The following is a 182,763-nucleotide window of genomic DNA, read 5'->3' as shown; positions in this document are numbered from 1 at the left end:
CGAGGAGCGGTCAACAGCGTGCCGTTGAGCTCCCCGAAAGTTACCACTGTTTCCTGACCGGGAACTGCGAGCGCGGCAGCGCAAACGAACTTTGCGCCGCGGTGTTGTTCGTCGATATCGGCGAGCTGATTCAGCAAGAGGTTGAGGTTGGCGGTGTCATCGCCGTGAGCGCCACTCCACCGTGCACTGAAGATTCCTGGGGCGCCATTGAGGACGTCGACGGCAAGTCCGGAATCATCAGAAACCGACGGAAGACCCGTGGCTTTGGCTACCGCTTCTGCCTTGAGGATGGCGTTCTGCGCGAAGGTTACACCGGTTTCTTTCACGTCCGGCGCTCCCACTGAGGCGGCGTCAAAGACGTGCGCGGTTGCGTCAAAGTCCGGCATCGCAGCAGTGAGGAGCTGACGGAATTCGCGCAGCTTGCCTTGATTGTGGGTAGCCAGGACGACGCCGAAGCTCGGCTTCTGCGGGCTGGTTTCAGTCATCGTTGCCAAGGGTTTCGCGCTGGATCTGGGCCAGTTCTGCGGTTCCCGAGACGGCTAGATCCAACAAGCGGTTGAGCTCGTCACGGTCAAAAGGGGCGCCCTCGGCGGTGCCCTGAACTTCTACGAAAGTGCCAGAGCCGGTGACGACGACGTTCATGTCCGTTTCGGCACGGACGTCCTCGATGTAGGGAAGATCCAGCATGGGGATACCGTCGATGATGCCAACGCTCACCGCTGCAACAGAGTCCGTAAGAACCTTGGCGCGGTGGTCGATGATCTTGTTGGCCTTGGCCCAGCGAATCGAATCAACGAGCGCTACGTAGGCACCGGTGATAGCGGCGGTGCGGGTTCCACCGTCTGCTTGGAGGACGTCGCAGTCCAAGACGATGGTGTTTTCACCGAGCGCCTTGGTGTCAATGATGGAGCGCAACGAGCGGCCGATCAGTCGGGAGATCTCGTGGGTGCGTCCGCCGATCTTTCCCTTGACGGATTCGCGGTCGCTTCGCGTATTCGTGGCCCGTGGGAGCATCGCGTATTCGGCGGTGACCCAGCCGCGGCCTTCGCCCTTGAGCCAACGGGGTACGCCAGCGGTAAAGGAAGCGGTGCAGAGAACTCGGGTGTTTCCGAATTCGATCAGCGCGCTACCTTCAGCTTGGCTGGACCAGCCACGGGTGATGCTGATGGGTCGAAGCTGTTGTGGGGTGCGGCCATCGGCACGCACGACGGCAGGGGCCGGTGAGGAAGTCTCTGGGGGCATGATGTCCAGTCTACTGGCGTGGAAGCGCGCGGGTGTTGCTTTTCGGTGCGGGGATTCGTGACATGGCACTAGTCTTTGGCGGTTCCAGTCGGTCACCGGAGAGCACACCGTAGGTCACGCCGGAGACGGCTGCGGCCAGTCCGCCCTCATAGACTTCAGCCGCCTCGTTGATAACGGTATTGGTATCTGTCCACACGGGGATGTGCGTCAACAAGAGGCGGCGCACTCCCGCTTCCGTGGCGGCTTCGCCAGCACGCTTGCCGGTCAAGTGAATGCCCTGAATGGCGTCGTCACGGCCTTCTTCATAGGCAGCTTCGCACAAGAACAGGTCTGCGTCCTCGGCGGCCTCGATGAGTCCTTCGCACGAGTCAGTGTCCCCCGAATACGTCAGTACCGAGGTACGAACATCGCCAAAGAGATCCTCGGTGGCTTCTACGCGGATGGCGTACGCCTCCGGGGTGGGGTGACGTACCGGGTAAGCAGTAATCCGGAAAGGTCCTAGCTCAACGACTTGGCGCGGAACCCAGTTAATGAAGTCAAATTCTTCGGTCATGCCAGGTTCGGGATCCATCCCGTACGCGGTGGCCATGCGTTCTGCGGTGTCCGCTGGACCCCACACCTTGATGCGATCGCGACCCCAGCCCATGGGGTCCCAACGTACTGCGACGTGCAACCCGCACAGATCCATGCAGTGGTCCGGGTGCAAGTGGGACAAGAACACGCCGTCGATGTCCTTGAGGTCCATGTAGCGCTGCAACACGCCAAGCGAACCGCTACCCAGATCTAGGAGGATTCGCCAGGGCCGTTGTCCGTCATGGGCGCTGACGAGATAACACGACGCTGGAGAGCTGGGACCGGGAAACGAACCCGTGCTGCCGATAATGGTCAGTTTCACTGTGATCCCTTCGCAAGGCTCTTAATGCGAGCTTCTTCGAGCATTTCGGGGGTAATTCTTGCCATGACGCCGGTGGGAAAATGAGCCGCAACGTGGTCGGCGTGCTGAACGCCAAGCACCTCTGGGCCAAGGAAGCGTCGGGCCAAGACTTCAAAACTTTGAGCGTCGCCGGTGGCCAAGAAGTCGTGCGTTGGCGGCAACGACTCTTGCCGCATGAGCCCGTGTCGAGTGAGCTCGCGAAAGACGTCTTTCGCGGTTTCCTCGGCACTGGACACCAGCGTCACTGAATCCCCCACCACGTAGGAGATCACGCCGGTCAACAGCGGGTAGTGAGTGCAACCCAAAACTAGAGTGTCGACGCCGGCATCCATGATGGGCGCCAGGTACTCGGTGGCCGTCTGAATCAGTTCGTCACCCGAGGTGATGCCGCGCTCGACGAACTCGACGAATCGCGGTGCGGCGGCGGAGACAATCTCCAAGTGGGGAGCGGCCGCGAATGCGTCCTCGTAGGCTCTTGAGCCAACAGTCGCCTCGGTGCCGATAACACCGATTTTTCCGTTGCGTGTTGCCATGACAGCGCGGCGCACTGCTGGCTGAATCACTTCGACCACAGGTATCCCGTACCCACCGGTGTACCGCTCGCGCGCATCGCGCAGCACGGCCGCGGACGCTGAGTTGCAGGCAATGACCAGAATCTTGACGCCTGCAGCCACGAGCTCATCCATGACGCCGAGCGCGTTCGCGCGAACCTGGGCGATCGGCAAAGGTCCGTAGGGACTGTTCTTGGTATCCCCCACATATACGGTGGACTCTGCTGGCAGCTGATCGAGGACTGCGCGCGCTACGGTGAGACCGCCGACTCCGGAATCGAAAATGCCGATAGGCGCGTCCGGATGCGGCGCGAAAGGTTCCCCCAGAGAACCCTCCGTGAGCTGGGTAAAGCGATCGTTGTGTCGAGGCATGATGTGTCGAGAATACTCGCCCGCCGTGAGAAAAGCCGGAATCTGGCGCGGCGGTGGTGAGTATTACATACGTTTTAGCAAGGCATTCATGAGCGATTCTTGGACCCAAGAAACGAAATTGTAGACAAGAGCCATCTGGTCTCGATCAGTACTGGCATCCGAGTGATCCACCATCATGTAGATGCTTTCGGCGTCTTTCTCATCCTTGATATCCAGCCGCTCCGCCAGAGCGAGTCGCGCGGAATTCAACGACTTCGAGAGCACCACCGCTTCATCCGTTGAAATCACCAAAGGGGTGCGCTCGAGAATCTCAATCGAGGACTTCAAATGCCCCAGTTTGGCGCTGACAAGGCTCTGCTCCGTCAGACGACGATACTCCGCAGACTCTTCAGCATCCGAAGAAGCAACTGTGGGAATCAACCGCTGAACGACGGCGTCTTCAGATTCATGCAAACCCACGGATTCTGGAACCATGCCCGTCAGTGCCCACAGCGGGTCGCTAGTGGTGGCACTTTCCGGTGCTGCGACGTCGTTCTCTAAAAGCTCCGCAACATCCGCAAGTAACTCGCGAAGCAAGCCAATCTCGCCCGCATCAAAACCCGCCACAATTCCTGCGGCCGTTGACTTGAATCCTCGCGCCATTACGATTCATCTGCTTTCTGGAACGTAGCCCACAGACCAAATTCGTGCATAGCGAACGTGTCTGCCTCAATTTTCTCTTTAGAACCCGTGGCAACCACGGACTTCCCATCGCGGTGCACTTCCAGCATGAGCCTTTTAGCCTTCGACTTGCTGTAGCCGAAGTAGCTCTGGAAAACATAACTGACGTAGGTCATCAGGTTGACCGGGTCATTCCAGACAATGAGGACGTAGGGCGTCGCTTCTTGAACCCGCTCATCGACGCGGGTATCCGTGTCTTCTCTTACGATCGTGTCCGGTAAAGCCATACGGGTATTCTACGCGCGCTATGCGTCACCGAGCCCGCAGTTGTGGCTAAAGTGTGAGGAGATACGTACGTCGCCGCGCGCGATTGTGCTCCTGACTTTGCGAACGAGGAAAGCATGAATCTTCCATCAACAGCCCTACTCACGGACCACTACGAGCTCACGATGCTTCAAGCATCGCTGAAATCCGGAACCGCACACCGCAAGAGCGTCTTTGAAGCATTTGCTCGCCGCTTGCCAGATGGTCGCCGCTACGGCGTAGTTGCCGGCACCGGACGTGTCCTCGAGGGCTTGCAGAACTTCCGATTCCTTCCGGAGCAGATTGAATTTCTGCGGGAAAAGAAGGTCGTTAACGAAGAGACGCTCGAGTACCTCGCGAACTTCAAGTTCTCCGGAAATGTGTACGGTTACGCCGAAGGTGACATCTACTTCCCAGGTTCACCCATCCTGATTGTGGAATCAACGTTCGCCGAAGCGTGCATCTTGGAAACGTTCATCCTTTCAGTCCTCAACTATGACTCCGCCGTGGCCTCAGCCGCGTCCCGCATGACGGCTGCAGCGAACGGTCGCCCCTGCGTAGAAATGGGTTCGCGACGCACTCAGGAAGAGTCTGCTGTGGCCGCCGCACGCGCGGCCGTCATCGCTGGTTTCGCATCCACTTCCAATTTGGAAGCCGGCATTCGCTACGACGTCCTGACTGTGGGCACTGCCGCACACTCCTTCACATTGTTGCATGACTCCGAGCGCGAAGCGTTCGAAGCTCAAGTGGCTTCGATGGGCAAGAACACCACACTCTTGGTTGATACTTACGACGTCGAACAAGGCGTCCGCACTGCCGTTGAAGTGGCTGGTCCTGAATTGGGTGCTGTGCGTTTGGACTCCGGCGACCTGGTGGATCAGGCCCAGTGGGTGCGCCGCCTCCTCGATGATTTGGGCAATAAGGACACCCGCATCATGGTCACCTCTGACCTCGATGAATATGCCATTGCAGCACTGCAGTCCGCTCCTGTGGACGCTTACGGCGTGGGTACTCGCGTGGTTACTGGATCCGGGGCGCCGACCGCGTCGATGGTCTACAAGCTCGTGTCTCGCCAAGGAAATGACGGCGAATGGGTCAACGTGGCCAAGGCGGCTGCAAACAAAGCGAGCGTCGGCGGACGCAAGTTCGCACTTCGCCGTCTCAATGATCGCGGCCGTGCGGTCGCCGAGGTCATCGGTATCGGTGAAGTTCCCGAGAACGACGGCAACGACCGCGAGTTGTTGGTGCAGTTCATCAAGGACGGCGTCCTCACCGACGGCTGGACGGGCGCTGAAGGCGTTCGCCGGGCCGCTCAGCGTCACCACGATTCCGTTTCGGAGCTGCCCGGAGCTGCTAAGCGACTCACTGCTGGCGAGCCAGTCATCCCCACCACATACCTTCACGAGGACGCAGCGAACTAACCACGCTCACTAGCGCGCGCTACTTCTGAAAACACGGAACGAGCCGGTAGGTCACCTGAAAAGGTTCCTACCGGCTCGTTTTGCTTTGCTTACTTACGTCCCACAAACCAGTTCTGTAGCTTGCTAATGCGGTGCTCTAACTGCTCTACACTCGCTTGAGCGACGGCCGGGCCGCCGCACTCAGAGCGAAGCTGCGAGTGAATGACGCCATGTGGAGTGCCGGTTCGGGCTGACCATGCAGACACGTTCTTCTGCAGCTGGGAACGTAGCTCCCGCAACTTGCGGTGATCCACCACATCTGCAAACTGCTCATCGTGATGCGTAGGCGCCTCGGTTCCGTCCGCTACGTTCTTACGACGACGCGAGACCTGTTCCGCTTGGCGCTGGCGCAAAAGCATCGACACTTGTTCAGGTTCAAGCAGGCCGGGGATGCCCAAGAAGTCCAGCTCTTCTTCGGAACCAACTTCAGCGCCAGTTCCGAATTCGCCGCCATCAAAGAGCACTCGGTCGAAAGAGGCTTGGGAGTGGACGGCTTCAAACTTTCCGCCGCTGAGCTCCGAGCTTGCTTTCTCTTCCCGATTGGCCTCGGCCATGAGATCTTCTTCGGGAATGTGCGCGAGGTCATCGACCCCGGAGCCCTCCCGATCCAACGCGTGGTCGCGCTCGACTTCCATCTCATTTGCAAGAGCCAGCAACACGGGGACGGACGGCAAGAACACGGACGCCACTTCGCCGCGCTTACGTGCACGCACGAATCGACCCACAGCCTGCGCAAAGAACAACGGCGTCGAAGTGGAGGTGGCATAGACACCGACGGCGAGACGCGGAACGTCGACGCCTTCGGACACCATGCGCACAGCAACCATCCAACGGCTGTTTCCAGCCGAGAATTCCTCGATGTTATTGGAGGCCTTGGCGTCATCGGAGAGGATCACATAGACCTTCTCCCCCGTGATGGCCTTGAGCTGCTTGGCATACTCTTTGGCGTCCGCGTGGTCTGTTGCAATGACCAAGCCGCCAGCGTCCGGAACCGTGCGGCGCACCTCGGTGAGTCGCTGATCTGCAGCTCGAAGAACGGACGGGATCCATTCGCCGGACGGATCAAGGGCGGTACGCCACGCGTGCTGCGTGATGTCCTTGGTGGCCCCAGCGCCCAAGATGGCTTCCATCTCTTCGCCAGCGGACGTGCGGAACCGCATCCGACCCGAATACGCCATGAACAGCACTGGGCGGACCACGTGGTCTTTGAGCGCGTTCGCGTAACCGTACGTGTAGTCAGCTTTGGAGCGGCGAATGCCGTCCGCATCCTCTTCATAGACCACAAAAGGAATGGGAGCGGTATCAGAACGGAACGGGGTACCCGTGAGGGCGAGTCGACGCTTCGCAGGCTCGAAAGCCTCTCGAATACCATCGCCCCAGCTAAGGGCATCGCCGCCGTGGTGGATTTCGTCCAGGATCACGAGGCTTGGAACAGATTCCACCTTGGCGCGGTGCAGCATGGGCTTGGACGCCACCTGAGCATAGGTGACCGCCATGCCAATGAAGCCGGAACCAATGGAGATGTCCGCGTTCTTGAAGTTCGGGTCAATCGACAGGCCAACGCGCGCAGCGGCATCCGCCCACTGACGTTTCAAGTGATCAGTGGGGGCTACCACCACAATGCGGCGCACGGTTCCTTGCTCTACAAGCATCTTGGCGACGCGTAGTGCGAAGGTGGTTTTACCAGCACCTGGGGTTGCCACGGCCATGAAATCTTGGGGCGCCATCTGGAAATACTTCTCCAGGGCTTCCGCCTGCCACTGACGCAGCTTAGGCGCGGTGCCCCACGCAGCCCGGTCAGGGTATGCCGGTGGCATGTCCTCGCCCAACGTGAAAAGGGCATCAGACATGAACAGTTCTCCTTAAAGCAGTGTGTGAATGGGTCAGCGAAGCGGCACTATTTTTCGCCGTCGCCGCCACCACCGTTCAAGGATTCGAAGATGCTCTTGCACTCAGGGCATACGGGGAACTTGTTGGGATCGCGGCCGGGAACCCACACTTTGCCGCACAGAGCGATGACAGGATCACCGGTCAGAGCGGATTCCATAATCTTTTCTTTGCGCACGTAATGCGCGAAGCGTTCACGATCACCGGGTTCCAGCTCTTGAGCGAGTTCCTCGCGCTCAAGGGTTGCCGTTCCCCCACCCACGCCGGGGTTTTGCGGATCATCTACAAAGGGATCTGGAGGAAGACTCATGGGATCAATCCTAGCAATTCGAAGACAAGGAAACGCCGAGCACCCTCAGCGCTAACGGTTCCGTACCGTCGCCTGCATGAGCTCTGGCCAGCCCTTATCCAGCCATCTTCCGCCGATCTTCACGCCCAACCACACGTACAACACGCCCAAACCGACGCCCAGAGGCAACAACAGCCAGGCCCACAACGAGTTGTTTGTCACGAGGTATGAAATCAACAGCGCAACCGCGGGAGCTGTCAGAATCGCCATGGACACCATGATCACCAATTGGGTCACCATCATGCGCACGCCGGAACCGGGATGTGATTTGAACGGGCTCTCTCCTGGGAGGGGAACGGCGTAGGTATAGCGTGCCGATGCAATGGAGGAAACACCAAGACCGGCCATGAGTGCACAGGCATTGATGCCCAAGAGAGCTGGAATGAGTGCGAGGTCCCCCAGAATGAAAGGAACGCCTAGCGACAGAATCAGATACAAGGGCGCGCTCACTGCGGCGCAGGCCACGACGCGTCCCCAGCGGTCGTCACGTCCGGTGATTCCGGAAAGGACATGCAGTGAGAATGCGGTGGAGTCGTAACTGACATCGGCGGAGATTGAGAAGCCCATGAGTGCCATCACCACAGGGGCCACCCAGAGGACCACATGCAGGTTCTCGGTCTGGTTATACATGATCCAGGCGAGCACCAGCATCAGCGGAACGACCACCAAGCTGCCGGCATAGCGCGGATCCTTGAGCCAATAGATCAAGGCTCGTGCAGACACGGCACCCCACGGAGTAGCCGGAACCTTGCCAAAAATTCCCAGCCCCTCAATGCTTCCGCTGGCTTTGGATTCAGAGGGATTCTCGAGCGAGCGCATCAATAGTCGAGACCACACCGCGTAGCCCAGACCAACATAGAGCACCGCTACCAGCAATCGAAGAAGCGCGATCCACAGGTGTCCCTGTGCCACGTCCCAAGGGATGGCGGCGAAGATTCCAAAGGGAGTCCAGCCAAGCACGGCAGCAACAGTGGGCAGCCATTCCATGGCACGCTCAAAGCCATCCGCCAACGATGCCATCGCTGGGCCAATCAGCATCAGCGGAATGAACAGGAGAATTGCCGAGATGTCCCGGAAGCGCCGGTTCGCGGTTACCGCTAGGGCGGCCGTAGCTACTAAGCGCGACAGTACTTGGCTCATCAATGCGCCAAGCAACGCGCCCAGCAAGGCAGCCGTCATGGTGCCAAGTTCTGGTCGCCACATAAGTGTTTGACTGAGGAACGCCAGCAGCGTCAAAGCAGCGGGAATTCCCACGAATCCACTGAGCAGAAGCCCCATTGACAAGTCACGCCGCGAAAGCACAAAGGTGTTGAAGCGCGCCGGATCCATAGTGAGATCAACACCCGTGATCAATACGGGGATGAAGGTCCAACCCAAGAGCACCACGGAGAACACCAGGACAGCGATGGAACCACGAAGCTCTACCGATTCATCAGCTAGCTCGAAGGATCCAAATCCCAGCAAGACCACCCAAAACAGAGCGTAGAGACCGCCAATGATGGATCCCACCAGTTGCCACGTGCTGCGTTTGAAACCATTGACCAGCAGGTTCCATTTCAGGCTTAGGAGGTGTGCAACCACGACAAGCCCTCCCCGGATGAACGCCCGCCCACGAGGTCCACGAAGCGATCCTCGAGGCTGCCACCTTGGCGCACCTCGTCGACGGTGCCCAGTGCAAGCAGATTTCCGCGTGCCATCACGGCGACGTGAGAGCACATACGCTGCACTAGATCCATCACGTGGCTTGAAACCACCACGGTGCCGCCATGCGTTACGTAGTCGTGGAGGATCGAGCGAATATTCGCCGCCGAGACAGGGTCTACAGCTTCAAAAGGTTCGTCCAGGATGAGAGTCCGGGGCGCGTGAATCATGGCGGAGGCGAGGGCGATCTTCTTAGTCATACCGGCGCTGTAATCCACCACCAGTTTGTCGCCTGCGTCTGCAAGGTCTAGCGCTCGCAGCAGATCGTCGGTACGTTCGGCGACGGTCTCACGGTCCATACCTCGTAGCAGTCCCGCGTAAGTGACCAGCTGCCGGCCGGAGAGACGGTCAAAGAGGCGGACGCCGTCCGCGAGCACGCCCAACAGCTTCTTTGCTTGCAGGGAGTCCGCCCACATGTCCACGCCGTTGATCCAGACGTTTCCGGCGTCCGGGCGCAACAGTCCTGTCACCATGGAGAGCGTGGTGGTCTTACCGGCACCGTTGGGGCCCACCACACCGAAGAAGGAACCCACCGGGACGTCAAAGCTGACGCCGTTGACGGCCACGGTGCCGTCGAAGGTCTTGCCGAGGCCTCGCACAGCGATTGCCGGAGGTGCGTCCTGAGAAGGGTGTCCCTCTGGCGCAGTCACCATCGCTGGTCCGGTCCTGGGTGCGTCCACCGGAAGTGGTTCGTTTGCTCGCTCGTCGCTCATGTTCCAAACCTACTGAGGAATTCGCGTTGATGGATCACACTCAGGGTGGAAGGGGCAAATTTACGCCTAAAGGATGATGAAAGCCCCCGGCGAGTGCGCCATGAAGTTGGCGTCACCCTCCGGGGGCTTTCATTCTTCGAGAGTCAACGACTCTGCGAAAGTTTCACACTCTTAGTACAACGTGCGTGCCAGCTTCTGCCGTGCAGCGCTCACGCGCGGATCGCTGGCGCCCACCACGGTGAACAAGTCCACGAGGCGTTCACGAGCGCTCTCGCGCTCATCATCGAAGTGGGTGGCGATGAAGGAGATGATGCGGCGGAACGCATCTTCCACGTGGCCACCGGCGACGTCGAGGTCAGCAACCGCCAGCTGAGCATCAAGCGAGTCAGGTGACTGCGCCCCTTCAGCACGTACCGCGTTCGCGTCCATGGAGGACACGCGGTGCAACAGTTCAGCGCTCTTGAGGCCTTGCTGCGCTTCAAGGTCGTTTGGCTTTTCAGCCAGCGCCTTGTTGTAGTGCGTGACAGCGCCCTCGTAGTCACCGGAAGCCATGGCTTCTTCGGCTGCAGCGTGCAAAGGGTTTTTCGGTGCAGCAGATGGCTCTTCTGCTGAAACGGGTGGCACCGTGCCGGTGATTCCGTTCTGCAGAGCGAGCGGCATGAGTTCGTCCAAAAGAGACTTGATCTCCGCTTCCGCCGGAGCGCCCTGGAACAAAGGCACCGGACGACCGCCCAAGACGGCCACCACAGCAGGAACCTGCTGCAAACGGAAAGCCTGCAAAATGTTCTGATTAGCATCCGCGTCAACGGTGGCCAACACCACCCGGCCCTCGTAACCGTCCACCAAACGTGCCAACAGGGCATCGAGCTCGGCGGAACCAGGGTGCCGTGGTGTCCCGAAGGAAATCACCACAGGAACTTGGTTGGACAGCTGCAGGACCTGCTGGAAGCTTGCCTCGTTCACAGCAACACGCCAGCGCCCCGAAACCGCAGGTGAGTGCGGAACGGAAGCTGCGGCGTCGTACTGGGAAGAACCGGCCGAAGTCTGCGCCGCAGCGGACAAATCCACGGCGCCCCGAGCGGACGCAATATGCGGCTCCGGTGCTGCGTTATGTGTTGCTGACACAGGTGATTCGCTCACAGTTCTCCTTGTTCTGAATGCTCAACGATGGGTTGCTAGGGCTTAGTCGATCGGTGCGGCGCGCGCAACGATCTTTGCCTGGTACTGCAACACGTTGGCGCCCACGAGGGTGATTTTCTCTTCAGAGTCTGCCGGCGGAATGTAGATCACTACTGGCTCGACGTACTTGATATCCACGCCACCGGTCGTGGTGGTGGTGCCCGCCATGCGTGCGGTGGATTCGTCCAGCGTGATGCTGTCGCCCTTGGCGCGCGGGCGCACCTTGGTCTGGTTCTGGTAGTAAGCCGTCACGAGCGCTCCTCCATCCGGCGTGCGGAAGGAGACGGTGCGCTCAGGGTTGGTGAGGCGACGGAAGTAGAACCGCGCGTACTCGCCCTGTTCCTTGAGCTCAGCCTGATCCTCACGGGTCTGCGTGATGAAGTCAGAGGCGGCGAAGATCTTTGGATCCGAGCCACCGCCAAGGAACTTGGACAGCGCGTTGATGGCGTATTCCGGGGTTGCCTTCAAACCGGAGGCATCATCGGCGATCTCACCAACGGACGTGTCGCCAATTGCCACACCTGGGAACTCGGCGCCAGGAAGCATGTCCACAGCGTTGATGAGCTTGTAGTTCGAGCGCGCGGTCTTCTGCTCGATAGTCAGGATCTGCGGAAGATCAGCGGAGCTCTTCTGAGTTGCCACCATGATGCGGCGTGGGAACGTGCCGTCCGTGGTCACCACGGAGGAACGCACCGGTCCGGCCACAATGGCGGACGGCTTCTGGAACTCGTAGTCATCCTTGCTCAGCTTGTAGGAGTACGTGCGCAAGGACAGCGCCGCTTCATCCAAGCGAGACTTCGCGGCGTCGATCTTGCCGGACTTATCTGCGGCGTTCACCGTGGTGGCGATCTTTCCGAGAATCGTGTCCAGCTGCTCCGGCAAAACTACCGGGTACTTCTCCGTGGTTTCGGAGGCGCTTGCGGAGCCTTCAGAAGAGGAAGGTGCAGCGCTGCTGGCGTTTGCCGGTAGTGCGCTAGTCACGGCGAGGGCAAGGATGGCAACGGTCGCGGACGACGACGCAGCTACAGTCGCGGAGGTACGCTTCAGAACGCTCTTCGAGCTTCCGGCGCCGGAAGTAGCCGCACGAGCCTTAGAAATAGCCCAGCCCAGCAGACCGAGGCCCAAAAGCAACAGAATGGAGCCAATCACGATCAGCGGGATAGACCATGGGGTGTCCTGTGGATCTGCCCATGACACTTCGATGGAAACCGGAGCATTTCCCTTGCCATCCTTGGAGGCCAACACAAGGGTCCACGGGCCATCGTCGGGAACGGTCCACTGGTGAACCATCTGGCCCTGGGATTCTTGCTGCGCAACCCAGAGATCGGACGAAGCCGGCGCTGGGATGGAAGCTGCGCCGTCGTGCTGGACAGCAGTAACCACCTTGGAATCTTCAGTTTCCTCGATGCCGGTGAGCTCGTTGTAAGCAGAACCCTTCACCCACGCGTTCACGTCTCCGGTGCGACCCAAAGCCGCAACAAACGGAGTCTCGGACGTAATCGTGAACTCGACGGGCTCCTTGCTGATTGCTTGGACATCGGGACGGATCAACGTGACAGGCGCATCATCTAGCGACTGGGTGATCGTGGCTGTCGCCGTCTGAGAGGGCGCCCACATGGTTTGCTGGGCGATGCCAACAAAGAGTGCCACTCCTCCCAAGATCAAGGCCAACACTGCAGCTACGTAACGCACAAAAACACCAATCGGAAGGGAACATTGTCTTGAACAACGGCGCACGAAGGCCGTCGCAGAAAAAGACTGCTAGTCGACCCATCATAACGAACGGATCTCACTTTGTGTTCCGCACTGTGTCAGAGTTAACAGGAAAATGTCCCCACCTGTAGGTAGGCTCAACCTGTGAAATACCCCTCGCCGCCATCGCAAGGTTCCGAATTCGACGACGAGTCAGATTCCCCCCTTGATCAGGTCACTCCCTCCCCCGCACGCGGAGGGAATCAGCGGCCTACCGGCCAGCATGGTGCGCCTGTTTCAGCAGCCTCTCATCCCCAGACTCCACAAGAGGTTGCCGCGTCTTCGGCGGCCACTCTTGAAGATGTCATTGGACCGCAGCCGCAGGTCAAACCGGTAACAGCATCGATTCCCGTGGTGCCCGCGGCCGGGACATCTGCGCAGGCCACGGATCAACCAGCGAAGAAGCGAAGTATCTTTGGCCGGATCTCGGATGCGATTGGTGCTCGCCCGCACCGTCTTAAGTACGACGTTCCGCCGGAGCCCTCCGCGCAGCTTGGCGAGAGCGCAAGCGTGAGCGATTCTGCTGCTACTCCACGCCACCCCATCCAGACCGGATTCTTACTGACGGTCGGCGTGGGCATCGCCTTGGGCTTGTACTTCATGCTCACCAACGTTGGCCAGCTGGTGATGTGGATTGCGGTTGCCCTCTTCATTGCATTGGGGCTGGACCCGATTGTGCGCTGGTTCGAGTCGCGCAAGATGCCGCGAGCGGTCGGCGTCCTTGCCGCCATGTTGCTCTTGGTAGTGGTGGTCGGCGGCATCATGGGCACCCTGATCCCGACCATCATTCAACAGACCACTCAGTTTGTTGAGAATGCGCCCACCATTGTGGCTGACTTCTTGAAGTCCGACTTCTTCTTGACCATCGACGAGCAGTTCCACGTCTCCACGCGCATCACGGATGAGGTCAACAAGTTCTTCGCTGACAGTGCAGCGGTGGGAGGACTCTTTGGCGGCGTCATTGGCGTCGGCGGCATGGTGTTCAACGGCTTCTTCGGCGTCCTAACCGTCTTGGTACTGGCTATTTACTTCTTGTCATCGTTGCCGGCCATCAAAGCGTGGGCTTACCGCTTGGCTCCTCGCTCACGTCGCCCGCGCGTCCAGATGCTCTCCGAACAGATCACCAATTCCGTGGGTAACTACGTGATGGGACAGGCCATTGTTGCCACCATCAACGCCGTGTACGCCTTCATTGTCATGAGCATTGTCGGTGTCCCCTACGCCCTGCTGTTGGCGTTCGTCGTCATTATCCTGGCGTTCATCCCGCTAGTGGGCGCAGTGATTGCGGGCATCATCGTCTCGCTCATCGCCCTGACGGTGAGCTGGCAAACAGCCGTCATTTACGCCATCTGCTACTTCGCCTACCTGCAGTTCGAGGCCTACTTTATTTCGCCGCGCATCATGCAGCGTGCAGTTGCTGTACCCGGTGCCGTTGCTGTGATTGCCGTGATCGCAGGCGGTGCGCTCATGGGGATCGCCGGCGCGCTGATGGCCATCCCTTTGGCCGCCGCCGTACTGCTCTTGGTTCGCGAAGTGTTTATCGCTCGGCAGGATCAGCTCTAAGCTCAGGCAGTCTAGCCCTAGAAGAGCGTCCCGCGGGCGCTCCAGCACTTGACGTGCCAGTGGCGGCGCTCGGCAGCGGACTTCTCTTCTCCACTCCAGTGATCGCTCCGCCATGCCACTTTGTGCGGAGTGCCTGGCGTGATGTCACGACGGCAGCCCGGGCAAATGTAAGTCTTCATAGCGCGGAATCCTGGAATATCCACCACGTGCCATTCGCCGTCCTTCGCGGACTCCACTCGGTAGTTTCCGGTAAAGAGCGGGGATTCGCGCCGTTCGCTGATGTCCCGTGGGTCTCCGCCTCCGAAGTCCTTACCGCGGAAGCCGCTACCCTGACCGGAGCCACGGCGGGCTGCAGAGCGGCGGGGGCGGTTAGAACGTGGCACGCGTCTATTCTCTCCCATGAGTGAGGGTCCCCCGGCATCACGGCGCGCAACGATTACGGCCGCGCTACCGTAAGCTATCGGGGTGCGTTTAGTGATTGCTGATTGTTCCGTTGACTACGAGGGCCGCTTGCGCGCGCACCTCCCGCTAGCTACACGATTGCTCGTGCTCAAAGCCGATGGCTCTGTTTTGGTGCACTCCGACGGCGGCTCCTACAAGCCGCTGAACTGGATGTCTCCCCCAGCGACCTTCCGCGAAAGTGAGCCCGACGAGGAAACGCAAGCCAGCGGCGTCGTACAGGTATGGACCGTGCAGCATGCCAAGAGCGATGACCGTCTCATCATCAACATTCATGCGATTCATCAAGATCTCACGCACGATCTGGGTGTGGATCCCGGGCTCATCAAGGACGGCGTGGAGGCGGACCTACAGCGCTTGCTCGCCGAGCAGATCGAGGTTCTCGGCGCCGGCTTCAAGCTGGTGCGCCGCGAATACATGACCGCCATTGGGCCGGTGGATATTTTGGCACGCGATGCGAAGGGGGCCTCGGTTGCTGTCGAGCTCAAGCGCCACGGCAACATCGATGGCGTGGAGCAACTGACACGCTACCTTGAGCTCATGAATCGCGATCCGCTGTTGGCGCCGGTGCGCGGTATTTTTGCGGCTCAGACCATCAAACCGCAGGCTCGAACGCTTGCTGAAGATCGCGGAATCACGTGCGTGACTCTCGATTATGACGCACTACGCGGGTACGACGACGTCGCCGGGCGTTTGTTCTAACCCTTACGCGGGTGCGGCACCCCTAAGATGGGACTATGTACGCCGACGCGCAGACCAACAGCAACGACGCTCGCTACTTTCGCGGTAAGGCCTATGTGGACGGCACCGTGGTGGAGGACGCCGCTGTGTCCTACCAAGGCGATCGCATTGTGTATGCCGGGCCCTTTGCGGAATTTCGCAATGACGAATCGGCTGTAGAGACTGCCCTACCAGCGGGACACATGGTGATCCCAGGGCTGGTTGACCTGCATGTTCACGGCATCGCAGGCGTTGATTTCTCCACCGCATCCGCTGACGACGTTGCCCGCGGTCTGCACGAACTACACCGCGCTGGCACCACGACGGCACAAATTTCGTTGGTTACCTTGCCTCATGCCGATCTTCTGACGGCTATTGAACAGTGCACGTCAGCTTGTCATGACAACTTGGCTGCCGGAATTCACCTCGAGGGTCCGTTCCTCTCCCCCGATCGGGCCGGCGCCCAGGATGGCTCCGCCATCCTCGATATCGATCTGGAACTAGCCGAAGAATTGGTGCTCGCCGGAGAAGGCCGCGTGCGCTGCATGACGCTGGCGCCAGAACTTCCACGGACGTCCGAACTTGTTGAACTGCTGGCCAGCCACGGAGTCCTGCCAGCTTTCGGACACACTAACGCTTCGGCCCAACAAATGACCGCCGCGCTAGCAGAAGCACGAGAGCAACTCGAGAGCGCCGGCTTCAGCGGCTATACCGAAGTCCCGCTCATCACGCATCTTTTCAATGCCATGCCCGTCTTCCACCACCGCGAGCCCGGCGCCGTAGGAGCAGCGCTCAAGGCGGCGTCTCTTCGTGGAGCGGTTCTCGAACTGATAGCTGACGGCCACCACGTGGACTACGAGGTTTTGAACTTTGTGTTCCGCATTGTTCAGTCTTCCAACATCGTTATCGTCTCCGACTCCATGGCCGGGACACAAGCGCCCGAGGGTAAGTACGCGTTGGGTGCCTCTGAAGTGAACGTGACTCGTCAAGCTAGCGGTGATTTCACTGCGGAGCTGATGGTGGATGGAGAGCTGCATTTGGCTGGCGGCACCATGACGCTGCTAGACGCACTTCGAGAAACCACGAAGAATGGCGTAGAACTTTCCCGGGTACTTGACGCGATGACCAAGATTCCTGCGGGAGTCTTGGGTCTCGAGGACGAGCTCGGTCTAATTCACCGAGGTTTCCGGGCGGATCTTGTGGTGGTTGATCAAAATTTCGAACCCACCGAAGTGATCCGTGCGGGAGAAAAACTCCGCTAGAAGGCTGGCGCGATTAGCGCCAGATACCCACGCCCACGGCTGGGCCAGCCTCAATCCATGCGGAGAGGCCGTTGTAGGCGCCGTACTTCATGGCGACGTTAAAGTCTTCCCCACGGCACTGCAATTGGACCATTACAGAGCCAGGCAACAGCCGTGCGCGCTCAAATTCTTCAGGCTCGCGCCATCCAAGAATGGTGAGATCGCTACGCACGTAAGTTTTCGCGGGCACCCACGAGACGGAGAACAAGCGCAAGAACTCGAGCGAGTCCTCCTGATAGCGGCAAATGCCCATGGTCCAATGACCAGGACGCGTGGAAAGTGACGCGTCAAATGTTCCTAGTTCTCTTCGCAGCTGAAAGCGGCGCACTGCCATGGCTCCCAAGAAGAGGAAGACCAATAGCAGTGCGCCGGCTAATACAGCGAAGACGATTCCTGAATCACCCAAGGCTGCGATGTGAGTTTCTACCTAGGCCGATTCTTGCATTTCTGCATTATCGGCAACAATGACAACTCGATTGCTGTCAACGGAGAAGAAACCACCATCAGCCTTTAGCGTGATTCGGTTCCCCTCGACGGGCACGATCTCGAGCTCGCCGGGGGCCAACACAGCAAGTACCGGAGTGTGACCGGGAAGAACACCGATCTCACCTTCAGAGGTACGAGCTTTGACCAAGGTGGCCGCACCGGACCACAAGAAGTGATCCGCTGCGACTACTTCTACCTGAAGTTCAGCCATCTTACTTGGACTGTTCCTGGATCTTAGCCCACTGACGCTCTACGTCCTCGAGGCCACCGATGTTGAAGAACGCCTGTTCTGCAACGTGGTCGAGATCGCCATCAGCAATGGCCTTGAAGCCTTCGATGGTGTCCTTGATGGAAACCGTCGAACCCTCGACACCCGTGAACTGCTTTGCAGTGTAGGTGTTCTGGGAAAGGAACTGCTGGATACGACGAGCGCGGGAAACAACGATCTTGTCTTCTTCAGAAAGTTCGTCAACACCAAGGATGGCGATGATGTCCTGAAGTTCCTTGTTCTTCTGCAAGATCTGCTTCACGCGGATAGCGGTGTCGTAGTGATCCTGACCAATGTACTGCGGGTCGAGGATACGCGACGTCGAGGTCAGCGGATCCACTGCCGGGTACAGGCCACGGGAAGCAATTTCACGGGAAAGTTCCGTGGTTGCATCCAAGTGGGCAAAGGTCGTAGCCGGTGCCGGGTCGGTGTAGTCATCAGCAGGAACGTAAATTGCCTGCATAGACGTGATCGAGTGGCCCTTGGTGGACGTGATGCGCTCCTGAAGGAGACCCATCTCGTCAGCAAGGTTTGGCTGGTAACCCACGGCGGAAGGCATACGGCCAAGAAGCGTAGACACTTCAGAACCTGCCTGCGTGAAGCGGAAGATGTTGTCAATGAACAACAACACGTCTTGGTTCTGCACATCGCGGAAGTACTCCGCCATGGTCAGACCCGTCAGCGCCACGCGAAGACGCGTTCCTGGTGGCTCATCCATCTGGCCGAATACAAGAGCGGTGTCCTTGAGAACGCCCGCCTCTTCCATTTCAACCCAGAGGTCGTTACCTTCACGCGTACGCTCACCAACACCGGCGAACACGGAGGTTCCACCGAAGTTACGAGCAACACGGGTGATCATTTCCTGGATCAACACGGTTTTACCAACACCAGCGCCACCGAAGAGGCCGATCTTTCCACCCTTGATGTAAGGGGTGAGAAGGTCGATCACCTTGATGCCGGTCTCGAGGATCTCGGTGGATCCTTCGAGGGATGCGAAGGCAGGAGCCTTGCGGTGGATTGGCCAGCGCTCGTTGATTTCAAGTTCCGAAGCTTCAACGTCGAGTGGCTCACCCAACACGTTGAAGATGTGTCCCTTGACAACGTCACCGACAGGAACGGAGATAGGAGCTCCGGTGTCGGTAACAGCTGCACCACGGACCAAGCCGTCGGTGGCCTGGAGGGAAATAGCGCGAACCATCGAGTCGCCCAAGTGCTGGGAGGTCTCGAAAGTGATCACGCGGGTCTGGCCGTTGAGAGTAATCTCAGCGGTCAAAGCGTTGTACATACCGGGAAGGGCGTCTGCTGGGAACTCGACGTCGACGACGGGGCCGATAACACGAGCGATGCGACCGGTTGCACCGGCGCCCGACTGTGCGGTTCCCTGCTCATTAAGTTGGGCAGTCATCTCTCTCACTTCATTTGATTCAGATGGCGTGGATACGTTTATTTAGTTGACGATGTGTCAGAGCGCGTCCGCGCCGGCCACGATTTCCGTCAGTTCCTGAGTAATTTCAGCCTGGCGGGCGTTATTACGCAGTCGCGTGTACTTCTTGATCAGCTCGCTAGCGTTATCACCGGCGGACTTCATAGCGCGCTGACGGGCTGCGAGCTCGGAAGCTGCTGCCTGAAGCATGGCCGTGAAGATGCGGGATTCGATGTAACGCGGCAAGAGAGCGTCAAGAACCTGTGCCGGTTCTGGCTCAAACTCATACAGCGGAAGAAGCTCTTCTTGATTCGTTACTTCTTGCTCGACGACTTCCAAAGGAAGCAAACGGACAACCGTAGGCTCCTGGGTCACCATCGACTTGAACTGAGTGAATACAAGGTGGATTTCGTCGACTCCACCGTCTTCGTAAGCTGCATTGAAGGAATCGACAAGAACATTGCCGATCTCTCGTGCTACTTCGAAGACTGGGGCGTCGGTGTTACCCGTCCACACCTGCTTGTACTCGCGGTTACGGAAGTCGAAGTACGCCTGGCCCTTACGGCCAAGAATGTACGTGACAACTTCCTTGTTTTCGTCGCGTAGCTTGGTGATCAGCGACTCGGCCTGCTTCAAAACGCTTGCCGAGTAAGAACCAGCCAAACCGCGGTCGGAGGTCATGACCAAGACAGCCGAACGACGAGCATCGGTGTGCTCGCGCGTCAACGGGTGATCAATCTCGTGTTGCGAGGCAACAGCCGACACAGCGCGCGTGATCGCATTGGAGTAAGGCAATGACGAGGCAACGCGGCCACGAGCCTTTCCAATACGGGAAGTAGCGATCAGCTCCATCGCCTTGAAGATCTTTCGCATCGCCGAAGTGGCAGTGATCTTCTGACGGTAGACCCGAATCTGGGCTCCCATAGTGATCCTTTCCGTTTTCCAAGGTTCGGCGCTAGGTATTCCCTAACGCCGAACCTTATGAAAACTAGCGCTTCTGGCGGACGATTTGTTCTTGGTCGACAGACTCAGCGTCGATTGCCTTGTGCTCTTCGTGTCCAGCGCCAACCAAGTGGTTGTCGCCTTCGCCGAAGAAGCCCTTCTTGAATTCAACGATGTTCGACTTCAAAGCGTCGACGGTCGAATCCTCAAGGAGGTTGGTCTGAGCGATCGTGTTGAGCACATCCGTGCGGTGCTTGAGGTGCGAAAGGAATTCCTGCTCAAAGCGAATTACATCTTCTACAGGAACGTCATCCAAGTAGCCGTTGGTGCCGGCCCATACGGAGACAACCTGATCCTCAACTGGGTACGGCTGGTACTGACCCTGCTTGAGGAGCTCCATCAAACGAGCACCACGGGTCAGCTGCTGACGGGATGCGGCATCCAAGTCAGATGCGAACATCGCGAATGCCTGCATGTCGCGGTACTGAGCCAAGTCAAGCTTCAAGGTACCGGAGACCTTCTTCATAGCCTTGACCTGTGCTGCACCACCAACGCGGGAAACGGAGATACCCACGTCGACAGCTGGGCGCTGGTTGGCGTTGAAGAGGTCCGACTGCAAGAAGATCTGGCCGTCGGTGATGGAGATAACGTTGGTCGGAATGTAAGCCGAAACGTCATTTGCCTTCGTCTCGATGATCGGAAGACCGGTCATCGAACCTGCGCCGAGCTCGTCAGAGAGCTTTGCACAACGCTCGAGGAGACGAGAGTGTAGGTAGAAGACGTCGCCTGGGTAGGCTTCGCGTCCTGGCGGACGACGGAGCAACAGGGACACGGCACGGTAGGCTTCAGCCTGCTTCGAGAGATCATCGAACACGATGAGAACGTGCTTGCCACCGTACATCCAGTGCTGACCAATGGCCGAGCCTGCGTATGGAGCCAAGTACTTGAAGCCTGCAGAGTCAGATGCTGGAGACGCGACGATGGTCGTGTACTCGAGCGCGCCGTGATCCTCGAGGGTCTGGCGAACTGCAGCGATCGTGGAAGCCTTCTGGCCGATAGCAACGTATACGCAGCGAACCTGCTTGGTAACGTCACCGGTTGCCCAGTTAGCCTTCTGGTTGATGATGGCGTCAACGGCGATTGCGGTCTTGCCGGTCTGGCGGTCGCCAATGATCAGCTGACGCTGTCCACGGCCAACCGGGATCATGGAGTCGATTGCCTTGAGGCCAGTCTGAAGTGGCTCGTGCACCGACTTACGCATGGTCACACCAGGTGCCTGAAGCTCCAGTGCGCGGCGACCCTCGGCGACGATCTCACCGAGATCGTCGATGGGGTTACCCAGTGGATCGACAACGCGTCCAAGGAAGTTGTCGCCGACTGGGACCGAAAGAATCTCGCCCGTGCGGTGCACTTCCTGGCCTTCTTCGATGCCCGTGAAGTCACCAAGAACAACGACGCCGATTTCGCGGGTATCGAGGTTCTGGGCCAAGCCCAAGGTGCCGTCTTCGAAGCGAAGAAGTTCGTTTGCCATGACGGAGGGAAGACCCTCCACCTTAGCGATGCCGTCGCTAGCCGTCGTGACATGTCCGACCTCTACGCGCTCCGTGGTGCCCGGTTGGTAGGACGCCGCGAAGTCGTTCAAGGCATTGCGGACGTCATCGGCGTTGATGGTCAAATCGGCCATCTGCAGTCCCTGCTCTCCTAATTGGTGATCAGTCCTTCTGTGAAAGAGGGCCGATCGGAAATGAATAAGTCTTTAGTCCGTGAGTGGCTGGAAAGTACCTTGAGGTACTTAGCTGGCCAGACGTCGTCGCAATTCCGCAAGGCGTGAAGCCGAAGATGCGTCAACAACTTCGTCCCCTACCTCAACGCGGATTCCGCCAATCAACGCCGGGTTGACGTTGACGTTGATCTTCAAGTCGCGCTGGTACAAATTGTTGAGCCCGTTCTGCAGACGGCGCAGTTGCTCATCCGTCAGAGGACGAGTCACCGTTACATCTGCAATCCAACGCTGCTGACGCTTGGCAACGAGTCCCAGGAAGGACTGCACCAAATCAGTTGGCTTGTGTCCGCGTGGAGCGGCAACTGCCTGACCAATCAGCGACTTGGCTGCATCAGAAGCGTTAGGTACCAAGGCGAAAGCAAGCTTCTCTTTCGCGGTGGCATCTGCTTGAGGTTCATCCAGCGCGCGCTGAACATCATGGCTAGAAGCAACAACACGATTGAACGAGAAGAGTTCATCTTCAAGTCGCTCGAGTCCTTCAGAACCATTCTTTTCAGCGGAGGAAATGGCCGCCGTTGCTCCAAGCGTCTCAAGCGCATCCCCGATGTCGCGGGGGTCGCCCCAACGAGAGCCAGCAAGTTTTGCGACGATTTCGTTCGTTGCGCCGGATACCTTCCCGTTCAACAGACCGGAAACGAGGTTTACCTTGTCCTGACCCTCGCGGGAAGGATCAGTCAGCGCACGCCGGAGACCGGCGTTGCTGTCCACGATGCCCAGAACCGCGAACAATTCTTTTGCAAGCTCAACGTCGTTCGAGCCCAATTTGGACTCGAGGACGGCCTGAGCTTGCGCGAGGGATTCACTTGATACGCGAGACATCAGTTGGAAGCACCTGCGTTCTGGGTGGATTCGAGATCTGCCAAGAAGCGATCAACCACACGAGAGGCACGAGCGTCGTCAGCGAGGGACTCGCCTACGATCTTGCCAGCAAGTTCAGTTGCCAAGGTGCCGACTTCGGTGCGAAGGGAAGCAACCGCGGCTACGCGCTCTGCTTCGATCTGCACGTGTGCCTGCTCGGTAATACGAGCGGACTCGGAAGCAGCCTTGGACTTCAGATCAGCAAGGATCTGAGCACCTTCAGCGCGGGCCTCTTCACGAATGCGGTTAGCTTCCGTGCGAGCGTCCTGGAGCTGCTGCTTGTACTCTTCAAGCGCGGCGTTGGCTTCTGCCTGAGCGGCTTCTGCCTTCTCAATTCCGCCTTCGATGGCGGCGGTGCGCTCAGCGAAGGTCTTTTCGAACATGGGCACTACGGCCTTGTTCACAATGAAGAGCAGGATCGCAAAACCGATGACGGTGACCACGATTTCCCACACGTTGGGGATCAGTGGGTTAGCACCTTCAACAGCTGCATATAGTACTGCGTCGTTCATTATTCACCCGTCTTTCACTAGTTCGGCTTGGTTACTGGAAAACCAGTAACTAGGCGCCGATAACGAAGGAGAAGACGAGGCCGAGGATAGCGAGTGCTTCAGTAAGTGCAAGGCCAAGGAAGGCGATTGGCTGAAGAACGCGCTGCGCTTCAGGCTGGCGAGCAACACCGTTGATGTAGGCCGCGAAGACCAAACCAACGCCGATACCACCGCCGATAGCGGAAAGGCCGTATCCAATGAGGTTAAGGGAGCCTTGGATTTCCATTTTGTTCCTTTCAAGAGCCACCATAGGCGGAGGCAATTTGATGCGATTGGTGGTTTCCCTCTTTATTCAAGAGGGACAGCTACTAGTGGGCGTCGGAGATCGAGCCCTGGATGTAGATCGCGGTCAGCAGGACGAACACGTATGCCTGCAGAACCTGGATCAAGATTTCGAAGAGGTACATTCCCACACCGCCGGCGAGGGTAAGTACGCCGAGGCCCTTCATGAGTCCTTCGCCTTCGAAGAGCAAGTACGAAGTACCTGCGGCAGACAAGGCGATGATCAAGTGGCCGGACAGCATCGTCGCAAAAAGACGGAGGCTGTGGGTGATGGGACGAACGAAGAAGTTCGAGATGATCTCAATGACGATGATCAACGGGAGGATGGCCATCGGCACTCCAGATGGAACCGTCATGACCTTGAAGAACTTGCCACCGTGACGCTGGAAGCCAAGGTAGATCCAGTAGAGGTAAACAATGCCGGCTAGAGCGTAGGCGGTTCCCACGTGGGAGGTGGTTGGCAACTGCAAGAGCGGAATGGATCCGAACAGGTTGTTAACCAAGATGAAGAAGAAGAAGGTCACCAGGATCGGGACGAAGCGCTTGAATTCGCGCTCACCGATCACGTCCTTTGCAACGCCATTGCGAATGAAGGAGTATGCCGACTCTCCAAGGAACTGGAACTTGCCCGGAACGAGCTTGCCCTTCTTGGAGGAAGCAATGAAGAACCAAGCAATCAGTGCAACGGAGATGAGGATGAGGAGCATCTGCTTACCGAAACCGGTTCCGTACTCAGCTCCCCACGGCAAGATTTCTGGAAGGTGAAGATCCTCGAGCGTGGGGGCGTGAAACACGCCGTCCTGGGAAGTAGAAGCCGGAAGCGCAAGCGCAATCAACGCGATTCCTCTCGTCAGTGTCCGTGTGGGCATGGCACTCCACCCAAGAAATTGAGGCGGAGTGAAATTAAGTTTTTGGGGCTACGTCCGTGGTCCCGCGTCGCGACCTTGCGCGCGTTCATTGCGGTGCATTACTGCTAGATAAAACCCGCCAACGCCGCCAATGACAACGCCTAGAAATTTTATCCAACTCAGCTGGAAGAGGTAATCCACTCCCCAGCCTATCAAACCCCACGCGAGCATCCCGCCAAGTATGTAGACAATAAGGTCTTTTCGGAATGAGACCTCGGTCTCACCCTTCGCTCTCTTATTAACTGTCAACGATGACCTTCGCTTTGGTGTGGTGATGAACGATGCCAAGGCTGAATGCCCAGTGGCTATTCTACGGAATTATGCGGTATCCCCGTAAAGCAACCACCTTGTGCGTGCAAATGTGAACATTTCAGCAATTTGCCACAGAATCACAGCGCCAATGGAAGACCAGAGGAAGACCGAAGGCATGAGCCAGTCCGGTCGTGGGAAAGCGAAGACCAAAATGCCAAAGCCCACGACCTTCACCACATAGGCAGCCAAGAAGGCGCCAATGACGGCAGAAGGATTGCGCTTCCCAACAATGTGCGCCACCAGGAGGCTGATTCCCGAGAAGACCATCACCAAGAGTGCGCCGGCAATAACGTTGACGGCGGCAGTTCCACCCAAAGCAACGCCAAAGACCACTGCGGCAAAGATGGCGACAGCACCGACCTTGATCAAACACTGGATAAGTATCTTCAGCCAGGGCGAGGAGGTGCCGGCAGACACCTGAACCCGCGATGTTCCCGAGGTCTCGGAGGGGTTCTGATCTGGTGTGGTCACGCTAGTTCTCTTTTCCTGGACGCGGCATGGTTTCGCCGTCGAAGACCCTAACCGGCGACTCCCCCGCACGCGCTCGTCTCAAGCGGCGTCGCTGCCATGGGTTGCTCGTGATGTATGCCGTTATCAAGAACAGGACCACCAGCACGGGAATCAAAATTCCGTAATGAACAAAGTTGAAGGCGACGGTACCGAACGCCACGAGCGCTGACCATAAGTACAACAGCAAGACTGCCTGACGCTGAGTCCAGCCGCCATCAATGAGTTTGTGGTGCAGGTGACCGCGGTCCGCTGAGAAGGGCGAGCGCCCGCTTGCGGTCCTACGAACCACGGCGGCGGCGAGGTCAACGAGAGGCAACAGGATGACAGCAATCGGTAAAAGAATGGGCATGTAACTTGGGACGTTGCGGAACCGGAATGCGCCCAGCGCGCCAACATCGGCGGTTACTGCTAAGGCAGCCGTGGACATGATGAGTCCAATGAGCATGGCTCCGGACTCCCCCATGAAAATGGTGGCCGGATAGAAGTTGTGAATGAGGAATCCTAGTGAGGCGCCCAGGAGCAACGCCATCAGCAGCGCTGCCAGGTTCGAATGATCGAACTCGTTGATGGTTCGCGCCAGCACGTAGGAATAGATGAAAAACGCCGCAGCCCCAATTGCCGCGACGCCGGCCGCCAATCCGTCCAGACCATCGACGAAGTTGATGGCGTTCATGGTCAGGACAACGACAAAAACGGTCAGGCCAATCTGCAAGCTCTCGCTGTTGATGTGAATCCATCCCACCGGCATGGCTTCCAGGCGGATTCCGTTCAGGGCAATCACCAATCCGGCGAGAGCCTGTCCGGCCATCTTGGCGTACCAGCGCAGGTCAAAGATGTCATCGATGACGCCGACCACGAGCACTATGAGGCAGGCGAGAAAGATTCCGTTTAGCGGCAGTGGGTTGGCAAATACGCCTTGAAAGAAGGGCATTTGCGAGCTCAGCGCCAGCCCGATCAGCACTGCGATGATCATGGCTACTCCCCCGAGCTTCGGGATGGGTCGCTGGTGAACGTCCCGTTCTCGAAGTGCTGCGGGTACAACAAAGCGTGATCCTACGGCCCGCATGACTGGTGTCAGTAAGAAGGCGATGACGCAGGACGTCGCAATGAGGAGCAGATAGAGCTTCATGAGGCGGAGGGCGTGCTCTCCTGGCCTTCGGTAGCTGTACTAGCGCTAGCCGTAGTCTCGACTGCCGGGTTGTCGACTGCCGTGGCCTCTACGGCCGTGGTCTCGTCATCGGCAGCGTCAGCCTCGGAATCGTTATCCGATTCCTCCGAGCTCTGCGGCATCCGAATGGCGGGATCCAACTCTTGAAGCTGTTCCAACGAAACAGCGCCGAGCCGCACCACAGTGGGAACCTCGGAGGTGTAGTCAACAATGGTGGACGGAAGCGCTTCGGTGCCAAACGGATCAGCGGTCAGCGGACGAGAACCGTCTTCGAGGTAGACCTCGACGGATTCCAAAAGCATCTCTTGTGCGTCAGCTGCCGTGGTTGCGGCGGGCTGGCCTGATCGGTTAGCCGAGGAGACGGCAAGTGGGCCGGTCTCCGCCAAGAGTTCGAGCGCCAGGGCGTCGTCGGGAACGCGCAACGCCACGGTTCCCTTGGTTTCGCCCAGGTCCCACGTGAGGGATGGCTGCGCGTGCAAAATGACGGTGAGCGGGCCGGGCCAGAGTTCTTCAACGACTCGGTGCACAGCCTCGGGAATGTCACGGGCCAAACCCTGCATGGTTCCGGGTTGCGGAATCAAGACCGGTGGCGGCATATTGCGACCGCGGCCTTTGGCTGCCAAGAGTGTTGCTACTGCCTTCGGGGAAAAGGCGTCGGCGGAGATGCCATACACAGTATCCGTTGGCATGACAACGCACTGTTTGGCCTCGATCGCGGCTTTTGCAGCGGCGAAACCAGCCGCGCGTTGGCCCGGATCATCACAATCGAAAAATTGGCTCACGGCTTCATTCTTTCATCTTCAGCGGGATAGTCGGCGCGCTGACGTGGCGCGGTCTCTGCCCGTCAAGTCCTGGTGCGTTTGAATATCGCGCCATAGACCTGTTCCAGCAAGGATTTTTGTCACGGCCGCAGCTTGCACTTCGGCGTGTTCCATCACGAAAAAGCCGTCATCCTCCAGCAAGAAGGCAGCCCGTTGCATCACGATGCGCGGGAACTTCAGGCCGTCTTCGCTGCCGCCGTAGAGCGCCATTTCGGGATCGTGGAGGCGAACCTCTTCATCCTGTGGCACGGCTCCGGTAGGAATATAGGGAGGGTTGGAGATGACGACGGCGAAGCTCGCCTCCTCTTCCTCCAGTGCGGTTCCAAAATCCCCGGCGAGGAGCCGGACACCCAGCGGGCTGAGGTTTCGTTCGGCCCACGCGAAAGCATGCGGAGAGAGCTCTACCGCCGTAACGTCGGCGTGCGGGACCTCGTGCGCGATGGAGGCAGCAATGGCACCGGATCCTGTTCCGAGGTCCACCACTTTGGACCCTGCGGGAGCGTCCTTGAGATAGTCGATAACCAAACCGGCGACGGATTCTGTTTCGGGCCGCGGCACAAACGCTCCAGGGCCCACCTCAAGTTCGAGGTATCGAAATGGAGCCTTACCGGTGAGGTGCTGCAACGGAATACGCTGAGCACGCTCGCTAACAAGGTCTTCAAACGTGTCGGCTTGCGCGTCATTGAACTGAAAGCCAGCAATCTTCAGGGCGCTCACGCGTCCCCTGCTCTCCCCCAGCGTATGTGCCGCTAATAACTCAGCGTCAGGCAGCGGCGTCGTAATCCCGGAATCCCTCAATAAGGAGACCGCCCACGAAAGCGCCGCCGCCAGATCCTTCTCAGACACTGAACTAGCTGGCGTCGTCGCCAAGGGCTTCGAGGCGGTGCGCCTCATCCACCTGGATGCACGACTGAATAATCGGTTCGATGTCACCGTTCATCACGGCATCAAGGTTGTACGCCTTGTAGCCCGTGCGGTGATCGGCGATGCGATTTTCCGGGTAGTTGTAGGTACGAATGCGCTCAGAACGGTCCATGGTGCGCACCTGCGAGGAGCGAACTGCCGCGTTCTCAGCGTCAATCTGCTCTTGCTGCCAGGCCAGAAGTCGCGAACGAAGCACGCGCATGGCGGCTTCACGGTTCTGAATCTGGGACTTTTCGTTCTGCATGGCCACCACAATGCCCGTGGGCAAGTGGGTGATGCGAACTGCGGAGTCAGTGGTGTTCACGGACTGTCCACCCGGACCGGAGGAACGGTAGACGTCGATCTTGAGATCGTTCTGGTGGATCTCGAGCTCTTCTGGCTCGTCCACTTCAGGGAACACCAGCACGCCAGCAGCCGACGTGTGGATACGTCCTTGCGATTCCGTGACCGGAACGCGCTGCACGCGGTGCACGCCTCCTTCGTACTTCAGGTGCGCGTAAACGCCCTGCGCAGGATCGTTCGAGTTGCCCTTGATAGCAATCTGCGCATCCTTGTAACCGCCGAGATCGGATTCGTTGTAGGAGATCATCTCCGTCTTCCAACCCTTGGTCTCCGCGTAACGCATGTACATGCGCAAAAGGTCAGCTGCGAACAGCGCTGCTTCGTCGCCACCTTCACCGCCCTTGACTTCCAAGATGACGTCGCGCGCATCGTTAGGATCACGTGGGATCAACAGGCGGCGAAGTTTCTCTTCGGCAACGGGCAAGCGCTCTTCAAGCTCTACCAGCTCGGCAGCGAACTCGGGATCTTCGTCCGCCATTTCCTTGGCAGCTTCGAGGTCGTCACCAATGTGCTTCCAGTTGTTGTACGCGTCCACAATGGCGTTCAGCTCGGCGCCGCGGCGACCCAACTTGCGGGCAAGCGCGGGATCCGCGTAGACCTCTGGTTCGCTGAGGCGTCGTTGAAGTTCGGCGTGCTCGTCGAGAAGGCTCTGCACTGACTCAAACATGAGGGGGTTCTTTCGTTCGATGGACTACCAAGAGTTAACGGCAAACTGCCTGAGCCCGGCAAGTGCGCGGGCTCAGGCAGTAGTTGCACTAGGACTCGTTCTTGGATCCTAAAGTGGTCTTGGAAACGAGCATCAAGAATTCAGCGTTGGACTGGGTTTCCTTGATCTTGGTGGTCAACAATTCCAATGCCTGCTGCTGATCGAGGCCCGAGAGCACGCGGCGCAAGCGCCACATGATCTTGATTTCCTCAGGTGAGAGCAGGTTTTCTTCACGGCGGGTGCCGGAGGCGTTGACGTCAACAGCTGGGAAGATGCGCTTATCCGCAAGGTTGCGGGACAAGCGAAGCTCCATGTTGCCGGTGCCCTTGAACTCTTCGAAGATGACCTCGTCAGCCTTGGATCCGGTCTCTACAAGAGCGGTAGCCAAGATGGTGAGCGAGCCACCGTTTTCGATGTTGCGAGCAGCACCGAAGAAACGCTTTGGCGGGTACAGTGCCGCAGCATCCACACCACCGGACAAGATACGTCCGGATGCTGGTGCGGACTGGTTGTAAGCACGGCCCAAGCGAGTCATCGAGTCAAGGAGGACCACAACATCCATGCCCAGCTCCACCAAGCGCTTAGCGCGCTCAATAGCGAGTTCGGCGACCGTGGTGTGATCGTCTGCTGGACGGTCGAAAGTCGAAGCAATGACTTCGCCGCGCACCGAGCGCTGCATGTCCGTCACTTCTTCAGGACGTTCGTCCACAAGCACCATCATGAGATGCACTTCTGGGTTGTTCTTCGTGACGGCGTTCGCAATGGACTGCAAGACCATGGTCTTACCGGCCTTTGGAGGCGACACGATCAAACCGCGCTGGCCCTTACCAATAGGAGCGATCAGGTCAATGACACGTGGGCCAATGATCTTCGAGTCCGTCTCAAGGCGCAAGCGCTCTTGTGGGTACAAAGGAACAAGCTTGTTGAACTCAACACGATCAGTGTTCTCATCAGCTGGCTTGCCGTTGACGCTCTGCAACTTCACCAGAGCGTTGAACTTCTGACGCTGGTTCTGGTTTTCGCCTTCGCGAGGTGCGCGGATGGCACCGACTACGGCGTCGCCCTTACGCAGGTTGTAACGCTTCACCTGGTTCAAGGAAACGTAGACATCGTTGGCACCCGGCAAGTAGCCGGAGGTGCGAATGAAGGCGTAGTTCTCGAGAACGTCCAAGATGCCAGCTACTGGCAATAGGACGTCATCCTCGGTGAACTCGGTGTCGTCAACGTCCGGCTGGTTACGGTTGCCGCGGCGGTTGCGACGATCGTTGTTACGGTCGTTGCGATCATTGCGGTTGTTGCGGTCACGCTGACGATCGCGGCGGTTGGTGCGCGAGTTATCGTTCTCAGAATCGCGCTGATTGCGAGTGTTGCGGCGATCATTGCGGCTGGTCTCGCCGTCAACTTCTTCGCGCTCCTGGCGATCGTTGCGTTCATTGCGGTCGGTGCGCTCGTTACGGTCGGAGCGATCATTGCGCTCGTTGCGATCATTACGCTCGCCGCGCTGTTCGCGGTCGTTGCGCTGTTCACGCTGCTCGGAGCCCTGTCCGCGATCCTGACGCTCGGAGCGGTCCTGGCGATCGCCACGATCTCCGCGCTGGTTCTCACCAGCGTTGTCCTGACCTTCTTGGCTTTCGTCCTCATTGCGGTTTCCGCGACCACGACGGTTGCGGGAACGGCGGTTCTCGTTACGAGAATCGTTGCGCTCTTCATCGCGGCCTTCGCCACGCTGATCCGAAGACTCGGCGTTTTCGCCGGTGTTCGTGGCGTTCGCAGCATCGGCCGAAGAAGCATCTGCTGCGGAATCGGAATCCTGGCCCGGCTCGCCTGCTGGGGCAGACGCACGGCGTCCGCGACCACGGCTTCGAGAATCACGTGAACGGGATTCGCGTGGTGCTTCTTCTGAGTCACCCGAAGCAGCAGGAGCTTCCTGAGCTGCCGGTGCTTCCTGAACGGCCGGAGCCGAGGAAACTGGGGCTGCAGTGGTAGCGGAGACTGGCGACGTCTCGGCTACTGCTGTCTCGCTACCGGCAACAGGTGCGCCTGCGGCGGCGCCGGCAACACGACGGCGACGCGTGCTGGTTGCGCGAGCGGCCGGAGCGGCGGTCTCAGTTGGAGCAGCAACAGCGTCAGCGCTTGGCGCCGCTACGGAAGTTTCAGCAACTGGGGCAGCTGCCGACTTCGACGAAGATGCCGAATCCGAGGAAGCTGATTCACCGCGCTGGTGGCTAGAAATTGCGGCGACGAGATCGCCCTTACGCATGCGAGAACCGCCTGAGATTCCCAACTGCGAGGCCAAAGTCTGCAACTGAGCAAGCTTCAAGCCTGCAAGTCCAGCACTCTTGGTGGTATTTGTGGTGTCCACGCCCGCTTCGGGGCTAGTGGTTTCGGTCACGAAGGTTCCTTCTCCCTCGTCAGGCAAGTTCTACAGAATGAACTTGCTTATGAATGATGCAACTCCACGTCAGATGTGGAGAGTAGTGAAAACGGGTCATCACCCGCATCTCCCGAGAGTTCTGGCACGTCGCTCCACGGCGATGTCATCCAAATTTGTCAATATTGGCTTGAGACGTACTCAACCAGATACGTGGGAGTGAGCAAGAGCGTTGCGCGCTATGAGATAGCTGCAGAATGTTGCTATTGCTCTTCTACTCTAACACCGTTTTCATCTACTGAAGTCACTAAGACACGCCAGCCCTCACGGCCTTCTACTCGGCGCGCCACTTCTTCCGCCACCGACTGTGACGAGCACATGACCATCACAGTAGGTCCAGCCCCGGAAACCACGGCAGCGTATCCCAGCTCGCGAAGTTCGGCGATGAGTGCGGCGGAATCCGGCATGGCTTCGGCCCGGAAATCCTGGTGAAGCTGATCAGCTGTTGCCATATGCAACAAGGTCAGATCAGAGGCAAGAGCGTGCACCAAAAGACCAACGCGCCCACCATTTGAAGCGGCCACGGAATGCGGCACGGAAGCAGGGAGGAGCCCGCGGGCACGGTGCGTTGAGAGTTCAACGTCCGGAACCATCAAAACCGGTACTAGATCCTCGCTCAGCTTGGCGCGCACGGTTCCAAAGGATTCAATGTCCTCTTGCCACGAAATGGTGAGACCACCAAAGACTGCCGGGGCAACATTGTCCGGGTGACCTTCAAGGATGGCCGCTCGTTGGAACAGCTCCACGGTCTCCAGCTGACGGTCTTCCGGCAGCGCCGCGTTAGCAGCCCACAGCGCGGAGACAATTGCGGCAGCCGAGGATCCCATTCCTCGACCGTGCGGAATCACGTTGTGCGCAGTTAGAACAAAACCGGTTGGTTCGCACCCTTCGGCAGCCCAGAATTCGCGAATCGTCCGCGCTACCAAGTGGGTCTCATCGGTCGGAAGCGAAGCGGAACCCTCACCTTGAACGCGAACCGACACTGCGGCGTCGTCCGTTGTCTCTAACCGAATTTCGTCATGAACGTTCAGCGCTAAGCCCAGCACGTCGAAGCCGGGGCCAAGGTTTGCGCTGGTTGCTGGTACGCGGACGGTGATGGTTTGTCCGCTGGCAATTTTCAGTAGAGCGTACGACGACGCCGCGTGAGTCTGCATTAATGCTTCGTTTCGAGGGTTCGGCAGTTCTGGTGACTGGCTGGGAGCAAGGGCCGCCGCTTAGGCGAGGCCCAGGACCTTTGCGGTGGAGAGGACGTCAGCGCCCACCTTCGTAGGCTGAACCTCGGTGCCATCGGCACCCTTGAGAGCCCACTGTGGGTCCTTCAGTCCGTGACCGGTCACGGTGATGGCGATGGTTGCACCCGTTGGGGCGTTACCAGCGCGGTGGTACTTGAGCAGACCTGCGACACCCGCTGCGGAACCTGGCTCCACAAAAACGCCTTCCTTCGAAGACAACCAGCGGTGAGCTTCCAAGATCTCTTCGTCCGTCACAGCGTCGATCAGTCCGCCGGATTCGTCGCGAGCAGCAATGGCGCCGTCCCACGAAGCCGGGTTGCCGATGCGGATCGCTGTCGCGATGGTCTCAGGGTTCGTGATGGGGTGACCCGCAACGAACGGGGCCGCACCTGCAGCCTGGAAGCCCCACATGATGGGACGCTTCGTGGACACGGCTGGCAAGACGCCACCGGTTGGGGAATCGTAGGGCTGGCTGTACTCGGTGTAACCCTTCCAGTAAGCCGTGATGTTACCGGCGTTACCAACGGGCAAAATGTGGAAGTCCGGAGCGTCACCGAGAGCGTCAACAATCTCAAATGCTGCGGTCTTCTGACCCTGAATACGGGCGGGGTTCACGGAGTTCACCAGGAACACCGGGTAGTACTCGGAAAGCTTGCGAGCAATGTCCAAGCAATCATCAAAGTTGCCGTCTACCTGCAAAAGCTCGGCGCCGTGGGCAATAGCCTGGCTGAGCTTGCCCATGGCAATGCGTCCGTCCGGAACCAACACTGCACACTTCAAGCCAGCCTGCGTTGCGTAGGCGGCAGCGGAAGCGGAGGTGTTGCCGGTGGATGCGCACACCACAGCCTGAGCGCCCGCCTGAACGGCAGCCGTCATGGCCATGGTCATGCCGCGGTCCTTGAACGAACCCGTGGGGTTCATTCCTTCAACCTTGAGGTAGACCTTGTTTCCGGTGAGTTCGGACAACGCCGGTGCGAACACCAACGGAGTGCCGCCCTCGCCGAGGGTAATGACTTTGGTGTCCTGGTCAACGGGGAGTCGTTCCGCGTATTCGTTGATGACGCCGCGCCACTGATGTGCCATGCGGTTAGTTTCCTTCCACTCGGAGGACAGAATTGACGCGCGAGACTACGTCGAGCTCGCGAATGCTTGCTACGGTCTGGGCGAGCGCTTGCTCGCTACCGCGGTGGGTGATGATGCGCAGTACGGACGCCTGGTTTTCTTCATCGTTTCCGCGAGACTGACGCATTTGTTCAATGGAGACGCCGTTCTCAGCGAAGATCGCGGCGATGCGAGAGAGCACACCGGGGCGGTCCGTGACCGTCAAACCGATGCAGTAGCTGGTCATGACGTGCTCGATGCCCAACGGCTTGAGATCCGAGGAACGAACTTCCACCACTTCGTCGGCATCCTTAGCGGCGCCCACACCGCGCGTCAGGCGACGCACTGCGGAGACCAAGTCGCCCATGACGGCAGAAGCCGTGGGACGACCGCCAGCACCCTGGCCGTAGAACATGAGCTCGCCCGCGTTGTCCGCTTCGACGAACACCGCGTTGAAGGCGCCATGAACGGCACCCAGCGGGTGAACGCGAGGAATGAGCGTGGGGTGCACGCGCATCGCGACACCGTCTTCAAGACGTTCCGCGATCGCTAGAAGCTTGATTACGAAGCCGGCTTCCTTCGCTGCGTCGACGTCGTCAGCGGTGATGGACGTGATGCCTTCGCGGTAAACATCTCCAAGACGGAAGTCTGCGTGGAAGGACAGCATCGAGAGGATTGCGGCCTTCGCGGCGGCGTCGAAGCCTTCAATATCGGCCGTCGGGTCCGCCTCGGCGTAGCCCAGATCTTGAGCCTGCTTCAAAACATCGGCGAAGTCAGCACCCGTGGTGTCCATCGCGTCCAAGATGAAGTTGGTGGTGCCGTTGACGATGCCCATGACCTTGGTGATGCGGTCGCCGGAAAGTGACTCGTTGATAGGGCGCAGGATGGGGATCGCGCCAGCAACTGCTGCTTCGAAGCCCAAGTGGCCGCCATTTTCACGAGCCAGCTGGAAGAGTTCGGCGCCGCGCTCTGCAAGGAGCGCTTTGTTACCGGTGACCACTACGGAGCCGCGTTTCAATGCACGAGCCACGAGCGATCCCGCCGGTTCAATTCCACCGATGAGCTCAATGACAAGATCCGCTTGATCCACGAGGGCTTCAGCGTCCGTGGTCAAGAGTTCGGGAGCAATGTGCTGACCGCGCTTCGTTGCGGTATCACGCACCGCAATGCCAATCAGCTCAAGCTTTGAGCCAGCACGAGCTGCGAGTACTTCTGAATCTTCAATCAGAATGCGGGCTACTTCAGAGCCAACATTTCCGGCGCCGAGGAGGGCGACCTTGAGGGTATTCACGTATTTACTTCGCTCCCAAATCACGATCGAACAAGTCGTCTTCTGTTTCGCGGCGAATCATCAGGCGCGCTTCTCCCTCGCTGACGGCTACAACAGCGGGGCGGCCTAGGTAGTTGTAGTTGCTAGCAAGCGCCCAACAATAGGCTCCGGTTGCTGGAACGGCCAACAAATCCCCGGCGGTGATGTCAGCGGGCAAGTATGCATCCTTGACCACGATGTCTCCACTTTCGCAGTGTTTGCCTACAACTCGCGAAATTATTGCGTCGGCCTGTGACGACCGATTAGCTAGGACAGCAGAGTAATCGGCGTCGTAGAGTACGGGCCGAGCGTTATCGCTCATGCCGCCATCCACGGACACATAGTGACGCGGGGAATCGCCAAGTTCGCTATCCACGATGACGGTCTTGCGCACTCCCACTTCATACAGCGTGAACGTGGTGGGGCCAACAATTGACCGTCCTGGCTCAATGGAAATGCGCGGCGGCGTAATTCCCGCACGTTCGCAGGACACCTTCACGATTTCAGCCATAGCGTTTGCGAGCTCTTCCGGGCTGCGCGGCTCGTCCTGTTCCGTGTAGGCGATGCCGAAGCCGCCGCCGAGGTCCAGTTCTTTAAGTACGACGCCGTGGTGTTGCGAGATTGCCCCGAGGAACGTCACCATTCGTTCGGCTGCGAGCGCGAAACCGTCGGTGTCGAAGATTTGGGAACCGATGTGGCTGTGGATGCCGAGCAGGTTGATGCTGGGGTCCTTGAGCGCGCGGCTGACAGCGACGGAGGCTGGGGACTTTCCTTCAACTTCGCCGGCACCATCGAGCAGCGGGTCACCTTCCACCATGGAGAGGCCAAACTTCTGGTCCTCGTGGGCGGTGGCGATGAATTCGTGAGTGTGCGCGTGAACGCCAGGGGTCAAGCGCAACATGACGTTGGCTTGCTGACCAAGGCGCTTGGCGATGGTTGAAACGCGTTCGAGTTCATCGAGCGAATCCACCACAATGCGACCTAACCCGGCTTCGATGGCACGGGTGATTTCGGCGACGGACTTGTTGTTGCCGTGCAAACCGATGTTCGCGGGCTCAAGTCCCGCGCGCAGGGCGAGGGCTAGCTCTCCACCGGAGCAGGTGTCCAGACGGAGGCCTTCTTCCTTGACCCAGCGGGCCACGTCGAAGCTCAAGAATGCTTTGCCTGCGTAGTAGACGTCTACTCCCCCGCAGATCTCAGCGAAGGCCGCATCGAAAGCTTGCTTGAAGGCTCGCGCGCGGGAACGGAAATCATCCGCATCCATGACGTACAACGGCGTCCCAAACTCAGCCGCAATGTCCTTGACGCTGAGTCCCTGAATCGAGACTGCGTCGTCGTCCTGGGAACGGCTCACGCCAGCAGCCCATTCAGCCGGGCGCAGCGCGTTGACATCCGCAGGGAAGCTCAACCATTCGGGAGCCAGGGGTGAAATCGGCACCTTTACATCCTTTCCGGAGCGGACACGCCCAACAGGCTCAGTCCGGACTTGAGCACCTGAGCCGTGGCGTCGTTGAGCCACAAGCGTGCCTGGTTCTGTGCGGTAATCTCTTCGCCCGCAAGCGGAGCAATGCGGCTGTTGCCGTACCAGCGGTGGTACGTACCGGCAAGCGATTCGAGGTAGCGGGCAACACGGTGTGGCTCGCGGAATTCGGCCGCGGCCGAGACCATCGCGGGGAACTGTGCGAGTGCCGCGAGCAGGTCGTTATCCCACTCGGAGACCAACTGGGTAGCGTCCAATTCTCCGCGCACCACGCCCGAGGCCTCCGCATTGCGGGCAGCCTGACGGGAACGAGCATGCGCGTACTGCACGTAGAACACCGGGTTCTCGTTGGTCTGCTGCTGAAGCAGATCCAAGTCGATGTCGATGTTGGAGTCAGTGGAGTAACGAGCGAGGGAGTAACGCGCCGCGTCTACACCCACGATTTCCACGAGGTCCTCGAGCGTGACGACAGTGCCGGCGCGCTTAGACATACGCACGGGGGTGCCGTCCTTGACGAGGTTCACCATCTGGCCGATAAGCACTTCGATGCCGTCCGGGTTGTAACCCAGAGCGGCCGCGGCAGCTTTCAAGCGTGCGACGTATCCGTGGTGGTCAGCACCCAGCATGTAGATGCTGGTGGTGAAGCCGCGCTCGAACTTGTTGCGCGCATAAGCGATGTCTCCGCCAATGTAGGCAGCGTTGCCATCGGACTTGATAACCACGCGGTCCTTGTCATCACCGAACTCGGTGGAACGAAGCCACCAAGCACCGTCATTGAAGTAGAGCTTTCCGGAACCCTTGAGTTCCTCGAGTGCCTTCTCAACAGCGCCTTCTTCAAAGAGCGAGTTCTCGTGGAAGTAGACGTCAAAGTCCACCCCGAAGTCGTGGAGCGAATTGCGGATCTCAGCAAACATGAGGTCAACGCCGCGCGCACGGAACTCTTCTTGCGGATCCTCAGATTCCAAGATGTCTGGTTTCTGAGCCGTGACGGCTGCAGCGATGTCATGGATGTACTGTCCGCCATAACCGTCCTCGGGGGCAGCTTCACCCTTGGCGCTGGCCAGCAAGGAGCGCGCGAAGCGGTCAATCTGGTTGCCGTGGTCGTTGAAGTAGTACTCGCGAGTGACCTTTGCGCCTTGCGCGGTCAAAATACGAGCCAGCGAATCGCCAACTGCCGCCCAGCGGGTTCCACCCAAGTGGATGGGACCCGTGGGATTAGCGGAGACGAATTCCAGGTTGATGCGCTGACCCTTGAGGGTCTCGCCCGTTCCGTAGACGTCGCCGGCTTCAACAATGGTCTTTGCCAGTTCGCCTGCAGCGCCTGCCGCTAGGCGGATGTTCATAAAGCCGGGGCCGGCGATCTCGACGGACTCGATTCCGTCGAGCGCGGATAGCTCGCCTTGAACCAATTCGGCGAAGGCACGTGGGTTCATCCCCGCCTTCTTGCCCAACTGGAGTGCAACGTTGGTAGCCCAGTCTCCGTGCTCGCGGCTCTTAGGCCGCTCCACTCGAACCTCGTCAGGCAACTCAACGGCAATAGCGCCTTGTGAGATGAGTTTGTCAAGGACGGAACGAATGGCAAGGGAGAGTTCTTCTGGAGTCACCCGTCAAGGATACCCGCGAGGAACTTGAGTTTTCGCGCCGCTACAGCGGAAAGCCCCGTTGTGACACTCTTTGAAAAAATTGTGCCCACTTCTGGTGTTTCGAGAACCACTTACCGCAATAAATCGAGAGAATAGTGTTCGTGGACTCGTTTCTTGCCCTTGTTTGGTGGATCGGTGGCGCCGTCGCGGCGCTGGCCGTTCTTGTTGTGGTTGCCGATAAGCTTCGTCGCCATCTGGCCAACAAGAAGCTTGCGCGCCAACTGATGGAGTATGAGGAACGTCACCGAAAGGCAACGTCCTGGCCCGGTTCGGTCACCGCTGAGGAGCTTGAAAACGTCAAGTTCTCCGCCGTGACGTTCCACGAGGGGTACGAGACTCTCGAGGTTGATAACCTCCTAAGCCACGTTCATGAGGCGCTCGTGGCCCATGAACGGGGGCCCCGGTACCGCCTTCCGGCCGGCATTCTGATGTCCACCGAAATTCCAGAGATCGCTTTTAGTACCACCAAGAATCGCGAGGGCTACCACCAAGGCGAAGTTGACGCTTTCGTGAATCGCATCTTCGAAACCCTGCACCGTTACGAACAGGGCCGCGGCGAATTCGCGTTCCCCCGGGTGAGCCAGGTTGAGTCGGCCTCAGCACCTAAACCGTCAGAAGAGTCAATAATTGCTCCCGAGCCTCGCCGCGAATCACGCCCGGTAGCTCGTCCGCAGGTTCAATCTCCCGCGCCTCGCATCACCGAGGCCGCAGCATCGCAAGAGACTTCTGCACGCAAACCGCATTTCCGAATTCTTCCCGGACATGTGGATGGCCCGCCGGCGCGCCTGCCTGAAGCTCCACGATCAACTGGTTCTGAAGAAGACCCTGACGTGGAGCACCGACGCACCGGCAGTTGGGGCTGAGCTAAAAAGTCCTGCTAAGCTCTTAGCTGTCCTTTCGGGACCCCCGCCCTCGTAGCTCAGGGGATAGAGCGTCTGCCTCCGGAGCAGAAGGTCGAAGGTTCGAATCCTTTCGAGGGCACCATCTTTTACTAGCCGACTAGGCGTTCGGCGCTTCCACCACAGACTTCGTGTCAGTGATCGTGGCAATGTTCAACAAGGCGAAGCTCAAAGCAGCCTCATGCCATTCCGCATTGATGCTGGACGTGGCGTCGGAAACAATCGAAACTTCAAAGCCGTGATCAGCTGCGTCACGCACGGTGTGCTCAACGGCCATGTTGGTCCAGCCACCCACCACAACAACCTTGGAAACGCCCAAGTTGCGCAGGATGAAGTCCAGTCCACTGCCGTTGAAAGCGCTCATGCGGTTACGGTCCAGAACAATGTCACTGTCAGCTGGCTTGAGCTCGTCAACGATCTCAGCTCCCCAGCTTCCTAACTTGAATGACTCTGAGCCCAGCATGTTGGAGATCGGGGCGTTGGTTCCGCCAGCTGCACCTGGGTACACCACAATGCGGTTAAAAATCACAGGAGCGCCTGCTGCACGAGCGGCGTCGAGGATGGTGCTGACGTTGCCCACCAGATTCTGGGACTTAGGGTGTGATCACGGGTCGCTCAAAGCACCCCGTTCAGGCTCAGTTTATGAGCCAAAGAGCGCCTATCGCCCTTGGCTCGTAAAATCGCAATTTAGCTCACAACAAGAGACAACTCACCGGTGGTAGCGCTTGTTCCTCAACGCGTTCAGCGCCACCACAAAGACACCCGTACATTCGTAACGCATCCCACTCCTTGTGCAGCGACAGCGTTAGTCCGATTCTTTCCCCATTCACGTTCTGGTCACCTTCGCGTCGCTTGCACGTCACTTCTCGAGCCTACGATCGCGGGTGTTCCATAGTGGATACTTTCTCTTCCTTCTTTAGGAGATTCTCATGACTCGCACTTTCTTGACCCGCCTCGGCGCGGTAGCAGGCGCCGTCGCCCTTGCCGCCTCACTTTCCACCCCAGCCGTCGCCGCACCTGCCGCGGAAAACACCAAGGACGCCTACACTTTCGGCGTGTTCGGCGACGTCCCTTACGGCGCAGCCCAGGTTGCCGAATTCCCTTCCATGATCTCGGATCTGAACACGCAAACGGATTTGTCCTTCCTCACCCACGTGGGTGACATCAAGGCCGGCTCCGCTCAGTGCACGGACGAGTACTTCCAGATGATTCGCGCGCAGTTTGACCGCCTAGAGACTCCCCTGATTTACACTCCGGGTGATAACGAGTGGGTTGACTGCCACCGCACGAACAATGGCTCCTACAATCCTCTCGAGCGTCTTGACACGCTGCGCGAAATCTTCTTCCCAGTTGCCAACAAGACTCTCGGCGCCACCATGCCAGTGAAGTCTCAGGCAGCGATCGGTTTGCCGGAGAACGTGAGCTTCACGAAGCAGCGCGTTGAGTTCGCTGTGGTGGATGTTCAGGGCTCCAATAACTCGTTGGCTCCATGGTCCGGCTTGGGCTTGACGGAGGCGACTGATGAGCAGCTCGCTGAGGAAGCGCACCGCACCGAGGCCAACGTTGCGCTGATCAACCAGACGTTCGCGAAGGCTGAGAAGACTAACGCTCGCGGCGTGGTCATCATGACGCAGGCTGACATGTTTGATCCATGGCAGTTGACTCAGAACGTGGAGCAGAACCCAGAGCTGGTCTCCGGCTTCCATGAGACGGTTGAGGCAATTGCAGCTGGCGCTCGTTCCTTCGACGGTCCGGTGTACTTGTTCAACGGTGACTCCCACGTCTACAACGCTGATGAGCCGCTTGCTGAGGGTTCCCCTTGGGTGAACGTCTACGGCATTGAGCCGCTCACCAACTTGCAGCGCATCACGGTTGCGGGTGCCGCTACCAGCAATGAGTGGTTGAGTGTTTCCGTGGCTCCTGCAAACCAGCAGACTGATGAGCTGTTGACCTGGGAGCGCGTTCAGTTTCAGAAGTAAGTAGTACGACGACGCCGCTCGGCTTCGAGGATTAACTTCCCGAGACGAGTGGGTTGAGTTCGGTTAGCCCCGGTTCTCGCGCCATTGCGTGAGGGCCGGGGCTTTCCACTAAGCTTGGTGAGCTATGGCCTTGACGATTTCATACCCCGAATCCCTGCCTGTTAGCGCGCGCCGCGAAGATATCAAGAAGGCAATTTCTGAGCACCAAGTGGTGATCGTTGCCGGTGAAACGGGTTCGGGCAAGACCACGCAGCTCCCCAAGATGCTTTTGGAGATGGGGTACGGCGAGCGCGGTGTCATTGGACATACGCAGCCCCGTCGTCTGGCAGCACGCACGGTCGCTGAGCGTCTTGCTGAGGAGCTTAGCGTGGAGATCGGCGACGAGGTGGGCTACCAGGTTCGCTTCACCGGCGAGGTCTCTAAGCAAACCCAAGTGAAGCTCATGACGGACGGCATTATGCTGGCCGAGGTCCCGCAGGATCGTAAGCTCGAGCGTTACAGCGCCATCATCATTGACGAGGCCCACGAGCGCAGCTTGAACATCGATTTCCTCATGGGGTACCTCAAGCGGCTCCTCCCCCAGCGCCCGGATCTGAAGATTGTCATCACGTCGGCAACGATTGACCCCGAGCGCTTCGCCAACCACTTTGGTACCGAAACCACCCCGGCACCCATCATCGAGGTGTCCGGGCGTACCTATCCGGTGGAAATCCGCTACCGGCCGTTGGCTGCAGACCCCTCCTTGGATGAGGATGAGCTGGATCCCGAGTCCGCTCTTGAAGAAGACAAAGACCCCGTCGACGGTATTTGCGATGCCGTGGTGGAACTGTCCAAGGAAGCCCCCGGCGACATTCTGGTGTTCCTCTCGGGAGAACGGGAGATCCGCGACGCCGCGGATGCACTACGTTCACTTGTGGAACGCAATCGCCGTCTCGCTGGCACGGAGATCCTGCCGCTGTTTGCACGCTTGTCCTTGGCCGAGCAGCACCGCGTCTTCAATCCCGGTTCCCAGCGGCGCATTATCTTGGCAACGAACGTTGCGGAAACCTCGCTGACGGTTCCGGGCATCAAGTACGTGATCGATACAGGTGTTGCACGTATCTCCCGCTACTCACACCGCACTAAGGTTCAGCGGCTCCCCATTGAACGTATCTCGCAAGCGAGCGCTAATCAGCGTTCGGGCCGTTGTGGCCGCGTGAGCGATGGCATTGCCATCCGCCTGTATTCCGAAGACGATTTCACCTCACGCCCGGAGTTCACGGACCCTGAAATCCTGCGCACCAATCTGGCCTCGGTCATATTGAGCATGAGCGCGATGGGCATCATTTCTTCCCCGAAAGATGTTGGCGATTTCCCGTTCGTTGAGAAGCCGGATGCGAAGGCCGTGAACGACGGCGTGCTGTTGTTGCGTGAGCTGGGCGCCATGGGTGGCGGCAGCGGCGCGGGCAGCGGGACTGCCGGCGGCAGGAACGCCAACGGCATCACTCGTACCGGACGCCAGCTAGCCAAACTTCCCGTGGACGTGCGCTTAGGTCGCATGATCCTAGAGGCCGGTCAGCGCGACTGTGCCAAGGAAGTCATGGTTTTGGCTGCCGCGCTGAGCATTCAGGACCCTCGAGAGCGCCCTTCTCAAGAGAGCGGAAAGCGCGAGCGCGCCACCGAGCTTCATCGACGTTTCGAGGACGAATCCTCTGACTTCTTGGGTTACTTGAATTTGTGGCGTTACCTTCAGGAGAAGCAGCAAGAACTCTCCTCGTCCGCTTTCCGGCGCTTGTGCAAGCAAGAGTTCATCAACTATCTCCGCGTGCGCGAGTGGCAGGACCTGTTCACTCAGTTGCGCCAGTTGGCCAAGTCCGTGGGCATCAAGATCGCAGCGGCTCCCATTGATCCAGTAGCCAACGCGGACAACGTACACATGTCTTTGCTCTCCGGACTGGTGAGTCACATTGGTTTATGGGATGAACGCAAGCGCGAATACCAAGGCGCGCGCGGCAGTCGCTTCGCAGTCTTCCCAGGGTCCTCCTTGTTCAAGAAGAAGCCCGACTGGGTCATGGCCGCCGAGCTCGTGGAAACCTCCCGCCTCTGGGCGAGGACTAACGCGAAATTCGATCCCGCGTGGGTGGAGCTTGTTGCTCCCCACCTCGTGAAGAAGACCTACTCTGAACCCCATTGGTCTTCCACCTTGGGATCGGTCATGGCTTATGAGAAGGTCACAGCATTTGGTCTCCCGGTGGTTCCCCAACGGCGTATCCAGTTCCGCAACGTCAACCTGCGTTTGGCGCGCGAAATGTTCATTCAGCACGCGCTCGTGGAAGGCGATTGGAAGACCCGCCACGCCTTCTTCGCACGAAACCGTAAGCTCCTTGAGGACATTGAAGAGCTCGAAACTCGAACTCGTCGCCGCGACCTCCGTGTCTCCGATCAAGACCTCTTTGACTTCTATAACGAGCGCGTCGGTCCCGACGTCACGAGTGAACGCCACTTTGACGCGTGGTGGAAGAAGGCCCAGCAGGACAACCCCACACTTCTAGACTTCGACGCCGACGCTCTGCGTAGCGATGAAGCGGACAACGTGGATGAGAGCGCCTACCCGCGCACCATGCGGCACGGCGATCTTGAGCTGGATTTGCGCTACGAGTTCAATCCCGCGGCGCGCGACGACGAGAGCGACGGTGTAACCGTTCGTGTCCCCGTGCTGTTCTTGAACCAGCTGGATCCGGCACGTTTTGCCTGGCAGGTTCCGGGCTTCCGAGAAGAACTGGTCACGGCGCTCATCAAGTCTTTGCCCAAGAACATCCGGAAGAACTTTGTCCCGGCCCCGGACGTGGCCCGTCAAGCAACTGCCGCGCTCAACGCCGAGTTTGACCCCACTACCGATGCGCTGGAGCCTTCCCTTGAGCTGGTTCTTCGACGTCTACGCGGATTCGTCATCCCGCCCGGCTCCTGGAATTGGGACGCAGTTCCTGCACACCTTAAAGCGAAGTTCGAAGTCCTCGGTTCTACCAACAAGGTGTTGGCTCGTTCCGAAGACCTCAAGTACCTGCAGGTCTCTCTTGCCACCCAGAACCGACAGGCGATTGCTGCAAGCCTAGAATCACCCCAGCCCGGTGCATCAAAGACACCCGGGGCTAAAGCGACTGCCGGCGCTCAAGGGAACAAGAACGCACCCAGCGCCACACCCAAAACTTTGCCGAAGGGTAAAAATGCTCGGACGGCTGGCAACTCTGCAGCCTCGGAGGTGCGCGGCACGTGGGAACACGCAGGCATCAAACAGTGGGACCAGAACGTCGGCGAACGCGGAGTCATTCATCGCAAGATCGAATCCACGGTTGCCGGGAAAACCATCACGGCCTATCCGGCACTTGCGGACGAAGTCACTACCGTTCGGTTGACGGTTTTTAGAAGCGTCGCCGAACAACAAGCGGCTCACCGTGCCGGTGTAGTGCGTTTGCTTCAGCTGACCATTCCTTCGCCGGCTCGCTACGTGCTGGATCACCTGAAAAATAACGAGAAGCTGGTGTTTTCGCAGAACCCGCACGGTTCCGTGGATGAGCTGATTCGGGACAGTTCGCTGGCCGCAATTGACGCGTTGGTGCCGGCGAATCTGCCCTTCACGCAAGAAGAGTTCCAGAAGCTCTACGATGCAGTGCGCGCGGATTTGATCGACACGGTCTTTAGCATCACGGCTTTGGTGGAGAAAACACTGTCCAGCTCGCTGCGCATCACCAAGCGACTCTCTGCTTCACATTCCCCGGCTTTGGCCGCGAGTCTGGCAGATATCAAGAGCCAGCTGGAGTTGCTGGTGTACCCAGGGTTTGTGGCCCGCACAGGTGCAGCACAATTGCGACACCTTCCGCGGTACTTGCAGGGCATGGAGAAGCGACTGGATAAGCTTCAGTCCGGTTCGGCTCCGCGAGAAGCCCAGAACATCACAGCAATTCAGGCGCTCGAGGATGAGTATGACTCCGCGTTGGATCAGTTGTTGCCCAACCAAAGCACGCCAGCGGAGCTAGCAAAGATCAAGTGGATGCTTGAAGAGTTCCGTGTCAGCTTGTTTGCTCAAGAACTCGGCACGGCGCATCCGGTGTCAGAAAAGCGGATCCGCACCGCGCTCCGCGAAGCGTTGGCCCAGCTCAAGAACTGAGCCAACGCCCGCTCGGGGCGGCGGATTCAGCGGCCCGGGTACGTCATAGACGATGCCCCAGGTTCTCCCTAAGCAGGCAACGGACCCGCGTCAGCCACAGAATCCGTGTGGCCCGCTTGCCGCAAAGCAACGCGCAAGAGGTGAGCTGCGTCGTCGAACTCCGCATCTGGAACATCAGTGCGCGCATTCGCAAGATTGAAATCATCCAGCGAATTCACGGGCCACACGTGCACGTGAAGGTGCGGCACTTCGAAGCCCGCAATCATGAGGCCTGCGCGCTCGGCACCAAACGCCGTCACCTGAGCGGCACCAATCTTCTGGGCCACTTCGGTAGCGTGCGCCACGAGCTCAGCGGGGGCGTCCGTCCACTTGTCGATCTCTTGACGCGGCACCACCAGAGTGTGTCCCTTGGTGATCGGTCCGATCGACAAGAAGGCAACAACCTTCTCATCGGCCCACACAAAGCGACCAGGGAATTCACCGGAAATGATCTTAGAAAATACGGTGCTCACCGTTACGCTCCTACGGTTTCGGCAGAGGCTGCGGCCTCACGCAAGCTGTTGACGTCCAGCACAAAGCGGTACTTCACGTCGCCAGCCACCATGCGCTCCCAAGCCTCGTTAACCTGGTCCACGGTGACAACTTCAACGTCGCTCACGATGCCGTGTTCGGCACAGAAGTCCAGCACCTCTTGGGTTTCAGCGATCCCGCCGATGTTGGATCCCATGTAGGTCAAACGGCGAGAGATGAGTGCGCCGGGTTTGATGGGAGGCATGTCTTCAGAAGGCAAGCCCACCTGCACCAACGCACCGTCCACCTTCAAGGTGCGCAAGTAGGCGTTCAGATCATGAGGGGCCGCGACGGTGTCGATGATGACGTCCAAGGATCCGCGAGCATCCTTCATGGCTTCCTCATCGCGGGAGAGCACCACGCGGTCTGCACCGAGTTCACGAGCGGCCTCAATCTTGGATTCAGACGTGGTGAAGACGGTGACAACGGCGCCCATGGCCTTGGCCAGCTTGACGGCCATGTGGCCGAGCCCGCCCAAACCAACTACACCTACCTGATCATCCTCGTCCACGAACAAGTGGTTCAGTGGGGAGAACGTGGTAATTCCGGCGCAGAGAATCGGGGCTGCGGCGGCCGGGTCAAGGTTCTCCGGAACGTGCAGCACGAAGTCCTGATCCACCACAATCGAGGTGGAGTATCCGCCCTGAGTGTATTCGCCGGTCTTCGGGTTGGTGGCCGCGTAGGTGCCAATGGCTCCGTTGAGGCAGTACTGTTCCAAGCCCTGTTCGCAGGATTCGCACTGTCCGCAGGAGTCCACGAGACAGCCCACGCCCACGCGCTCGCCAATTTCGAAGCCTTCAACCTCGCCACCAAGTGCCACTACACGGCCCACGATTTCGTGACCGGTGACGAGCGGAAGCTTCTTGGTGCCCCACTCACCGCGAGCGGAGTGCACATCGGAGTGGCACAATCCGCAGAAGTCAATATCAATATCGATGTCGCGGGGTCCTACGGCGCGGCGCGGAATGTCGAGGCGCTCAAGCTGTCCGCCTTCTTGCACCATACCCACGGCGTGGGCGGTGCGGCCGGCGGAAACGCTATCGCGCAAAGCTGCTAGATCTTTTAGGGCGGGAGGCACGGGGCGGCCAGCGTTTGGAGTCATACCTCGAAAGTACCACTTCTCAACTGCCGCGAGCAGGCCGCCTAATCTAGTGTTCGTTCGTTTCCGGTAGCCACGGGGAGGTGCTCGTCAGCGGACCATTGTGACCACGAACCCGGATAGAGTGCCGCCTCGATTCCGGCCACCTCGAGCGCCAGAATTTGGTGCGACGCGGTAATTCCGGATCCGCAGTACGCGGCGACCGGACGATCCTTCTCATTCCCTTCTGTAAACAGCGGCGCAAAGCGCGCTTGCAGTGCTTCGGTGGACTTGAAATACCCTTCTGCGGTGACGTTCTCGCTGGTCGGCGCACTGATAGCACCGCGGATGTGTCCGGCACGAGGGTCGATCGGTTCGGTCTCACCGCGGTAGCGCTCCCCCGCTCGCGCGTCCAGAAGTGACCCGAATTGGGCGAAGGAGGCGACGTCCTGATGCTTCACTATGGGCTTAAGATTCCACGGGAGTACGACGACGCTGGGTTGCGGCCGCGGGACATTTCCGGTTTCGAGGGCTCCCCCTGCGCTGACCCAGGCATTGAGCCCACCGTCCAAGACCGAGCAACGAATTCCTGCGTTGCTCAGAAGCCACCACGCCCGCGCTGCAGACATTCCTGCGACCGAGTCATAGACCACCACGAGGTCATCTTGTTCAATACCCAGTGATCGCACCGTCTCTTGGAATGCCTCGTGGGACGGCAAAGGGTGGCGGCCATCTTCGCGGGTGGGCGGAGCCGCGAGTTCGGTCTCGAGATCCACAAAGAGCGCGCCCGGCAGGTGACCAGACTGGTAGTCCTCGAAGCCCACCGGCGTAGTCGACTCTTCAGTCTTGGCGAGTGATGCCGCTAAGGACCAGCGCACATCTATCAGGACCACGCGATCCCCGCGGTCTAGTCGAGCTGCAAGCTCGTGGGTATCCATGAGAGCCGGCTGAGGGCGCACGTCGGCGCTGTTCTCAACGCTGTTCTTGGAAATAATGATTTTAGAGTTGTTCTCAGAGCTCAACGCCCACACCGCTCTCAAGATTCTGGTACGAGGTTCCGAAGCGAGCAGAGATAGAGGCCAAGTGTTTTTCGATCACCGCACGGCCTCGGTCATTGACCATGGCGTCGTGAATGGGAAACGCACGCGCCGGGCGCACGGAGATCACGAAGTCCAACACTTCGGCGGTCTTTGACCAGGGAGCCTGAAATGGCACCAGAAGCACCTCAAGCTGGGAGGTGGCAACGGCCTCCGGCACCGTGAAGGAATCTCCGGGGTGGAAAACTTTCCCGTCAATCAAGTACCCCAGGTTTGCCACCACGGGAATCAGCGGGTGAATGACGGCGTGCTGACCACCAAAAGCGTCGATGCCGAACCCGGCAACGTCGAAGGGCTCACCAACGGCCGGAACTTTCACCCGCTGGGCGAGGGACGCTGAGGCTTGATCGCGGATCGCATCGGCGACTGTCTTCGGCGCGTAGATCGTGACGCCAGGATTCGCTTCCAGCAATGGCATCACGCGGGCGGCATCAAAGTGATCAGCGTGTTCGTGGGTGATGAGGACGGCGTTCGCACCGCTGAGAGCTGAATCGACGTCGCTTTCGCTCCCGGGATCAAGGACCAGAACCTTCAAGTCCTTTTCCAGGCGAACACAAGAGTGGCCAAACTTGGTGAGCTTCATGGCTTCAGCCTACGACCCCGACATAAGGTGAAGCACGCTTTCGGCGCCGGGATATTAACGACGTAAAATGGAGGTTCTTGTCCAAGGAGGAATATGTCCACCGAGCAGGCTCCCACCGAACCGACGTCCGCCACCAACGCAGCTGAGAACCGTTCCGTTCCTGTGCGCAATACTAGGCAACGCCGATCCGTTGAAGCAGCGTTGGGTGAAGTTCCGGACTTTATGAGCGCTCAAGAGCTTTTTGTGTGGCTTCAGAATCGAGGCGAAAAAGTCTCGCTAGCAACGGTCTACCGCATTTTGCAGTCCATGGCCGATGAAGGCACCGTGGACGTAGTGCGCACTCAAGAAGGCGAATCAATTTTCCGGCAGTGCCACATGGACGAGCACCATCACCATCTCTTGTGCCGCGGTTGCGGCAAGACGGTAGAAATTGAGGCCCCCCACGTCGAAGAGTGGGCGGCCTCAATAGCTGCGAAACATGGCTTTACTCAAGCCACTCACGTGGTAGAAATTTCGGGATTGTGCGCGGAGTGTTCCGCGCGTGCCCGCGCACGGTAGTTGCGTCGTCGTACCCAATTGTAGGTGCGGCAGATCGCGTAAATCAGGAAGCTCAACGTGGTCACGTAGGGGCTAATCGGCAAGCGGCCCGCAAGGGACAACAGAATGCCACCCACCACGCTTGCCATCGCGAATACCACGCTCAACGCCATCACCACCGGTGGACGCGAGGACACCAGAAGTGCGGCAGCCGCCGGCGTGATCAAGAGGGCGAGCACCAGTAGTGAGCCCACCACTTGGATGGACAGCGCTACGGCAAGGCCCAACACCACCATGAACGCGATGGACAACCCGCGAACCGGTACGCCCTTGGCCATTGCCACCGTGGGATCCACGGAGGCAAACATGAGCGGTCGCCACATCACGATGAGCGCGGCAATCACCACGATTGCGCCCCACATCAGCAGCTCCAGCTGCACGGTATCCACGGAGACAATCTGACCTGTGAGCAGGCCGAACTTGTTGGCGCTACGTCCCTCATACAAGGACAAGAACAAGATTCCAAGTCCTAATCCGAACGGCATGATGACACCGGTGACGGCGTTGCGATCGCTGGCTTGAGATCCCAGCGCGCCGAGCACCACGGCGGCGATCAGCGATCCCACCACGGAGCCCCACACGACGTTCGCACCAATGAGCAGCGCAAAGGCCGCTCCCGCGAAGCTGAGCTCCGCGATGCCGTGCACCGCGAAGGCCATATCGCGAGTCATCACAAAGACGCCAATCAAGCCGCCCACCACGCCAAGGATGGCACCCGCGATGAGCGAGTTTGTCACGAGCGGCAAAAGCTCCCGGTAGTTCTCGAAAGAGAAAATGGTGCTCCAAATATCACTGAAGTCCACGCTTAGAACGTCCCTTCTTGGTGGTTGTGAGCAATCCCGTCCGGCAAGCCAACAATGGCGACGCGGTTCTTGGAACGCAAAACATCAATGTGAGATCCGTAGAGGTCAGAGAGCACTTCGGACGTCAGCACCTCGTCAGGGTGACCCATGTTGAAGCGCCCACCGGCCAAGAACAGCACTTTGTCCACGAACGGCAGCACGGGGTTGATTTCGTGCGTCACGAACAGCACCGCCGAGTCCTGATCAACAGTTTGCTGATGGATCAACGAAGAAACGGCGCGCTGATGGTTCAAGTCCAGGGAGAGCAACGGTTCGTCGCACAACAGCACGCGCGGCTTGCCAGCCACGGCTTGCACCGCGCGAAGGCGCTGCTGTTCTCCGCCCGAGAGAAGCCCCACGGGTCGGTCAGCGAAGCTCTCCGCTTTCACTCGCGAAATGAGCTCGTTGACGCGGGCCTTCGTCTTGCGGGACGGTAGGCCCGGACCCCAGCGGTGGCCTTGGACGCCAAGCGCCACTAGGTCACGGCCGCGCAACGGCGTGTTTTCGGGAAGCATCTTCTGCTGGGGAATGTAGCCCACTTCCCGATTTCCGCGGCGCGCGGACTGACCTGCAACGCGGACCGTACCGCGATCGAGTTCTTGGAGGCCCAAGAGCACCCGCAGCAGGGTGGTTTTTCCGCAACCGTTCGGTCCGAGTACGGCCACAAATTCGCCGGGCATCACGGAGAAGCTCAGGTTGTCCCAGAGGGTGCGCTCACCAAAGCTCAAGCACGCGTCTTGAAGCTCGATGGCAGGTTGGCGCTTTTCCGCAGCCTGGATCTGGCCTGCCGGTTCACTGTTACTACTTGGCACTGACGCCCTCGATGCTAGAAATGTTCTCGCTCATCCATTCCTGGAAGTTCTTGCCTTCTGGCAAGAGCTCCAGAAAATCTAGCACTGGTATGCCGTTATCTTCGGCGGTCCCGCGAATGGAATCGGTTTGCGGCGTGGAGGTTTGCGGATTGAACGCGAGGAACGCGAAGGTCTTTGCCTTGAGCGCGTCTTCCATCTCCAGGGCTACGAGCGCTGGGACGTCATTTCCCGCTTCGATGGCGGAAGTGAAGCCCTCTGGCGTAGCGTCTGCGAAGCCCGTCTCCGCAAGCAAGTAATACGGAACTGGCTCCGTCATGGCGAACTTCTTACCGGCGTTCTTTTCTGCGAGCGCGTGGGTGCGTTCGGTGAGTGCTTCGAGGGACGCCACGAACGTCTTGGTGTTGGCCTCGTAGCTGTCCGCATTGTCAGGATCCGCTGTGACAAGCTGATCCTTGATGCCTTCTGCGAGCGCTTCCATGGTGTGCAGGTCATACCAGACATGCTCGTTACCGCTACCCGAGTGATCGTGACCGTCGTGCGCATCTTCGCTGGCAAGCTCTGTGGTTGCTGATGCGGAGCTCTCAGCGACGTCAGTCTCCGCGGGCGAATCGGCGAAGTCCACGGCGTGCAGTACCGGGGTTGAATCGCTCGCCACGAGCTGATCCAGATAATCGTCATACCCGCCACCGTTGGCGATCACCAAGCTGGCTTTAGAGACGGTCAACCGATCTTGAGCGGTGGCCTCATACGAGTGAGGATCCTGGGTCTCGCGATTGATGATGGAGTCCACACTCACGTGCTCGCCGCCGATTTGCTCGGCGATGTTTCCGTACACATTGGTGGAGGCCACCACGAAGATCCCGGCGTCAGCAGCACCCGCGCTGGAGGTGGCGGTGCTGCTCTCACCACACGCTGCCAACATCATGGCGGCGGGAAGGGCCAGAGCCATGAGGGCACGGCGCTTGAGCGGGGTGGAGGGTTGGAAGATCACGAAGGGACCTTTCTAAGCGGCAGGGCCGCGGACATAAAAGTTGAGAATACTGCTAAACAGAGAGTACGACGCCGCATGGTTGCGTCGTCGTACTCTCTAGCGTATCGCAAATGCGAACGATTTGCATTTAGCGGGAGGCGCGGCTTTCGCTGTCCTCTTCATCCAGGAGATTACGACGACGATAGCCCTGTTGCTGGGTGGCATCGTGAATCTCACCCACCAACTGCTCCAGAACATCTTCAAAGAAGAGAATGCCGATGGTCGAGTTACCCTCATCCAACACGCGAGCCACGTGCGAGCCCGTGCGCTGCATGACAGCAAGCGCATCCTCAATTTCCGCCGTGGCCTTGAGGTTCGCCATGGATCGCAAGCGCGTCACGGAGATCGGTTCGCCATAGAGCGAATCAGGAATAGCCAAGACATCCTTAAGGTGCAGGTAACCCGCGTAAGCCTCGTCCTCATCCAACATGACGAAGCGCGAGAAGCCGGTACGTCCCACGGCCTTTTCGAAGCTCTTAGGTGTGGTGTCAGCCGGTAGGGTCACCAATTCTTCGAGCTTCACCATGATGTTCTCCACCGTGTAGTCAGAGAACTCCAGTGCGCTCGAAAGAATTCCCGCATCATCATCCAGCGTGCCGTGCTTCGTGGATTCCTCCACGATTGATTGCACTTCTTCGATCGTGTAACTCGAGGTGACCTCGTCCTTGGGCTCCACACCCATCAGGCGCAAAGCATGGTTAGCGATCCAGTTCAGCGAGAAGACGATTGGCTTGGTGATCTTAGAAAGCCACAGCAGCGGCGTCGCCAAGAGCAGAACGGCCTTGTCCGCAACGGACACCGCCATGTTCTTAGGAACCATTTCGCCAAAGGTCACGTGCAAGAAGGTCACGATCAAGAGCGCGAGCAAGAACGCCACAGTGTCTGAGATCGGCTCGGGTATGCCGAGCGCCTCAAGAGGGACCGCGAACAAGTGGTGAATCGCCGGTTCGGCAACGTTCAAGATCAACAACGAACAGACCGTGATGCCCAACTGGCAAATGGCCAGCATGATGGAGACGTTCTCCATGGCCTTGAGCGCGTTGAGCGCGCGCTTGTTACCGGTCTCCGCGAGCGGTTCAATCTGACTGCGGCGTGCTGACATGACGGCAAACTCGCCGGCCACGAAGAACGCGTTGGCCATCAACAGGACTACAAGCCAGGCAATACCCATCCAGTCGCTCATCGGGTACTCCCCTCGCTCAGCGCTTCCGCAGGTGCAGCGTCGTCGTCCTCAAATTCGGGAACGAAGCGCACGCGATCAACGCGGCGCCCGTCCATCCGGACCACCGTCAGGCCGCCGCCTTCGAACGTGACTTGGTCACCTTCGGCAGGAATCCGGCCCAGCTCCGCCATCACGAAGCCGCCCACGGTTTCATAGGAACCGTCCTCAGGAATTTTGAGGCCTGGCACTTGCTCGTTGACTTCATCAGGGCGCATGATCGCCGGGAAATACCACTGGCCGGAGGCGGACTGCAGGACGCCGGGTTTGACCGGGTCATGCTCGTCCGTCACTTCGCCCACAATTTCTTCGACAAGATCCTCGAGCGTTACCACGCCGGCGGTGCCACCGTATTCGTCCAGCACGACAGCCATCTGAAGGTTTGCTTCGCGAAGTTCGGTAATCAGATCATCCAAGTGCACGGTTTCCGGCACGGAGATGACATCGCTCTTGATAGTGCCGGCAACCAGTCCATCGCGCTTCTTGCGCGGAACTGCCACAGCTTTTTTGACGTGGCACACGCCCAGAATGTCATCCGGCGAATCACCGATCACGGGAAAGCGCGAGTAGCCGGTGCGACGGGACAGCTCGATCACTTCGTCCAGCGGAGCGTCTTGATGCACGGTTTCCATGCGGATTCGCGGGGTCATGACATCGGCAGCGGTGCGGTCAGAAAAGACCAACGTGCGAGAGAGGAATCGAGCGGTGTCTCGGTCCAGCGTTCCCAGCTCGGCCGAGCGGCGGAGCAAAGAGTTCAGCTCTTCCGGAGTACGTGCGCCGGAGATCTCTTCCTTCGCTTCCATGCCAAAAAGGTTCAGGACGCTGTTAGAGAATCCGTTCAACACAAAGATGAAGGGGCGGAACACGGCCGTGAAGATCAGCTGAGGGCGGGCCAGCATGCGGCCCAGCGGCAGTCCGGCAGCGATCGCAAGGTTCTTAGGAATGAGTTCGCCAAGAACCATCGAGAACAACGTCGCCAAGACCATAGAGATGGTCAGGGAGATGGCAGCTGACGCGGGACCTACGCCCCAGCCCTCCAGAAGTGGCGTCAGCAGGCGACCGACGCTAGGTTCCATGACGTAACCGGTCAACAGCGTGGTCAAGGTGATGCCCAGCTGGCAAGACGAGAGCTGAGTCGACAGTGATTTCAGACACTTCATGAGTGCCTCAGCGCCGCGCTCTTTATTGTCTATAGAACGCTGTACCTGAGCCTGGTCCACGGCGAGGAGTGAAAATTCCACCGCAACGAAGAAGCCGGTACCCAGAACTAGGAGAAATCCTAGGAAGAGATAAAGCCATTCCACGAGCGAACACCACCTTCACAAGGTGCGCTCAAGCCAGTGGTGACTTGGGACAAATGGACAACGAACACAAATGAACGGGGTCTAGAGGACTCCAAAGTGTCAGTAGTTCCTTCCGGCGACTGTTCGCCATTTTTTGTAGATCACTCTCGAGGTGATCATCTGGTGCTCCTATATTCTACAGAATTTCCCACGAGTTACCTGAGACGCGCCCCCTTGGACTTGGCGGAATGGTTGACGAAGTCATTAGACTTGAACTCGCTTGCGTTCTGCACTACAGACCGTTGCTCATACAGTCATGGTCACGGAGTGGAACGGATCCGTTTCAGCTGCACCACATCCGAGGAATAGAGGCGTTTTTACCGTGCCAGAACAATCACTTAGCCGGCTCGCGGAAGAATTCGGCGGCAACGAATGGCTGGTTGAGGAGCTGTATCAGCAATTTCTGCGGGACAAGAACTCTGTAGATAAGAAGTGGTGGGACATCTTCGAAGCTATGGGCGATTCTTCTTCCAGCAGCGCCACCGCGCCTAGCTCCGCTTCAGCCGCAAGCGCAACCCCATCAACTTCGGCTCCGGCCAAGCCAGCGAACCCGCCAGCTTCTGCCCCAGCCAAGCCCGCTGCCGCTCCAGCGCAGTCAGCCCCAGCAGCGGCCGCTCCGGCTCAGTCCTCCCCCGCTCCACGCGCCGCCACCGAAGCACGTGTTCCCGACGCTGCCGCCTCCGCAACGTCCGGCGAGACGGGCTCCAAGGCTGAAGTGCCAGCAACCCCAGCCTCGGCTAAGCCTGCAGCTCGAGCTAATCAGCCGATCCCTGCTGAGCTTCCTACCAAGAGTGCCAAGGCTTCGGCTCACCCAGCCGAAGACGAAGTGACCGTTCTGAAGGGTGTCGCCAAGGCCGTTGCCACCAACATGGACGCCTCGCTCACGGTTCCAACGGCAACCACCGTTCGTGCCGTACCGGCCAAGTTGTTGATCGACAACCGCATTGTCATCAACAACCACCTCAAGCGCGCCCGCGGCGGCAAGGTCTCCTTCACGCACTTGATTGGTTATGCAACCATCCGCGCATTGGCCCAGTTCCCTTCCATGAACGTCACGTATGACATTCAGGACGGCAAGCCAGTCGCTATCCAGCCGGCGCACGTGAACTTCGGTATCGCCATCGACATGCCAAAGCCAGATGGCTCCCGCACCTTAGTGGTCCCAAACATCAAGAAGTCCGAGACCATGAACTTTGTGGAGTTCTGGACTGCTTACGAGGACCTGGTCAAGCGGGCCCGTAACAACAAGCTCACCATGGACGATTACTCCGGTACTACGGTGTCTTTGACCAACCCGGGCGGCATTGGCACGGTTCACTCCGTTCCTCGTCTGTCCAAGGGCCAGGCCACCATCGTGGGTGTCGGCGCCCTCGAGTACCCAGCTGAATTCCGTGGTGCTTCTGAGAAGATCATCGCCACTCAGGGCGTTGGCAAGATCATCACGCTGACCTCCACCTACGATCACCGCGTGATTCAGGGTGCAGGCTCCGGCGAGTTCTTGCGCCTCATCGAGTCTTTGCTCTTGGGCGATCAGAACTTCTACGACGAAATCTTTGAAGCGCTCCGCATTCCTTACGAGCCAGTTCGCTGGGCCGTGGACAACCAGGTGGACATCGAGCTTCAGGTCAACAAGATCGCTCGTATCCAGCAACTCATCCACGCATACCGCGTACGCGGTCACTTGATGGCGGACACCAACCCGCTCGAGTACGTCCAGCGCAAGCACCCAGACCTTGACATCCAGACCTACGGCCTCACGCTGTGGGATCTGGACCGCGAATGGGTCACGGGCGGTTTCGGCGGAAAGCAGCGCTTGCCGTTGCGCGCCATCCTGGGTGTACTGCGCGATGCCTACTGCCGTTACACCGGCATCGAATACATGCACATCGGCAACCCCGAAGAGCGCGAGTGGTTCCAGAACAAGCTCGAGCGCTCCTACGAGAAGCCAACGCGCGAAGAGCAGTTCCGCGTCTTGGGCCGCTTGAACGCCGCTGAAGCATTCGAGACCTTCTTGCAGACCAAGTTCGTGGGCCAGAAGCGCTTCTCCCTTGAGGGTGGCGAGTCCCTGATTCCGCTGCTTGACGCGATCATCGCCGACGCCGCTGACGAAGGCTTGAGCGAAGTAGCGATTGGTATGGCTCACCGCGGTCGTCTCAACGTGCTCACCAACATCGCCGGCAAGACCTACGCTCAGGTCTTCCGCGAGTTCGATGGCATCCAGGATCCAGGCGCTGTTCAGGGTTCCGGCGACGTGAAGTACCACTTGGGCACCGAGGGTAAGTTCACCTCTGACAGCGGCAACCAGACCAAGGTTTACTTGGCCGCCAACCCATCCCACTTGGAAGCCGTCAACGGTGTCCTTGAGGGCATTGTGCGCGCCAAGCAGGACACTTTGGACCAGGGTGTGGATCGCTTCAGCGTTCTGCCGATCCTCGTTCACGGCGATGCCGCGTTCGCAGGTCAGGGCGTTGTTGCTGAGACCCTGAACCTGTCCCAGCTCGAGGCCTACAAGACCGGCGGCACGGTTCACGTGGTAGTCAACAACCAGGTTGGCTTCACCACCGCTCCATCGGCAGCACGTTCTTCCACGTACTCCACCGATGTTGCCAAGACCATTCAGGCTCCGATCTTCCACGTCAATGGCGATGAGCCAGAGTCCGTGGTTCGCGTAGCCCAGTTGGCCTTCGAGTACCGTCAGCGCTTCAACAAGGACGTTGTCATCGACCTCGTGTGCTACCGCCGCCGCGGACACAACGAAGGCGACGATCCTTCGATGACGCAGCCGATGATGTACAACCTCATCGAAAATAAGCGTTCCACCCGCCGCCTGTACACCGAAGCCCTCGTTGGCCGTGGTGACATCACGCAGGACGAAGCAGATCAGGCATTGCGCGACTACCAAGAGCGTCTCGAGCGCGTCTTCGCGGAAACTCACGCGGCTCAGACCTCGCCGATCCCTGTGGTCAAGACCAGTTCTTCCACTAACGCTGACCTAGAGAAGCCTGCTTCTCAGCAGGATGACGTGGATGCTCCGTTCGTCAAGACGGATACGGCGATCTCCGCCGAGAAGCTTGCCGAGATCGGTGACGCTTTCGTTGAGATCCCAGAAGGCTTCACGGTTCACCCGAAGCTCAAGGCACTTCTCGAGCGTCGCGCCAAGATGTCCCGTGAAGGCGGCATCGACTGGGGCTTCGCAGAGCTCGCTGCGTTCGGCTCTTTGACGGCTGAAGGTGTCCCGGTTCGTTTGGTGGGTCAGGATTCGCGTCGCGGCACCTTCGTGCAGCGCCACGCAGTCTTCCACGATCGCCAGACCGGCCAGGTGTGGTCTCCGCTGGAGAAGATGAGCGCCCGCGGTGCCGAACTGTTCATCTACGATTCGCTGTTGTCCGAATACGCCGCACTGGCCTTCGAATACGGCTACTCCGTAGAACGCCCGAACGCACTCGTATTGTGGGAAGCCCAGTTCGGTGACTTCGTCAACGGCGCACAGACCGTGATCGACGAGTTCATCTCCTCCGCCGAGCAGAAGTGGGCTCAGCGTTCATCGCTGGTCATGCTCTTGCCACACGGCTACGAGGGTCAGGGTCCGGACCACTCCTCCGCACGCATCGAACGCTTCTTGCAGATGTGTGCCGAAGACAACATGGTGGTGGCACACCCAACCACGGGCGCTAACCACTTCCACTTGTTGCGTCGTCAGGCCTACTCGCGTCCACGCAAGCCATTGATCGTGTTCTCCCCCAAGCAGTTGCTCCGCCTCAAGGCCGCGGCTTCCTCGGTAGAAGAATTCACGCAGGGTTCCTTCCAGAAGGTCATCGGCGATCGGGCTGTTCACAGCAACGACGTCGAGCGCGTCGTGCTTGTCTCGGGTCGCTTGTACTACGACCTCTTGGCAGCTCGCACGAAGGCTCAGGACACCAAGACCGCTTTGGTTCGTGTTGAACAGCTGTACCCGGCACCGATCGAAGAGATCAAGCAAGAGCTGGATCGCTACCCGAACGCTTCCGTGGTGTGGGCTCAGGACGAGCCTGCCAACCAGGGACCATGGCCGTTCGTGGCACTGAACATGGTTCCTGAGTTAGGACGCCCTGTGAAGTTGGCTTCGCGTCCGGCCTCGGCTTCCACTGCTACCGGCTCTCACAAGCGCCACGAAGCAGAGAACGCCAAGCTGGTGTCTCAGGTTTTTGACCAAGCCTAAATAACGAATTGTGGGGTCCATGCGCGCCGCGCGTGGACCCCACAACCGTGACTGTTAGGGTTATTTCAATCTTTAGAAAGGATTTTCGTGGATACCAGGACCATTAGGCTTGCCGCCGTTGGCGACGAACTCTTGGCGGGTCACGGAGATCCGCGCGCTTTGGGGTGGTTTGGGCGCGTACTTGCACGCACCCCGCTTGATAGCGTGCGCATCGAAAGCTATGTTCTCGCCGCACCGGCTGAAGGTTCAGAAGCCATCTCGCAACGCTGGCTTGAAGAAGTAGGCCGCCGTTTCAGCGAAGAGACTGAAAACCGTCTGGTCATTGCCATGACCAGCAAGGACTTAGATCTCGAGATCTCCACGGCACGCTCCCGCTTGAACCTCGCCAACATCTTGGATGCGGCAAGCCAGCTCAGCATCAAAGCCATGGTGGTAGGTCCTCCCCCTAGCTTGGATCCAGAGCGCAATGCTCGCCTCGCTGATCTCTCGGCCGCTTACGGTGACGTCGCAAGCCGTCGCCAGCACGCGTTCGTGGACATGTACACGCCGTTGCTCAACCATGAGCAGTGGCGCCGTGACCTCGCCGAGAACAACGGCCAACCCGGTCAGGCTGGCTACGGCCTCATGGCGTGGCTCGTACTGCACCGCGGCTGGTACCAGTGGCTGGGCATTCCTCAGCCCTCTGAAGGCTAGCCTCACCCCGCTTTCACCACGGCGTCACCGCAGTTGGGCACTCAAGCCGAGCTGCGTCGTCGTACATCCGAATTATCCAACCCCCGCTTTGCCGTGAGAGACTAAACGGCAGCAATTTTTAGCAGAAGTAAGGAGGCAGCCATGAGCAAGCGAGCACGCAAGCGTCGCGACCGCAAGCGCGGAGGCGCTAACCACGGAAAGCGTCCAAACGCATAAGGTCCTCGGATCTCGTTGTAGGAGACGGCTCAAAACCAGCCCTCCACAGACGCAAGAACCGCGGTAGCCATACCGATCAACTGATCTATGCGGCTACCGCGGTTCTTCCTTTTAAAGCTAAAAGATCCTGCGCAGTTTAGGCGGGAGTCTCCGCGTGGATCTCCGTGATGCGGCCCATGATGCGGGACTTCAAGTCCGCAGGCGCGTGATCCTGGCACGAGCGCTTCACGACAGAACGAATGACGCATTCGATGTCATGTTCCTTCGCGCAATCAACGCATGAGTCCAAGTGAACCTTGATGTCGTGAATGTCCTCAACGGACAAGGCACCATCAAGGTACTCGTACAAACGCACAATGCGGGAATCGGCGCAGTCGCCGAGTGACTGGCAATCGCTCATGACTTTTTCTCCTTCGGGGCGGAAGCTTTATCTCCCGCGGCAATCTTTTTGTCTTTCGCGGTGAAACCGCGTTCTTGGGCGTAATCGGCGAGAAGGTCGCGTAGCTGGCGCCGGCCTCGGTGCAAACGGGACATCACAGTTCCCATGGGCACATCCAAGATCTCGGCTACTTCCTTGTAGGAGTAGCCTTCGACGTCGGTGAAGTACACCGCAAGGCGGAATTCTTCCGGAATGGACTGAAGAGCGCTCTTCACGTCAGAATCCGGCAAGTGATCCAACGCCTCGGTCTCAGCTGAGCGCAACCCGGAGGAACTGTGCTCTGCGGCCTGCGCCATCTGCCAGTCTTCAACCTGATCCGTGGCCGTGCGCAGTGGCTCGCGCTGACGCTTACGGTACAAGTTGATGTACGTGTTCGTCAGAATGCGATAGAGCCACGCTTTGAGGTTGGTGCCGGGCTTGTACTGGTGGAAGGACGAATACGCTTTGGTATACGCCTCCTGTACCAAATCTTCGGCATCGGACGGATTTCGGGCCATGCGCAACGCAGCTGAATACAGCTGGTCAACGTACTGAAGGGCATCCGCTTCAAAGCGAGCGCGACGCTCCGCTTCAGATTCTGCGCCTGACGGCATGGTATCGGTGGACTGGTTCTCGGTCATCAGAGACGAGTCTACGCTGGGGGCGTCAAGAACTGCTGAGGCAACAGCCATGCGCGCCTCCTTCCTTGATGCGGTGAAGACCGTGGTCACTTCACTCAACGCGCTATTCTCAGTCAGTTTCAACCGTCCACCTGCGGAAGATATTCCCTTGACGGTGGTGCCAAGTGCGCGAAGTGACGCGAAAAGTGCAAAGATGGGAGAGGTTGATGAGCAACCGACTACGACTTTTGGAGGCACAATATGTCGCTTGTACGCTTGGCAGCCCGCCCTATGCTCGCCGCTCCGTTCATTTGGACCGGTCTTGAGCGCTTGCGTAACCCTAAGGAAGCTGCCGCGCAGCTTGAGGGTAGCTTGAACACTCTTGCATCCGTCACCCCGAAGGCCACCGTTGCGGCTAATCAGCCGGAGCTTGTGGTTCGCGTTCTTGGTGGCGTGCAGGTAGTTGCGGGTTCGATGTTCGCTATTGGCAAGATGCCCCGTTTCTCTTCGGCAATTCTTGTGGGCACGGCCCTGGTGAACGCTTTGGTGGACGCACAGTCCGAAGCTCCCGATGCAGAGAAGCTTCCGAAGTTCTTGAAGAACATTGGTTTGGCCGGTGGAGTGCTCTTGGCTTCCGTTGATACCAATGGCAACCCGAGCTTGGCTTGGCGTGCTCAGCACTTGGCCGCTGATGCCAAGAAGAGCATTGAGAAGACCAACGCACAGGTTTCGCAGGCCCTTCGCAGCACCTCTGAGGATGCTCGCAAGAAGGTTGAAGACACTTTCGGTCTCTAAATCACCATCACGTACAGGAACGCAGTGCATCACGATTCGACGTCAGTACCCTCGACCCTCAGCAATCACGATTCAGTGGCGCTTCCTGATCCTTGGCCGGCCCCCACGCCTCTGGGGCCGGTCAAGGTCACTTTAACCCTTCCGGGTTCTAAGTCTTTGACCGCGCGTTACCTCATGTTGGGTGCGTTTGCGGCGGGTCCTTCCCGCCTTCGCGCGCCGTTGTACGCGCGTGACACGCGCCTCATGATGAACGCGTTGCGGACGTTGGGCGTCCGGATTGAAGAGGTTCCAGGTTCCGGTTCTTACGGCCCGGATCTGGTGATTTTCCCGCGCTTGGCTTCTTCGGATTACGACGACGCAGCTCGGGTCCCGCTGGCCGGTTCCGGCACGATTGACTGCGGTCTCGCGGGCACTGTCATGCGGTTTGTTCCGTTCTTGGCGGCCCTCACGCCTGGCGAGTGGACCTTTGATGGTGATCCTGCTGCGCGATTGCGTCCCATGGGTCCCATTCTCGATACCTTGCGCGCTCTGGGCGTGGACATCCGCGGTGGCGAGAACGGAATGTTGCCGTTCACGATCATTGGTCAAGAAACTATCCTCGGTGGACCCGTGGCCATCGATGCTTCGGGTTCGTCCCAGTTCATTTCCGCTGCCATGCTTGCCGGCGCGCACTTCAGCAAGGGGCTCACGCTGACCCATGAGGGTCATAAGGTTCCCAGCGTTGACCATATTCGTATGACCAGCGAGGCTCTTCGCGGTCTCGGTGTCCGTGTTGATGATTCGAAGACGTTGACCTGGGCCGTCTCGCCCGGAAACATCGACGCGTTCGACATTGAGATTGAGCAAGATCTGTCCAACGCTGGGCCGTTCCTTGCTGCCGCCTTGGCTACCCATGGCACGGTCACCATTGAACGCTGGCCAGCCGAGACCACCCAAGTGGGTGATCGCTGGCGCGAATACTTGCCGCAGCTCGGCGCCACCGTGACGCTGGTGCCCCGGCCTCGCGGCGGTCAGGACCTCGTGGTCACTGGCGGCGAAACCATCACGGGCTCAGAGATCGCTGATTCCAGCGAACTAGCCCCCACGTTGGCTGGCCTCCTGGCCTTGGCCGACTCCCCCTCGCGCCTTACCGGCATTGCCCATTTGCGCGGCCACGAAACGGATCGCCTCCAAGCGCTGGTCACCGAGATCAATCGTCTTGGCGGCAACGCTCGCGAACTTGAAGACGGCATCGAGATCATCCCGGCGCCTTTACACGGCGGAGTGTGGGAGTCCTACGAAGACCACCGCATGGCAACGGCCGGAGCAGTGGTGGGCCTCGCTGTCCCCGACGTGAGCGTGGTGGATATTGCCACGACGTCCAAGACGCTCCCCCAATTCCCCGAGCTCTGGGATCGAGTGGTCGCCACCGCGGCCGCTACAAACCAGGGATCGGCGGAGTAGTTCATGGCTCGCGATGCTCGTTCTTTTGATGAAAGTGATGTCCGCGTTCGGCCCAACAAGAAGGGGTCCCGTCCGCGTACCAAGGACAGGCCTTCGTTCGATGACGCCGAGATCGGTCGAATCGTCACGGTGGACCGCGGACGATACACGGCTATCCTCGACGAAAACACCCCGCAAGAACGCCTCGTCACGGCTGCTCGTGCGCGTAGCCTGAGCCGCCAAGCGGTAGTTCCGGGAGACTTCGTGGGGTTAGTCGGAGATACCTCCGGCGCCTCGGACAGCCTCGCCCGTCTTGTCACCATTCAAGAACGCAAAACTTTGTTGCGGCGCAGCGCCGACGACACGGATCCCGTGGAACGCGTCGTGGTAGCGAACGCGGACAACCTCATCATTGTGGTGGCGGCCGCCAACCCGGAACCTCGCACGGGCTTCATTGACCGAGCCCTCGTGGCCGCGTTTGATGCGAACATTCACCCCATCTTGTGCATCACGAAGGCTGACATCAAAGAGCCTGACGGGCTCATGGCCAACTATGCGGGCGTTGAACTCGACATTTTGGTCAGCCGTACCGCGGACGTGAACGCAAGCGGCATCGACGCCCGATCAGCAGACGGGGCGTCAGCCCGACTTCAGCGTTCAACGCTCGATGAGCTCAAAGAACTGATTTCCGGTGAGGTCAGCGTGGTGGTTGGCCACTCGGGTGTCGGCAAGTCCACCCTCGTGAACGCGCTCACGGGTGCTGATCGTGCCACCGGCGGCGTCAACAAAGTCACCGGCCGCGGACGGCACACGTCCTCTTCTGCCTTGGCATTGCGCGTGGAGGATGCTCCGGATCGCACGTGGATCATTGACACCCCCGGCATTCGCTCGTTCGGCTTGGCTCTGGTGGAGCCTGACAACGTGGTCTCCGCTTTCCCGGATTTGGTGGAAGCTACGGCGGATTGCCCCCGCGGTTGCACCCACCTCGAAGACGCCCCCGAGTGTGCGCTGGACGCCTGGGTTGCCGAAGGTCACGCCGGAACTTCCGGCGCCGCCCGCCTCACCTCATTGCGCCGACTCTTGGGCAGCTCTGTCAAGGAAGAAGCTGCCGAAAAGACACTCGGCGAGTCCTAACGGCGAGCCGCGAAAGTTGAACCACCTCTTTGTAACGAGTGCGCTTCGCATCAGGCATTCTGAACTGAGCTGGGATAAGTTGGAGGACATGAGTCTTGCTTCCTCCCCCTACGTAGAAGATCTTCGCCTTGCCCACGTCATTGCCGACGCTGTGGATTCCGTGACCCTTTCACGATTCAAGGCACTAGATCTCCAAGTGGAGACCAAGCCGGATCTCACCCCTGTCACCGACGCCGACAAGCTCGCTGAAGAGGTTGTCCGCGGACACCTTGCCCGCTCCCGTAACCGTGACGCCGTGCAGGGCGAAGAGTTCGGCACCACCGGCTCCGGTCCTCGCCGCTGGGTGGTTGACCCCATTGACGGCACCAAGAACTTTGTGCGCGGCGTCCCCGTGTGGGCCACGCTCATTGCGCTGATTGACGAGGATCGCCCCGTCATGGGCGTGGTCTCAGCACCGGCTCTCGGCAAGCGCTGGTGGGCTTCCGAAGGCGGCGGCGCCTACACCGGAAAGTCACTGTCAGCAGCGACACCACTGCGGGTTTCCAAGGTCTCCCAGCTCGAGGATGCGTCCCTTTCCTATGCGAGCCTCGGCGGCTGGAAAGAGCGCGGCGACCTAGACCGGATGCTCGAGCTTCACGAGAAGGTTTGGCGCACCCGCGCCTACGGCGATTTCTGGTCCTATTGCCTCCTCGCCGAAGGCGCAGTAGACATCGCAACCGAGCCCGAGCTCAACCTGCATGACATGGCTGCACTGGTGCCCATCGTCTGGGAAGCCGGCGGCAAATTCACTTCTCTCAAGGGCGAGGATGGCTGCTTCGGCGGCAACGCGCTCGCCACGAACGGTCTCCTCCATGACGCAACGCTCGATATCATCGGCGAAAAAGCCTAGCCCCACGCGAGCTAGCGTGTCCCGCAGATCCCTGCGAACGCTAGCCAGCGTCGTCGTACTTGCTTGTGCGCTCTCTGCCTGCACTCCTGCAACTTCCCCGGACGACGACGCAGCTTCCGTTAGTGCCGCAGACTCGCGTCCCGTCGTGGTCACCACGTTCAGCGTGCTCGCTGATTTGGTGCGGCAGATCGGCGGGGATCGAGTGCGGGTGGAATCGATTACGAAGCCCGGCGCCGAGATTCACGGCTACGAGCCCACGCCCAGCGATTTGAAGCGCATCGCCGATGCTGATCTGTTGCTCAACAATGGCCTGGGGCTTGAGACGTGGTTTGAGCGCTTTGTGCGAGCAATCGATGCGCCGCGCGTGGTGCTATCTGAAGGCATCGAGCCGATCCCCATTACGGTGGGCGGCTACGCAGGCCAATCAAATCCGCACGCCTGGATTGCCCCTTCTCAAGCGAAGGTGTACGTCAAGAATGCGCTCGCTGCTTTGAGTGAGCTCTCCCCCGAAGACGCCACATACTTCGCGGAGAACGCCCAAAAGTTGGACGCTGAACTCGATGAAATCCTGGACACCGCGCGCGATCGTTTGGAGGGTGGAACCACCGCTGCTCTCGTGACGTGTGAAGGGGCGTTCTCCTATCTCGCGCGAGACTTGGGGATCGGCGAGCACTACTTGTGGCCCGTGAATTCGGAGTCCGAGGGCAGCCCGCGGCAGATTCGCGAACAGATCTCTTTCGTTCGTGAGCACCAGATTCCTACCGTCTTCTGTGAATCCACCGTCCCGTTCGGACCGCAAGAGCGCGTTGCCGCGGAAACCGGGGCGTCGTGGGGCGGCGTACTGTACGTGGATTCGCTGTCAGCCGCCGATGGCCCTGTTCCGGACTATCTCAGTTTGGTTCGATACACCGTGGATCAAATAGCAAAGGGACTCCATGCTTCGTAGACGTACCGGTACCGCAGCCCGATCAGCTGCGGAGTCCCATCCTCTTGCCATCGAGATCGCGGACTTATCTGTCCACTACGGCCAAAATGTGGCTCTCAGCGGCGTGGACTTTGAGCTGCCCCGCGGGGAGCTGTGCGGATTGGTGGGTGTGAACGGTAGCGGCAAGTCCACCCTGTTCAAATCCATCATGGGTCTGGTCACTCCCCTCTCCGGAACCGTCCAGGTGTTCGGTCATACCTCTCTTGAAGCGCGACGCTTAGGGCTCTTGAGCTACGTGCCGCAGTCTGAGGCTGTGGATTGGGACTTCCCACTCAGCGTTCGCGAAGTGGTCATGATGGGCCGCTACGGGCACATGAACTTCATCCGACAAGTCACCGCGGCCGATCGTCGTGCGGTGGACGAAGCCCTGGAACGAGTGGATCTCACCGACCTGCAGCATCGGCAAATTGGTGAACTATCCGGCGGCCAGCGCAAGCGCGCCTTCGTTGCTCGAGGTTTGGCGCAGGATTGCCAGCTACTACTTCTGGATGAGCCATTCGCCGGTGTTGATGTCTCCTCTGAGCGTCTGATTTCAGACCTGTTGCGCGACTACGCCGCCTCTGGCCGCACCGTGCTGATTTCCACCCACGACCTCGCCGGTGTCCCCAAGTTGTGCAGCTCCGCGGTGCTCCTGCAGCGTCGCGTGGTGGCGGCCGGCGATCCAGCCGCGGTACTCACTATCGAGAACATCGAGCAAGCTTTCGGAAGCAGGATCAAAGAGTAATGGAACTGCTGAACTGGTTGACGGAGCCCTTTGCGTACGGCTTCATGGTGAACGCCACGCTCGTCACGCTCGCCGCTGCAGTGGTCTGTGGTGTGCTCTCCTGCTGGTTAGTGCTGATGGGCTGGGCTCTCATGGGCGACGCCGTCTCTCACGCGGTCCTTCCTGGCGTTGCCTTGTCCTTTATCTTCGGAGTGCCGTTTGCCATTGGCGCGCTGGTGTTCGCGATGCTCGCAGTGTTCCTGATTGGCGGCCTGAGGGATTCCAGCCGACTCAAGTCGGATGCCGCCACTGGCGTAGTCTTCACCGCGCTCTTTGCGCTCGGCATTGTTATTGTCTCCCGCACCCCCAGCCAAGTGGACCTCACGCACATCCTCTTCGGCAACGTCTTGGGCACCGGCCCCGGTGAGCTGGCTCAAGTCCTGATTCTGGGAGCCATCACCTTGGTGATCCTGCTTCTCAAGCGCAAGGACCTGGTGCTGCTGGCCTTTGACCGCGTGCACGCCCACGCACTCGGCCTTAACGCGAAAGCATTGCACGCTCTCCTCCTCGGGCTGCTGGCCCTCACCGTGGTGGCCTCGCTTCAGGCGATGGGCACCATCTTGGTGGTTGCTATGCTCATCATCCCCGGAGCCACCGCCGTCTTGCTCACCCGTTCCTTCTCCAAGATGCTCGTGATCTCGGTGGTTTTGGGGCTCGCCTCAACCATTGTTGGCGTGTACGCGAGTTACTACTTCGACCTCGCCACCGGCGCGTCCGTGGTCCTCGCTCAAGCGGTCTTCTTCGCTTTCGCTTACTTGTTCTCCCCTCGTGGCGGCATCATTCCGCAGTGGCGTTTGCGAAAGACGCATGCCGCCTAGCAGCCCTGGCACTTCGCCTGTGCCTACTCCCGCGTCGCCTCGCCCGACCCCAGCGCAACCAGCCGCTCACGGCTGGGCCGAGCTGCGTCGTCGTAGTGGAGAAATCCCGTGGGTACTGGCCGGCGGTTTCCTCGGAACGCTCGCGCGCTACTGTCTGGGCTTTCTGGGCGATCCGCTCTGGATTCTGATAGCTATCAACTGCGTTGGTTGTTTCTTACTGGGGACGATCTTCGCGTTACGGCGAGAGAACCGATTGAGCCCACGGGACTACGCCTTCTGGGGCACGGGCGTCGTGGGGTCCTTCACCACGTTCTCCGGGGTCATGGTGCTTCTGGCGGTACCTGCCGCCCATCTCCTCACGTGGCTGGCTGTTATAGCGTCCATCGTGGTGGGCATCCTGTTGGCGCTTGTCGGGAGCTGGTTGGTCCGCCGGATCGCCAATACGCAACAAGACCTCGAGCAAGACAGAGGAGTGGCCTCGTGAATCTTTGGATGCTCGCCGGCCTGGTCGCTCTCGCGGGTAGCGTTGGGTCGCTACTGCGTTGGGCCGTTGATGTGCTGTTGTCGCATCGGGTGGCACAGACCGAGCACTCGTTCGTGGCTGTGTTCCCGTGGGCGTTGCTGCTGGTCAACGTAGTTGGTTCGTTCGTGTGCGGTGTTGCTACTGCCCAGTGGGGGCATAGCGAATGGGGCCTGGTCCTCGCAACAGGGCTGGCCGGCGGTCTGACCACCATGAGCACGTTGGCTGTCACTAGTGCGAATCATCTTCGGGCAAAGAAGACGGTGCGCGTTGCCCTGTGGAGCCTGCTTCTGCATCTTGTGCTGGGTGTTTCTGCCGCGTGGTTGGGATTGTTGCTCGGCGGCAATCCTGCGGCCTAATTGTGTCTGCGTGCCGTCCGGAAATCATTAAAACGAAGCGAGGGAGCCAACCGTCGAAACGGCCGCTCCCTCGCTTCCGGCTCACCCCTGTGAGCCTCAGAGGTTTTGAACCTAGCCCAAGTATCCCCACAGCAAGATTGCTGCGCAGTAGATCAAACCAACCCAGAACATCATGATGACGGTGTAACCCATGATGTCCTTGAGCTTGAGCTTGGACAGTGCCAAAGCGGGCAGAATCCAGAACGGCTGAACCAAGTCATTCCACGCGTTGCCCAGCATCACGCTCATGGCGGTCTGCGGCATAGAAGCGCCCAGAGCGTTGGCGGCCTCAATCATGAACGGACCCTGAATAATCCAGTGTCCGCCACCCGACGGTGCAAAGAAGTTCAAGAGCCACGAGCTCAGGATTCCCCAGAACGGAAGCGTCTCCGGAGTGGAGATGTTCACGAACCAGCTAGAGATGGTCATGACCAATCCGGAGCCCGCCATAATCGCCAAGATGCCGGCGTAGAACGGGAACTGGAGAATGATGCCGGAGACCGTCTTGATGCCCTCGTTGAGCATGTTGACGTAGTTGATCGGCGTGCCCATCAGGATGATGCCGAGGAACAAGATGATGAAGTTGATCAAGTTCAAATCAACTCGGCCGCCGCGGAACAGGTGCACCACAGCGTAGATGACACCGATGGCGCCAATGATCATCGAAAGCCAACGCGAGTTGTTCAGCTTGTTCGCGAAGGTGTTCTCGCTGAATTCTTCAACGTCAACCTTTGCCTCTGTCACTCGCGTGTGCTCGATGGAGATCTCACGGACCGGCTGTCCGGGCTTCGGGTGCAGGGACGCGTTGATGAGCGGCAGCGAGACCATGACAGCGATGGCGGTCAAGATCATGGGAAGGGAGAAGATGGTCTGATCCAGACCGATGACGCCCATGCTGCTTTCCAACGGGTGTCCCGGGGTTGCGATGGTCAACGGGATGGTTGCCGAAAGGCCCAAGCCGTACATCGTGAAGCCCGAGTAGGCGCTAGCAATGATGAGCGGATAGTGAACGCCAGAAATATTCATGGCTAGCTTCTTGGCGACCACGCCACCGATAACCAACCCGAATCCCCAGTTCAGGTAAGAGCCAACTCCGCCAACAAGCGTGGCGACAATGACAGCCATCTTCGGCGTGTGAACGTTGGACACAATCTTGTCCAAGAGGCGGTCAACCACCGGCGAGTTAGCAAGAACGAAGCCAGCAGCAAGGATGACTGCCATCTGGGTGGTGAACGCCAGCAGATCCCAGAAGCCTTCACCCCAGTTGGCGATGGCATCCAGCGGGTTCTGGTGCTGGATCAGCACCGCCAGAATCAGCGTCAGGATGGTCAAGCCAATCGCGAAGACAAATGGATCCGGCAAATACTTGCGCATGAGTTCAGTAAAGAACCCCGACGTCTTTTGCATGAACCCCGCGTGCGTCGTCGCCGACGAGGTTTCTTCAAGTTTGTTTTGACTCACAGAAAATCCTTCAAAATGTGATGTGATGTGGGCTAAATGGCCAGAAGCACATAATGAACCGGCCTGGGTTTGCGGGAGAGCATGATCTAACACGGAGAATAGGAATCATGCCAGCACCACGCAAATACGACGCCGAGTCCCAGGCCCGAGCGGTCCGCCTCTACCAAGAACGCCTGGAGCAGGGAAACATCGCACAGACCCGGGCGCGCCAAGAGATCGGTGAGTTGCTGGGTATTAATCTCGGCACCTTGCGCAACTGGATCCGTCGAGAGCAAGGCGAGGGCCTCACCCCTGCGGCGTCAGCCAGTCAAGAGCCGGCCAACGAAGAAGTGGCGCGCTTGCGGCGCGAGAACGCTCAACTGCGGCGGGCGAACGAGATCCTGAAGACCGCGTCAGCTTTTTTCGCGGCAGCGGAGCTCGACCGCAAACTCGGACAGTAATCGCCTACATTCGCGAGTACCAGCACCGGTTCGGGGTCGAGCCGATCTGTGATGCCCTGCGCGAGCAGGGCATCACGATTGCCCCGTCCACTTTCTATGCCCATCAGGCCCGCGGATTCGGTCCCAGCGACCACGACCTGACCGACGCGTACCTGGCCAACAGCATCTACGACCTCTGGGCGGCTAACCGCCGTCTGTATGGGCGCAGGAAGCTGTGGAAAGCAGCGCTGCGTGCCGGTATCGAGGCAGGCCGGGATCAGGTCGAACGGCTGATGAAGCTGCTGGGCATCACCGGGATCCGGCGTGGGAAACGCACCACGGTCACGACCCGCCAGGATCCGCAGGGCCTGCGGCATCCGGACCACGTCCAACGCCGATGGAACTGGCCCACGCGACCGGATCAATGGTGGGTGGCGGACTTCACCTATGTGTGGACACCCCAGGGTTTTTGCTATGTCAGCTTTATTACCGATGTCTTCTCGCGTCGGATTCTCGGGTGGCCGGTGATGAGAACCAAGACCAGCCTTTTGGTGCAATCGGCCTTGGAACAATCGTTATTCATCCGGCGTAGGACGAACAGCGAGTTCACCACGCAGGGGCTTTTGCATCACAGTGACGCCGGCAGCCAGTACACAGCTCTGGCATTCACCGAGCAACTGGCCGCGGCGGGCATCACCGGTTCGATCGGCACGATCGGTGATGCGCTGGATAACGCGTTGATGGAGTCCACGATCGGACTGTTCAAAGCCGAGGTGATTTGGCACGAACAAAAGCTCTGGGAGTCCTGGCAGCAGGTCGAGCAGGCCACCGCTGCGTGGGTGAGCTGGTTCAACACTCAGAGACTGCATTCGAGTATCGGGGACCTGCCGCCGGTGGAGTACGAAGCGTTGTATTACGATGAACCACGGGACAGCAGCGAGCCCGCTGCTGCGTAACACGGCTCTCTACGAAACCCAGGCCGGTTCATAACAGGGTATAACCGCGGTCGATTTACGACGCGAACCGTGAAACTTTCATGACACTTTTAGTACAACTTTGAGCCTGAGATTTGCTTGTAGATGCACTTACGTGTCCATCCAGGCGTCCTCTGGAACTTTCTCGCGCTAATCTATTTTCCCTTGTCATCTAAGGAAAATTGCATGAAAAAAGGCCACCAGCGTGAGCTAGTGGCCTTCGTTCGTGGAGATGGCGGGAATTGAACCCGCGTCCGATGTGGCTTTGTCAGGGCTTCTCCGGGCGCAGTTTGCGCTGGAAATTTCTCTGCCCCATGAACTGTCTTACAAACAAGCAGTTCGACCTTGCGGTTCCCCTGGGCACAGTCGCCTAAAAGTCCCGAACGTTCCAGCGACAAGAACGTTCAGCAGTGGCTATCTAAATGACGTTAGATTCCGGGTCAATAGCAAACTCGGGCTAACGGACCGTCTGGCTGCTTAGGCAGCGAGAGCGAAGTCAGTGCGCTTAGATTCGGCACTTATTGGTTTACAGAGAGCGTTTACGAGATAACCCTGCATCCTCGGCCCGCTTCACCTGTCTCAACTCACATCGTCGAAACCGATCATCCCCATGTTCAGTTGTCAATTCCCATTGCTGGGATCAACGCCGCCCTCTTTCAAGAGCGGACTCCTACTATAACGCAACCTCTGCCGAAAACATTCCCAAGGGAAGGTCGAAGCTAAAGGACTGCCTAAAAAATGGTTGTGGACTAGTCCACATCTTGGCCGCGGTTACGCTGGCGCATAGCGCGCTGTGCCTCGCGGTTGTCCTGCTTTTCGCGAAGGGTCTGACGCTTGTCGTAGTCCTTCTTACCCTTGGCAATCGCGATTTCCAGCTTTGCCCGGCCGTCCTTGAAGTACAGCTGGAGCGGCACAATGGTATTGCCGGATTCTTCGAGCTTGCGTGAGATGCGAATGAGCTCGTCACGGTGAAGAAGGAGCTTACGACGACGACGCGCAGTATGGTTCGTCCACGACCCGTTGAGATACTCCGGGATATAAACGGCTTCCATATACAGTTCGTCACGGTAGAACTGGCCGAAGCCGTCCACGAGTGACGCCTTGCCTTCACGCAGGGATTTTACTTCGGTGCCAGTAAGCACCATTCCCGCTTCGAAGGTGTCCAAGATGAGGTAGTCATGGCGCGCCTTACGGTTCGTGGCGATGACACGTTCTTCTTTTTGTTTTGCCATGGCACGTTCCTCCTTTGTCAGTTGCGCGACACGCAGCTCTCCAGTTTACGTGCCCGAGGAACGCGCGTCCATTCGGGATTCTCAATCAGTTGTGGAACATCTATTCGTCGACGCGACTTGCCGAGACGCCTTGCTCTGAAAAATCCTTTAGAGAAGCGTCAGCGGATCAACTAATTCACCGTTGAAGACTGTCTCGAAGTGGAGGTGGCAGCCGGTGGAGTTTCCGGTGGTGCCCACGTAGCCAATGATGTCTCCGCGTTGGACAGTCTGTCCCGCGCTGACGTTCACGGCCGAGAGGTGGTGATAGTTGGTGGCCAGAGCGCTTCCATTCATGACGCCGTGGCTGAGGGTGACCTTGTTGCCGGAGCTTCCGCCCCAACCAGCTACCCAGACTTCGCCGGCGGCCGAAGCATAAACCGGTGCACCACACGTGCCACCGAAGCCCCAGTCCACTCCAGCGTGCAAGTAGCCTCCGGTGCCGCTGTAATCGATGGTTCCTTCAGGAGTGGCACGCCAGCCGAAGTTGGAGGTGATGTATCCGCCAGACACGGGAACACTGAGACCCCACGACGACGTCTGCGAGCTTTGCTCTTGTTCGGCTGCGTTTGCTTCTGCTTCCGCAGCGGCGGCCGCGTCAGCTTCTCGTTGGGCTGCCGCGGCGGCTTCGGCTTTTCGAGCTGCGTCGGCTGCTTGCGCCTGGCGTGCTGCTTCGGCCTGCCGTGCTTTCTCGGCGGCGATTGCGGCTTTTCGTTTGGCTTCGGCTTCGGCTTTGCGCTTAGCTTCTAACGCCTTCTGGCGGCGCTCTTCGGCTTCTTTACGAAGCTGCTCTTGGCGCGCGGCAATGTCCTTGATGACTTGGTCATGCTCGTCCTGCTGTGCTTGCAGGCGGCTCTGAACCTTTGGCCGTTCGGCTGCAAGCTTGGCGCTGAGTTGTTCGGCCCCGGAAATGAGCGAATCAACCTTCTCTTTCGAGGACAACGCTGCATCGCGCGCTTGCTGTTCGCGGACCAGTGCGGCGTCAGCCTGAGACTTGAGGTCCTTGATCTCCGCCTCGACTGCTTCAAGTCGCTTTGCGGCGTTTTCCTGTGCTGCACGCTTTTGGCTGAGCTGCTCCACGATGGCATTCTGGCTGCGCATTGCGTGATCGGCCAACTCGATTCCGCTGCCGAGGCTTTCGGTACGGGCACCGCCTACTAAGAATCCTAGGTTTCCAGAAACGCCGCCGCGCTGGTACGCGCGAGTGGCGATCTCACCGATGAGCTTCTTGGACTCTTCACTCTCCGCGTCATCGTTTTCCATCTCCGCAGAGAGCTCATCTAGTGAGGATTCGGCAGCGCTCACGCGCTGGCGCAAAGAATCGACCTCACCGGTTGCTTGAGAGACACGACCCTCGGCGGCTTTCAGTTCTGCTTGCGCGCCTGGAAGCTGATCTTGATATTCCTTGAGCTTCTTCGCCGTTGCTTGGATATTTCCATCGAGGTACTCAAGATCCTCCTCGAGCGAAGAGATGTTCTGCTCGATCTGATCCTTGCGGTCATCGAGTTCATCAGCGTTTGCGCCGGGAGTCACGAGTCCAACCGTTAAAAGCGCAGCGAAGCTTCCGGCGATAACCGCCTTCGAGAGCCTCAGCGCTCGCGAGGGTGTTGTCACAGTGTGCCTTTCGGTCGGACCGATGGGAAGTAGGTAGGGCTGCAACCGCACAAGAAACGGTGCACGTGAATGCTTAGAGGGGGAACAACTAAACCTTCAAGTACCGCCTCAACGTTAACATGGATGACACCGCAGCCAGCGCAATTCCGAGGATTACGAGAAATGGCGCCACCAAAAGTAGCTCGCGAACGCCCACAAAAGCGGTGTCCGGATATTCAACGGCTAGTTGTCCTTCAACAACGAACTTCACGACGGCCCAGAGAACACCAGAGGCCAGCAGCCCACCGATTGCTGCGGCGATGACGCCCTCGAGCAAGAACGGCAATTGGATGACCGTTTTGGACGCTCCCACAAGTCGCATGATTCCGGTTTCCCGACGGCGACTAAAAGCGGACATTCGAATGGTGGTTGCCACCAGCAAGACCGCGCAGACGATCATCACCACTGCAACGGCAAGAGCTGCGAGGGAGGCCATGTTGATGACGGAGAAGATCTGTTCCAGAAGCTCTCGCTGATCAACAACCAACTCCACGCCCGGCATCGAGGAGAACAGTTCGTCGACAACTTCATACTTCTCCGGGTCCACCAGCTTGAGGCGGAAAGACTCAGGAAGCTGGTCGGCCGTGACGGTATCGACGATCGGCGAGTTTTGGAATTGTTCTTGGAAGTGCTGAAGAGCTTGATCTTTGGACTCGTACTCGTAGCTCTCCACGTAGCTCTTCACTTCCGGTGAATCGAGCATCGTCCGAATATCGTCCCGCTGGGAATCTGTGATGGCACCGGAAACGCAGGTTGAACTTGCGTACGAATCGGAGCAAAGGAACACAGCTACCTGAACGCGGTCGTACCAGAAACCCTTCATCTGGTTGATCTGCATCTGCAACAGTCCGGCCGCTCCCACAAATGAGAGCGACACGAAGGTCACTAGGATCACGGAGACGAACATCGAGAGGTTGCGGCGAATACCGGTGAGGGTCTCCCCTATCAAAAAGGCAAGCATCAGAGTTCATCCCCCTCGGAGTCAAAAGCAGGGATGAATCCGGAAGTATCCGAAGGCTTGGTGGCTTTCATGTCAGCCGCACGCAATTCACGAGATCCATCTGGGCGAACTACTGGAATCAATGAGGTGTATTCGCCCGCGCGCTCGTCTCGAGCAACCGTGCCATGACGGAGCTCGATCACGCGGCGGCGCATGGAGTTCACGATTTCGTGATCGTGTGTGGCCATCACCACGGTGGTCCCGTTCTGATTGATACGGTCCATGATGTTCATGATCCCCACGCTCGTTGCGGGATCCAGGTTGCCGGTGGGTTCGTCGGCTAGCAAGATGCTGGGCTTGTTCACGATGGCTCGCGCGATCGCTACTCGTTGCTGCTCGCCGCCAGAGAGTTCGTGAGGCATGCGCTTGGCTTTTCCCTCAAGCCCCACCATCTCGAGAACGTTTGGGACGGTCTCGCGAATCGTGGCACGGTTACGGCCGATCACCTGCATAGCGAAAGCAACATTGGCGAAGACGTCCTTGTTGGGCAAGAGACGGAAATCCTGGAAGACAATGCCAATGCTGCGACGGTAACGCGGCAGCCCGTTTTGAGAAATAGTGGATAGCGATGTTCCGGCGACGTAAACCTGCCCATGGGTAGCCAGCTCTTCTCGCAAAATGAGGCGCAAGAAGGTGGACTTACCGGAGCCTGAGGCGCCCACCAAGAAGGTGAAGTCGCCACGGTCAATCTCAACGTTGACATCGTTGAGAGCGGCCTGATGTCCTCGGGCATAGGTTTTTGATACGTCTTCGAAGCGAATCATCGCTCAATCTCGCCCACGTGGGCCACCGGTGAGCGGCCATGATTGCGGGTCTTGGCTGGGGAAAGCTGAAACACCGGCACTAAAACCGTAGCCCGCTTACTCCTCAAGACCCCCGAACGCAGCGTGGTGTGTCGCAGGAACGCTCCCTCAAGAACGCTCCTGCGGAAGACCTCCTACGGGAGTAACGACTCGTGAATGATCAAGGTGGGTTCAGTGGCTTCCTGAACTTCCTCGACAGTCACACCCGGCGCGGTCTCCACCAAGACGAGGCCCTGATCCGTCACGTCGATGACTGCAAGATCGGTGATGATCCGATCCACCACGCCTTTACCCGTCAGCGGAAGCGAGCATTCATTGACCACTTTCGGTGATCCGTCCTTGGCGACGTGTTCCATGAGCACAATCACGCGGTCGGCACCGTGGACCAAGTCCATGGCCCCGCCGGGACCCTTGACCATTTTTCCGGGGATCATCCAGTTGGCGATGTCTCCGCCAGCGGACACCTGCATGGAGCCCAGAATCGCTGCGTCGATCTTTCCGCCGCGAATCATCGCAAAGCTCGTGGCTGAATCGAAGAAGCTCGCCCCGGGCTTAACGGTGACGGTTTCCTTGCCGGCATTGATGAGGTCGGGGTCGATCTCGTTCTCTGTGGGGTACGGCCCCACTCCAAGAATTCCGTTCTCAGACTGCAAGACAACGGTTCGGTCCTCTGGAATGTAATTGGGAACCATGGTCGGCAAGCCAATTCCAAGGTTGACGTAAGCACCATCCTGAAGCTCGCGAGCTGCGCGGGCGGCCATTTCTTCTCTCGTCAACGCCATGGTTACGCCTCCTCCGCCGCACGAACGGTGCGCTTTTCAATTCGCTTTTCGATGTCCTTGCCAACTTCCAGAATGCGGTGCACGTACACACCCGGAAGGTGAACGTCGTCGGGGTCAATCTCCCCCGGTTCCACCAGTTCTTCAACCTGCGCAATGCAGATCTTTCCCGCCATGGCAGCAGGCGGGCCAAACTGACGAGCAGCCTTGTTGAACACCAGGTTTCCGTGTTTGTCACCCTTGATGGCATGAACGAGCGCAAAGTCGGTGACGATGGATTCCTCCAGCACGAACTCGGCCGTTTTTCCCTTGAAGGAGAACTCGCGCACCTCCTTAGCTTCAGAGGCCTGCACGACGTTACCTGCGTCGTCGTACTTCTGAGGCAATCCGCCCTCCGCAACCTGCGTACCAACGCCGGTGCGCGTGTAGAACGCAGGAATGCCAGCGCCACCTGCGCGGAGCTTCTCGGCGAGAGTGCCCTGAGGCGTGAGTTCAAGCTCAAGCTCGCCGCTCAAATACTGCCGCGCGAACTCCTTGTTCTCCCCTACATACGAGCTAGTCATCTTGCGAATTCGGTGGGCGGCAAGCAAGACGCCAAGGCCCCAACCATCCACGCCACAGTTATTCGAGACCCCGTGAAGATCCGTGGCGCCCTGTTCCAAGAGCGCCTCGATGAGTTGGATTGGATTTCCCGAAAGCCCGAATCCGCCCACAGCGAGGGACGCCCCATCCGGGATATCCGCGACAGCCTCCGCCGCGCTTGCAAACGTCTTATCAATCGCCACTACATTCTCCTGTCAACAAGCAACTTTGCTCTGAACTTCTAAAGATTTGAGGTGATGCGAAGTTGCCGCACGGCCTCCCGCTAGCGAGCGGTCCACCCGCCGTCCATGGTGTACGACGCCCCGGTCACCATCGAAGCCTCGTCCGAAGCGAGCCACGCCGCGAGTGCCGCCACTTCCCGCGGTTCTGCAAGGCGCTTGATCGCGGGCTCCGTCAGCATGATTTTCTCAAGGACTTCGTTCTCCGTCAGGTTATGGAGAGCCGCCTGATCCGCCACTTGTTTATCCACGAGCGGAGTCCGGACAAAACCCGGATTGACGCAATTGCTGGTGACGCCGTGAGCGCCGCCTTCCAACGCGGTCACTTTGGAAAGACCCTCCAGCCCGTGCTTCGCGCTGACGTAGGCGGACTTGAACGGTGAGGCGACCAGACCGTGAGCACTCGAAAGATTGATGATGCGGCCGAAGTTCCGCTCATACATCTTCGGCAAAGCCGCGCGAATGAGAAGGAACGGCGCTTCCAACATGAGGCGATGGATGAGGCGCCAGTCTTCGGGCACATAATCCTGAAGAGGATTCATGCGCTGGATGCCGGCGTTGTTCACGAGAATGTCCGTGTCTAAGGAAAGGTTCTCAAGCCCGGTGGTATCCGAAAGGTCCACTGCCCACGCCTGGCCGCCCACTTCATCCGCAAGAGCCTGCGCCGCTTCAGCGTTGAGATCGGCCACGGTCACCGTTGCGCCGCGTGCAACGAACATGCGCACCATCTCGGCTCCAATGCCGCTAGCGCCTCCCGTAATCAAGGCACGTTTCCCTGCCAACGGTTGCGTATTGACGGCGTAATCCTGCAGATCGCTCATGCGTTATTCCTTTCCGAGGCGAACGGTGCGAGTCCTCGCTGACTTCACGCTGATGGCTCTCACCGCACTGAAAAGCCCGCTCCTTCGGTCACCGAAGCGATCCCGAGAAGAAAAAGGCGATTCATTCATTCGGCACACTATGAGCCAACTCACATAAAGTCAAAGACGTGCGCGAGCCATTCGTATTACTCAAGCTCTACAGCCGCTAAGGAAGCCGCTTACTCAAGCATGCGCCGTCGTACTGACTGAGTACTGAAGCTCCACCACACCCAACTTATGTTGCGTCAACGAAGTCAGTTCCAGCTTCCCGATCGAGCGCATCGCGAAGAGTGGACGCCCTCCGCCCAGAATCACGGGAATGGAGAAGACGCGAAGCTCATCAAGCTTTTCCGCGTCAACAAACTGTCCAGCCAAAGCTCCGCCGCCCATCACCCACACGTCCTTACCGGCCGCGTCACGAGCGAGCTCGGGAACCCATTCTTCGATATCTCCTCGCGCAAAGGTCACGTCAGCGCCAAGGAAGCTCGGCAATTCGCGGTGCGCAAAAACCCACGTAGGTATCCCGGTATACGGCCAATTCCCTTTGACGTTCTTCAAGAGCCACTGGTAGGTGTCAGCGCCCATCACGATTGAACCAACACTCGCAATGAAAGCATCGTAAGTGCTTCCATCGTCATACTCATCGAACGGTTCCAGCCATCGCATGCTGTCCGCTTCATCGGCGATATATCCATCAACTGACGCTGCAACAAAATACACGAAACGAGTCATGACTTCATCCTATGAAGAATCAGCAGATCTTCGAAAGGCTTATTGCCACATGTGGAGAAGCGCTCGGCGTGCCGTTTCGACACGCTTGCGCTTTCCTCACTGCGATGCTTCGTCCGCAGCTGATTCGTCGAAAATTCTGAGCGTTTCAACAATGATTTCCCGTTGAATCTCCGCGCCAAACATCGTCAGAATCACTTCGTGTAAGTACTCAGCGTTACGGCGCACCAGCTCACGTTCTACAGGCCCTAGCGTTCGCTGGTCCCCAACCAGTTCCATCTCTCGTGTGCTGGCGACATCTACCATGCCTTCGTCTGGTCGCGGCTCGGACGAAGCCTTCGTTGAACGCTCCGTCGTCAGTTCTACAGCTGGCACACTTTTCGCCAGTTCGTCAGAACTCGAATCCATGCTCATCGTGATTTCAGATGGCGAAGCTACATCCGGAGCGTCGATGCGCGTGAGTTCAGGAAACGCTTCTCGAATCACGGATGGAATTTCGCCCGACGGTGCGATGACATCCAAGCGCGACGTGGTGCGTGTCAGAGCGATGTAAAGAAGCCGGGCACCGTTATCCCGATCAAAGATGGCCTGCGGATCCACCACCACCACGGCGTCAAATTCGAGGCCCTTAGAGTCCTCGGGCGTCACTAGGTTGATAGACGTGCCTAAGTTGCCTGCACTCGAGTCGCTCCATTTGACTTCCTCAGCCCGGAAAGCTTCTTGAATCTGTTCCCACCATTCCTTGGGCGCAATGACGCCGACGAATCGTCCCTTGCTGCTGTGATGACTAGATGTCTTCGCAACCTCACGCGCCATCTGCTCACGAACTACGTCAAAAAGTTGAGGCGCAGCGTTAGCTTTACGCACAATCTTCGGGCTCTGAATCCTTGGTGCCGCAATCGGCAAAAGTCGTTTTGCTACTGCGAACACTTCCTCGGGAACACGGTAACCGTGCTCAAGATGTTGCAGGTTGGTCTCCAACTTTGATTTCAGAGCCTCGACAATCTCGTCCCAGCTATCGCGAGCAAAAGGCCCGGTCGATTGCGCCACGTCGCCCACAATCGTCATGGAACCATCTCTGGACCGTCTGCGAAGTGCAATCAACTGCATCGGCGAAAGATCTTGCGCTTCATCCACGATGATATGCCGGTAAAGGGTGGACTCCCCGTTCATGAATTCTGCGGCTGAATCTATCAAGGCGAGGTCCGCAATAGTCCACGGTTCATCTGCGATCCTGTCAGCCGCGCCACGGTAGAGCAGTTCGATCTGCTCATCCGTGAGAATGTTCTGCGCTGCCGTTCGTAAGCGCTGCTTTGATCCCAAAAGCTCGCGGATGAACTGGGGTGCTGACAATCGTGGCCACATTCTGTCCAAGGCGGATTCGACGGATTGGGGGTCCATGAGTGCTGCACCCGACAACTGACTCACGGAGCTTACTGAACGTGCGCAATGCTCTAGGAGGCGCTGTTTGAGCAGCTCGCGACCTTCGCCGTATTGCTTGTGGCGAAGCTCCTTAATATCCCCGGCAATAGTCTCCGGCGATATTGAGACGGCTGCGGCAGAGTTTCGTCGAGAAATTCGCAGAGGTGTTTCCGGTTCTTTGATGCGATTGTCCAGGCCGGTCGCAATCACGTCTTCCATCTCCGCAAGACCTTTGACGCGAGCCACGTGATCTGTTTCGGCAGCACGAACTGGGAGTTCGCTCGAAAGCATTTCTTGAATTGAGGTCTGCCGGACGTGCTGATCACCTAAGGCTGGCAGTACCTGCTGAATGTACTTGGTGAACGCGGGATTCGGTCCAACAATAAGCATTTCGCTGGCCGGCAATTCAGCTTGGTAGTTGAACATCAGCCATGAAGCGCGATGCAGCGCAACAGCCGTCTTACCCGTTCCCGGCCCACCTTGAATGACCAGCAGCTGATCTTTGGATAAGCGAATGAGCTTGTCTTGAGCGGCTTGAATAGTCTGGACAATGTCCGTCATTTTGCCTGTGCGGCTGGCCTCAAGACTGTGGAGGAGCGCGTCGTCAGAACGCAACTCATCATCAAGGCTTTCGATCTTTCGTGCCAGCTCGGCAAAAATCTTGTCGCTGAAGGCATCAACGTGATTGCGTGTGGTGGTGAAGGTGCGCTTCGTTGCAACACCCATGTGGTCATCGGTGGTCGCCTGGTAAAAGCGTTCGGCGATTGGCGCTTGCCAAGACACCACCAGCTGATTCTTTTCCTCATCCGAGATGCCGACTTTGCCGACGTGATAGCTCCGCCCGTCGTTCAGAATCATGCGGCCGAAAGCTACAGATTCGTCCGCCTCCAGTTTGGGCTTGGCATCCATAGCCTTCTTCATAGCGCGACGCTCAGGGCCGTTGCCTACCGTCCATTGCGCCGGATCTGACGACTGAAGCCGCACTTCGTAGGCTTCACGGGCGCGATCAAAGTACGACTGTTCTTCAGTAAGCTCATCCGCGTAATCAATTTCCACGATTTCCACCTTTCAGCGCCACGCTCTCCGGCGCGGCGTTGAAATAAACATTAAACGTGAGAAATGACACTTAGAACCTTGAACCCAGATTTGGGGCAGAAAAGTCATAAAAACAAAAGGTCCGGAAACATTTCTGTTTCCGGACCTTTTGATCTGGTGCCCAAGGTGGGACTCGAACCCACACGGTTTTACCCGCCGCATTTTGAGTGCGGTGCGTCTGCCAATTCCGCCACTCGGGCTTACGAATATCCGCTTTAGTGCTCTTGATATTTCACACTTCAGCGACTCGCGCTCATCAAGCATACATGGCGATAGGCTTAGAACGTAAATCGGCGCAGCCAAGGAGAAACATCGTGAACGAACACGCGGACCAAGTGTCCCCAAAGTCCCCTTCCAGCTCGGTTGCGTCCCCACATCCTGAGAACGACGGCGCAGCTCGGGTCCCACAGCAGCCTGCGGCTCGCGTTGTGGTAGCGGAGGACGAAACCCTGATCCGCTTGGATATCGTTGAAATCTTGCGTGGCGAGGGCTACGACGTGGTGGGCGAAGCAGATAACGGAGAAACCGCAATTCAGCTGGCGCGAGAGCTTCACCCAGATGTGGTTTTGATGGATGTCAAGATGCCGGTGATCGACGGCATTACCGCCGCAGAGGCAATTGCAAAGGAACGCATTGCTCCTGTGGTTTTACTCACCGCTTTTAGCCAGAAGGAACTGGTGGAGCGAGCTCGCGAGGCTGGCGCCATGGCTTATGTCGTGAAGCCATTCACTCCAGCAGATCTCATCCCCGCGCTTGAGATTGCACGCTCGCGCCACGAGGAAATCCTGGCGTTGGCTAAGGAAGTGACTGACCTCAAGGAACAGTTCGAGACGCGCAAGATCGTAGAGCGCGCCAAGGGCTTGTTGACGGAGAAGATGGGGCTCACTGAGCCGGAGGCTTTCCGTTGGATCCAGAAGACGTCTATGGACCGTCGTCTGAGCATGCGTGAAGTCGCCGAGACCATCGTGGAGCAGGTCAAGTAGCTCTTAACCGCTACTGGTCCTGCACAAACCAAGCGAGGCTGTTCGCACCATCATCTGGTGACGCGAACAGCCTCTCTTGTTGTTGGTAGCCGATTGGCTACCGGTACGAAGTTTTCCTAGATGTTTTCACGCATGCGCGAGATGAGGTCCTTGAGCGCCTCATCCTTGGTACGCCACGGGCGCAGCTTCTCAGCCTTTGGCAGCTTGCCCTCAATGAGCTCACCAGCGTCAGCGACGTCACCGAGGCGGTGAATACGTAGCGAGTTGGTGGAGCCGGCCTGTCCTGGAGGTGAACCGGCCGCGATCACGACGATGTCGTCGATCTCAGCGAGACCTTCACTTTGAAGGACGCGATCCACGAGCGCCGTCATTTTGTCGATGTGGTCTGCGAACTCCACGAAACGGGGACGAATGCCCCAGACCAAAGCCATGGTGCGGTACGTCGCCTGAACCGAAGTGAAGCACAGCATGGGTCGCGCTGGACGCATACGTGAGAGACGGCGTGCGGTATCACCGGACTCGGTAAAGCCCACAATGAACTTTGCGTCGAGCTCGTCTGCGATCTCCACCGTTGCGCGCGTGATGGCGCCTCCACGAGTGCGCGGGCGGGTCTGCAACGGCCGAATACGGGCCAAGCCGTGCTCTTCCGTGGACTCGATGATTCGCGCCATGGTCTTGATGGTTTCGATGGGGTACTTACCCACGCTCGTTTCACCGGAAAGCATGACTGCGTCCGCACCATCAAGGACGGCGTTTGCACAGTCTGATGCCTCGGCGCGCGTTGGCGTTGGCGATTCAATCATGGACTCAAGAACTTGAGTGGCAACGATGGCCGGCTTTGCCCAACGGCGAGCCAGTTCTACGGTGCGCTTTTGAACAATCGGCACTTGTTCCAATGGAAGCTCAACACCGAGGTCACCACGGGCAACCATGACGGAGTCAAACGCGTCGATGATCTCTTCCAGAGCATCCACGGCCTGTGGCTTCTCGATCTTGGCAATGACCGGAAGCTTGCGGCCTTCCTCTTCCATGATCTCGTGCACACGACGAATATCGCTCGCGTTACGCACGAACGACAAAGCGATCATGTCCACGCCGGCACGAATGGCCCAGCGAAGATCTTCTTCATCCTTGTCCGAGAGCGCAGGTACGTTGACTGCAACACCAGGCAGGTTGATGCCCTTGTTGTTGGAGACTTCGCCACCCACCACAACTTCGGTTTCCACGTCACTCTCGGTGACCTTGGTGGCGCGCAAACGCACCTTACCGTCGTTGATGAGGAGGATGTCTCCTGGCCCCACGTCCCCGGTCAAACCCTTGAACGTGGTGGAGACTCGCTCTTTAGTTCCTTCGATGTCATCCACCGTGATGGTGAACTTATCCCCCACCTGAAGTTCATGGGGACCGTCTACGAAGCGGCCAAGACGAATCTTAGGCCCCTGGAGGTCAGCGAAAACAGCAACTGGCTGGTTGGCTTCCTCGGCAGCTTGCCGAATATTCGCAAGGTATTCCGCGTGTACTGAGTGTTCTCCGTGGCTCATATTCAAACGGGCCACGTTCATTCCCGCAGCTACTGCTTCACGGGTCTTATCTAACGTTCCGATTGCTGGACCAAAAGTGACTACGATCTTTGCGCGTCTCATGGTTCCACCCTATCTGTTGTCCTGAAGAGAACACCCAGTACCTTCGGTACCGAGTGAAGCGGTCGGCGGCTTTCTAGAACGGAGTGATGGAGACGTCCGTTGGACGAACCGGCGCAGGCAATCGAGTGCTGCCCTGCAGGTACTCGTCCACCTTCGACGCAGCCGCACGGCCTTCAGCGATGGCCCACACAATCAGCGACTGTCCACGGCCGGCGTCGCCAGCGACAAACACACCTTGCTGTCCGGTCATGAAGTCTTCATCACGCACAATGTTTCCGCGACCATCGAAACCAACGGACGGCGAATCTTCCAATCCTGCCTTCTCCGGGCCGGTGAAGCCGAGAGCCAAGAACACCAAGTCAGCCTTGATGATTCGCTCGGTGCCCGCCTTCGGCACGCGCCCTTCAGGCGTGTACTCGGTTTCAGCGACCTTCAACCCCGTGAGCTTACCGTTTTCGCCAATGTACTCAACGGTGGACGCCAAGTAGGTGCGTTCGCCGCCTTCTTCGTGAGCGCTTGCTACTTCGAAGAGGGTCGGGAACATAGGCCACGGCTGGTGCGCTGGACGCTCCGATGGCGGCTGCTTGCCGATGGCCAAGGTGGTCACCGAAGCGGCGCCCTGACGGTGGGCGGTACCGATGCAGTCAGCACCGGTGTCGCCGCCGCCAAGGATCACGACGTGCTTACCCTTGGCATCGATCTGGTTTTCAACCTCGTCGCCAGCAACAACACGGTTGGACTGAACCAAGTAGTCCATGGCGAAGTGAACGCCTTCAAGCTCGCGTCCAGGAATCGGCAAATCGCGAGGAACCGTAGAACCGGTAGCAATCACAATCGCGTCGTAGCGGCCGCGAAGCTGCTTCCACGAGATGTCCTTGCCGAGTTCAACGTTGGTGCGGAATCGGGTGCCCTCGGCACTCATCTGAGCGAGACGACGATCCAGAACTCCCTTTTCCATCTTGAAGTCAGGGATTCCGTAGCGAAGCAGTCCGCCGATTTTGTCGTCGCGCTCGTACACAGCAACCGTGTGGCCTGCACGCGTGAGCTGCTGGGCTGCGGCAAGTCCGGCAGGGCCAGATCCTACGACGGCGACCGTCTGGTCGGTGTGACGAACTGGCATGACAGGGGTGATGAGGTCATCGTCGAACGCCTGATCGGCGATCTCCACCTCGATCTGCTTGATGGTCACGGCCGGCTGGTTGATGCCCAGCACGCAGGAGGACTCACACGGAGCTGGGCACAAGCGACCGGTGAACTCCGGGAAGTTGTTCGTTGCGTGAAGACGCTCCGATGCTCCCGCGGTGTTACCACGCCACATCAAGTCATTCCATTCCGGAATGAGGTTGCCTAGCGGGCACCCCTGGTGACAGAACGGAACGCCACAGTCCATGCAGCGGCCTGCCTGACGTTGCAGTACCTCACCGTTCTGGCGCTCGTACACTTCCTTCCAGTCCTTGATTCGAACTGGGACGGGACGGCGCGGTTGGGTTTCGCGTTCGCGAACCTTCAAAAAGCCACGAGGATCAGCCACGGGTTGCCTCCAAAATCTTGTTCCAAACTACGTCGCCATCCGGATCCAGTCCCTCGGCAATCGCGTCTTCGCGGGTCTTGAGAACCGCTGCGTAATTGCGTGGCAGGACCTTGGTGAAGCGACCCACCACGTTAGCGAAATCATCCAAGAGGGACTGCGCCTTCACGGACGCGGTCTCTTCTACATGGCGAACCAAAAGCTCGCGAACTTCTTCAACATCAGCTTCGCTGAGTGGCTCAAGAAGCAATTCCTTCGCCGCAAGAGAATCAGCGTTGACCTTGGCAACATCCAAGTCCAAGACGAACGCCCGGCCGCCGGACATACCCGCACCGAAGTTACGTCCGGTCTCACCGATGATGACCGCGGTTCCACCGGTCATGTACTCACAACCGTGATCGCCAATGCCTTCAACAATGGCGGTTGCTCCCGAGTTACGCACCAGGAAGCGCTCGCCAACAATGCCGGAGAGGTACAGCTCGCCGCTCGTAGCGCCGTAGCCAATCACGTTGCCGGCAATGACGTTGTCTGCAGCTACCAGCTGGCTACCTTCGTGTGGTCGCACGGAGATGTGACCACCGGAGAGGCCCTTGCCCACGTAGTCGTTGGACTCACCGAACAAGCGCAAGGTGATGCCTGCTGGCAAGAACGCGCCCAAGGACTGACCTGCGGAACCGGTCAGCGTCACGGAGATGGTGTCTGGCGCCAAGTTCTCGGCGCCAAACTTCTTCGTCACAGCGTTGCCCAGCATGGTGCCTACTGCGCGGTCGGTGTTGACCACTGGCAGGTTGATTGTTACCGGCATGCGGTTTTCCAGGGCGTCCTTGCTCATCCCGATGAGCTGGTTATCAAAGTGCTGATCCAGCTCGTGGTTCTGAGTGCCCGTGCGGCGGCGCGGTCCATCTTGGCCGTCGTCGTACACGGAGAACATTGGAGACAAGTCCAGGTGTGAGGACTTCCAGTGATCCATTGCGGCCTGGCGATCCAGCAGCTCGGCGTGGCCAATGGCTTCGTCCAAGGTGCGGAAGCCCAAGGAAGCGAGGATCTCGCGAACCTCTTCAGCCAAGAACTCGAAGAAGTTCACTACGAACTCAGGCTTGCCGGTAAAGCGCGAACGCAACTCAGGGTTCTGAGTAGCCACACCCACTGGGCAGGTGTCCAAGTGGCACACGCGCATCATGATGCAGCCAGAAACCACCAGCGGAGCGGTGGCAAAGCCGTATTCTTCAGCACCCAGAAGCGCTGCGATGACGACGTCGCGACCGGTCTTGAGCTGGCCGTCCACCTGCACGGTAACGCGCTCACGCAGACCATTGATCATCAAGGTCTGCTGAGTCTCGGCGAGACCAAGCTCCCACGGAACACCGGCGTGCTTCAAAGAGTTCAGCGGCGAGGCGCCGGTTCCGCCGTCGTGCCCCGAAACCAACACCACATCAGCCTTAGCCTTCGTGACACCGGACGCAACCGTACCAATTCCCACTTCGGAAACCAGCTTGACGTGGACTCGAGCCTGAGGGTTTGCACGCTTTGCGTCGTAAATGAGCTGAGCGAGGTCCTCGATCGAGTAAATGTCGTGGTGCGGTGGTGGGGAAATCAAGCCCACGCCAGGTGTGGAGTGACGCGTCCGCGCCACCCACGGGTACATCTTCTGTGCCATGAGCTGGCCGCCTTCGCCCGGCTTAGCACCCTGAGCCATCTTGATCTGAATGTCTTCAGCATTCGTCAAGTACAAGCTCGTGACACCGAAGCGACCGGAAGCGATCTGCTTGATCTTGGAGCGGCGCGCAGGATCGAGCAAGCGATCTACATCTTCGCCACCTTCACCCGTGTTGGACTTGCCACCAATTTGGTTCATGGCAATCGCGAGGGTCTCGTGGGCTTCCTTGGAAATGGATCCGTAGGACATTGCACCCGTGGAGAAGCGCTTGATGATCTCAGAGATCGGCTCCACCTCGTCGATCGAGATGGGCTCGCGTGCGCCCTCCTTGAAGGAGAACAGGCCGCGCAGCGTCTTCAAGTCGCGAGCCTGGTTATCCACGCCCTCGGTGTACTTCTTGAAGATGTCATACCTGCGCTCGCGCGTTGCGTGCTGAAGTCGGAAGACCGTCTCCGGGTCAAACAAGTGCGGTGCACCGTCGCGACGCCACTGGTACTCGCCGCCGGTTTCGAGCTCGCGGTGAGCGTCAGGGTTGCCACTCTGTGGGTACGCACTCTCGTGACGCATGGCGATCTCTTCAGCGATTTCCTGAAGTCCCACGCCACCCATTTGCGTTGGGGTACCGGAGAAGTACATGTCAATGAAGCGCTGAGACAAGCCCAAACCTTCAAAGGTCTGCGCGCCACAGTAAGAGGACACCGTGGAGATGCCCATCTTGGACATGATCTTCAAAACGCCCTTACCGAGCGCCTTGATGAGGTTCGCGTGAGCCTTCTCAGCAGTCACGTCGCCGAGGATGCCGTTGTTGGCCATCTCTTCAACGGTTTCAAGTGCCAAGTAAGGGTTCACAGCGGAAGCGCCGTAGCCCAAGAGGACTGCCACGTGGTGCACTTCGCGCACGTCGCCAGCCTCAACAATCAAGGAGGTCTTGGTGCGGTTAGCGGACTTGAGCAAGTGGTTGTGAATTGCCGAGGTCAAGAGCAAGGACGGGATCGGAGCCCACTGTGCGTTGGAGTCGCGGTCAGAGACCACGATGTACTGCACACCGCGGTTGACGGCGGTAGAGACTTGCTCGTAGATCTCGTGCAAGCGAGCACGCAGTCCGTTAGCTCCACCAGCTGGCTGGTAAAGACCGCGGACCTTCAGGCCCACCTTGGCGCCGTCGGCGTCGCGCACGTTGATGATCTTGGCCAGATCATCATTGGTGATCACTGGGAAGTCCAGCGAAATGTGCTGGGTCTTCACATGGGAAAGCTTGAGCAGGTTACCGTCCGGGCCAATGGAGGTACGAAGGCTCGTCACGAGCTCCTCGCGAATAGCATCCAGCGGCGGGTTAGTCACCTGAGCGAAGGACTGTACAAAGTAGTCAAAGAGCAAGCGAGGGCGCTTAGCAAGGATGGCCACCGGGGTGTCCGATCCCATGGCACCCAGCGGCTCGGCACCGTTCTGCGCCATTGGCGCAAGCAGGATCTTCAGCTCTTCATTGGTGTAGCCAAAGGTGCGCTGACGCAAGTTGATGGACTGCGCAGAGTGAACCACGTGCTCACGCTCAGGAAGCTCTTCCAAGCTCACGAGGTTCTCTTGAACCCACTCGCGCCACGGGTTGGCGTTTGCCAGGTCAGCCTTGACTTCGGAGTCCTCAATGATGCGGCCCTGGTCCGTATCCACCAAGAACATCTTGCCTGGCGAGACACGGCCCTTGCGCACAATGCGCTCTGGAGCGATGTCAACCACGCCAACCTCAGAGGCCAGCACTACAAGTCCATCTTCGGTGACCCAGTAGCGGGCTGGGCGAAGACCGTTGCGGTCCAAAACAGCACCAACTTGGGTGCCGTTGGTGAAGGACACAGCAGCTGGGCCGTCCCATGGCTCCATGAGCATCGAGTGGTATTCGTAGAACGCGCGGCGATCCGGATCCATGGATGGGTTGTTTTCCCAAGCCTCCGGAATCATCATCATGATGGCCTGCGGCAAGGTGCGGCCCGAAAGCAACAACAGCTCGGCCACTTCGTCGAAGGAAGCGGAGTCGGAAGCGCCCGGCGTGCAGATCGGGAACAGCTCTTCTGGAGCGTCGCCCAGGATCGGCGAGGAGAGCTGGGACTGGCGAGCGCGCATCCAGTTACGGTTGCCCTTGACGGTGTTGATTTCACCGTTGTGAGCAATCATGCGGAACGGCTGAGCCAACGGCCAGCTCGGGAACGTGTTAGTGGAGAAGCGCGAGTGCACAATGGCAAGCTTCGTCGCAAAACGCTCATCGGAAAGGTCAGGGAAGAACGGCTCCAATTGAGCCGTGGTCAACATGCCCTTGTACACAATCGTCTTCGCGGAGAAGGACGGGAAGTACACGCCGAAACGGTTCTGCGCACGCTTGCGAATACGGAAGGAACGGGCCTCGAGACTCTGGCCAGCGTCGTCGTAATCAGTCTCAGCCGTACCGCCTACGAACAACTGAACGAAGCGAGGCATGCAGGAGCGGGACAGCGCACCGATCATGGAATCATCGGTCGGCACTTCGCGCCAGCCAAGGACCTGAAGTCCTTCGGCCGCTACGAGCTCTTCAAGACCTGCGCGGGCGGTGGCTTCACCGTCGGCGTCATCCGGAAGGAAGGCGGTACCCACCACGTATTCGCCGGCAGCCGGCAATGGGAAGTTCACTACTTCACGGAAAAAGGCATCCGGAATCTGGGTCAGGAGACCGGCGCCGTCACCGGTACCTTCGTCAGCGCCCACGGCGCCGCGGTGTTCAAGAGCGCGCAAGGCATCGAGGGCGTGCACCACGATTTCGTGCGTCGGCTCACCCTTGAGCGTTGCGATCATGGCAAGGCCGCAAGCGTCCTTTTCCTGGTCCTTACGGTAGAGACCTTGGTCTTCTGGAAGCTTTGCGAAACGCTCGAATGGAGATATCACGTTGTTCTTCTCTTCCACAACGGGGTCCAGAACAACGGGATCCTCAGCAGCGTTATTGCTGTGAGTGGTGGCCTTTTTCGGCTCAGTCATGGTGGGCCCTTTCTGTAACGGTACAACTCGTCACTTGTCCGGTGTCGGACCGGCGCAAGCGAATCGTGCTTGCGCGCCAAGAAAGGGGGTATGACCTGGATCAGCGGCAAGCGAGTCCACGTCGTTGTGGCGTTACCCTGAATTCTTTCATGTTGGTTTACGAAGAATAAAGGGTCAGCGTCGCAGACGGCATGTGTGATCTCGTCCACGTGTTTTTGCTGGATTGACAGTAGCACCCAGATTGCGGGCGGCGCGAAATTTCGTTCCATTTTTTCGCACCGCCCGTAACATCATGATTTTTCTGTGGGATTGCCTTCGAGTTTCGTTTGCGTTTCGCCGCTTTCCGCAGGGGTTTCCCTGTGAGAGGACGACGACGCAGCTACCGCAGGTGCCTCAGCTTCAGTAATCTCGGTGGTTTCTTCCGGCGCTTTTCCGGGCAAGTAGACGATGTCCAGGCCGGTACGTCGGGGGCGGGTTGCCATGATCGCGAAGAGCACCACGGAGATCAGGAACATCAGCAGGCTGGTCCACACGTTGAGTCGCTGAGTGATGCCCAGAATGGTGATCATTTGCGCTTCATCGATGCGTAGCATTTCAATCCACGTGCGTCCGGCGGTATATACGGCCACGTAGAGCCAGAACATAGCGCCGCGCTGGAACTTGAACTTGCGGTCCAAAAGCAGGATGAGCGCTACACCGGCGAGGTTCCAGAAGAATTCGTACAAGAACGTGGGGTGGAATAGCGTGTCCGCCGGGAGTCCTGCGGGGAAGCTCGCGTTGGTGGGATCAATTTCGAGTCCCCAGGGCAGGGTCGTTGGACCGCCGTAGAGCTCTTGGTTGAAGTAGTTTCCCCATCGTCCAATGGCTTGTGCCAAGAGGACACCGGGGGCAGCAGCATCGGCGAACGCGCTCAAGCGCAGTCCGGCGCGGCGGCAACCAATCCAAGCGCCGACAGCACCCAGGGCAACAGCGCCCCAAATGCCCAGGCCGCCGTTCCAGATCTGCCAGATCTTGGTCAGATCTCCGGTGCCGTCATAGTTGGGGCCAAAGTACGCATCCGGTGAGCTGACCACGTGGTACAAACGAGCGCCGATGATGCCGAAGATGACGGCCCACATGATGATGGAAAAAAACGGGTCTTCCGGCCCGCCCTTCTTCTTCCAGCGGCGGTAAGCAAGCCATCCGCCAATAAGTCCGCCGGTGAGCAAGCACAGCGCGTAGACGTGGATGGTGAGCGGGCCCAGCTGGAACCGCGACCACTCCACCGGTGGAGAAGGAATGGATGCTTGGATGCTAGCGAGTTCTAGCACGAGGCCCGTCATCATGAGTTACTGAGTCCGTCCTGACAGTTCTGCGGTCAATTGAGCTACGCCTTCAACACCGCGGTCGCGAAGTGCTGCTACGAGGGCGGTACCGACGATCACGCCGTCTGCGTATGCGCCGATTTCCTCGACGTGTTCGCGGCGGGAGACTCCAAGTCCCACGCAAGCGCGCTCGGCGCCGGCTTCGTGAGCGCGATCCACGACGGCGCGTGTTGCGGCTGAGACGTTGTCACGAGCTCCGGTAACTCCCATGACGGAGACGCAGTAGACGAATCCACGGCTAGCTTTGACGGTCATGGCCATACGTTCGGGGGTGGAGCTAGGTGCCACCAAGAAGACGCGGTCCAGTCCGTACTTGTCTGAAACTTCAAACCATTCGGCAGCTTCGTCCGGAATCAGGTCCGGGGTAATGAGTCCTGCTCCCCCAGCTTCAGCGAGGCGACGCGCGAATTCGTCAACGCCCATGCGCACTACTGGGTTCCAGTAGGTCATCACCAAGACCGCGGCGTCGGACTGCTCGGTAACCGCACGAACAATGTCAAAGATCTGCGCGGTGCGGAAGCCATTGGCCAAAGACTGAACCGTGGCCGCCTGAATCACTTCGCCATCCATGACTGGATCCGAATACGGGATGCCGATCTCGATGACATCAGCGCCGTTTTTGGCCATGGCCACTGCGGCGTCAATGGTGGTCTGAGCGTCCGGGAAACCTGCTGGCAAGTAGCAAATCAGCGCGGGGCGTCCTTCGCTGCGCGCCTTTTCGATGGCGTCAGCGGCGGACCGAACGGTGGGGAGCTGTGTATTAGAAACCTCGGTCATTACTTTGCCTCGCCTTCGCTTTGAGCTGCTGCTTCTGCCGGGTTCTTCTCATCCAAGAGTCCGAACCACTCAGCGGCGGTGGCAACGTCTTTATCGCCGCGGCCTGACAGGCTGACCACGATGATCTGCTCTTCGGGCTTCTTGCCCTCGGCCACCCAGCGGTGAGCCAAGCGCAGAGCGCCCGCGAGAGCGTGAGAGGACTCGATGGCTGGAATGATGCCTTCGGTCCGGCAAAGCAACCGGAAAGCGTCCATGGCTTCGGTGTCCGTGACGGGCTCGTACGTAGCGCGGCCTAGGTCTGAAAGGTAGGAGTGCTCAGGGCCCACACCTGGGTAGTCCAAGCCTGCGGAGATGGAGTGCGACTCAACGGTCTGGCCGTCTTCATCCTGCATGAGGTAGGAGCGTGCGCCGTGAAGCACGCCGGGGCGTCCCAACGTGATGGTGGCTGCGTGGCGGCCGGTCTCGACGCCGTCGCCACCAGCTTCAAATCCGTAAAGTTCCACGGAAGGGTCATCAAGGAACCCGTGGAAGATACCAATGGCGTTGGAGCCTCCGCCAATACAAGCGGCTACGGCGTCCGGCAAGCGGCCAGCCTGGGCGATGATCTGCTCGCGGGCTTCGTCGCCAATGACTTGGTGGAAGTAGCGAACCAACGTAGGGAACGGGTGTGCTCCAGCGGCAGTACCCAAGAGGTAGTGGGTGGTGTCTACGTTGGTCACCCAGTCACGCAACGCTTCGTTGATAGCGTCCTTGAGGGTCTGGGATCCGGCGGTCACGGGGATAACAGTGGCGCCGAGCAGTTCCATGCGAGCAACGTTGAGCGCTTGGCGGCGAGTGTCTTCGGCACCCATGTAGACCACGCACTCCATGCCCATCAAGGCAGCGGCGGTCGCGGAGGCGACGCCGTGCTGACCGGCACCGGTTTCGGCGATGAGGCGAGTTTTGCCCATGCGCTTGGCCAGAAGAGCCTGACCCAACACGTTGTTGATCTTGTGAGATCCCGTGTGGTTGAGATCTTCGCGCTTCAAGAAGATGCGCACACCACCAGCGTGCTCGGAGAGTCGCTTGGCTTCGGTGAGTAGCGAAGGACGGTTGGCGTAGTTCCGATTCAGGTCGCTGACCTGCGCCAAGAACTCCGGATCCGCTTTAGCCTTCTCAAAGGTGTCTTCGAGCTGATCGAGCGCAGCAATGAGGGACTCTGGCATCCATCGTCCACCGTAGGCGCCGAAGTACGGACCTGGCGCGTCCCGCAAGCTGCGGCGCCCTTCCAAGAAGTCCTTGACGGCGGAGTCCCCGCCTGCTGGTTGTGACGTGGTGTTTTCGCTCATGAGGTCATCCTGACAATCTCTGTTCAAACTCAAAATTTGATGTGACGCATCATTGCGCCGTGACTCTTTACGTTGCCGTTCAGTGCACTTATGCCGAGCTGTAACTCAGCGTCAAGAAGCGGTAGTTACTTACCCGCTCTTGCAGCGGTGGCTGCCTCACGGTATGCCCGCACGGTTGCCTCGGGATCGCCACTCTTGACGAGCGCCTCCCCCACCAAAATGGCATCTGCACCCTGTGATCCATACAGTTGAACATCCGCGAGTTCTTGAACTCCAGACTCCGCCACAATGACACGGTCAGAAGGAATTAGATCCTTCAACGCCCCGAACGTGGTGATATCCACGTCTAACGTCTTGAGGTTTCGCGTGTTCACGCCGATGATCTTCGCGCCGACGGCTACGGCTCGCTGAATCTCTTCAGGAGTGTGGGTTTCCACGAGAGCGTTCATGCCCAGCTGGTGCGTGAGCGCCAAGAACTCTGCGAGCTTCGCATCATCCAGCGCGGCCACAATCAACAACACAAGGTCCGCGCCGTGAGCACGAGCCTCGAAGAATTGATACGGCTCCACCATGAAGTCCTTGCGGAGGACAGGGATGCTTACCGCAGCCCGCACCGCGTCTAGATCCGTGAGGCTTCCACCGAAACGGCGTTCTTCCGTCAGTACGGAGATAACGGAAGCTCCGCCAGCTTCGTACATGGACGCAAGAGCTGCCGGTTCTGGAATGTCCGCGAGGGCACCCTTGGAAGGAGACTTGCGCTTGACCTCGGAAATAATGCGAACCGACTGGTCCCGATCTTCGCCGGCTTCGCGGCCGCCGAGAGCTGCGAAAGCGTCCAAGGCGGGAGTAGCAGCACTCGCTAGTTCGATGATCTCGCGTTCGTCGACAGTGAGGCGACGTCCTTCAAGATCTTCACGAACGCCGTCAATGATGCTTTGTAGAACCGTCACGCTTAGTGGGCGTTCTTGGACTTGCTGCCACCTACGCCGTATCCGGCCTTGACCATGAGCCATCCGGCAACGAGGCCGAGCACCACAATGATGCCGCCGATGAGTACGCCAATAGGGGCGTGCAGTGCGAAGGCGATTGCACCAACCAGAACGCCGATCAGCATGATGCCGATGCAGGTCCAAGCGGCCACCGAGTTGCCGTGTCCTACAGCCTCAGCATGCATCGGATCGATCTCCTGTTCGAGAACCTGTTGTGCACGGGTGTTCATTCGTGGTGCTCCTTGAACTGATGGTTTGTACTGATGATGTGACTAAGTGATGTGAAGTGCTTGGGCCGTGCGTGGACTGTGGCCCATCACGACACTTACAAACATTCTGCCATTATTTTGGCAGTGGCTGGCTATGTTGCGGTCGGGTCGTCGCCGCGGGAAAGGCTGTCCCAGCTATCGATGTCGTCCCACTTTTCATTTTTTGAGGACGACGACGCAGCCGCACCCTTCTGTGAGAGCTCTGCTTGCGAAGGCGCCTGCTCGGCGCCCTGGGCGTGACGGCGGTCGACTGCCCAGCGTCCCGCTCGTACCGTCATGACAATGCCAGCGGCAAATGCGAGCACCGCTCCAAGGATGGCCAGATAAGGCCAAAACGTGTGCGTATAGGAGCCTTCGGTCACTGATTGACCCAGCGTCTCACCGACCGTCGTAGCTGCGGCAGCCTGGATGTTGGACAGGACAGAGAAGGTCGCGGCGATGATGCCGATCCCAGAAAGCGCCAAGATCACGCCGATAATTCGGCGACCCACGACGCGGGCGATCGTAGCGGCAGCCGCGGCAGCCAGCGCCGCAACGCTCAACGCCGCAACGGAAGTGGCGGCGTCGTTCCCCGAAATATCAATCTCCGGAAGACGCACGCTGGTGGAGGTGGGGACCACGTGAATCCAGGTTTGGGTGGCCGCAGCCAGCACCAAGAGCGCCCCCAAAATGGAGCCGAGGGTTACCTGACGAGAAGTCACTTGGCACCTTCAGCTGTCTGGGACTCAAGCGATAAGGACTCAACCGTCAGGGAAGTTTCGGCTGCTCGATACTCACGAATGATGTACGAGGTAGCGTGCTTTACGGAGCCTGCCGCATAGACGGCGCGTATGGGGGCCGCGGACTTGTTCACGCTCTCGAGGCTTTCAGCTTCGATGACTGAGTCGGCAACAATTCCACCACCGGCCTGAACATAAGCGCGTCCGTCCTTGACCAAGGCCGAACGGATAGTGATGGCCATGTCCATGTCGCCGTCGAAATCGAAGTAGCCCACCACGCCACCGTAAACACTGCGGCGCTGCGGCTCGAGCTCATCGAGCAAGCGCAAAGCGCGCGGCTTAGGAGCGCCGGACAGCGTACCCGCCGGGAACGTCGCCGCGAGCGTGTCATACGCCGTGGCATCCGGGCGAAGGGTCCCCACCACGTTGGAGACCAAGTGCATGATGTGGCTGAAACGCTCAACCTCCATGAACTGAGTGACTTCCACGGAGCCCGGTTCGCAGACCTTGGAGAGGTCGTTGCGGGACAGATCCACGAGCATCAAGTGCTCGGCTCGTTCCTTCTCATCGTTGATGAGGTCCTTCTCATGGAGCTGGTCCTCTTCATACGTGGCTCCTCGCGGACGGGAACCGGCGATGGGGTGCGTGATGACGTGACGATCGTTGAGGGTCACGAGCGCTTCCGGTGACGAGCCCACAATCGAATACGCTCCACCGCCCGGGTTTTCGAACGTGTAGATGTACATGTACGGGCTGGGGTTGGTGGCGCGCAGAACACGGTAAATGTCCAGCGGCGCGGCGTCCGTCTCCAGCTCAAAGCGGCGCGAGATCACCACCTGGAAAACTTCACCGTCCACGATGGCTTGCTTGCCCACGCGAATAGCGTCTTGGTAGGACTTCTCATCCCACGAATGCGTGATGGTCTTCAAGAGTTCTTCGCGCTCAATGTCGTGACCGGTGAGCACCACGGCAGCCTCGTGGCCTGGAGCGTTGAGTCGGTCGAGCATCTCGGCGAGACGGTCCAGCGCGGCGTCATAGGCGGTGTCCATGTGCTCGTCCGTGCCATCAAAGTTGATGGCGTTCGCAATGAGGGTGACGGTGCCGTCCGTGTTGTCGTGAACAGCCATGTCCCCTACGAGGATCATCGCAATTTCCGGCAAGTGAAGATCATCGTGCGGTGGGTTGGGAAGTTTCTCCCAATGGCGAACGGCTTCCCAGCCCACGAATCCCACCATTCCGGAGGTCAAGGTAGGGAGGCCGGGCAACGGCTTGGACTTCAGTGCAGCGACGGTGTCACGCAGAACCTCGACGCTTATACCTTCGGTCGGCACGCCCACAGGCACCTCGCCCATCCAGTAGGCGGCGCCATCTTTGCTGGTCAGCGTGGCTGGCGAATTTACGCCGATGAAAGAGTAGCGGCTCCACACGCCGCCAGCTGCGGCAGACTCCATCAAGAACGTGCCGGGACGGCTTTGCGCCAGCTTTGAGTACAGCGAAATGGGAGTGTAAGTGTCCCCCAAAATGCGCATGCTGATGGGTACTACGCGACGGTCCTTCGCGAGCTCGCGGAAGCCTTCACGCGTGGGGAAAATTTCGCCAAGGCGCTGCATTACTTTGTCTCCTCAGCCTGATCGGCGTTTCCAACAACTACCTCGAGTTCGCGGCCCGTAAAGCACGTACGGGTTCCGGTGTGGCAGGCCACGCCAATCTGGTCAACGGTGATGAGTAGGACATCAGCGTCACAGTCCATCGCGGCAGACTTGACGTATTGCACGTGACCTGAGGTGTCACCCTTGCGCCAGTACTCGCGGCGAGAACGCGAATAGAACCACACTCGACCGGTGGTGAGGGTTCTCGCGAGAGCAATATCGTCCATCCAGCCCATCATGAGCACTTCTTTGGAATCGTATTGCTGCACGATCGCCGGGATCAATCCGGCGTCGTTGAAAACCAACTTCTCAGCAAGAGATGGGTCAAGGACATCTTGAACAGATTCAGACACGAGTACTTCTTCCAGTGCGCGAGGTGGCGGCGGGCATCTTGTCCATTCTAGTAGCGGTTGAGAGCCCCTCCGTGCTTGCCAAGTAGTAATAGGAGTTCTTGCCGACAAATAGTGAAATCACCAGCAGAGCATAGGTATCCGTGTTACGTTTCACGAGATGCGATACGTTGACACTTCTCGAGAGGCTCTGGCCGATGTTCTGGTTTCAGTTGGACCAGACGCGGACACACTGTGCGAAGGGTGGACGTCACGCCACCTCGCTGCGCACCTATTACTCCGCGAAAATTCCGCGCTTTCTGCCGGACTTGTAGTCCCGTTCCTGCGGGCACCGCTGGAGTCCAAGCTTGAAGAACTCGCCGCGCGCGCAAGAGACCTTCCGTCTTACCTTGATCTCGTCAATCAGTTCCGCGCTGGCCCCACACGCTTCTCGCCTTTTCGCATTCGCCGCGTAGAACGCGCCGCGAACCTCCTGGAATACTTCGTGCACACGGAAGACGTGCGCCGCGCGCGCAGCCGCTGGGCTCCTCGACACCTGGACGAGGATTACGTTGAAGCGCTCTGGGAAGACCTCAAGCAACGCTCCAAGCTGTTGTACGCAAAGAGCCCGGTCGGCGTGATCCTAGTCCGCCGCGACGGCGTGCGATTCGTGGCGAAAAAGGGCAAAGAATCCGTAGCCATCACAGGACACGTGGGCGAACTCATCATGCACTCGCACGGGCGGCAGGAACATGCGCTCGTGACCTTTGAAGGCAACCCCGAGGCCATCAAGAAACTCACCCATCTTGAATCCCCACTGGGCTAACGGATCACCCGCACCCGCGCGCTCACCGCACGCGGCGTCGTCGTCATTCCAGAACTAGCGAACGGGGTAACCGTGCGCCCGGATAGCGTCCTTGACCTTAGCGATCATGTCCACGGGACCGAAGTGGAAAATGGACGCTGCAAGCACCGCATCCGCTCCTGCTTCGATCGCAGGCGGGAAGTGTTCCGGAGCTCCGGCCCCGCCCGAAGCAATCAAGGGCACCTTCACGGCAGCGCGCACGGCGCGGATCATCTCTAGGTCAAACCCGTCCTTGGTGCCGTCGGCGTCGATCGAGTTCAACAGGATCTCACCCACGCCACGCTCGGCCGCGTCCTTCGCCCACTGCACCGCGCACATCCCAGTGCCCGTTCGGCCACCGTGCGTGGTGACCTCAAAGCCAGAAGGAACATCGGGGTTGTCCGTACGGCGCGCATCGAGCGATAGCACCAGCACCTGAGAGCCAAAGCGTTGAGTGATCTCGTTGATGACCTCGGGACGCTTCACGGCAGCCGTGTTGATGGAAGCCTTATCAGCGCCTTCGCGCAGCAGCCGATCCACGTCCTCCACCGAACGCACGCCGCCACCCACGGTGAGCGGAATGAATACTTGCTCAGCGGTGCGCCGAACTACATCGAAGGTGGTCTCACGATCGCCGCTAGAGGCGGTGACATCCAAGAACGTGATTTCATCCGCGCCGGCCTCGTTGTAACGCTTCGCAAGTTCCAGCGGATCGCCGGCGTCTCGCAAGCCTTCGAAGTTCACGCCCTTCACCACGCGTCCCTCGTCAACATCGAGGCACGGGATGACACGAATAGCAACGCTCATGAGAAAGCCCTTCGAAGAGTACTTAGATACGGCAAGCGTGGATCTGGCTCACCAGGATCGCGCGCGCACCGATGTCATACAAATCATCCATGATGCGGTTGGTTTCCTGCTGGCGAACCATGGCGCGCACTGCCATCCACTTCGAATCGTGAAGTGGCGAAATGGTGGGCGATTCCAGTCCCGGCGTCAACGCGGTGGCCTGCTCAACGAGCTCGGTTGGAACGTCGTAGTCCAGCATCACGTAGCGGCGGGCAACCAAGACGCCCTGCAAGCGGCGCTTGAGAACTTCAAGTCCGGCTGGCTGATGTCCGCGGCGGCCAATCAGCACGGCCTCGGAGCGAAGGATCGGGTCGCCGAAAACTTCCATGCCTGCAGCACGCAAGGTGTTGCCGGTCTCCACGACGTCCGCGATAGCGTCCGCAACACCCAAACGCACCGAGGACTCCACGGCGCCATCAAGACGGACCACGCTCGCGGTGATTCCTTCTTGAGTCAGGTATTCGCGCAAGAGGTTGTCATAGCTTGTGGCAATACGCTTGCCGTTGAGCTCTTGAGCGTTCGTGAACGATCCCACCGGAGCGGCGAATCGGAACGAGGAAACGCCCAAGCCCAACTGCATGATTTCTTCAGCATCCACGTTGGCGCCGGAGTCCATGAGCAAGTCACGGCCGGTAATACCAATGTCCAAGATGCCCTTGCCAACGTAGACAGCGATGTCTCGAGGGCGAAGGTAGAAGAATTCCACACCGTTCTCGTGGTCTTCCATGACCAGCTCGCGGTTGTCGCGGCGCTGGCGGTATCCGGACTCGGTCAGCATTTTTTGGGCGGCTTCGGAGAGCGCACCCTTGTTTGGAACAGCGATTCTCAACATTGTTGAATCCTTGAAACGGCTTAGAAAAATTTTTGGACGGGAAGTCGGGAGCGCAGTTTAGAGATGCTTGTAGACGTCGTTGAGGGTCAAGCCCTTAGCGATCATCATGACCTGCACGTGGTACAACAGCTGCGAGATTTCCTCTGCAGCTTCGTCATTGCTCTGGAATTCTGCGGCCATCCACACTTCAGCGGCTTCTTCTACAACCTTCTTGCCGATCGCATGAACTCCCGCGTCCAGTTGTTTGACGGTGCCGGAGCCTTCAGGGCGCGCGGCAGCTTTAGCAGTCAGCTCTTCAAACAGGGAGTCAAAGGTTTTCACTTCAACAAGATTAGTCGCAATCACACTCCACCCACGCACTGCGGGGCGGAGTGTGACGGTTCGCTCAGTCTCGAAGGTAGCACTAAGCGAGGACGACGGCGGTCTCTAGCGCGGCTGCCATGGCTTCGTAGCCCTTGTCTTCAGCGGATCCGGGGAGCCCTGCGCGGTCGATCGCTTGTTCTTCGGTATCGCACGTCAAAAGACCGAAACCTACGGGCTTTCCGGTGGTCACGGCCACGTCCATGAGCCCGTTGGTGGCGCCTGCACACACGAAGTCGAAGTGCGGGGTGCCGCCTCGAATCACCACGCCCAGCGCAACTACCGCGTCAAAGCGTGGCGCCAAACGGGCAGCGGCGACCGGGAGTTCGAAAGATCCCGGGACTCGAATGAGTTCTGCCGTGACGCCGGCGTCGGCGGCTGCGCGCTGCGCGCCGTCGATCAGACCGTTCATGACTTGGGTGTGCCAGCTCGAGGCGATGATAGCCACGGTCAGGCCCTTTTCTCCGGCTGCCGTCAGGTTCTGCAGGTTTGCCTCAGGGGCTCCGTGTCCGCTCATTATTTCTCTCCAATGCTGGGGGTAGGTGTAACTGCTGTTGAGGTGAAGACTTCGTCCGCTAAGCGGTGGTGCATGCGCTCGCGCTTGGTGCGCAAGTAGCGCTCGTTCTCTGCGCGGGCAGGGATGGGAAGCTCGACGTTCTCGACCACGTCAATTCCCGCGGCCAGCAACGACTCAGATTTCGTGGGGTTGTTCGTAACCAGGCGAATCTGTTCGTGTCCCAGCTGGTGCAAGATCGCTGCTGCGGCGTCGAAGTTGCGAGCATCCACGGGCAGCCCGAGCTGTTCGTTGGCTTCCACCGTGTCCGCCCCTTGGTCCTGCAGTGCGTAGGCACGGATCTTGTTGGCCAAGCCAATGCCGCGACCTTCTTGACCCCGCAAGTACAGGACAGTTCCGCCTTCTTTAGCAACGATTTCCAACGCGGCGTCAAGCTGTTCGCCACAATCGCAACGGTAGGAACCAAACACATCGCCGGTCAGGCATTCTGAGTGGATGCGCACGTGCCGAAGGTGCGGCTCTGACGCAAGCTGCGTCGTCGTAGTGGATCCTTCCGCCGTTCCCGCGCCCGGTGCGGACAACGAGAAGTGCTCAACGCCGGAGCGGTGCTCCACCCACGCTTGCACCGTGAATGTGCCGTGCGGGGTTGGAAGGGAGACGGTGGGACCGCCCGTGACGACCGCTTCGAGGTCACTGCTCAGGCTCTTATCCCCCAGCGATTCGCGGTAGGCCACCAAGTCCTCAATGCTGATGAGGGGAATGTTGAACTCGTTCGCGAACTCGCGCAGGGCTGGCAATCGCATCATTTCGCCATCGTCGTGGACGATCTCAGCGATCACACCCACCGGTTCCACGCCTGCGAGCGCACACAAGTCCACGGATGCCTCCGTGTGGCCGCGGCGCTGCAAGACGCCCCCATCCACCGCACGCAGCGGGAAGATGTGTCCCGGGCGGGTGATGTCCGATGGCTTCGCGGCAGGATTCGCGAGCGTCTTGGCCGTCAACGCACGATCCGCCGCGCTAATACCGGTGCTCACACCGTGGGCGGCGTCGCACGAGACCGTGTACGCGGTGCCCTTGGCGTCCTGGTTGACCTGAACCATGGGCGGAAGTTCCAGCTTGTCCGCGAGATCGCCTCCCATCGGCACACAAATGACGCCGGAGGTGTGACGGATGGTCCAGGCCATGAGCGCGGTGGTGGCGTGGGCCGCTGCGAAGATGATGTCGCCTTCGTTCTCGCGGTCCTCGTCATCCACCACAACCACGGCGCGACCAGCGGCGATCGCGGCGATCGCGTCCTCGACCGGGTCCAGCGTGATCTCGTTGCTGTCCGTTGTCTCGCTCATGGTTAGTTCCCTGCCTTGGCGCTCGTCGCTTCAGAGGACGACGACGCAGCTGGGGTCAGATTTTCAAAGCTTGCGCGGCGCTCGGCGTACTTAGCCATCACGTCTACTTCGAGGTTGACGCGGTCGCCTTCCACACGATCTCCCAGCACGGTATCTCGCAAGGTGGTGGGGATAACGCCTACTTCGAACCACTGGAGCGGTTCGGTAGCGAAAGAAACCGCGGTGACGGTCAAGGAAATGCCGTCGATGGCGATGGAGCCTTTTCGCGCGACAAAGCGTGCGAGGTCCGCGGGGACGGAGAAGCGCAGTCGCTGCCAGTTGCCCTCATCTTCGCGTTCGAGGAGCTCGCCGGTTCCGTCAACGTGACCCTGAACAACATGGCCGTCGAAGCGCCCGCCCACGGGTACGCACCGTTCCAAGTTGACGCTGTCGCCCGCTTTGAGGGTGCCCACAGTGGTGAGCTGGAGGGTCTCCCCCATCACGTCAACGTCAATGACGTCACCGTTGATGCTGGTGGCGGTGAGGCAGACGCCGTTGACGGCGATGGAACCGCCGAGGCCAAGATCATCGGCGTGGCCAGGGACCGTCAGGGTCAAGACGACGGCGTCAGTGCCGTCCACGGGGTGGATCGCTTCTACGCGGCCTTTGCCGCTCACAATTCCGGTAAACATTGGTGTCCTACTTTTCGTTGCGTGGGGTGAGGTGAAGGAGCACATCGGTGCCGAGTTGCCGCACGGCTGGTCCGTCGACATCATCGAGCTCAAATTCGAGTGCTTCGCTCAGTGTGGAGATGCCCAAATCCTTCAGTGCGGAGATACCGCTACCCAGGAGCTTGGGTGCTTGATAGAGCCAGATTTCGTCGACTAAGTCCGCCGCCAAGAAGGCAGTGGCGATGCTGGAGCCACCTTCGATCATGGCGTGGGAGATGCCTTTTTGCGTGAGGGCTTCAAGGACTTCCGCAGGATCGCGAGTGGGAAGGTGCATGAACTCCCCGTGATCGCGAATGCGGGCATCAGCCGGGATTTCCCGCAGGCCCATGGCGACCCGCACGGGTTGCTTGGGATAAAGCTCCCCCGCGCTGTCCCGAGCAGTGAGCTGCGGGTTGTCCGCGACGATGGTTCCGGTTCCCACAATGATGGCGTCTGCCCGGGACCGAATCACGTGGCTGTGTTCGCGTGATTCGGCGCCGGTGATCCACTGGCTGGTGCCATCGCTTGCTGCGATGTTGGAGTCCAAGGTTTGCGCCAAATGCAAGGTGGTGAAGGGACGCTGCTGATTTTGTGCTTGGAACCAGCGGGCGTTCAACTCGCGGGATGCTCTTGCCCATTCGGGGTTGAGCTGCTCACCGTCCATCACCTCAACGCCGTGCTCTTTGAGGTAGCTGGCCCCGCCGGCGGCGTGGTCCGTAGCATCAGCGACCGCGTAAACCACGCGGCCAATTCCCGCGTCCACAATGGCGTGCGAGCACGGGCCGGTCCGCCCAAAGTGGTTGCACGGTTCGAGCGTGACAAACATGGTCAGCGTTGCCGGGTCAATAGTCTGATCCTGCCCCGCGGTCAGCGCCTTGCCTAGGAGTTGCGCCAGATTATGAAGCGCATCCGCTTCAGCGTGAGGCGTTCCAGCACCCCGGTGAAAGCCAGTGGCCAGAATGTCACCCTGCGCATCGGCGATGACGGCTCCCACGAGGGGATTTACGCCTCGCACACCGTTTTTGGCCTGTTCTAGCGCCGCATCGAGGAGTTGCTGGGTGGATTCTGCAGTGAGGGGGAAACTCATGACGCATCATTCACGGCACGCTGCACGGTGGGGTCTGGGAGGACCGTTTCCACTTGCGGCTTCTCGTTGTTCTTGGCACGCCACCAAACAAAGAATCCGATGAGCGTGAAGACGCCGTAGAACAAGTACATAAACGCGGACGCGTAGTAGCCAGCCGAGAACAAGAGCGGTACGCCCACCACATCGACAGCCACCCAGACCAGCCAGAATTCAACCCAGCCCTTAGCCATTCCGTAGGTCGCCAACAAGGATCCAACGAAGGTCCAGGCGTCAGCCCAAACGGGGTCATAGGAACCCAGAGCGGTGAAGAGAGGGGTGAGAGCTACGGTGCCGATGATCATGAAAGCGACCATGCCGAGACGAACGCGGTTGCTTGCCCACTGCGGGGTGATGGCTGCGCCAGCGTTGTTCTTAGATTCTTTCCATCGCTTCCATCCGTAGACGGACACGGCGATGAACATGATTTGACGGCCTGCTTGGCCCAAAAGATTGGCGGACTGGTCTGATCCGAAGAGGCTTCCGAGGAACACTGTCAGCAACAAAGCGTTGCCGATGATTCCTACGGGCCAAGCCCAGACTTTACGGCGCATGCCGCCGAGCGCGGATGCGAGTCCAAAGATGTTACCCACGACTTCGCGCACCAAGAGTGCGCTTCCGCCTACGGGAATGTATGCATTGAAAAGGTCAATGAGCCACCGCAGAAAATCCAATTTATCCTCCTGTAAAGCCGCGGCGGCTCCGGGGGATACGACTGCTCAGCAAAAGTTTCGGTGCAAGAACAAAGAGTCCTGTCACTGAAACGTCCACCACCGGTTGCGGCAGTGGGCTGTTTCAGCACGTGCTTCTCCCATCCAGACTTTAACTGTCGGTACTGGAATTTCACCAGTTCAGCCGCTGTTTATCCTCGTTTGCACGAGAACGCCCAGTGGTTCGCGGACTATACCGCCGGTTCGGAATTACACCGACCCCGGAGCACGTAATTTTTTGTGTTCTGTGTATTCAAGCACAAAACTTTGATCTTTATTCCAATGCATCCTTTCGTTGCGCATTGTTGCGCAACTCAGAGATTGCGTCGGCGGCGTCGGCGGCCCCGTACACGCTGGATCCTGCCACGAACGTGTCTGCGCCGGCGGCTGCTGCCCGGACGATGGTTTCGTTGGTAATTCCGCCGTCTACTTGCAGCGCAATAGTGGCGCCGGACCCGTCGATAGCCTTGCGCGCCCGCTGAATCTTCGGGATCACCAAGTCAAGGAACGGCTGGCCTCCGAAGCCTGGCTCCACGGTCATGAGCAAGAGCATGTCCACCTCAGGAAGCATGTCCAAGTACGGCTCGAGTGCGGTGGCTGGCTTGAGCGCCATGGCGGATTTGGTTCCGCGGGCGCGTAGCTCGCGGGCTAGCCGCACGGGCGCCTTCGCCGCTTCCGCGTGGAACGTCACCGAATCCACTCCAAGGTCCGCATATGCGGGTGCCCAACGGTCCGGGTCTTCAATCATCAAGTGAATATCCAGCGGCAGTGGGGTTGCCTTGGAAATGGCGTCCACTACCGGCAGACCCAGCGTGAGGTTGGGAACGAAGTGGTTATCCATGACGTCCACGTGGACCGCGTCCGCACTGGCGATGCGATCCAATTCTTGAGCGAGCCGAGCAAAGTCGGCGGACAGAATGCTGGGGTGGATGGCGCAACCGGACATTAGTCCTCCGAGGTGGTGGGTTCGTCGATGGTCAAAAGCGTCATGAACATGGCGTCCGTCTTGTTCGCGTGTGGCCACAGCTGAATCGAGTTTCCGCTCCATTCGGACGCGCTTGCAGCAGCGGAGCTGTACTGGTGTCCGGGCGCTACCGGTGCGGTCAGGATCACCGAGTTCAACGCTGCCGCGGTGTCGAGGACACGGAGCTGCGGGTTCCGCTTGATGGCGTCCTCCACGATGGCGACGGTTTCCGCCGGGTGCGGCGAGCACGTTACGTAGGCTACGACGCCCCCTACGCGCACGGCCTTCAGTGCCGAGTCCAGGAGTCCAGATTGCAGGGTGGTGAGTTCAGCAACGTCGGCGAGCGTCTTCCGCCAGCGCGCTTCAGGACGACGACGCAGCGCGCCCAGTCCGCTACAAGGGGCATCCACCATGATGCGATCGAAGAGTCGCTCAGTTTGACCCTGACCGTAGTCGCGGCCATCCATTTCGGTGACTTGCCATGCGTCTTGAGGGACCGCGTTCAACGCATCTTCTACCAAGTCCGCACGGTGGGACTGTGGCTCGTTAGCGGTCAAGAACGCGTCACGCTGAGCAGCGAGCGCTGCGAGAAGCGAGGCCTTTCCACCTGGTCCGGCGCACAGATCCAACCATTCTGAATCGGAGGACCCCGAAGGAAGTTCCACTTCAGCGAGCGCTCGAGCGACCGCCTGAGATCCAGCGTCCTGCACGCGAACGGTTCCCGCACGTACGGCGTTGATGCGTCCGACGTCGCCGGCTTCGTAGTATGCGGAGCCGGGCACGAATTTGCCCTTGCGCCCGCCAAGTTCGTAGACCTCGCCCAAGTCCCCGATGCCGGGAAGGGCTACGAGGTTCACCACAGGGGCGTCGTTGTCCGCTTCGAGGAGCTCTTCAAGCTCAGCAACATCGCGGCCGTGAGCTACGAGCGATTGCCGGAAAGCGCGCACAATCCACTCGGGGTGGCTGTGCGTGATGGCCATGACCTGCGAGTCATCCGAAATGTCCGCGGTGAGCTGTTCAACCCACTCTTCGCGCGACTTCAGGGACACCTTGCGGAGCACGGCATTGACGAGTCCCGAAGGCCCCGTGCCCACTTGAGAGCGAACCAGGGAGACCATCTCATCCAAAGCGGCGTGCGCTGGAACGCGCATCGACAGAAGCTGGTGAGCACCCAATCGCAAAGCGTCCAGAACGGGCGCATCGAGCGAAGCCAGCGGGCGATCCACGCACGTCTGCAAGACAGCGTCGTAGAGTCCCTGCTCGCGAAGCGCTCCGTAGGTCAGTTCCGTCGCGAAACCGGCGTCGAGCTTATTGAGGTGGTTCTCGCGAATCTTTCGCGGCAAGACGAGGTTCGCGTACGCGTCCTCGCCCGAGACCGCGCGCAACACCTGGAACGCCGTGAGGCGTGCCGGATCGGACGAGCGCTTGCGCTGGGACGGAGCCGCGGCACTGTACTGCCGCTTTTCGCCAAAGCCGCGATTTCTCTCTCTACCTGCGGCGTCGCGGCGAGAGGAGTTGCTGTGGCGAGCTGCGCCGTCGTAATTCATGCTTCAAACCTTACGTTTTCTGCGCCCAGTCCGCGCGCCCAATCTGATGCCGCCATCATTTTCTTGCCTGGCGGCTGAACCGTAATCAACTCAAGACCATAGGACCCCGTGCCCACGACGACTCGCGCCTTCTTGCTGCCGTCGACGCGAACCTCCCCTGGTGCGAGGTCGCGCACGTCAGGAGCCGGGACCGAGTCCGAAATCTTGAAGCGCTGCTCCCCTAGCGTGGTCCACGCGCCCGGCGCCGGCGTCACACCGTTGATGCGGCGGCGAATCACCAGGGCCGGGGCCTTCCAATCCACGCGGGCATCCTCGAGAGAAATTTTCGGTGCAAGACTCACATCGCCGCGCTGCGGTACGCCCGTAAGCGCACCCGCGTCAAGGCCAGAGAGAGTCTGCGTCAACAACACGGCACCTGACTCGGCGAGCCGGCCCAAGAGCTCACCGGCAGTGTCCTCGGGACGAATCGATTCGGTCAGCGTTCCAAACACTTCACCGGTATCCAAGCCCTCATCAATGCGGAACGTGGAAGCGCCCGTGATGTCATCGCCGTTCATGATGGCGTGCTGCACGGGGGCAGCCCCGCGCCACGCCGGCAACAAGGAGAAGTGAAGATTGATCCAGCCAAGTCGCGGAATCTCCAACGCGTACTTGGGCAAAATGACCCCGAAAGCCACCACGGCGGCAACGTCTGGCGCCAGCTGACGAATCTGCTGGGCCACGTCCTCGCTCATGCGGTTGGCTTTGATGATGTTCAAACCCAACTCCGCCGCGCGCTGGGCGACAACTGAGGGGGTGAGGTCTTTCTTGCGACCCACGGGTGCGTCCTCACGCGTCAACACACCGACCACGTCGAAACCGGCGTCCACGAGGGCGTTGAGGCTGTGGACTGCGACGTCCGGAGTACCTGCGAACAGAACTTTCACGGGTTAGTTCCCTTCCGCGGGTTGGCCAAAAGCGGAGGACGAGGACGCAGCGAAAGAAGTGCCCAACGTTGCGCTGCGCTTAGCCTGCGTCTGGTCCGCGACGTTGTTGTAGCTGCGGTTGCGAATGGTGCGGAACGCGGTCTTCTTGTCTTCGCCTTCGAGCCGATCGATGTAGAGCATCCCTTGCAAGTGATCAAATTCATGCTGAAGGCACCGCGCGGTCAGGCCCTCGCCTTCATAAGTGACGGGCTCTCCGTTGACGTCTACGCCAGTGACTTTTGCCCACTGCGCGCGAGGCAAGTGGAATCCAAGACCGGGAACGGACAGGCAGCCCTCTTGGCGCTGGTTCTGAAGTTCCTCGCCAATTTCGAGCACGGGGTTGATCACGTAGCCACGCAATCCATCCGTGTCGAAAGTAAAAATCTGCAGGTCAACCCCTACTTGGGTGGCAGCGAGTCCAACGCCTCCCACGTCATCCATGGTCTCGAACATGTCCTCAACGAGCTTCGCCAGGTGTGCGTCAAAAGTGGTGACGGGGCTGGTGGTGCTTCGCAGAATGGGATCGCCCACAATACGGACCGGGAGAACTGCCATGGAGAGTTGTTTCCTTTCGCTGGGACTGTCCAGTTTAGGCGGATCCGTCAGAACTTACGCAGTGGGAGTCTCGGTGCGCGCGGTCCCCTAAGCGTGAGGTTCAGCGGCAGGCGCAGCAGCCGGCGGAGCTGGCACCGCTCGTAGCGGGTGACCTAGACCGGCGGTAGCAACGTTGGACTCCCACACTTGCCGCAGCGCCCAGAAGCGTCTCCAGTAAGCGGGAAGGACGTGAGGCTCCGCCATCATGGGCACTACTTCGGTCTCCCCGAGGGCAACTCCTAGAAGCATGGCGTCCTTGGGATAGGGCCATTCGTCCCACCTGCCCGCTGCAGGATCCACGGAAATTTCCTGGGCTTTCAAGCCTGCAGTCAGCTGCATGACCACTTTGGGATCGAGTGATTTTGCGCGTCCGTTGCGGTCGGTGCCCTTGGTTTTGTAGTCAATCAAGCAAATGCGACCTGCGATTTCAGCGACCAAGTCCAGCGTTCCGGCGTAGCCGACTTCGCTGTTCCAGACCGTCACTTCGGCGGCAAGTGGGCGCACACGGAATTGCTCCCACCACTCGTCGAAACGATCAGCGAAGGCGCCCTCGCCGTTCTCTTTGAGGGTCTCGCGAGCTTGAACGCTCTGATGCGGCTTACCCATAGCCCGAAGAGCGATGTTCTCAGCGTAGAAGTGCACACGGTCCCCTCGCCGAGCCGCCGCATCCCGGTATTCGACCGCCGCAGAGGACGCCTGACGAGCAATTGCTTTGAGCTTGGCCTGGTTTCCCACGCATTCGGCGAGGCGCTGGTCTTGGATCACGGCCGTGGCAGCCATGTGTCCCACCCAACCGTCCATGTCCGTGGCGGCCTGCCCAATGACCGTGGTGATGGACGGAACCTCGGGAACGCCGTTGGCTTGGCGCGCGTACATGCGTCCGAATTCCGTGTTTTGGGCAAGCAAGGGTGAAGTCATACCTAGATTCTTTCACTTGCCCCTGACACCTAGATGTCTGCGCGACGAATCCGCGGAACTCAGTTGAAGTCGCAGATGGATCTGAAGCACCCCTCACTCAGCCCACCATGAAGTTCTCTGGATTCTGTGACGCAGAACACGAAAAGGATTTTTCGAGAAAGCCCAACTGAGACCCACTTTCCACACTCCGGAGCACCCAAAAAATCCTTGAATTTCCGGGGTTTTTGAAGACCCTCGAATCGCCAAGAACTCCCGATTTTGTGAAATCACGATTTCTCGTATAGAGTTTTACCTCGTTGGAAAGCACCAAACGGTTCCGAGAAATCGAAGAATCTGGCGGTGAAAACCACACGCGGACATAGCTCAGCTGGCTAGAGCGCCACCTTGCCAAGGTGGAGGTCGCGGGTTCGAATCCCGTTGTCCGCTCGCAAGTCACCGAACTGGACGGACACGTTCAGCCCAGGGCCGGGAAACCTGTCAGGGCCACGGTGGGGTGGCCGAGAGGCGAGGCACCGGCCTGCAAAGCCGTTTACGCGGGTTCGAATCCCGTCCCCACCTCGCATTACTAAGGACCTTGCAACCCCTTATGGGCGATTGGCGCAGCGGTAGCGCGCTTCCCTGACACGGAAGAGGTCACTGGTTCGAACCCAGTATCGCCCACCATTCAAAACCCCCGGTTTTACCGGGGTTTTTGTGTTGCCCGATTCTTTTCTCATCGGATCCCCCAATCACTTTATTTGCATATATGCTTTCTTGTGTGTCGGGAATCATGCAGATTCCCACTGGGGAAAGGAGGTGGCCTTTGTCTGTATTTGACGAGCTCAAGGGCAAGGCCGATCAACTCGTAGAAAAGGCGACTGACCTCGCAGCCAACAACGCGGATAAGATTCGCGGTGCTGTTGGAAGCGCAGGCGACTTCGTCGATGAGAAGACCGGCGGCAAGTTTACGGACACCGTGAACAAAGTCCAGGGCGCTGCAAACGACTTTGTCGATAAAGCAGAGTCGGGCAAAACTGGAGCCGCTGAAACCCCCGAGGCACCTAAGCCAACTGCTGAGGACACCGATGGTGACTTCAAGCAAGGGAGCTCTTCTACTTTCTAGTCTGTAGTCTGACGGCCGCTTGAGGCCTACGAGCACGACAAACGAATGCCAGCACTGCCGAGAGGCGGGGCTGGCATTTGTCATTTCACTCACACGAAACATTCTGTGGCTAGTGTTGTGAAGCGTGTCTTCTGTTTCCACTTCACGCTGGTCCCAACCGATCCTCGCAGGCGTCATCACCGCTTTGGTGGGATATCTCTCCTCCTTCGCGGTGGTCCTCTCCGGCCTGCAAGCTGTGGGGGCCAACCAAGCTCAAGCGGCGTCCGGTCTCTTGGCGCTGATTCTGACGCAGGCCGTCTGTGGCGTGGTTTTGTCCTGGATCACCCGCATGCCCATCACTACCGCATGGTCAACCCCCGGTTCAGCACTGCTGGTGGGCGCAGGTGGAGCACAGTTCGGTTGGAACGAGGCGGTGGGCGCCTTCTTGGTGTCTGGCGCACTGATCATGCTGACGGGCTTGATTCCCCCGCTGGGCAGGCTCATCGCGGCGATTCCGGAGAAGATTGCTCAGGCGATGCTCGCGGGCGTCTTGTTGCAGCTTTGCTTGGTGCCGTTTACGGCCCTCGGAACTATTCCTCAGTTTGTTGGCCCGGTGCTGGTGGTGTGGCTAGTGGTACTCGCGTTTGCGCCGCGGTGGTCTGTACCGGCCGCCATGGCGGTCGCGTTGGGTATTGCGGTGGTTTCGGTTGCTATGAAGGACGACGCCGCAGGCTCGCTGACACTACTCCCCCACCTTGAGTGGGTGGTTCCGCAGTTTTCATGGGGGGCCATCACGGGCATCGCGTTGCCCTTGTTCATCGTGACAATGGCTTCGCAGAATGTCCCTGGCATGGCGGTGCTCAAGAGTTTTGGATATAACGCTCCGTGGAGCGCCTCGATGATCGCTACGGGCGCCGGAAGCGTTGCCGGCTCTTTCGCGGGCGGGCACGCCATCAATCTGGCGGCAATCTCCGCGGCCCTAGCTGCTGGCGATGAGGCTGGTCCCGATCCGGCTCGGCGGTGGATTGCGGGCGTGAGCTCCGGAGTCTCTTACATTCTTTTGGGCTTGGTGAGCGGAGCTATCGTCGCGATTTCGGCGGGCTCACCGGAAGGGCTCATTCCGGCGGCCGCCGGGCTCGCGCTTTTAGGTACTCTCGGCTCGTCCGCTGCGAGCGCGTTCAGCGATCCCCAGCAGCGCCTTTCGGCACTGCTGACCTTCCTCATTGCTGCATCCGGTCTCACCGTGGCCGGATTGGGCGCCGCTTTTTGGGCGTTGGTAGGCGGACTGGTGGTCCGCACGCTCATTGAGCGACGCGTCTAGATCCCAGAATGATGCTTAGGATTCGTCGGCTGTAACGAGCGTTCCTTCACGGGCCAATGCGGTCATGCGAGAGACGGTGCGGTAGTACTTCTTCATGTAGCCACCGTTCATCATCTCTTCGGTGAAGAGCTGATCGAAAGGAGCGCCGCTGGCGATGATGGGCACATCGCGGTCGTAGAGGCGGTCGGCCAGCACTACAAAGCGAAGCGCCACGTTCTGGGCGGTAATCGTGTGCACATTGTGGAGCACCATCACGTCGATGCCATCAATGAACTGGCGGTATCGGCTGGGGTGGACGGTAGACAGGTGCTCAATGAGAGTTGAGAAGTCGTCTTCGGAGATCACGCGACCCGGGTAGCGAGACTGTGCGAATTCGAGTGCTGCGTCGTCGTCAATCGGCTGCGGTGCCGCCGGCAAGCCACGGTGACGGTAATCCTCGCCATCAATCCGCAACACGGTGAACTGATCCGCAAGCACCTGAATTTCGCGCTTGAAATCCACGGCCGCAAAACGGCCTTCGCCCAACGAACCGGGCAAAGTATTCGAGGTGGCGGCAATTTTGACGCCCGCATCCGCGAGCTCACGCATCAACCGGGACATCAACACGGTGTCCCCGGGGTCGTCGAGTTCGAACTCGTCAATGCACACCAGCTTGTAGGTGGACAGCATGTCGACTGCCTTGCGGAAGGACAGCGCGCCGACGAGGTTGGTGTATTCCACGAAGGTGCCAAACGCCTTCGGACCTGGAGCCGCGTGCCACAAGGATGCCAAGAGGTGGGTCTTACCCACACCGAATCCACCGTCGAGGTAGATGCCTGCGGTCTTGTCCTTGGCGTTGTTCTTCGATCCGCCGAAGAGCTTGCCAAAGAAGCCACCCTCGGACTTGCCCCCACCAACGCTTGCAGCGAAGTTGCGCAGCGCCGTGACGGCAGCCGCCTGAGTGGGCTGGTTGGGGTCTGGAATGTAGGAATCGAAAGACACTTCCCCGAAGCGTGGCGAAGGACGCAGACCCGCTACCAACTCCTCAACGGTTACTTGCGGGTGACGATCGGCGAGGTGAATGATGCTCTCCACGAGGTGGGCGCCTTCTTTCGATTTTTCTCACCACATGTGAGAACCAGCGGGAATACCGGAAGCACGCGTGCAACCGGCTTTCAGTAATTTTACGGGACTCCCGAAAATCGTGGTGCGCTAGCTCTCAATACGCAATGCGGGAAGAGTTTCGGGCCCGTGCTCGTTAGGCTGGAGGGAAGAACCGCGTTATTCGCACTGATCCAGGAGGACTCATGACCGAGACAGCAGATACGAAGATCTCTGAGTACGCACACCCAGAACGACTCGTCACCACGGCGTGGGTAGCTGAACATTCCAACGACGCCAACGTTGTCATAGTGGAATCTGATGAAGACATCCTTCTCTACGAAACCGGACACATTCCAGGTGCCGTAAAGATTGACTGGCACACCGACCTCAATGATGAGGTAGCTCGCGACTACATCAACGGTGAACAGTTTGCCGAACTCATGAGCTCCAAGGGCATCTCCCGCGACACCACGATTGTTGTCTACGGCGACAAGTCCAACTGGTGGGCCGCGTATGCCATGTGGGTTTTCACCCTCTTTGGCCACGAGGACGTCCGGCTCATGGACGGTGGACGCGATAAGTGGATCGCTGAGGGCCGCGAACTCGTGACGGATAAGACCGCGCGTGAGCGAGCCGAATACCCCGTAGTGGAGCGCAATGACGCACCGATCCGCGCCTACTTGCCCGAGGTCAACGAAGCGATCGGCAAGATTCCTTTGATCGATGTTCGCTCGCCGGAAGAGTACAGCGGCAAGCGCACGCATATGCCTGCCTACCCTGAAGAAGGCGCCTTGCGCGGCGGCCACATCCCTACCGCCGCATCTGTGCCGTGGGCACGGGCAGCAGCGGAGGACGGCACGTTCAAGTCCCGCGCTGAACTCGAGGCGATCTACCTCGAAGATGCTGGCTTGAAGGCAGCCGACGAGGTCATTGCCTACTGCCGTATTGGTGAGCGTTCAAGCCACACCTGGTTTGTACTCCAGCACCTCTTGGGATTTGAGAACGTTCGCAACTACGACGGTTCTTGGACCGAGTGGGGCAATGCCGTGCGCGTTCCTATCGTCAAGGGTGAAGAGCCAGGCGAGGCTCCCCAGCGCTAAACCGCTGCGTGTCCGCCCCTGAAACTTCTCGACAGAAAAGACTGATGTCCTGTGTCTACTCTTCCAAACAAACTCGCTGAAATCGTTGATGACTTCCAAGCCATCACCGAGCGCGAGCGACTAGAACTGTTGCTGGAGTTCTCTCAAGAACTTCCGGCACTCCCCGAGCGCCTTGCCGACCACCCTGAGCTGCTTGAGCAAGTGGTGGAATGCCAGTCACCACTGTTCTTGACCATCGAGGTTGCCGATGATGAAGACCGCACCGTTTCGCTGTTCTTCTCGGCGCCGCCCGAGGCTCCGACGACGCGCGGTTTCGCCAGCGTTCTCAACGAAGGCTTGAACGGTCAGCCCGCGAACATCATCCTCGACGTTCCCGATGACATGCCAGAGCAGCTGGGGCTGACCCGCGCCATCACTCCGCTGCGTATGCGCGGCATGACGGCAATGCTGGGACGCATCAAGCGCAAGATCCGCGAAGCGCTGTAAAGATCCGTTGTCGCGCATGCGACACGTGCTCGGTGATTTCACACGGCCACGGATCCGGTCTATCTCGTTGACCCCTACGTGCGGTCTTCACGGGATGGACTTCTGCGGTCCGCCCCCTTCTTCACACCGCCCTGGCATCACAAAAAATGCTGTCAGTCTCGTCCTAAAACCGTCTATTGGCACATCTGCGGCAATGGTCTCAAGCCTGGTTGGTCAGTTCGTGGGGTACGGGCGAGTCAGTATAGGCGAGCAGAACCCCGACGGGCAGCTTGAGGAGATAAGACCCGTGCGCGAAGGTCATCGCGGACGGAAGGAGCTGCAAGCTCTGGCTCAAGCGCATCAGGCTGACCCCACTGTATGACTATTTCCGGGAAGGCGGCGCCGTCCTGGTGACGTAACTCGATAGAATCGGGCGCATCATGCTGGACCTAATCAACTTGGTTGACGAGGTCGCCGGCAATGGGGCATTTGTCGACTTCCTAAAGTAACGCACCACCGTGGCGCAGAACGGCTCCATGCCTTTGGAAACACGGTTGCTCGGGGTCATGGCGTTCTTTGCTGATTTCAAGCAAAACCGCATCTGTGAAGGCCGGGCTGAAGGAGTCTCAGTGGCCAAAGGCAATACGCGTAGCTCTCAGCTCAGGGGGGAAACTACTCGTAGAGCAAGCGCGGGCCACGGTCGACCTGGGGAGGTCTCTTACGTCGGTGCAGCTTGCCATGGCGAGTCGGGCCAAACCATCTAGCGGGTACTGACAGGAAAATGAACGGCGGAACAATGCAAACACGGAAAAAGCCTCGGAAAGCAATCAGCTTTAAAATCATGGACTGTCTCCGCTGCGGGGCGAAGCGTGTGCTGGGTGAGCCTTGCACTGAATGCCAACTGAAACCGCCTCGAGGTGAGGTAAATACCTGTGTCGTGCAACGTCGTACTGCTGTTGCCCGCGTTGAGAAGGCTTTAGCCGATGACCTTGCAGACGTGACGGAGGGACCATCTGGGCTCCCGACCTACTTACAGATTGGCGGATATCTCGAGGCCTTCGTCGATGCACTCAGTGCCTTGATCGCTGATCCGTTGTCAAGCGAGTCGGTTCGTCAAATGGTGGAGGCTGAACGGCGGCTCCGGGAGTTCAAGCGTCGTTGTTCCACGAGCGCCCCACTCCGCCCGTCGATCGCGCAATACAAGGCGGTCAGCCAGATAATCGCCCACTTCGCTGAGCTGTGGCCAACATATGCTCGAGCGTTGCAGGCACCCTCCATGGATGAAGCCCAGCGCCTATCAAACGAAGGGCAAGCACTTATTGACGCCGCTGCCGAAGCTTTGGGGAGGTACGTGTCTCTGATGGAGTCCACGCAGGCATTCGAGGACCTCACAATTCCTGACTTGCTCGATCGTGCTCTCAATGCTCTCTCTTATTTATACCCGGACGCCACACTGCTGGAAATGGGCCGGCTCGGCGCACGAGAGGCCGAGCGGGTCGCAAAGGTACCTGTACACGACGGTCCAGGGGTGCATTTCCTCGTCCTCAACGCCGTCGCGTCAGCTCATTTTGACCCAGAGCGGTTTCGGGATTTGCTTCGAGAAACCTCCAGACTTTGTGAAGACAGCTCCCTGCTGCGCGAGGTGGCCGCGCAACCGGGGGCTTTAGCGGGGCTAGGGGTGAGTTCGAGACTTGGCTACGAAGCCCTCGCGACGTTCGAGACCACGCTCTTACGCGAAACGGATGAAAAGGCACTAATGCGTCGGTTCATTAGGTTCTATGGAGAGTTCTACGAGGACGTCGCCAGCCCACTCCTTGCCTGGTACAACCTACTGACGGGCATCAAGTCGCAACCGTACGCAAAGCTCATCCAGAATAACGCTACAGACCTAGCGCGCAACCTTACCAAACATAAGCTCACGGCTTCGCTACTCCAAGACGACGGAGCACACCTCCGGAACGCTTCTCAGCACGGGAACAGCTTCGCGCTAGAAGGGGAGTACGTGATCTTCCAATTGCAGTCGTATCAAGAGAGGCCGCATCGAACGGAAGTTATAGACCGCATCTACTCTTTCATGGAATCGGTGCTTGCAATGGGTTGGTCTCTGTCGAATGTCCTTGCTCGCTTGGGCATCGAGGTGCCCATAAAGGATGAAGACGCCTCATATATGAACCTGACGCAATTCCGGCTAGCGACGTTATGGCTTGAACATCTCGGGACCACCGTTGTGGAGGCAGACCAGAAATCAACGTCTTGGGACCTCACCTTGGCCATTGAACCTGATGAAACCTTCAGTTTGGCTATTGCTTTGGCAGAGAACGTTCCAGATATCGTCTCGGAAGTGTCCGTGCGCGCGCCCGGCACAGCTACTCCCATGGTTATCCCACTTTCTGCGTTCACGAACCTTAAGTCAGCGCAGGCAGCGGCAACTGCACCCGTGGACCATCTCTTGGCGTTGGTCGAGTTCCGCGCCATGTGCACCGTCGAGGGGAAATCAGTGTTAACAGCTGAAGACCTTCGGTTCGCCGTGGCCACTATTGGTCTCTTACTCATTATGAAAGAGGATTTCACCCTGATCCCGTATCTGCGGCGAGTGCGCCAGCTGACTATTTCTCATTCGTTGCTGGAGCTCACCGAGACTATCAAGCAAGTGTTCGCACTCACCCGCTCCCCCACCGAGACCACTAAGCGTCAGCTTGCAGCCAGATTGAACGAGTGGCGGGAGAACTCGTCGGCGCCAACAATGCCTCAAGCCGAAGCGGTCACAGTACGCAAGTAGAAACGGTCCTAAGTGCAATTCCGATACATCAAACGTCGGGTCGACAAATGTGAGACGTGGTGAGTTCAAGCGTCAACCAACCACTCTGCGTGTTCCAGCGCCATCCACCTTGGGAAGCGAACCCACCTACAAGCCAGACATCTGTAACGCCGTCTGGCAAGTTCGGTGCCTCCTGAGGCAGATTCCCCTCGGGGTCCTCTAGGAGGAGTGCGATCATGTCCGGGGTGCCGTCCCGAGCAATCCAGAGCATGTGATTTTCGTCCATGCCAGATTCTTGCAGTTTTCTCACATTGTCTTGCTGTGCCTCTTCCTGGAACAAAGTAGAGATCCACTGCGGCACATCAGATGCCGCTAGCCCATTGGACGTCCACCCGGGAAATAAATGAACTTTCCCAGCGGGACCTTCCGGAACTAGGTCCACCTGAGCGATGCCCAACTCCAGGGCATTACTGCTCAGTTGCAATGTTCGGAATCGCGGTGGGGCGCTAACGTGCTCCTCCATCTCGCTGAGCGCCCGGCAGAGGGACTTGCGCGCTTTTAGGCTGCTGCCGATCGGCGCGTCGTTGAGGAAATGAACCCGCAAACTGAACCTCAGCTGAGCACATTCCATCTCCGGCCCGATTCTTTCCAACTGGGCATTTCGTTGCATTAGTTTCGAGTCTTCAATCGCTGAGAATTCCGCGGCCGCGAGTCGGCCATCTGGGTACTCCACGCGCGCATCATACGTGGATGAGCCGGCATTGACGTCTTGTTGGAGAACCCGCGCTCCGAGGTTCATTTCCATAATCAGCCGACATTGGGCTTCGATCCGCTCCTTGCTCTCCTCAGACATCAGGTAGGTGCGTCCTTCCTTTATTTCGGGACTCTCTAGTCAACGGTGTTTTTGGCAGTATTCGTTAGTACTTTTCTGCGGCGGGCTAGCCGTCTGCAAATTGGCGGCGAACGCAACTAACAGCGGCTTCCAGCGCAACGTTCTTCAGGTGCGACCTTGTTTGGTAGGGATTAGAGCTACGAGTGACAAGAAGGAGGCGTTTAAGCGCGGCTTGCTCTGTTGAGGCATGTCTACGAGCACGGAAAGCGCGTCTACACGTCGCGTTGAGGGATTCGAGTGCATTGAGCCCGGCGAGAAGGGTAGAACTTCGCGCTGACATGGCCAGCAGCAGAATTCCTAGTGGCGATCCTTCCTCATTGGGCCGTGCATGGCAACAACCGTGAACCCGCTGTCACTCGCGTGAATCTACTGGGCGACCTGCTGATTCTCCCGCGGGGTTTGTCCCGGGCGCTTCGCGGTGAAGACCGCCATCAACCAGTCCACCACAGTGGTGTGCCAACGCTCTGGGTCAACGTTCCACTCACGCGTATGGCGAGCGCGGGTGAACCGTTCAAAGGTCACCAGATCTGGGTTCAGCTCGGCCAGTTCAGCCGATGGTCCCACGGGGACAAAGTCATCATCTTCGCTGTGCAAAATCAGGGTGGGCTTACGAATTTCTTCGTGGCGTGCCACCCAGTTCAAAGAGGTCAGGTCGAGCGGCGTCGCCAGCCCCGTGATCCACTGGCCAGCCTTGTTAGAAAGTAGCCACTGGCCGTACCTTCCGGAAGCGCTCGGAATCTTGTTGACCCGGGCCTGATGTGCCAGCACATCAAACCAGTTCACTACAGGACCGGTCAGAACCAGGGCGCGAATGCGCTGCTGGTGTCGGGACAAGTCCGCCACTTGTAAGGCGATTGCTCCGCCCATAGACCACCCGAAGAGGACAATGTCTTCGGCGCCTCGCTCGAGAGCGAAGTCGATTGCCGAATCGACGTCGTTCCACTCGGTAGCCCCGAGTCCGTACCGACCATCAGCGGTACGCGGGCCTACGCCGTCGTTCCGGTAAGAAATTAGCAATCCAGTCATGCCCAATTCTGAAATGGTCTGCAACGCTCGAAGACCCTCGAGCCGCGTCGCGCCGCGGCCATGCACGCAGATGGCCCAGGTGGAGGCGCGGTCGGTCCCGGGCAGAAGCCACGCGGGCGCCTCACCGGATTCGATGGGGATGTTGACGTCCGTGACGTCGAAGCCGGCGCGCTCGGGGGTATCGAAGACCACCCCGGACCACCAGCCGCGAACCGCTTTATGGATATCCCCTTCGTAGACTTCCTCGATGCGACGCTGCACGGTGCCCTCGGCTGCAACGAACGAGGTAATCTCGCCGATGCGGGCGTGTCCACGACCAGCGTCCCAATACAGCGAATAGGTTCCTTCAACCGTGGTTTCGGTAGTCGCTGGCAAGATGACATCCTTGCCTTGATCCGTCTGAATGACAGCCAGAATGGACAGATCTTCTTCGCGTTCCTTCGCCGGGGTGACCACCTGACGAGCAAAGTAGCCGCCCAGCGCACTCACCGTGCCAGCCGCGAGAGATCCCGCCACAGCACCAATTCCGGCGCCCAAGAGACCCCAGCTGTATTTGCGTGCTTGAGAACTTGCCTGTGACCGCGAGAGTCGATTCTTCTGTGCCATGCCACTATTCTGCCTGTAAAGCATGCCGCCACCGCGCATCCTCGGGAATCAAGTGGCGGCCCAGAGCGTTGGAGCGGTTATGACCCCAAAAATTATCAAGACTGAAGAAGAGTGGCGCCAAGAGCTGAACCCGCAAGAGTTCCACGTACTTCGCGAGGCCGGCACGGAGCGCCCCTTCACCGGCGAGTTTTGGAATAACCATGACGAAGGTGTCTACGCGTGCCGTGCGTGCGGCGCTGAGTTGTTTACCAGCCAAGAGAAGTTTGACTCGCATTGCGGTTGGCCGTCATTCTTTGCCCCGCTCGCCGGGGAGACCGTGCGCTACATCGAAGACACCACGATGGGCATGAAGCGCGTGGAAGTGCGCTGCGCTGCCTGCGATTCCCACTTGGGCCACGTCTTTGAAGGCGAGGGCTACCCCACGCCTACGGATCAGCGGTACTGCATCAACTCGGTTTCCTTGACCTTGCGCCCGGGACCTGTCGCCAAGTAGGCACAATCCAGTTCCAGATCAAGCGGTGAGCAATAGTTATTCTATTGCTCACCGCTTTTTTGATGCCACTTCCATCAGCTAGGCCTAATCTTTTCTCAAGTGGCCTATGCCCCCATAGTTGCCCCATATCGCAGTCGCCCAGCTAGGACACTCAGCACGGGCACAAGGCTTGGCGCCGTTACCCACGGCCCACTTTGAAGGAGAGAAGATGAGCGCCGGAATCGTTGAACAGCACGTCACTGGAGCGGACCACACTTCGTGGACCACTCATCCGGCGTGGATCTCTCTCAAGGCAGCTACTGAAGAACTTCAGCGCCTCCAGGATCGTTCGGGAGCAGTTCCTTTGGCCGAACACCACGCGCGCGCCGGCGAGCTGGTCGCCACGATGGCAGCGTCCATCGCCGAGCTGACCCCGCTGTTGGATCATGACCGCGCCTATTTGGAAGCGCTCGTCAGCGACTTACACCAGTGGGTCCAGCAGGGATTTGGAGTGCCTGACTTCCTAAACTCCTTGCTCCAGTTCCAGCCGCAGCAGCAGCGCGTCAACGGCCTGGTGCACTTGGTGCTCTTCCCGATGTACACGCAAAATGGCTCCACGGATCGGCACTTCGAGGCCGTTCTGGCGTCCGTCATTTGGCCGGAGTTCATCGCCGATCTGGAAGCCACCACCTACACCAACGCGCTGTTTGTCCCGTTGCAGTTCATCGACTTCACTTCCGGCTATGACACGAACTCGGCCGTGCTTTTCCCTGAGTCCGTCTCCATGCGAGAAATCCCCACCTTCACGTGGGGCGCCATTTTCCAGGATCGCGAGGCCGCACGCTACCGCAAGGTGGTCAAGGCCGCCGCGTCTATCACGCGCCTCGAACTTCCTGCGGAGGCTCAAGAGCTGCTCGAGAATCAGGACCTCGCCACGGAGACTTTCGTGCTCTGGGATTTGATCCACGACCGCTCCCACATGCGCGGTGACTTGCCTTTTGATCCGTTCATGATCAAGCAGCGCATGCCGTATTTCCTTTACTCCCTCGAGGAGCTGCGTTGCGACCTCACCGCTTTCCGCGAGTGCACCGTGATTGCTGCCAAGGAAGAAGCCACGGATGAGGTCCGCAAGCGTGCCCGCTTAGCTCAGTACGCGATTATTTTTGACCGCATCTTCCGCTTCGCGCTGACGGGTAAGCGCGTCCGCAATTACGACGCCGTAGGCGGCCAGTTGCTGTTCGCGTGGATGCACCAGCACGGTGTTTTGCACTGGACGGACACCACGTTGGACTTCGATTGGGCCAACGTCCCCGAGGTCATCAACGCCCTCGGCGAGCGCATCAACGATCTTTACTGGCGCTCGATCGACCGCCCCAAGATGGTGCACTGGCTAGCCGCTTATGAGCTCATCTCTGAGACGCTCGCTCCGCACCCTGCCTCCGTGTGGGCCAAGGGCGCGGACGCACTCCCCCTGACCGGCGCACCCGGGCTCATGACGGACCAGGTGCTCACGGACGAGTTCCCGCTCTCGATGTTCTATGAAGCGCTCTCCAAGAAGCTGACCGGCGTCATCGAATCCACGGTGGGTATGACCGGCTCAAGTTCTGTTGACCACGCGGTCTAAGAGACCCCTCAAAGATTGTTGATATGACACACTCTGAAACTGTGATTGATTCTGTGCTCCACGACGTAAATTACCGCTCCTTCGCTTCTGACAACTACTCCGGCGTGCATCCACGCATTCTGGAGGCCCTCACTCAAGCGAACGGGGGCCACGTTTCGGCGTACGGTTCTGACCCGTACACGCACCGCTTTGAAGAGATCGTCAAGGGTCACTTTGGTGAGCAGGCTGAGGTTTTCACGGTGTTCAACGGCACCGGCGCGAATGTCACTGCCCTTCAGGCCATGCTTCCGCGCTGGGGTGCGGTCATTTGCACCACCAACTCTCACATCCACGTGGATGAGGGCGGCGCCCCGGAGAAGATCGGCGGCTTCAAGCTGCTGCCGGTGGAGACGCCTGACGGCAAGCTCACCCCGGAGCTGATCGACAAAGAAGCGTGGGGCTGGGGCGACGAGCACCGCTCGCAACCGCTCGTGGTGGAGATTACGCAGTCCACCGAAGTCGGCACGCTCTACACACCGGCTGAGATCAAGGCAATCACCGATCACGCACATTCCAAGGGCATGCTGGTGTACGCGGACGGGGCACGCCTCTCCAACGCCGCGGCCGCCCTGGGTCTGTCTTTCAAGGAGTTCACCACGGACGTGGGTCTTGACGCGCTCTCCTTGGGCGGCACCAAGAACGGCCTCATGTTCGGGGAATCCATTGTGGTACTCACACCGGGCGCTGCCGCAGGATTGACCTTCGGACGCAAGTTCAACATGCAGCTCGCCTCCAAACTGCGCTTCGCTTCAGCCCAGCTCATCGAGATGTTTGGCACGGATCTATGGCTTCGCAATGCGCGCCAGGCGAATGCTATGGCGCACAAGCTGAGCAACGCCGTCGTACACCTTGACGGTATTGAGCTCACGCAGAAGACGGAAGCCAACGCCGTGTTCGCAAAAATCAACCCGCAGGTCGCAGACAAGGTGCGCGAGAAATACGCGTTTTACGATTGGGATCTGGCCAATGAAGAAGTCCGCTGGATGTGCTCTTTCGACACCACGGAAGAAGACGTGGACGGCTTCGTGGAGTGCCTGAAATCCGCGCTAGACGGCGCGCCTCGGTCATAGGGTGAGCGGGCGGATTTAGAGTTGCAAGCGTGACGGCGATGAGTGGCGTTTCCCCTGCACCTTCAGCGTTCCGGTCCGCGTTGCGATCCCTAAAATCCGCGCAGTGCCGGCCTGAAATTGTGCTCAGTGAAATTCCTGCGCCCGCACGCCTTGCACCGTTTTCGGTGGCCCTCGCAGCGGACCTTTTCGAAGCTCCCCTGCCGGCTCACACTCACGAATCCTTCGCCCACGGCCAAGACCGCCCGGACATCCTCCCGCAGGAACTAGCGACGGGCCGCTTCATTCTGTTGCACGATCCCGCGGGATCGCCGGTCTGGGGCGGCCACTTTCGGGTAGTCACCTACATTCGAGCCCGACTCGAGCCGGAAATGGGTCAAGACGCCATGCTGGGTTCAGTAGCGTGGGCCTGGCTAGTGGAGGCGCTCGAGGAGAATAATGCGTCCTACTCGCGCGCTGGAGGCACCGCAACTCGTGTTTTATCCGAGAATTTTGGTTCTTTAGCCGATCGGGAAGACAATATCGATATTGAATTGCGAGCCTCATGGACTCCCAATTCTGACGATTTTGGTAGGCATCTCGAAGCATGGACCCATATGGTCTGCAGCTTTGGCGGGTTGCCGCCGCTTCCCGAAGGAGTAACTGCGCTTCCCCGCCGGCGCCTCAATTAGCCCGTGACTTTAGATTCCCAGAACGACGCCGCAGCTTCGGCCCCAGCCGAAAGTCCAGTTGAGCGCACCCTGATTGATTTGACCGAACCCCGCGACGGCGTGCCGTTTGTGATTGATACCGAACGCGGATTGGCTCGCGCCGCCGAGGCACTTGCCGCCGGAACCGGCCCGGCGAGCGTTGACGCCGAGCGGGCCTCCGGCTTCCGTTACGGACAGCGCGCCTTCCTGGTGCAGATTCGCCGCGAGGGCGCCGGAACGTGGCTCATTGATCCCGAGGCGTTCAACGGTTTGGAGAGCATCAATGAGGCTCTCAGCGGGGTCGAATGGATTCTTCACGCTGCCACCCAGGATCTGCCGTGCCTGGCCGAACAGGGCATGACGCCCGATGCTCTCTTTGACACGGAGCTAGCCGCGCGCATCGCCGGACTGCCGAAGGTAGGACTCGCGGCCGTGGTGGAGCACTTCTTAGGGCTTCGCTTGGCAAAGGAGCACTCGGCAGCGGACTGGTCCAAGCGGCCACTTCCCGAGCCATGGTTGCGCTATGCCGCCCTTGACGTGGAAGTCTTGGACGAGCTTCGGGAAGACCTGATCGAGCTACTCACCCAACAGGGCAAGTTGGATTTCGCCCTCGAAGAGTTCGAAGCCATCCGCACCGCGCCCTTGCCGGGGCCTCGCGAAGATCCATGGCGCCGCACCTCCGGCATTCACACCATCAAGGATCGCCGTCAGCTCGCCACCGTGCGCGAGCTGTGGGAAGAGCGCGAGCATCTTGCCCAGAAGCGGGACGTGGCACCGGGCAAGCTGTTGCCGGATGCTGCGATTGTTGTCGCCGCGAAGGCGATGCCGTCCTCCGTTCCAGAGCTGTTGAAGACTCATGGCTTCTCGGGACGCGCAGCCAAGACTGAAGCTGCTCGCTGGGTCTCAGCTATTCAGACCGCCAAGCGGTTGCGTTCCCTGCCACCACTCACCGTCCCGAACAACGCTCCCCCACCACCACGTGTCTGGGCGGACCGTAACGTGGAGGCGGCACGCCGCTTGAACACGGCTAAACAACGCGTGGCCGCGGCTGCTGCAAAGCTGAACATGCCGACGGAGAACTTGCTTCAGCCGGACACGATTCGTCGGTTGGCGTGGACGCCTCCGGCCTCTGTTACGCCCGAGTCCATCGAGGAAGCGCTCCGTGAGCGCGGCGCCCGCGAGTGGCAGATCAAGATCACTTCCCCCATCATCACGGTGGCTTTCCTGGATCCAGACCCGCTTCCCGAAAAGGACTAGAGTTCCTAGTAAGAGCCTTGGGCGGTGAGCTCCTTGAACCACTTATTACTAACCAGTAACATAGTGTGGAGTACATCACTTTGCACTGCCCGTCTACTGCCTGGGAGCCGTTTTGTCTTCAGCGTTTGATCAGTACCAGTACCTCACCGCTTTGGTCCCGAATGAAATCGTGACCCACTCGCTCATCACTGACGTCACGCTGCCTAACGGCTCCACGCTGGCGCTCTTGACCTTGGACAACCAGCTCGATGGCTCCAAGCCCACCACGTTGGGCCCGGCCACGCTCATTGAGCTCGGCAAGATGCTCGAGGCGCAGCGTGAGCGCGCCCGCTCCGGCGAGATCGCCGCGCTAGCCGTCACGGGCAAGCCTGGCTACCTCGTTGCTGGCGCCGACCTCACGTCTGTAGCCGCCTTGAAGACTGAGGCCGAAGGCCGCGGCATCGCCCAAGTGGGTCACGACGCCTACGCGATCCTCAATGACCTCGGCGTCCCGACGTTCGCTTTCATCAACGGTGTGGCTCTCGGCGGCGGTCTAGAGATTGCTCTCGCCGCGAACTACCGCACGGTTTCTGAGCGCGCCAAGGGGCTCGGCCTTCCCGAAGCGTTCATCGGCCTGGTGCCCGGTTGGGGCGGCGTGTACCGCTTGCCACGACTCATCGGCCCCGAAGCAGCGCTTGAGATCATGATCAAGAACCCGCTGAACAACAACCGTTCCATCGACGGCACTAAGGCGTTCGAAGTGGGGCTTGCGGACGCGATTTTCCCAGCGGACACGTTCGTGGAGCAGTCCATTCAGTGGGCCGCCTCGGTTCTGGACGGTTCCGTTGCCGTAGAGCGCCCAAATAGCGCGGATCCTGAATCCAAGGACGACGACGCAGCTCGCTTCCGTGCCTCCATTGCGGCAGGTAGGGATTTCGTGAAGGCCAAGAATTGGTCTGTGGCGCCCGCGCCAGCAAAGGTGCTCGAAGTCTGGGAGGCCGGCATCGGCATCACCCAGCCGGAGTCTGCGGTCCTCGAAGTCAACGCGCTCTCCGAGCTCATGCAGACCCCTCAGTTCAAGTCCACCGTCTACTCCTTCGTGGAGCTGGTGCAGAAGCGCGGCAAGCGCCCCGCCGGAGCGCCGGACGCCTCGTTGGCGAAGCCCATCAACAAGGTGGGCGTGGTGGGAGCCGGGCTTATGGCCTCGCAGCTCGCACTCTTGTTTGTGACTCAGCTGCGCGTCCCAGTGGTCATCACGGACATGGATCAGGCGCGCGTGGACAAGGGCTTGGGTTTCATTCACGCCGAGCTGGACAAGTCCGTTGCCAAGGGCCGCCTCAAGGCGGACGCAGCGTCCCAGCTCAAGGGGCTCGTGAGCGGATCCGTCAGCAAGGACGTGTACGCGGACGCTGACTTCATCATTGAGGCCGTCTTCGAAGAGCTCTCCGTCAAGAAGCAGGTCTTCGCCGAAGTGGAAGCCGTTGCACGTCCGGACGCAATTCTTGCCACGAACACTTCCAGCCTGTCCGTCACGGCCATGGCCGAGGACCTCAAGAACCCTGAGCGATTGGTGGGCTTCCACTTCTTCAACCCTGTAGCCGTCATGCCACTGGTTGAAGTAGTGCGCGCGCCTGCTTCTACCGACGAAGTGATCGCCACGGCCTTCGCGCTCGCCAAGAATCTGCGCAAGACCGCCGTTTTGGTCAAGGACGCCACCGGCTTTGTGGTCAACCGTGTGCTTCTTCGCCTCATGGGTGAAGTGAGCAACGCGTTCGATGACGGCACCGATGCAGCCGTCGCAGATCATGCTTTGGATCCGATGGGCCTGCCGATGACTCCGTTCACGCTCGCGGGCGTTGTAGGTCTTCCAGTGGCGCAGCATGTCACCGAGTCCTTGCATGCCACGTTCGGCGATCGTTTCCGGATCTCCACGAATCAGCAGCAGCTCATCGACAACGGTGTGAAGGCGCTCTGGGCGCCAGATGGCAACGGCGGACAGCATGTACCGCAAGAGACGCTGGACCTGTTGACCTTCGGCGATACGCCAAGCACCTCTGAGGAACTCTTGACGCGCACGCAGGACGCACTGGCCGAAGAAATCGGCTTGCTTCTGGATGAAGGTGTCGTCGCCGGGCCTGAAGACGTTGATCTGTGCATGATCCTTGGAGCGGGTTGGCCGATGCACTTGGGCGGAATTACCCCATACCTTGACCGTGTCGGCGCTTCCGAGCGCGTCAACGGAAAGAAGTTCCACCCCGAGCGCTAAGTTCTCACCGCTCGCTCAGTATCCTCACAAGATCCTCCCGGTAGGCTTCAAACAGTCAAACCGGGAGGATCTTGTCATGTCAGAACATCATCAAGGCGCAGGTTGTCAGCACTGCCTCAGCAGGCGCAACGTCCTATCTGCCTCGGCGCTTACCGGTGTTGCCACGCTGGGTCTTGCAGCCTGCAGCCCCGCCGCTACGCCATCAGCCAGCAGTGCGTCCTCTAGCACAGCGTCCGGCAGTGCCGCAGCGAACGCAACCGCTGCGTCGTCGTCCTCCGCCTCCAGCGCAGGTGAAGCAACCGTCGCCATGACCACCTCAGAACTTGCGGTGGGCGCCAAGGGCACAGCCGTGCTGGAGAGCGACCGTTCGTACTTGTTCTATCGGGACTCTGAAACTTCGGTCAAGGCGTACCGCGCCGTGTGCACACACGCGGGCTGCCTGGTTGAAGTGGGAACGGAGACTGACTTCGCGTGCCCGTGCCACGGCTCTAGTTTTGATCCGGCCACGGGTGAGCCTACGGGTGGTCCCGCAAATTCCGCGCTGGAATCTTTCCCGGCGGCAATCGACGGCACCAACGTGGTCATCTACCTGGACAGTTAGGACATCCGAGCCCGAGGCGTGACCTGCTACTGACTAGAACAGGGCGATCTTCTGGACTTTCGGGAAGATCTCATCCAGCTCCGCGAGATCTTCGGCGGTGGGCTTCCACGTTGCAGCCGCCGCGTTTTGCTGGATCTGTTCGGGCTTGGTAGCTCCCGCAATAACGCTCGCCACGGCCGACTGGGCGGCCAACCAAGAGAAGGCCACCTCGAGCTCGGTCACGCCGCGGGACTTCGCGAAAGCACCAAACGCTTGGAGCTGATCAAAATCAGCATCCGTGAGCAGGTTGGTGCGCGAATGCGTCAATCGGCTACCTTCTGGCGCTTTCCCGCCCGAGTACTTGCCCGTCAAGAGGCCGTTCGCGAGCGGGAAGTACGGGAGTACGCCTAAGCCAAGTGCATCTGCAGCCGGGAGCACCTCGAGTTCGGCTCGGCGATCCAGCAAGTTGTAATGGTTCTGCGAAGAGATAAACCGCTCCGCGCCGAGCTCACGAGCAACATACTCTGCTTGCGCAATTTGCCAGCCTGCACGGTTGGAGTGCCCGATGTACCGGACCTTACCTTCCCGCACCAGATCATCTAGCGCGTCCAGCGTCTCCTCGATGGGCGTGAGCGGATCTGGAGTGTGGAACTGGTACAGATCGATGTAATCCGTCTGCAAGCGGCGCAGGGACGCTTCCACGGACGTACGGATGTACTTGCGGGATCCGCGGGCGTTGAAATCCGGGCCGTTGGCCTCGTCCAAGTCCATTCCAAACTTCGTCGCCACAATGGCTTCCGCGCGACGCTCCTTGAGCGCCTGACCCAAGCGTTCCTCGGAGAGACCCGGCGTCTTGCCATACACGTCGGCAGTATCGAAGAGCGTCACGCCAGCATCTAGAGCTGCATGGACGACGGCGTCCGTTCCAGCCTGCGATTCCGTTGCGGTTCCAGCGCGGCCCAGGTTGTTACAACCCAAACCCACGACAGAGACGGTCAGGCCGGAGCGGCCGAGTCGACGATATTCCACAGGTGTACTCCACTTCTAGGCGAGGATACTTCTAGGTGAGGACGCTCCTGCGGAAGCATATTCCTACGCAGGGTCAGTCCGGCGTAGTTCGGGTTAGTCGAGCGTGAAAGGCTCGCGCACCGGCATCGGGTGACGCTGCTTGACGTTCTCAAGTTGGCCGTAAGGGGCCACTGCGATGCGCATCTTGGTGGGATCCAACTTGGCATCACGAGAGATTGTTTTGATGGCTCCGATGGTGGTGGCAGCATCCGGTGTCAAAATACGAATGTTGAGTTTCCACGGGGCGAAGTCGCTCGACTCCACGGTTCCCAGTCCACGCCACGCGAGGTGGTTGGAGAATTCACGCTTAGCGTTCATCTCGAGGTTCTGATCGCGTGCAGTGCCTTCTTTGGTCTTCAGCGCGAACTGCACAATAACCCAAGTCTGCTCTTCTGGAGCGAGCTCCCGGAAACCATCTTCGAGGCTTTGCTCAATGAACCCTGCGAAAAGTTCTTCGGCACGCTCGGCAGAGACGTTCTTCTCTTCGGAGGTCTTGGACATGTGTCCCACGTTTCCGTGGTTGACCACGAACTGGCGAAGGTCCGCTTCAGCGTCCTCGTTCAGGTCGTCTTCCTCGGTGACCTCAGCTGGGTCTTCATACCAAGCTTCACGAAAAGACTGAATGCCTTTGTCATTGGTGCGGTACATTCTCACAATTGGCACTAGAGCGTGTCCTTTCGAATTCTTGCGCGTTCAAACCACGCGTTAGCAACACTACCGAAGGGCTCGCGTTCTTCACGCACCAGCCCCAGAACATGGTCCGCGGCTTCTCGCATGTCAGCGATCAATTCATCCGGGTAACCGAACTCGATGCTGTGCTCTTCGAACTCGTCCTCGTCATCAATGAAAATTCCGCGGACCACGGACCGAACGACATCGAGGTCCATGTCCACCGAGTTCACTTCCCACCCGCGGGAAATCTTTCGCCAGCCCACTTCGGTACTGATATCTACGTACACTCTAAGACCACCCAAGTGCCGCTCGTCGTAGAACGTGGCCACCCAATTGCCTTCGTGAGGAATGAGGCACATCGCATCCCAGCTCGCAATAAAAGCGAGTCCGGGGCGAGCAACCAATGCGCCAGCAGGCTGGTAAATCCAATGCCCATGGTGATCCGCACCTTCATAAGCGCCGGGCACCACCCAGTGAGCTCCGCCGTCGTACTTCCAGGCGCGCGCAACCACCAAGTCGCCCACGACGGGGACCTCGGGCGCGCCCACGAGTGATTGAGGCAAGCCCTCCGGCATCGCCGACGGGCGCGTCACAGCTGTGGGATCTGGCCGGTAGGAATGCCTTGGCCGGGCAGAGGTCGCGCGAACGGAACCTTGGTTCCCAACACTTGCGCAAGGGTGTCCTGCGCAATCTTTTGGGCGGTCAGCCCGGCCCGGTCAAGCACTTGCGAGCGGGTGCCGTGAGCCAAGAACTCGCTCGGCAAGCCGACTTCGTTCAACGCGGTATCGACGCCGGCGCTGCGCATTTCTTGTCGGATGCGCGAGCCTACGCCGCCTGTGCGGACGCCGTCTTCAAGCACCACCACAATGCGGTGGCGGGCAGCAAGCGCAATGATCGAGCGCGGAACCGGCAGCACCCAGCGCGGGTCCACCACGGAAGAGGTGATGCCTTGAGCGCGAAGACGTTCAGAAACGTCCAAGGCTAGCTCGGCGAATGAACCGATGGCCACCAGCAAAACGTCGCGCTGGTTTTCCTCTTCAAGGGGTGACTCGGACAGGACATCTACACCGTCATGCAAGCGCTGGATTGCTTGGATCTCCTTGCCGACGGAACCCTTCGAGTAGCGAACCACGGTGGGGGCATCGTTGATGGCGACAGCTTCACGCAGTTCTTCGCGCAAACGGTCAGCGTCGCGAGGTGCAGCAACGTGGACGCCGGGGATGGACTGCACCAGTGCCATGTCCCACATGCCGTGGTGGCTTGGTCCGTCCGGACCGGTCACGCCGGCGCGGTCCAACACGATGGTCACACCAGCCTTGTGAAGGGCCACATCCATCAAGAGTTGGTCGAAAGCGCGGTTCAAGAAGGTCGCATAGAGCGCCACCACGGGGTGCAGACCGCCGAAGGCCAAACCGGCAGCCGAGGTCAGCGCGTGCTGTTCGGCGATGCCCACGTCAATCACGCGATCCGGGTGGCGGGTAGCCATCTCCTTGAGACCCACGGGAATCAACATGGCCCCGGTGATACCCACGATGTCCGGGCGCTCATCGGCGATCTTGGCGATCTCTTCGCCGAAGACACTCGTCCAGGACTGTGCCCCGGGTTCGTCGCGAGGCAAGCCCGTCTCCGGGTTGATGACACCCACGGCGTGGAACTGGTCTTCTTCGTGAGCGCGGGCCGGAGCATAGCCGCGGCCCTTCTCCGTCATCGCGTGAACAATGACGGGACCTTCAAAGTTCTTCGCTTGCAGCAAGCCTTCTTCAAGGTGCTGCAACGAGTGGCCGTCGAGTGGGCCAATGTACTTCATACCCAAGTCTTCGAAGAGGCCTTGGGGAGCCCACCAGTCCTTGATGCCCTTCTTCGCGGCGTGCAGACCCTTGTAGACCATCTGGCCGGGCATCCCACCGTTTTGCAGGCGGTCCTTCCACCAGTCCAACGTTCCTTCGTACGCGCGGTGCGTGCGGACCTTGTCGATAGTTTGACGCAAGCTGGCCAAGTGATCCGCGAGACCGCCGATGGTGGGCGCGTAGGAGCGGCCATTGTCATTGACAATGATGACCACCTTGCGGTTCCGGTCTGCAGCAATATTGTTGATGGCTTCCCACGCCATACCGCCCGTGAGCGCGCCGTCGCCAATGACCACGACCGTCCAGCGGTCGTTCTCACCATTGAGCTGGCGAGCCCGCGAAATACCCTCGGCCCACGAGAGCGAGCTGGAAGCGTGAGACGACTCAACGACGTCGTGCACCGACTCCGCGCGTTCCGGGTAGCCCGAAAGCCCACCCTCCTGACGCAAGGTCTCAAAATTCTGGCGGCCAGTAACCAACTTGTGCACGTACGACTGGTGACCGGTATCAAAAATGATGGTGTCTTTAGGCGAATCGAAAATCCGGTGCATCGCCAAGGTCAGCTCCACTACGCCCAAATTTGGACCCAAGTGACCGCCTACTTTGGAAACCTTCTCAATGAGGAACTGGCGAATTTCTGCCGCCAACTGCTCGAGTTCGGGCAACGTCAGGGAACGAAGATCTTTGGGTTCGTGAATATTGGGGAGTAGACCCACCGGTGTAATTCCTTTCGGGCGCTCCTGCGCGCGGACAACCTAATACTTCTGAAAAACAGTCAACGTCCATGTGCGGCACGCAGGCGTTCGTCAATTTTACCGCTAAGTGCCTAGGTCTGGGGGTTGCCCACGGCTTCACCCCTGATCAGGAACCTTGGGCCAGTACTGACGGGACATTCCGAAGTGTTCCTTTAACGCCGAAAGGGCGAAACCCCTCAACAGGAGTTTCGCCCTTTCTTCTTCGATCAGATGATCGCTAGCTAGCTCTTAGAACTAGGCGGCGGAGATCTGGCGAAGGACGTACTGCAAGATGCCACCGTTACGGTAGTAGTCAGCTTCACCCGGGGTGTCGATGCGGACTACAGCGTCGAAGGACTTCTCCGAGCCGTCTTCAGCAACCGCTGTGACCTTGACGGTCTTCGGGGTGGTGCCGTTGTTGAGCTCGGTGACGCCGTAGACGGAGAACGTCTCGGTACCGGTCAAGCCCAAGGTATCTGCGGATTCGCCTTCTGGGAACTGCAGCGGAAGAACGCCCATGCCGATGAGGTTGGAGCGGTGGATACGCTCGTAGCTACGTGCAATAACAGCCTTGACGCCCAAGAGCGCGGTGCCCTTAGCAGCCCAGTCGCGGGACGAACCGGTGCCGTATTCCTTACCAGCCAAGACCACCAGCGGGGTGCCTGCTGCCTGGTAGTTCTGTGCAGCGTCGTAGACGTAAGCCTGTGGAGCGCCCTCTTGCGTGAAGTCACGCGTGAAGCCACCCTCAACACCGTCAAGAAGCTGGTTCTTGATACGGATGTTTGCGAACGTACCGCGGATCATGACTTCGTGGTTACCACGGCGGGAGCCGTAGGAGTTGAAGTCCTTGCGGTCAACACCGTTCTCCAAGAGGTAGCGACCAGCCGGGGTGTCCGACTTGAAGGAACCTGCTGGGGAGATGTGGTCCGTGGTGACGGAATCGCCAAGCTTGAGCAAGACGCGAGCGCCTGCGATGTCCTTGACGGGCTCTGGCTGAGCCTGCATGCCCTCGAAGTAAGGGGGCTTACGAACGTACGTGGACTTTGGATCCCACGAGAAGGTGTCGCCAGCTGGGGTGTCCAAAGACTTCCAGCGATCGTCGCCTTCGAAGACGCCCTCGTAGCCCTTCGTGAACATAGCTTCGTCGATCGAGCTATCGATGACCTGCTGAACCTCGATCGGGTTAGGCCAGATGTCCTTCAAGAAGACCTCTTCGCCCTTCTCGTTCGTGCCCAAGGAGTCGTTCTCGAAGTCGAAGTCCATGGAACCGGCAAGAGCGTAAGCGATGACCAGTGGCGGCGAAGCCAAGTAGTTCATCTTCACGTCTGGGTTGATGCGGCCTTCGAAGTTACGGTTACCGGAAAGGACAGCCGTTACGGAGAGGTCGTTTGCCTGAACTGCTTCGGAGATCTCAGACTCAAGTGGGCCGGAGTTACCAATGCAGGTTGCGCAGCCGTAGCCCACAATGTAGAAGCCGAGCTTCTCGAGGAACGGCGTGAGGCCGGACTTCTCGTAGTAGTCGGTAACTACCTTGGAACCTGGTGCAATCGAGGTCTTGACCCATGGCTTGACCGTGAGGCCAGCGTTGACGGCGTTGCGAGCCAGCAAAGCCGCGGCAAGCATGACCGAAGGGTTAGACGTGTTGGTGCAAGAGGTGATGGACGCGATGGAAACTGCGCCGTGATCCAACTCGAACTGGCGACCATCTGCCATCGAGACTGGAACCTGCTTGGACGGACGGCCCAAAACGGCGTCGTCTGCGTCACCCTCGGTGTAGTTGTGGATGTCCTTGCGGAACTGCTCCTTGGCATCGGTGAGCTCGATGCGGTCCTGAGGACGCTTCGGACCAGCGATGGAAGGAACAACCGTGGACAGATCCAGCTCGAGGACCTCGGAGAAGTCGAGTTCGCGGGAAGGATCGTGCCAGAGGCCCTGTTCCTTGGCGTATGCCTCAACGAGAGCGAGGTTCTCAGCCGTACGGCCGGTGAGGCGCAAGTACTCGATGGTGACATCGTCGATGGGGAACATAGCAGCCGTGGAGCCGAACTCTGGGCTCATGTTGCCGATGGTTGCACGGTTAGCGAGCGGAACTGCTGCAACGCCTTCGCCGTAGAACTCAACGAACTTGCCCACCACGCCGTGGTCGCGAAGCATTTCGGTGATCGTCAAAACGACGTCCGTTGCCGTTGCGCCAGCTGGGATGGAGCCAGTGAGCTTGAAGCCCACCACGCGAGGGATGAGCATGGAGACTGGCTGGCCGAGCATTGCTGCCTCGGCCTCGATGCCGCCAACGCCCCAACCCAACACGCCAAGGCCGTTGACCATGGTGGTGTGGGAGTCGGTACCAACGCAGGTGTCTGGGTAAGCGCGGAGCTTGCCGTCGACTTCGCGGGTCATGATGGTGCGTGCCAAGTACTCGATGTTGACCTGGTGCACGATGCCGGTTCCCGGAGGAACAACCTTGAAGTCATCGAATGCGGTCTGGCCCCAGCGCAGGAACTGGTAACGCTCGCCGTTGCGCTCGTATTCGATTTCCATGTTGCGCTCGAGGGCGCCGGAGTTACCGAAAACGTCGATCTGCACGGAGTGGTCAATGACCATTTCAGCAGGAGCCAACGGGTTGACTCGCTTGGGGTCTCCACCCAAGTCCTTGACTGCTTCACGCATGGTGGCCAAGTCAACAACACATGGCACGCCGGTGAAGTCCTGCATGATCACGCGGGCTGGCGTGAACTGGATTTCAACGCTTGGATCTGCGCTGGCATCCCAGTTAGCAAGAGCGTTGATGTGATCTGCGGTGATGTTGGCGCCGTCTTCGGTGCGCAACAAGTTTTCCAAAAGCACCTTGAGGCTGTACGGAAGGCGGTCGATACCTTCAACTGCGTTCAGCCGGAAAATTTCATATTCTTTGCCATTGACGTCTAGTACGCCCTTGGCGCCGAAGCTGTCCACATTGCTCATTGGGACTCCTCTCGCCGGTTCTTTATCTGTGTGCACGAGGGTCTAGTTTTCACTTAGGCAATCCTGATTCAAATAAGAAAAGAATTTGTTACCTAAATGACTGACGTCCCATGCGGCCGAGCTACCTGAAGTCTACCCCCTAAATTGTCAACAATCTGCGAACATTGCGATCTAGCCCTCATTTTTTGCGAGCAAACCCACAATCTCCATGTGGTGCGTGTGAGGGTATAAATCGAATACTCTCGCGTTGCGTAATTCATAACCGTGATTCTTGAAATACCCCACGTCACGCGCGAAGCTCGCGGGATCACAGCTTACGTAGGCAATCCGCTGGGCGTTAGTCTGCGCCATGGCCTGCACCGATTGCTTGCCGGCACCCACGCGCGGCGGATCCAGCACGATCGCGTCGAGCGAATCACCCCGGGTTTCATAGGCCAAGGTTCGTTCTACGCGTCCGCGTGTCACGTACACCTGCGAGTCCGCTTCGAAATTGTAGGCCGCATCGGCGCTGGTTCCGGGCGCCCCCTCAATGGAGAGCACGGCGCCGCGCGAGCCCACAGCGTCTGCGAGCGCAGCGGTGAACAGTCCCGCACCGGCGTACAAATCGGCAGCCGTCTCCCCTGCTTCCGGTCGCGCGTAGTCCAGCATGGCTTCGGTCAGGACGCGGGGGGCGCCGCGGTGAATCTGCCAGAACCCTTCGCCGGTCACGCGCAGCGCACGCCGCCCGGCTTGCTCCATCACATACGGCTTGCCTGCGAGGGTGCGCAAGGATCCGCGGCCGTCACCGGCACTTCCTCGGGTCTGTTCCACTACGACGACGCCGCTTGCGTTCTCAATGGCCTCACCGTGAGGTGGGCGGAAAGTTCGGTTATCCGCACGCGGGATCAGAACCAGCAACGGAGCCTGTCCGGTGGAGGGCGCGGCCACTTCGATGCGTTCGAAGCCGCGGAAGTCTGTCTCCCAGAGCTTGAGGTTGTTGATGGCCTCGGCGGCTAGTGGCATCTCCGCGATGGGAACGAGTTCGTTGGAGTGGAATGGGTGCATTGCCAGGCGCCCATCCTTGGTCACGGAGAAGGATGCTCGGGAGCGCCAGGCGAGGCCGTCGTCTTCTCGCGCGCTCTCTGATTCATCCCAACCAGCCACTGGTACGGATTCCACCCCGTGGAAACCCACCGAGTCCGGATCGGTCTGCGCTAGGCGGGTGAGCTGTTCGCGGAACACTTCGGCCTTGAGGGAGCGCTGGCGCGCCAAGGAGATGTGCCCGAATTCGGCACCGCCCACGGGATGCGCGCCATGCTCCTCGGCAGCGAGCGCATCGGCCATGTTCCAGATGTGCTTCACGCGGTCTGGGGACGCTTCAAGAACCTTCACCACGGAGGCGTTCCAGAATCGTTTGGTGTCCTCCCCTGCATCTACTCGTGCAATGACTCGCTCGCCCGGGATGCCATGACGTACAAAGACCACTCGCCCTTCGTGCCGCGCCACGCAATGTCCGCCGTGAGCGACGCGTTCAAGAGTGAGTTCAAGATCCATGAGATTCCTTTGGAGGTATTTTCGAGCTGGGAGCGGAAGGTGCGGGCGTGATGGAGCCAGCGGAAACGGAACTTTCGGCACTGTCCGCAGCTGCGTCGTCGTACTGCGCAATCAACTCACGCGAGGACTGAAGCTGCCACGGCACGGACGCCACCACCACACCCGGCTCAAAGTGCAAGCGAGTCTTGATGCGAAGCGCCGTCTGGTTGTGAACGAGCTGCTCCCACCAGTGACCCACGACGTATTCGGGGATATAGACCACTACAAGGTCGCGCGGATAACGAGCGCGGATGGAGCGAATGTAGTCCGTGATCGGTGACGTGGTTTCCCGGTACGGGGAGGCCAGCACGCGAATAGGCACCGGCAAATCAAGCTTGTCCCAGGCCTGCAGGGTGCGCTCCGTGGACACGTTGTCGACATCCACGACGAGGGCCTCGATACGGCTTGGCCGGGAGGCGCGAGCGGAGGCCACGGCGCGCAACACCGGCTTGCGGATGGAGGAGACCAAAATGAGGGCGTGCACTCGCGACGGCAAAGCGCGCGAATACTGCAGATCATCGATTTTGAGTTCGCGTTCCACTTGCTCGTAGTGCTCGTGGATGGAGTGCATGACGAGGTACAAGACCGCGATGGCGGCGATGGCCAGCCAGGCGCCCAGCGTCAAGCGGGTCAGCAACACCACGAAGAGCACCGTAGCGGTGATGATCAGTCCCACGAGGTTCAGAATGCGGGCGCGTGCGATGCGGAGTCGGGCTGCTTTGCTCGCCGTGTTGCGCGCTTTGCGGCCCCAGTGGCGAAGCATGCCCAGCTGGCTCAGCGTGAATGAAACAAACACGCCCACCACATAGAGCTGGATGAGCGAGGTCAGGTGAGCTTGGAACACCACTACTAGGCACAGTGCCGCAAGACCCAAGGCCAGGATGCCGTTGCTGTAGCCCAAGCGATCGCCGCGGCGGCGCAACTGACGCGGCAAGAAGCCGTCGTGAGCCAAGAGCGATGCCAGGTTGGGGAAGGAACGGAACGCCATGTGGCCCGCGGTGGCTAGCACCAGCACCGTCAGCACTCCGAGCACGTAGAAGAGCGGCGAATTCAGGCCGAAGACCGCGTGAGCCAACTGCCCCAGGACAGGATCCTGCACGTAGTTATCGGGGATCGGTCCGCCATTGAGGCGCAGGTTCTCGTGAGGGTTCTCCGTCACCCGAATATCGGCGGCACGCGCCAAGAACATAAGTCCTATGGAAATCGCGGCGGCGGTAAAGCCCAACATCAAAAGGATGGCTCGAGCGTTGCGGGCGCGCGGTGCTTTGAGCGCGTGGACGTTGGAGATGGGACCCTCAATGCCGGTCATCGCGGCAGAACCGGTGGAGAACGCGCGAAGCACCACCAGGACGCCCAGCAGTCCGGTGAGCCCGGAATCAAAGCCTGCCTCTGGGAGTACCTCGAAGTCCGCCGAAGCGAGCCGCTCCAGGGTTCCGGTGGCGGCACGGATGCTACCCACCACAATGAGCACCACCAGCGCGGCCACAAAGAGAATGACGGGAATGGAGGCGAGGGTTCGGTTCTTGCCCCGGCCACGGAGATTGATCAGTGTCAGAATGACGACGCCGCAGCCTGCGATGATCCCTTGGCTGCCAGCAAGTGCGGGGAACATAGCGATGATGTAGTGCGCGGCCGAAGACGTGGAAACGGCAACGGTGAGGACAAAGTCCACCATGAGCGCTGCCGCCACAATGATGCCAGCGCTTGGACCAATGTTGGTCTTAGCGATCTCATAGTCGCCACCACCAGAGGGGTACGCCCTCACGGACTCCCGATAGGACAGGATGATCAGCAACATGATCACCGCCACGGCAACACCCACCCAAGGCGCCACGTGGAGCGCAGCAAGACCAGCCACGGCAAGCGTCAGGATAATCTCATCCGGCGCGTACGCCATAGAAGACAGCGGATTGGCCGACAACAGCGGCAGAGCCAGCCGTTTCCGCATGGGCTTATCGGGGATCCGCCGTGTCATGAACGGTTGACCCACCACCGCTCTCTTGAGCGCATCGAGAAATGACAGCACGCATCAACGGTAGTACGTTCCATCCGTGCAAAACTTGTTCTGAGCAGAACTTGTGGAAATTTCTCCCCAAGAGGGCCGTTATGGGAGGCAGTAATCGATGGCGCACTTTGTAATCATGGGTTGTGGACGCGTGGGCGTCACGCTCGCGCATACCCTTGAAGACAGCGGCCATTTTGTTGCCGTGATCGATCAGGATGATCGGTCTTTTCGGCGACTTCGCAGGGATTTTTCCGGGCGAAAGGTCACCGGGGTGGGCTTTGACCGCGACACGCTTGAGCGCGCCGGCATTGCCGAAGCCTACGCTTTTGCCGCCGTTTCTAGCGGTGACAACTCCAACATTTTGGCCACGCGCGTGGCCCGTGAGCAATACCACGTCGAGCATGTGGTGGCTCGTATCTATGACCCAGGCCGTGCAGAGATCTATCAGCGTCTCGGCATACCAACGGTGGCCGCCGTTCGATGGAGCGCGGACCAAGTACTTCGCCGCATCCTCCCCGACCATGCGCGCATTGGCGACTTCCGTGAAGCCTCCGGCCGTCTGGTGCTTGGCGAAATCTCTGTGCACGAAGGCTGGTACGGCCGCGAGCTCCGTGAGATTGAGGAATTTGCTGGCGTTCGAATCGCGTACGTGACCCGATTTGGCCAGGGAATTCTTCCCACCGCCTCCATGCGATACCAGCAGGGCGATATTTTGCACGCGATGATGCCGCTGGCTCGAGAGACCGAGATTGACCGGGTCATTTCCACCGCACCCGCACTCACCGTGGAGGAAGAACAGTGAAAGTAGTGATCATTGGTGCCGGAGCTGTGGGCTCCAGCATTGGCCGCGAACTCCTCTCCCACGGTCACGAAGTGCTCATGATTGATCAGAAGCCAGAAGTGGTGGGACGCTCCGGGCTCAAGGGAGCGCAGTGGCTCTTCGGCGACGCGTGCGAAATCTCCGTACTGCGCGAAGCGCACTTGGAGGACAAAGACGTAGCGGTTTCCGCCACCGGTGATGACAAGGTCAACCTCGTTGTCTCGTTGCTGGCCAAGACGGAATTCGGTGTCAAGCGCACGGTGGGACGCGTCAACAACCCCAAGAACGACTGGATGTTTGACGACTCCTGGGGTGTAGACGTGGCCGTGTCCACGCCGCGCCTGATGACCGCCCTCGTAGAAGAAGCCGTGGAAATTGGCGACGTGGTGCGCCTGCTGACCCTGCAGACCGGCGTGTCTTCGCTCGTAGAATTCACCGTTCCCGAGGATTCAAAGCTCATTGGCAAAGCGTTGGGACGTGTGCCGTGGCCACAAGATGCCACCGTGGTGGCCATTCTTCGCGACGAACGCCCCATCACCCCCAGCCCGGATGACGTGCTCGAAGCTCACGATGAGATCTTCTTGATCACCACCATCGAAGCGGAACGAATCCTCCGCGAAGTGCTGCAGTCCAAATAGCAGTACTGCGGTCCACATAGCTGCTGTCGACATAGAAATGCCCCCGTCCTTTGGACGAGGGCATTTCTCTTGCACAACCAATGTTTAGTCTTGGTGACCCAGCTCGAGGGCTTCATCTTCGGTAGCCGTGGGGTCAACAGGCCGCGACACCAGCCAGGCCAGCCACAGTGCGCCAGCATAGAGCGGGATCCCCATGATCAACCGCGCGGTACCGAGCGCTTCGATCATGTTGGCGAAATACAACGGGACCTGAACCGCGATTCGAGCGATGAACATCGCCACCAAGACCCACGTGGCAATCACATAGGCACGCTTGCGATCCGGCTTTTGCCTCCAGGCGGTGCCTTCACCTCGGATAAATCCGAGGATGACACCCATGAGCGGCCACTTCACGGCGATCGAGACAATGAGAGCGACGGCGTATCCGGCGTTCGTGAAGAACCCCGGCACGTAGTAGTCACGTGCTTCCCCGGTGGTCCGAGCGACGAACGCACACACCACCACACCAATGAGGCCCGCAAGAGCCTGCGTCAGCGGTGTTTTTTGTACAAGTCGAGCGATCGTGAAGATCACGGCCACGGCAAGGGAGGCAATCAGTGAAGGATTCAGTTGCTGAGTGACCGTGAAAACCACCAAGAACACCAATCCTGGGAGCAAACTCTCCAGAATGCCGCGCAAACCACCCACGGTTCTGAGGACATCGACTTGCCCGTCCTCTTTGTGATGCACGCCCGCGGACTGCGCGATCTGCCGAGCCAACGATTCTTGGCTGGGCTCGTTCGGGGTGTTCTCACTCATGAATTACTCGTTGTCCTCAGTGCTGGGAAGAATTTCGTAGCTGGGGTTATAGATGGTTGGGATGTTGTCCACCACTCCTACCGTGCCGCGAAACGCCAGCAGGGTTCCCGCGTCAATACCGGGCACACGTCGCTGGCCCATGAAGATCAAGCGGATGCGTGACGCTGCCCGTCGCCGCCCACCCGGAGGGGCCGGCTGAGCCGCCACCATCACCGAGTACTCGGGGACCTGGTTCTTGGGAAGGATCATGACGGAGTCCACGTGCCCGCGCGCTTCGATAGAGCCGCGTTCAGGCAGGTGGTCAAAGTCGGTGATCCGCATGGCAGGAGCTGGTGACATCAGTGGTGGCCCGGTTGCTTAGCGAATCTCGGTGATCTCGGGGCCACGCTCTGGAGCGCCCATGGGGCTGGGGCTACTCGGAGCCTGCTGCTGTGCCACCTCTTCTGGCATGCGCAGCGGCAACAGCTCTGTGGGAGGCATGGGGTTATCTCCACGCACCACAATGATCTCGGCGATGCAGTCTTCGATCTTCTTGGCGAGTTGCTTGTTTAGCGCCGCTTCGCCACCGATCACTCCGCGCAAGAACCAGCGCGGGCCGTCGATGCCAATGAAACGAGCCACCATGTGGCCCTTGCTCCCATCAGCGCCCGTCGCAGGCACACGTGCCAGCACTTCCTCACCGAAGCGTCCCTCGACACGGTCAACGATGCCGCCCTGAGTCGTCACGGACTCTTCGATCTGAGCGCTAATGCCTTCCCACAGTCCCTCAGACTTCGGGGCTGAGAACGCTTGAAGCTGGACGCTGGACTGCTCGTCTTGCAGGCCCACCGCAATTACGCGGTTCGAGGATTCCTCAAGTTCCAGACGCAAGTTCACGCCCTCAAATGGCTTGACCAACAGCGAGCCAAGATCAACGTAATCATCCGTGCGTTGCCGATCTGCGACGTCGTACGGTCCCGTCGTAGGGCCCGCAACCTTGCGCGCCGGCTCCTCCTGAGTCTCCGCTTCCGCGGTCTCCTGAGCGCTTAGCTCGGTTACGGCCGCTTCCTTCTTTTTACGTCCAAACATCCGTGTGTCCTCCCTACTTCTGGTTCGCCGCAGTGAAGCCGCCCGTTGAGCCAAAGCCGCCCGTGCCGCGTTCAGACTCGGACAATGAGTCAACCGGCACAAAAACAGCCTGCTCAACGCGCTGGATCACCAATTGGGCAATACGATCGCCGCGTTCGAAGGTCATTGATTCGCGCAAGTCCGTGTTCAACAACGTGACCTTGATTTCACCGCGGTAGCCAGCGTCAACGGTTCCAGGCGCGTTCACCACAGTAATTCCGTGCTTGGTAGCGAGCCCGGAGCGAGGGTGAATGAGACCCACAAAACCCAGTGGCAACGCAATTGCCACACCGGTGGGAACCAGAGCTCGCTCGCCGGGTTCCAGCGTGAAGCCTTCACGCGCACGCAAGTCAGCACCGGCATCGCCTGGGTGTGCGTAGCTTGGTGGCTCAAGATCCGGGTCCAGCATAAGAATCTGGATGCTCAATGGCTCGGGGGCGTTGGTCATGTATCCCTCAGTAGTCTGATGCGTCTGCGAATCCACTTTAGCGCGGCCGTCCTGAGGAACTTGGCGATTTCGCACTCCAGCCCATGGCAATTCGCCGAGAGTTCATTCAGAGCGGACCGTGAAGTGAAGTGCCATATCCTAGAAGCATGTCCTCTTCTACACCTTTAGCACCCACATCCACGCCTACGTACACCGAAAAATTGTGGCCGGCATGGTGGATTTGGGTAGTAATTCTTGGCGCTGGCGGGGCTTTAGCGTTGGCCTTCGCGCCGATCTCCGTACTGTGGAGCTCCGTGGTGGGCATCATCTTCATCATCGTCGCGTCCATCCTGGTCATCTCCTCGATCGCGAAAATTGAAGTCACCCCGGAACGCGTTTCGGTGGGCCGCGCGTCCATCGAGCGCGAATTCATTTGCGAGTTCAGCAGCCACCGCCGCGATGATGCGTTCTTCGAGCGCGGTCGTGGGCTCAACGGTACGGCGTTCATGTGCTTCCGCGGATGGATTGACCCTGTCGTGAAGATGGAGGTCACGGATGAGCGTGACGCCACCCCGTACTGGCTGGTGTCCACGCGCCACCCCGAAAAGTTTGTGGCCGCCCTTGAAGCAACGAAGCCAACTGCCTAAACAAACGCTTAAACAACAAGTGAGGCGGGCCAGGAGTTATCCCTGACCCGCCTCATCTGCGCTTATGGAGCTTCAGTGTTTATGACACTTCTGCGGAGCTCGACACTGCGTTGTGTTCTTAGCCTTCGCAGTCGTTGCAGTACAGAAGTCCGTCCTTTTCCTTCGCGATCTGCGAACGGTGGCGAACCAAGAAGCAGGAAGCGCACGTGAATTCATCAGCCTGCGCTGGAAGAACGCGAACCTGCAGTTCTTCGTTGGAGAGATCAGCACCCGGTAGTTCGTAACTATCGGCGGCTTCCGCCTCATCCTCGTCTACGACTGCAGACTGCTTATCGGAACGGCGCCCCTTGAGTTCCTCGATGGAATCCTCATTGAGGTCCTCATCAGTTTTCCGCGGTGCATCGTAGTCAGTAGCCATTGCTCCCTCATTCGCTCAAGCACTCCAGCACGCGCTCGAGTCTCATCATTGTTACGGCGTCTCATCATCGTCCCAGTACACCTGTACTGTGCTCGACGCGAAGATTGTTCATCATGAACGCCAAAAAACCAAATCAACTTCGCCGACGGCGCAATGAAGTGATCGCCACACCGTGGAAAAGGTTGGGATAATAGGGCACTTGGTGGCATTGTGAAAGCCAAGAAATGTCCGCCGGGGAGGCAAAAACGTTATGACGCAGCTGAGGCTTGTCGGGATTCACGAAGAGGGCAACACGTTGCTCTTAAGCGGTGACGACGGCGCGACCTTCGAGCTACCTATCGATGAAGCATTGCGCGCCGCGATTTCGCGCGCCCATTTCCGTTCACACCGTGGCGAAAATGATGCTCCGTTGCAGTTGACTCCTCGCGAAATTCAGGGCCGTATCCGGTCGGGAATGTCCGCTGAAGAAGTGGCTGCCGAGTCCGGTCTGACGCTCGCTCACATCTTGAAGTACGAAGGCCCGGTGCGCGCCGAGCGCGATCACGTGGCTCGTCTGGCGCAGGCCGTTGAGGTTTCTGCTCCGTCACATTCGGAGACTTACCGTGCCGCTTTCGGCGACGAACCAGCCACGCTGGGCTCGATGGTTGAGGTCCGTTTACGCCAGTTCGGCATCGATACCGCGGAGGCCCGCTGGGATGCGTGGCGTCTCGAGGATGGACAGTGGGAAGTCACATGCGACTTCGACACTTCCTCCACCGAGTCCCGTGTCATTGGTGAAGAACCGCCGGCGCGTTGGATTTTCCATGCCACGCACCGCACGCTCATGAACAAGAACCGCTGGGCTCAAGTGCTTGGCGAGTTGGAGACCGTGGATCATCCCGGTCCCGTGCGTCGACTGAGCGCGGTTCAGGACAACGTTTTTGATGTTGAAGCCTCGGAACAACCAGGCCGCCGTACCGCTCCCGAGCCCAGCGAGCAAGAAGAGTTGCTTGAGGTGCTCCGTCAGCGCCGCGGTCAGCGCCTTGGTGCCGACGAGGACGCCGATGACGCTCTCGCGCTGATGCTTTCCAAGGGTTCTATTCCTGCGGCTCACCCTCGCAACCCGGCTTTGCTGGATGAGGATGAGAACAATGAGTACGACGACGCCGCGTCCAGCCCGGTAGATTCCGGCAAGGAAGAAGCCGCTCCCGTACGCAACGACCGTCTTGCGTCCGTAACGCGACTTGATCGTGCGTCCCGTTCTAAGGACTCCCAGCCAGCTGAAGAGCCTCAGAAGGCTGAAGAAGCGTCAAAGGAAGCAACTGAAGAGTCGCACCCTAAGAACAAGCGTCGCCGTTCGTCTGTCCCTAGCTGGGATGAGATCGTCTTCGGCAAGAAGGACCGCTAAGCAGTCCCCCACTAGAAGCCCTAAATCCGCTGTCAGGAATTACCTGTTAGCGGATTTAGGGCCTCTTTAGCGTCAGCAGAGGGATGATGCGCTCTGCCGCGGTCAAGCTTCCGTGCTGACCCACTACGCTGAACGCGTGAGGGGCCACGCGGCGCCCATCCAACAGCGCTACCTGTGCGTGAGCTAGAACAAAGACATCACCGAAACGTCCCACTACCCGTGGGTCCGGGTTCTCGCCCAAGAGTCCTCGAGCAATGACTTCATGACGTTCCATGACCACGGCCTGTTTTGCGAAGCGTTCCCGCCACGCGGTGATGGTACGTTCGCGCTGTTCGTCGGTGGCGTCGAGGGCGAAGTGCAATTGCACGCACCGCGGCTCCCCCGCTGTCAGCTCGATGCCGTCCAGCAGCTCTGGGAATTGCGAGTAATCGATGCGCTGGGCCTCGGGGATATCCACCATGCCGTGATCCGCAGTCAGCAGCACCAAGGTATTGGCCGGGACGCGAGCGGCAAAGCGACGCAAGCCGGAATCTAGCTCTTCGAGCTGGAACGTCCACTTCTCAGACTCTGATCCAAAGCGGTGACCGGCTTTGTCGATCTCATCCCAATAGAAATAGACCAGGCTCTGTGGCGCCTTGAGCGCTTCGAGAGCCGCCCCGGCGCGTGCCGTGAGGGATCCGGCGGCCACAAAGTTTCCGCCGCGAAGAGCAGCCCGCGTAAGCGAGCTTTCTTCAAACTTGGCTTTACTGACGGTGGTGACGTTGAGCGTTTCGCTTGCCCGCTCAAAAATGGTCGGGTGCGGTTGCCACTGATCCGGCAGAAGGTCTGCGGGCCAGCCGCTGAGCTGGTTCACCGTGCGTCGCAGTACAGGATCCACCGCGTCATAGCCGGCCAAACCGTGCTGGCCTGACGGCAAGCCGGTTCCCAGAGACGCAAGCGAGGTTGCCGTGGTGGTGGGAAACGCCGCTTCCAGCGGCTTGTTTGAGTCGATAACCGATTTGATGAACGGCGCGTACGCAGCCTTCTTCTTCAGAAGGCGCAAGCCCAGCCCATCCACCAGGATCACGCACACCCGTGTGGCGGCCGGAAGGTTCAACGTGTTCTCAAAACCGTCGACACCCAAGACGGCCGCCGCGCTCGAGAGCACGTCAGCAATTGTGGAAACTGGGCGGGGTTCGGTGTGCCCTTCAACGGGTGGCAAACTCCCCCGGCGTTCGGGTCCGAAGGCGGCCGGCCAGACGGATTCGTGCACTACGCCCACGAGTTAGCGGGCCACAGACGGAGCAACGGCCGAACCGGCCACCACACCGCTAGCGGCATCGATCGTGGCGCGAACCGAGGCAGCGCGCAAGGCTCGGGCGAAGCGGCGTGCCTCGTCAACCTTCGCGGCACCGTCAGCTTCTACGGAAACGCGAAGCACCATGTCTTCCTTGGGCAACGTTCCCTGGTAACCGTGGTCGGCATCGCACTGCGGATCCCCGCAGGTTGCTGGAACAAGGTCAGCTCGCTGGCTTCCCGACCAGGACGCGGTGACAGTCAAGTCCATGAGCTGATCGCCGGTCTTGTAGTTCTGCGGCTGGTAGTAGCCGTAAGACAGGATGACGGAGCCCAAGCGAACCAGCGGCACAGTTTCCGTGGAGACGGTTGCTGAGACGTGAGCGCCTTGCTCATCCAACATCTCGTCATCAACATGAAGCACCACGAGGGTCTCATTCGTGACCACCAGAGCGGTGACGTGACGGTGAACTTCAGCGTTGTCGATATGCGTTTCAAGATGCACCATGTGGGACACCACCGTGTATCCCGCGAGCGCATCTTCAAGAACATCGGACACCAACTGAGGGTAGAACCCTGCCGTCACGAGGGCCGCATGCAGTTCGCTGTCCATTGCCGGATTGCTCTGTGTATGCCGAGAAGTCATTTGTTCAGTCTACGGTGAAAGCCCCCTGTATCGCCTGCTCGCGATACCGAGCCCAGCGTTCATGAAGCCAACAGCGAGACCCCAGCAGCGTCGTCGTACTCCCTAATAGGAGTGAGTGGAGACCGCTCGCCGGGCGCTATCGGTACGGCGCGCAGCATCCGCCACCCGAATATCCACGGACAACACGCTCACCGTGCGCTCCGAGGCGACCAGCGGATTGATCTCCAACAACGCCACCTCCGGATGGTTGTCCTTCAGGATCGCAATGCGTCGAACAATGTTCTCGAGAAGATCAATGTTCACCGGTGGCACGCCTTCGTAGCCGAAGAGCTTCCGGGCAGCCTGCGGCGAGCGCACAAATTCACTCACGTCCGTCGAGGACAGCGGCGGAATACCATGGGCCCAGTCATCGAGCAGCAGGACCGCGTCACCAGAGATGCCGAAGGACACCAGAGGGCCAAGGAGCGGATCCTCGATGGCCCGCAGGATGGTGCCCTGACCGGCGTCCACCATGTGCTGGACTTCAAGCTTGGTGGCACCGTAGGGCTCCATGACTTCCGTCATGCGCATGATGTTGTGGCGCAACGAGGCTTCGTCGGGAATGTTCAGCTGCACCCCGCCCAAGTCAAGGCGGTGGCGCAAGTACTGGTCCTGAGTCTTCAAAACAACAGGCCAGCCAAGACGGTTGGCCGCGGCCACGCCCGCGTCGGCGTCCGCGAATTTAGCCGACGGCACCATGGTGATCCCGTAGCACGCCAGCAGTTCGGACGCGGCTTCGTCGCTGAGCTGGACCAGCTCGGTGCCGTTCGCGCGCTGGGACCATTCGTGGACCAGGTCCTCGGCGGGGTTGAGGTTGATGTCTTCCGGTTCCGCAAAGCTTCCAAAATCACGACGACGCCACTGGACGTAGCGAACTATCTGCGCGAGGGCGTTGGTCGCGCGGCCCGGGCTAGAGAAGCACGGAAGCTTCCCGAAGAGCCCGTCCACAAGTGCGGTGGGATCCGTAATGCCAGCAAAGACCGTGATGACCGTCTTGCCGGTCTCGGCGCCGACCTGCTCGATGGCTTCGGCGACGGCGCGTTCGGTGATGCCGGGGCTCGGCAACAGGGTCACGACGGCGGTGTGGACGTCTTCACGCTCGAGGACCGTCATGAGGTGGTGCTTGAGGCGCGGCAAGGAACGGGTGAGGCCATCGTTCAGGCTGAGATCGTGATCATGCACCGCGACCTTCAGGCCCTTGGTCTCCGCGTTATCCGCCACGACGCGGCCCAGTGCACGAGAGTTCGAGAGCACGCCTAGACCGTCACCGGCAGGAAGCGGTTGAGACTCAATGATCTGCGCGACGTCCATGAGCTGTTCGTAAGTGCCGACGCGGATGACGCCGGACTGTTCCAGCATGGCGTCCACTGCTCCCAGAGGAGCCTGCGTGGCGCGGACCTCGTGACCGGGCGGAAGGCGCAAGCCCATGACATCGCTCTTGGCCACAATCACTGGCTTCTTTTGCGAGAGTCGACGGGCAATGCGTGAGAACTTACGGGGGTTACCGAAGGATTCGAGGTAGAGACCCACCACCTTGGTGCGTTCGTCGTCCTCCCAGTACTGCATGGCGTCATTGCCCGACATATCGGCGCGGTTGCCCGCAGAGACAATCGATGAGATGCCCAGTCCGCTGCGGCTGGCAGCGGCGTACAGGATGGCGCCGATAGCCGCCGATTGGCTAAAGAGCGCCAGTCCGCCTTCCCGAGGGAGGCCGGGCGCCATGGACGCGTTGAGCTTGACGGCCGGATCCGTGTTGACGATTCCCAAGGACGCCGGGCCAATGACGCGCATGCCGTTGACGCGGGCAACGCGCACGAGTTCGCGTTGGACTTCCAGTCCTGATCCGCCGTCATCAAAGCCAGCGGTGGCTACCAGCATGCCGCGCACGCCAGCTGCGGCGCAGTCTCGAGCCACGCCCATGATCTGATCGCGAGGAACGGACACCACGGCCAGATCCACGGGTCCTGGAACTTCGGAGAGTCGCGAGTAGCTGAAGGTGCCGGCAAGTTCGAGGGCTTCGGGGTTCACGGCGTACACGGGGCCTTCGAAGCCGCCGTCCACAATGTGCTCCATGAAGGAGTACCCCACGGTGCCCCAATCGCGGCTGGCGCCGATCACGGCGACGCTGCGCGGGTTCAACAGGTCCACGAGGCTCTTGGCTTCGGCACGGTGTTCGCGAGATTCCATGACGGCACGGGACTTTTCCGTGGGGTCGATCGGGAACTCCACCATGACCACGCCGTCATCGAAGTGGCGTTTCACATCAAAACCGGTCTCGTTGAAGACCGTGATCATCTTTCGGTTCTCCGGCAGGACTTCGGCGGAGAAGCGTTCAATACCGTTTTCGCGAGCGGCGGCGGCAAGGTGCTCAATCAGGATGGAGCCAAGCCCTTGGCCCTGAAAGGCGTCAGAGATGTTGAAGGCGACCTCTGCCTCTTCGGGATCATCCAGACGGTCATAACGGCCCACACCGATGATGGCGTTGGAGCGCTCCACGATGAGCGCTACGCGGCTCTTATGATCCACTTCGGTGAATCGTTTAAGCTCTTTTTCAGTCAATCGCGCTTTATAGGTGAAGAAGCGGAGATAGATAGAAGTCTCAGATTGCCCCGCGTGCAGAGCCTCTAGTCCCGCGGCGTCTTGGGGCGTAATGGGCCGAATATGTGCTGTTGAGCCGTCCTTGAGGACGACGTCAGCTTCCCAGTGCGCCGGATATCCGGGGCTTTTCTGTCCATCCACCATATTGTTAGCCTAGGCCAAACGCTCTCTGAGCGCGCTAGAAACACTAAGGACTGACGCACTTTATGCCTCGAGGCAAGAATCAAACCCCACTAGAGGATTTTGAAGAACACATCGTTGACATCGATGTCACTTCCGAAATGGAAGAATCTTTCCTCGAATACGCCTACTCGGTGATCTATTCGCGCGCGCTCCCAGATGCTCGCGATGGCCTCAAGCCCGTCCAGCGTCGCATCCTCTACATGATGTCTGACATGGGCCTTCGCCCGGACCGCGGACACGTCAAGAGTGCGCGCGTGGTGGGCGAAGTGATGGGCAAGCTGCACCCGCACGGCGACGCCGCGATCTATGACGCCATGGTGCGCATGTCCCAATCCTTCGCGCTGCGCCTGCCGCTAGTTGATGGTCACGGAAACTTCGGCTCCCTCGATGACGGGCCGGCCGCCCCGCGTTACACCGAAGCCCGCCTCGCCGCAGCCGCGTTGGCCATGACGGATCACCTCGACGAAGACGTCGTGGACTTCGTCCCCAACTATGACAACCAGCTCCAGCAGCCGGACGTGCTCCCTGCCGCGTTCCCTAACTTGCTGGTCAACGGCGCCACCGGCATTGCCGTAGGCATGGCCACCAACATGGCACCCCACAACTTGGGTGAAGTCATTTCGGCCGCCCGCCACTTGATCGAGCATCCGGATGCCACGCTCGCCGACATCATGAAGTTCGTGCCGGGACCGGATTTGCCCTCCGGCGGCATCATTGTGGGCCTGGACGGAATTCGCGACGCCTACGAAACCGGGCGAGGCTCTTTCAAGACCCGCGCCAAGGTGGAGCTTGAACAGATCAGCGCCCGCAAGACCGGCCTCGTGGTCACCGAACTGCCGTACAACGTGGGACCTGAGAAGGTCATTGAAAAGATCAAGGACGCCGCGAACGCGAAGAAGCTCACGGGCGTCTCCGATGTTGTTGACCTGACTGACCGCAAGAACGGCCTGCGTCTGGTCATCGAGATCAAGAACGGCTTCAATCCCAACGCCGTCCTTCAGCAGCTGTATAGGCTCACGCCGCTCGAGGATTCCTTCGGCATCAACAACGTGGCGCTCGTGGACGGCCAGCCTCAGACACTAGGCCTCTTGGAGCTCCTGAAGGTCTACGTTGAACACCGCATCACCGTGGTCCGCCGCCGCACTAGTTTCCGTTTGGGCAAGAAGAAGGACCGCCTCCACTTGGTGGAGGGTCTGCTCTTGGCGATCGTGGACATTGATGAGGTCATCCAGATCATTCGTGCTTCGGATGATTCGGCGTCGGCTCGCGCCCGTTTGATGCAGGTCTTTGATCTCACGGAGATCCAGGCCAACCACATCCTGGAATTGCGCTTGCGCCAATTGACGAAGTTCTCCCGCATTGAGTTGGAGAAGGAACAAGAAGAACTCAAGAAGGCCATCGAGGAACTCGCCGCCATCTTGGCCTCAGAAGCGCTTCTTCGCGAAGTGGTCTCCACGGAGCTTGCTGACATCTCTGCACAGTTCGCCACGCCTCGACGCACCGTGTTGCTCAAGTCCGCCGAGACAAAGCCTCTCAAGGGCACAGTGATGCCAGAGGCCGTCAGCACTACCGCCAAGGCGCCGTTGGCTCTCGAAGTGGAAGACACCCCATGTATCGCGATGCTCTCTGCCACCGGCTTGCTGGCGCGTACGGCGGATCGCACGCCACTGCAGAGCAACGGTCCGCGCGCTCGCCACGATGTGGTGCTCTCCGCGGTCCCTACGAGCGCTCGCGGAGAGATCGGCGCGCTCACGAATACGGGACTTCTGATTCGCCTGCAAGTGGTGGATATGCCGGTCCTTCCGCCCACCATGACCTCGGCGAGCCTCGCCACTGGCGTCAAGGCCAGCGAGTTCGCGGCGATCGCCAAGACCGAACGCATTGTGGCGCTCGTGAGCTTGAGTGAAGTCTTCGCGCTGGGCACCAAGAACGGTGTGGTCAAGCGCGTCACCCCTGATTACCCGCTCAACCGCGACGATTTCGAAGCCATCACGCTCAAGGACGGCGACGAGGTCATCAACGCGGCCCCTGCCCCGGATGAAGCGGACCTGCTGTTCATCACGAAGAACGCTCAGCTACTGCATTTCTCGGCGCAATTGGTCCGACCACAAGGCCGCACAGCCGGCGGCATGGCCGGTATCAAGGTGAGCGATGATGACAGCGTCATCTTCTTTGGGGCGGTTAACGCCCTCAGCGACGAAACCGTGGTGGTCACCATCGCTGGCGGCGCGGGAGCCGGTTCGGCGAAGCTCACGCCGCTTGCTGATTTCCCGGCGAAGGGTCGCGCCACTGCTGGCGTGCGATCGCACCGTTTCACTAAGGATGAGACGGACCTGGCACTCGCGTGGGCTGGCCCAGGTCCTGCTCTCGCCTCAAGCGAGGCGGGTGTCTCCCGTGTGCTGCCTACCGAATTCGGTAAGCGCGATGGCTCCGGGGCTCCGTTATCGCAAAAGGTTGACGTGATTGGTCCGGCGTACGACGCCGCCGTTCCCGACTTCTCTGCCCCAGGTCAAGACCCCGAGGGTGAAGCGGATCTGAGCGCTGGTACGGTTCCAGCGCTACCTGCGCCAGAGCCGGCCTCGCCTGAGCTACCCGGGCCTACCGCAGCGTCCCGCGTGAGCCGAGAGGCGCCGTCGTCCTCGAAGCCCTTCGCCAGCACGCACGAAGTGGAAGAAGACGGCTCTACGCTGTTCTAACGCTGGAGGTTTACCGTGAAAGTGATCGGAGTTTCGCGAGACCCTGACAGGCCCGCGAAACTCTGACACAGTAGTGTCTATGGGTCATTTTGAGCACACCACATCGGTACAGCACAACCAAGAGACCGTGTTTTCGTGGTTCTCCCGCGAAGGCGCGCTCCGCCGCTTGTTCCCTCCTTTTGGCGGACACGTGGTCTCCGAGCCTCCCGCCGGATTGGCCGTGGGTTCCGAAGCCAAGCTCCTCATCTCTGCTCCCGGGATCACCGGCAGCGCTGCGAGCGCTGTGGGTGAAGGTCTTGCCGGATTGACCAAACGCTTTGGAGTACCTTCGCGCTGGGCTCGGCCCGAGATTGCCTGGACCGCACGGCACACCGCCCTGGACGCGCCCCACATGTTCCGCGACCAGATGGCCGAAGGACCGCTGGAATCGTGGGTGCACACTCACGAGTTCGTGCAGTTTGGAGAAGGCACGGACGTCATCGATTCGGTGGAGTTCCAGCTCCCGTCCAAGGTGCCGTCGATAGCGCGCCGGACGGCAGAGAAAGCCTTGACGGCCGAACTGGAACGAACCTTCGCTTACCGCGCTCGTCAATTGCGCGATGACCTTGATTTTCACGCTCGCTACCGGGGCACGCCGCGTCTTCGCGTGGGCATCACCGGCGCCACCGGGTTCATGGGAGTTCAACTTCGCGCCCTGTTGACCACGGGCGGGCATATTGTCCACTCGTTCCAACGCGGCATCGATTGGGATCCGGAACGCGAGTTCGTAGATCTTGATGTGATGCGCGGGCTGGACGTCATCATCCACTTGGCGGGCCATCCGATCGGTGGGCGATTCACGGAGGCTGCCAAGCAAGAAATCCTGGATTCACGCGTCAAGGGCACCCGCACCATCGCCAACGCGCTGCGGACCGTGAGCTCGGACGGCAAACAGCGTGCGTTCATCTCCGCGTCCGGCGTGGGCTATTACGGGTCCCACCCGCACCGCGAATATGAGGACGACGGCCTATCGGGTGAAAACACTGATCCCGAACCGCTGACCGAAGATCACGCCGTGGGAGACGATTTCTTGGCCTCTGTCTGCGCCCAGTGGGAAGCCGAAGCGCTCGCAGCAGCATCGGATACCGTCCGCGTCGCGATCCTTCGAACAGGCTTGGTGCTCTCTCCCGATGGCGGGCTCTTGGCGCGACTCTTACCTCTCTTCGCCGCCGGCGTGGGCGGACCCACAACGCGCGGGGCGTGGAACTCGTGGATCAGCCGCGATGACATGCTCTCGCTGTACGTTCACGCAGCGCTGACCCCGGAGTTTTCCGGCATCTTCAACGCGGTCGCACCCAACCCGGTCTCAAGTGAAGAATTTGCCGCAACGCTCGGTTCGGTGATTCGTCGACCGTCCGCGATTCCCACTCCGTCCTTTGGCCCCAAGTTGCTCTTGGGCGCCGAGGGCGCGGACGAACTCGCTTTTGCGAGCCAGCGGGTCTCCGCGGACAAGGTTCAATCCTCCGGTTTCGTCTTCCGGCACTCCACGTTGGACTCGGCGCTAGAGCACATGCTGGGTTCGAAGGCTCGCGTCAGCAAGTAGTCCCGCCGAGGACACCACCTGCGAGCTACCGCGCCGCCACGAGCTCTGAGCGCACGTCACCTTGATGGGCTAGCGAGGCGTCGTGCGTCACCATGACCCACAAGTGCTCGTTCCCGGCGGCGCGCAGCTGGGCAATCATCTGGTGCCCTTCGTCCTGACCCAAGTGGGCCGTGGGCTCGTCCAGGATCACAACGCTCGAGCGCGCCAGAATAGCGCGAGCAACCGCCAAGCGTTGCCGTTGGCCTCCCGAGAGCTGACTGCCCTGAGCGCCCGTACGGGTCTGTAAGTGGTGCGGCAGAGACTCCAGCCATGGACCTAGACCCACCCGCTGGAGCACGTCCGTCATCTCCGCTTCGCTCAGCGCTTCGTCCTTGCTCCGTGAAAGCGCCAGGTTTCCGGCGATCGTGGAATCGAAGACGTGCGCTTCTTGAGGGCACCACGCGAGCGACGCCAACGCGGCCGCGTCACCTTCGTACGGTTCACGCCACGTACCGTCGGCGTACAAACGGTAGCCTCCGCCGTCGTACTTCAAAAATCCCAACAGCACCGCGATCAGCGTGGATTTTCCGGAACCGGACGGCCCCGTCACGGTCCACCACTGGCCAGTGCCCAGGGTTGCCGAGACCGGCGCGAAAACCGACGTCTCTATGCCCGGGTAGCGCGCGGACAGGCGATTGACCGCCATTGCCTCCACGCGTGGGCGCTCCTCCGCATGTTCCGGCTCCACCACGGTCCGTTGCGTGTCTTCGAGCAGTGGGGCCGTCTTGGACCAGATCGCCTGAAGCGTCGGCCAGTGACGAATTGCGGATACCGCTTGCGAGAGCGGCTCGTTCAGCGCGAGCACCACGAGGGTCGAGAGCGCGGCAAGTCGCGGATCCACGGCACCGGTCACACACAGCAGCGCGGTAGCCACCGCGGCAAGGCCGGTGATGACGACGACGCCTGCTTGCGAGAGTCCGTCAGCGAACGCCGCGGTGCGCTGATGACGCCGATCCGACTCCGGGTCCCCCGCAACGTAGTCAACGGCGGGCTGAGCGAGCCCATTGGCGGCAAGCTCGGCGGCCGCGCCCTGAATCGCGGCGTAGCGGCCCATCAACCGGGTGCGGAAACCGGTCACCTCGGCGCTCGCGTTCCGCTCAGCGCGATAGACAATGACCGGCAACAACAGGAACCCGGCGAGCACAAATCCCACCACAGCCGGAAGCGCGCTCGGTGTCAGCACACCCACGGTGATCAGCATCGCGAGTCCCGCAATGACCGCCGAACCAATGGGTGTCACGGCCCGCGGAAGGACGTCGCGCAGCTCATCGACATCACCAATGAGCCTCTCGGCGGCAGCGCCCGAGTGCGTAAGACGCTTCCAATTCACGATGTTCCCGGCGAGCGAATCCCAGAGGCGCAAGCGCAAGTTGGTGCTCCAACGCAGGATGTCCTCGTGGATCGTCAAGCGTTCGAGGTACTTCAGAGCCGAGCGTGAGAGCCCGAAGAAGCGCACGCCCACGATGGCCACCAAGAGGTACATGATGGGCGGTTGCTGGGACGCGTACACGATGAGCCAACCGGACACCGCGGAGAGCGCCGCGGCGGCTAGCACGGCGAGCGTGCCATAGAAGGATCCCATCACAAATCGGCGAGAGAATAGCGAGCGCCACGGGAAGCGGGCTGCGCTGTTGATGGTCTCACTTGCCATGGTGGCCGTGGGGGTTGGTTTGGCGTTTTCGGCGGTGACCGTCAGCGTTTCAGTCTTCGGGGCTGCGGCGTTAATCTCGGCATTTTTATCCGCAATGTTCTCGGTGCTGCCGCTGTTCTCGCCTGCGCTGACGTTTAGGCGCAGGCCCAGTGCTGCTGCCAAGGCCGGATCATGGGTGGCCGCAATGACGCTTCCGGTCTCTGCGAGTTCAGCGATGAGGGCGCGGATCTGTTGCGCGCTACGGGGATCAAGGTGTGCCGTGGGCTCATCGAGCAGGTATAGCGGTGTCTGCTGATCTCCGCGCTCAACTACCAGCAAGCGGGCGATAGCGAGCCTGCGCTGCTCCCCCGGGCTGAGCGCGCCGATGGCCTGGCTCAGATCCACGCTTAAGGCGCTTCGCCCCAGCGCTGTGCGAGCGGCTTCTGGGGTCAACGACTTTTGGGCGTAGAAGTTGAGCTCTTCGCCCACGGTTTCACGAGAAAACCGCGGCGATTGCCCCGCGAACAGTGCGCGCGCCGAACCCAGCTGCAGTGTTCCGCTCAGTTCAGTCTCGCTGTCGGCCCGAATTACGCCGGCGATGACATGTAAGAGCGTGGACTTGCCGCTGCCGCTGGCTCCCCACAGCGCGAGGGATTCGCCGTCGCTGAGTTCGAAACTCAGAGGCCCAACAGCGTCCGAATCCCGTTGGGCGTAGCGGACGCGGAGGTTCTTTGCCCGTACGACGACGCCGCTCGGCTCCGCTTTGTTGGTGGCGTTGGGATTGGATTCCAGTGAGGCGAAGGGCTGCGCGATAGGTGCGTGGGCAAGTTCCGTGGCGCGGGCGAACGCTTCGGCGCCGTCCTCGCTTGCGTGGAACGCCGAGCCGACGTTGCGCAGTGCGGCGAAGCACTCGGGTGCCAGCATGAGGGATAGGAGGCCGGCTTCGAGGGTCATGTCTCCGTGGACCAGACGGACGCCGATGAACACGGCGACGATTGCCACCGAGATGGTGGCGATGAGTTCTAGCGCGAAGCTTGAGGTGAAGGCGGCTCGCAGCGTGCCCATGGTGGTGTCGCGGTACTTGTTTGAGACTTCTTCCAAGGCTGCGCGCTGGGCGTGAGCGCGTCGAATGCCTACCAGAACCGGGAGTCCCCGGGCGAGCTCCATGAGGTGATGGGCCATCCGGGCAAGGCCTTCGGCGGACTCCGCCACGCGTTCGGCGGTGTGCTTGCCGATCAAGATCATGAACAGCGGGACCAGCGGAGTGGTGAGAGCGATGATCAGTGCGCTCACCCAATCCTGGCTCAGGATCCACACACCCACGAAGACCGGAACGATCATCGTGAAAATCAGTGCAGGTAAGTAATCCGTGAAGTACTTGTCCAAGGCGTCGAGGCCGCGCGTTGCGAGAGCTACTTCTGCGCCCTCGGAGCGTGGAAGGGACGGACGCTGTCCGGCATCCTGCGCACCATCAAGTCCGCTTGAGTTTGCATCCGTCGTAAGCGGTTCGTTGACGCGACCCGAGGCAAGCCGGCGAGCAAGTACTTGGGTGCGCAGATCCTGTGCCACGGCAGCCGACGCGCGGCGCGAGACAACCGGAGTGCCCCACGCCGCGATCGCTTGAGCCACCACGGAGGCCGCGGCGATGACCATCATGAGCCCAGCGTCCACGCTCTGGTGCTCGGCGAAACGCGCCAGCACGTGAGCGAGGACGCTCATCAGGCCAATCAAACCAGCCGATTTGAGGACGGCTAATACTGCTAGTGCTACCGATGCTCGCCGGACGTCGGCGCGTCCAAAGAGTTCGCGCTGCACCGCCCCTGCACGGGCTCGGATAGTGTCCTCGCGGGCTAGCTGGTCCTGAGTGTCATCCACCACGGGTTTAGTGTCACTTCACTTTCTGCAGCACGTTGACGATCGGCTCCACAGCATGAGCTTCTGGGATGTTTCGCTCCACGATGCGCTTGCGGAACACCCAGTAGGTCCAGCCCTGGTACGCGAGCACCAGTGGAACGCCGAAGGCGGCAACGATGCTCATCAGCTGCAGCGTGTACGGCGAGGATGAGGCGTTCTCAACGGTGAGGTTGAAGGCCGCATCGATCGTCGAAGGAAGCACTACCGGGTAGGCGGCCCAGAAGATGGAGGCGGCACCGGCCACCAAGAACAGTCCAAGGAACGTGAAGGCGAGGCCTTCTTTGTTGCGGCGAACCATCAACCAGGCGGAAACGGCACCAACAACGGCGATCGCCACGGCAATCCATGGCAAAACTTCGCCGGAACGAGCCACGACGATCAGTGCCCACACGGCCATCGGAGCCAATCCCACCAGCAGCCACATGCTCAAGAGCTTACGAGCGCGGATGCGAGTTTCACCGTCCGTCTTGAGCATGACGAAGGCCAATGCGTGCACCAAGCAGAAGCCCACCACGGCGAGGCCGCCTAGGACTGCATAGCCGTTCAGCCAGGCGAAGGCTCCGCCCACTCGGTCGCCGTTCGCGTTCAACGGGAGACCGGTGGTGGTGAGTGCAAGCATCGCGCCGACGCCGAAAGCGGCCACAAAGGATCCGCCTGCGAGCGCCCAGTCCCACAGGTTGCGGGAGCTTTCACGGTGGGACTTGCCACGGTATTCAATCGCTACGGCGCGGAAGATCAAACCGATCAAGACGAGCGTTAGCGGGATGTAGAGCGCGGAGAAGAGTGATGCGTACCAGTGCGGGAAAGCCGCAAAGGTGGCGCCACCGGCGGTCAGCAACCATACTTCGTTGCCGTCCCAGACGGGGCCAATAGTGTTCAGCAGCAGGCGCCGCTGACGGTCGTTGCGTGCGAACAATTTCATGAGCATGCCGACACCAAGATCGAAACCCTCTAGGAAGAGGTAGCCGATCCACAGCACTCCAATCAATATGAACCACAGCGTAGGCAGAAATTCCATAACTGATTCCTCTACAAATTCTGTTCTGTAACCGAGTCCGGCGTGCGCTTAGTACGCGAACGCAAGCACATCGTCGTCGTGCTGGTCATTCTTGGTGCCATCGGTATCGTCGTGCTTCTTGCTCAACTCCGGCATCGCAGACGGAATACCGCCACGGATAAACCGGACCAAGAGGCGCACCTCAACCACCAGCAGCACCAGATAGATGAGCGTGAGGGCAATGAGCGAGAAGAGCAGCTCTCCCGCGCTCACGCCAGGAGAAACGGCGGCGGCGGCGAACATGAAGACCTGATCAATGCCGGTGAAGGATGGGTTCGGTGCCACCACGAAGGGCTGGCGACCCATCTCGGTGAAAATCCAGCCAGCGGAGTTAGCCGCGAACGGGGCGAGAATGCCCAACACTGCGAGACGCGAGATCCACTTGTTGTTGTAGACCGTGCCCTTGCGGGTCACCCACAGGGCGATCGCCGCGGCCACGGCTGCCATGCCACCGAACGTGATCATGAGGCGGAAGCCCCAGTAGGTCACTTCCATGATGGGCAAGTAGTTGATTTCCTGGCCGGCGTTGGCGCCGTACATGGGGTCATTCGGGTAGGTGGTGCCGTACTTTTCCTGGTACTCCGGGAGCAGCGTGTTCACGCCCTTGACCGGGGTGGTGAAGTCCTCGTTGGCGAGGTAGGACAGCAAGCCAGGGAGTTCAAAGACGGCCACAATGTTGGAGCAGTCAGTCTGGCCTTGAGCGGACAAATCGCCAACAGCGAGGACGGAGAAGCCAGTGCCGTCGTGACATGCGGCTTCGGCGGCGGCCATCTTCATTGGCTGCTGTTCGAACATGAGCTGCGCCTGCGCGTGACCGCTGAAGGCCACGCCGATGAAGGCGATGATGGCCACCACGGCGCCGATGCGCAGGGACTTGATCCACACGAAGTAGTCCGTCTTATCGCGAGCGGCACCCAGTTCAGGGGCTTCGCCCACAATGACGCGACCGTCCGCGTCCACGGTGTCGATGCCCTCAGCGCGGCGTCGGTGCAAGTGGTACCACGAGATTCCCAGAAGGAACCCGCCGGCTACTGCGAAGGCGCCGAAGAGGGTGTGCGGGAAGGTGACCAGAGCGGTGTTGTTAGTGAAAACGGCCCACGCGTCCGTCATCACGGCGCGGCCGTCCTGAATTTCTACGCCTACAGGGTGCTGCATCCAGGAGTTTGCTACCAGGATGAAGTACGCGGAAAGGGTTGCGGCGAGGGTTGCCGCCCAGATGCAGGCTGCGTGAACCACTTTGGGGAGACGATCCCAGCCGAAGATCCAGAGTCCCAAGAAGGTGGACTCCACGAAGAATGCCAAGAGTGCTTCCATGGCAAGTGGAGCGCCGAAGACATCGCCGACGAAACGGGAGTATTCGCTCCAGGCCATTCCAAACTGGAATTCCTGCACAATGCCGGTGGCGACGCCCATGATGAAGTTGATCAGGAAGAGCTTTCCCCAGAACTTCGTCATGCGAAGGAATTCTTGCTTCTTAGTAATGAGCCAAGTGGTCTCCAGTGCGGCCACCACAATTCCAAGACCGATGGTGAGCGGCACCATCAAGAAGTGGTAGACCGTGGTGATGCCAAATTGCCACCGCGCAATTTCTAACGGGTCCATCAGCAGCCCTTTCTCAGGCAGCGTTCCCTGCTTGAGAGTGCTGGGAACAAGGTGTGTGTGCTGGTTGTTCTACGTTGCGTAGAATTCAACTTCTACTAACTGTAGAACAATTGGCCAATGAACGCTAAAATAGATTCGGACATTGTGACCGATACCGTACTCCGGTCAACCCATTGGTGTCAGTAAGGAAATTGTGTGACTAACCTCGGCGAACTCGAGCGCTCCATCATGGACCTGTTGTGGGCGACTTCCGGCTCACTCACAGCCAACGATGCGCGTGACGCGCTTGCTCAATTGCCGGGCAACGATGGCAAAGAGCTCGCCGTCACCACAGTTTTGACGGTGCTTTCTCGGCTTGAGAAAAAGGGATTCGTATCGCGCGAACGCCACGTTCGCCCGCACCGCTACCGTGCCGTGCGCTCTCGCGAAGAGCACACCGCGGACCTCATGAGCGAGGCTTTTGGCGAAGCGGTTGACCGCGAAGCCGTGCTTGCGCGCTTCTTGGGCAGCATGTCCACGGATGACGCCGCCGCGTTGCGGCGATTGCTCTACGCAGAATCCGCATAGATCCAGCCTTGATGCTCATTCTCGCCACGATTATGGGCGCAATTGCCGTGGCGCTCGCGTGGCCCGTCCCCGTCGCGCTCTCACGCGCCAAGTGGCCCTCCCAGCATCCTGCCCTTGGCATGATGGCGTGGCAGGCTGTGGCTCTCGTGGGTGGCGTGACCATGATTGGCGCCGGCTTCGCTTTTGGCGTGTGGCCGCTGGTAGAGCCCGCGCTACGATCACAACTGTGGCTCGTGACCCTGACCCACTTCGCCCTCGCGTTCAGCACGTTCTTGGGTTTGCATTTGATCCTCACGCTCGTGATGACGTGGTATCGAATTTCTCGTCAGCGGTTGCGCCACCGCAATCTTCTCTCGCTCTTAAGCGAACCGAGCGACCTGGCTCCCAACGCGCTGGTAATCCCCCACGACTCCCCCGTCGCCTATTGCGTTCCTGGCTCCGGCCAGTCCTTCACCGTGCTTTCACGCGGCCTGATAGCCCACTTGAGCGATCGCGAAATCAAGGCTGTCATCGCGCACGAACGCGCTCACCTGACCCAGCGGCACGACCTGCTGATCTTGGCGTTCGAGTCGTGGCACCGCTCGCTTCCGTGGCTGCCGACTGCCCGTTTGGCGCGCGCCGCCGTGAGTGAACTCATTGAGATGCTGGCTGATGATGCAGCCTTGCGTGTGGTTTCAAAGACGGATTTGTTGCGCGCGTTGGCTGCTACCTTGCAGTTTTCCGGTGAGCAAGGATCCGTGGAGTACGACGCCGCAGCTGACGTTAAAAAGTCCACTTTCGGACACCCTGCTTCAGCTGAGCGAGACGCCGCCGGGCTACCCACCGAAGTGGTGAACTCCCGGCGCCTCACCCGATTGCTTGATGCCGCTTAGGCGTCGATGCTTTCGCGATCCACGCGGTCTGCGCCGGTGATGATGAAGTCCTTACGCGGAGCAACATCTGATCCCATCAAGAGTTCAAAGATGTGCTCTGCTGATTGAGCGTCAGAGATATTGACGCGGCGGAGCGTGCGGTGGCGCGGGTCCATGGTGGTTTCCGCAAGCTGCTGAGCGTCCATTTCACCCAAGCCCTTGTAGCGCTGGATGGGCTCTTTGTACTTCTTGCCCTTCTTCTCCAGGTCGGCTAGGACGGCGTGAAGTTCCTTCTCCGAGTACGTGTACACCATCTCGTTGGCCGCTGAACCGTGGTTGATGACCTCGACGCGGTGAAGTGGCGGCACGGCTGCGTACACTCGACCGGCTTCCACCATGGGACGCATGTAACGGAAGAACAGCGTGAGCAAGAGCGTGCGAATGTGGGCACCGTCGACGTCGGCGTCCGTCATCAAGATGACCTTGCCGTAGCGTGCCTGGGTGATATCAAAGCTTCTGCCCGAACCAGCGCCGACCACCTGAATCAAGGCTGCGCACTCAGCGTTGGAAAGCATGTCGCCGATGGACGCTTTCTGAACGTTCAGGATCTTGCCTCGAATCGGCAAGAGAGCCTGAAAATCAGAAGAACGAGCCAGCTTGGCTGTGCCCAGAGCGGAGTCACCCTCCACAATGAAAAGCTCTGAGTGATCTACATCGTTGGAGCGACAATCGGCGAGCTTGCTTGGAAGCGTTGACGATTCGAGCGCGGTCTTGCGACGTTGCGTCTCCTTGTGGACTCGCGCCGAAATGCGCGACTTCATCTCGTTGACGACCTTTTCAAGCAGCACGGCGCTTTGGGTCTTGTCATGCTTGCTGGTGGAGGCCAGCTTGGCGCCCAGTTCCTTCTCGATCACTCGAGACACGATTGCGCGGACCGCCGAGGTTCCCAAGATCTCCTTGGTCTGACCTTCAAATTGCGGTTCGGCCAAGCGAACAGTCAAGACGGCGGTGAGGCCGGCGAGGGCGTCATCCTTTTCAATCTTGTCGTTTCCGGCCTTGAGCTTACGAGCGTTCTGCTCCACCACTTTGCGCATGGTCTTCAGCAAGCCTTGCTCAAAACCGTTCTGGTGCGTTCCGCCCTTCGGGGTGGAAATGATGTTGACGAAGGTTTTCACCGTGGTGTCATAACCAATGCCCCAGCGCATCGCGATGTCCACTTCACAGACGCGTTCAACGTCCGTGATCCTGCTCCGGCCGTTCTCATCCATCATCGGCACAGATTCGTGGAACGTTCCTGAACCGTGGAAGCGCCAGGTGTCGGTGATGGGCGTATCCGATGCCAAATACTCCACGAACTCAGAGATTCCGCCGTCGTGGTGAAATTCTTCGTGCGTCGGAATGTCAACGGGAGCGTTCGAGCGCAGATCATCGATAGTGATCCGCAGGCCCGGCACCAAGAACGAGGTCTGGCGGGCTCGGGCTTGAAGATCAGCGAGGGACACAGCGGCGTCCTTCGTGAAGATGTCCCGGTCCGCCCAGTAACGAACTCTAGTGCCGGTGGTGCCGCGCTTCGCACGACCCACCACGTCTAGTTCGCTCTGATCCTGAAATGGCTCAAAGTTTGCCTCAGCCTTGGGCTTGCCTGCGTCGATGAAGCGGCCAGGCTCACCACGGCGGAAGGACATTCCGTAGGTCTTGCCACCGCGGTCCACCTGAACATCCAGACGCGTAGACAAAGCGTTCACCACGCTGGCGCCTACGCCGTGCAGACCGCCCGAGGCAGTGTAGGAGCCGCCGCCGAACTTTCCGCCGGCATGGAGCTTGGTGAAGACCACCTCTACACCGGTCAGCCCGGTCTTTGGTTCGATGTCAATGGGGATGCCACGGCCGTCGTCTTGGACTTCTACCGAACCGTCAGCGTGCAAGGTGATGGCGATGGATTGGCAGTAACCGGCGAGTGCTTCATCAACGGCGTTGTCGATGATCTCCCACAAACAGTGCATGAGGCCACGGGAGTCCGTGGATCCGATGTACATGCCTGGGCGCTTTCGAACTGCTTCGAGGCCTTCGAGGACGGATAAGTGTCTAGCTGTGTAGTCCGAGTTCGATGCCACGCCTGCGCTCCTTCATTGACCGGGATTGTCTTGCGATGACGTCTCTGAGAATCGAGAACCTAGCTCACCGCCGCAAAAACTCCGCGCCCGTAAGTCTATCGTTGCCCTATTTGGGGAATTTGTTGGCTCGCCGAGAGGTTTCATTTCGGAGTCGAGAACATTGCGAGATAAGCCGCAATTCGTGCCAGAAGTCACTTTTGATTGCGGTTTCGTACGCATTCAGCGAACTTTTGCTCAAAATGCGAATACTCTGGGCCGAAAGCTGGTTACATGAGTACATCTATAAGGAGGTCGCCATGACGGCAACAATTGCACACCGAGAACTTACCGGTATGGATCGCTGCGATCGCTGCGGTGCGCAGGCTTACGTTCGGGCCGTGTTGGGATCATCCGGTGGAGAACTACTCTTCTGCGGACACCACGCGCGAGCTGTCGAAGCTAAGCTGCGCCCCCTGACTATCGAGTGGCAGGACGAGACCCAGCGTCTTCACGAAAAGCCAGCACTCGTCGACGCTGAGTAAGGATCAGCCACACCCCATCAGGGTGCCATGAGACTTCGAGGGGCCACGCTACTGAAAAGGTAGCGTGGCCCCTCCGTCGTTTAACCATTACCAACATCACCACCTATCGCTGACATCGCCACAGAACACCCCGTCTGCGGCCGACCCACCCCCATGCGTGGCCAATTTGCTGCAACTTTTTCGCGAGTTCTAGTCGCAAAGGGTTCTCACATGGGGGCGGGTTGGAGAGAAGTGGCCTCACATGAGGGGCGGTGATACGTGGAGAGGCGTTAAACGGATGATGGCCCGCGCCCCGAGGGGAACGAGCCATCAATCTCTAGGTGGTTCGACATACCGCAACTCTGAGAGTGGCGAGGAACGCCAACTCAGCGAGCTACGGAAGACCGAACTCCCGGTGTCTTAGTCCAGGTAGTCGCGCAGGACCTGCGAGCGCGATGGGTGACGAAGCTTAGACATGGTCTTCGATTCGATCTGACGGATACGCTCGCGCGTGACTCCGTAGACCTTTCCGATTTCGTCTAAAGTCTTCGGCTGGCCATCGGTCAAGCCAAAGCGCATTGCAACTACGCCAGCTTCACGTTCGGACAAGGTATCCAGAACCGAGTGCAGCTGTTCCTGCAACAAGGTGAAGGACACTGCGTCAGCAGGAACAACGGCCTCGGAGTCCTCAATGAGGTCACCGAACTCAGAGTCTCCATCCTCACCCAACGGGGTGTGCAGGGAGATCGGCTCGCGGCCGTACTTCTGAACCTCAACAACCTTTTCGGGGGTCATATCGAGTTCCTTCGCGAGCTCTTCAGGAGTCGGTTCGCGACCAAGGTCCTGAAGCATCTGGCGCTGAACGCGAGCAAGCTTGTTGATGACTTCCACCATGTGTACCGGAATACGGATGGTGCGAGCCTGGTCAGCCATAGCGCGAGTAATCGCCTGGCGAATCCACCACGTTGCGTAGGTAGAGAACTTGAAGCCCTTGGTGTAGTCGAACTTCTCCACTGCACGGATCAAGCCCAAGTTGCCTTCCTGGATCAAGTCCAGGAAGAGCATGCCGCGACCGGTGTAGCGCTTTGCAAGCGATACCACGAGGCGGAGGTTAGCTTCGAGCAAGTGGTTCTTGGCGATCTTGCCGTCGTGAATAATCTGCTCGAAGTCCCACCTAGTACGCTTATCAGCATCTTCTGGGAGTTCCTTGAGCTTGTGCTCTGCGTACAAGCCAGCTTCGATGCGCAAGGCAAGGTCAACTTCTTGTTCCGCGTTCAGCAAGGCAACCTTGCCGATGAGCTTGAGGTAGTCCTTCACGGGGTCGGCGGTAGCGCCGGAGACCGTGACCTGAGCTACGGGAGCGTCATCGTCAACGTTAGAGATCACAAAGCCGCCGCGCTCTTCAGTGCGGGACCGAGGAGCTTCAGAAGACTCTTCGTCTTCGTCGTTCTTCTTTTCCGTCTCTACATCATCAGCGACAGCGTCATCAGCGATGTCATGCAAATCTTCGACGTCAGCCTCTTCGAGAACTTCCGGTTCGACATCCTCATGATGATCCTCGACCTCGTCGGGGGTCTCGTCAGTCGCTGCCTTAGCAGGTTCCTCAGCCGTTGCAGCCTTGTGTCCGCGCTTAGCGGCCGGCTTGGTGGCAGCGTCGGCTGCGCCCGCCTTGGCGGTGGTCTTAGCAGCCGCCTTACGGGTAGTAGTCTTTGCGGCTGGAGTCGCCGAAGCTTCGTCAGTTGAAGCAGCGCCAGATGCGGCAGCCGCGGCTGCTTCCTTGTTCTTACGTCGCGTGATGGCCGACTTCTGCTGCGGCGTCAGCTGCGATTCGTCGACCTGTTCAGTCTCTGTCTGCCTGGTCTTAGTGGGCACGAATAACCTTTCTCGCGAGCGTACGTGGCGTCACAAAAGGGGTAACACCACTATGACCCTGTCAAGTCCGCGCCGTTACACAATGCAAGAACTGCACCACGTAACTACCGACTGAAGGGTCTGACTTAATGCAACGCTTCAATCGCAAGGTATGTTCCCGAACTCACGAAAGAATTTCGGAAATTTCCTTGACAAGCACGAACCTCACCGGGTCTGCGGCTTAAAGTCTCTCACGGAAAGCAAGAAACTCGTGAACTGAGAACGCGTAACGCTCCTTACGTGTCACCTGCGCCACTCGCCCTTCAGCTGCGCCACGCAAGCTCCGGATCCGTCACCCAGCGCGGCTGGTAGCCGTGCATCACCACGTCAACCATCAGTTGAGCCAGGGAATACTCCGGATCCATGGCTCGAGCCTTCTCCGCACAGGCTAGGGCGCTACTCCCCCGCCCGCGCATCCACTCCACCCAGCTCAAGATAGAAAACAGAATCGTCAGTTCACGGCCATCCGCGGCGGACATCAGCTCTTGAGCGAGTTCAGCGCAACGGTCTAACCGATCCCAGACCGGAATCCCGTTTCCGAGAGCGCTGGTGGTGGCCATGGCATCAAGGTACGCGCAGTCGTTTTTGATCGCTCGCGGCATTTGGGAGGCGAAGTGTTGGACGGTGCCGGCGGTGACCAAGAAGGACGCCATCAGAGCGTCACGCACCTCAATATCCAACAGTGAGGCCAGCAAACGTCCTACGACTTCAGGGCGCTCTTGCAGTCTCACGAGTGACGTCATGAGCGGTAGCTCCTGGTATTCGAGCCAGAGGAGCAGCACTTCGGCCCGCTCGAAGTCAAAGACCCCTTGCTGAGCGAACTGCGCCGCATGCCGCCTGATGGCATCTTTGCGTTGCCAGACCACGCGCGGACTTGGTAGCACGGGTTCATGGGACGGGGAGCTGCCGCGGACAATGCTGTGCAGGTGTGCTTCATGGAGTTCTAGTTGTTCCAAAGATTTTGCTGCCGCGAACTCGCAGTAGCCCTCGTCGCATTCGTCGTGAAAGCAACTCAGGGTGAACCAGGCGTCATCGGTAACCAGCCACATGTCAACCACGCGGCAGTCCCGATCGTCGAAAGCTCGCTTAACTTCCGCAACCAGCGGGCCGGCATCCTTACGGTCCGAGTAGGCAGCAATGAAGACACGAGTCATGGTGGGAACTTCGCATACTTTTTCCGCCACGGCATCGGCGAAGTCAAAGACCGTCAGGCTAGACGCGTCGAGGGGTGGCAGGTCCACCCGCGCGGTAGCGAGCCAACGATCATCAGTGGCAAGGACCACCACGATGCTTTCAGAGGGGTGGAATCGAAGTTGGTGAGGGACGGCCGCCAAGATTCCAGCGGCATCAGCAATACGCAAGGTTTCAGAAGGAGTTGTCATGCCTCCAGAATCGTCGCCCCACGCTTGGCCCGCTCGAGCGAGCATCAAGAATGTGGATGAGCTACGCCGTCGTACTGAAATCTCTGAACTGTGGGTGAACGGGGACTAAATATCGCCGTTCTTGCGCTTGCGACCGGACCAGTAGTTTTCAATGATGGCGCGGTGCAACGGGCGGATGGCCAGGCCATCTTCGGCTTCCATCCGCGCACGGACCTTCTTACGCAACAGCAGCATGAAGAACACGCCCACAAGGTAGGGAATGAACTGAACCGCGAAGGCGATACGGAATCCGTCGAGGGTATACAGCGGAGCATTGGGCCCGGACGCTTCCCGCACAATATCCAGCACCACACCGATGGCACCAATGGTCAGCAGGGCACCAAGGAAGCCGCCCACGTTCACCACACCAGTGGCCGTTCCAATGACGTTGGGAGGATTGAAACCTCGAGCGAAATCGAAGCCAATCATGGACATCGGTCCGCCAGCTGCGAGCGCCGCGAACAACACAATCAAGAGCCACAGCGGAGCCGGTCCAGAGAGGGAAAGAACCACTGCCCAGCACAGCATGGAGAAGAAGATTCCCGTGAGGGCCATGGTGGATCGGCGCACGGGGTAACGGGCAGTCAGAGCCCCAATCACCGGTCCGGCAACGAATCCCATGATCACGAAGATCGACAACAGCCCGGACGCCACAGCCGGGTCCAATCCCTGACCCGCAATCAAGAACGGGTAGCCCCACGCCATCAAAACCACGTGCAGAGAGAAGCTCGTGGTCATATGCGTCCAAAACCCCAAACGCGTAGCCGGCTCTTTCGCCGCAAGGGACAGCATGGTAGTGACTTTGAGTCGCGGTCCAGCTGCCGTGCGAAGCGCCCGAATTTCAGGTGGCATATCCCGGATCAACGAGAAGCTGAGGATCACCGCCAACAAGGACAACGCGGCCAAGGAGACAAACGACGGCGTCCACCCGAAAGTGTGAAGGACCGCCGCGAACGGAACCAAGGACAACAGCTGCCCCGCTTGGCCCACCATTGAGGTCACCTGATTCAGCACCGGAATCCGCTTGTGAGAGAACCACGCTGGCAACAATCGAAGCACTGAAATGAACGTCATGGCATCGCCTGCACCCACCAGCACGCGTCCCAAATAGCCAAGGCTCACATGTTCGGCGAAAGCCAGCACGGCCTGCCCGGCAAACATAAGCGTGGCGCCCACACCAATCATGAGTCGTGAACCATAGCGGTCCACCATGATGCCTACCGGTATCTGCATCCCGGCATACACCAAGTACTGCAACACGGTGAAGATGGAGAGAACGGATGCGGTGGCCGCGAATCGTTCGGTGGCGTCCAAACCGGCCACGCCGAAGCTCGTACGCTGGGTGACCGCCACGATGTATGCGAAGACACCGGCGCTCCAGACAATCCAGGAGGTCTTGGTGTCGAGGTATTTACGAGGCGCTGAAGACGAGGAAGACGAAGTACTCACCAGGCGCCGCCTAACTCGCGGTTTCGCAAGTCAAGCGGCACACTACGCAAGGATTCGTGCTTAACGCGAGGCGTCGTCGTCGTGCTCCGGAGCGGAATCAGCGTTGCGATCCTCAAGCTCAAGACGCAAGAATTCGGAAGCAGCCGCAGCGAGCGACTCGCCGTCGGGAACTTCGCCGCCTTCAAGGAGCAAAGACTGCGGGTGCAAGCCCTCGCGGTGAGCATCGTATTGCTCTTCAATGTTGCGAACCATCGACTGGATTTCGGGGTTAGAAGCAACCTGCTCCGCGACCTTCGCTTCAACTTCACGTCCCTGTTCACGCAACTCATCCGTAGGAAGGGCGAGCCCCAGTGCCGCCCCCATGTACTCTAAACCGCCAATTGCGGCGTTGGGATACTGTCCGTCAGATAAGTAGTGCGGGACATGCATTGTGAAGCCGATAGTCGGCTTTCCGGCAGCTTCGAAGGAAGCTTCTAGAACGTTCGCGAGGGACGCAGGAACCACCATGGGGGTTGGCCACTGCGGCGCACCGCCGTCGGGGGCGGAAGAGTTGCCGTGCACCGTGCCCGTAATGGGACGCGTGTGAGGAACGGGCATGGGCACCGAGGCCAAGAACGCCGTCCGGTTGACGCCGAGGTTGTTGTTCAGCCACGTCATTGCGGAAGTGAAGCGCTCCCAGTGTAGGGAGGGCTCCGGTCCAGAGAGGATCAAGAAATCGCGGCCCAGTCCGTCGGTGGCTGCGTCGATCGCAATGCGATGCGGCGCGTAGTCCACGAAGTGTCCGTTATCAAACATGATACGGGGCCGTTTAGCGGAGTGATCAATGAGCGAATCCGCGTCAAAAATTGCTACCGTGCGGGTGGGAAGCTCCTCCAACAAGGTGTCGCGAACTTGCGCGAGCGCTTGCCCGGCGTCCATATGACCGTCAAGGAGCACCAACATATCTAAGTTGTGACCACGAACGCTCTGGGCCACCTGCTCATCCACTTCTACTAGATCCATGGGATCCATAGGGCACCTCCTTGCCGATTCTCGTGCGCGAACGCATTCCAGTAGTTAGACAACGTCTGGTGCGCGAAATACATTCCATTCTATTCCGGCCCGTTCATTTCCCGTGTGAGCTTCGGCGCGGATATCCGCAAGAAGTGCTGAATAAATGTATGGTCATAGCATCTGTGATGGAGGCCATCATTGGCACGTCGCACGTTTTCCGAGATCTAGTTAGAAGGTTCATTCCTCGTGAAAAAGAATCCCGAGCTCACTCTTACTGCCATTGCGGCGGACCTGAAGAAGCACCGAACGGACGCGCTAGTACTTGCGGTGCGCAAAACGTCAGACGGCCCTGAACTCCTCTCCTCCCCCTTGTCAGCTCAGGATTCCGAGGCTCTCGAGTCCTCTTTCCGCGCGCTTGGCGTCACCGGCAAAGCGGACGAGGTTCTGCGTTTGCCAAGCCTCGAGAGCACGGATGCTGAGGTTCTTGTGGTTGCTGGCGTCGGTTCTTTGGATGGCCGGGACGACGACGAAGCCTTGCGTCGCGCTGCAGGCTCTGTGACGCGTCAGGTCACCGGGTTCGAGCGTGTGACGTTCGCTTTCCCTGCGGAGACGGTGTCGGCTGCGGTCGCGATCGCTCAGGGTGCCGCTCTCGGCGCGTACTCCTTTGAGTCCTACCGCTCTGAAGCGCAGCGCGCTAAGACGGCGGACGAGAAGGTGCTGCGCGAGGTCGTGGTTGCCACGGGTGCCGCAACGGACAAGGCCCTCAAGCCGGCCCTGCAGGAGACGGCGGCGATTGTTCGCCACGTTCACCACGTCCGCGATCTGGTTAATACGCCAGCCAACGATCTGTACCCGGAGACTTTCGCCGCTCACGCGAAGGAAGCCGGCTCCTCGCTTCCGGTCACCGTTGAGGTGTACGACGACGCTCGCTTGGCTAAAGAGGGATTCGGCGGTTTGTTGGGGGTTGGGCGAGGTTCCGCGCGTCCGCCGCGCCTCGTCAAGGTCAGCTACAACCCGCGCGGGAAGCACCAGCACGTTGCCATTGTGGGCAAGGGCATCACCTTCGATACCGGTGGCATCTCGTTGAAGCCTGCGTTGAACATGGACCAGATGAAGTCGGACATGGCTGGTGCTGCAACGGCACTGCACGCGGTCTTGGCTCTGGCCGAGCTCAAGGCACCGGTCCGCGCGACCGCGTGGTTGTGCCTCGCAGAAAACATGCCTAGCGGAAATGCCACTCGCCCCGGCGACGTCATTACGATGTTTGGCGGCAAGACCGTGGAAGTGTTGAACACGGACGCTGAAGGTCGTTTGGTGATGGCCGATGGCCTCGCGGTGGCGTCCCTCGAAGAACCAGACGTGCTCTTGGACATCGCTACCCTGACGGGTGCGCAGCTCGTAGCTTTGGGCCGCCGCACGGCCGGCATCATGGGCGACCCTACGGTTCGCGACGGTCTCTTCCACACCGCTGAAGCAGTTGGCGAAATCGCATGGCCTATGCCGCTTCCCGAAGAACTGCGCTCAAGCATTGCGTCCCAGGTTGCCGATTTGGCCAACATTGGCGAGCGCAACGGCGGCATGATGACGGCTGCGGTATTCCTCGAGGAATTCGTAGGTGAAGCTCGTGGATCCAAGATTCCTTGGGCACACATCGACATTGCTGGTCCGTCATACAACGACGCCGCTCCATACGGTTACACCGGCAAAAACGGAACCGGTGCTTTGCTCCGCACCCTCGTGGAATACGCCCGTAACCTCGGCTCAAAGAACTAATTCGTTAATAACAAGTACAAAAGTTGCCACTCATGCCAGAAAAGCGTGTTGATTAACACACACAATTTCGGATCATTGAGTGGCAACTTTTGGCTGAATGCTTTGAAACTGCCGGGTAGGCAGGACTAAGGTAAAGCACGAAGTACTACGCAAATTTGCGATTCTTACCCAGAAGTCGCAATACGGCAGGGCGCGGGGCGCCCGAATATCTCAAGGGAGCGTTCTCGTGGCCGAATCGGCAGCAGAGCAGGAATTTGATCTACTCATCCTGGGTGGAGGTAGCGCTGGCTATTCAGCAGCTCTTCGCGGCATCCAGTTGGGTATGACTGTTGGACTCATCGAAAAGGACAAGTTGGGCGGCACGTGCTTGCACACCGGATGTATCCCAACGAAGGCTTACTTGCATTCCGCCGAGCTCGCTGACAACGCTCGCGAAGGCGCCAAGTACGGCATCCACACCACCCTCGATTCCATCGACTTGGCTGGCGTCCGTGCTTTCAAGGACAGCATTGTTGCTGGCAAGTTCAAGGGTCTGACCGGACTTTTGAAGATGAAGGGCGTTACCGCCATCGACGGCTACGGCAAGTTGGTTTCCCAGGACACCATCGACGTAGACGGCAAGCAGTACAAGGGCAAGAATATCGTCCTTGCAACGGGTTCCACTTCCCGTACTCTAGGCCTCGAAATCGGCGGTCGTATCTTGACCTCCACCGAAGCTTTGAACATGGACACGCTTCCCTCCTCCGCCATCGTCTTGGGCGGCGGCGTGATTGGCGTCGAGTTCGCTTCCGTGTGGAAGTCCTTCGGCGTTGACGTCACCATCATCGAAGGCTTGCCCAGCCTCGTTCCTAACGAAGACCCAGCGATCATCAAGGTGCTCGAGCGATCCTTCAAGAAGCGCGGCATCAACTTCAACACCGGCACCTTCTTCGAGAAGGTTGAGCAGAACGAAAACGGCGCCAAGGTCACGTTGGCCGACGGCAAGGTTTTCGAAGCTGACATCGTCCTCGTTGCTGTTGGCCGTGGCCCGGTCACTGAAGGCATGGGCTTCGAAGAGCAGGGCATCCCCATGGATCGCGGATTCGTCCTTGCTAACGAGCGCCTCCACACCGGCGTTGGCAACATCTACGCCATCGGCGACATCGTCCCAGGCGTCCAGTTGGCACACCGCGGTTACCAGCAAGGCTTCTTTGTTGCTGAAGAAATCGCCGGCTTGAAGCCAACCATCGTCGAAGACATCAACATCCCTAAGGTGACGTACTGCGAGCCAGAGATCATGTCCGTTGGATACTCCGAGCCAAAGGCGAAGGAAAAGTTCGGCGACGACAAGATCGTCACTCAGGAATACAACTTGGCTGGTAACGGCAAATCCTCCATCTTGGGAACCACCGGTTTGATCAAGATGGTCCGTCTCGTTGACGGCCCGATCATCGGTGTTCACGGTATCGGCGGCCGCATTGGCGAGCAGATCGGTGAATCGCAGCTCATCGTCAACTGGGAAGCCTACCCAGAGGACGTTGCCAAGCTCATCCACGCACACCCAACGCAGAACGAATCGTTGGGCGAAGCCGCTCTTGCCTTGGCAGGAACGCCACTTCACGGCTAAAACCTAGAAAACACTGGGGTGCACCTCCACGGTTGCACCCCAGTGGACTAAGCTCGAACTCAAGTTTTTATAAAAAAATTCGAGCGGACCATCACTTCCGCTCTAGGTACCGCAAGAGGAGAACGGGGACAACATGTCTGAGACCGTTAATTTGCCCGCCCTCGGTGAAAGCGTCACCGAAGGAACCGTAACGCGCTGGCTCAAGCAAGTTGGCGACGAAGTCGCTGTTGACGAAGCGCTCGTTGAAGTTTCCACCGACAAAGTTGATACGGAGATCCCGTCGCCTGTTGCTGGCGTGATCGAAGAGATCCTTGTCCAGGAAGATGAGACGGTAGAAGTTGGCGCTGCGCTCGTGCGCATCGGTGATGGATCCGGTGCTGGAGCCGCTCCTGCAGCCGAAGCCCCAGCAGCCGAAGAAGCTCCTGCTGAAGAGGCTCCTGCCGCTGAAGCACCAGCTGAAGAAGCACCTGCTGAAGAAGCACCAGCTGAAGAAGCACCTGCTGAAGAAGCACCTGCAGAGGAAGCGGCTCCTGCCGAGGCTCCTGCTGCTGAGTCTTCCGACAACGCTGGCGGCGCTTCTGAAGAAGTAAAGCTCCCAGCTCTTGGCGAGTCCGTTACCGAAGGCACCGTGACCCGCTGGCTCAAGGCCGTTGGCGACGACGTCGAGATGGACGAGGCTCTTCTCGAAGTGTCCACGGACAAGGTTGACACCGAAATCCCGTCCCCAGTCGCCGGTAAGCTCCTCGAGATCCGCGTGAACGAAGATGAGACCGTTGAGGTTGGCGCTGTGCTTGCCGTCATCGGTTCCGGTGCAGCACCTGCAGCTCCAGCTCCAAAGGCTGAGGCTCCAGTAGCAGAAGTACCTTCCACCGAGAAGGCACCGGCTGAGCCAACCGGCCCATCCAGCGAGCCTGCAGCAGAGGCAGTTCCAGCAGCACCGGCTCCACAGGCCGCAGCTCCTGAGGCTTCCGCTGACAACAACGACTCCGGATACGTCACGCCATTGGTTCGCAAGCTTGCGTCCAAGAACAACATCGACCTGTCCACGGTCAAGGGCACGGGCGTTGGCGGACGCATCCGCAAGCAGGACGTTGAGCAAGCAATCGAAGCGGCAGCTGCCGCTAAGAGCGCTCCCGCACCTGCGGCGTCGTCCTCTGCAGCAGCTAAGCCTGCCGCAAGCGCACAGCCGTCCGCAGCAGCTTCCAAGTTGCGCGGCACCACGGAGAAGGCACCACGCATCCGTCAGGTCATCGCTCGTCGCATGCGCGAGTCGCTGGACACGTCCACGCAGCTCACCCAGGTACACGAAGTGGACATGACCCGCATCGCGAACCTGCGCAACAAGGCTAAGGCTGGCTTCCAGGCCACCAACGGCACCAAGCTCACCTTCCTTCCGTTCATCGCAAAGGCAGTGGCCGAGGCGCTCAAGCAGCACCCGAAGGTCAACGGCGCTTACGACGAAGAGAAGCAGGAAATCACGTACCACGACGCCGAGCACTTGGCGATCGCTGTGGACACCGAGCGTGGCCTGTTGGTTCCTGTGATCGCAAATGCTGGCGACCTCAACCTTGCGGGCATCGCTCACAAGATTGCGGACGTTGCAGAGCGCACGCGCACCAACAAGATCCAGCCTGACGAGCTCTCCGGCGGCACGTTCTCCATCACGAACATCGGTTCTGTGGGAGCACTGTTCGACACCCCGATCATCAACCAGCCACAGGTTGCGATCCTCGGTACTGGCGCTATCGTCAAGCGTCCAATGGTGATTCAGGATGCCGACGGCAACGACGTCATTGCAATCCGCCACATGATGTACCTCTCCCTCACGTACGACCACCGTTTGGTGGACGGCGCAGACGCAGGCCGCTTCTTGCAGACCTTGCGCGCTCGCCTTGAGGAAGGCGCATTTGAAGCGGAGCTTGGCCTCTAAGCCACGCACGTAACTCTGGATGGACTCGGTTTCGGCCGAGTCCATCCGCTTTTAACGTGACGTCCCCAACCGATCACTACACCACCCTTTTCGACACTGCGTCGAAAAGTACTTAGGCTTTAACTATGGAATTTCTCAAGCTCATTCTGGTCCTTTTGCACTTCATCGGTGCAGCCGCTCTCGTGGGCGGATGGCTCTCCAACTTCAAGACCCCAACGGTCACCAACTGGCAGTTCTACGGGGCCATCATTCAGCTCGTCACCGGCCTGCTCTTGGTGGGTCTGATCGAAATGGGTGACGGCCAGCTCAACCACGTCAAGATCGGCGTGAAGCTGGTTCTTGCTATTGGTGTGTTCGTGGCAGCTCTCATTGGCTGGCGCAAGGCTCGCGCAGGTCAAGAAGTGAGCACCGGTCTTGCACACGGTACGGGCGGCACGGCGTTGATCGCTATGGCCGTCGCAATGTTGTGGCGCTAAAGGTTTGCGCGTAGGAGGGATCCTGCGCAGTCTGTAGTCTTGCGGTCTCCGCTGGGCTACTCTGAGTGGAGTTGCCATCTGGCAGCTCCACTTTTTTGTGGGTTTCACTAGCAGTTTTTCTCAAGGAGACATCATGGCAGTGACACGTTCAGCCCGTACCGCATGGAACGGCGATCTCGCTTCCGGCAGCGGTCAGACCACGTTTGAAACCTCCCAGATTGGTACCTTCGACGTCACGTGGCGTGCGCGCGCCGAGGCCGCCGAGGGCAAGACCTCCCCCGAAGAGCTCATCGCCGCGGCACACGCAACGTGCTACTCGATGGCTTTCTCCAATATCTTGAAGACCGCCGGCCACACTCCAGAGCACATTGATACGCGCGCCGAGGTCGATTTCTCTACCGATGGCGGCGCTCACATTTCCGAGATTCGCCTGACCGTCCGCGCGGACGTTCCGGGCATCACCGAAGAGGAGTTCGCGGAAGCCGCGCAGGCAGCCAAGGAAGGCTGCCCGGTCTCCAAGGCACTAGCTGGCGTAGAGAGCATCACGCTCGACGCCAAGCTCGGCGTCGAATAAGACCTAGCGATCCCCAGCCCGACGCACCACTTGTGGTCGCGGAGGCAACGGCCCCGGTTGCAGCGAGGAGTACCCGCTACGTTGCGGCGGCCGCGATGTTCCCTGCTCTGCATGGAGCTCCGTCAGCACCTCTAGCGCGCGTTCGAGTTGGGGATCCGCATGTTCGACGTAGGCGTGCGGCGGGTAGGGCACTTCGATGTCCGGGCTGACGCCACGGTTTTCGATACCCCAGCCGATTCCTTGCGTGAACCAGGTGGCATAGCGGGGCTGGGTCACCTTAGTACCGTCGGCGAGGTCAAAGAGATTATCAATTCCGACGACGCCGCCCCAGGTTCGCATGCCCACTACCGGGCCGAGGTTCCTGAGTTTGGTTACTTGCGTGATGATGTCGCCGTCGCTTCCAGCCCACTCATCAGTGAGAAGGACGAGCGGTCCACGCGGCGCGCTGGACGGGTACGTCCCGGTGCGCATTTCACGGGCCATGGTCCACGCGGTGACTTTGCGGCCAATGAGCTCGGCAACCAGCTGTGAAGTGTGCCCGCCACGGTTTCGGCGGACGTCCACGATGAGCGCGTCCTTGCTGGTTTCAACATCCAAGTCTCGGTGAAGCTGAGCCCAGCCTTGGGCTGACATGTCCGGCACGTGCAGGTAGCCGAACGTTCCGTTGCTTGCGTCGCGGACCTTCTGCCGGTTGGTGGTCACCCAGTCTTGGTACCGCAAGCGTTCTTCGTTTTGAAGCGGGACGAACGCTACTCGGCGCACCGCTCCAGGGTTTCGGCCATTTGGTCCCTCTTCGATGGTCAGCTCGACCGTCTTGCCCGCAGCGCTTGTCAGGAGCGCTTCCGGTCCCACATCGTAGGGCACGCGCTGGCCATCTACGCCGATCACAGCATCGCCTTCGCGGACGCCAACGCCGGGAGCTCGCAGCGGTGGATAGGCTTGCGGGTCAGACGAATCGCCGTCAAGCAACCGGGAAATAACCCACTTGCCGTCTTCGGTGCGCGCCAGATCCGCGCCAAACAGTCCCTGGAATCCGGTTCCCGACTCCATGGCCGCGAACGGGGAAACGTACGCGTGCGAGGTACCCAGCTCACCGTGGAGCTCCAGCAGAATATCCACGAGGTCATCGTGGCTACCCAAGCGCTCGATCAACGGGCGGTACTTGAGAGCAATCCCCTCCCAGTCCAGCCCGGCCATGTCCTCAGTCCAGAAGAAGTCTCGTTGCAGGCGCCACGTCTCATTGAACATTTGGCCCCACACTTTGGCGGGCTCTAGCTCGACGCGAATACGGTTGAGATCAAGCCGCAAGGACTCTGCTGAGCTGGTTTCCACGGAGCGATCTGTGGGGACGCAGCGCACTTCGGTGCCGTTGATGTAGACGAGCTTTTTCTTGTCACCGGAAATGCGGAACTGGCTGAGGCGAGAGACCAGCGTGGTGGTCTTCTTCTGATCCAGATCAAAACGCTGGAGCCGCAGTCCGCTTCCGCCGTTTTCCGTGGAGCCGTCCCCTGTGACGCCGAGCGATTCATCGACGAGCCACAGCAGCGCATTATTGACGGCTACCAAGCGGCTGTACCGCCCCTGAGAGACCGGCACGCTGAAGAGTCTCTGGGCAATGCCTTCGGCATCTACGTTGGTGAGGGCTGGGGTGGTGCCGGTGGTCGGTGGCACGCCGCGATCATGACCTGTCACCGAATACGCGCTGGGGCCGAAGGGGCTTGGCGTGTTGTCAGCGAGAGAAACCATGAACGGTTTGGTGGACGCCGGGAAGCTCAAGTCGAAACTGTGAGTGTCATAGACCGGGTCAAACGAGCGTTCGGACAGGAACGCCAAGTACTGTCCGTCCATCGTGAAGGACGGCGAGTGATCGTGGAATCGACCGTCCGTCACCAAGATGGGTTCCTGGTCAGCTTGCGTGGTGGAGGTCAACAACAAGCGGCTGCGTCCTTCGTGCGCAGTCACCGGTTCAATCCACGCAACCCACCCCGAATCCGGCGAGAAACTCAAGTGAGAGATAGCGCCGTAATCCGTGGACCCCAAGAGCCGCCATTTCGCTTCGCGAACGTTCAGCAAATACGCCTCGCCGTACTCGGTACCGAGGCCAATCCAACGCCCGTCCGGGCTCACCTCCAGTATTCTGGGGCGGCCCCGCACGGGAAGCTCAATGCGAGTAAGGCCCGCCTGTCCAGAATCCGTCTCTGAAGACTCTGTGGCGGCAGTCCCGTCGACGCCGATGGTTTCGCGCACTTCTTCCGATTTTGCCGTGTTGGGAGAGGCGGCAGGTTGTGGCTTCTCCATCTCCTCCTCAACAGGAGTCTCCGGAACCACTCCATCCGCTCGCGCGGTGAGTTCTTGGGCCGGTGCTTCAAAGGCGGCCAGCTCATCCTCGAGCGTCCAGTCGTGGAAGAGATCGTCGTCGCTTTCGGGCAGGCCAATGGCCGCGGTTGACGCGAACGGACCGTCCACCGTGAGATCGCGAATGAAGAGGGCTTCCTCTCCCCCATGGTCAGCAACGTAGGCGACGTGCTGGGAGTCGAGCACTCGGCCTAGACGTGCGCGCACGCCCGGAGTGGCTTCCACCATGTGGCTGGGCCCATCCTTGTGCAGCAACAAATGCAGAGTTCCGTGGGTCTCGACAACGGAGGTTGCGCCCGTGAGATCGGGAGTCGCGGCTTTGAGGTTCTTCGTGGGGACCAGCATGGTGCGCCGGCGGTTGTTTCCGGCCGATGCAAGCTTGATGGGAAGCGGCCGGGCTTCGGAGTCCAGCGAGTCGAGGACAAAAAGCTTGCCGCGGTGTTCGTAAATCAGCCGCTCGCCGTCGCTCGAGAGGTGGCGAGCGTAGAACTGGACGTGGTCGGTGTGTCGGCGGATATCGCTACCGTCCGGCAGCACCGAGTACACGTTGCCGTAGCCTTCGTGATCCGAAAGGAAGGCGATTCGCCCACCGACCCATTGCGGCAAGCATAGGTTGGAGGTCAGTTCCGGAACAAGTCGCTCAAAGGAGCCAGAACCGTCGCGATCGATCCAGAGTTTTCCGGCGGCGCCACCGCTGTAGCGCTTCCAATAGGCGGGTTCACGCGTCAAGGCGGAGCCCACGACCACCGGGCGCGTGCCGTTGGTTTCGGGTCCCCACACCACGGAGTCCACGGGACCGTAGGGCAAGAGTTCGGTAGGACCGCCGTCCAAAGGGACGGAGCGCGCCCAGGTATGGCGAAAGTCAGATTGCCGATACGCCGTGATGGCCAGAACGTTGCCATCTGGGGTGAATCCGCGCATTCGTGTGGTGGAGCTACCCCAGTAGGAGAGCTGCTTGAACCCGCCACCGTCCAATTGAGCGGTCACCACTTCTGGCGAGCGGCGCTGCACGACGCTCCACACCAAGGACTCTCCATCCGGGGTGAACTGCGGATTACGCGCGGGCAAGTGCATCGTGGAGATGCGGGTGGCGAGACCACCCTCAAGGGGTGCGATCCACACATCGTCTTCGGCAACGAAAGCCACCTGATCGTGGCGAACGTGAGGGAAACGCAAGTAGCTACCGCTTGGAGCCAACCGGCCTAGAGCGCCGGCGTTGCGTCGAGATGCGTTCGGATCAGTTCTGCTCACCATGCTTAGATCCTAGTGTTGTGACCGGCCAGAACGCGTCACCCGGTCTGCGTCATCTCGGCAAGAAGCGCCACGTCAGCGATCTGCCAGTGGTTGTCTTCTTTCACCAGAGTAAATTCAAGTTGCTGCGTCGGAAGGGCATTGACGGGAAGAACCCTTCCGTCTGTCGCCCGATGAACCGAGAATTCAGACGTGCGCGAATCCGCCCGAACAGTCGCTTTCCCCGCGGGCGCGAGCTCGGTCACCTGAACATTGGTGAGCGTGGTCTGAAGATCCTGATACTTCAAAGAGTTCTTCTTCAACTCCTGGACAGTCCTGCGGTCTTGATTCAACGAACGTGAGTCCGCCGCATGGACGCTCTCCAGCGCCGCATCATCTTGCTCCACCAGCGCCTTATCCCTGGCTGCAGATAAGGCCTCAAGTTCTGCGATCAGACCCTCCGGCTGTTCCGAGACCGCTTCCTCTTGTACCGTCCGGGCAACCAAGGCCACAGCTTCGTCGTCTTGTTGCGGCGAAGGCATCAGCATCATCATCACGCCCGCTACAGCGAGCACCGCGGCCGCGGCTATGGAGGTCCACATGGTGCGAGTACGACGACGCTCGCGCTTGCGGAATGCTTCCCTATCAAAGTGGTGACTCGTTCGAAGATACGGGACCGCATGATCATCAGAAATGACCGTGATGTCGATCGGCTCAGGGGACGTCATTTTGCGCAAACGACGCGCCACGTCTCCCGCCCCAGGACGCCCCGCGGGATCTTCGTCGAGGCACGCCTCCACCAAATCCACGAGGTCCGAAGACACTGCCCCCAGCATGACGCTCAGCGCGGGCCGGTTGGACGTCAGACTTGGAACTCGCCCCGTCAGCAAGAACCACAGCATGGCGCCGAGCGAGTACACGTCCCGAGCTGGCTGAAGCTGGTCTTCGTCCAACGGCTCAGGAGCGTGAAAGCCAGCGGTCCCGGCATCAAAATGACGCGCGCCTGCCCGCTGAGCAATAGATCCGTCGATAAGTTTGGGCGAACCGTCGCCGGCGAAAAGCACGTTATCCGGCGTAATGTCACCGTGCGTGACACCTTGAGAATGCAGATAGTCCACGGCGCTCGCCAACGGCACCATGATGGCACTGACTTGCCCCAGCGATTGCGGTCCCATCGAACGCACCACATTGAGCGCTGATCCCCCGGGCACATACTCAAAAATATTCGCTTCCCGCAGCACTCCCCCAGGTAGTTCCGCCTCAATCCCGCCGTAACACCGCACCAAATGAGGGTGACTCAAGCCGCGTAAAGCGTCACGCTCGAGTGCAGCGAAATCTGAAGCTGCGTCGTCGTACACCTTGATAGCGCGCGGATCCGCAGTGCGCACGTCCTGCGCAAGATAGACGGTACTGATGCTTCCGCGCCCAATCAGGTCCGTGAGGTGATAGCCCTGGACTACGGGAAAGGACGACGACGCCGCGTCGGTTGCGTCGTTGGGCACAGTTGAGATTCTGGTGACGGTATACAGCGATTCCGGGTCTCGGGGCTCCATGCCCTAAGTCTTGCGGAATTTGTGAAACCCTGCAGAAGTTATCCACAGGCATCGTGCGACATGGGGTGTCGTAAAGGAATTCAGCCATTGCGCGTCACGGGACTAGGCTAGACCGCATGAATCCAACGATAACGGTGTTGGGGCTTGACCCGGACTTTGTTCCGTATCAAGAGGCTTGGGATCTCCAAAAAAAGACTCATGAAGCCGTGGCGAATCACTCCCAATCGCCAGAAATCTTCTTGCTTGAACACCAAGCCGTCTACACGGCCGGCAAGCGGACCGAAGATCACGACCGTCCCACCGACGGAACGCCGGTCATCGACGTTGACCGCGGCGG

The 182,763-nt window shown here is 59.4% G+C and carries 156 protein-coding genes, 5 tRNA genes, 1 other RNA gene, 1 pseudogene, 1 riboswitch and 1 other annotated feature (1 of these 165 only partly in view); of the genes and pseudogenes, 54 read left to right on the top strand and 109 right to left on the bottom strand.

Going from position 1 to position 182,763, the window contains the following annotated elements; all coding sequences use genetic code 11:
* The 6 genes from HD598_RS12955 to clpS form a co-directional block, all read right to left on the bottom strand.
* Positions 1–485, bottom strand: a 485-nt coding sequence (locus tag HD598_RS12955; protein ID WP_183666408.1) for a non-canonical purine NTP pyrophosphatase, incomplete at its 3' end; no start/stop codon positions are given.
* On the bottom strand, positions 478–1,242 hold the full coding sequence (gene rph, locus HD598_RS12950) for a ribonuclease PH (protein ID WP_071893358.1): 765 nt from the start codon (positions 1,240–1,242) through the stop codon (positions 478–480). The genes rph and HD598_RS12955, both read right to left, overlap by 8 nt.
* Before the next feature lie 10 nt (positions 1,243–1,252).
* Complete coding sequence (locus HD598_RS12945) at positions 1,253–2,137, bottom strand: MBL fold metallo-hydrolase (protein ID WP_084636904.1); 885 nt, start codon at positions 2,135–2,137, stop codon at positions 1,253–1,255.
* Positions 2,134–3,099, bottom strand: a complete 966-nt coding sequence (gene murI, locus HD598_RS12940; RefSeq protein ID WP_183666406.1) for a glutamate racemase — start codon at positions 3,097–3,099, stop codon at positions 2,134–2,136. The genes HD598_RS12945 and murI overlap by 4 nt, the downstream gene beginning before the upstream one ends.
* A 63-nt stretch (positions 3,100–3,162) precedes the next feature.
* Positions 3,163–3,741 carry a DUF2017 family protein gene (locus tag HD598_RS12935; RefSeq protein ID WP_183666404.1) on the bottom strand — a complete coding sequence of 193 codons (579 nt, stop codon included), beginning with the start codon at positions 3,739–3,741 and terminating at the stop codon, positions 3,163–3,165.
* Positions 3,741–4,046 (bottom strand): ATP-dependent Clp protease adapter ClpS, encoded by a 306-nt coding sequence (clpS, locus tag HD598_RS12930; RefSeq protein WP_183666401.1) that lies wholly within the window; start codon positions 4,044–4,046, stop codon positions 3,741–3,743. The genes HD598_RS12935 and clpS overlap by 1 nt, the downstream gene beginning before the upstream one ends.
* A 114-nt stretch (positions 4,047–4,160) precedes the next feature.
* Here clpS and HD598_RS12925 point away from each other — a divergent pair, with 114 nt between their 5' ends.
* Complete coding sequence (locus tag HD598_RS12925; RefSeq protein ID WP_183666399.1) at positions 4,161–5,483, top strand: nicotinate phosphoribosyltransferase; 1,323 nt, start codon at positions 4,161–4,163, stop codon at positions 5,481–5,483.
* Positions 5,484–5,572: 89 nt separating this feature from the next.
* Here HD598_RS12925 and HD598_RS12920 read toward each other — a convergent pair whose 3' ends face one another.
* The 6 genes from HD598_RS12920 to HD598_RS12895 form a co-directional block, all read right to left on the bottom strand.
* The gene (locus tag HD598_RS12920; protein ID WP_183666397.1) at positions 5,573–7,372 is read right to left on the bottom strand and encodes a DEAD/DEAH box helicase; all 1,800 of its coding nucleotides are present in this window, start codon (positions 7,370–7,372) and stop codon (positions 5,573–5,575) included.
* Between the two features lie 47 nt (positions 7,373–7,419).
* Complete coding sequence (locus HD598_RS12915) at positions 7,420–7,719, bottom strand: DUF3039 domain-containing protein (protein WP_183666396.1); 300 nt, start codon at positions 7,717–7,719, stop codon at positions 7,420–7,422.
* Positions 7,720–7,770: 51 nt separating this feature from the next.
* A complete protein-coding gene (locus HD598_RS12910) occupies positions 7,771–9,339 on the bottom strand; it encodes a transporter (protein WP_183666394.1) in 1,569 nt (522 codons plus the stop codon).
* Positions 9,321–10,112, bottom strand: coding sequence for an ABC transporter ATP-binding protein (locus HD598_RS12905; protein ID WP_260170754.1), 792 nt, complete (start codon positions 10,110–10,112; stop codon positions 9,321–9,323). Before HD598_RS12905 ends, HD598_RS12910 begins: the two co-directional genes overlap by 19 nt.
* A gap of 231 nt (positions 10,113–10,343) precedes the next feature.
* Positions 10,344–11,312 carry a tetratricopeptide repeat protein gene (locus HD598_RS12900; protein WP_311539041.1) on the bottom strand — a complete coding sequence of 323 codons (969 nt, stop codon included), beginning with the start codon at positions 11,310–11,312 and terminating at the stop codon, positions 10,344–10,346.
* Positions 11,313–11,354: 42 nt separating this feature from the next.
* Entirely contained in the window at positions 11,355–13,001 is a 1,647-nt protein-coding gene (locus HD598_RS12895) for a hypothetical protein (RefSeq protein ID WP_183666390.1), read from the bottom strand.
* 207 nt (positions 13,002–13,208) lie between these two features.
* Between HD598_RS12895 and HD598_RS12890 the strand changes: the two genes are divergently transcribed.
* A complete protein-coding gene (locus HD598_RS12890) occupies positions 13,209–14,666 on the top strand; it encodes an AI-2E family transporter (RefSeq protein ID WP_409366192.1) in 1,458 nt (485 codons plus the stop codon).
* A gap of 17 nt (positions 14,667–14,683) precedes the next feature.
* Here HD598_RS12890 and HD598_RS12885 read toward each other — a convergent pair whose 3' ends face one another.
* Positions 14,684–15,049, bottom strand: a complete 366-nt coding sequence (locus HD598_RS12885; protein WP_183666388.1) for a hypothetical protein — start codon at positions 15,047–15,049, stop codon at positions 14,684–14,686.
* A gap of 82 nt (positions 15,050–15,131) precedes the next feature.
* On the opposite strand from HD598_RS12885, the gene nucS reads away from it, so the two are divergent.
* Together nucS and HD598_RS12875 are read left to right on the top strand one after the other, a co-directional pair.
* On the top strand, positions 15,132–15,827 hold the full coding sequence (gene nucS / locus HD598_RS12880) for an endonuclease NucS (RefSeq protein ID WP_071893349.1): 696 nt from the start codon (positions 15,132–15,134) through the stop codon (positions 15,825–15,827).
* 35 nt (positions 15,828–15,862) lie between these two features.
* Positions 15,863–17,107, top strand: a complete 1,245-nt coding sequence (locus HD598_RS12875; protein WP_183666386.1) for an N-acetylglucosamine-6-phosphate deacetylase — start codon at positions 15,863–15,865, stop codon at positions 17,105–17,107.
* Positions 17,108–17,120: 13 nt separating this feature from the next.
* On the opposite strand, the gene HD598_RS12870 is transcribed toward HD598_RS12875, so the two are convergent.
* From HD598_RS12870 to argS, 20 genes are all read right to left on the bottom strand, one after another.
* Positions 17,121–17,552 carry a DUF2550 domain-containing protein gene (locus HD598_RS12870; RefSeq protein WP_183666384.1) on the bottom strand — a complete coding sequence of 144 codons (432 nt, stop codon included), beginning with the start codon at positions 17,550–17,552 and terminating at the stop codon, positions 17,121–17,123.
* Between the two features lie 21 nt (positions 17,553–17,573).
* Positions 17,574–17,843, bottom strand: a complete 270-nt coding sequence (locus HD598_RS12865) for a F0F1 ATP synthase subunit epsilon (RefSeq protein WP_071893346.1) — start codon at positions 17,841–17,843, stop codon at positions 17,574–17,576.
* A gap of 1 nt (position 17,844) precedes the next feature.
* Positions 17,845–19,305 carry a F0F1 ATP synthase subunit beta gene (atpD, locus tag HD598_RS12860; RefSeq protein ID WP_071893345.1) on the bottom strand — a complete coding sequence of 487 codons (1,461 nt, stop codon included), beginning with the start codon at positions 19,303–19,305 and terminating at the stop codon, positions 17,845–17,847.
* A 57-nt stretch (positions 19,306–19,362) separates the two neighbouring features.
* On the bottom strand, positions 19,363–20,247 hold the full coding sequence (locus HD598_RS12855; protein WP_071893344.1) for a F0F1 ATP synthase subunit gamma: 885 nt from the start codon (positions 20,245–20,247) through the stop codon (positions 19,363–19,365).
* A 64-nt stretch (positions 20,248–20,311) separates the two neighbouring features.
* Positions 20,312–21,949: a F0F1 ATP synthase subunit alpha gene (gene atpA, locus HD598_RS12850; protein ID WP_183666382.1), complete on the bottom strand. Its 1,638-nt coding sequence runs from the start codon at positions 21,947–21,949 to the stop codon at positions 20,312–20,314.
* A gap of 108 nt (positions 21,950–22,057) precedes the next feature.
* Positions 22,058–22,867, bottom strand: coding sequence for a F0F1 ATP synthase subunit delta (locus HD598_RS12845; protein WP_071893342.1), 810 nt, complete (start codon positions 22,865–22,867; stop codon positions 22,058–22,060).
* On the bottom strand, positions 22,867–23,418 hold the full coding sequence (locus HD598_RS12840) for a F0F1 ATP synthase subunit B (protein WP_183666380.1): 552 nt from the start codon (positions 23,416–23,418) through the stop codon (positions 22,867–22,869). The genes HD598_RS12845 and HD598_RS12840 overlap by 1 nt, the downstream gene beginning before the upstream one ends.
* A 49-nt stretch (positions 23,419–23,467) precedes the next feature.
* Complete coding sequence (locus tag HD598_RS12835; RefSeq protein WP_183640439.1) at positions 23,468–23,683, bottom strand: ATP synthase F0 subunit C; 216 nt, start codon at positions 23,681–23,683, stop codon at positions 23,468–23,470.
* An 82-nt stretch (positions 23,684–23,765) separates the two neighbouring features.
* Positions 23,766–24,575 (bottom strand): F0F1 ATP synthase subunit A, encoded by an 810-nt coding sequence (gene atpB / locus HD598_RS12830; RefSeq protein ID WP_183666896.1) that lies wholly within the window; start codon positions 24,573–24,575, stop codon positions 23,766–23,768.
* 390 nt (positions 24,576–24,965) lie between these two features.
* Complete coding sequence (locus tag HD598_RS12825) at positions 24,966–25,430, bottom strand: hypothetical protein (protein WP_183666378.1); 465 nt, start codon at positions 25,428–25,430, stop codon at positions 24,966–24,968.
* A 1-nt stretch (position 25,431) separates the two neighbouring features.
* A complete protein-coding gene (locus tag HD598_RS12820) occupies positions 25,432–26,598 on the bottom strand; it encodes an MraY family glycosyltransferase (protein WP_183666376.1) in 1,167 nt (388 codons plus the stop codon).
* Complete coding sequence (locus HD598_RS12815) at positions 26,595–27,419, bottom strand: L-threonylcarbamoyladenylate synthase (protein WP_183666374.1); 825 nt, start codon at positions 27,417–27,419, stop codon at positions 26,595–26,597. The genes HD598_RS12820 and HD598_RS12815 overlap by 4 nt, the downstream gene beginning before the upstream one ends.
* Positions 27,420–27,437: 18 nt before the next feature.
* Positions 27,438–28,304 (bottom strand): peptide chain release factor N(5)-glutamine methyltransferase, encoded by an 867-nt coding sequence (gene prmC, locus HD598_RS12810; protein WP_311539040.1) that lies wholly within the window; start codon positions 28,302–28,304, stop codon positions 27,438–27,440.
* A 4-nt stretch (positions 28,305–28,308) separates the two neighbouring features.
* Positions 28,309–29,391 carry a peptide chain release factor 1 gene (gene prfA, locus HD598_RS12805; protein WP_183666370.1) on the bottom strand — a complete coding sequence of 361 codons (1,083 nt, stop codon included), beginning with the start codon at positions 29,389–29,391 and terminating at the stop codon, positions 28,309–28,311.
* An 88-nt stretch (positions 29,392–29,479) separates the two neighbouring features.
* On the bottom strand, positions 29,480–31,822 hold the full coding sequence (gene rho / locus HD598_RS12800; RefSeq protein WP_183666368.1) for a transcription termination factor Rho: 2,343 nt from the start codon (positions 31,820–31,822) through the stop codon (positions 29,480–29,482).
* A 242-nt stretch (positions 31,823–32,064) separates the two neighbouring features.
* On the bottom strand, positions 32,065–33,015 hold the full coding sequence (gene thrB / locus HD598_RS12795) for a homoserine kinase (protein ID WP_183666365.1): 951 nt from the start codon (positions 33,013–33,015) through the stop codon (positions 32,065–32,067).
* 60 nt (positions 33,016–33,075) lie between these two features.
* Complete coding sequence (thrC, locus tag HD598_RS12790; RefSeq protein ID WP_071893330.1) at positions 33,076–34,176, bottom strand: threonine synthase; 1,101 nt, start codon at positions 34,174–34,176, stop codon at positions 33,076–33,078.
* Positions 34,177–34,180: 4 nt separating this feature from the next.
* A complete protein-coding gene (locus tag HD598_RS12785) occupies positions 34,181–35,485 on the bottom strand; it encodes a homoserine dehydrogenase (RefSeq protein WP_183666363.1) in 1,305 nt (434 codons plus the stop codon).
* Positions 35,486–35,489: 4 nt separating this feature from the next.
* A complete protein-coding gene (gene lysA, locus HD598_RS12780; protein WP_071893328.1) occupies positions 35,490–36,941 on the bottom strand; it encodes a diaminopimelate decarboxylase in 1,452 nt (483 codons plus the stop codon).
* A gap of 2 nt (positions 36,942–36,943) precedes the next feature.
* Positions 36,944–38,587, bottom strand: coding sequence for an arginine--tRNA ligase (gene argS, locus HD598_RS12775; protein ID WP_183666362.1), 1,644 nt, complete (start codon positions 38,585–38,587; stop codon positions 36,944–36,946).
* A 140-nt stretch (positions 38,588–38,727) separates the two neighbouring features.
* Here argS and HD598_RS13800 point away from each other — a divergent pair, with 140 nt between their 5' ends.
* Both HD598_RS13800 and HD598_RS12765 read left to right on the top strand, forming a co-directional pair.
* Positions 38,728–39,489: a DivIVA domain-containing protein gene (locus tag HD598_RS13800; RefSeq protein ID WP_183666360.1), complete on the top strand. Its 762-nt coding sequence runs from the start codon at positions 38,728–38,730 to the stop codon at positions 39,487–39,489.
* Between the two features lie 45 nt (positions 39,490–39,534).
* Positions 39,535–39,610: transfer RNA gene (locus tag HD598_RS12765), tRNA-Arg, on the top strand.
* 15 nt (positions 39,611–39,625) lie between these two features.
* On the opposite strand, the pseudogene HD598_RS12760 reads toward HD598_RS12765, so the two are convergent.
* Positions 39,626–40,114, bottom strand: a pseudogene (locus tag HD598_RS12760) (cysteine hydrolase); the annotation flags it as partial.
* A 340-nt stretch (positions 40,115–40,454) separates the two neighbouring features.
* Here HD598_RS12760 and HD598_RS12755 point away from each other — a divergent pair.
* Both HD598_RS12755 and hrpA read left to right on the top strand, forming a co-directional pair.
* Positions 40,455–41,504, top strand: coding sequence for a hypothetical protein (locus HD598_RS12755; protein WP_183666356.1), 1,050 nt, complete (start codon positions 40,455–40,457; stop codon positions 41,502–41,504).
* Positions 41,505–41,628: 124 nt separating this feature from the next.
* On the top strand, positions 41,629–45,648 hold the full coding sequence (hrpA, locus tag HD598_RS12750; RefSeq protein WP_183666354.1) for an ATP-dependent RNA helicase HrpA: 4,020 nt from the start codon (positions 41,629–41,631) through the stop codon (positions 45,646–45,648).
* Between the two features lie 68 nt (positions 45,649–45,716).
* Here the strand turns inward: hrpA and HD598_RS12745 are convergent, their stop codons facing one another.
* Genes HD598_RS12745 through HD598_RS12730 form a run of 4 tightly spaced genes read right to left on the bottom strand, consistent with a single transcriptional unit; the run spans position 45,717 to position 48,976 of the window.
* The gene (locus HD598_RS12745; protein WP_183666352.1) at positions 45,717–46,160 is read right to left on the bottom strand and encodes an HIT family protein; all 444 of its coding nucleotides are present in this window, start codon (positions 46,158–46,160) and stop codon (positions 45,717–45,719) included.
* Between the two features lie 2 nt (positions 46,161–46,162).
* Complete coding sequence (locus HD598_RS12740) at positions 46,163–47,320, bottom strand: NAD(P)-dependent alcohol dehydrogenase (protein ID WP_183666350.1); 1,158 nt, start codon at positions 47,318–47,320, stop codon at positions 46,163–46,165.
* 41 nt (positions 47,321–47,361) lie between these two features.
* Complete coding sequence (locus HD598_RS12735; protein ID WP_260170572.1) at positions 47,362–48,318, bottom strand: sulfurtransferase; 957 nt, start codon at positions 48,316–48,318, stop codon at positions 47,362–47,364.
* Entirely contained in the window at positions 48,308–48,976 is a 669-nt protein-coding gene (locus tag HD598_RS12730) for an MBL fold metallo-hydrolase (protein WP_183666349.1), read from the bottom strand. The genes HD598_RS12735 and HD598_RS12730 overlap by 11 nt, the downstream gene beginning before the upstream one ends.
* Before the next feature lie 93 nt (positions 48,977–49,069).
* Here HD598_RS12730 and HD598_RS12725 point away from each other — a divergent pair, with 93 nt between their 5' ends.
* The gene (locus tag HD598_RS12725; protein WP_183666347.1) at positions 49,070–49,534 is read left to right on the top strand and encodes a Fur family transcriptional regulator; all 465 of its coding nucleotides are present in this window, start codon (positions 49,070–49,072) and stop codon (positions 49,532–49,534) included.
* Here the strand turns inward: HD598_RS12725 and HD598_RS12720 are convergent.
* The 5 genes from HD598_RS12720 to HD598_RS12700 form a co-directional block, all read right to left on the bottom strand.
* Entirely contained in the window at positions 49,474–50,376 is a 903-nt protein-coding gene (locus HD598_RS12720; protein WP_183666345.1) for a metal ABC transporter permease, read from the bottom strand. The genes HD598_RS12725 and HD598_RS12720 overlap by 61 nt on opposite strands.
* 2 nt (positions 50,377–50,378) lie before the next feature.
* Entirely contained in the window at positions 50,379–51,227 is an 849-nt protein-coding gene (locus HD598_RS12715; RefSeq protein ID WP_183666342.1) for a metal ABC transporter ATP-binding protein, read from the bottom strand.
* Positions 51,217–52,218 carry a metal ABC transporter solute-binding protein, Zn/Mn family gene (locus HD598_RS12710; protein WP_311539039.1) on the bottom strand — a complete coding sequence of 334 codons (1,002 nt, stop codon included), beginning with the start codon at positions 52,216–52,218 and terminating at the stop codon, positions 51,217–51,219. Before HD598_RS12710 ends, HD598_RS12715 begins: the two co-directional genes overlap by 11 nt.
* 127 nt (positions 52,219–52,345) lie before the next feature.
* Positions 52,346–53,440 (bottom strand): hemolysin family protein, encoded by a 1,095-nt coding sequence (locus tag HD598_RS12705; protein WP_183666340.1) that lies wholly within the window; start codon positions 53,438–53,440, stop codon positions 52,346–52,348.
* Entirely contained in the window at positions 53,437–54,780 is a 1,344-nt protein-coding gene (locus tag HD598_RS12700; protein WP_183666338.1) for a hemolysin family protein, read from the bottom strand. The genes HD598_RS12705 and HD598_RS12700 overlap by 4 nt, the downstream gene beginning before the upstream one ends.
* A gap of 361 nt (positions 54,781–55,141) precedes the next feature.
* Between HD598_RS12700 and HD598_RS12695 the strand changes: the two genes are divergently transcribed.
* From HD598_RS12695 to HD598_RS13875, 3 genes are all read left to right on the top strand, one after another.
* Positions 55,142–59,017: a multifunctional oxoglutarate decarboxylase/oxoglutarate dehydrogenase thiamine pyrophosphate-binding subunit/dihydrolipoyllysine-residue succinyltransferase subunit gene (locus HD598_RS12695; RefSeq protein ID WP_183666336.1), complete on the top strand. Its 3,876-nt coding sequence runs from the start codon at positions 55,142–55,144 to the stop codon at positions 59,015–59,017.
* Positions 59,018–59,104: 87 nt separating this feature from the next.
* Entirely contained in the window at positions 59,105–59,710 is a 606-nt protein-coding gene (locus HD598_RS12690; RefSeq protein WP_084636892.1) for a GDSL-type esterase/lipase family protein, read from the top strand.
* Between the two features lie 141 nt (positions 59,711–59,851).
* Positions 59,852–59,926 carry a 50S ribosomal protein bL37 gene (locus HD598_RS13875; protein ID WP_104061284.1) on the top strand — a complete coding sequence of 25 codons (75 nt, stop codon included), beginning with the start codon at positions 59,852–59,854 and terminating at the stop codon, positions 59,924–59,926.
* Positions 59,927–60,062: 136 nt separating this feature from the next.
* Here the strand turns inward: HD598_RS13875 and rsrA are convergent, their stop codons facing one another.
* The gene (rsrA, locus tag HD598_RS12685; protein WP_071893312.1) at positions 60,063–60,326 is read right to left on the bottom strand and encodes a mycothiol system anti-sigma-R factor; all 264 of its coding nucleotides are present in this window, start codon (positions 60,324–60,326) and stop codon (positions 60,063–60,065) included.
* Entirely contained in the window at positions 60,323–60,985 is a 663-nt protein-coding gene (locus tag HD598_RS12680; protein ID WP_183666890.1) for a sigma-70 family RNA polymerase sigma factor, read from the bottom strand. Before HD598_RS12680 ends, rsrA begins: the two co-directional genes overlap by 4 nt.
* 240 nt (positions 60,986–61,225) lie before the next feature.
* On the opposite strand from HD598_RS12680, the gene HD598_RS12675 reads away from it, so the two are divergent.
* The 9 genes from HD598_RS12675 to HD598_RS12635 all read left to right on the top strand — a co-directional run bounded on the left by HD598_RS12675 (position 61,226) and on the right by HD598_RS12635 (position 68,649).
* Entirely contained in the window at positions 61,226–61,759 is a 534-nt protein-coding gene (locus HD598_RS12675; RefSeq protein WP_071893311.1) for a DoxX family protein, read from the top strand.
* Between the two features lie 24 nt (positions 61,760–61,783).
* Positions 61,784–63,202 (top strand): 3-phosphoshikimate 1-carboxyvinyltransferase, encoded by a 1,419-nt coding sequence (aroA, locus tag HD598_RS12670; protein ID WP_409366191.1) that lies wholly within the window; start codon positions 61,784–61,786, stop codon positions 63,200–63,202.
* 3 nt (positions 63,203–63,205) lie between these two features.
* On the top strand, positions 63,206–64,315 hold the full coding sequence (gene rsgA, locus HD598_RS12665; protein WP_183666334.1) for a ribosome small subunit-dependent GTPase A: 1,110 nt from the start codon (positions 63,206–63,208) through the stop codon (positions 64,313–64,315).
* 88 nt (positions 64,316–64,403) lie between these two features.
* A complete protein-coding gene (gene hisN, locus HD598_RS12660; RefSeq protein WP_071893309.1) occupies positions 64,404–65,204 on the top strand; it encodes a histidinol-phosphatase in 801 nt (266 codons plus the stop codon).
* 16 nt (positions 65,205–65,220) lie between these two features.
* Positions 65,221–66,150: a metal ABC transporter solute-binding protein, Zn/Mn family gene (locus HD598_RS12655; RefSeq protein ID WP_311539038.1), complete on the top strand. Its 930-nt coding sequence runs from the start codon at positions 65,221–65,223 to the stop codon at positions 66,148–66,150.
* Positions 66,140–66,913 (top strand): metal ABC transporter ATP-binding protein, encoded by a 774-nt coding sequence (locus tag HD598_RS12650; RefSeq protein WP_183666333.1) that lies wholly within the window; start codon positions 66,140–66,142, stop codon positions 66,911–66,913. The genes HD598_RS12655 and HD598_RS12650 overlap by 11 nt, the downstream gene beginning before the upstream one ends.
* The gene (locus HD598_RS12645; protein WP_183666331.1) at positions 66,913–67,770 is read left to right on the top strand and encodes a metal ABC transporter permease; all 858 of its coding nucleotides are present in this window, start codon (positions 66,913–66,915) and stop codon (positions 67,768–67,770) included. Before HD598_RS12650 ends, HD598_RS12645 begins: the two co-directional genes overlap by 1 nt.
* A 19-nt stretch (positions 67,771–67,789) precedes the next feature.
* Entirely contained in the window at positions 67,790–68,254 is a 465-nt protein-coding gene (locus HD598_RS12640) for a FluC/FEX family fluoride channel (protein WP_183666329.1), read from the top strand.
* Positions 68,251–68,649, top strand: a complete 399-nt coding sequence (locus HD598_RS12635; RefSeq protein ID WP_183666327.1) for a fluoride efflux transporter FluC — start codon at positions 68,251–68,253, stop codon at positions 68,647–68,649. Before HD598_RS12640 ends, HD598_RS12635 begins: the two co-directional genes overlap by 4 nt.
* Positions 68,650–68,760: 111 nt before the next feature.
* Here HD598_RS12635 and HD598_RS12630 read toward each other — a convergent pair whose 3' ends face one another.
* Positions 68,761–70,149, bottom strand: a complete 1,389-nt coding sequence (locus tag HD598_RS12630; protein WP_221244644.1) for a short-chain fatty acid transporter — start codon at positions 70,147–70,149, stop codon at positions 68,761–68,763.
* A gap of 107 nt (positions 70,150–70,256) precedes the next feature.
* On the opposite strand from HD598_RS12630, the gene HD598_RS12625 reads away from it, so the two are divergent.
* Positions 70,257–71,524 (top strand): IS3 family transposase gene (locus HD598_RS12625; RefSeq protein WP_183666325.1). Its coding sequence is split into 2 segments (ribosomal slippage): positions 70,257–70,545 and positions 70,545–71,524, totalling 1,269 coding nucleotides; the frame shifts between segments, so codons are not numbered across the junction.
* Positions 70,544–70,675, top strand: a sequence feature (AL1L pseudoknot). Its footprint overlaps the gene before it by 132 nt.
* A gap of 242 nt (positions 71,525–71,766) precedes the next feature.
* Here HD598_RS12625 and ssrA read toward each other — a convergent pair.
* From ssrA to HD598_RS12570, 11 genes are all read right to left on the bottom strand, one after another.
* Positions 71,767–72,152, bottom strand: a transfer-messenger RNA (tmRNA) gene (gene ssrA / locus HD598_RS12620).
* Positions 72,153–72,291: 139 nt separating this feature from the next.
* Positions 72,292–72,774 (bottom strand): SsrA-binding protein SmpB, encoded by a 483-nt coding sequence (gene smpB, locus HD598_RS12615; protein WP_071893304.1) that lies wholly within the window; start codon positions 72,772–72,774, stop codon positions 72,292–72,294.
* Positions 72,775–72,921: 147 nt separating this feature from the next.
* The gene (locus tag HD598_RS12610) at positions 72,922–74,424 is read right to left on the bottom strand and encodes a peptidoglycan DD-metalloendopeptidase family protein (RefSeq protein ID WP_183666323.1); all 1,503 of its coding nucleotides are present in this window, start codon (positions 74,422–74,424) and stop codon (positions 72,922–72,924) included.
* Positions 74,425–74,512: 88 nt separating this feature from the next.
* Complete coding sequence (gene ftsX, locus HD598_RS12605; RefSeq protein ID WP_071893303.1) at positions 74,513–75,427, bottom strand: permease-like cell division protein FtsX; 915 nt, start codon at positions 75,425–75,427, stop codon at positions 74,513–74,515.
* Positions 75,424–76,227, bottom strand: a complete 804-nt coding sequence (gene ftsE / locus HD598_RS12600) for a cell division ATP-binding protein FtsE (protein WP_183666320.1) — start codon at positions 76,225–76,227, stop codon at positions 75,424–75,426. The genes ftsX and ftsE overlap by 4 nt, the downstream gene beginning before the upstream one ends.
* Positions 76,228–76,400: 173 nt before the next feature.
* On the bottom strand, positions 76,401–77,048 hold the full coding sequence (locus HD598_RS12595) for a CoA transferase subunit B (protein ID WP_183666319.1): 648 nt from the start codon (positions 77,046–77,048) through the stop codon (positions 76,401–76,403).
* A gap of 2 nt (positions 77,049–77,050) precedes the next feature.
* Entirely contained in the window at positions 77,051–77,830 is a 780-nt protein-coding gene (locus HD598_RS12590; protein WP_183666317.1) for a CoA transferase subunit A, read from the bottom strand.
* An 80-nt stretch (positions 77,831–77,910) separates the two neighbouring features.
* Positions 77,911–78,687: a 3-hydroxybutyrate dehydrogenase gene (locus HD598_RS12585; protein WP_183666315.1), complete on the bottom strand. Its 777-nt coding sequence runs from the start codon at positions 78,685–78,687 to the stop codon at positions 77,911–77,913.
* 222 nt (positions 78,688–78,909) lie between these two features.
* The gene (locus tag HD598_RS12580; RefSeq protein WP_183666313.1) at positions 78,910–79,458 is read right to left on the bottom strand and encodes a dihydrofolate reductase family protein; all 549 of its coding nucleotides are present in this window, start codon (positions 79,456–79,458) and stop codon (positions 78,910–78,912) included.
* A 96-nt stretch (positions 79,459–79,554) separates the two neighbouring features.
* Positions 79,555–81,933, bottom strand: a complete 2,379-nt coding sequence (locus tag HD598_RS12575; protein ID WP_183666311.1) for a HelD family protein — start codon at positions 81,931–81,933, stop codon at positions 79,555–79,557.
* 154 nt (positions 81,934–82,087) lie between these two features.
* A tRNA-Leu gene (locus tag HD598_RS12570) sits at positions 82,088–82,172 on the bottom strand.
* Between the two features lie 114 nt (positions 82,173–82,286).
* On the opposite strand from HD598_RS12570, the gene HD598_RS12565 reads away from it, so the two are divergent.
* Positions 82,287–82,955: an ANTAR domain-containing response regulator gene (locus tag HD598_RS12565; RefSeq protein ID WP_409366190.1), complete on the top strand. Its 669-nt coding sequence runs from the start codon at positions 82,287–82,289 to the stop codon at positions 82,953–82,955.
* A gap of 116 nt (positions 82,956–83,071) precedes the next feature.
* On the opposite strand, the gene pyk is transcribed toward HD598_RS12565, so the two are convergent.
* The 11 genes from pyk to hisI form a co-directional block, all read right to left on the bottom strand.
* Entirely contained in the window at positions 83,072–84,598 is a 1,527-nt protein-coding gene (pyk, locus tag HD598_RS12560; protein WP_071893298.1) for a pyruvate kinase, read from the bottom strand.
* 73 nt (positions 84,599–84,671) lie between these two features.
* Positions 84,672–86,129 carry a glutamate synthase subunit beta gene (locus HD598_RS12555; RefSeq protein ID WP_071893297.1) on the bottom strand — a complete coding sequence of 486 codons (1,458 nt, stop codon included), beginning with the start codon at positions 86,127–86,129 and terminating at the stop codon, positions 84,672–84,674.
* Positions 86,122–90,780, bottom strand: a complete 4,659-nt coding sequence (gltB, locus tag HD598_RS12550; protein ID WP_183666307.1) for a glutamate synthase large subunit — start codon at positions 90,778–90,780, stop codon at positions 86,122–86,124. Before gltB ends, HD598_RS12555 begins: the two co-directional genes overlap by 8 nt.
* Before the next feature lie 290 nt (positions 90,781–91,070).
* Entirely contained in the window at positions 91,071–92,105 is a 1,035-nt protein-coding gene (gene lgt / locus HD598_RS12545) for a prolipoprotein diacylglyceryl transferase (RefSeq protein ID WP_071893295.1), read from the bottom strand.
* Between the two features lie 3 nt (positions 92,106–92,108).
* Positions 92,109–92,921 (bottom strand): tryptophan synthase subunit alpha, encoded by an 813-nt coding sequence (trpA, locus tag HD598_RS12540; protein ID WP_071893294.1) that lies wholly within the window; start codon positions 92,919–92,921, stop codon positions 92,109–92,111.
* Positions 92,921–94,249, bottom strand: coding sequence for a tryptophan synthase subunit beta (gene trpB / locus HD598_RS12535; RefSeq protein ID WP_183666305.1), 1,329 nt, complete (start codon positions 94,247–94,249; stop codon positions 92,921–92,923). Before trpB ends, trpA begins: the two co-directional genes overlap by 1 nt.
* A gap of 125 nt (positions 94,250–94,374) precedes the next feature.
* The gene (trpC, locus tag HD598_RS12530) at positions 94,375–95,199 is read right to left on the bottom strand and encodes an indole-3-glycerol phosphate synthase TrpC (protein WP_183666303.1); all 825 of its coding nucleotides are present in this window, start codon (positions 95,197–95,199) and stop codon (positions 94,375–94,377) included.
* 2 nt (positions 95,200–95,201) lie between these two features.
* Positions 95,202–95,468, bottom strand: a complete 267-nt coding sequence (locus HD598_RS12525) for an HGxxPAAW family protein (protein ID WP_183666301.1) — start codon at positions 95,466–95,468, stop codon at positions 95,202–95,204.
* 131 nt (positions 95,469–95,599) lie between these two features.
* Positions 95,600–96,208: a Trp biosynthesis-associated membrane protein gene (locus HD598_RS12520; RefSeq protein WP_183666299.1), complete on the bottom strand. Its 609-nt coding sequence runs from the start codon at positions 96,206–96,208 to the stop codon at positions 95,600–95,602.
* Positions 96,205–97,836, bottom strand: a complete 1,632-nt coding sequence (locus tag HD598_RS12515; RefSeq protein WP_183666297.1) for an anthranilate synthase component I — start codon at positions 97,834–97,836, stop codon at positions 96,205–96,207. The genes HD598_RS12520 and HD598_RS12515 overlap by 4 nt, the downstream gene beginning before the upstream one ends.
* Positions 97,836–98,228: a phosphoribosyl-AMP cyclohydrolase gene (gene hisI / locus HD598_RS12510; protein WP_311539037.1), complete on the bottom strand. Its 393-nt coding sequence runs from the start codon at positions 98,226–98,228 to the stop codon at positions 97,836–97,838. The genes HD598_RS12515 and hisI overlap by 1 nt, the downstream gene beginning before the upstream one ends.
* A gap of 157 nt (positions 98,229–98,385) precedes the next feature.
* Here hisI and HD598_RS12505 point away from each other — a divergent pair, with 157 nt between their 5' ends.
* Entirely contained in the window at positions 98,386–99,030 is a 645-nt protein-coding gene (locus HD598_RS12505; protein ID WP_071893288.1) for a TIGR03085 family metal-binding protein, read from the top strand.
* Positions 99,031–99,084: 54 nt separating this feature from the next.
* Here HD598_RS12505 and hisF read toward each other — a convergent pair whose 3' ends face one another.
* The 13 genes from hisF to HD598_RS12440 all read right to left on the bottom strand — a co-directional run bounded on the left by hisF (position 99,085) and on the right by HD598_RS12440 (position 110,456).
* Positions 99,085–99,855: an imidazole glycerol phosphate synthase subunit HisF gene (hisF, locus tag HD598_RS12500; protein ID WP_071893287.1), complete on the bottom strand. Its 771-nt coding sequence runs from the start codon at positions 99,853–99,855 to the stop codon at positions 99,085–99,087.
* Positions 99,856–99,877: 22 nt separating this feature from the next.
* The gene (gene hisG / locus HD598_RS12495; protein WP_183666295.1) at positions 99,878–100,726 is read right to left on the bottom strand and encodes an ATP phosphoribosyltransferase; all 849 of its coding nucleotides are present in this window, start codon (positions 100,724–100,726) and stop codon (positions 99,878–99,880) included.
* 57 nt (positions 100,727–100,783) lie between these two features.
* Complete coding sequence (locus HD598_RS12490) at positions 100,784–101,047, bottom strand: phosphoribosyl-ATP diphosphatase (RefSeq protein ID WP_071895084.1); 264 nt, start codon at positions 101,045–101,047, stop codon at positions 100,784–100,786.
* An 82-nt stretch (positions 101,048–101,129) separates the two neighbouring features.
* Positions 101,130–101,603 carry a 6,7-dimethyl-8-ribityllumazine synthase gene (ribH, locus tag HD598_RS12485; RefSeq protein WP_071893285.1) on the bottom strand — a complete coding sequence of 158 codons (474 nt, stop codon included), beginning with the start codon at positions 101,601–101,603 and terminating at the stop codon, positions 101,130–101,132.
* A complete protein-coding gene (gene ribB / locus HD598_RS12480; RefSeq protein ID WP_183666293.1) occupies positions 101,603–102,946 on the bottom strand; it encodes a 3,4-dihydroxy-2-butanone-4-phosphate synthase in 1,344 nt (447 codons plus the stop codon). Before ribB ends, ribH begins: the two co-directional genes overlap by 1 nt.
* Before the next feature lie 2 nt (positions 102,947–102,948).
* A complete protein-coding gene (locus HD598_RS12475) occupies positions 102,949–103,617 on the bottom strand; it encodes a riboflavin synthase (RefSeq protein WP_183666291.1) in 669 nt (222 codons plus the stop codon).
* Between the two features lie 7 nt (positions 103,618–103,624).
* Positions 103,625–104,722, bottom strand: coding sequence for a bifunctional diaminohydroxyphosphoribosylaminopyrimidine deaminase/5-amino-6-(5-phosphoribosylamino)uracil reductase RibD (gene ribD, locus HD598_RS12470; protein WP_183666289.1), 1,098 nt, complete (start codon positions 104,720–104,722; stop codon positions 103,625–103,627).
* The gene (gene pnuC / locus HD598_RS12465) at positions 104,719–105,432 is read right to left on the bottom strand and encodes a nicotinamide riboside transporter PnuC (RefSeq protein WP_071893281.1); all 714 of its coding nucleotides are present in this window, start codon (positions 105,430–105,432) and stop codon (positions 104,719–104,721) included. Before pnuC ends, ribD begins: the two co-directional genes overlap by 4 nt.
* A gap of 125 nt (positions 105,433–105,557) precedes the next feature.
* A riboswitch (FMN riboswitch) is annotated at positions 105,558–105,701 on the bottom strand.
* 41 nt (positions 105,702–105,742) lie between these two features.
* A complete protein-coding gene (gene rpe / locus HD598_RS12460) occupies positions 105,743–106,414 on the bottom strand; it encodes a ribulose-phosphate 3-epimerase (RefSeq protein ID WP_071893280.1) in 672 nt (223 codons plus the stop codon).
* A complete protein-coding gene (locus tag HD598_RS12455) occupies positions 106,414–107,979 on the bottom strand; it encodes an RsmB/NOP family class I SAM-dependent RNA methyltransferase (RefSeq protein WP_183666287.1) in 1,566 nt (521 codons plus the stop codon). The genes rpe and HD598_RS12455 overlap by 1 nt, the downstream gene beginning before the upstream one ends.
* The gene (gene fmt / locus HD598_RS12450) at positions 107,976–108,905 is read right to left on the bottom strand and encodes a methionyl-tRNA formyltransferase (RefSeq protein ID WP_183666285.1); all 930 of its coding nucleotides are present in this window, start codon (positions 108,903–108,905) and stop codon (positions 107,976–107,978) included. The genes HD598_RS12455 and fmt overlap by 4 nt, the downstream gene beginning before the upstream one ends.
* Before the next feature lie 3 nt (positions 108,906–108,908).
* A complete protein-coding gene (gene def / locus HD598_RS12445; protein WP_071893277.1) occupies positions 108,909–109,499 on the bottom strand; it encodes a peptide deformylase in 591 nt (196 codons plus the stop codon).
* 87 nt (positions 109,500–109,586) lie between these two features.
* Positions 109,587–110,456 carry a PD-(D/E)XK nuclease family protein gene (locus HD598_RS12440; protein WP_183666283.1) on the bottom strand — a complete coding sequence of 290 codons (870 nt, stop codon included), beginning with the start codon at positions 110,454–110,456 and terminating at the stop codon, positions 109,587–109,589.
* Positions 110,457–110,808: 352 nt separating this feature from the next.
* Between HD598_RS12440 and HD598_RS12435 the strand changes: the two genes are divergently transcribed.
* The 5 genes from HD598_RS12435 to HD598_RS12415 all read left to right on the top strand — a co-directional run bounded on the left by HD598_RS12435 (position 110,809) and on the right by HD598_RS12415 (position 112,858).
* A tRNA-Gly gene (locus HD598_RS12435) sits at positions 110,809–110,882 on the top strand.
* A 61-nt stretch (positions 110,883–110,943) separates the two neighbouring features.
* Positions 110,944–111,014, top strand: a tRNA-Cys gene (locus tag HD598_RS12430).
* 30 nt (positions 111,015–111,044) lie between these two features.
* Positions 111,045–111,119 (top strand) — tRNA-Val (locus HD598_RS12425).
* A gap of 139 nt (positions 111,120–111,258) precedes the next feature.
* Positions 111,259–111,558 carry an antitoxin gene (locus tag HD598_RS12420; RefSeq protein WP_071893275.1) on the top strand — a complete coding sequence of 100 codons (300 nt, stop codon included), beginning with the start codon at positions 111,259–111,261 and terminating at the stop codon, positions 111,556–111,558.
* 124 nt (positions 111,559–111,682) lie between these two features.
* Complete coding sequence (locus HD598_RS12415) at positions 111,683–112,858, top strand: benzoate/H(+) symporter BenE family transporter (protein ID WP_311539036.1); 1,176 nt, start codon at positions 111,683–111,685, stop codon at positions 112,856–112,858.
* Positions 112,859–112,873: 15 nt separating this feature from the next.
* On the opposite strand, the gene zapE is transcribed toward HD598_RS12415, so the two are convergent.
* Positions 112,874–113,932: a cell division protein ZapE gene (gene zapE / locus HD598_RS12410; protein WP_071893273.1), complete on the bottom strand. Its 1,059-nt coding sequence runs from the start codon at positions 113,930–113,932 to the stop codon at positions 112,874–112,876.
* A 212-nt stretch (positions 113,933–114,144) separates the two neighbouring features.
* Here zapE and HD598_RS12405 point away from each other — a divergent pair, with 212 nt between their 5' ends.
* From HD598_RS12405 to HD598_RS12395, 3 genes are all read left to right on the top strand, one after another.
* Positions 114,145–115,041, top strand: a complete 897-nt coding sequence (locus HD598_RS12405; RefSeq protein ID WP_071893272.1) for a sulfurtransferase — start codon at positions 114,145–114,147, stop codon at positions 115,039–115,041.
* A gap of 51 nt (positions 115,042–115,092) precedes the next feature.
* Positions 115,093–115,527, top strand: coding sequence for a SufE family protein (locus HD598_RS12400; RefSeq protein WP_183666281.1), 435 nt, complete (start codon positions 115,093–115,095; stop codon positions 115,525–115,527).
* A 916-nt stretch (positions 115,528–116,443) separates the two neighbouring features.
* The gene (locus HD598_RS12395; protein WP_183666279.1) at positions 116,444–118,285 is read left to right on the top strand and encodes a hypothetical protein; all 1,842 of its coding nucleotides are present in this window, start codon (positions 116,444–116,446) and stop codon (positions 118,283–118,285) included.
* A gap of 28 nt (positions 118,286–118,313) precedes the next feature.
* Here the strand turns inward: HD598_RS12395 and HD598_RS12390 are convergent, their stop codons facing one another.
* Positions 118,314–119,117, bottom strand: a complete 804-nt coding sequence (locus HD598_RS12390; RefSeq protein ID WP_183666270.1) for a hypothetical protein — start codon at positions 119,115–119,117, stop codon at positions 118,314–118,316.
* A 405-nt stretch (positions 119,118–119,522) separates the two neighbouring features.
* Positions 119,523–120,788 (bottom strand): alpha/beta hydrolase family protein, encoded by a 1,266-nt coding sequence (locus HD598_RS12385; RefSeq protein ID WP_183666268.1) that lies wholly within the window; start codon positions 120,786–120,788, stop codon positions 119,523–119,525.
* Between the two features lie 79 nt (positions 120,789–120,867).
* On the opposite strand from HD598_RS12385, the gene msrB reads away from it, so the two are divergent.
* The 7 genes from msrB to HD598_RS12350 all read left to right on the top strand — a co-directional run bounded on the left by msrB (position 120,868) and on the right by HD598_RS12350 (position 128,782).
* Positions 120,868–121,281, top strand: a complete 414-nt coding sequence (msrB, locus tag HD598_RS12380) for a peptide-methionine (R)-S-oxide reductase MsrB (RefSeq protein ID WP_071893269.1) — start codon at positions 120,868–120,870, stop codon at positions 121,279–121,281.
* A 208-nt stretch (positions 121,282–121,489) separates the two neighbouring features.
* The gene (locus tag HD598_RS12375; RefSeq protein WP_221244642.1) at positions 121,490–122,884 is read left to right on the top strand and encodes a DUF6421 family protein; all 1,395 of its coding nucleotides are present in this window, start codon (positions 121,490–121,492) and stop codon (positions 122,882–122,884) included.
* A gap of 23 nt (positions 122,885–122,907) precedes the next feature.
* Positions 122,908–123,993: a threonine aldolase family protein gene (locus HD598_RS12370; protein ID WP_183666266.1), complete on the top strand. Its 1,086-nt coding sequence runs from the start codon at positions 122,908–122,910 to the stop codon at positions 123,991–123,993.
* 38 nt (positions 123,994–124,031) lie between these two features.
* Positions 124,032–124,661: a DUF3000 domain-containing protein gene (locus tag HD598_RS12365; RefSeq protein ID WP_071895083.1), complete on the top strand. Its 630-nt coding sequence runs from the start codon at positions 124,032–124,034 to the stop codon at positions 124,659–124,661.
* A 3-nt stretch (positions 124,662–124,664) separates the two neighbouring features.
* A complete protein-coding gene (locus HD598_RS12360) occupies positions 124,665–125,936 on the top strand; it encodes an HRDC domain-containing protein (protein ID WP_071893266.1) in 1,272 nt (423 codons plus the stop codon).
* Between the two features lie 112 nt (positions 125,937–126,048).
* A complete protein-coding gene (locus tag HD598_RS12355) occupies positions 126,049–128,181 on the top strand; it encodes a 3-hydroxyacyl-CoA dehydrogenase NAD-binding domain-containing protein (protein WP_183666264.1) in 2,133 nt (710 codons plus the stop codon).
* A 76-nt stretch (positions 128,182–128,257) separates the two neighbouring features.
* The gene (locus tag HD598_RS12350) at positions 128,258–128,782 is read left to right on the top strand and encodes a Rieske (2Fe-2S) protein (protein ID WP_183666262.1); all 525 of its coding nucleotides are present in this window, start codon (positions 128,258–128,260) and stop codon (positions 128,780–128,782) included.
* A 33-nt stretch (positions 128,783–128,815) separates the two neighbouring features.
* Here the strand turns inward: HD598_RS12350 and HD598_RS12345 are convergent, their stop codons facing one another.
* The 7 genes from HD598_RS12345 to HD598_RS12315 all read right to left on the bottom strand — a co-directional run bounded on the left by HD598_RS12345 (position 128,816) and on the right by HD598_RS12315 (position 139,641).
* Positions 128,816–129,790 carry an aldo/keto reductase gene (locus tag HD598_RS12345; RefSeq protein WP_183666260.1) on the bottom strand — a complete coding sequence of 325 codons (975 nt, stop codon included), beginning with the start codon at positions 129,788–129,790 and terminating at the stop codon, positions 128,816–128,818.
* 93 nt (positions 129,791–129,883) lie between these two features.
* Positions 129,884–130,492 carry a hypothetical protein gene (locus HD598_RS12340; RefSeq protein WP_157103187.1) on the bottom strand — a complete coding sequence of 203 codons (609 nt, stop codon included), beginning with the start codon at positions 130,490–130,492 and terminating at the stop codon, positions 129,884–129,886.
* A complete protein-coding gene (locus tag HD598_RS12335; RefSeq protein ID WP_183666258.1) occupies positions 130,492–131,094 on the bottom strand; it encodes a DUF402 domain-containing protein in 603 nt (200 codons plus the stop codon). The genes HD598_RS12340 and HD598_RS12335 overlap by 1 nt, the downstream gene beginning before the upstream one ends.
* Positions 131,091–133,064: a 1-deoxy-D-xylulose-5-phosphate synthase gene (gene dxs, locus HD598_RS12330; protein WP_183666256.1), complete on the bottom strand. Its 1,974-nt coding sequence runs from the start codon at positions 133,062–133,064 to the stop codon at positions 131,091–131,093. The genes HD598_RS12335 and dxs overlap by 4 nt, the downstream gene beginning before the upstream one ends.
* A 273-nt stretch (positions 133,065–133,337) precedes the next feature.
* The gene (gene acnA, locus HD598_RS12325; RefSeq protein ID WP_183666254.1) at positions 133,338–136,043 is read right to left on the bottom strand and encodes an aconitate hydratase AcnA; all 2,706 of its coding nucleotides are present in this window, start codon (positions 136,041–136,043) and stop codon (positions 133,338–133,340) included.
* A 171-nt stretch (positions 136,044–136,214) separates the two neighbouring features.
* On the bottom strand, positions 136,215–137,576 hold the full coding sequence (locus tag HD598_RS13870; protein WP_183666252.1) for a class I SAM-dependent RNA methyltransferase: 1,362 nt from the start codon (positions 137,574–137,576) through the stop codon (positions 136,215–136,217).
* Positions 137,566–139,641: an APC family permease gene (locus HD598_RS12315; protein WP_183666250.1), complete on the bottom strand. Its 2,076-nt coding sequence runs from the start codon at positions 139,639–139,641 to the stop codon at positions 137,566–137,568. Before HD598_RS12315 ends, HD598_RS13870 begins: the two co-directional genes overlap by 11 nt.
* A gap of 97 nt (positions 139,642–139,738) precedes the next feature.
* Here HD598_RS12315 and HD598_RS12310 point away from each other — a divergent pair, with 97 nt between their 5' ends.
* On the top strand, positions 139,739–140,422 hold the full coding sequence (locus HD598_RS12310) for a potassium channel family protein (protein ID WP_183666248.1): 684 nt from the start codon (positions 139,739–139,741) through the stop codon (positions 140,420–140,422).
* Complete coding sequence (locus tag HD598_RS12305) at positions 140,419–141,078, top strand: potassium channel family protein (protein WP_183666246.1); 660 nt, start codon at positions 140,419–140,421, stop codon at positions 141,076–141,078. The genes HD598_RS12310 and HD598_RS12305 overlap by 4 nt, the downstream gene beginning before the upstream one ends.
* An 84-nt stretch (positions 141,079–141,162) precedes the next feature.
* Here the strand turns inward: HD598_RS12305 and HD598_RS12300 are convergent, their stop codons facing one another.
* Genes HD598_RS12300 through dut form a run of 4 tightly spaced genes read right to left on the bottom strand, consistent with a single transcriptional unit; the run spans position 141,163 to position 143,431 of the window.
* Complete coding sequence (locus HD598_RS12300) at positions 141,163–141,876, bottom strand: DUF3159 domain-containing protein (RefSeq protein WP_183666244.1); 714 nt, start codon at positions 141,874–141,876, stop codon at positions 141,163–141,165.
* Positions 141,877–141,879: 3 nt separating this feature from the next.
* Positions 141,880–142,197, bottom strand: a complete 318-nt coding sequence (locus HD598_RS12295) for a single stranded DNA-binding domain-containing protein (RefSeq protein ID WP_260170570.1) — start codon at positions 142,195–142,197, stop codon at positions 141,880–141,882.
* Positions 142,198–142,233: 36 nt separating this feature from the next.
* On the bottom strand, positions 142,234–142,944 hold the full coding sequence (locus tag HD598_RS12290) for a DUF3710 domain-containing protein (protein ID WP_183666239.1): 711 nt from the start codon (positions 142,942–142,944) through the stop codon (positions 142,234–142,236).
* Between the two features lie 13 nt (positions 142,945–142,957).
* Positions 142,958–143,431, bottom strand: coding sequence for a dUTP diphosphatase (gene dut / locus HD598_RS12285; RefSeq protein ID WP_071893251.1), 474 nt, complete (start codon positions 143,429–143,431; stop codon positions 142,958–142,960).
* A 146-nt stretch (positions 143,432–143,577) separates the two neighbouring features.
* Here dut and HD598_RS12280 point away from each other — a divergent pair, with 146 nt between their 5' ends.
* Positions 143,578–144,057, top strand: coding sequence for a DUF3093 domain-containing protein (locus HD598_RS12280; RefSeq protein ID WP_183666237.1), 480 nt, complete (start codon positions 143,578–143,580; stop codon positions 144,055–144,057).
* Positions 144,058–144,175: 118 nt separating this feature from the next.
* Here the strand turns inward: HD598_RS12280 and HD598_RS12275 are convergent, their stop codons facing one another.
* Positions 144,176–144,475 carry a DUF4193 domain-containing protein gene (locus HD598_RS12275; RefSeq protein WP_071893249.1) on the bottom strand — a complete coding sequence of 100 codons (300 nt, stop codon included), beginning with the start codon at positions 144,473–144,475 and terminating at the stop codon, positions 144,176–144,178.
* Between the two features lie 250 nt (positions 144,476–144,725).
* Here HD598_RS12275 and sepH point away from each other — a divergent pair, with 250 nt between their 5' ends.
* Positions 144,726–145,862, top strand: coding sequence for a septation protein SepH (gene sepH, locus HD598_RS12270; RefSeq protein WP_183666235.1), 1,137 nt, complete (start codon positions 144,726–144,728; stop codon positions 145,860–145,862).
* Between the two features lie 55 nt (positions 145,863–145,917).
* On the opposite strand, the gene HD598_RS12265 is transcribed toward sepH, so the two are convergent.
* The 3 genes from HD598_RS12265 to HD598_RS12255 form a co-directional block, all read right to left on the bottom strand.
* Positions 145,918–147,009, bottom strand: coding sequence for an alkaline phosphatase family protein (locus HD598_RS12265; protein ID WP_311539035.1), 1,092 nt, complete (start codon positions 147,007–147,009; stop codon positions 145,918–145,920).
* Positions 147,010–147,126: 117 nt separating this feature from the next.
* Positions 147,127–147,783: a DUF5998 family protein gene (locus tag HD598_RS12260; RefSeq protein WP_260170569.1), complete on the bottom strand. Its 657-nt coding sequence runs from the start codon at positions 147,781–147,783 to the stop codon at positions 147,127–147,129.
* 102 nt (positions 147,784–147,885) lie between these two features.
* Complete coding sequence (locus tag HD598_RS12255; RefSeq protein WP_183666230.1) at positions 147,886–150,564, bottom strand: bifunctional acetate--CoA ligase family protein/GNAT family N-acetyltransferase; 2,679 nt, start codon at positions 150,562–150,564, stop codon at positions 147,886–147,888.
* 62 nt (positions 150,565–150,626) lie between these two features.
* Here HD598_RS12255 and HD598_RS12250 point away from each other — a divergent pair, with 62 nt between their 5' ends.
* Both HD598_RS12250 and HD598_RS12245 read left to right on the top strand, forming a co-directional pair.
* Complete coding sequence (locus HD598_RS12250; RefSeq protein WP_183666228.1) at positions 150,627–153,299, top strand: DNA gyrase/topoisomerase IV subunit A; 2,673 nt, start codon at positions 150,627–150,629, stop codon at positions 153,297–153,299.
* A gap of 79 nt (positions 153,300–153,378) precedes the next feature.
* A complete protein-coding gene (locus HD598_RS12245) occupies positions 153,379–154,881 on the top strand; it encodes a TIGR01777 family oxidoreductase (protein WP_183666226.1) in 1,503 nt (500 codons plus the stop codon).
* 25 nt (positions 154,882–154,906) lie between these two features.
* Here HD598_RS12245 and cydC read toward each other — a convergent pair whose 3' ends face one another.
* Genes cydC through HD598_RS12230 form a run of 3 tightly spaced genes read right to left on the bottom strand, consistent with a single transcriptional unit; the run spans position 154,907 to position 161,123 of the window.
* Positions 154,907–158,428, bottom strand: coding sequence for a thiol reductant ABC exporter subunit CydC (gene cydC, locus HD598_RS12240; RefSeq protein WP_183666224.1), 3,522 nt, complete (start codon positions 158,426–158,428; stop codon positions 154,907–154,909).
* 10 nt (positions 158,429–158,438) lie between these two features.
* Positions 158,439–159,482 carry a cytochrome d ubiquinol oxidase subunit II gene (gene cydB / locus HD598_RS12235; protein WP_183666222.1) on the bottom strand — a complete coding sequence of 348 codons (1,044 nt, stop codon included), beginning with the start codon at positions 159,480–159,482 and terminating at the stop codon, positions 158,439–158,441.
* Positions 159,483–159,530: 48 nt separating this feature from the next.
* Positions 159,531–161,123, bottom strand: a complete 1,593-nt coding sequence (locus HD598_RS12230; RefSeq protein WP_071893242.1) for a cytochrome ubiquinol oxidase subunit I — start codon at positions 161,121–161,123, stop codon at positions 159,531–159,533.
* Positions 161,124–161,318: 195 nt separating this feature from the next.
* Between HD598_RS12230 and HD598_RS12225 the strand changes: the two genes are divergently transcribed.
* Positions 161,319–161,690 (top strand): BlaI/MecI/CopY family transcriptional regulator, encoded by a 372-nt coding sequence (locus HD598_RS12225; RefSeq protein WP_071893241.1) that lies wholly within the window; start codon positions 161,319–161,321, stop codon positions 161,688–161,690.
* Between the two features lie 11 nt (positions 161,691–161,701).
* Entirely contained in the window at positions 161,702–162,562 is an 861-nt protein-coding gene (locus HD598_RS12220; protein ID WP_260170743.1) for a M56 family metallopeptidase, read from the top strand.
* Here the strand turns inward: HD598_RS12220 and HD598_RS12215 are convergent.
* Positions 162,559–164,655, bottom strand: a complete 2,097-nt coding sequence (locus tag HD598_RS12215) for a DNA gyrase/topoisomerase IV subunit B (RefSeq protein WP_183666218.1) — start codon at positions 164,653–164,655, stop codon at positions 162,559–162,561. The two genes, HD598_RS12220 and HD598_RS12215, sit on opposite strands and share 4 nt — an antisense overlap.
* 296 nt (positions 164,656–164,951) lie before the next feature.
* On the opposite strand from HD598_RS12215, the gene HD598_RS12210 reads away from it, so the two are divergent.
* On the top strand, positions 164,952–165,176 hold the full coding sequence (locus HD598_RS12210; protein WP_071895079.1) for a DUF7455 domain-containing protein: 225 nt from the start codon (positions 164,952–164,954) through the stop codon (positions 165,174–165,176).
* 399 nt (positions 165,177–165,575) lie between these two features.
* Here HD598_RS12210 and HD598_RS12205 read toward each other — a convergent pair whose 3' ends face one another.
* From HD598_RS12205 to HD598_RS12190, 4 genes are all read right to left on the bottom strand, one after another.
* Complete coding sequence (locus tag HD598_RS12205; protein ID WP_183666216.1) at positions 165,576–167,027, bottom strand: RNA polymerase sigma factor; 1,452 nt, start codon at positions 167,025–167,027, stop codon at positions 165,576–165,578.
* Positions 167,028–167,329: 302 nt separating this feature from the next.
* Positions 167,330–168,448, bottom strand: a complete 1,119-nt coding sequence (locus HD598_RS12200) for a DUF4192 family protein (protein ID WP_071893237.1) — start codon at positions 168,446–168,448, stop codon at positions 167,330–167,332.
* Positions 168,449–168,553: 105 nt separating this feature from the next.
* Entirely contained in the window at positions 168,554–169,936 is a 1,383-nt protein-coding gene (locus HD598_RS12195) for an MFS transporter (protein ID WP_183666214.1), read from the bottom strand.
* A 60-nt stretch (positions 169,937–169,996) separates the two neighbouring features.
* On the bottom strand, positions 169,997–170,947 hold the full coding sequence (locus HD598_RS12190) for a proteasome assembly chaperone family protein (protein WP_183666212.1): 951 nt from the start codon (positions 170,945–170,947) through the stop codon (positions 169,997–169,999).
* Positions 170,948–171,175: 228 nt separating this feature from the next.
* Between HD598_RS12190 and HD598_RS12185 the strand changes: the two genes are divergently transcribed.
* From HD598_RS12185 to HD598_RS12165, 5 genes are all read left to right on the top strand, one after another.
* Entirely contained in the window at positions 171,176–172,702 is a 1,527-nt protein-coding gene (locus HD598_RS12185) for a leucyl aminopeptidase (RefSeq protein ID WP_183666210.1), read from the top strand.
* A gap of 226 nt (positions 172,703–172,928) precedes the next feature.
* Positions 172,929–174,308 carry a dihydrolipoyl dehydrogenase gene (lpdA, locus tag HD598_RS12180; RefSeq protein WP_183666208.1) on the top strand — a complete coding sequence of 460 codons (1,380 nt, stop codon included), beginning with the start codon at positions 172,929–172,931 and terminating at the stop codon, positions 174,306–174,308.
* 133 nt (positions 174,309–174,441) lie between these two features.
* Positions 174,442–176,238 (top strand): 2-oxoglutarate dehydrogenase, E2 component, dihydrolipoamide succinyltransferase, encoded by a 1,797-nt coding sequence (gene sucB / locus HD598_RS12175; RefSeq protein ID WP_183666206.1) that lies wholly within the window; start codon positions 174,442–174,444, stop codon positions 176,236–176,238.
* 125 nt (positions 176,239–176,363) lie between these two features.
* Complete coding sequence (locus HD598_RS12170) at positions 176,364–176,714, top strand: hypothetical protein (RefSeq protein WP_183666204.1); 351 nt, start codon at positions 176,364–176,366, stop codon at positions 176,712–176,714.
* Between the two features lie 133 nt (positions 176,715–176,847).
* The gene (locus tag HD598_RS12165) at positions 176,848–177,288 is read left to right on the top strand and encodes an OsmC family peroxiredoxin (protein WP_071893231.1); all 441 of its coding nucleotides are present in this window, start codon (positions 176,848–176,850) and stop codon (positions 177,286–177,288) included.
* Between the two features lie 3 nt (positions 177,289–177,291).
* Here the strand turns inward: HD598_RS12165 and HD598_RS12160 are convergent, their stop codons facing one another.
* A complete protein-coding gene (locus HD598_RS12160) occupies positions 177,292–180,897 on the bottom strand; it encodes a S41 family peptidase (protein WP_183666203.1) in 3,606 nt (1,201 codons plus the stop codon).
* 35 nt (positions 180,898–180,932) lie between these two features.
* A complete protein-coding gene (locus tag HD598_RS12155; RefSeq protein ID WP_183666201.1) occupies positions 180,933–182,375 on the bottom strand; it encodes a serine/threonine protein kinase in 1,443 nt (480 codons plus the stop codon).
* 167 nt (positions 182,376–182,542) lie between these two features.
* Between HD598_RS12155 and lipB the strand changes: the two genes are divergently transcribed.
* Positions 182,543–182,763, top strand: the beginning of a protein-coding gene (lipB, locus tag HD598_RS12150; RefSeq protein WP_071893229.1) for a lipoyl(octanoyl) transferase LipB. 475 nt of this gene lie beyond the right edge of the window; 221 of the gene's 696 nt are visible here — the first part of the coding sequence; it begins with the start codon at positions 182,543–182,545; its stop codon lies off the right edge, out of view.

The organism is Neomicrococcus aestuarii (assembly GCF_014201135.1).
Lineage (GTDB): Bacteria > Actinomycetota > Actinomycetes > Actinomycetales > Micrococcaceae > Neomicrococcus > Neomicrococcus aestuarii.
The sequence above is the reverse complement of the archived record's forward strand: the minus strand, read 5'-3'. Positions and strand labels throughout refer to the sequence as shown.

Excerpts from the sequence above, each read along its gene's own strand:
- HD598_RS12280 (WP_183666237.1), top strand. The coding sequence starts at position 143,578 with ATGTCCTCTTCTACACCTTTAGCACCCACATCCACGCCTACGTACACC.
- HD598_RS12845 (WP_071893342.1), bottom strand. The coding sequence starts at position 22,867 with ATGTCTCGCGTATCAAGTGAATCCCTCGCGCAAGCTCAGGCCGTCCTC.
- HD598_RS12390 (WP_183666270.1), bottom strand. The coding sequence starts at position 119,117 with ATGTCTGAGGAGAGCAAGGAGCGGATCGAAGCCCAATGTCGGCTGATT.
- pyk (WP_071893298.1), bottom strand. The coding sequence starts at position 84,598 with ATGAGACGCGCAAAGATCGTAGTCACTTTTGGTCCAGCAATCGGAACG.
- HD598_RS12220 (WP_260170743.1), top strand. The coding sequence starts at position 161,702 with ATGCTCATTCTCGCCACGATTATGGGCGCAATTGCCGTGGCGCTCGCG.
- smpB (WP_071893304.1), bottom strand. The coding sequence starts at position 72,774 with ATGGCAAAACAAAAAGAAGAACGTGTCATCGCCACGAACCGTAAGGCG.
- rsgA (WP_183666334.1), top strand. The coding sequence starts at position 63,206 with ATGGCTCGCGATGCTCGTTCTTTTGATGAAAGTGATGTCCGCGTTCGG.
- ftsE (WP_183666320.1), bottom strand. The coding sequence starts at position 76,227 with ATGATTCGCTTCGAAGACGTATCAAAAACCTATGCCCGAGGACATCAG.
- prfA (WP_183666370.1), bottom strand. The coding sequence starts at position 29,391 with ATGTTTGAGTCAGTGCAGAGCCTTCTCGACGAGCACGCCGAACTTCAA.
- HD598_RS12840 (WP_183666380.1), bottom strand. The coding sequence starts at position 23,418 with ATGAACGACGCAGTACTATATGCAGCTGTTGAAGGTGCTAACCCACTG.
- hisN (WP_071893309.1), top strand. The coding sequence starts at position 64,404 with ATGAGTCTTGCTTCCTCCCCCTACGTAGAAGATCTTCGCCTTGCCCAC.
- ribB (WP_183666293.1), bottom strand. The coding sequence starts at position 102,946 with ATGAGCGAGACAACGGACAGCAACGAGATCACGCTGGACCCGGTCGAG.
- HD598_RS12165 (WP_071893231.1), top strand. The coding sequence starts at position 176,848 with ATGGCAGTGACACGTTCAGCCCGTACCGCATGGAACGGCGATCTCGCT.
- HD598_RS12190 (WP_183666212.1), bottom strand. The coding sequence starts at position 170,947 with ATGGATCCCATGGATCTAGTAGAAGTGGATGAGCAGGTGGCCCAGAGC.
- HD598_RS12580 (WP_183666313.1), bottom strand. The coding sequence starts at position 79,458 with ATGACTCGTTTCGTGTATTTTGTTGCAGCGTCAGTTGATGGATATATC.
- gltB (WP_183666307.1), bottom strand. The coding sequence starts at position 90,780 with ATGACTGAGCCGAAAAAGGCCACCACTCACAGCAATAACGCTGCTGAG.
- HD598_RS12730 (WP_183666349.1), bottom strand. The coding sequence starts at position 48,976 with ATGAAGCTCACCAAGTTTGGCCACTCTTGTGTTCGCCTGGAAAAGGAC.
- HD598_RS12705 (WP_183666340.1), bottom strand. The coding sequence starts at position 53,440 with ATGAGCGACTGGATGGGTATTGCCTGGCTTGTAGTCCTGTTGATGGCC.
- HD598_RS12230 (WP_071893242.1), bottom strand. The coding sequence starts at position 161,123 with ATGGACCCGTTAGAAATTGCGCGGTGGCAATTTGGCATCACCACGGTC.
- HD598_RS12370 (WP_183666266.1), top strand. The coding sequence starts at position 122,908 with ATGACACACTCTGAAACTGTGATTGATTCTGTGCTCCACGACGTAAAT.
- HD598_RS12675 (WP_071893311.1), top strand. The coding sequence starts at position 61,226 with ATGTCGCTTGTACGCTTGGCAGCCCGCCCTATGCTCGCCGCTCCGTTC.
- HD598_RS12385 (WP_183666268.1), bottom strand. The coding sequence starts at position 120,788 with ATGGCACAGAAGAATCGACTCTCGCGGTCACAGGCAAGTTCTCAAGCA.
- HD598_RS12455 (WP_183666287.1), bottom strand. The coding sequence starts at position 107,979 with ATGAATTACGACGGCGCAGCTCGCCACAGCAACTCCTCTCGCCGCGAC.
- HD598_RS12245 (WP_183666226.1), top strand. The coding sequence starts at position 153,379 with ATGGGTCATTTTGAGCACACCACATCGGTACAGCACAACCAAGAGACC.
- ribH (WP_071893285.1), bottom strand. The coding sequence starts at position 101,603 with ATGAGCGGACACGGAGCCCCTGAGGCAAACCTGCAGAACCTGACGGCA.
- rph (WP_071893358.1), bottom strand. The coding sequence starts at position 1,242 with ATGCCCCCAGAGACTTCCTCACCGGCCCCTGCCGTCGTGCGTGCCGAT.
- HD598_RS12865 (WP_071893346.1), bottom strand. The coding sequence starts at position 17,843 with ATGGCTGAACTTCAGGTAGAAGTAGTCGCAGCGGATCACTTCTTGTGG.
- murI (WP_183666406.1), bottom strand. The coding sequence starts at position 3,099 with ATGCCTCGACACAACGATCGCTTTACCCAGCTCACGGAGGGTTCTCTG.
- HD598_RS12290 (WP_183666239.1), bottom strand. The coding sequence starts at position 142,944 with ATGTTTGGACGTAAAAAGAAGGAAGCGGCCGTAACCGAGCTAAGCGCT.
- HD598_RS12350 (WP_183666262.1), top strand. The coding sequence starts at position 128,258 with ATGTCAGAACATCATCAAGGCGCAGGTTGTCAGCACTGCCTCAGCAGG.
- dut (WP_071893251.1), bottom strand. The coding sequence starts at position 143,431 with ATGACCAACGCCCCCGAGCCATTGAGCATCCAGATTCTTATGCTGGAC.
- HD598_RS12300 (WP_183666244.1), bottom strand. The coding sequence starts at position 141,876 with ATGAGTGAGAACACCCCGAACGAGCCCAGCCAAGAATCGTTGGCTCGG.
- trpB (WP_183666305.1), bottom strand. The coding sequence starts at position 94,249 with ATGAGCGAAAACACCACGTCACAACCAGCAGGCGGGGACTCCGCCGTC.
- HD598_RS12740 (WP_183666350.1), bottom strand. The coding sequence starts at position 47,320 with ATGACTCCAAACGCTGGCCGCCCCGTGCCTCCCGCCCTAAAAGATCTA.
- HD598_RS12585 (WP_183666315.1), bottom strand. The coding sequence starts at position 78,687 with ATGAGCGATCTGCAGGATTACGCCGTCAATACGCAACCGTTGGCAGGG.
- HD598_RS13870 (WP_183666252.1), bottom strand. The coding sequence starts at position 137,576 with ATGGATCTTGAACTCACTCTTGAACGCGTCGCTCACGGCGGACATTGC.
- atpA (WP_183666382.1), bottom strand. The coding sequence starts at position 21,949 with ATGGCCGATTTGACCATCAACGCCGATGACGTCCGCAATGCCTTGAAC.
- acnA (WP_183666254.1), bottom strand. The coding sequence starts at position 136,043 with ATGAGCAATGTGGACAGCTTCGGCGCCAAGGGCGTACTAGACGTCAAT.
- msrB (WP_071893269.1), top strand. The coding sequence starts at position 120,868 with ATGACCCCAAAAATTATCAAGACTGAAGAAGAGTGGCGCCAAGAGCTG.
- HD598_RS12905 (WP_260170754.1), bottom strand. The coding sequence starts at position 10,112 with ATGGTGACTGCGCCAGAGGGACACCCTTCTCAGGACGCACCTCCGGCA.
- trpA (WP_071893294.1), bottom strand. The coding sequence starts at position 92,921 with ATGACCGAGGTTTCTAATACACAGCTCCCCACCGTTCGGTCCGCCGCT.
- HD598_RS12255 (WP_183666230.1), bottom strand. The coding sequence starts at position 150,564 with ATGGTGGATGGACAGAAAAGCCCCGGATATCCGGCGCACTGGGAAGCT.
- HD598_RS12440 (WP_183666283.1), bottom strand. The coding sequence starts at position 110,456 with ATGACTTCACCCTTGCTTGCCCAAAACACGGAATTCGGACGCATGTAC.
- HD598_RS12725 (WP_183666347.1), top strand. The coding sequence starts at position 49,070 with ATGTCCACCGAGCAGGCTCCCACCGAACCGACGTCCGCCACCAACGCA.
- HD598_RS12250 (WP_183666228.1), top strand. The coding sequence starts at position 150,627 with ATGCCTCGAGGCAAGAATCAAACCCCACTAGAGGATTTTGAAGAACAC.
- HD598_RS12475 (WP_183666291.1), bottom strand. The coding sequence starts at position 103,617 with ATGTTTACCGGAATTGTGAGCGGCAAAGGCCGCGTAGAAGCGATCCAC.
- HD598_RS12925 (WP_183666399.1), top strand. The coding sequence starts at position 4,161 with ATGAATCTTCCATCAACAGCCCTACTCACGGACCACTACGAGCTCACG.
- hisG (WP_183666295.1), bottom strand. The coding sequence starts at position 100,726 with ATGTTGAGAATCGCTGTTCCAAACAAGGGTGCGCTCTCCGAAGCCGCC.
- HD598_RS12295 (WP_260170570.1), bottom strand. The coding sequence starts at position 142,197 with ATGCGGATCACCGACTTTGACCACCTGCCTGAACGCGGCTCTATCGAA.
- HD598_RS12375 (WP_221244642.1), top strand. The coding sequence starts at position 121,490 with ATGAGCGCCGGAATCGTTGAACAGCACGTCACTGGAGCGGACCACACT.
- rpe (WP_071893280.1), bottom strand. The coding sequence starts at position 106,414 with ATGTCCGGTTGCGCCATCCACCCCAGCATTCTGTCCGCCGACTTTGCT.
- HD598_RS12365 (WP_071895083.1), top strand. The coding sequence starts at position 124,032 with ATGAGTGGCGTTTCCCCTGCACCTTCAGCGTTCCGGTCCGCGTTGCGA.
- HD598_RS12935 (WP_183666404.1), bottom strand. The coding sequence starts at position 3,741 with ATGGCGCGAGGATTCAAGTCAACGGCCGCAGGAATTGTGGCGGGTTTT.
- HD598_RS12260 (WP_260170569.1), bottom strand. The coding sequence starts at position 147,783 with ATGACTTCTCGGCATACACAGAGCAATCCGGCAATGGACAGCGAACTG.
- HD598_RS12160 (WP_183666203.1), bottom strand. The coding sequence starts at position 180,897 with ATGGTGAGCAGAACTGATCCGAACGCATCTCGACGCAACGCCGGCGCT.
- HD598_RS12680 (WP_183666890.1), bottom strand. The coding sequence starts at position 60,985 with ATGACCGAGAACCAGTCCACCGATACCATGCCGTCAGGCGCAGAATCT.
- HD598_RS12200 (WP_071893237.1), bottom strand. The coding sequence starts at position 168,448 with ATGACAACTCCTTCTGAAACCTTGCGTATTGCTGATGCCGCTGGAATC.
- HD598_RS12525 (WP_183666301.1), bottom strand. The coding sequence starts at position 95,468 with ATGAACACCCGTGCACAACAGGTTCTCGAACAGGAGATCGATCCGATG.
- HD598_RS12515 (WP_183666297.1), bottom strand. The coding sequence starts at position 97,836 with ATGCAGCGCCTTGGCGAAATTTTCCCCACGCGTGAAGGCTTCCGCGAG.
- HD598_RS12650 (WP_183666333.1), top strand. The coding sequence starts at position 66,140 with ATGCTTCGTAGACGTACCGGTACCGCAGCCCGATCAGCTGCGGAGTCC.
- HD598_RS12210 (WP_071895079.1), top strand. The coding sequence starts at position 164,952 with ATGACGGCAACAATTGCACACCGAGAACTTACCGGTATGGATCGCTGC.
- HD598_RS12820 (WP_183666376.1), bottom strand. The coding sequence starts at position 26,598 with ATGAAGCTCTATCTGCTCCTCATTGCGACGTCCTGCGTCATCGCCTTC.
- thrB (WP_183666365.1), bottom strand. The coding sequence starts at position 33,015 with ATGCAGACTCACGCGGCGTCGTCGTACGCTCTACTGAAAATTGCCAGC.
- lgt (WP_071893295.1), bottom strand. The coding sequence starts at position 92,105 with ATGATGACGGGCCTCGTGCTAGAACTCGCTAGCATCCAAGCATCCATT.
- cydB (WP_183666222.1), bottom strand. The coding sequence starts at position 159,482 with ATGGAATTTCTGCCTACGCTGTGGTTCATATTGATTGGAGTGCTGTGG.
- HD598_RS12915 (WP_183666396.1), bottom strand. The coding sequence starts at position 7,719 with ATGAGTCTTCCTCCAGATCCCTTTGTAGATGATCCGCAAAACCCCGGC.
- def (WP_071893277.1), bottom strand. The coding sequence starts at position 109,499 with ATGGCAGTTCTCCCGGTCCGTATTGTGGGCGATCCCATTCTGCGAAGC.
- HD598_RS12835 (WP_183640439.1), bottom strand. The coding sequence starts at position 23,683 with ATGGAAATCCAAGGCTCCCTTAACCTCATTGGATACGGCCTTTCCGCT.
- HD598_RS12920 (WP_183666397.1), bottom strand. The coding sequence starts at position 7,372 with ATGTCTGATGCCCTTTTCACGTTGGGCGAGGACATGCCACCGGCATAC.
- thrC (WP_071893330.1), bottom strand. The coding sequence starts at position 34,176 with ATGGCACATCAGTGGCGCGGCGTCATCAACGAATACGCGGAACGACTC.
- rsrA (WP_071893312.1), bottom strand. The coding sequence starts at position 60,326 with ATGAGCGATTGCCAGTCACTCGGCGACTGCGCCGATTCCCGCATTGTG.
- hisF (WP_071893287.1), bottom strand. The coding sequence starts at position 99,855 with ATGAGCGTTGCTATTCGTGTCATCCCGTGCCTCGATGTTGACGAGGGA.
- HD598_RS12275 (WP_071893249.1), bottom strand. The coding sequence starts at position 144,475 with ATGGCTACTGACTACGATGCACCGCGGAAAACTGATGAGGACCTCAAT.
- HD598_RS12855 (WP_071893344.1), bottom strand. The coding sequence starts at position 20,247 with ATGGGAGCCCAGATTCGGGTCTACCGTCAGAAGATCACTGCCACTTCG.
- hrpA (WP_183666354.1), top strand. The coding sequence starts at position 41,629 with ATGGCCTTGACGATTTCATACCCCGAATCCCTGCCTGTTAGCGCGCGC.
- sepH (WP_183666235.1), top strand. The coding sequence starts at position 144,726 with ATGACGCAGCTGAGGCTTGTCGGGATTCACGAAGAGGGCAACACGTTG.
- sucB (WP_183666206.1), top strand. The coding sequence starts at position 174,442 with ATGTCTGAGACCGTTAATTTGCCCGCCCTCGGTGAAAGCGTCACCGAA.
- HD598_RS12310 (WP_183666248.1), top strand. The coding sequence starts at position 139,739 with ATGGCGCACTTTGTAATCATGGGTTGTGGACGCGTGGGCGTCACGCTC.
- HD598_RS12405 (WP_071893272.1), top strand. The coding sequence starts at position 114,145 with ATGACCGAGACAGCAGATACGAAGATCTCTGAGTACGCACACCCAGAA.
- HD598_RS12755 (WP_183666356.1), top strand. The coding sequence starts at position 40,455 with ATGACTCGCACTTTCTTGACCCGCCTCGGCGCGGTAGCAGGCGCCGTC.
- ribD (WP_183666289.1), bottom strand. The coding sequence starts at position 104,722 with ATGAGTTTCCCCCTCACTGCAGAATCCACCCAGCAACTCCTCGATGCG.
- clpS (WP_183666401.1), bottom strand. The coding sequence starts at position 4,046 with ATGGCTTTACCGGACACGATCGTAAGAGAAGACACGGATACCCGCGTC.
- HD598_RS12875 (WP_183666386.1), top strand. The coding sequence starts at position 15,863 with ATGTACGCCGACGCGCAGACCAACAGCAACGACGCTCGCTACTTTCGC.
- HD598_RS12170 (WP_183666204.1), top strand. The coding sequence starts at position 176,364 with ATGGAATTTCTCAAGCTCATTCTGGTCCTTTTGCACTTCATCGGTGCA.
- HD598_RS12645 (WP_183666331.1), top strand. The coding sequence starts at position 66,913 with ATGGAACTGCTGAACTGGTTGACGGAGCCCTTTGCGTACGGCTTCATG.
- HD598_RS12595 (WP_183666319.1), bottom strand. The coding sequence starts at position 77,048 with ATGGCGTTGACGAGAGAAGAAATGGCCGCCCGCGCAGCTCGCGAGCTT.
- HD598_RS12505 (WP_071893288.1), top strand. The coding sequence starts at position 98,386 with ATGCGATACGTTGACACTTCTCGAGAGGCTCTGGCCGATGTTCTGGTT.
- atpD (WP_071893345.1), bottom strand. The coding sequence starts at position 19,305 with ATGACTGCCCAACTTAATGAGCAGGGAACCGCACAGTCGGGCGCCGGT.